This window comes from Thermomonas sp. HDW16 (assembly GCF_011302915.1).
Classification (GTDB): domain Bacteria; phylum Pseudomonadota; class Gammaproteobacteria; order Xanthomonadales; family Xanthomonadaceae; genus Thermomonas.
On the sequence record NZ_CP049872.1, the window covers coordinates 2,550,419 to 2,779,287 of the forward strand.

The window sequence follows — 228,869 nt, forward strand, 5'->3', positions numbered from 1 at the left end:
CGTTTGCAACTTCCGCCACGCGCACAAGGCGTGCTCTGCATATTGTTGCTGACAGCGCTGGCTTCAACCACGATGCTCCGTGCTCATGCATGGAGCGACGGAATGACATTCGCACGCCTAAGCGCGCAACTTGCCCCTCATTCGGCTCGCGCCTGGGCCTTCCTGTGCCAAGGTGAGCTTGAGCAAGGCGGCGGCGCGATACCGGGCAACCCGAACTTGGACAACGCTGCGGACGCATGCGCAAAGGGAACGGATCTCGCCCCATATGCGCTCAACAACCCCGCGTTGCTGATCGTGTTGAAAACGCTTCGCGGCGACGTCTTGCCGCGCGACTGGGATCTCTTCCAGCATCGGCTGGAAACCGATAACTTGAGCATCGATGATCGCCGCACGCCCTTTCTCCTTATCAGCTACAGCCGAAAAGGCGTAGCACTGGATAAGCAGCGGCTCCTCCTGGCGATCGCAACACTGGTAAAGCGTACCCGGCTGGATGCTTTCGATCTTTCGGCACTCGGCTACTTCATCATGGACGACTTGAATGAGCCGGAGATGGCGATCCCATACTTTGAGAAGGCTATTGAAGCCATTCCAACCAATAACCCGTTCCCCAAGCAACTCGAAGCCGAGTTGAGAGCCAAAGGCTATCCTGAGCTGGCGAAACGGATCGAACGAAACGGCATGGTCAAGAGACGCGCCGTGAGCGCACCCGATGCCGGAAAGCAATGACCCGCCCCACCCGGCGCCACACGTAGCGAGGCTTGGTGCACCCAGCTATCCTTGCCCTCTATGAAACGCGCATTGATCACAGGCATAACCGGTCAGGACGGCGCCTACTTGGCCGAATTTCTGCTTGGGAAAGGCTATGAGGTCCATGGCATCAAGCGGCGCTCCTCATCGTTCAACACCGAACGCATCGATCACCTTTACCAGGATCCACACGAGCAAGACCGACGGCTGTTCCTGCACTACGGCGATCTCACCGACGCCACCAACCTGATCCGTATCGTGCAGCAGGTGCAGCCGGAAGAGATCTACAACCTCGGCGCGCAGAGCCATGTGCAGGTCTCGTTCGAGACACCCGAATACACCGCCAACGCCGACGGCATGGGAACGCTTCGCCTGCTGGAAGCTATCCGGATCCTCGGTCTGGAGAACAAGACCCGCTTCTACCAAGCCTCGACATCGGAACTCTACGGTCTAGTGACCGAAACGCCACAGACCGCGCGCACGCCATTTCATCCGCGCTCGCCCTACGGCGTGGCCAAGCTGTACGCCTACTGGATCACGGTGAACTATCGCGAGGCCTACGGCATCTATGCCTGCAACGGCATCCTGTTCAACCACGAGTCGCCGATCCGCGGCGAGACCTTCGTCACCCGCAAGATCACCCGCGCCCTCGCCCGCATCCACCTTGGACTGCAGGATTGCCTGTATTTGGGCAATCTCGATGCCCGCCGGGACTGGGGACACGCTCGCGATTACGTGGAAGCGCAGTGGTTGATGCTGCAACAACCGCGACCGGAGGACTTCGTGATCGCGACCGGCGTGCAGCATTCGGTGCGCGAATTCACGGCACGCGCCGCACGGGAACTCGGCATCGAAATCGAATGGCGCGGCGAAGGAGTGGAGACACATGGCGTCGTTGCCAACGCACCACCGGATTCCGCGGTGAAGCACGGACAGCAGATCGTCGCTATTGACCCCCGCTACTTCCGTCCTGCCGAAGTGGATACGCTGCTGGGCGATGCCCGCAAGGCGCGCGAACAACTCGGCTGGACACCACGCACTGGCTTCGATGCGCTCGTCTCCGAGATGGTTCAAGCCGACCTGGCCCATGCCACCCGTGATGCGCTGGTCGAACGTTCCGGCTACCGGGTGGCGCATCAACAAGAATGACCGGGATGCAGTCCACCTCGAAGATCTATGTCGCAGGCCATCTTGGCATGGTCGGCTCGGCGATCGTGCGCCATCTGCGGGAAGCTGGCTTCTCCAATCTCGTGCTGCGCACGCGCGCACAACTCGACCTCACCGACCAACACGCGGTCGACACCTTCTTCGCCCGCGAATCGCCCGAGTACGTGTTCCTCGCCGCCGCCAAGGTGGGTGGCATCCACGCTAACAGCACCTATCCGGCCGAATTCGTTCGCGACAACCTCGCCATACAGACCAATGTGATCCATTCGGCCTGGAAACACGGCGCGAAGAAACTGCTGTTCCTCGGCTCGTCCTGCATCTACCCGCGGGATTGCCCGCAGCCGATCAAGGAAGAGTACCTGCTCACCGGCCCGCTGGAACCGACCAACGAGTGGTATGCCATTGCCAAGATCGCCGGGATCAAGATGTGCCAGGCCTATCGCCGGCAATATGGGTTCGACGCGATCTGCGCGATGCCCACCAACCTATATGGGCCGGGTGACAACTACCATCCCGAGAATTCGCACGTGGTGCCGGCGCTGATCCGGCGATTCCACGAGGCGAAACAACGCGACGATAGTGAAGTTGCCATATGGGGAACTGGCACGCCACTGCGCGAGTTCCTGCACGTGGACGACATGGCCGGTGCCGCCGCATTCCTGATGCACCGCTACTCCGGGGAAGACATCATCAACGTCGGTAGTGGCGAGGAAATTTCGATCATGAAACTGGCGACATTGATTGCGAACACCATTGGCTTTAATGGCAGGATTGCGACTGATCCATCCCGGCCTGACGGTACGGCGCGAAAGCTACTTGATTCGTCGCGGATATTCACGCTCGGCTGGCGACCATTGATCAAGTTATCGGATGGTCTGAGGACGACTCGGGCGGAGTTCATTCGCGCGCACTCGGGCGGTGGCTAGAACGTCGCATGCCCTCCAATCCTGCAATGCAGAATCCGCGTCCTCCGCACAGGGCAGAAGTGCTGCATGCGTTCAAGTGGTCGATCCTCGGTGAGGCCGCAACACGCCTGATAGTCCCTGTGGTGTTCTTGGTACTCGCGCGGCTGTTGACGCCCGGAGACTTTGGCGTCGTCGCGGCAGCAACCATGGTTATCAGCCTGTGTCAGTGCATTGCGGACGCGGGACTGGGCAAGGCGCTCGTGCAGCGGCGCGAAGCACTGGACGCGAGCGCCAATGCTGCATTCTGGATCTCGCTTGCCACTTCGCTGGCACTGGGCCTGACGCTTGCAAGTACAGCCCCTATGATCGCGGGCTTCTTCGGTGACTCTCGGATCGAGGCAGTAGTCCGAGTACTGGCCATCCAAGTGCCACTGACCGGATTGGCTGCGATTCCAGTCGCGTTGTTGCAGCGTGACTTCGCATTCCAAGAATTGTTCTGGGTGCGATTTCTTACCGCCGGGCTACCAGCGCTTGCTTCCATCCCGATGGCATTGGCGGGTTTCGGGTACTGGGCGCTGGTGGCGGGCGCAGTCACGGGTCAGGCACTGCAATGTGCCATCCTCTGGTGGCGTGGCCATTGGCGACCTAGCCTGCGCATGGACATGGATACCACGCGGCAACTGGTGGGCTTCGGGCGTTGGACGATGTTGAGCGCCATGCTGGCGTGGTGTTATGGCTGGCTGGATTCGCTCGTCGTGGCTCGCTACTTGGGCATCCACGACATGGGCCTGTACCGGATTGGAAACACGTTCGTGGCCATGGTGTTCGGACTTGTTTTCGCGCCGCTGCTGCCCGTGCTCTACAGCCTGTTCGCAAGCACGGGGCAAAAACGCGATCGGATCGCAGCCTCGCTCGCCATCACGGCCAGAGCAGTAGTTCTCGTATCAATCCCCGCTGCTGCACTCATCGCGCTTCTGAGTAAACCTATCGAAACGACCCTGTTCGGAGCGGGCTGGGAAGGTCTTGCGCCGATTCTGGCCATGCTTGCTGCCTCCCAAGGCATCGCATGGGTAGTGGGCGCCAATGGTGAAGCCTATCGGGCGATGGGTCGGCCCGACCTTGAGGCTTGGACGATGGGGCTGTCACTGGTGGTTTATCTAGTCGGTTACCTGGTTTCGATCAGATATGGGCTCCACGCTTTCGTTGCAACACGGGTAGCCCTGGTAATTGTCGGCGTGGCGCTGCAAGCCGGTGTTGCTCGGCTCGCTCTAGGATTGCCGCTGTCAATCTGGATATGCGCGCTGCTGAAACCCGTGTTGGCGACCTTGGCTGCCGCGGGGGCTGCATGGGCCTCCGGCGGACTGGTCAGCAATGCGTCCGCGCCATTGGTGTTGGCGACGGTCTTCATAGCAACTTATGTCCCGTTGATCGTCGCATTCGACCGAGAGCACGTGTCCTCCCTTCGGAAGCGTTTGCATGGAGCTTGAGCACATCGCCTGCGATCTTTGCGGGAACCCGGGCTACCGCGTGAGGTATCGCAAGCCGGACAACTGGTTGCGCGGGAGTCTGTACGCCTTCCCGGTCGTCGAGTGCGACGAATGCCATCTGGTATACGTCAATCCCCGCCCGACGATGGCAGCAATGTCCTCCTTCTATCCGACGGGTTATCACGACGGGCGCGACCACGCGTCATACTGGCCGAGATACCAGGAGCAGCAAGCGTTGCTTCCGGAGCTGACGGGCAAGCGCGTACTGGACATTGGCTGCGCGCGCGGTGACTTCCTCTCATTCCTGCTCGACCGGGGGCATGACTTCGAAGCGCACGGCATCGATGCATTCTCGATGGGCGTCGCGGATCCCCGGATATCTTTCACCAAGGGTTCGTTCAACTCGGCGGCATATCCGGAAGGATGGTTCGATCTGGTAATGGCGTGGGCGGTTTTCGAACACCTGCACGAGCCCAGCAGCTATTTCACCGAGGCTGCACGGGTGCTCGCGCCTGGTGGGAAGCTGATTATTCTCGTGACGAATGCCGAAAGCCTATATGGCCGAGTGGCGTACCTGGAGGACGTGCCACGGCACACATACCACTATTCCGAGAAGACCCTGGCTGCATATGCCGAAAAGAGTTCCCTGCGATTGCTTGATGTTCGCTACGACGATCGAATCTTCGATGGCCGCGGCCGTGGCATGTTCCGGATTCTTCTGGGTCGCCTCGCTGGGTTCAGCTGGGAAAAGATGATGCGCAACGAACTTCAACAGCACCATAGGGCGGCGATGATGGTAGGCGGACTACTCGACACGATGCTCTTCGCCACACACTGGGAAGCAAAGCTCCGCCGCAGCGGCATCATGGTTGCCACATATGAAAAACCTTAGCGTACATCGGATCCTCGCCCGCTTCCGCTGGCCCAGGCTTCGGCCTCTGTTCGATCTTCCGACGCACTTGACCGATAGCGAGAAGATGGAACTCTTCGATTTGGCCCGCTCAGGAGTCGACCGTGCTGGCAAGGGGTTCAATGCTGTAGAAATCGGGTCGTATCTCGGCGCATCTGCCTCTTTCATTGCTGCCGGTCTTGCCGAAGGAGGTCGCGTGCTCTGCATCGACACATGGACCAACAACGCGATGTCAGAGGGCCAACGCGACACGATGTCGAGCTTCCTCGCCAACACCGCCCACAATCGCGAACAGATCATTCCGATTCGCGGGTGGAGCACCTCCCCGGACGTCATCGCTCGAGTCGCATCCACGGCCGACAAGATCGATTTGTTGTTCATAGACGGCGACCATTCCTATGAGGAAGTGCTTCAGGACTGGCGGGCCTATGCTCCAATGATGGCGCCTGGCGGTGTCGTGGCCATGCACGACGTCGGCTGGGCCGAGGGCGTACAACAAGTCATAGCGGAAGAAATCAGACCGTACGTCATCAACGAGCGTCGCTTTCCCAATTTGTGGTGGGGACAACTGGCGCCGTGAGCCTTTCAGTCATCATCCCCACCCGAAACCGCGCCGGCGTGCTTGATGCCTGCCTCAGCTCCATAGCGGAGCAATCGCTGGCGACGAGCGAGTTCGAAGTCATCGTGGTGGACAATGGTTCGACCGACGAAACACCGCATGTAGTGGAGAGGCATCATGCGTCGCTGCAGCTCCGGTGCGTGCATGCACCGGAACCGGGCTTGCACGTCGGCCGGCATGAAGGTCTGCGCGAAGCCCGCGGTGATGTCCTCGCGTTCGCCGACGACGATATCGTCGCCGAGCCCGCATGGCTGGCGACGGTCGTGGAGAGGTTCAGGGACCCTTCGGTGGCCCTCGTCGGGGGTAACAATTTGCCGCTGTTCGAGCACGCCCCACCGGAATGGCTTGCACGCTGGTGGGATATCCCCGCCAACCACGGGCGGGCGCTTGGCCACCTGAGCATCCTGGACTTCGGCCAAGGACGTTTCGATATCGACCCGAATTTCGTGTGGGGATGCAATTTCTCGATACGCAGGCAGACTTTGCTCGATGCCGGCGGCTTCCACCCCGATGCGATGCCCACCGAACGCCTGCGATGGCGTGGCGATGGGGAGACGCATGTGTCGGAATGGATTCGCCGCTCGGGCCTGCGGACCATTTTCGACTCGGGCGCCAGCGTTCACCACCGCGTCCCCGCCTCACGCATGTCGCCGGGCTATTTCGAGCAACGCAGCTTTGCCCAGGGCATTTCCGATTCCTACACCGACATTCGCAGGGCTGGCGGCTCCCGAATCCCCGTTTTTGCTTCGGCACAGTTGAGGGTGAAAACAGGACTCCGGCGACTCCGTCTCCATGCCACACGAACGACGGACGAGGCCGACGCAAAGTTGAAAGGGGTGCAGTTGGGCGCGCTCGCGGCTTGGGAAAGGGGCTACGATTTCCACCAGAAAGAGGTGCGCAAGGATCCTGCACTGTTCTCCTGGGTCATGAAGGAAACCTATCTGTGATGACCGATTCCAACATGCTCGCCATGGCCCACCGCAACATGCGCCCCGGCCGAGCATCGCTGGTAGGTCGTGTCATACGCTATGCACTCCGCTCGTGGTTTCGTCTAAGCACGCTGGGTGCAACCGCCTATCGCGCGCCGGGCGAAACCGAGCTTGCCCAGATCGAATCGGGATTTCGCGCACTAGACATGCCATGCGAAGACTTGCGCCTGGATGTGGCCGAATTCTCGAACTTCGCGATACGCTTCCCCTTTCCATCTAGCTACTACGATGGCCTCCATGGCACGCTTCACGTCGAAAAACAGCTGGAACACTTCGTCGCCTGGAAGCTGCTCGGGCTAGAACACGCAGACCGTGGCGCGTATGTCGATATTGCTGCATGCGCCAGTCCATGGGCCCGCCTCTTGCGCAATGCAGGTGTCGACGCTTACGCGATCGACTTGGAGGTCGATGCCGCCTTCGAGTCCCTACACTACTATCGCCAGGAGAATGCCACACAGAGCACGTTCGTAGCGGGCTCGATCTTCGGTGCGTCTCTGCAATGTGCCTTCGAGATGTTCGTTGGCGAAGACGATCATGGCCTGATAATCGAACTCGCCCGCATTCTCGCTCCCGGTGGTCGCGCAGTAATCTCTCCGCTATACACGCATACGCATCCCTGCTACTACCAGACCCCAGAATTTTATGGGGCGCCTGTTGGCGATGCTGGTGCCACGGCTTATGTCCGGCGGGGCGCTTGGGGGGTGCAAGCATCCCGAAAATATTCACCTCAGACTCTACGTACGCGTGTTTGGGACGTCGCAATGAAGCACGGACTCCAACCGCGCTTGCTCGTGTTGCGAAATAAAATGGACTTCGGCCAGGATATTTATCTGCACTTCGTTCTGGTGCTGGAAAAGCCGGCGGGGGTCTTTTTGTGATTGAACGAATCATCTACGGCGAGCGTGAGCTCGCGCTGATCATCCGTCGCGATTTCCATCGCGAAGGGATCGAGTTCTTCACGCCCGGCACGTACTCGCAGCAGATCGGCTACATGAACCGTCCCACCGGCTACGTGATCCCACCGCACGTCCACAATCCCGTGAAACGCGAGGTGCAGTACACCAAGGAAGTCCTGATGATCCGAAGCGGACGCGTCCGCGTCGATTTCTACTCCGATGCGCAGCAATATCTGCAGAGCACAGTCCTTGAAACTGGTGACGTGATTCTGCTGGCTTTCGGCGGCCACGGCTTCGAAATGCTGGTACCCACCGAGATCATCGAAGTGAAGCAAGGGCCATATTGTGGGGAGCAGGACAAGACCCGTTTCGAGCCGGTGGACAGCGATCGCATCGTGGTCAAGGGTAACGACGCATGAGCATGCCCGGCATTCCCGTCAACGAGCCGTTGCTTGACGGCAACGAAAAACGCTACCTCGCGGAGTGCATCGACACGGGCTGGATTTCATCGGAAGGCCCGTTCGTCTCGGCGTTCGAGGAGAAGTTCGCCCAGCGCGTCGGCCGGCGCCACGGCATCGCTGTGTGCAACGGAACCGCGGCATTGGATGCTGCCATCGAGGCACTTGGAATCGGCCCGGGTGACGAGGTGATCCTGCCTGCATTCACGATCATCTCCTGCGTCGGGCAGATCGTGCGCTCTGGCGCCACGCCCGTGCTCGTCGATAGTGATCCGGTCACCTGGAACATGGACGTTGCCCGCATCGCAGAGCGCATCACGCCGCGGACGCGGGCGATCATGGTCGTGCACACATACGGGTTGCCGGTGGACATGGGGCCGGTGCTGGCACTCGCCGCTCAGCACGACCTGAAGATCATCGAAGATGCCGCCGAAGCGCACGGCCAAACCTACCGTGACCAGCCCTGCGGCAGCTTCGGCGACATCAGCACCTTCAGTTTCTATCCGAACAAGCACGTGACGACAGGCGAAGGCGGCATGGTGCTGGCCGACGACGACGTGCTCGCCGAAACCTGCCGCAGCCTGCGCAACCTCTGCTTCCAGCCCGGCAAGCGCTTCGTGCACGAACGCCTCGGGTGGAACCTGCGAATGACCAATCTGCAGGCGGCGCTCGGCGTCGCCCAGCTCGAGCGCCTCGATGGCTCCATCGAACGCAAGCGTGCGATGGGCGCGCGCTACACCGAAGCCCTCTCCAACCTCCCGGGCGTGCAGTTGCCCGTCGCCGCGACGGAGTACGCGGACAACCATTACTGGGTTTACGGGGTCGTGCTCGAAGACACTCTCGATATCGATGCGCAGGAAGCCATGCGCCGCCTCAGCGCGCACGGCATCGGCACGCGACCGTTCTTCTGCCCGATGCACATGCAACCGGTCCTGCGCGGTGCCGATTTTTTCGCCGGCGAGTCCCACCCGGTATCGGAGCGCCTTTACCGCAAAGGCTTCTACATACCAAGTGGCCTGGCGCTGACGCCCAACCAGATGGAGCGCGTGGCCGAGGCTTTGCACAAGGTGCTGGCATGACCGAGCCCTTTGACGCATACGCGGCGTATTACGACCTGCTGTACCAGGACAAGGACTATGCCGCCGATGCCAGCTACATCCTGGAGCTACTTTCCGAGCAGGACATTCGCAGCGGATCCATCCTCGAACTCGGGTGTGGCACAGGGAGGCACGCCGAATATTTCCATGCCTCCGGGTTTTCCATCGATGGCTACGACCTCAGTGCGAACATGGTAGCCGCCGCGGCGAACCGCCTGCCAGCATCTCCCGACATCCACTTTTCCGTTGGTGATGCGCGGACAATTCGAACCGGCAAGCGGTACGACGCCGTATTGGCCTTGTTCCATGTCGTCAGCTATCAAGCCACAAACAAGGATCTGCACGCCGTCCTCGATACTGCGGCGAGCCACCTGGAACCCGATGGGGTTTTCATTTTCGATTGCTGGTATGGCCCCGGAGTCCTCATGGATCCGCCAAGCGATCGGTTGCGCCAGGTCGAAGACGATTCACTCACGATCACTCGCAAGGCAACCCCCGTAGTCCATCCGCGCAAGAACCTGGTCGATGTGAACTACGAGATCACTGCGACGTCCAAGCTAGATGGATCGCGTAGGACGGTGCTGGAATCGCATCGGATGCGTTATCTTTTCGAGCCCGAAATCCACTTGATGCTGGATGCCTGCGGACTCCGCATGACCGCTGCATACGCCTATCCGACGAAACGCGAGCCAGCGCTGGACACCTGGCAAGCGATCTTCGTAGCCAGCCCGCGATGAAGAAGGTATTGGTCATCCATGGCGAGGGGAACACGTTCAACAACCCGTCGTTGAAAGCCATTATCGACCTGCTTGGCTCACGTGGGTACCAATGCCATATCCGATATGCAAGCAGTCCCGCTCCGATGCCCTCGTACCCGAACATCGTGCAGCTGCCCTATGGCTGGTTCCTGCGGAAGGTCAAGCGCTGGACATACGACCGCTTGTGCTCCCGGTGGCTGGCACGCTTGTTCGTGTCGATCGAAGACATCGCCATATACCCCGAATTCGACCTGATACTGGCAGTTGACCGCCTCGGGCTAATCGAGGCCGCTATACTGAGCAAGCGCCACGGCACGCCTTTCGTTTTCATCTCGTTCGAGATCATGTTTGCGGACGAAACATCGCGTCGCTTCAAGAGAATCGAAAGACTTTCAGCGCGCAACTGCTGTTTTTGGATCGTCCAAGACGAAGTCCGCGCAGCGTGCCTGGTAGAAGAGAACGCCCTGGACATCGAAAATAGTTTCATCCTGCCGCTGGCGTCCGCAGGCCCAGGGGTATTCCCAGCAATGCGACTCCGGGATCAGATGGGTATCCCAAAAAATTACAGCGTCGCGGTACTGATTGGATCACTCACGACCTGGTCGATGGCCAAGGAGACAATCGAATCCGTTCGGGATTGGCCGCCCGACTGGGCACTGCTTGTCCATGAGCGCTACGGAAACACCGAATCAGCGTTGAATAGGCTCGGGGTAAGCGCACACGAACTTTCGGATCGAATCTATTTCAGCGGCCAAGCCCCCGACCGGGTGGATGACCTTGGGTACGTGCTTGAGGGCGTATCGGCGGGCTTGGCGTTCTATCGCCCGACCCACGACTCTATTTATACGGGAAAAAACCTTGAATATCTTGGATTCGCATCCGGAAAGGTAAGCACTTACTTGCGCTATGGTATTCCAGTCATTTGCAATGAGATCGGCCTGTATGCACAACAGGTTCGTGCCCATGACTTTGGCGTAGTAGTCGCTCACCCAAGCCAGATTGCGCAGGCTCTCCCCTTGACTTCCGAACCCACGACAATGTCCCCATCCCGCTATTTCGCGGATTTTTTGGATTTCAACTTGAGAAGCAGCGAGCTTTTGCACCGATTTGAACAATGCATGGCTGCGCCATGCGGCTGCGAGCCCCCCTCCTCCATAGAAGATCGCATCTGTGCTGATTGAAATTGGAATGACATGAATGCCTCATCGTCAAAGCACACCAAGACTATCCATCGTGATTGCGACCCATCAAGCGGCCGTTACGCTACCGCGCTGCTTGGATTCGATCTTCAACCAGACATTTGATCAGTGGGAAATATTGCTGGCGGACGGGGCGTCCACCGATGGCACTATCGAACTGATCAATAAATACCAAGACGGTATTGCATGGTGGCAGTCTTGTCGTGATGGCGGGATATATGACGCATGGAACCAAGCCTTGTCTCACGCAACGGGCGATTACATTTGTTTTCTTGGCGCTGACGATGCGCTGCACTCACCGGACACGCTTGCGAACATTTTTACCGCCATCGGAGATACAAAGTACGATCTCGTCACTAGTCGCGGCAGGCTTTGCGATGCCTCCGGCCCAGCCAAGCATGTGATTGGAACATCGTGGGCAGACTCGAAACTTCCACGTCGGATCCGGGTTTGCCACCCCGGCCTCCTGCACCATCGCTCGCTATTCGAACGCTATGGATCATTCGACCCAGGATTCAGAATCGCGGGAGATATGGACTTCTTGCTTCGACTCCCCGGCGACATCTCCTGCCATGACCTGCAAATGGTCACAGTCGACATTCAAGACGGCGGCATAAGCCGCCGCCTTTTCTGGCAACGAATTGGCGAATACAGACGAATTCATGCCGCCTCTCCTCGTGTGGGGCCAACCAAGGCCTGGATATATTGGGCAGACAAGGCTTTGCGCCGGCCGATAGCGCTCCTGTTGGGTCTGTCACATTAATTCCCATTGGGATTTACAAATCCCATCATCCCTCTCATCGAAACACTATCGCGTGAAACGCGCACCAGGGATCAGCCAACACATGCCGCATTAACCGAAAAGGTATCCACGCGGGATGTAATGAGATCAGATTTTCATGTGGCGCGACGAGTGTCATGCTGAAATGGCATGTGCAGCCACGTAGAGACGGACATATGCATCGATCATCGGCAAGACGGAGAAGTGCTTGACCACGCTATGGCGCGCTGCATTCGCCATGGATTCACGAAGCCGCGTATCATTCGCCAACATTCGTACAGCCGTCGCAAATGCACGTATGTCGTCGCGCGGGCATAACAGGCCGGTGACGCCATCTTCCACGATTTCTGGCAGAGACGCCGAGTTTGTCGCGATCACCGGCAATCCACAAGCCATTGCCTCAGCCGCCACAAGACCAAAGCCTTCGCTGCGGGAAGGAAACAGGAAGGCATCGGCTTGTTGCATTGCCACGATGACGCCGTCATTGGACAGGAGCCCTAGGTCGTGCATGTTCGACGGCATGGCGGACTTATCCGCTTCGGCCAACACGCCACCGGTGTAGCGCAACTCGAACCCCTCACCTAGCTCACGCATGATCGGCGCCAGCAGATCCACGCCCTTTCGCGCCATCCAGCCTCCCACGTAGAGAAGGCGAAACGGCCGACAGGACTCCGACGTAAACTCACCTGGCCGGAAACACGTTGTGTCAATGCCATTGTGGATCACATGCATCGGCACATTGCACAGATCCTGGCGGGCGCTATCGAGCACAAACTGACTCACGGCGGCGACATGGTGTGCACGCTTCAAGACGCGGCGCTCAATCGGAGCTATCCACCAACGATGATAAGCCGCACGCAATCGGCCCTTGTAAGGGAGCAGCATCGGATCGTGGATCGAATGATGCAGCGTGGCCACCACGGGCAGATGCTCAGGGATGAAGCGGGGATGAAGCCATGTGTTGACATGCACCACATTCGCCCACTGCGGCAGCTCAGGCACCGACACCATCCAAGGCAGGTATTCGGCCCGGTGCGGCAACCAAGTGATTTCGGCACGGATGCCACGATCGTTCAGGCCAGCGCAAAGGCGCTCCGTGAAAACATCCGCACCGGTGCCAGCGCGGATCGCGGGAAACCAGACTGCTGGACTATCCTCTTCCGCGTTGCGCATCTATGCTGTCCGCCCACCGAAATCAATGAATCCATGCAGTACCGAGACACGGAGGGCAGCGACCGAATCCACAGGCAAACGCGTGCGTCCCATGCCTGATAAATACAGCACATTCGACCAAACATCATTCACGCTAACTCAATCCACTGCGACACCATGGAAATAGACTTGGTACTGCCATGCCACTGGCCAAGCAACTAGGGAGAAAGCCTGCGCACCGCGCAGAGGCCACGACAATGGCGATCCGCGCCGGATCCAGTGCCAGTCGAGAGTATGCAGATCGCGCCAGCGCGCATCGATGGCGAATCCCGCACCACGAATCATGCAAGCCCATTGTTCGAGCGTACGCACCGTCTCGCGCACGGCAACCTGCCCTGTGCCTTGGTATAACCCGAGACGACGTGTAAGAAAATCGGCATTCGGCACTAGGATCAGCACCTGCGCGCCCGGGCGCACAACCCGACGCATCTCACGTAGTGCGCGCGGTTGATCGAGGAAGTGCTCGAGGGAGCCCATGCATGTCACTAGATCGAAACTCCCATCTTCGAATGACAGCTTCTCCGCAACACCTTCGCGCAAGTCCGCAACAGGTAGTCGCGCGCGTGCAGCGGCTATGGCTCGCGCGGAAATGTCGATGCCTGTTGGAATGGCCCCATGTCCAGCCAATTCACCCAGCCAAGCACCTGTACCACAAGCGACATCGAGCACTGAACGACCATGCAACGGGCCCAAGCGCGACGCAATGCGCCGCATGTGCCAAGGGACGCGACTTCCATCAAGAAGGCCGGTGTAATACTCCGTATCATAGAAGCGGCGCACTTCGTCGTGCCTCAGGCTCTGATGCTCAGCCATTACGGATCTCCTCCATCGAGCAGGCGCCGCAACCTCGTCTCGAACACCTCCCAGCCATAGCACGCAGCGGCCTCGCGAATGGCTCGCCTCGCGCGGACATCACCGCGTGTCTCGAGCCTATGCGTGATCGCTCGGGCGAAGGCCTCATGATCGCCAGCCACGATCAGATCCCCTGTCGCATGTTCTAGAACTGCATCTGGCACCCCGCCTACGGCAAACGCGACGGTTGGCAGCCCGTTAGCCGCGGCTTCGATGGCCACCATTCCAAACCCCTCGACGTCACCCGGCACTTCGCGCACCGGGAATACATGGACATCCGCTGACTGATATGCAGTTGCGAGCACCTCATCATCGCAATGCGGAAGAAACAGGATCGACCCAGTCATTCCGGCAGCTTCCGCCGCTTCCTGCACGCGACGGAGTTCGGAGCCTGGTTCAGTCTTCGCTGCATGAACCGCATCATCGCCGATCACAACCAAGCGCGCGTCCGGGTATACATTCAAAACTAGCGGTAAGGTTTTATGGACGAAATCGACTAGACCCTTGCGCGGAGTCAACCGACCAACCGACAGCATCAGGGGACGGGCACCCAATCCATGCCGCTCACGGAAAGTTTCGACGGCGTCGGGCCGCAGCGGAGGAAAGTCAGTGCCAGGATGCAGGATCTCGACGTGCGCGACGCCGGCGCGGGTGGCCAACATCGCAGTGTTGCGGCTGTTCACCAATGCGAGGTCGGCGCGACGAACAAACGGCAGCCATGCGAGACGATATGGCGTACTGTTTGTGACGATATCGAGCCCATGCAGGTAAACGATGTAGCGTGCACCAAACAGACGCGCGCAGGCCCAAGCGAATGGAGCGGACAATCCGCTTCCCGCGACCACGACCCCCGGTTTGCTGCTGCGAGCCAGCGACAACGCGCGCGGAAGCGCACTGACCAGGAAGCGCGACAATCGTTCCGCTGGCACTTCAGCGACTGAAGTATCAGGCGGCAACTCCGCACCACAACCGAATGGACCACAAACCGCCAGGGGGCCTATATCGGCAAGCGCATGCGCGAGACGCAAATTCAGACGCTCCATTCCACCACGCAATGGCGGCAGATTTCGAGTGACCAGTAGGCTGCTTCGCCGATCAGACATCACGCCGATAAATGAGCGATGTGATCTGCTCCGACACTAAGCCAATCAGGAAGATGATCACCGCAGCACTGAAGAGCAGCATGCTCATGTTGGTGAATTGATGGTGGGTTGCATAGGTATAGCCGTACCAACCCAGGCCCGCCAGAAAAAACGCCAATGCCGTGGGGGCAAATAGTTTCAGGGGCGAGTACAAGCTGGCGATCTTGAAAATGATGAGCAAGAAGCGGACACCATCCTTGACCGGACTGATATGACTGCTCATACCGACACGCTTGGAAACCGAGATGTGGACGTACGCAACCGGATAGGCACTGCGGAAGAACGCCATGGTGCTTGTGGTTGGATAACTGAAGCCGTTGGGCAGCAAATGAAGGAATTCGCGGAACCGGTTCGCGCGTACTGCGCGGAAGCCTGACGTCAGGTCCAGTACCTTGTGCCCTGTCATCCAACTGGCCAAATGGTTGTAGAGCGCATTGGCCAGACTTCTCCCGACATTGGCCTGTCCGCCGCCATCACGGGCACCTACCGCCATGTCAAAGCCGCCATCCAGCTTCGCCAGCAGAGAATGGATGTCAGCCGGATTGTGCTGACCGTCCGCATCCATGAACACCAGTATCTCGCCGATCGCGGCGCGGGTACCACGCTTGATCGCCGCACCATTCCCCATCGAATAAGGGGAGGACAACACTGTTGCTCCGTGCGTCGTAGCCAGCACTGCCGTTTCGTCGGTGGAGCCATCGTCCACCACGATCACTTCGGCATCCGGGAATGCTTCACGTATCGCAGGCAATGTACGCCTTAGCCCTTCCGCCTCGTTGCGGGCAGGCAAGACAATGCTGACAACTGGTCGTGAGTTCCCCATGGCGAGAGAGCGTAGCGTGATTTGCCCTGCAGGTCATGGTCGGTTGCCGGCTTATCCGAGGCCGGGCAATGCCTTGCAGGCGATTTTTGCAGTAAAGTCAGCTTTAGTCGCTGGGGAGAGCGCAGACATATGAGCGCAACTGCATCCGCCAATCTGATGGGAATCACCGGCATCGCCCGGCGCCTGGTGCTGGACGGTGCCATGGACGAGGCCGCCGCGCGCAAGGCGATGGACGCGGCGACCAAGGAACGCATCCCGTTGGCGACCTACATCGCCGACAAGAAGCTGGCGAATCCTGCGGCACTGGCAGCGGCCTATTCAATGGAATTCGGCATTCCGTTGGTCGATTCGCTGGCCCTCGACCCCAACCAATCCGCAATTCGGCTGGTAAAGGAAGACCTAGTCCGCAAGCATCAGGCACTTCCGTTGTTCAAGCGCGGCGGTCGCCTTTTCGTGGGCGTGGCGGATCCGACCAATCATGCGGCGCTGGAGGAAATCAAGTTCCACACCAATTTGGCTGTTGAGCCGATCCTGATTGATGCCGAACGGCTCAAGCGCAGCATCGATGGATGGCTGGAGGCTGCGGAGGACCTGGCCGATGGGATGGGTGACGCCGATGGCCTCGAAGGCCTGGAGGTCAGCGGCGGAGACGAAGACTTCTCCGGCGATTCGGGCGTGGATGCGGGTGGAGACGACACACCCGTCGTCAAGTTCATCAACAAGATGCTGGTGGATGCCATTCGCAAGGGCGCATCGGACATCCACTTCGAACCGTATGAAACAGAGTATCGGGTTCGCTTCCGCATCGACGGCATCCTGAAGACGATCAAGCGGGTACCGGTCAAGCTGCATCAACGCATCTCTGCTCGCCTGAAGGTGATGGCGCAGTTGGACATCGCCGAGAAACGGGTGCCGCAGGACGGTCGCATCAAACTCAACCTGTCCAAGAGCAAGCAGATCGATTTCCGCGTCAGCACTTTACCCACCTTGTTCGGTGAAAAAGTGGTGCTGCGCATTCTGGATGGCAGCGCGGCCAGGCTCGGCATCGAGAAACTGGGCTACGAGCCGGACCAGCAGAAGCTGTTCGTGGACGCGGTCAAGCGCCCCTATGGCATGGTCCTGGTCACCGGCCCCACCGGCTCCGGCAAGACCGTGAGCCTGTACACCGCGCTCAACATCCTCAACGAGGACGAGCGCAACATCAGCACGGTCGAGGATCCCGTTGAAATCCGCGTTCCCGGCATCAACCAGGTACAAATGAACGTGAAGCGCGGCATGACCTTTGCCGCCGCCTTGCGCAGTTTCCTGCGCCAGGATCCGGACGTGCTGATGGTGGGCGAAATCCGCGACCTGGAAACTGCCGAGATCGCGATCAAGGCGGCACAGACCGGCCACATGGTGTTGTCCACCCTGCATACCAACGACGCCCCGCAAACCATCGCTCGCCTGATGAACATGGGTGTGGCCCCGTACAACATCACCAGCTCGGTCAGCCTGGTCATCGCCCAGCGCCTTTTGCGCCGCCTGCACGATTGCAAGCGCGTGGTGCATCTCCCGGAACATGCGCTGCTGGCGGAGGGCTTCACCGCCGACGAAGTCCATGCCGGCATCAACGTGTACGAGGCAGTCGGCTGCGAAGACTGCACGGAAGGTTACAAGGGGCGGGCCGGCGTCTACCAGGTCATGCCGATGACCGACGAGATCCAGCAGATCGTGTTGGCCGGTGGTAATGTCCAACAAATCACCGAGGCCGCCCTCGCCAGTGGCGTCCGCGACCTGCGCCGTTCCGCGTTGGACAAGGTCAAGCAGGGCGTCACCAGCCTGATCGAAATCAACCGCGTCACCAAGGATTGAGGGAAACCGCCATGTCTGCACACCGAGCCGCTATCAGCAAGGCCAGGACCCAGGCGGAATCCCGCCGTTTGAACCCGATGGTGGAATTCGTCTGGCAAGGCCGCGACAAGCGCGGCATCGTCATGAAGGGCGAACAACTGGCGAAAAATGCCAACTTGCTGCGCGCCGAGCTGCGCAAGCAAGGCATCACCCCGACCGTGGTCAAACCCAAGGGCAAACCACTGTTCGGCGGTGGTGCCAGCCGGATCAAGCCCCGTGATATCGCCATTTTCAGCCGCCAACTGGCCACCATGATGAAATCGGGCGTGCCCATCGTGATGGCGCTGGAAATCATCGCGGGTGGCCAGAAGAACCCTGCCATGAAAAAAATGGTCACGGGCCTGAGGACCGAGATCGAAAGTGGCGCCTCGATCTATGAGGCGCTGAGTCTGTATCCGGTGCAATTCGACGAGCTCTACCGCAACTTGGTGCACGCAGGCGAATCGTCAGGCGTCTTGGAAACCGTCCTGGAGACGATTGCCAATTACAAAGAAAACATCGAATCGATCAAGGGCAAGATCAAGAAGGCATTGTTCTATCCCACGGCCATCATCGCCGTGGCGATACTCATCTGCGCCGTCCTCCTGATCTACGTGGTTCCGGTTTTCAAGGAAACCTTCCAGAGCTATGGCGCCGACCTGCCCGCGTTTACCGAATTCGTCTTTGGCATCTCCGACATCGTCGTCAAATGGTGGTGGCTCGTTGGCATTGTCGTCATGATCGCCTTTGGCGTCTTCATGTTTTTCTACAAGCGATCGGATCCACTCAGGCACTGGATCGATCGGATGATGCTGAAGATCCCCGTGATCGGCCAAGTACTGCACAACTCCTCCCTCGCCCGCTTCGCCCGCACGCTGGCAGTGACGTTCAAGGCTGGTGTACCGCTGGTGGAGGCGCTGGGCAACGTGGCCGGCGCCACCGGCAATACGGTGTATGAAAAGGCCGTATTGCGCATGAAGAATGACGTGGCCGTTGGTTATCCACTGAATATGGCGATGAAGCAGGTGAATGTCTTCCCGCACATGGTGATCCAGATGACGGCCATCGGCGAAGAGGCCGGCGCGCTGGATACCATGTTGTTCAAGGTTGCCGAGTTCTATGAGGAAGAGGTCAACAATGCCGTCGATGCACTGTCCAGCCTGATCGAGCCGGCGGTGATGGTGATCATTGGTGGCCTGGTCGGCTCCATCGTCATCGCGATGTACCTGCCGATCTTCAAGATCGCCATGACGGTCATGGGCTGAATGGCCTATCTGGATGCACACCCCGGCCTCGGCTATCCCGCCGCGGCCGGCTTGGGGTTGCTGGTCGGCAGCTTCCTGAACGTGGTGATCCTGCGGCTGCCGCGTCGGCTTGAGTGGCAGTGGAAGCGCGACGCGCGCGAAATACTGGAAGAACCCGAGCTCTACGACCCACCGCCACCGGGGATCGTGGTGGAACGCTCGCATTGTCCGCATTGCGGGCACGAACTGTCCTGGTACGAGAACATCCCCGTCTTCAGCTGGCTGGCGCTGCGCGGCAAGTGCCGCAGTTGCAAGGCACCGATTTCGATCCAGTATCCGCTGGTCGAACTGCTGACGGCAGCACTGTTCCTCGCCTGCGTGTCGCGCTTCGGCTTCGGTTGGCAGGGCTTTGGCGCGATGCTGCTCACCGGCTTCCTGATCGCGATGTCCGGCATCGACCTGCGCACGCGATTGTTGCCGGATCAACTCACGTTGCCCTTGATGTGGCTGGGTTTCGTCGCCTCGATCGAGAACCTGTACGTTGGCCAGAAAGCCGCCCTGCTGGGCGCGATGGCCGGCTACTTGAGCCTGTGGTCGGTGTACTGGCTGTTCAAGCAGCTCACCGGCAAGGAAGGCATGGGCCATGGCGACTTCAAATTGCTGGCGGCGCTCGGCGCGTGGACGGGCCTGGCCGGGGTGCTGCCGACGGTGCTGATCTCGTCGCTGGTCGGTGCGGTGATCGGCTCGATCTGGCTGGCGGTCAAGGGCAAGGACAAGGCGACGCCCATTCCATTCGGCCCTTACCTCGCGATTGCCGGCTGGATCACCTTCTTTTGGGGTCATGACCTGGTCGGCGCATATATGCGTTTCGCCGGCCTGGCTTGATCGCCGCGTCAGCCCGTTCGGAATGAGCCTGCGCTGATGAGCATGTATGTGATCGGCCTTACAGGTGGCATTGCCTCGGGCAAGAGCGCGGTCAGCCAGCGCTTCGAAGCGCTCGGCATCTTCGTGGCCGATGCCGACCAGGCGGCGCACGATGCGGTGGCGGTCGGTAGCGACGGACTGGCGGACGTGGTCGACATGTTCGGCGAGGGAGTCTTGGCCGCCGACGGCAGCCTGGATCGTCCGGCGATGCGTCGGCGCGTATTCGCGGATCCGGATGCGCGCAAACGGCTGGAAGGCATCATCCATCCACGCGTCCGCGAGCTGCTGCACGAAGCCTGCCTGCACGCCACCGGGCCATACACGATCGCCGCGGTGCCGCTACTGGCCGAAAGCGGCGGGCGCAAGGCGTATCCGTGGTTGCGCCGCATCCTGGTGGTGGACGTACCCGAATCCGTACAGCTGCAGCGCGTGCTGCTGCGCGATGGCATCGACGAAGTGCTGGCGCAGCGCATGATCAAAGTACAGGCCACCCGCCAACAACGGCTGGCGATCGCCGACGATGTGTTGGTCAACGATGGCGCGCTGGACATGCTGGACGAACGGGTGGCGGCGCTGGATCGTCTTTACCGCGCTCTCGCCGCAGGCTGATCAGCCCCCCACAGGCCACGGATCGCGGCGATGCCCTGCGCGCCGTGTTCGCGTGCCATGGCGAGATCATCGATGCCCAGCCCGCCGATTGCGTAGATCGGCAGCGAGACCTGTTCGCGCATTGCCGCGAACGCATCCCAACCGATACCGGAGGCCTCCGGATGGGTGGGCGTCGGCCGCAGCGGACCTACCATGGCGAACGTGCAACCGACCTCTTCGGCGCGCCGCAGGTCCTCGATATGATGACAGGACGCGCCGAGCGGAACGCTACGGGACTTGAGCTGCGCGTAGGCCGCGACGGTGCCGGCTTCATGCAATTGCGCCGCGCGCAGGTGCATGCCCGTTTGCAGCTGCTCGGCCAGCGCGATATCGCCATTCACCAGCACCTCGGCAGCGGCCGTGCGGCACAACGCGACCGCCTCGCCCGCCAGCCGCCGCCATCGCGACGGATCGACCTCCGGCGCACGCAGTTGCAAGCGTCGCACGCCACGGGTCAACGCTCGCTGCAAACCCGCCAGCCATGCGTCATCGTCATCGCCTGGCGCAGGCGTCACCAGGTAGCACTCCGACTGCAGCAGCGCCGCCACCACCGGACGGTCGGCCGGCGGCATCGGGTAACTGGTCAATTTGTGCGGCGGCGCCCAGACCAACGCCTGCCCATCCAGGCCCTTGGGTGTACCGCGGAACTCGACATGGCGCACATCCAGCACCAGTCGCTTGTCCGGGTATTGTTGCGGCACGCGGATCAACGCATCGCCGACGCGGGCCTCGACACCGAGCTCTTCACGCAACTCGCGGACGAGCGCGACTTCGGGCGCTTCGCCAGCTTCGACCTTGCCGCCCGGGAATTCCCACAAGCCGGCAAGATCACGCCCTGCGGTGCGGCGCGCCAGCAGGATGCGGCCGCGGGCATCGCGGATCACACCGGCGACGACGTGGAGTTGTTTCATTGCACCAGTATAGAAAAAGGGGCCAGCGGCCCCTTTTTCGATTCGATGGAAGCAGTGGTCAAGTCAGCTGCCCATGGCAATGCTTGAACTTCTTGCCACTGCCGCAGGGGCAGGGATCGTTGCGGCCAACGCGGGTGAAGTCCGCCATCTGCGCCTGCGCCTGTTGCGCCGCGGCTTCCTCGTCCGCGCCCAACCCGCCCATGTCCGGGTGCTGGAACTGCATCTGCCTTGCGGAAGCTTCGGCGCGCACGCGCTCCTCGGCTTCGGCGGCGGCGATCTCGGCCTCGTCGCGGATGCGCACGCGCGCCAGCAGCGAGACCACTTCGCGCTTCACCTTCTCCAGCAACTCGGAGAATAGCTCGAACGCCTCTTTCTTGTATTCCTGCTTCGGCTGCTTCTGCGCATACCCGCGCAGGTGGATGCCCTGGCGCAGGTAATCCATGCGCGCCAGGTGTTCCTTCCAGTTCTGGTCCAGCACGTTGAGCATCACGTGCTTTTCCAGCATGCGCATGGTCTCGCCGCCAACCTGCGCTTCCTTGCCGGTGAACAACTCCGCGACCGCATCCTGCACCTTGGCCTGGATTCCCTCGGCATCCAGTTCGTCATGTTCCTTGTGCATCTGCTGCAACGGCACGTGCACGCCGTATTCGCTTGCCAGCTCGGCCTCCAGGCCCTGCAGGTCCCACTGCTCGTCGACCGAGTTGGCCGGCACGAAGCGTTCAACCATGTCGCCGACCACGTCGCCACGGATGCCGTCGATGTTGCCCTGCACGCTTTCGGCCTCGAGCAACTCGTCGCGCTGGTTATAGATCACCTTGCGCTGGTCGTTGTTGACGTCGTCGAAGTCGAGCAGGTTCTTGCGGATGTCGAAGTTATGCGCCTCGACCTTGCGCTGCGCGTTGGCGATCTGCTTGGTCACCAAGGGCGACTCGATGATGTCGTCTTCCTTCAGGCCCATCCGCGCCATCACCTTCTGCACCCAGTCGGCGGCGAAGATGCGCATCAGGTTGTCTTCCAGCGACAGGTAGAAGCGCGACGAACCCGGATCGCCCTGGCGGCCGGAGCGGCCGCGCAGCTGGTTGTCGATGCGGCGGCTTTCGTGGCGCTCGGTGCCGACGATGTGCAGGCCGCCGGCGGCCTTGACCGCATCGTGGCGCACCTGCCATTCGGCCTTGAGGCGTTCGCGGGTGGCGGCATCCACTTCACCCTGTGCTTCGAGGTCGGCGATTTCCGCTTCCAGCGAACCGCCCAGCACGATGTCGGTACCGCGGCCGGCCATGTTGGTGGCGATGGTGATCGCACCCGGACGGCCAGCCTGGGCGACGATGTGCGCTTCGCGCTCATGCTGCTTGGCGTTGAGCACTTCGTGCGGGATGCCGGCCTCGCGCAGCGCATCGCTGAGCAGCTCGGAGACTTCGATCGAAGTCGTGCCGACCAGCGCAGGCTGGCCCTTCTCGGCGCATGCCTTGATCTCGTTGGCCACCGCGCGGTACTTGCCGGCGCGGTTGAGGAACACCAAGTCGGAATGATCCTTGCGCACCATGGTGCGGTGGGTGGGGATCACCACCACTTCCAGGCCGTAGATGTTCTGGAATTCGTAGGCTTCGGTGTCCGCGGTACCGGTCATGCCGGCCAGCTTCTTGTACATGCGGAACAGGTTCTGGAAGGTGACCGAGGCCAGCGTCTGGTTCTCGCGCTGCACCGCCACGCCTTCCTTCGCTTCAACGGCCTGGTGCAGGCCATCGGACCAGCGACGGCCCGGCAAGGTGCGACCGGTGAATTCGTCGACGATGATCACTTCGCCATCGCGCACGATGTAGTCCACGTCGTTTTGGTAGATCGCGTGCGCGCGCATCGCCGCATTCAAGTGGTGCACCACGTGGATGTTCTGCGGCGCGTACAGGCTTTCGTCCTCGGCCAGGATCCCGGCGCCACGCAGCAGTTCTTCGGCGTGTTCCTGGCCGACTTCGGACAGGTGCACCTGCTTGCCCTTCTCGTCGACCCAGAAATCGCCGTCGCTGTCTTCCTTCTCCTGCCGGCTCAGCGAGGGCACGATCTGGTTGACGCGCACATACAGTTCCGGCGAATCGTCGGATGGGCCGGAGATGATCAGCGGGGTGCGCGCCTCGTCGATCAGGATGCTGTCGACTTCGTCGATGATCGCGTAGTTGAGGCCGCGCTGGAACCGGTCTTCCTTGGACAGCGCCATGTTGTCGCGCAGGTAATCGAAGCCGATCTCGTTATTGGTGGCGTAGGTGATGTCGCTGTTGTAGGCGGCGCCCTTGTCCGCATGCGCCATGCCCGGATACACCACACCCACGCTCAGGCCCAGCCAGTTGTACAGCTTGCCCATCTGCGCGGCGTCGCGGCGCGCCAGGTAGTCGTTGACCGTGACCACATGCACGCCCTTGCCTTCCAGCGCATTGAGGTACACCGCCAGCGTCGCGGTCAGGGTCTTGCCCTCGCCGGTACGCATTTCGGCGATCTTACCGCTGTGCAGGACCATGCCGCCGACCAGCTGCACATCGAAGTGGCGCATGCCGAACACGCGTACCGAAGCTTCACGACACACGGCGAACGCTTCCGGCAGCAACTTGTCCAGTGATTCGCCCTTGGCGTGGCGCGCCTTGAATTCGTCGGTCTTGGCCTTCAGCGCCTCGTCGGAGAGCGCCTGCATCTGCGGCTCCAGCGCGTTGATCTTCTTGACGATGCCGGAGAGTTGCTTGAGCAGGCGTTCATTGCGGCTGCCAAAGACGCTGGTGAGCAGGCTATTGAGCATTGGAGTGTGGATCCTGGCAGGATGCGCGCTTCAGCGCGGCATCGGAATGGGCAAACGGCAAAAACGGGCGTCGAACGCCCGTTTTGGCAGTCGTCTAGTGTAACTGGAGGCGGCTTGCGACGCTTGCAAGCCACCACGCGCGGCGATGTCAGCCGCGCGTCGGCCCGTGACGCGCCAGTGCGTCGTTGTGACCCAGGAACTTGCGCGGGTTGACCACCACGCCGTCCTGCCAGACCTCGAAATGCACGTGCGCGCCGGTGGATCGTCCGGTGGAACCAGCCTTGGCGATCTCCTGGCCGCTGCGGACCAGGTCGCCCACGCTGCGCTCAAGGCGGGAGTTGTGCGCGTAGCGGGTCACGTAGCCGTTGCCGTGGTCGATCTCGACCACGTTGCCGTAACCGGAACGAACGCCCGAATAGCTGATCACGCCATCGGCCACCGCCAGCACCGGATCGCCCACGTCGGCTTCGAAATCGATGCCTTTGTGGAACTGGTGGCCGCCGCCGAACGGATCGGCGCGGCCGCCGAAGCCGGAGGTGATGTAGCTGTTCGCGATCGGATCGCGCGAGGGCATCGCATTGCGATCCAGCGCACGGTTGAACAGTAGCGATTCCAGCACCGTCAGTTGGGTGTCGGCATCACGGTACTGGCCTTCCAGTGCGGCCAGGCGTTGGCGCAATTCGGCCGGTGGCATGTCGCTGGCGCGGCCGGCGCCACCTTGGCCCACCGGCTTGTCGAATTCGAATTCACCGTCCTGCAGCTGGCCGGCCTGGGTCAAGCGCGCGCCCAGTGCGTTCAAACGGTTGGCTTGGGCCTGCAGCTCGGCCAAGCGTGCGGCTAGCGCATTCACTTCGTGCTGGGCCTCACGGCGCACCCTGTCCAGTTCGGCTTGGCGGCTGGCGTCGGCGGCCTGCATCGCTTCGACCTGGGCCAGGCCGACGACGCTGCGGCCACCGGCACCCAACAGCACGCCCACCGCCAACACGGCGCCCATTGCCGCCAACGGGCGACGCAGGGCCTGGAAGCGCAGCTTGTAGGCCAGCGCGATCAGGCGTTGACGCGTATCTTGTCGGGAATTCCCGTGTCGCTGGTTTGTTTCGGTCATTACGTATGCCTAGTTCGCGGCCCTCATCTCCGTCCGACCCCCGCGGCGCGCTGCAAGCGCTGCTCACGGAAGCCTCCGGCGACACCCTGCGCCGTGCCCAATGGCTCGACACGGTGGACCAGTTGTTGCGCCCCCACCTGCCGCCGGGTCTAGCCGCACATGCGCGGTTGGCGAACGTGCGTGGCGACATGCTCGTTTTCGTCGTCGATGCGCCGGTCTGGCATGCCAAGTTGCGGCTGGCCACGCGGGAACTGGTCGACGCCGCCCGCTCCGTCGGGCTCGATGTCACGGGGTTGAGCGTCAAGACGACCCTGCAACCGTTGCGACCGCTAGCGCCAGCCGCACGCACCGCACCACCAATGTCGGCGGCCGGCCAATCGCAATTGGAGGCTGCCCTTGCACTGCTGCGATCCGACGACGCCAAAGGCGCCGAAGCGGGCCACAAGGCCGGGGCACGAAGGACACGGAAAGCGCCCACGGAACCGACCAGCGGGGCATCCTAACTTCACAAGTCCGTGATTTTGTTAAATAAACCGAAACACAAAGCTGAATAGGGTGCACCCAGTCACAGGACGGCCACCCCAGCCGATCGGTTCAGGTTGCTGGGACGGCGGTCCCGTAAAGCACCGGCGGTGCAGCCACCGGGTCGGTGAAACTGACCTCATCCCAGGCCTCGACATCGGCCAACAGGGCCCGCACCAGCTTGTTGTTGAGCGCATGGCCGGACTTGAAACCCTCGAACGCGCCGATCACGGCGTGCCCGGCCAGGTACAGGTCGCCCACCGCGTCGAGAATCTTGTGGCGGACGAATTCGTCGGCGTAGCGCAGGCCGTCCTCGTTCAGGACACGGAATTCGTCCAGCACGATGGCATTGTCCATCGAACCGCCCAAGCCCAGGTTGCGCTCGCGCATGTATTCCAGGTCGTGCATGAAGCCGAAGGTGCGGGCACGGCTGACTTCGCGGACATAGGCATCGGTGGAAAAGTCCACTTCGGCCCGCGACAGCGAGGCCGGGATCGCCGGATGCTTGAACTCGACGGTGAAGCCGATGCGGAAGCCGTCGTACGGTTCGAAACGGGCGATCTTGTCGCCATCGCGCACTTCCACGGGCTTCTTGATGCGGATGAAGCGCTTGGGCGCGTTCTGCTCGGCAATGCCGGCGGACTGCAGCAGGAACACGAATGGACCGGCGGAACCGTCCATGATCGGTACTTCCGGCGCGGTCAATTCGATATAGGCATTGTCGATGCCGAGCCCCGCCAGCGCGGACAGCAGGTGCTCGACGGTCTGCACCTTCGCCGCGCCCTTGGACAGGCCGGTGCACAACACGGTTTCGGTGACCAGGTTGGCGTCGGCCGGGATTTCGACCACGGGATCGAGGTCGGCGCGACGGAACACGATGCCGGTGTCGATCGGGGCCGGGCGCAGGGTCAGGAAGACCTTGTCGCCGCTATGCAGGCCCACGCCCGTAGCGCGGATCAGGTTCTTGAGGGTGCGCTGGCGCAACATCGGCGAAGATTACCACGCAGGTCGCTGAACCTGAACGTAAAAACCGCTGCGTTCCATGGCTGAAACGACGGTGACGAAAGGGGCCGGCCGGCTCGACGCCGACCGACCAGAAGGCACGCCGGGCGGGCAACCCGGGTGCAATGGGACATGACGTTGCCTTGCTTCCTTGCGCGTCATCCCGGCAACAACCGGAATGACGAGCCCGACATCAATCCGCCTGGCGGCGCAGGAAGGCTGGGATATCCAGGTAATCGTCCTTCGGCAGTTCGGCCACCGCAGGCGCGGATTCAGCGCTGCGGCGCAGGCTGCCGGCAATGCCCAGACCCGGGTTCGGCATGAACGGGTCGGCCACTTCGTCGATCATCATGCCGGTGGTGCCGTCGCGCTTGCCCTGGATCAGCTGCACCTGCGGGCGACGCGGGGCATCGAAGCCGGTCTCGAAGCGGGCGCTGGTCTCGTGGCGATCACGCGGCTGCGACTGGCGGCCGCTGGCGCGATTGAGGCCGGTGGCGACTACGGTCACGCGCACTTCGTCCTGCATCTCCGGATCCAGCACGGTACCGATGACCACGGTGGCGTCTTCGGAAGCGAACTGTTCCACGGTGCGGCCCACCTCGTCGAACTCGGCCATGGTGAAGTCCGGGCCGGCGGTGATGTTGACCAGGATGCCGTTGGCGCCGGACAGATTGACGTCGTCCAGCAGCGGGTTCTGGATCGCGCCTTCGGCCGCAGCCTGGGCACGGTCGTCGCCGCGTGCGCTGCCGGTGCCCATCATCGCCAGGCCCATTTCGGACATGACGGTGCGCACGTCGGCGAAATCGACGTTGATCAGGCCCGGACGCACGATCAGGTCGGCGATGCCCTGTACGGCGCCGAGCAGCACATCGTTCGCCGCACGGAACGCCTGGATCATGGTGGCGTTGCGGCCCAGCACGGTGATCAGCTTTTCATTCGGGATGGTGATCAGCGAGTCGCAGTGCTGGCTCAGTTCCTCGATGCCCTTCAGCGCCACCTGCATGCGGCGGCGGCCTTCGAACGGGAACGGCTTGGTGACCACGGCCACGGTCAGGATGCCGAGCTCCTTGGCGATCTGCGCCACCACCGGCGCCGCGCCGGTACCGGTGCCGCCACCCATGCCGGCGGTGATGAACACCATGTCCGCGCCGCTGAGCGCATCGATGATCGTTTCGCGGTCTTCCAGTGCGGCCTGACGGCCGACTTCCGGGTTCGCGCCCGCACCCAGGCCCTTGGTGACGTTGCCGCCTAGTTGCAGCTGGGTCTTCGCGCCGCAGTTCTTGATCGCCTGCGAGTCGGTGTTGGCGGTGATGAATTCCACGCCGTCCACGCTGCTGCTGACCATGTGCGCCACGGCATTGCCGCCGCCACCGCCCACGCCAACGACCTTGATCACCGCATTGGGTGCCATCTTTTCAACCAGTTCGAAATGCGCCATGTCCGTGTCCTCTTGTTATGTGTTGCTTGTTTGAGAGTGTGTTTGCCTGGAGGTGTTGCTTGGTTGGATGTCGTGTTGCCTGCACTCCGCCCTACCCACCGCACGCCGTCGCGCCCTCGCGCCGGCGTTGTCTTCTTCGTCAGAACTCGCCGCGATACCACTTGCTCAACTTGCCGAACAGGCCGCCCACCTTGTTGCTGGGCAGTACCGAGCGCCTCGGGTTCTCGATCTGGCTGCCCATCAGCAGCAAGCCGACGCCGGTGGCGTGCACCGGATTGCCGACCACTTCGCCAAGGCCTGTGACGTGCTGCGGGATGCCGATGCGCACCGGCATCTGCAGCATTTCCTCGGCCAGCTCGACCACGCCTTCCATCTTCGAAGCGCCGCCGGTCAGCACCATGCCGGCGCGCACCAGTTGCTCAAAGCCGGAGCGGCGCAGTTCGGCCTGCACCATCTCGAAGATTTCCTCGTAGCGCGCCTGCACCGCCTGCGCCAGCGCGTGCCGCGGCAGGCGACGCGGCGGACGATCGCCGACGCTGGGCACCTGGATCGATTCTTCCGCGCGCGCCAGTTGCGCCAGCGCGCAGGCGTAACGCACCTTGATCTGCTCGGCTTCCGGCGTGGGCGTGCGCAGCATGTGCGCGATGTCCTCGGTCACCTTGTCGCCTGCGACCGGCAGGCTGGCGGTGTGGCTGATCGCGCCCTGCACGAACACCGCGATGTCGGTGGTACCGGCGCCCATGTCGACCAGCACCACGCCGAGCTCGCGCTCGTCCGGGGTCAGCACCGCGGTGCTGGAGGCCAGCGAAGACAGCACCAGGTCGTCCACCTGCAGGCCGCAGCGCTGCACGCACTTGCTGATGTTGGCCGCCGCCGACTGCGCGCACACCACCAGGTGCGCATGCACCTCCAGCCGCACGCCGCTCATGCCGACGGGATTGCGGATGCCTTCCTGCGAATCGTCCAGCACGTAGTCGCGCGGGATCGCGTGCAGGATCTTCTGGTCGGCCGGGATGGCGACCGCCTTGGCCGCTTCCAGCACGCGGTCGAGGTCGGCATAAGTCACTTCGCCATCGCGGATCGGGGCGATGCCCTGCGAGTTGCGGCACTGCACGTGGTTGCCGCTGATCGATGCATACACGCTGCGCACTTCGCAGCCGGCCATCAGTTCGGCTTCTTCCACCGCACGCTGGATCGACTGCACGGTTGAATCGATATCGACCACCACGCCGCGGCGCAGCCCGCGCGATTCGTGCGAGCCGATCCCGATCACCTCGATCGGTTCGCCCGGCGCGTACTCGCCGACCAGTGCGGTGACCTTGGAGGTGCCGATGTCGAGGCCGACGATCAGCGACTTGTCGCCCTTGCGGTTCATGCGATTCCTTTCATCAACATAGACCCGTTGCGCAACGAAGCGGCCACGGGTTGGGGAGCGATGCAGCGGCCTTCGGTGGCTTCGGCAGGTCGGCCCAGGTCAGCGAAAAACCGTTCGTGTAGCGCAGGTCGGCGCGCGCAAGGCGCTGGCCGGGGTGTTGCGCAGCCAACCGCGGCAGCAACGGCGCGAAGCGATCCAGGCGGATGTCCGGATCGTTGCGGCCAAGCACCACTTCGGTGCCGTTGTTGAGCGTGATCGACCAGCTGCCGCGCGTGTCCAGTGCCACGCCATGCACCCCGCCGACGTTCGCCAGCCGTTCGCGCGCCTGGTTGTAGAGGGCCACCACGTCCATCGCGCGCGATTCCGGGCCGTCAAGCTGCGGCAAGCCGGGCGGCACTTTCACGTCCTTCGCCGGGAAGATGCGGCCCTGCTCGGACAGCAGGTGCTCCGCGCCCCAGCGCGCGAACGGGCGGTGTTCACTGATCCGCACTTCCAAGATGTCCGGCCAGTGCTTGCGCACTTCCGCGCGTTCGACCCATGGCAGCGCGGTGACCGCCGCCTGGATCTTGTTCGGTTGCACAGCGAAGAAGCCGCGCTGTACAAACGGCAACACGGTCGCGCGCAACTGCGCTTCGTCCACCCGCTGAACGTCGCCCTGCACGCGCAAGGTGCGCAGCGGGAATTGCGTGCTGCCCACCCAGCCATTGACCACGGCCACCACCGGCAACACCACCAAGGCCACGGCCAGGATCCACGCCAACAGTCGCAGCATTGCGCTCAACTGCGTGCCTCCCCATTCGGGGCGGGCATGGACTGCTCGAGGATACGCCAGCACAACTCGTCGAATTCCACGCCCAGCTGGCGCGCCGCCTTCGGCACCAGCGAATGGCTGGTCATGCCCGGCGCGGTGTTCACTTCCATCAGCATCAGGCGGCCATCACCATGGCGCATCACGTCCACCCGGCCCCAACCGCTGCAACCTGCGGCGCGAAAACCATCCAGCGCCAGCGCGCGGATCGCGTCTTCATCGGCGCCTTCTAGGCCGGGGCAGATGTACTGGGTATCGTCGGCGATGTACTTGGCGTGGTAGTCGTACCAGTCGCCCGCCGGCACGATCCGCACCGACGGCAGCACCACATCACCCACCACACCCACGGTGAATTCGCCGCCGGTGAGCATCTGTTCGGCCAGCAGCTCGCCAGCATAACCGGCAGCAAAATCCAGTGCCGGCTGCAGGTCGGCCTGCTCCATCACGCGGAACACGCCCACGCTGGAACCCTCGGTCGAGGGCTTGATGAATACCGGCAGGCCCAGTTCGCGAACTGCGGCAGCGAGATCGCTGCCCGCCGCGATGCGCACGAATCGCGCGGTTGGTAAGCCGGCGGACTGCCACACCTGCTTGGTGCGGATCTTGTCCATGGTCAGCGCGCTGCCCAGCACGCCGGGGCCGGTGTACGGCACTTCGAAGCCTTCCAGCAGGCCCTGCAGCACGCCGTTTTCGCCGTCTCCGCCATGCAGGATGTTGAACACGCGGTCGAACTTGCCGTGCACCAGCGCGTCCAACAACGCAGGAATGCCGTCCACCGCATGCGCGTCCATGCCGCGCGACTGCAGGGCTTCGAGCACATTGCTGCCCGAGTTCAGCGAGACTTCGCGCTCGGCGCTGCTGCCACCCATCAGTACAGCAACGCGACCGAAATCGCGCGGGTCGGTAATTCGCAGCGGCGGGAACACGTGCGCGCTCATGCGCCGGCTCCTGAAGGGGATGTTCCGCTGAAACCGTTGCGCGCAATCAGCTGCGCGGCCGCGCCGATATCGCCCGCGCCCATCATCAGCAGCAGGTCGCCGTCTCGCAGCACGCCGGCCAATGCGTCGCCCAGTTCGCCGGCGCTGCCGACCACCACCGGATCGACACGGCCGCGGGTGCGGATCGAGCGCGCCAACGACTTGGCATCGGCACCGGCGATCGGTGCTTCGCCGGCCGGATACACCTCGGTCAGCACCAGCGCATCGACGGTCGACAGCACTGCCGCGAATTCGTCGAACAGGTCGCGCGTACGCGAGTAGCGATGCGGCTGGAACGCAACGACCAGCCGCTTGTCCGCCCAACCGCCACGCGCCGCGTCGAATACCGCGGCGAGCTCCTTCGGATGGTGGCCGTAATCGTCGACCAGCACCACCTCGCCACCGCCTTCCAGCGGCAATGTCGCCAGTTGGTTGAAGCGACGGCCGATGCCGGCGAAATTCTCCAGCGCGCGGGCGATGGCTTCATTGGCCACGCCCAGCTGCCATGCCACCGCGGACGCCGCCAGCGCATTCTGCACGTTGTGCTTGCCAGGCAAGGCCAAGGTGCAGGCGGTGCGCGAACCATCCGGCAGGCACAGCGTGTAGTGCATGCGCCCGCCCTGCTGCTGCACGTCTTCGGCGCGCACGTCGGCATGCTCGGCGAAACCGTAGGTCACCACGTGGCGCGGGGTGTTCTCGGCCAGCGCCGCGACTTCGACATCGTCGATGCACAGCACGGCCAATCCGTAGAACGGCAGCCGGTGCAGGAATTCGGAGAAGGCCCGCTTGACCTGCTCGAAGTCGCCGCCGTAGTTCTCCAAATGATCGGCATCGATATTGGTGACGATGGCGACGGCAGGGTTCAGGCGCAGGAAGCTGCCGTCGCTTTCGTCGGCTTCGGCCACCAGCCAGGCGCCCTTGCCCAGCCGCGCGTTGGCGCCGGCCGCAAGCAACTGGCCGCCGATGACGAAGGTCGGATCCAGGCCACCTTCGGCCAGCACGCTTGCAAGCAAGGAGGTGGTCGTGGTCTTGCCATGGGTACCGGCCACCGCGATGCCGCGCTTGAAACGCATCAGCTCGGCCAGCATCTCCGCACGCGGGACGATCGGGATGCGTTGCGCGCGCGCTTCCAGCAATTCGGGATTGTCCGGCTTGATCGCGCTGCTGACCACGATGCAATCGGCATCCAGCACGTTCGCTGCCGCGTGACCTTTGCACACGGTCGCGCCCAGCGACGCCAAGCGCTTGGTCACCGCATTGTCCGCGTTGTCCGAACCGCTGACCTGGTAACCGAGCGTGCACAGCACCTCCGCTATTCCGCTCATGCCGACGCCGCCGATGCCGACGAAATGCACGCGCGGGAACGCCTTGGCCAAATCGCCGATCTGCTGCAGGCGCAGGCTGTGGACGGACATCAGGCGGCTTCCTTGTTGATTATTGCCAATACCGCGTCGGCGACGCGTTCGGCGGCATCGGGTTTCGCCAGCGCGCGCGCGGCGTCGGCCATGGCGAAACGACGCGCAGGATCACGCGTAAGTTCGGCCAACACAGTGCGCAACTGCGTCGCGAGCGCGTCGTCCTGCTTGAGCAGCAGCGCTGCGCCGCGTTCGACCAGGTATTCGGCGTTGCGGGTCTGGTGATCGTCGACCGCTTGCGGGAACGGCACCAGCACGCTACCGACGCCGACCGCGCAGAGTTCCGCCAGCGTCAGCGCGCCGGCACGGCAGACCACGATGTCCGCCCATGCATAGGCATCGGCCATGTCGGCAATGAAGGGTTCCACGCGTGCGGTGACGCCGGCATCGGCATACGCCTTGCGCGCATCGTCGAGCATTTTTTCACCGGCTTGGTGCAGCACATCGACCGGCAGGCCGAGCGCGGCGATCGCCTGTGGCACCGCATGATTCAACGCGCGCGCGCCCTGGCTGCCGCCGAGCACCAGCAGGCGCAGCGCGCCGCCATGGTGGAAGTCGCGCCGCGCCGGCGGCAGCACCTGCGCGATCTGCACGCGCACCGGATTGCCGACCAGCACTTCATCCGAGAACGTCTGCGGGAAGCCGACCAGCACCTGCTTCGCGAACTTCGCCAGCACCTTGTTGGTCATGCCGGCGGCGCGGTTCTGTTCATGCACCAGCAATGGGATGCCGGCGATGCGTGCGGCAAGACCGCCTGGCCCCGCAGCATAGCCGCCGAAGCTCACCACCACATCCGGCCTGCGCAGGCGCAGTACGCGCGCGGCATCGCGTACCGCACGCAGCACGCGCAGTGGCGCCGACAGCAAGGTGGCGATGCCCTTGCCGCGCAGTCCTTTCACCGCGATGGTGTCGATGGACACACCATGCTGCGGCACCAGACGCGTTTCCATGCCGCCGTCCGCGCCCAGCCAACCCACGTTTGCACCGCGCGCGCGCAGCGCCTGCGCAACCGCAAGGCCGGGGAAGATGTGGCCGCCGGTGCCGCCAGCGAGAATCATCACGTTGGGCGACTTGCTGCTCAACGCGACCTCCGCAATGCGGAGAGGGCGGCGGATTCGGAAGACGTGCCCATGCTGGGCTCGACACGCTGGCGCAGGCGGCTGGTGCCTCGCGTGGTCGCGTCCGCAGGAATCGGCGGCTGCGAAGTCTGTGGCGCCGTGCCCACCGACGGGCCGGTCGCCACGCCGCGCAGTTTCGCGACTTGCCGCGCGGCGCGCTCGTATTCGTAGGAGACGCGCAACAGCAGTCCAAGCGCGGCGCACGTCATCAGCACCGACGAGCCACCAGAGGAGATCAGCGGCAAGGTCAAGCCCTTGGTCGGCAGCAGGCCCATGTTCACGCCGATCGAGACGCAACTTTGCAGCGACATCCACAGCGCGATGCCGAACGCAATGTAACCGGCGAAATGACGCTTCATCTCCACGCACTTCAGGCCCAGCCAGAACGCACGGCCGGCCAGCAACACGTACATGCCGATCACCGCGCACACGCCGGCAAAACCGAGCTCCTCGGCGATCACCGAAAAAATGAAATCGGTATGCGCTTCCGGCAGGTAATTCAGCTTCTGCACCGAAGCGCCCAAGCCCACGCCGAACCATTCGCCGCGGCCGATCGCCATCAGTGCATTGCTCAGCTGGTAACCGGCGCCTAACTGGTCCTGCCACGGGTCCATGAACGAGGTGACGCGACGCATGCGATAGGGTTCGAACACCACCAACAGCACCAACGCCGGCACCAACAGGAAGATCGGCAGCGCGATGCGCTGGATCGGCGCACCACCCAGCAACAGCATGCAGGTGGTGATGCCCAGCAGCAGCACCGAGGAACCGAAGTCCGGTTGCAGCAGCAGCAGCACCACCAGTGCGCCGACCACGCCCACCGGCTTGAGCATTGCCGTCCAGGTGACCGCCACGTCCTCGCTGTAGCGCTTCAGGTAACTCGCCAGCCACACGATGTAGAGCACCTTGACCGCTTCCACCACCTGAAACTTGGAGATGCCCAGGTTGATCCAGCGCTTGGCGCCATTGACCGTGCTGCCCAGCCCCGGCACGTACACCATCAGCAACAAGGCGAAACAGGCCAGCAGCAGCAACTGGCTGTGCTGCTCGACGGTCTTCAGCTCGGTGCGCATGGCGATGGCGGCCAACACCAAACCGCCGGCCAGGAACATCGCGTGCTTATTCAGGAAATACCACGGCCCGACGTCCATGCCGGCACCGGCGACGGCGGCCGAACCGACCATCACTACGCCGAAGCAGGCCAACGCGATCGACACGCCCAGCAGCCACGGGTCGAAGCGACCGCCGATATCATCGACGCGGGTGGCCTGGCGTGGCGTGTCGAAGGTCGTGGCACTCATCAGCGGATCTTCAACGTGGCGAGACCGACCAGCACCAGCACCACGCTGATGATCCAGAAGCGCACGATCACGCGCGGTTCCGGCCAACCCTTCAGTTCGAAGTGGTGGTGGATCGGCGCCATCCGGAACACGCGCTTGCCGGTGAGCTTGAAGCTGGCGACCTGGATCATCACCGACAGGGTCTCGATGACGAAGATGCCGCCCATGATCACCAACACCAGCTCCTGGCGCACGATCACCGCGATGGTGCCCAGTACCGCACCCAACGCCAGCGCACCGATGTCGCCCATGAACACCATGGCGGGATAGGTGTTGAACCACAGAAAGCCCAGGCCCGCGCCGGCGATCGCCGCGCAGAACACGACAAGTTCACCTGCACCCGGCACCCGTGGGATCTGCAGGTATTCGGCGAACACGGCGTTGCCAGAGGCATAGGCGAACACGCCCAGCGCACACGCCACCAGCACGGTCGGCATGATCGCCAGGCCATCCAGGCCATCGGTCAGGTTGACCGCGTTGGAGAAACCGACGATCCAGAAATACGCGATGGCGACGAAACTGACCCCTACCAACGGCAGTGCGATCGACTTGAAGAACGGCACATAGAAGGTGGTTGCCGCCGGCACGTCGGCATAGGCGTACAGGTAGATGCCGGCGGCCAGGCCGAGCAGCGACTGCAGCGCGTACTTGGTGCGCGACTTCATCCCGTTCGGATCGCGCCTGACGATCTTGATCCAGTCGTCCCACCAGCCGATCGCGCCGAAGCCGACCATGATCACCAACACGACCCAGACATACTTGTTGCGGAGATCGGCCCACAGCAGCACGGAGGCCGCGATGGACAACAGGATCAGCGAGCCTCCCATGGTCGGCGTACCGGCCTTGGAGAAATGCGATTGCGGGCCATCCTTGCGGATCGGCTGGCCGCCCTTCAGCGTGCCCAGGTAGCGAATCATCCGCGGCCCCCACCACAGCGAGAACGCGAGCGCAGTGAGTGCACCAAGAATGGCACGGAAGGTCAGGTAGTTGAACAGGCCAAAATGGCCCTGCAACTGCTCCAGCCAACGGGTTAGCTCAAGCAGCATCAGCCTCTCCCTTGTCGGCGGCCGCATCGGATGCGAGCAGCGCCTTGACAATGCGATCCATCGCGCTGCCGCGCGATCCCTTTACCAGTACGCGCACACCGGCGCGCAGTTCAGCGGACAACGCATCCGCGAGTTCCGCATGCGAGGCGTATGCGCGCGCGCCGTCGCCGAAGGCATCCGCCGCGGCCTTGCTCAGCGCGCCCAGCGTGTACAGCCGTGCGATGCCGGCTGCCTTCGCGCGTGCGCCGGCTTGTGCATGCAGCGTCACTTCGTCGACACCCAATTCGCGCATGTCGCCTAGCACCAACCACGCCTCGGATCCGCTGGCGGCCAGGATGTCGATGGCCGCCGCCACCGAGCCCGGATTGGCGTTGTAGCTGTCGTCCACCAGCATCGCGCCGTTGTACAGGCGATGCGCCACTTGCCGGCCACCGACCGGACGCGCGGCTTGCAACCCTTCCACGATGACGGCCAGCGGCACGTCCAGCGCCAACGCGACTGCGGTTGCCGCTAATGCATTACGCACGTTGTGGAGGCCCGGCATCGCCAACATCAACGCGGCGCGGCCCTGTGGGGTGACAAGGGTGAAGCGCGAACCTTCGGCATCGATCTCGATATCGCGCGCACTCACCTCGGCGCTGGCGTCGAGTCCAAAGTGGATCACCCGATGACTGCCGGCGCGCTCCGCGAAGTACGGCGCGAATGCATCATCGGCATTGATCACGGCGGTGCCGCTATCGCGCAGGTCATCGTAGACCGCGGCCTTGGTGTTGGCGATTTCCAGCAGGCTACCCATGCGCTCCAGGTGCGCGGGCGCCACGTTGTTGACCAGGCCCACGTCCGGCGCCGCGATCGCGGTCAGGTAGGCGATGTCGCCGGGTGCGCCAGTGCCCATCTCGTAGATGGCGAAATCGGCATCGTCCGGTGCATCCAGCACCGCCAGCGGCATGCCGATCTCGTTGTTGCGGTTGCCCGGCGTGGCGTAGGTCTTGCCAGCGCGCGACAGCACGGCTTCGATCAGCGTCTTGACGCTGGTCTTGCCGTTGCTGCCAGTGATCGCCACTACCCTGGTGCGCGAACGCCCGCGCTGCACCGCGGCGGCGAAGTCGGCCAACGCGTGCTGGGTATCGGCCACGACGACCTGCGCAATCGATGTCTCGACTACGCGCGACACCAGCGCCGCCACGCAGCCACCGGCAGTCGCCGCAGCCACGTGGTCGTGGCCATCGAAATTCTCGCCTTTCAGCGCGACGAACAAGGCATCACGGCCTTGCGGCAATGCACGAGTATCGGTGGTGACGGCATCAACGGTGCGATCCACGCCATGCAAACGGCCTGAAGTGACCTGCGCGATCCACGACAGCACGCGCGGCGTCATGCGCGCCTCCGCAGAATGTCGCGCGCGGTCGCGGTGTCGTCGAACGGATGCTTGATGCCGTTGATTTCCTGGTAGGGCTCGTGGCCCTTGCCGGCGATCAGCACCACGTCGTCCGCACCGGCCAAGCCGATCGCCTCGACGATGGCGGTGGCCCGGTCGCGCAGCACGATGGCGCGCGCCGCATCGGCGAAGCCGGCCATGATGTCGGCGACGATCCGGTCGCCATCCTCGGTACGCGGATTGTCGTCGGTGACGATGGCGACGTCCGCGCCGCGTTCGGCGATTGCCGCCATCTGCGGGCGCTTGCCGCGATCACGATCACCGCCGCAACCGAAGACGCAGACCAGCTTGCCGGCGGTATGCGCGCGCAGCGAGGACAGTGCCTGTTCCAGCGCGTCCGGGGTGTGTGCGTAATCGACCACGACCAGCGGCAGTCCGCCCTCGCCACCCAAGCGATTCATGCGACCGTCGACCGGCACCAGCTGCGACAGCGTTTCCGCGACCAGGGCCGGCGCCATGCCCATCGCGAACAACGTCGCGGCGACGCCGAGCAAGTTGTCGACATTGAAGCGGCCCAGCAGCGACGAACGCACCGGATGCGCCTGGTTGCCGGCCTGCAGCAGGAAGCGGATGCCGCTGCCGTCGAGCTGCACTTCTTCGGCACGCACGACCGCACCGGCCGCGCCGCGCGAGGAGAACCCGATCACCCGCACCCTGCCGCCGACCGCCTCGAACAGCTCGCGGCCGAACGGATCGTCCAGGTTGACCGTGGCCGCGCGCAGGCCGGGCCAGTCGAACAGTTTCTTCTTGGCCGCGCCGTAGCTGGCCATGTCGCCGTGGTAATCCAGATGATCACGGGTGAGGTTGGTGAACACCGCGACATCGAAATGCACGCCGTCCACGCGCCCCTGGTCCAGCGCGTGCGAGGACACTTCCATCGCTACCGCCTGTGCACCTTCGTCGCGCAGTTCGGCCAGCAGCGCATGCAGGCGCAACACCAGCGGCGTGGTGAAGCCGGTCGGATTGATTTTCGGCCACACGCCGGCACCCAGCGTGCCGATGGTGCCGGCCTTCTGCCCACGCAGCGTCCACGCCTGCGCCAACAGCTGCACGGTCGAGGTCTTGCCGTTGGTGCCGGTCACGCCGACCGTGGCCATCGCCGCGCTGGGCTGGTCATGGAAAGCATCGGCCATCGCGCCCATCCGCGCACGCAGGCCGACCACCGGGATCGCATCCTCCGGCGCCTGCAACTCGCCTGGGGACGGCGGCTCGAACAGGATCGCGGCGGCACCGGCTTCGCGCGCCGCATCGACGAAATTCAGGCCATGCGCGCCGAAGCCGGCGATGGCGACAAACGCATCGCCCGGCCTGATCTCGCGGCTGTCCTGCACCAGGCCGGTGACCGCGAGGTCAGCGGACAGACCTTCCAGTTCCGGCAGCAGTTCGCCGAGCAACATGGCGCGGGTCATGGCACCGCCCTCGCCGCTGGCGCGGACACACTGGCAGAGCTGGCAGCCGGCAACGCGTGGCCGCTGGCCTTGAGTCGCTTGGCTTCGGCTTGCGCCTGTGCGGCCAGCCACGTGTCCAGGTTGTCCGGCGACACGTCCATCAGCCGCAGCGCGCCTTCCATCACGTTGCGGAACACCGGCGCGGAGACCGTGCCGCCAACGTAACCCTTGCTCGGATCCGGGTCGTTGACCATCACTGCCATTGCGAATTTGGGATTCTCGACCGGCACCAGGCCTGCGAAATAGCCGATGTAGCGCCGCGAATAACCGCCGGCACTGGCCTTGCGTGAGGTACCGGTCTTGCCGGCCACGTGGTAGCCCAGGATCGCGGCCTGGGTGGCGGTGCCACCGGGCTCGGTCACGGTCTGCATCATGTGCAGCACTTCACGCGCGATCTTCGGATCCAGCACCTGTCGCGATGGCGCATGCTGGCCCTTGATGAAGCTGGGCGGCGTGAGTTTGCCGCCATTGCCCAGCGCCGCGTACGCGGTGGCGATCTGCAACGGCGTGACCGACAGCGCGTAACCGTAGCTCATGGTCTGCTTTTGGGTGCCGTCCCAGCGATCCGGTGTCGGGAACACACCGGCCGATTCGCCCGGGAAGCCGCTGCCGGTACGCTGGCCGTATCCGAAGCGGCGCACGAAATCGTAGAACTGCTGGTTGCCGAGGCGCTTGGCGATCAGCGCAGCGCCCACGTTCGAACTCTTGCGCAGCACGCCGGTGGTATCCAACACGCCATAGTTGTGGGTGTCGGTGGTGCGGTACCTGCCGTTGGCGATCCAGCCCGGATTGGTATTGAACATCGATGCCGGGGTAATGACGCCCGCTTCCAGTCCAGCCGCAACGGTCAACGGCTTCATCGTCGAACCCGGCTCGAACAGATCGGTGACCGCGCGGTTGCGGTGCGCATCACGTGCACTGGTGCCGACCGCATTCGGATTGAAGGTGGGCAGGTTCACCATCGCCAGCACTTCGCCGGTGGCGACGTCGATCACCACCGCCGAGCCGCTGCTGGCATCGAATTCATTCAACGCATTGCGCAGTTCGCGATGCGCCAGGTACTGGATGCGGCGGTCGATGCTCAAGGTCAGGTCGCGGCCCGGCTGCGCGGCGCGCACCAGGTCCACGTTCTCGACGATGCGGCCGCGGCGGTCGCGGATGACGCGCTTGGCGCCCGGGGTGCCGCGCAACCAATCGTCGAACGCCAACTCCAGGCCTTCCTGGCCGCGGTCGTCGACGTTGGTGAAGCCCAGCACGTGCGCGATCGCCTCGCCCTGCGGGTAGAAGCGGCGGTACTCGCGCTGGCTGGCCACGCCGGGGATTTCCAGCGCGACGATGCGCTTGGCTTCGTCCGGATTGATGCGGCGCTTGAGGTAGACGAATTCCTTGTCCGCGCGTTGGCTGAGGCGATTTTTCAGCTCATCGCGATCCATGCCCAGCGCATCGGCCAGTTGCGGCAGACGCGCCGGCGACTTCAGCAATTCCTGCGGATTGGCCCAGATCGATTCCACCGGCGAGCTCACCGCCAACGGTTCGCCGTTGCGGTCGGTGATCATCCCGCGCGAGGTGGCGATCGGCAGTTCGCGCAAGAAGCGCGCCGCGCCCTGCTTCTGGTAGAACTCGTTGTCGACCACCTGCAGGTCCAGTGCGCGCGCCAGCAACGCGACCGAACACAGCCCAAGTGCGCCACCCACCAGCATCAACCGGCCACGCAGGTTGAACGCCGTTCGCGAACGCGGGCGGTTGCCGGGCGCGCGCGCGGCATCGCGACGCAAGGCGTCACGACGCGCCGTTTCGCGTGGATCGCGCTTCGGCAGGTCGGGAAGCTGGAGGCCGAAGAGTTTCATCGGCGCAACACCACGATGTCTTCGGTACGCGGGAACACCATGCCAAGGCGGGTGCGCGCGACCTGGTCGACGCGGTTGCTCTCCGCCCAGGTCGCCTGTTCCAGCTGCAGGCGGCCGAATTCGATGTTGAGTTCGTCGCGGATCTTGTCCAGCTTGTTGAGCGCGATGAAGGCCAGGCGGTGCTCGTGGCGATCACGCACCACCAGCAGCGCCGTCGCCACGTTGGCGATCACCAGCACGGCGAGGATGACGTAGCGGTTCATGCCGCCACCTGCAATTTTTCCGCCACGCGCAGCACGGCACTGCGCGCGCGCGGATTCGTGGCCAGTTCGGCATCGCCCGCCTTCTGCGCGCCATCGATCAGGCGCAGCGTGGGCGTGAACGCGATTTCGATCGGCATGCGCCGGTTGGCCGGCGGCGCCTTGGCGTGCTTCGCCATGAACTGCTTGACGATGCGGTCTTCCAGCGAATGGAAGCTGATCACCGCCAAGCGTCCACCGGGCTTCAACCGTTCCAGCGCGGCATCCAGCCCGCCTTCGAGATCGACCAGTTCGCGATTGATGAAGATGCGGATCGCCTGGAAGCTGCGGGTTGCCGGATGGATCTTGGAATCGCCGCGCGGCATCACCGAGGCGATCAATTCCGCCAGTTGCGCAGTGCGCAGCAGCGGTGTGTCGCCACGGCGGGCGACGATGGCACGAGCGATGCGGCGGCTCTGGCGCTCATCGCCATACATCCACAACACGTCGGCGATCTCTTTTTCGGAGGCATGCGCCAACCACTGCGCCGCGCTTTCGCCGGACTCCGGATCCATGCGCATGTCCAGCGGGCCGTCCTTGCCGAACGAGAAGCCGCGCTCGGCCACATCCAGCTGCGGCGAGGACACGCCCAAATCGAACAGCACGCCATCCAGGCCGGCATCGGCCAGCGGCCACTGCGCGAGGTCGGCGAAGCTGCCGCGGCGCCATGCCACGCGCGCATCCTCGCCGGCCAACTGGGTGGCCACGGCGATCGCTTCGGGATCCTTGTCCATCACCAGCAAGCGGCCCTCCGGCCCCAGCTTCGCCAATACGCCGCGTGCGTGTCCGCCGCGCCCGAACGTGCCATCCAGATAAGTGCCATCCGCCTTCACCGCCAGGCCCTCCATGACCTCGGCGAACAACACCGGGAGGTGGGCAGGCGTGGCGCCCGCGCCACCCGTGTTCACAACACCAGATCCTGCAAGTCGTCGCCCAGGTCGGCATCGCCCAGCGTTTGCCGGATCTGCGCGTGGTGCGCCTGTTCGCTCCACAACTCGAATTTGTCGCCCATGCCCAGCAGCACGGCCTTCTTCTCGATGCCGACCGCACTGCGCTGGCTGGCCGGAATCGAGATGCGCGCGCTGCCGTCGGGCTCCGCGAACGCCGCCGCACCGACCAGCTTCAGCTGCAGCAGCCGGCTGTTCTTCTTGGTTCGCGGCAGGGCATTGACCTGGTCGCGGACCTTTTCCCAGACCGGCAGCGGGTACAGGTAGAGGCAGCCCGCTTCGAACGGGTTGTAGGTGATCACCAGCTGGTTGCCGCAATCGCGCGCGACAAGATCCCGGTAGGCGGTGGGAATCGCCAAACGGCCCTTGTCGTCGATGGTGATGGCGGTTTCGCCCTGGAACATGCCCCTGCCCTGTGTCGCCCCCGTCTCAAGCGAGGTTCGTGACGGAAAAACCACTAATTTCCCGGTTTTCCCACATGTCGCCACATTAGCAGGGGTTTCAACCTTGTCAACAACTCCGCGCGGGAAATTTCACTAGGCCGGTCAAAGACTTGCAGCAATCTTCAGAGACTTGTTCAAGCTTTATCCACAAGCTTATGTTTCGTCTCATTTTTTGAGAATCCGTGACTTCCGGACTAGCAAGGATCGAACCAAGGCGCAGCCATCGCGGCGCATGTTGCGCCGCAATAATGAATGCGTTCAGCTGCACCGGCACAATGCTGGCATGTGTGTCGTCGCATTCGCTCAAGGCATCCACCCGCGTTGGCGGCTCGTCCTGGCCGGCAACCGCGACGAATTCCACGGCCGACCAACCGCGCCCCTGGAACGTTGGCCGGACAGCGGGGTAATCGCCGGCCGTGACCTGCAATCCGGCGGCACTTGGGTCGGCCTGGGCACCCGGGGCCGGGTCGCAGTGGTGACCAATGTCCGCGACGGTTACGCGCAGCCGCATGCCGGCCCCTCGCGCGGTGCGCTACCCACCGCCTTTCTTGCAGGCTCAATGGATGCCGCCGGCACCACGGACGATCTGCTGGCGAGTGCCGACGCCTACGCCCCGTTCAACCTGATGTTGGCCGATGCTGCAGGCTCCTGGCATCTGGGCAACCATCCACGGCAGCGCGAACCGCTGGCGGCCGGCGTGCACGGCATTTCCAATGGCCGGCTGGACGCACCCTGGCCGAAGACCCGGCACCTGACCACTGCTCTGCAGGCATGGGTGGAAGCCGATAGCGACGACCTCCAGGCCTTGTGGGACGCACTGGCCGACGAACACGGCGCAGCCGATGCGGAACTGCCGGATACCGGCGTGGGCATCGAGCTGGAACGCCGGCTGTCGCCCGCCTTCATCCGTGGCGAAACCTACGGCACCCGTGCCAGCACGATCATCGCGGTGGATCACGATGGCCGCGGTTTCATCCATGAACGTCGCTTCGGCCCGAATGGCGTGTTCGCGGGCGAAACCGTGGTTCGCAACGGCGAATGATGCGGCGACGTACAATGCGCGCGGCGGAGTCGGCCAGACAGTCGCGTCATCGAGCAATCGATGCCGAGGAAAGTCCGGGCTCCACAGGGCACGGTGCCAGGTAACGCCTGGGCGGCGCGAGCCGACGGAAAGTGCAACAGAAAGATACCGCCGATGGCCCTGTCACCCCTTTGCCGCTTCCATCAAGGAGCGGTTGCGCTTGCCGGCGAAGCCGGCCAAGTGCCTCCCGGAGACGGCAGAGGGGTGGCAGGGCACAGGTAAGGGTGAAATGGTGCGGTAAGAGCGCACCGCGAGCCTGGCAACAGGCCGGCACGGCAAACCCCACCGGGAGCAAGACCAAATAGGGAGGCTATGCTGCGGCCCGCAGTGTCTCCGGGTAGGTTGCTTGAGCGTATCGGTGACGATGCGCCTAGAGGAATGACTGTCCAAGACAGAACCCGGCTTATCGGCCGGCTCCGCCACTTTCCTCTCAACCTTCGGGCGACCCTTCCAGCAAAGCGTCCATCGCCACCTGCCGCCCGCCATTGGCATCGCAGACGGCGTACTTGCCGCCCGGGTACATCGCCACACCGGCATGCCGGCCCTGCTTGTCCAGCACATAGAAGCTGATGCCGAAGTTCGGCAGACCACGCGAGTTCAGCAGGCGCTTCTCCACCGTGTTCGACTGGATGCGCTTGAGGCCCTCCATCGCCGCATCCTTCGGATGCAGGCCACGGCGCAGGTTCTCCACGATCAGGTACGAGGTGAGGTTGTACAGGTTCGCCTCGCCACGCCCGGTGCTGCCCGCCGCACCCACGCTGTTGTCCACATAGAGACCAGCGCCGAGGATCGGCGAATCACCGACGCGGCCCGGAATCTTCCACGCCAGCCCGCTGGTGGTGGTGACGCCACAGATGTCGGCCTTCGCATTGATGCCGGAGCAGTTGATCGTGCCGTAGAAATGTTCGGGATCGATCAGGCCGTCGCGCACCATCGACTGCCCGGCGCGGAACCCGGCCTGCGCGCGCGATGCCGGATCCAGGAAATGCTTGGGATCGACCCGGCGCATCCATTCCAGCCACAGCTTGCGCGAGGTCTCGGTATTGAGGTCGTCCTCGATCTCGAATCCCAGCTGCCGCGCGAAGGTCTGCGCGCCGGCACCGACCAGCAGGTGATGGTCGGTTTCGTTCATCACCGCACGCGCCACCTTCGACGGCGTGCGCACGCCTTCCAGCGCGGCCACGCCACCGGCGCGCCGCAACGGGCCATGCATGCAGCAGGAATCCAGTTGCACCACGCCATCCGCGTTCGGCAAGCCGCCATAACCGACGCTGGTGTCTTCGGGATCGAGCTCGACGATGTTGACGCCGGCGATCACCGCATCCAGCACGTCCTTGCCGGCGGCGATCTGTTCGAACGCGGTTTCCACGCACGTGAGCTTGCCGCCATTGCGGTACTGCTGGCCGTTGCCGGAGGCGATCACCACCGGTTTCACCGCGCCTGTATGCACCGCCGGCGTTTGTGCCGCTGCGGCGGGCAACAGGCTGGAGGCCGCCAACCCCGCGCCGACCTGCATGAACCCCCGTCGCGAAAGTTTGCCCGTCATGGTCTGCCCCTCGTTGGTTGCTCGATCAATCGCTGCCGTACAAGGCCTTGCGTGGTGCGCCGGACAGTTCCGCGGCCAGTTTGGCGGCAGTGGACGGCGGCAGGTGTTCGCTCAGCTTCGCATACAGGCGGCGCCCTTCGACCACCTTCGCGTCCGCGTCCTCGCCGGCACCCTGCACCAGCAGCACGAATTCGCCCTTGCGCTGGTTGGGATCGGCGCGCACGCGCTGCGCGAGTTCGGCCAAGCTGCCGTCCAACACGGTTTCGAACAGCTTGGTCAGCTCGCGCGCGATCACCGCGCGACGTTCCGCGCCGAATGCGGCCACGGCATCGTCCAGCGCCTCTTCGATCCGATGCGAGGATTCATAGAAAATCAGCGTGCGCGGCTCACTGGCGAGTTGCACCAGTCGTTCGCGTCGCGCCTTGGATTTCGCCGGCAGGAAGCCTTCGAAAATGAATCTGTCGCTAGGCAGCCCGGCCACGCTCAATGCCGCGATCAGCGCGCTCGCGCCCGGCACCGGGCTGACCACGATGCCGGCTTCGCGCGCCGCGCGCACCAGGCGGAAGCCTGGATCGCTGACCAGCGGGGTGCCCGCATCGGAGACCAGGGCCAGCGACTCGCCGGCAAGCAAGCGGGCGACCAGCGGCGCGGCGGCATCGCCCTCGTTGTGCTCGTGCAACGCCACCAGCGGCTTCTCCACCCCGAAATGCGCCAGCAGCTGGCGGGTGTGGCGGGTGTCCTCCGCGCAGATCGCCGCTACCGTCTTCAACGTGTCCAGCGAACGCGGGCTCAGATCGCCCAAGTTGCCGATCGGCGTGGCCACCACGAACAACTTGCCTGATATGGAACCGCCTGAACGCTGCATCACCTGACTTCACCTTGGGCACGGGTAGAATCCTAGCCGGTTCCCGAACGAGCGCCGATCCGTGGCCCGCAAACATCCGATTGGTCGATCTGTCCAGGCCCTGTCCTGCGCCCTGTTCCTGTTCGTCTTGGGCGGTTGCGCCAGCGTGGAGGTGCAAAAACCGGCGGCAACCACCGCACGCAACCAGGTCATTGTCGAAGCGCAGGCCTTGGCGCAGGCGCATGCAGGCTTGTCCGGGCAGGCGCGCACCGACAATGCCGTGCGGATCGAAGCACTGCTGGCGCAACTGGACGATGCCACGCTGTCCCGCGAAGCCGGCGCATTGCCGGTCGGCGATCCGCTGTACAACTTCGCCGGACGCGCGCTGGCCAACCGTGGTCTGCCGCTGCCGCGCCCATTCGATCGTGGCGACTGGAATTTCGATGCTGCCGGCCGACCGCCGGCGGATCGCGACGGCTATCGCCCGCCGATGAAAGTCGCGGTGCTCCTGCCCTTGAGTGGAAGCCAGGCTGCCGTCGCGGCCGCCGTGCGCGACGGCTTCCTCACTGGCTATTACGGCGAAACCCGGCGCAAGCCCGACGTGCGTTTCTACGATACCGCTGGCGGTGCGAATGCGGCCTACGGGCGTGCGGTCGCCGACGGCAACGACTTCGTGGCCGGACCGCTGGCGCGCGAAGAAGTGGATGCCGTGTTCGCCGACGACACGCCGCAAGTGCCGCTGCTCGCACTCAATCGCGGCAACCGCACGCCACCGGCCGGCAGCGCGAGCTTCTCGCTGTCGCCGGAGGACGAGGGCATCAGCATCGCCCAATACCTGGTCGAACGCGGCGCCAAGCGCGTGTTGATCGTCAATGGCGGCGAAGACGCACAACGCCGCAGCGCCAGCGCCGCCAAGGCACAGCTGGAACGTCGTGGCGTGCAGGTGGCAGGCAGCGTGGGCACCGGGGCGGATCTGGCTCCACTCGCGCAAGGCGTGGATGCGGTGCTGCTGGCGATGAAGGGCCCACAAGCTCGGGCGCTGATGCCGCAACTGGCGATGGCCGGGATCACCGCGACAACGCGCGTGGCCACCTCGCAGATCACCTCCGGCACCGGCAAGGCAAGCGAAGACGCGGCGTTGGACGGCATCGTCTATCCCACCGAAACCTGGGGCACGCGTAACGTTCCGGGCCTACCCTCGCAGGCCAGCGCAGCGGCGCGGCTGGATACGGCCAAGGGGCCGGCGGCGCGCCTGTTCGCGTTCGGCTACGACGCATGGCTGGTCACCGCCTACTTGGAGCGGCTCGCGCTTTCGGCCAATGCGGACATCGCCGGCGCCACCGGTCGGCTCAGCCTGGACGGCTTCGGCAATGTGCTGCGGCAACCAAGCTGGTCGCGCTATTCCGGCGGCGTTCCCGTGCCGCTGGGCGATGGCGCGCGCTGAACAATCGCTGGATCGCCGTGCCCGCGGCGATGCGGTGGAAACCGCAGCGCTTGGATTCCTGCAACGACATGGCCTGCGCCTGCTCGCACGCAACGCGCAGGCACGTGGCGGTGAACTCGACCTGGTGATGCTCGACGGCGATTCGCTGGTATTCGTCGAGGTGCGTTACCGCGCCGGCACTGGATTCGGTGGCGGTGCGGCCTCGGTCGATGCCGGCAAGCGCCGCAAACTGGTGCGCGCCGCACAGACCTTTCTGCTGCGCCACCCGCAACATGCCGAGTCGCCCTGCCGCTTCGACGTGATCGATGCCCGCGGCGATCCGGCCAAGCCGCGCATCGAATGGCTCAAGGATGCGTTCCGCGCCGACGACTGAGTCAGTCGAAATGCCGCCAGCCCATCGGGGCCGACCACGCGACGCCATCGGCGGTATGCGCTTGTACGCCTTGTCTATCCACGACACGGCCTATCCGCGTAACGCGCGCATCGACTGAGGCGGCGACCTGTTGCACTGTCGCGCGCATATTGCTCGGCGCGATCAAGCAAAGTTCGTAATCGTCGCCACCGGTAGCCTGCGGCACACGACGCGCCTCACCATCGAACGCAATACGCAAGGCTTCCGATGCCGGCAACGCATCGACATCGACCTGCACACCAACGCCACTCGCGTTGCAGACATGACCGAGGTCGGCGAGCAGCCCATCGGACACATCGATGCAGGCGGTCGCGATGCCACGCAACGCGTGACCCAGCGCCACACGTGGCGTTGGCCGATTCAACCGTGCGCGCAGAGCAGCATCGACATCGCCACCCGACTTCCATTGTGCCAGCGCAGCCGCCGCATCGCCCAGCGTGCCGCTGGCCCAGACGTCGTCGCCTATCTGCGCACCATCGCGACGCAGTGCGGTACCGGATTCGACGAAACCATGCACCGTCACGCAGACCGATAGCGGCCCGCGTGTGGTATCGCCACCAACCAGTGCAACATCGTGCTGTTGTGCCAATGCCAGGAAGCCATCGAGGAAACCATCGACGAATGTGGTATTTGCGTCGGGCAGCGAGAGCGACAAGGTGCACCACGCCGGTAGCGCGCCCATCGCGGCAAGGTCTGACAGGTTCACCGCCAATGCCTTCCAGCCGATATCGGCGGGTGCGGTTTCGGTCGGGAAATGCACGCCAGCATTGAGCGTGTCCATCGCCACCACCAGTTGCATGCCGGCGGGCGGTTGCAGCAGCGCGGCATCGTCGCCGATGCCGAGGATCACGTCCGCGCGCGTTGCAGCGCGGTCGCGGATACGGGCGATCAGGTCGAATTCGCCCATGCGCCGACAACTCAGCGGCTGCGCGCCTGCGCCTCGGTGCTGCGCAGCGCAGCCGCGGCCTTGTCGAGCACGCCGTTGACGTAGGTGTGGCCGTGTTCGGAACCGAAGCGCTTGGTCGAGTCGATCGCTTCGTTGATCACCACCCGGTACGGCACGTCCGGACGATGGGTGAGTTCGTAAGCGGCGATGCGCAGCGCAGCGCGCTCGATCGCATCCACTTCGTCCACGGTGCGATCGAGGTGGTCAGCGAGCGCGGCATCGACTTCGCCGATGTGACGCAACACACCACGCACCAGGTCTTCGAAATACTCGAGGTCGGCGATTTCGTGCGCCTGCTCATGCGCGAACTGTGCGATCAGGTCGCGCTCGTTGGCGCCACTGATCTGCCAGGCATAGATCGCCTGCAGCGCGCGCCGACGCGAGCGCGAGCGGGCCACGGGATCGATGCCATCGGGACGGCGGCGGCTGTTCATTTCACTTGCTCCTGGAGCTTGCGGCGCAGGTCGGCCATTTCGATGGCGACCAGTGCGGCCTCCTCGCCCTTGTTGCCGTGGCTACCGCCCGCACGCGCGGCGGCATCCTCGAATCGTTCCACCGCCAGCACGCCGTTCATCACCGGCACGCCGGTGTCCAGCGCCACGCGCATCAGGCCGTCAGACGCGCCATCGGCGACCTGTTCGTAGTGGCGGGTATCGCCGCGCACCACGCAGCCCAGCGCGACGATGGCCGCATGCCGGCCAGCCAGCGCGAGTTCACGCGCAGCCACCGGCAATTCCCAGGCACCGGGCACGCGGATCACGTCGATGGCGGCTTCGTCCACGCCGTTGCCGACGAAGGTGTCGCGCGCGGCGGTGACCAGCGCATCGGTGATGCGCGGGTTCCAGCGGCTGGCGATGATCGCGAAGCGCGCGCCCTGATGGGTGCGCAGATCGCCTTCGTAATGCGGCATCGGGATGGTGGTCGTGATGGGCCGTGCAGTTTACCGCGCCTCAGGGGCAAGGCTGCGGCACGTACTCCACGACCTCCAAGCCATAGCCGGCCAAACCGACCTGCCGACGCGGGGTGCCCAACACCCGCAGCTTGCCCAAGCCCAGATCGGCCAGGATCTGTGCGCCCGCGCCGTTGCGCCGCCACTGGCCGACATCCTTGCTGTTGGCACTGGCGATGGGTTGCTTGCGCAGGCGCGCCAGCAGGGCCTCGGCGTTGCGCGGCTCGGACAGCACCACCATCACCCCGCGATCCTCGGCGGCGATCGCGCGCAGCGCATCGGTGGCGGCCACGCCGAAATCGTCGCGACGCCAGTGCAGCAGGTCGCTCAGCGGGTTCTCCACCTGCACCCGCACCAAGGTCGGCGTGTCGCTATCCGGGGTGCCGCGCACCAGCGCGAAATGCAGTTCGTGGGCGATGCGATCGCGGTAGGTCAGCAAGCGGAACGCACCGAATTCCGTATCGATCTCGCGCTCGTCGATGCGCTCGACGGTGTGCTCGGTGGCCAGCCGATGGGCGATCAGGTCGGCGATAGAGCCCATCTTCAGCCCGTGCTCGCGGGCGAATTCCTCCAGCTGCGGGCGGCGGGCCATGCTGCCATCGGCGTTCATGATTTCCACCAGCACGCCGGCCGGCTCCAGCCCGGCCAGCAGCGGCAGGTCGCTGGCGGCTTCGGTATGCCCGGCGCGGGTCAGCACCCCGCCCGCTTGCGCGGTCAGCGGGAAGATGTGGCCGGGCTGGCTAAGATCGGAGGGCTTCGCATCCGGCCGCACCGCGGTGCGGATGGTGTGAGCACGGTCGTAGGCGCTGATGCCGGTGGTCACGCCTTCGGCGGCCTCGATGCTCACCGTGAAGTTGGTCTGGAACTGCGCGGTATTGGCCTGCACCATCGGCGCCAGGCCAAGCTGCGCGCAGCGCTCGCGGGTCAGCGACAGGCAGACCAGGCCGCGCGCATGCGTGATCATGAAATTGATGTCGGCCGGACGCACCAGCTCGGCGGCCATGATCAGGTCGCCTTCGTTCTCGCGGTCTTCGTCGTCCACCACCACGACCATGCGGCCGGCGCGGATTTCTTCCAGCAATTCCGGAATGCTTGCGAAACTCATGCCTTGTCCTTCGTCGCCAGCAGGCGCTCCACGTAACGCGCCAGCAGGTCGACCTCGATATTGACCGCGTCGCCTTCACGCAGTGCGTGGAAGGCGGTGTGTTCGACGGTATGCGGGATCAACGCGACTTCGAAGCCGGTGCCGTCGACTTCGTTCACCGTGAGGCTGACGCCGTCCACGCAGATCGAGCCCTTGTGCGCGATGTAACGCAGCAGCGCCATCGGTGCCTCGAAGCGCCAACGCACCGCGCGCGCATCGTCCCAGCGTTTCGCGGCGATGGCCAGGCCGTCGACATGGCCGCTGACCAAATGCCCGCCCAAGCGATCAGTCGGCAGCATCGCGCGTTCGAGGTTCAGCGGCGCACCGATTTGCAACGAGCCCAACGTGGTCAACGCCAGGGTTTCATTGGAGGCATCGATGGCGAAGCTTGCGGCATCGAACTCGACCACGGTCAGGCAGCAACCGTTGACGGAAATGCTCTCGCCGAGTTGCACGCCATCGAACGGCAGCGTGCCGACCTCGATGGTGAAGCGCGCATCGCCGCCACGCATTTCGCGCGCGGCCAGCCGGCCTACGCCGGCGATCAATCCCGTGAACATCAGCCCACCATCGGGCGCAGCAGCAGGCGGTGGTCGTCGCCGATGCGGCGGCTGTCGAACGCACGCAGTTGCAGGCGTTCGGTCATCGCGTCGATATGCAGGCCATCGAACAACGGGCGTGCGCGCTCACCAAGCAGCACCGGCGCGATGTAGAGCAGCAGTTCGTCGACCAGTCCGGCGGACAGGAACGCGCCGGCCAGCGTCGCCCCGGCTTCTAGCTGCACTTCATTGATGCCGCGCGACGCCAACAGCTTCAGCACGGCATCGAGGTCGAAGCGGCCGCCCTGCACTGGCACCGCGACGTGTTCGGCACTCATCTCGCGTGGCGGCTTCGTGTCAGGCGCGTGCAGGTACAGCGTGGGCGCATCGCCTTCGCGAACGCGGCCACGCGCGACGGTGGCCAGCCCCGGATCAAGCACCACGCGGAGCGGCGGCATGAATTCTTCGTCGGTCTCGAGGCGCACCGTCAGCTGCGGATCGTCCGCAAGCACGGTACCGGCACCGGTCAGGATCGCGCCGCTGCGCGCACGCCACTGGTGCACGTCGCGACGCGAGGCTTCACCGCTGATCCACTTGGAATCGCCGGAGGCCATCGCAGTGCGGCCATCCAGGCTCATCGCCAGCTTGACCCGCAACCACGGCCGGCCACGCTCGACGCGCGACAGGAAGCCGCGGTTCAATTCGCGCGCCTGCGCTTCCATCAATCCGCTTTCGACGACGATGCCGGCTGCGCGCAGTTTCTCGAAACCGGCACCATCCACCTGCGGGAACGGATCGCGCATCGCGCCGACCACGCGGCTCACGCCTGCGGCGATCAATGCATCCGCGCACGGCCCGGTGCTGCCGGTATGCGCGCAAGGCTCCAACGTCACGTAGGCCGTCGCGCCCTTCGCGCGCTCGCCGGCCGCCTGCAACGCGAACACTTCCGCATGCGGGCCGCCCTTGCGCTGGTGCCAGCCTTCGCCGACGACTTCATCGCCATGGGCGATCACGCAACCGACCATCGGGTTCGGCCGCGTCGTGAATGCCGCGCGTTCGGCCAGGCGCAGCGCGCGCGCCATCATCATGTGGTCGGTGCTGCTGAAACTCATTTCTTCTTGTTCTTGTCGATGGAAACGACCTCGCCGCCGAGCAGCGACAGCTGGCCTTCGCCCGGCAGGTCGCGTTCAAGGCGATCGAGTTCCTCGCGGAAATCGGCGACGTCCTCGAAGCTGCGATACACCGAGGCGAAGCGTACGTAGCCGACGTGGTCGAGCTTGCGCAGTTCCGCCATCACGAATTCGCCGACGCGGCGCGAATCCAGTTCGCGCTCCGTGGTCATCCGCAGCTGGTGCACCACGGCACGCACCGCCGCTTCGATGTCCTCCTCCGACACCGGCCGTTTCTGCAGCGCACGGTCGAAGCCGGCCCGCAGCTTGCGCGCGTCGAAGCCCTCGCGGCGGCCATCCGACTTGATGATCGCCGGCAGCTTCAGCTCGATGGTTTCCAGCGTGCTGAAGCGTTCGCCACAGGCCTCGCATTCGCGGCGGCGACGGATCGTCGCGCCGTCTTCGCTGACGCGCGAGTCGATCACGCGGGTGTCGGCATGCTGGCAGAACAGGCAGTGCACGTCCTACTTATCCGCCATACACCGGGAACTGCCGGCACTGCAGGGTCACGTTCTCGCGCACGCCGGCGATCACGTTGTCGTCGTTCGGGTTGTCCAGCACGTCGCAGATCCATTCGGCCAGCGCCACGCAGTCCGGTTCCTTGTAGCCACGGGTGGTGACCGCCGGCGTGCCGATGCGCAGGCCGGAAGTGACGAAGGGCTTGCGCGGATCGTTCGGCACCGAGTTCTTGTTGACGGTGATATGCGCCTTGCCGAGCGCTTCCTCGGCCTGCTTTCCGGACACGTCCTTGCCGATCATGTCGACCAGCATCAGGTGGTTTTCGGTGCCGCCGGAGACGATCTTGTAGCCGCGCGCGATGATCGTCTTCGCCATCGCCTGCGCGTTCTTCACCACCTGCTGCTGATAGGCCTTGAATTCCGGCTCCAGCGCTTCCTTGAAGGCCACCGCCTTGGCCGCGATCACGTGCATCAACGGGCCGCCCTGAATGCCGGGGAAGACGATGCTCTGCAGCTTCTTCTCGATTTCCTCGCCCGCACCTTTCGCAACGATGATCCCGCCACGCGGACCGCGCAGCGTCTTGTGGGTGGTGCTGGTGACCACATGCGCATGCGGCAGCGGATTCGGGTACACGCCGGCGGCGACCAGCCCGGCCACGTGCGCCATGTCCACGAACAAGTACGCGCCCACCTTATCGGCGATCTCGCGCATCCGCGCCCAATCGACCACCTGCGAATATGCAGAGAAACCGGCGACGACCATCTTCGGCTTGTGTTCCAGGGCGAGACGCTCGACCTCGTCGTAATCGATCAGGCCGGCATCGTTCACCCCGTACTGCACGGCGTTGAACAACTTGCCGGACGCATTCACCTTCGCGCCGTGGGTCAGGTGGCCGCCATGCGCCAGCGACATACCGAGAATGGTGTCGCCCGGGTTGAGCAGGGCGAAGTACACCGCCTGGTTGGCCTGGCTGCCGGAATGCGGCTGCACATTGGCGTAATCGGCACCGAACAGTTCTTTGACGCGGTCGATGGCCAGTTGCTCGGCGATGTCCACGTACTCGCAGCCGCCGTAATAGCGCTTGCCCGGATAGCCCTCGGCATATTTGTTGGTGAGCTGACTGCCCTGGGCTTCCATCACCCGCGGGCTGGCGTAGTTCTCGCTGGCGATCAGCTCGACATGATCCTCTTGGCGCTTGTTCTCGCCAGCGATGGCCTGTGCGAGTTCGGGATCGAAAGCGGCGATCGTGTCTGTGCGACTGAACATTCCTGGAACTCCGGCGGGGCGGGAAATCAGGCGATTGTAGCCCGCAGGAAAGTTTCCAGCAGGGCGCTACGGTAGCGGTCTCGGTGCAGCAGCAACCACAGCTTGCGTTGCAGGAACGGCTGCAGGAACGGGGTGCGCAGCGCGCACAGCTGGTCAGCCTGCAGTTCATTGCGCACTGCCACTTCAGGCAGTAGGGCGATGCCGAGGCCTGCCACCACCGCCTGCTTGATGGCCTCGGTCTGGCTCAGCTCCAGCCGGCTGCGCGCGGGCGGCAGCTGGCCCAGTACCTGCTCGGTCAGGGCGCGGGTGGCCGATCCCGGTTCGCGGATTACCCAAGTTTCATCGGCCAGATCGGCAGCAGTCAGCGTGCGACGCCGTGCCAGCGGATGGGTCGGCGGTACGCACAGCAGCATCGCATCGTCGCGCCACGGCAAGGACTCCAGCGCGGGGTGCAGCACGGTGCCTTCGACGCAGGCCACATCGAGCTCGTGCGCCAGCAGCGCCGCCGCGATGTCGTCGGTATTGCCCACTCTTAAACGCACCACCACCTGTGGCGCCTCGCGCACGAACCCGCCCAGCAGCTCGCCGACACGGTAATTGCCCACGGTATTGCTGGTGCCGATCCGCAGCTCACCGCCGATCACCTCGGCCGCGCCTGCCGCCACCTGGGCGAACTCCGCATGACGCTCCAGCAGCTCGCGCGCCAGCGGCAGCAGCTCGCGCCCGCGCGGGTTCAGCCGCAATCGGCCGCGCACGCGATCGAACACCGGCGCGCCCAGCAGCCGCTCCATCTCCGCCAGCGCCATGCTGGCCGCCGGCTGGGTCAGGAACAGGCGCTCGGCGGCGGCGCGCAGGCTGCCGGCATCGACCGTCTCCACGAACACCTGCAGCTGGCGCGGGCTGATATTGATCATCACTGATACTTATAACTCATATCACGATAATCAAATTTTATTTATCGAAGCCGGCGCCCAGACTTCTGCCGTCGCCCACCGCGAACGGAATCTGCACCGCCATGGCTGTCCTACACCGCACCCAGCTCCTCCTGCCCGGCCTGCTGCTGGCCTGCGTGCCGGCGCTGCTGGCGTGGCTGGGCGGACAGGCCTTCCCGCTGCTGGGCGGCGCGGTGCTGGCGATCCTGCTGGGCATCGGCCTGCGCGCGTTGTGGACGCCGGCGGCGCGCTATGCGCCGGGGATCGGGTTTGCCGGGAAGTACGTGCTGCAGGCCTCGATCATCCTGCTCGGCTTCAGCCTGGACCTGGGCGAGGTGGTCAAGGTCGGCCGCGACTCGTTGCAGGTCACCCTGATCACCCTGGCGCTGGCGTTCGCCACTGCGTGGGTGCTGGGCCGTGCGCTGCGCATTCCGGTGAAGCTGGCCGCCTTGGTCGGCGTGGGCACCGCGATCTGTGGCGGCTCGGCGATTGCTGCCGTCACTCCGATCCTGTGCCCAGACGAACACGACACCGCCTTCGCGATGTCCACCATCTTCCTGTTCAACCTGGTCGCGGTGCTGCTGTTCCCGCCGCTTGGCCACCTGCTGGGCATGGATGCCGCGCAGTTCGGGCTGTGGGCCGGTACCGCGATCAACGACACCTCGTCGGTAGTCGCCGCCGGCTACGCCTATGGCCGCGAGGCCGGCGATTACGCGGTCATCGTCAAACTGGCGCGCGCCACCATGATCGTGCCGGTGTGCCTGGCGCTAGCGGCCGTGGTGGCCTGGCATGCGCGTCGCCGTACGACTGAGGGTGCGCCGGCGTTGCGTGCTGGCGGCATCGTGCCATGGTTCATCCTGTGGTTCGTCGCTGCCTCGGCACTGCGTACTGCAGGACTGGTGCCGGTCGCACTGCAGGGCAAGCTGCATATCGCCGCCGTGTTGGCGACAGTGCTGGCATTGGCGGCAATTGGCTTATCGGCGGATTTGCGGCGCATGCGCGCCACCGGCCCGCGCCCGATCCTGCTGGGGCTGGGCGTGTGGATGGCGGTGGCGCTCGGAAGCCTGGCGATGCAGGCGCTATAATTTCGCGATCCGAAATTCTCTCGCGGCCCTGCCCGGTGCAGGCCGTCGCCGTACGCCCGGAGCGCCCATGTCCTCGCAATACATCTACACCATGAACAGGGTATCCAAGGTGGTCCCGCCCAAGCGGCAGATCATCAAGGACATCTCGCTGAGCTTCTTCCCCGGCGCCAAGATCGGCCTGCTGGGTCTGAACGGCGCCGGCAAATCCACCGTGCTGAAGATCATGGCCGGCGTGGATACCGACTTCGAGGGCGAAGCCCGCCCGCAACCCGGCATCAAGGTGGGTTATCTGGAGCAGGAGCCGCGCCTGAATCCCGAGCAGACCGTACGCCAGGCGGTCGAGGAAGGCGTGGGCGAAGTGCTGCAGGCGCAGGCCCGGCTGGACGAGGTCTATGCCGCCTATGCCGAGGACGGCGCCGATTTCGACGCGCTGGCCAAGGAGCAGGAGCGGCTTGAAGCCATCCTCGCCGCCGGCGATGCGCACACGCTGGAAAATCAGTTGGAAGTCGCCGCCGATGCGCTGCGCCTGCCGCCGTGGGATGCGGTGATCGGCAAGCTGTCCGGTGGCGAGAAGCGTCGCGTGGCGTTGTGCCGCCTGCTGCTGCAGAAGCCGGACATGCTGCTGCTCGACGAACCGACCAACCACTTGGACGCCGAATCCGTCGAGTGGCTGGAGCAGTTCCTGGCCCGCTACACCGGCACCGTGGTGGCGGTCACCCACGATCGCTACTTCCTCGACAATGCCGCCGAGTGGATCCTGGAACTCGACCGCGGCCGCGGCATCCCGTGGAAGGGCAACTACACCGAATGGTTGATGCAGAAGGACGAGCGCCTGAAGCAGGAAGACAACCAGGAAAAGGCGCGGCAGAAGGCGATCCAGAAGGAACTGGAATGGGCGCGGCAGAACGCCAAGGGCGGCCGTTCCAAGGGCAAGGCGCGTTTGGCGCGCATCGAGGAACTGCAGGCCGTCGATTACCAGAAGCGCAACGAGACCAATGAAATCTTCATCCCGCCGGGCGAGCGCCTGGGGCAGAAGGTCATCGAGTTCAAGAACGTGTCGAAGAAGTTCGGCGACCGCCTGCTGATCGACGACCTCAGCTTCAACGTGCCGCCGGGTGCCATCGTCGGCATCATCGGCCCCAACGGCGCCGGCAAGTCCACCCTGTTCCGCATGATCACCGGGCAGGAAAAGCCGGACACCGGCAGCATCGACATGGGCCCGACCGTGAACCTGGCTTACGTGGACCAGAGCCGCGATGCGCTGACCGGCAACCACAACGTGTTCCAGGAAATCTCCGGCGGCCTGGACATCCTCAACATCAACGGCATCGAGATCCAGTCGCGCGCCTACATCGGCCGCTTCAACTTCAAGGGGCAGGATCAACAGAAGATGGTGGGCTCGCTGTCCGGTGGTGAGCGCGGCCGCCTGCACATGGCCAAGACCCTGCTGCAGGGCGGCAATGTGCTGCTGCTGGACGAACCGTCCAACGACCTGGACATCGAAACCCTGCGCGCGCTGGAAGACGCGTTGCTGGAATTCCCCGGCAACACCTTCGTCATCTCGCACGACCGCTGGTTCCTGGATCGCATCGCGACGCACATCCTCGCCTTCGAAGGCGACAGCCACGTGGAGTTCTTCCAAGGCAACTACCGCGAGTACGAGGAAGACAAGAAGCGCCGCCTCGGCGACGATGCCGGCCCGCACCGGTTGCGGTTCAAGGCACTCAAGTAAATCCGGGACGCCCACGGCAACGTGGGCGTTTCCGCATCGGCAAGGAGGAGATCGGCATGGGCTTCACCGAAAAACTGCGCGCACGCTGGAACGCATCGAATTCGCTGGTCTGCGTGGGATTGGATCCCGACCCGGCGAAATTCCCGGATGCCTTCGTCGATGACGAGGACGCGTTGTTTGGTTTCTGCCGCGACATCGTCGATGCCACCGCCGAATACGCCTGCGCGTTCAAGCCGCAGATCGCCTACTTCGCCGCGCACAACGATGGCGAGGCGCAGCTGCAGCGGCTGATCGCGCACATCAATAGCGCGCATCCGGACGTGCCGGTGATCCTGGACGCCAAGCGCGGCGACATCGGCAGCACTGCAGAGCAGTACGCGGTGGAAGCCTTCGACCGCTTCGGCGCCGACGCAGTGACGCTCAACCCCTACATGGGTCGCGATTCGGCCGCACCGTTCCTGCAGCGCAATGACCGTGGCTGCGTGTTCCTCTGCCACACCTCCAACCCCGGTGCGCGCGATTTCCAGGAGCTGCTGGTCGATGGCGAACCCTTGTACCAGCGCATCGCCCGTACCATCGCGAGCGAATGGAATGCCGATGGCAACTGCGCGCTGGTGGTGGGTGCCACCTTCCCGGAAGAACTGAAACTGATCCGCGAGATCGTCGGCGACATGCCCCTGCTGATCCCCGGAATCGGCGCACAGGGCGGCGATGTGGAAGCCACCGTGCGCAACGGCAAGACCGCCGACGGCAGCGGGCTGATGATCAATTCCTCGCGCGGGATTTTGTATGCCTCGCAAGGCTCGGATTACGCGGATGCCGCCACACGTGCCGCACGCGAACTGCGCGACACGATCAACCGCTACCGCTGAGCGCGCATCGCCGCGCGCAGCACCGCGAACGGGAACCGCCCCCAGATCATCGCGAACACGGCCGCACGCGCGAACAGGCCGCGGCACGGCGCTTCGAACTTCGTGAAGTAGCGCCAGAAGCCGCGGTGCTTGTGCCACTCCACGAACAGCGGTCGCGACCGCGACGACACGCCGCGCACATGCACCACACGCACATCGTTTGCGCAGGCGACGGTTGCGCCCGCTTCGCGTACGCGCCGGCACAGATCCAGGTCTTCCGCATGCAGGCGGTAGCCTTCGTCGAAACCGCCGACATGCGCGAACAGGACGCGCGGCATCAGCATCAGCGCGCCCGATACCGCATCCACGAACTGCACCGGCACCGCGCCATCGAATTCGATTCCAAGCTGCGCCTGCGAGCGATCGCGCAGCATCGCCATGAAGTCCGGATCATGGCGACGCGCAGCGTCATCGCGGACGCCGCCGTCATCGACCAGGTCCGCGCCAATCAGTGCCATGACGGATGCATCGGCGTACGCGCGCATCCGCGCCAACGAATCGGGTTCGACCAGGCAGTCCGGATTGACGAAGGCCAGCCATGGCGCATGCGAGCCCATCGCGCCCTGGTTGCAGGCCACCGCGAAGCCGGGGTTGTCCGGATTGGCGATGAAACGCAGGCGGGGGTCGGCCAAGGCATGGCGTTGCACGATATCCAGCGTGCCGTCACGCGAATCATTGTCGACCACGCGGATCTCGGCGATGCCTTCGGCCGCGCGCAGTCGCGACAGGCAGTCATCCAGCGTCTCGGCGCTGTCGTAGCTGACCACGATGGCGGCGATGCCGTCGATCATGTCGTTGCCACGAACAGATCCTGCTGCGGCGAGCCATGGTCGAGCCCGGCCAGCCGCGCGCCGAGTTGCGCGCGCAATGCATGCAGCGGATCGTCCATCAGGAATTGCGCCAGGCACGCATGCCAGGCCGGCCAGCGCACGGACAGCCGATCCATGTCGCCATCGAACGGCAAGCCTTCGGCATCGCGCAGGACGAAGGCGGTTTCGCACAAGGCATTGCGCCAACCAAGCCCGGACATGCGCAGGGAAAAATCGATCAGCGCCGCGTACCAGGAACGATAACTGGACGGATCCAGCCCGCCCGCACGCACGCGCGCACTGCCGCGGATCAGCACCGCATGGCCGACCGCCGACGGCAGCTCCGGGTGCCGTGCCGGCAGTTGCGCGCAGGCGCGAGCGAGGCGAGTTGGATCTTCGTCGATGCCGACGATCTCGCCGATGCGCGGCCAGCTGGCGGCTTCGCCGGCATTGCTCCATGGCGTGGCAGTGGCGATGGCGGCATCGCGGGCAAGGCAGGCCGACAGTTGCTGCAGCCAGCCGTGCGTGGGTTGCGCATCACCGGACAGGATTGCGACATCCGCACCGCCGCAGGCGCGCAAGGCTTCATCCAGATGCGCGGCTTCGCCGATAGGCGATGCGCGCCGCGTATGCGCGGCCTGCAGCCGGGTGGTTTTCAGCCAACCCTGGATCAGCGCATGACCACGCGGCCCGGCCTGCGCATCATCCGCCAGCCACACGCGGGTACCGGCGGGCGTGGCGGCCTCCAACGCGGCCAGGCAGGCGTCGAGCGCATCTTCATCGGTGCCGACCGGCACCAGGACGATCGGCAGCGCGGACGCGGCCGGGCTCACTTCGCCTTGGGGTTGTAGATCGGATCCAGCGCACGGAAACGGCGACCGTATTCGTCGGTGAGTTCGCGGGCTTCCTGTGGACTGCGCACCACGGTGGGCGTGATCAGCACCACCAGTTCGTCACGCTCCTTGCTGGTGCCCTGTTGGCCGAACAAGCCGCCGAGCACCGGGATCCGGCTCAACCCGGGGATGCCGGTGGAGGTCTTGCTGGCGCTGTCGGTGATCAGGCCCGCCAGCATGATCGTCTCGCCGCTGGGTACCATCGCGCTGGTCTTGACCTTGTTGGTGTCGATGCGCACATTGCCATTGCTGTCGGCGACGCCAGTCGGCTTGCTCACTTCCTGCACGATGTCGAGGAACACCATGCCATCGCGGGTGATGCGCGGCCGCACCTTCAGGATGATGCCGGTTTCCAGGTATTGCACCTGGCTGTAGGTGCCGTTGGTATTGCCATTGTTGGTGGGATCGAAGTTCACCGAATTGATCGGAATGCGCTGCCCGGCGTTGAGGCTGGCTTCCTTGTTGTTCTGGGTGAACACCGAAGGCGAGGACATCACCCGCACGTCGCTGGCGTTGTCCAGTGCCTGGATGATCGCGGCGGCGTTGTTGCCGAGGAAACTCCAGGTCAGCACATTGCCGAAATCCGTCACGTTTTCCACGCCGCCGCCGTAACTGCCCCAGCTGTTGCGGCCGGTCGGGTACGGGAAGTCGGTTTGCTCCGGAATCGCGTGATCGAAGAACCAGCTGACGCCGTACTGCAGCGCACCTTTCAGTGCCACACTGATCACCTGCGCTTCGATATGCACTTGCGAGGGCATCACGTCGAGGCGGTCGATCACTTCACGAATCGATTTCCACGCCGCCGGGCTTGCGCGCACCAGCAGGGAATTGGTGTCTTCCACCGCGGACACGCCGACTTCGGCACCGTCCACGCGCAGGTTCACGCGGCCATTGCCGCCGCGACTGTTGGGCAGGCTGGCACCGTCGCTGGAACCGGAACCGGAACCGGAACCGGAACCGACCGAGGCACTCGAGGTGCCGCCCTTGTCGTCGACGCCGGAATCGCGGATTTCGGTCGACTCAAGCCCGGGCATCAGCGACGGCTGGTTCTGGCTGCTGCCTTGTGGGTTGCCGCTGCCGAACACTTCGGCCAGGCGATCCGCCAGGTCGCGGGCCTTGATGTACTTCAATTCGTAGGAGAACAAACGGCCGTCGCCGGTGCCGCCTTCGATGCGGTCGATCCACTGCCGGATGTCGTCCAGGTAATTCGGTTGGCTGGCGATCACCATCACTGCGTTCGCGGAATCCAGTGCCATGAAGCGGAACATGCCAGCGACCGGCGTCTTGCTTTGTTCGCCGAACACGCGCTCCAGATCCTGCACCACCGAACTGGCGCGGCCGGACTGCAACGGGAACACGCCCACCGACATGCTCGCCATCCAGTCCACGTCGAAGATCTGGATCGTGCGCAGGTAGTTCTCGAGTTCGGCGCGGGTACCGGCCACGGTGATGATGTTGCGCGCACCATCCACGCTGACGATCGAGCCCTGCTTGGCATACGGCTTGAGGATTTTCTCCATCTCGGCGGCGGAGACGTAGCGCAGCGGCACCACCCGCGATTCGAACCCGCGCGCCAGCGCCGGCGAACCGGTACGCGGCACCACGCCGCTGGTCAGGGCCTGGTCGGCGGGGACGATGTTGTAGCGGCCATCGCTGTAGACCATGCGTGCGTTGTTCTGCGCCAGCACGCCTTCCAGCAGGTTGAGCGCGCCGGCGGCACCGACCGGCTTCTGGGTAGCGATGGTCACCACGCCCTGCACGCCCGGCGCGATGCTGTAACTCTGGCCCAGCATGTCGCCCAGGATCGCCTTGACCACTGCTGGCAAGGACTCGCCTTCGAAATTGAAGCTGGCTTGGCCGCTGCTGGACAGGGACGGCGGGGGCGCGCTGGCGGCGGCCTGGTTGATCGGCGTGCCGGCACCGCGGCGGATGATCGGACGCGGACCATCGTTGCCCATCGTTTCGGGCAGGGCCTGGCTGCGGACGCTGCCGGGCTGTTCGCTCGGCAGGCGTTCGGCGCGTTGCATCTGCGGCGGCGGCATGCTGGCGCAAGCGGCCAGCAGGCTCAGCATGACGGTGGCAAGGAAAGGACGGACGTTCATTCGCGACAACTCCACGTCATGGCTTCGGCGGCGGCACGCTGGATGCGGGCGCGCCATTGCCGGTCTGGCCGGCGCGCAACTGCGCGCGCCGGGCTTCGATGCGTTTGCGGATCGCCTCGATCCGCGCTTCCTGGTTTTGCGGTTCCCCGGGCGCAGCGGCCGGTACCGGTGTTGCATCGGCATCCTGCACGACCGCGGCCGGCTCTATCTGCGGTGCAGAGGCCGAAGCCGGTGCTCCGGCAGCGCCGAAGACGCGCAGATCCAACGTGGTTTGACCGCCCGCACCCTCGAAGATCGCGCGCCTTGGCTGTACTTCGACCAGCCGCCAGCCCGCGGCACCTTCCGGCGATTTGCCCACTCGCACGCGTTGCGCCTCGCCGCCGCCGTTGGGCTGCAGCACGGCCAACTGCACCTGCGGGCTGATCAACACGCCAGTCAAGATGAAATCCAGCGACTGGCTCTGGGCCGTACCGTCGCCTTCCGGGCCGGTGGCCATGAAGCTGCGCGGACGTCGGTCCTGGGTGAACAACGGGCGCGAGGCCGCGTCTGCGTATTGGGTCAACGGGCCGATCCGATCCGGTACGGCCGGCTTGGGTTGAGGTAGCGATGTTTCAGCCGTGGCCGGCTTGGCTTCCTCGACCCGTCCGCCCATGCCCAGCAGTGCGGCCAGCCACAGCAGCAGCGCCCAGCCGGCGAAGGCGGCCAATAGCCAGGTCAAGGGGCCGGCCTGGTCGAAGCGTTGCAACAGGGTGCGCTCAGCCACGGGCGGCCTCGGCATTGTTCGCTGCTGGCGATGGTCGCAGGTAGCCGTACAGATCGAAGCTCACGTCCAGTCCACCTTCCTGCGGCAGGTTGTTGCCGGGGATCGCGAAATAACGCTGTGCGGTGATGCTGACCACGTCGACGAACAAATAGGGGCGCGCCGATTCCAGCGCGTGCAGTACCGCCAGCGTTTCCGCATTGCCGCAGCGCAGGCGCACCTGCACGGTGACGCGGCGATAACGGCCCGGCGGCGGCTCGCCTGTAAGCGGCGCGCGATTGGTGATGGCGCAGCCGCGATTGCCCGGACTGACCTCGCCGACCACTCGCTCGAGCTGCTGGATCAAGGCTGCGGTGGCCAGTTCCGCGGTGGGCTCTGCCAGGAATCCGGTGGCGCTGCCGCGCGCGTCCAGTTCCGCCAACCGCTGCTGGATCTGCGGCGCCTGCGCCAGCAACGCGCGCACGCGGGCGTCGCGGGCCTGCAATTCGGCGATCCGCGCATCGGCCTCGTGCAGCGGGCGGGTGAACCAGGGGTGCAGGAACAGCAAGTAGAGCAGGCCCAGCACTGCCAGCAGCAATGCAAGCGCGAGCCAGCGATCGCGGTCAGCGCGCAACATCGGCACCATCCTCGTTGCTGGCCGCAGCATCGGCAGCGACATCGTTCAGCTGCGCCACCAGGGTGAAGCGATCGCTGCGCGTGCGCGGATCCTGTTGCAATGCGCCGCTCAGCGCCGGCGCGCGCCACTGCCTGGCGCCTTCCAACTTGCCAACCAGCGCGGCGGCCTCGTTCGACAAACCAGTCAATGTCATCTGGCCGCCTTCGATCGACACCTTCTCCATGTAGGTGCCATCGGGCAGCCGGCGCGCAAGTTCATCCGCCACTTCGATCACCGAAGGCCGCTCGTTGCGCTGCGCCTGCAGGTAGGCGCCGCCTTCGACTGCATCCACCAGCCGTTGCCGTTGCACGGCCACCAGGCGCGCCTGCGTGCTGCGCTTGGCCACGTCCGCCTGCAGCTGCGCGGCGGCTTCACGGCGGTTGTCGAGAATTTGCGACAGCCCCAACACCAGCGCCAGCAGCGCCAGCGCGAACAATCCGACGTTCCACAGCCGCCACCGATTCGGACGCCGATAACGCTGCGCCAACGGCAACAGGTTCACGCCAAGCGGACGGCCTTCGGCATCGGCCAGGTCGATGCCGGCCAGCCAGCCGGCCACCGCACCAAGCTGCGTGGTGGCGACATCGACCCGCGCGCGCGGCACCACCACCAATTCCACCTGTAACTGGCCGTCGTCGCGCATGCCAAGCACGCGGCCGTCGTAACAGACATCGCCCATCGCGAACGGTGTCTGCCGTTCGATCTCGAACCCCAGCACCTCGCGCAGGCGCTCGCGTGCGGCCGCAGGCAACAACAGGTTGCGACGCAAGCCGCCGGCAGCGGGCAGCAACAGCCAGCGCGGCAACCGTGCGGCATCGTGGGTCAGTACGCCCGCCAGCGGATCCGCGCCGTCGCCACGCGCCGGCGGTACAGGCAGGCTGGCGACGTCCTGCAGGCCGTCTCCCACCTGCTTGCGCAACTGCAGTCCATCGCCCTGCAACTGCAGCAGCAGGCGATCCGACGACGATGCCAATGCCTGCCGCCAGGCCGCCGGCAACCAAGCCGCCAGGCCCGCGCCCCACCACGCCAGGAACCCGCGCACGCCGCGGCTGGCGGATTCGAAACGGGCGGATGCCGATGGCATGGCGCTCACGGCGCAGCCCCGTCCTGCCAACGCAGCGGCGTGTATGCGGAACCCGGCAAACCGTTACCCCCCAACCGCAGAATGACCGAAACATGTGCGCGGCGACCATCGGCGAGTCGGGCACGGCTGTCGATACTATACGTGCCGCTGCCGGTCGGCGGCACGGCATCTGGATCAGCCGACGGCGGACGGTCCACGCCCATCGCCTGCAGCACCATGCCGTCCGCGCTGCGCGTATCCGGCACTGCCGCGCCAGTGAATACGGTGAGGTAAGGCGCCGCGGAGGCAAACAGCGACGGCCGCATGCCCATGACTTGCTCCAGCTCGGCCACGGTCTCGAACGGCGCATCCTTCGCCCCCCAAGCCAGTCCCGCCGCACCATAGTCCATGTCTTCGGCGCCACCCGCAGGCTGGGTCAGGCTGTCGGGATCGCGCCAGTCCATGATCGCGCCGGCCAGCCGGTTGGCGACATCGCGTTTCTCGCCGAGGGCGACGAAGAAGCCAAGCAAAAGATCGTGGCTGGCCGCGTTCAGGTCGATCTTGCCGGCTTCGTCGCGCACCGAAACCTCGACCTGCGCGCCATCGAACGCGAAACGGTAGTTGCGTCCGTCCGAGGCCCAGCGCTGCGCCGGATCGGCATCCAGCAATCGCGCCGCCGCATATTCCACCCCGGCGCGCGCCGCTTCGCGCGCTTCGGCGCCGCGCGCCAGGCCGTTGCCCTGCAAGGATTCGATCCGCGACGCCGCCGCATAGCCGGCCACCAACCCGCTGAGCAGCAGGATCAACCACATCACCAGCAGCAACGCCGCACCGCGTTCACGCCGGTTCATGGCGTGTCCTCCGGCGCGATGCCGTAACTCGCCGACATCGGCAACGCGATCACCACGTCAGGCCACGCGCCGCGTGCATCGGCGATGCGCACCCGCACCTGCGACGGCAGCGCATCCGGATGCCCCCATTCATGCAGCCACGGCGCAGGCCGACCGTCCTTGCCGGGCCCGCGGTAGGCGAATCCGACGCTGCGCAACCCGTCCGCCAATGGTTCCGGTGGACGCGGATTGCCGGCAATGATCGTTTGCCCGGCCAGCACCATGCGGAAATCGACGTCCAGCACCAGGCCGTCACCGCCACGGGCAACGCCGAGTGCATGCAGGTGCGGGCCGCCACGGCCAAGGTAATCCGGCAGGTCGGCGACGAAACGCATCTGCTGCGCGCCACCGGTGAACCGTCGCGATGCACCACTGGCCTGATCCAGTTCGAACACGATGCCCTGCGCGCCGCCGATCCGCTGGCGCAGGAATTCGGAGACCGCGCGGATGCGCTCGTTGCGCGCCGCCATCGCTTCGCCGCGTTCCACGGTGGCGCCGGCCGCCCGCACGGTGGCGAATGCCAGCGCCAGGCCCGCGGCCAGCAACATCGTTGCCAGCAGTACTTCGATCAGGGTGAACCCGGATGCGGGCCCGCGCATGCGGATCATGGCGTGCCCAACCCATCGATCAGCGGGATCGCCAACCGCAACGACGACAGCTGTACGCGTTGGCGCGGCCCGCCTTCGCCCCATTCGACCTGCAGCTGCAGGTGCAGCAGGCGCGCCGCGTTCGGATCGATCCGCTGCGGCCCGTTGCGCGGCGCAGGGTCGTTCCATGGTTCGACATCCAGCCGCCAGCGATAACGGCCATCCTCCAGTTCGCCATCGCGCGCGCCGGGCAGCGGCAACTCGCCGAACTCGGCCAGCAGCGATTGCGCATGCAGCGCGGCACGCCCGGCATCGCCCGCCTGGCGTACCTGCCGGGTCGCGCCGGACAGCGTGCCGAGCAGCATCGTCAATCCCAACGCCAGGATCGCGAAAGCGACGATGATCTCGATCAGGGTGTAACCGCCCTGCGCGCGCGGCATCGGCGTCTTCATCGCGATGCCTGTACGCGCGACATGCGCACTTCGCCGGTCAGCCAACCCACGTCCACATCCCAACCGCCGCCATTGACCAACATGCGCACGCGGCCTCCGGTGGCCGCACCATCGGGAAAGAAGCGGATTGCGCCCTTTCCGCCTTCAAGCTCGACCGCGGCGAATTGTTCCGCACGCGCGCCAGTGAACACGATCTCGCCGACTTCGGGCAGGTTGCCGCTACGGCCCTTGGCGCCCTGCCAGCGACGCGCCCGCGGATCGATGATCACGTCCTGCGACTGCCCGCTGCTGATCGCCACTGCACGCGCGAAGCGCATCTGCGCGGCGACATCCTTCGCCCCTGCACGCAGCTTCATGCCCTGCATGCCGCCGCCGAACGCCGCCACCGCAAGCAGGCTGGCCGCGGCGATGAGTGCCATCACCAACAGCATTTCCAGCAGTGAGAATCCCGATGGAAATTGGCCGGGTAATGGTCGGCGCATGCGCATCATGTCGTTCCCGCCGCCACGCGCATCGCTTATTCGTATTTGATATCGGCGCTGACGCTGTCGCCGCCGGCCTGCCCGTCCTTGCCCAGGCTGATCAGATCGAACGCCTGTCCCTCGCCCGGCATCGTGTAGACGTACGGATGGTTCCACGGATCCTTCAGCTCACCGTCCTTCGCGTACGGGCCCAGCCAGCCGGCCGCATCGCCCGGCGCCTTGACCAGGTCTGCCAGCGACCCGGGCAACCTGCCGGTGTCCTGTTCGTATTGCTGCACCTTCTCCGCCAACGTCTGCACCTGCGCCTTAGCCAGGTTGACCTTGGCGCGGTCGCCACCGCCCAGGATGCGAGTGGCCGCGAACGCGACGATGCCGCCGATCAGCACCACCACCAGGATGATCTCGATCAGCGAAAAACCTGATTGCGATGCGTGCGTAACGGGTCGGAATTGGCGATTGCGCATGAAAGGGTTCCGCTGGGATGTGGACGTTGGATAGGCCGATTGTCGCCGAGTTCCGCGCGTTTTGCGTTCAGCCGACCACATTCGTCAGGTCGTAGATCGGCGACAGCACCGCCAGGATGACGATGCCGACCACGGTCGCCAGCACCAAGGTCACCGCCGGCACCAGCGCCGCCAGCATCCGGTCCAGCGCGATCGAGGTTTCCTGCTCGAAGGTATCCGCGGTCTTCAGCAGCATCGCGTCCAGCGCGCCGGATTCTTCGCCGACCTGGATCATCTGCAAGGCCAATCGCGGGAAACGCTTGCCCTTGCCGAGCGCGGTGGACAGGCCGATGCCGTTCTTGACCTCGTCGATGGCGGCATCCACGTCGTTCGCCAACACCCGGTTGTCCAGCACGTTGCGGGCGATGCCGAGCGCCGACAGCAGCGGAACCCCGTTGCGCAACAGCGTGCCCAGCGTGCGCGCCAGTCGCGCAGTGTCCAGCTTGGCCACCAGCGGACCGGCCAGCTTGTTGCGCAGCAGCCAGCCATCGAATTTCAGCATGAAGGCGGGGTCGCGGCGCTTGCGGTCCAACCACAGCAGCAACAACACCGGCACAGCCAGCAGCACGATCCACCAGTCGCGCACGAACACGCCCAGACCCAGCACCAGCTGCGAGAACCACGGCAGCTCGGCATCCAGGCTGTCGTACATCGCCGAGAACTGCGGCACCACGTAGCCCAGCAGGAACAGCAGCGACAGCCCGACCATCGCCAACAGGATCGCCGGGTACACCAGCGCGTTGATCACCCGCGCCCGCAGCGCGCGCGAACGCTCCAGGTAGTCGGCCAATCGCTGCAGGGTTTCGTGCAGGCTGCCGCCGGCTTCGCCGGCACGCACCATGTTCACGAACAGGCGGCTGAACGCGCCGTGCTGGCGATCCAGCGCGGTCGATAGCGAGGCCCCGCCACGCACCGCATCGCGGATATCGGTGATGGTGCGCTTGGCGACCTCGTCTTCCGGCAGTTCCAGCAGGATGCTCAAGGCGCGATCCAGCGGCTGACCGGCACCAAGCAAGGTCGCCAACTGCTGGGTGAACTGCACCAGCCGCTGCCCGGCGAACGGCTTGGGTTCGAACAGCGCGCGCCACGCGGAATCGCCACCGGCTTCGGAGGCGAGTTTCGCTTCAACGGGCAGGTGCCCCTGCTCCTGCAGGCGCGCGGCCACATCGGCATCGCTGGCGGCCTCCATCTGCCCGTCCAGCAATTCACCGCGCGCGTTCAACGCCTTGTAGCGATAGAGCGCCATCGATTCAGGCGTCCTCGGTCACGCGCAGCACTTCCTCGATCGTGGTCTCGCCGCGCAAGGCCTTGGCGATGCCGACTTCGTACATTGTCGCCATGCCGGCCTGCCGCGCCAGTTTCTCGATCTCGTCCATGCCGGCGTGGCGCATCACCGCGCGGCGGACTTCGTCGTCCATCACCAGCAGTTCCATGATGGTGGTGCGGCCCAGGTAGCCGGTCGGCGACAGCGCGGACGGCTTCGGCCGATACAGGAAGATCTCGCCCTGCGGCTGATGGCGGCGCAGGCCGAATTTCTCGATCTCCTCCGGCGACGCGAGATATTTTTCCGCATGCGTCGGCTCCAGCCGACGCACCAGTCGCTGCGCAAGGATGCCATTGACCGTGGACGTCAGCAGGTAGTCCTCCACGCCCATGTCCAGCAAACGGGTGATGCCGCCCGCTGCATTGTTGGTATGCAGCGTGCTCAGCACCAGGTGGCCGGTCAGCGCGGACTGGATGGCGATGCGTGCGGTCTCGAGGTCGCGCATTTCGCCGATCATGATGATGTCCGGATCCTGGCGGACGATGCTGCGCAGCGCGTTGGCGAAGTCCAGCCCGATCTGCGGCTTGGCCTGGATCTGGTTGATGCCGTCGATCTGGTACTCGATCGGATCCTCGACGGTGATGATCTTGACGTCAGGCGTGTTGAGCTTGCTCAGCGCGGTGTACAGCGTGGTGGTCTTGCCGGAACCGGTGGGGCCGGTGACCAGCAGGATGCCGTGCGGCTGTTCCAGGATTTTCTGGAAGCGCGGCATGAAGTGGTCGCCGAAACCGAGCTTGCCGAAATCCAGCACCACGGTTTCGCGATCCAGCAGGCGCATCACCACCGATTCGCCGTGCGCGGTCGGCACCGTGCTGACGCGCAGGTCGAGTTCCTTGCCCTGCACCCGCGCCATGATCCGGCCGTCCTGCGGCAGGCGGCGCTCGGCGATGTTCAATTTCGCCATGATCTTGATGCGCGAAATCACCGCGGCGGTGAGGTTCACCGGCGGGCTCTCGCCCTCTTCCAGCACGCCGTCGATGCGGTAACGCACCTTCAGCCGGTTCTCGAACGGCTCGATATGGATGTCGGACGCGCGCAGTTCCACCGCGCGCTGGATGACCAGGTTGACCAAGCGGATCACCGGGGCTTCGGAAGCCAGATCGCGTAGGTGCTCGACATCGTCGAAGCTTTCCTCGCCTTCGGCGCCTTCGACGATGCCCTCCATCGCGCTGCGGCCCTGGCCGTGCCAGCGTTCGATCAACTCGTCGATCTCGCTGCGCAATGCCACCGCCGGCCGCGGCTCGCGCCCGCTGGCCAGGCGTACCGCCTCCAGCACGTACGCATCCTGCGGATCGGCCAGCAGCACGTCGATGCCGTCGGCATCCACCGCCACCGGCACCACGTGGAATTGCTTCATGAATTTCAACCCCAGCGCCACCTCGTCCGGCGGCAGCTCCGGCACGTCCTTGGCGCTACGCAACGGCAAGTCCAACTCGGCGGCACAGGCCTCGGCGTGGTCGCGTTCGGAGACCAGTCCCAGGCGCGCCAACAGGGAGAGCAGGCCACCACCGGTTTCTTCCTGCAGGCGGTGCGCGCGGGCCAAGTCGGCCTCTTTCAATTTTCCGCGCTGCAGGAGCAACGCGGCGATTCGCTCGTCGGCGCTATCGGGGATTGCAATATCGCTGGGGACTGCGCTCACGTGAATCGACTCCGGTATGCGCTGCGAACTCTAGCAGGCCGCGGCCCCGCTCACCCCACCCACGCCCTTGCATTGCGGAACATCCGCAGCCACGGCGAATCCTCCGGCCAGTCGCGCGGCGCCCAGCTGAAGTTGGCGCTGCGCAAGGTGCGTTCCGGGTGCGGCATCAGGATGGTGGCGCGACCATCGCGGCTGCTGACGCCGGCGATGCCGTCGGGCGAGCCGTTCGGGTTGGCCGGGTAACTGCTGGCCACCTGGCCGCCTTCGACATAGCGCAGGGCTACATCGACGGCAGAGCGATCCAGCGTGCTGTCGAACACCGCGCGGCCTTCACCATGCGCCACCGCCACCGGGATGCGCGAACCGGCCATGCCGCGCAGGAACAGCGAGGGCGACTCCGCCACTTCCAGCAGCGCAAGCCGCGCTTCGTACTGCTCGCTGGCATTGCGCTGGAAGGTCGGCCAGTGTTCGGCGCCGGGGATGATGCCGCGCAGCTGCGCCAGCATCTGGCAGCCATTGCAGATGCCCAGCGAGAAGCTGTTCTCGCGGGCGAAGAACGCTTCGAACATGTCGCGCAGCGCATTGCGTTCGAGGATCGACGTCGCCCAACCGCGGCCGGCGCCGAGCACATCGCCATAACTGAAGCCGCCGCAGGCGACGAAACCGCTGAAATCCTTGAGGTCGAAGCGGCCGGCGATCAGGTCGCTCATGTGCACGTCGAACGCGTCGAAACCGGCGCGGTCGAACGCCACCGCGGTTTCGATCTGGCTGTTGACGCCCTGCTCGCGCAGGATCGCGACCTTCGGCCGCGCACCGGTGGCGATGAAGGGTGCGGCGATGTCTTCTGCGGCATCGAACGTCAGTTTCGGCTGCAGGCCCGGCGCATCGAAGCGGCGCGCGGACACGCGTTCGCTGTCGGCACCTTCCGGGTTGTCGCGCAGCTTCTGCATGGCGTGGGTGACCGACCACCAGGCATCGAACAATTCGTCCCAACGCCATTCGGCCAACGGCTCGTCACCGTCACTGACCCGGATCACCGGCGCCGTGGTCGGCTGTGCGATGCGCTGCGCGCATTCGATCAGGCCATGCCGCGCAACCAGGTCGGCGAACGCGGCGCGCTCCTCGACCGGCACCTGCACAATGGCGCCGAGTTCTTCGTTGAACAAGGTGCGCAGCACGTCGTCGAAGCGGCCATCGCCCCAGCCGTCCAGGCGGATGTCCAGGCCCAGGTGCGAGGCAAACGCCATCTCGCACAGCGCGGCGAAGGCACCGCCGTCGGAACGGTCGTGGTAGGCCAGCAACAGGCCGTCCTCGCGCGCGTCGCGAATCAGCTCGAACAACGCGCGCAGGCGCTGCGGATCATCCAGGTCCGGCGCATCGCCGCCGAACGCCGGCAGCGCCGCACCATCGTTCGATTCGGGATAGCACTGGCTCAGGATCGAACCACCCATGCGCTGCTTGCCGGCGCCCAGGCCGATCAGCCACAGCTCGGATTCCACATCGCGACGCAGCAGTGGCGTGAGTTGCTGGCGCACATCGACCAATGGCGCGAACGCGGACACGATCAGCGAGACCGGCGAGACCGATTTCTGCGGCGCGCCATCGGCGCTCCACTGCGCCTGCATCGACAACGAATCCTTGCCGACCGGAATGCTGAGTTCGAGTTCCGGGCACAGTTCCATGCCCACCGCCTTGACCGCATCGAACAGGCGCGCGTCTTCGCCGGCATGGCCGGCAGCGGCCATCCAGTTGGCGGACAGCTTGATCCGGTTGAGCGATTCCACTGGCGCGGCGAGCAGGTTGGTGATCGCCTCGCCCACCGCCATCCGCGCGGAGGCGGCGGCATCCAGCAAGGCCAGCGGCGTGCGTTCGCCGATCGCCATCGCCTCGCCGGTGAAACCTTCGTAACCGGACAAGGTGATCGCGCAATCGGCCACCGGCAGCTGCCACGGGCCGACCATCTGGTCGCGCGCAGTCAGACCGCCGACGGTGCGGTCGCCAATCGTGATCAGGAAGGATTTCGAGGCCACGGTCGGGTGCGCGAGCACGCGCAGGCCGGCATCGCGCAGGTCGATCGTTTCGGTATCGGCTTCCGGCCAGCGCGGCGGCGCGGGGTGCACGGCATCGCGATGCATCTTCGGCGCCTTGCCGAACAGCACGTCCATCGGCAGGTCGATGGCCGGGGCTTCGCCCGCGTAGCCGACAACCAGACGTTCTTCCGCCGTGGCGGTACCGACTACCGCGAAGGTGCATCGCTCACGCGCACACAGCGCGGCGAACTCCTCCACCCGCGCCGGCGGGATGCCGAGCACGTAGCGCTCCTGCGATTCGTTGCACCACAGCTGCATTGGCGACAGCGAAGGATCGTCCTTCGGCACCTTGCCGAGGTCGATCACGCCACCGACATTGGAATCGTGCAGCAGCTCGGGAATGGCATTGGACAGGCCGCCGGCACCGACGTCGTGCACCGACTGGATCGGGTTGGCATCGCCAAGGGCGACGCAGCGGTCGATCACTTCCTGCGCGCGGCGTTCCATTTCCGGGTTGTCGCGCTGCACGGAAGCGAAATCGAGGTCTTCGCTGGTATCGCCCGAAGCCACCGAACTCGCGGCGCCGCCGCCGAGGCCGATCAGCATCGCCGGGCCGCCAAGCACGATCACCGCATCGCCTGGCGAGAGCATGCGCTTGGCCACCATCGGCCGATCCATCGCGCCGATGCCGCCGGCCAGCATGATCGGCTTGTCGTAGGCGCGGGTCAGGCCGTCGCTTTCGTGCAGCTCGAAGCTGCGGAAATAGCCGTTGAGGTTGGGCCGGCCGAATTCGTTGTTGAACGCGGCGGCACCCAGCGGGCCATCGAGCATGATGTCCAGCGCCGGCGCCATGCGCGGGTTGAGCGCGCGTTCGCGCTCCCACGGCTGCGGCAACGTGGGGATGCGCAGGTGGCTGACCGAAAAGCCGCACAGGCCGGCCTTCGGGCGGCCGCCCCGGCCGGTGGCACCTTCGTCGCGGATCTCGCCACCGGCACCGGTGGACGCGCCGGGGAACGGCGCGATCGCGGTCGGGTGGTTATGGGTTTCGACCTTGATGCAGAACGCGCTGTCGGCGACCGCTTCGCTGCGGTACTGCTGGGTGGCCGGATCCGGACGGAAACGCGCGGTCGCGTAGCCTGCCACCACGGCCGCGTTGTCGCTATATGCGGAGAGCGTGTGTTCCGGGGTCACCGCGTGGGTGTTCTTGATCATCTTGAACAGCGACTGCGGCTGTTCGCGGCCATCCAGCGTCCACGACGCATTGAAGATCTTGTGCCGGCAATGTTCCGAATTGGCCTGCGCGAACATCATCAGTTCGATGTCGTGCGGATCGCGGCCGAGTTCGCCGTAACGTTCGCGCAGGTAGTCGATCTCGTCCTGCGCCAGGGCCAGGCCCAGGCGCGCATTCGCCACGTCAATGCCGGTGAGCGGGATCGCTTCCAGGTCGCCGCGCGCGTTCGCGGTGAACAGCGCCTCGCCTTCCTCGCGGGTGGCGAGCAGCGACTGGGTCATCGGGTCGTGCAGCAGCTTGGCGAGCGCCGCCTGGGTCACGGCATCGGCGGGCCAGCCGGTCATGTCGATGCGCAGGCCACGTTCGACGCGGTGCACCGGCAGGCCGGCACCGCGCAGCAGTTCGGTGGCCTTGCTGGCCCAGGGCGACAGCGTGCCCAGGCGTGGCACCACGAAGCGGCTGGTCGCGCCGGCTTCGGCATCCGCGAAACCTTCCTCGGCCTGCAGGATGCGCTTGAGCACCTCGCGGTCCGGCTTGCTGCCGGGTTCGGGGTCGATCCAGTAGCCGTGCCAGGCATCGACGATCCGCGTCGCTGGCGCGACGGCTTTGAGGCGGGTTTGCAGGCGGTCGCGACGAAACGGCGACAGGGCGCGGGCGCCCTCGAGGACGATCATGTCCGGGAGAACCGTGGGAACGGGCCGGTCATTGTAGCCGAGGCCGGCACTCGCCAGCCCCGGTCGGATGCGATCAGGCGCCTGCGGCGGCCTTGCTTTCGGTTTCCATCTGCTGCATCCGCTGCAACAGCGCATCCGGCGGCAGGTAGCCGCCGACCATCTGGCCATCGGTGGTCAGGATCATCGGGGTGCCGGTCAGGCCCATGCGCAGGCCGGCGTTGTACTGCATGTCGACCGGGGTGGTGCAGGTCTTGGCCGTCACCGGGCGGTCGTTCTTGGCATCGGTCAGGGCCTTCTTGCGGTCGTCAGCGCACCACACCGAAACCATCTTGCGGTAGTCGGCGCTGCCCAGGCCGGCGCGCGGGAAGGCCATGTATTCGACCTCGATGCCGCGCTTGTTGTACTCGGCGATCTCGCTGTGGAACTTGCGGCAGTAACCGCATTCGATGTCGGTCAGCACCACCACCTTGTACCTGGGCGCGCCGGTGGGCGAGAACACGATGCGGTCGGCCATCGGCAGGGTCTTCAACACCTTTTCACGTACCTTGGCCAATGCGGATTCCGACACGTCCTTCTTGTTGGCGATGTCGAGCAGGCTGCCCTGCATCAGGTACTTGCCATCGTCACTGACGTAGATCACCTGACCGCCCGCGACCACCTGGCGGAAACCGGGAATCGGCGCCGACTCGATGCTGTCCACCCGGACATCCGGATTCAGCTGCTTGAGCACGTCGCGCACGCGCGCTTCCGGCGTTCCGGTCGCGAACGATGGCTCGGCGATCGGCTTGGCCGCCGCCGCACTGGCTCCACCGACATTGATTTTCTGGCCGTTGGCGGCCTGCGGATTGGCCGGCTGCGCACAGGCGGCCAGGCTGAAACAGCTCAACAAGGTGAAAACGAGGGATTTCATCAGGCGTTCCTGGTTCAGACCGGCATCAGACCACATGCCGGTCATGGGGTTCCGTCGATTGTCGCACGCACCGACCAGCAGCGACCCGCGCCGAACGTACGGTCGGCGCATGCCTTCAGGCACGGGGATGGTGGCGCGCATGCAGCGACTTCAAGTGTTCGCGCGCGACCAAGGTGTAGATCTGCGTGGTCGACAGCGACGCGTGGCCCAGCAGCATTTGCAGGGCGCGCAAGTCGGCGCCGTGATTCAGCAAATGGGTGGCGAAACTGTGACGCAAGCCGTGCGGGCTGATCCGTTTCGGGTCGATGCCGGCCGCCGCCGCACTACGCTTGACCAGCACCCAGAATGCCTGGCGGCTCAGCGGCTGACCCTTGCCATCGACGAACAACGCCACCGCCTTCGACGGATCGCGTAGCGCTTTCAGCATCGCCGGGCGCGCTTCGACCAGCCAGCGTTGCAGCCAGTGCCGGGATTCCTCGCCCAACGGCACCAGTCGCTCCTTGCTGCCTTTGCCCATCACCCGCAACACGCCCTGGCGCAGGTTCAGCGCGGTGGCCGGCAGCCCGACCAGTTCGCTCACGCGTAGCCCGCAGGCGTACATCAGCTCTAGCATCGCGCGGTCGCGCAAGCCCACGGCGGCCTGTACATCGGGTGCGGCCAGCAAGGCCTCGATTTCGGCTTCGGACAAGGCTTTCGGCAGCAGCCGTGGCTGCTTTGGCGGCTGCAACAGCGCGGTGGGGTCATCGGCACGCTCGCCCCGGCGCAGGCAGAAGCCGAAGTACGCGCGCAGCGACGACAGCAGGCGTGCATTGCTGCGCGGGGAGTAACCGGCACGGGTGCGCATCGCCAGATAATCGAACAGCGCCTTGCGGTCGATGCCGGCCAGCGAACCGCGCTGCCGCGCCAGGCCTTGCAGGTCGCGTCGATACGCCTCGAGGGTCGCCGGCGACAACCCGTGTTCGGCCCAGATCGCGTCGATGAAACGCTCGATGGCGGCATCGTCCGCATCCGCCAGCGGCGGCAGCGCATGCGCGAGTCGGCGGCGTTCGGCAGGCGTGGACATGCCTGCAAGCCTAGCGTGTTCACCCCATGCCGGCAGAAGTGGACACCGCCTGTATCCTTGCCCGATGTCCGATATCGAACGCTCCCCCACCCTGATCGGCTGGCGCCTGCTGGCCCTGGCCTACGATTTTTTCCCGGTGCTAGCGCTGTGGTTCCTCACCGCCGGCGTGTTCACGGCACTGCATGGCGATGCCGTGCGCGGCGGTTGGCTGGGACTGGTGGAATTCATGGTGTTTTGGCTGATTGCCGGGCTGTACGCGGTGTTCAGTTGGCGACGGGGCGGCAAGACCGTTGGCATGCGGCCATGGCGCTTGCGGGTAGTGGACGCACGAGGCGACAACGCAAGCTCGCGTGCGCTGTGGTTGCGCTACGTGATTGGCGGCGTATCACTTCTGCTGGGTGGACTCGGCTTTTGGTGGGCATGGTTCGATCGGGATCGCCTCACCTGGCACGACCGCGCCAGCGGCACGCGGATGATCCGCGAAGCGCGCTAACCGGACTTGCGCTTGAACAACCACATCGAGATCGCCAGCATGATCGCCGGCGGCATTGCATAGGCGATGCGGTAGTCGAAATGGAAGATGCCCGCCATCTGGGTGAATGCCCGTTGCAGCACCCAGAATCCCAGTGCAAACACGATCCCCATGAACAGCCGCTTGCCGTAGCCGCCGCTGCGCAGGGTGCCGAACGCGAACGGAATCGCGGCCAGGCACAGCGCCAGCACGTTGAACGGATAGAACCAACGGCCCCAGTAGACTTGTTCGAACTCGCCGGCCTCCAGCCCGTTTCGCTTGCGGTAGTCGATGCTCTTGCCCAACTCGCCGCTACGCATGTTGTGCGGATCGGTCACGTTCGCGGCCAACGCGGCCTCGTCGAGCGATGAGTCCCAGCGCTCCTCGGCGACCTTGCTGCGGCTCACCGACTTGGCGCTGAAAGTGGTGCGCTCCACCCCGCGCAGGATCCAACCACCGTGGCGGTGCTCGGCCAGGGCGACGTTGGCGATCGACTGCAGGCGACCATCATCGGAGAACTGGAACAGGCGCACACCGCGCAATTCCAGCCATTTGTCGCCGTCGCGCTGTTTCTGTTCGCCGCTGCGCGCATTGAGGAACATGTCGCCCTCGCGCGCCCACAGGCCGCTGTATTGCGCCACCACCATGTTGGTGTTGCGCACCGACTTCAGCGCCTGCGCGCGTGCTTCGCCCCAGGGCGCCAGCGCCTCGCCGTTGGCGACCATCAGCAGGGTCAGCAAGACCAGCGGCAGCGCCACCGACACGCTCAGCCGCCGCCGCGACAAACCCAGCGCACGCAGCGCGGTCAGCTCGGAGCTGGCCGCCAACTGGCCAAGCCCCAGCAGAGCGCCGATCACCGCCGCGGTCGGGAACAGGTTGTAGGCACGCCAGGGAATGGTCAGCGCGGTGGCGGCGATCGCATGGTTGATGGTGTAGCCACCCTTGCCCAAATCGCCGATCTCGCCAGCGAACGCCAGCACCACGTCCAGGCCGAGCAGCACGCCCCAGGTGGCAAGCACGGTGGCGATCACCGTGCGGGCGATGTAGCGGTCGAACAGCTTCGGCCACAACGTCATCGACGCCACCACGCCTTTGCAACCCGCCCGTCGCGCGCATACAGCCACGCGCCCAGCGCCAGCATCGGCAACAACAGCCACCACAAGCCGGCAACGACCGGCAATTTGCCCTCGGCCAGCCACTGGGTGCCGAGAATCATCAGGAAGACACCCACCAGGTAGGCCAGGAAGGCCAGCAGCATCGACCCGTAGCGCGCCTGTCGCGGCGAACTGCGCGACAGCGGCACCGCCAGCAGCACGAAGGCCAGGGCGAGCAACGGCGGCGCGATCCGCCAGTGCAACTGCGCATTGGCGGCAGGCGAGGAATCGCCCAGCAACGCCATGGTCGGCTTGAACGCAGGATCATCGGCGGGACGCTCGTCAGCCGGGGCAGGCAACAGCATCTCGTTACGGGCATAACGCATCAGCCGGTAATTCAGGCCTTCGCCCGTGGTCGGCCCATCGACCCGGAACCCGTCCTCCAGCGCCAGTACGCGCGCGCCTTCGTCGCGATACAACACGCCGTTCATGGCCGTGGCCACATCCATGCGCTCGCCTTTCTCGCGGTAGACGAACACCCGGCCCAGGCGCGTGCCGTCGCTGGACATGGTGCCGGCATAGGCCACCCCGCCATTGGTCAACGGCGTAAAGCGTCCCGGCTCCAGCCCGGCCACCAACAGGTTCTTGTTGGCTTCGACCACCATCCCGCGCGCCACCCGATCCGCCCACGGGCCCAGCCATAGCGAGCTGAGCGCGATGATCGCCAGCACCGGCGCCGCCATCAGCAATACCGGGCGCAGCAGGCGGCGCGGGCCCACGCCCACCGCGAACAGCACATACATTTCCGAATCGCGGTACATCCGCCCCAACGCCAACAGGTAGCCCAGCAGCAGCGCCAGCGGCAGGATCAGCGGCAGGTAGCGCACCAGGCGCAGCCCGAGTTGCGACAGCAGCAGTGTAGGCGGCACCTTGCCGCTGGCCATTTCACCCAGCAGGTCGGCGAACAGGCCGCCCAGACTGACCATGCCCAACACCACCAGCGCCGCGAACACGGAACGTGCGATCTCGCTGCTGAGGTAACGGTCCAGCTTCGGCATCAGGCCCTGCTTGCTTTAGAATCGGGGGTTCGGCGTTGCATGCCGCGGGCTCCCGCGGTCGCGCATTGTAAGCAATGACGCAGATTCTGCTGCGCGGCACCCCGCGCAAACGCCTTTCCCTTCCCCCGGAACTGTGGTCGATGAGCCTCGAATTCAGCCTGAACCAAACCGCCCCCGCCTCTGCCAGTGTCGATTGCGTGGTCATCGGCGCCTTCGCCGACTGCAGCCTGACCCCGGCCGCAGCCGCCATCGACACCGCCAGCGGCGGCAAGCTGAAGGCGCTGATCGAACGCGGCGACGTCGAGGGCAAGACCGGCAAGACCGCCTTGCTGCACGACCTGCCCGGCATCACCGCGCCGCGCGTGCTGGTGATCGGCCTGGGCGATGCCGCCAAGTTCGGCGTGCCGCAGTACATCAAGGCGGTGGGCGATGCCGCGCGCGCACTGAAGACCGGCGTGGTCAAGTCCGCGCTGTTCACCCTCAGCGAGGTCGAAGTGAAGGGCCGCGATGCCGCGTGGAACATCCGCACCGCCGCCACCGCCGCCGACCACGCCTGCTACCGCTACACCGCCACGCTGGGCGCCAAGAACAAGAAACGCGACGAGAAGGGCCTGGAGCGCTTCGAGATTTCCGGTAGCGACGGCGCCGCCCTCGCCCACGGCATCGCCATCGCCGCCGGCGTGCAGTTCACCCGCGAACTCGGCAACCTGCCGCCGAACGTGTGCAACCCGGTTTACCTGGCTGAGCAGGCGCAGGAATTCGCCGCGCGCAGCGACAAGGTCGAATGCGAAGTGCTGGACGATGCGGCGATGGAAGCACTCGGCATGGGCTCGCTGCTCGCCGTCGCCCGTGCTTCCACCAACCGCCCGCGCCTGGTCGTGCTCAAGTACAGCAACGGCGGCGACGCCAAGCCCTACGTGCTGGTCGGCAAGGGCATCACCTTCGATACCGGCGGCGTCAACCTGAAGACGCAGGGCGGCATCGAGGAAATGAAGTACGACATGTGCGGCGCCGGCACCGTGCTCGGCACCTTCGTCGCCGCGGTCGGCATGCAGCTGCCGGTCAATTTGGTCGTCATCGCCGCGGCGGTCGAGAACGCCATCGATGGCAATGCCTACCGCCCGTCCGATGTCATCACCTCGATGTCCGGCAAGACGATTGAAGTGGGCAACACCGACGCCGAAGGCCGCCTGATCCTGTGCGATGCGCTCACTTACGCGCAGCGCTTCGAACCGGCCGCGCTGATCGACGTCGCCACCCTCACCGGCGCGATGGTCGTGGCCCTGGGCAAGTACGCCACCGGCGTGATGACCAAGAAGGACGACGACCTGGCCCGCGAGCTGATCGACGCCGGCGAGACCAGCTTCGACCGCGCCTGGCAGATGCCGTTGTGGGACGAATACCAGGGCATGCTCGATTCCGCCTTCGCCGACGTCTACAACATCGGCGGCCGCTGGGCCGGCGCGATCACCGCCGGCTGCTTCCTGTCGCGCTTCACCGAAGGCCAGCGCTGGGCGCATATGGACATCGCCGGCGTTTCCAACGGCGACGGCAAGATGGGCATGGCCACCGGCCGGCCGGTCGGCCTGCTCAGCCAGTGGTTGTTGGACCGCGTCGCCGCGTGAACTGAGTGCCAAGGGCCGATTTCTACCTGATCGCCAAGGAGCGGTTCCGCGAGGAGCCGCTCCTGCTCGTTTGCGAACTGGCGAAACGCGGATTCGCCGCAAACCTGCCGATCCTGGTGCTGGCGCGCGATGCCGCGCAGGCGGAAGCGCTCGATGACCTGATGTGGTCGTTCGATCCAGACGAGTACCTGCCGCACCAGATCGCCGAGCTGGACGAAGGCGATGACGACACCCCGATCCTGATTTCCACCCCGGAGATGGACATCCCTGCGCGCGCGCTGCTGATCAACCTGCGCGATGCCGCGCCGACCGGCAGCTTTGATCGCGTGCTGGAAGTGGTGCCCGCCGATCCGTCCGCGCGCGGCCCGCTGCGCGAGCGCTGGAAGCATTACCAGGCGCTCGGTTTCGACGTGAACAAACACGACATGTGACACCGCGTTCGCCATGAACGCACCAAGACCAAAGACCCCACGATGACCACGCTCGCCTCCGGCTACGAACCCAAGACCTTCGAATCCCGCCTGTACCAGCAGTGGGAAGCGAGCGGCGCATTCGCCCCGCAGGGCGACGGCCCGGCCTACACCATCCTGCTGCCGCCGCCGAACGTCACCGGCACCCTGCACATGGGTCATGCGTTCCAGCACACCCTGCAGGACGCCCTGATCCGCTACCACCGCATGCGCGGCTATCGCACGCTGTGGCAGATGGGCACCGACCATGCCGGCATCGCCACCGAAATGGTGGTGAGCCGCAACCTCGCCATCGCCGGACAAGGCGAAACCCGCGATTCGCTGGGCCGCGACAAATTCATCGAGAAAGTGTGGGAGTGGAAGCAGCAGTCCGGCGACACCATCGAGCGGCAGATGCGCCGCCTGGGTGCCAGCGGCGACTGGTCGCGCAGTGTGTTCACCATGGACCCGATGGCGAGCGAGGCCATCGTCGAAGCCTTCGTGCGCCTGCACGAGCAGGGCCTGATCTATCGCGGCCAACGCCTGGTCAATTGGGACCCGGTGCTGAAGACCGCGATCTCCGATCTTGAGGTGGCGAGCGAGGAAGAGAACGGCCATATGTGGTCGATCCGCTATCCGCTGGCCGATGGCGTGAGCTACGAACACGTGGAAGTCGATGCCGGCGGCGTCGAAACCCTGCGCGAAACCCGCGACTACCTTGTCGTCGCGACGACCCGTCCGGAAACCATGCTCGGCGATACCGCCGCGATGGTGCATCCGGAAGACCCGCGTTACCTCGCGCTGCACGGCAAGTTCATCGAACTGCCGCTGACCGGTCGCCGAATCCCGGTGATCACCGACGACTACGTGGACCGCGACTTCGGCACCGGCGTGGTCAAGGTCACCCCCGCGCACGATTTCAACGACTACGCGGTGGGCCAGCGCCATGCGCTGCCAATGATCAATATCTTCACCGACGAAGCGAAGATCATTTCCTCCCGCGAGGACATCGCCGAAAAGTATCGCAGCCTGGATCGCTTCGACGCGCGCAAGCTGATCGTCGCCGACCTCGAAGCCGCAGGCCTACTGGTCGAGATCAAGCCACATCGCCTGCAAGTGCCGCGCGGTGATCGCAGCGGCCAGGTGATCGAGCCCTTCCTCACCGACCAGTGGTTCGTGAAGATGGACGATCTGGCCAAGCGCGGTCTGGAACTGGTCGAATCCGGCGAAGTGAAATTCGTTCCGCCGAACTGGATCAACACCTATCGCCACTGGCTGGAGAACATCCAGGACTGGACGATTTCCCGCCAGCTTTGGTGGGGTCATCGCATCCCGGCGTGGTTCGACTGTGAAGGCAACATCTATGTCGCCCGTAATCAAGAAGAAGCCGAAGAGCGATTCCTCGATTTCCGGAATGGTCTTGCTGACGATCAGTACGAAGAAATCGCGCACAAGGGAAGCAGCACGATCCCGGCGCGATTAGATGCCTTGGACAAGCATGGACTTCGCCGCGACGAAGATGTGCTGGAAACCTGGTTCTCCTCGGCCATGTTCCCGTTCAGCACGCAGGGTTGGCCGAACGAAGACGCGATGGGCAAGCTCGGTTTCGATATCGCGCTGCCGACTTCAGTGCTGGTCACCGGCTTCGACATCATCTTCTTCTGGGTGGCGCGGATGATCATGATGACCGACCAGTTGGTCGGCCGCGTGCCGTTCCGCGACGTCTACATCACCGGTCTGGTCCGCGACAAGGACGGCCAGAAGATGTCGAAGTCCAAGGGCAACATCCTCGACCCGCTGGACATCATCGACGGCATCGACATCGATGCATTGATCGCCAAACGCACCACCGGGCTGATGAAGCCCACCGATGCGCCGAAGATCGAAAAGGCCACGCGCAAGGAATTCCCGGACGGCATCCCCGCCTTCGGTGCCGACGCGCTGCGCTTCACCATGGCCGCGCTGGCCGGGCCGGGCCGCGACATCAAGTTCGACCTGCAACGCGCCGAGGGCTACAAGAATTTCTGCAACAAGCTGTGGAACGCCACGCGCTTCGCGCTGATGAATGTCGGCGATGCCAGCTTCACCGGTGCGCCGCAGCCGAAAACCGATGCCGAGAAGTGGATCCTCGCCCAGCTGGATCGCACCAGCGCCGAGGCCGCCGAGCATTTCGCCAGCTACCGCTTCGACCTGTTGGCGCAGACCCTGTACGAATTCACCTGGAACCAGGTCTGCGACTGGTTCCTGGAACTCGCCAAGCCCGCGTTGAATGGCGACGATGCCGAAGCCGCCAACAGCACTCGCCACACCCTGGCCTATGTGCTGGAAGCGCTGCTGCGGATGCTGCATCCGCTGATCCCGTTCGTCACCGAAGAGCTGTGGCAGGCCGTTGCGCCGAAGCTCGGCAAGTCCGGCAGCATCATGCTGCAGGCCTATCCGCAGGCCGGCGAGCTCGACACCGCCGCCTACGCGCAGGCCGAAGCCGACATCGAATGGCTGAAGGCGATGGTCTCCGCCGTGCGCCGCATCCGCAGCGAACTGGGCGTCTCCCCGGCCAAGCAAGTGTCCCTGCTGGTGCGCGGCGGTGGCGAAACCGAATGCGCGCGGTTGGGTCGCCTTGATGCGCAGCTGCGCTTCCTGTGCAAGCTGGATCGCATCGAGGTGCTCAACGGCGAACCGCCGGCCGCTGCACCCGCCGTGGTCGGCGACTTGCAGCTGTTCGTGCCGCTGGAAGGCTTGGTCGACCTCGATGCCGAACGCGTGCGCCTGGACAAGGACATCGCCAAGGTTGCGTCCGAAAAGGACAAGAGCGAGGCCAAGCTGGCCAAGTTCGGCGGCAGCGTGCCGGCGGCCGTGGTCGAGCAGGAACGTGCGCGACTGGCCGACTGGACTGCGAAGCTGGAAGCACTCACCACGCAACGCGCGCGACTGGGCTGAGCTTCTATTCCGTCATCCCGGCGAAGGCCGGGGTGACGGCAGGCCTTAGAGCGGCGGCATCCTGCTGATGTCGTCCGTCAGCAATTCCATCGCCATCACGATGGCATCCTCGCGGCCGTTGTTGGCGGCAGGGTAATAGCGCGGACGGCGGCCGATTTCGTTGAACCCGCTGCGGTCGTACAGCTCGATCGCGCGCGGATTCGAAGGCCGCACCTCCAGGAACACGCGCTGCGCGCCATGCCCACGCGCGATGCGCAGCAGCGCCTGCAGCATGCGTTGCCCAAGCCCCTGCCCTTCATGCCCTGGAGCGGTGCACAGATTGAGCACGTGCGCCTCGTCGGCGGCGATGCTGAGCACGCCATAGCCGATGATTTCGCCGGCGCGTTCCTGCACCCACATCGGATAGTCGGCGCGCATGCAGTCACGGAAAATGCCCAGCGTCCACGGGAACGGATAGGCACGGGTCTCGATGCGCATGATCGCGTCGAGGTCGGTTTCGCGCATCGGCCGCAGGCTGGCGTCGCGCAATGCCTCGTCCGCGCGCACCGCGTTCATCACCGTGCGTCCCGTCGCAATGCGCGCAAGCGCGGCCACAGCGCGCGTTTGGCGGCGGCATTGCCACGCAGTGTCATCGTCTGCGCGGCGATATCGGCATGCGCATGCAATTCGTCGGCGTCCATACCCACTGCGCGTGCGAGCCGGGCAAGCATGCCCGCATCGACATCGACCCTCGCCGCCTGCGCATGCATCGGCCGATAGAGGACATGGCCGAGTTCGGCCAGCACCTCACGCTGGAAACCATCCCAGCTCACCTCGCCGGTTCCTGCGGCGGAAGCTTGCGGCGACGGAACCACAGCAAGGGCCCGGACAACGCATACAGCACGGTCGCGGTGAGCAGGGTCTTGGGGGCATCGATGACCAGTGCGATCAGCACCACCAGCACGATCAACAGAGCAAAGAACGGCACCCGATCCGATTTCGGCCCGCTACTGCTGCCCTTGAAACTGCTGTAGCGAATCCGGCTGACCATCAGCAGGCCGCAGAGGATGGTGACCGCCAGTGCGGCATGACGCAGCTCAGGGCCCTTCCAACCGAGGTCGTGCATCGTCCAGACGAAGCTCGCCATCAGGCCTGCCGCGGCTGGACTGGCCAGGCCAATGAACCAGCGCTTGTCCACCTGCCCCACCTGGCTGTTGAAGCGCGCCAACCGCAATGCCGCGCAAGCCGCATACAGGAACGCCGCCAGCCAGCCCAGCTTGCCCATGGTCAGGCCATCCAGCTTCATCGAGACCAGCGCCCAGTGATACATCACCAGCGCCGGCGCCATGCCGAAGCTAACCAGATCCGCCAGTGAGTCGTACTGCACCCCGAATTCGCTCTGGGTATTGGTCAGGCGGGCGACGCGCCCATCCAGCCCATCCAGGATGGCGGCGACGAAGATCGCGATGCAGGCAGCTTCGAACCGCCCCTGCGAGGCGGCGATGATGGCGAAAAACCCGCCGAACAGGCCTCCGGTGGTGAACAAGTTCGGCAGCAGGTAGATACCGCGGCTGCGTGGGCGGGGCGGGGCAATGTCGTGATTCTCGTCCATGCAGTCAGTGTACGGGCTTGCGGTGGAGGCGGTGCAGTGCTGCAATCGAGGCTGGCTTCCCCCGGAGTGCGCCATGAACCGCCCCCTTGCCGTGATTGCCGCCGCGCTCCTGCTGGTGTCCGCCCTCCCATCGGCCGCGCAGCAACGGGTCTACCAGTGGAAGGACGCGAATGGCGTGACCCACTACACCGATCTGCCGCCCAGCCAGGCGCACAAGACCCGTGATATCGACAACAAGTCGGGCAACCCGGCCGAGATCGCCTCGATCAAACCGGTCGAGAGCCAGCAATGCCTCAATGCGCGCTCCAACCTGTTGCGACTGAAGGGCAATGAAGCGATCGGGACGGACACCAACGGTGACGGCAAGCCAGACCGCGAGCTGAGCAGCGAGGAACGCTCCGCCCAGACCGACTTGAACCAGGCGGCAATCAAGGCCTACTGCCCCGTCGCCAAGCCATGAGAGCGCTTGGCATGCTCGCGCTCGCGCTGGCACTGAGTGCTGCTGCCTGGTGGTGGTTCACCAGCGAAATGCCGCGCCGCGAACGCGAGCGCGTGATCGCCGCGGAAGCGGCGATGAAACAGGCCGAACGCGCCAATTCGCTGTATCGCTGGCGCGATGCCGACGGCAACCTGCAGATTACCGAGGCGCCACCCCAGGGTCGCAAGTTCGAGCGGATCAGCCGCACGCCGAGTGACGGCATCCAGGTGGACGGCACCCGCGAATAACCCGGATGTGGCGAAGCTGCGGTCGCCGATGCACTCTCCGGAGCATTTCGAGCAACCAGGCGGGTGCCGGACGATCGCAGTGATGCTGATCGGAGTCGATCCGCGCCGCACATGGCAAAATGTGCGTTCCGTCTGCTCTTGAAGCTCCCGCATGCGCCTGTCGCAGTTCCATCTCCGCACCGAAAAGGAAACCCCCGCCGACGCCGAAGTCATCAGCCACAAGCTGATGCTCAAGGCCGGGATGATCCGCAAGCTGGCCGCCGGCCTGTACACCTGGTCGCCGTTGGGCCTGCGCGTGCTGCGCAAGGTCGAGGGCATCGTCCGCGAGGAAATGAACCGCGCCGGCGCGATCGAGATGGCGATGCCCTCGATCCAGCCGAAGGAACTGTGGGAGGAAACCGGCCGCTGGGCCAAGTTCGGCCCGCAGCTGCTGAAGATCCGCGACCGCAAGGAGCAGGAGTTCTGCTTCACGCCAACCGCCGAGGAAGCCGTCACCGATTTCTTCCGCCAGGAAGTGGCCAGCTACAAGCAGCTGCCGCTGAACTTCTACCAGGTCACCACCAAGTTCCGCGACGAGATCCGCCCGCGCTTCGGGGTGATGCGCGCGCGCGAGTTCATCATGAAGGACGCGTACTCCTTCCATGTCGACGACGACTCGCTCGCCGCCGAATACAAGAACATGTACGACACCTATTCGCGCATTTTCACGCGATTGGGCCTGAAGTTCCGCGCAGTGTTCGCCGATACCGGCGCGATCGGCGGTTCCGCCTCGCATGAGTTTCACGTGCTGGCCGATTCCGGCGAAGATTCGCTGGCCTATTCCGATGGTTCCGAATACGCGGCAAACGTCGAACTGGCGGAGGCGATGTCGCCGGGCGAACGCCCCGACGCGACTGAAGCCTTGCGCGACATCGACACGCCAACGCAGAAAACCTGCGAGGACGTCGCCGCACTCATGGACATCCCGCTGCAGCGCACCGCGAAATCCGTGGCGATCATCGGCACCGATACTGATGGCAACCCGCAGTTCGTGCTGGCGCTGGTGCGCGGCGACCACATGGTCAACGAGATCAAGCTGGCCAAACTGCCTGGCCTGGCCGAGTACCGGCTGGCGACAGAAGCGGAGATCGCGGACTATCTGGGCAGCGAGCCAGGCTTCCTCGGCCCGCTCAATGCGAAAAAGCCGATCCGCGTGGTCGCCGACCGCAGCGTGGCCGCGCTCGCCGATTTCGTGGTCGGCGCCAACAAGTCCGGCTTCCATATCGCCGGGGTGAACTGGGGCCGCGACCTGCCGGAACCGGAGACCGCCGACATCCGCAACGTGGTCGCCGGCGATGCCTCGCCCGACGGCAAGGGCACGCTGGGCTTGGCCCGCGGCATCGAGGTCGGCCATGTGTTCGCGTTGGGCCGCAAGTATTCCGAGGCGATGAAATGCACGGTGCTGGATGCCAATGGCAAGGCCGTGCACCCGGCGATGGGCTGCTATGGCATCGGCGTGAGCCGCATCGTGGCCGCCGCGATCGAACAGAACCACGACGACAACGGCATCCTCTGGCCCGAGGCGATGGCGCCGTGGCAGGTCGCGGTGTGCGTGATCAATCCGAAGAGCGATGCCGCAGTGGCCGAAGCCGCCGAAGCGCTGTATGCCGAATTGAACGCCGCCGGCATCGACGCCGTACTCGACGACCGAGGCTTGCGCACGGGCTCGATGCTGGCCGACATCGAACTGATCGGCATCCCGCATCGCGTGGTGGTGTCCGGGCGTGGACTGGAAGCCGGCACCTTCGAATATCGCGCGCGAAGCGCCGCAGAATCCGAAAATCTCGACCGCGAGGCCCTGCTGAAGAAACTCAAGGGCTGAATGAAAACATTATCCCGGGTTTGTTCCGGGATTATCCCTGCGGTTATGATCGGTTTCCCGCGACATGGACGCCGCATCACCAAGACGAGGATCACCTCCGCATGAGCGTCAATCTCGAAAGCCTGAGCAGCAAGGAACTGGCCGAGCTGATTTCCCGCGCCAACCAGCGCAAGAAAGTGTTGGCCAAGCGCAAGCCCGCCAACCAGGTGAAGGCCGCCGTCGCCAAGTTCCTGACCAGCGTCGGCTGGACGTTCGACGAGCTGTACGGAAAATCCGGCGGCTCCAAGCCGGCAGCGTCCGCGCCCGCATCCGCTGCACCGAAGACCGCGCGCAAATCCACCAAGGGTCGCGTGCTGGGCAAGGTGGCGCCGAAATACCGCAACCCGGCCAACGCGAAGGAAACCTGGGCCGGTCGCGGCAAGCAGCCACGCTGGCTGGCCGCGGAAACCGCCAAGGGCCGCAAGCTGGAAGATTTCCTGATCAAGTAAATCGATCGGGTTTCTCTCGAAAACGCCGGCTTTTTGTCGGCGTTTTCTTGTTTTTGGCTGGCGTCAGAGATTGCGCCGCGCGGAGATCAGCAGGTTGCCGAACAGCAGGCCCGCCAGCAACGCCATCAACGTATTCAGTGCTGCCATCGCCGCATCCTGTCCGGCATCGATGCTTTGCGCCTGCACCAGCGAGATCACCCCGCGCAAAGCCACGCTACCCGGCACCAGCATGATGATGCCGGGCAGACGGATCAGCGCGCCCGGCCGGTTCATCCAACGCGCATAGGCATTGCCAGCCGCGGTCATCGCAAAGGCCGCCAGGAACACGCCGGCGGGTGCTCCGAAGGTCTCACCGCCATAACGCGAGATCAGGTAGCCGGACGCCGCCGCTGCCATCACCAGTGGATAATCGCGCCGTGGCGCGCGGAACAGCACGGCGAAGGCGAACGCAGCGACCAACAGCGCGCACCACATCACCCAGTCCGGCTGCGGCCGCAGGGCGCGCACTGCCGGTTCCAGCCCCAGCCACTCGGCCACGGACAGCGCGATGGCGGTGCCGATGGTGAGCTTGAGGATGGTGGTCAACGCGCCGGCGAAACGCGCAGTACCGGACACCAGGTGCGCACTGGTCAATTCGTTCACTGCATTGGTCAGCGCCATGCCGGGCAGCAGCACGATCAGCGAGGCGATGATCACCGTATTGAGGTTCAGCGGCGCCACCAAGCTGGCCACGGTGACCGCCACGGCGCCCGCCACCAGTCCGGCCAGCGCATCGGAAGCCTCGGACAACCGCGGCCGTCGTTGCGCCACGATATCGAGCAGGCCGATCAGCAGGCCGATCAGCCCCGCCGTGGCGATGTCCAGCCAAGGCAGGCGCAGCAGACCCGCCACCGCCGCAGAAGCCATGCCGAAACCGAGCAACTGCATCGTCTTGCCGCGCCAACTGGCTGGACGCTGCAGTGCGCGCAACGCACGCAGGCCGTCGCCGATCTGCATGCGCCCGGCCATCACGTCCTCGGCGATGCGGTCGACCTCGCACAGTTTGTAGAGATCGGTGTTGCCCAACCCGCTGCGCACCACCCGGGTGGTATCGGATTCGCCAGGTGCACGCGCGGGATCGCTGAACGCCAGGATCATGCCGGTCGGGTTCACCCAAGGCTCGCATTCCAACCCAAGCCGCTTGGCTACCGATTCGATCGCACCCTCCAGCCGCTGCGCGGTGGTGCCGTAGGCATTGAGGTGTTCGGCCAGCTCGACCACGAAGGTGATGCGCTCGGGATAACTGGCGTCGGTGGCGGGATCGCGCGAAGTCATCGCAATAGGATCGCATGCGCCGCACGCCGTTCACACCGGCAGCGCGCGTTTGCGTAAGCTTGCAACCTGCATGATCGTCGCACCCAATCACGATCCGCCCGCCGCCGCCGTTGATCCCGAGGATCCGGCGACGCTTCGCCTGTCGGGGCGCTGGACGCTGCGCTATGCCAACGAGATCGGCGACGCCTTGCGCGCCTCGCCGGATGGCATCACCAACGTCGATGCGCGCGGCATGGAACGCATCGATACCCTCGGTGTGCTGCAACTGCTGCGCCATGCCGACCGCCGCCAGCTGGACTTCGACCGCTTCGCGTTCCGCGACGACCAGAAATCGCTGATCGCCGCGATCGAGGACGTCCACGACGAACGCCCGAAGCGCCAGCGGGACCACGGCTTCCACGCGGTGTTGGGACGCATGGGCTTTGCCGTTGTCGACAACTACCGCGAAGTACGAGCCCTGGTCGCCTTCCTTGGCGAAGTGCTGGTCAAGCTGCTGCGCCTGTTCAAGGAGCCACGCCGCTTCCGGCTGACCGCAACCGTGCACCACATGGAACAGGTCGGTCTCGATGCCGCGCCGCTGGTGGCCCTGTTGTCGTTCATGGTCGGTGCGGTGATCGCCTTCCTCGGCGCCACGGTGCTGCGCGACTTCGGCGCGACCATCTTCGTGGTGGAACTGGTCAGTGCCGCCTTCCTGCGCGAATTCGGCGTGCTGCTGACTGCGATCCTGCTGGCCGGCCGCACCGCCAGTGCGTTCACCGCGCAGATCGGCATGATGGTCAACCGCGAGGAAGTCGATGCGATCCGCGTGCTAGGCCTCGATCCAGTCGACCTGCTGGTGATTCCGCGCGTGCTCGCATTGCTCGCGATGTTGCCGCTGCTGACCTTCATCGCGATGATTGCCGGCCTGCTCGGTGGCATGGCAGTGGGCGCGTTCACCCTCGATATCCCCGCAGCCGCCTATCTCGCGCGCATGCAGGAAATGATGGACACCAACAATTTCCTGGTCGGCATGGTCAAGGCGCCGGTGTTCGCCATGGTGATTGCGCTGATCGGCTGCCTGGAAGGCCTGCAGACCGAGGGCACGGCGCAGTCACTGGGCGAACGCACCACGTCCAGCGTGGTGCAATCGATCTCGATGGTGATCGTGCTCGATGCGCTGGCGGCACTGTGGTTCATGGAAATGGGTATCTGACGATGACTTCGGACGACGCCTGCGATGCCGCCATCCAGCGCGATCCGCACGCGCCGATCATCCGCGTGCGCGGCCTGGTCAACCGCTTCGGCGACCAACTGGTGCACGACGGCATCGACCTGGACGTGCGCCGTGGCGAGATCTTCGGCGTAGTCGGCGGCTCCGGCACTGGCAAATCGGTGCTGATGCGCTCGATCCTTGGCCTGCGCACGCCGAATGCGGGCGAGGTCGAGGTGCTGGGCGTGGATGCGCGTTCGCAGGATCCGGTGACACGCCGCCATATCGAACGCAATTCCGGTGTGCTTTTCCAGGATGGCGCGCTGTTCTCCTCGCTGACGGTAGGCGAGAACGTGCAAGTGCCGTTGAAGGAGTACTACCCGGACCTGCCGGATTCGCTGCGCTACGAACTGGCCCTGTTGAAGGTCAAGTTGGCGGGCCTGCATGCCGATGCGCTGGACAAGTTGCCATCGCAACTCTCCGGCGGCATGCGCAAGCGCGCCGGGCTGGCGCGCGCGCTTGCACTGGATCCGCCGTTGCTGTTCCTGGACGAGCCCACCGCCGGGCTGGATCCGATCGGCGCGGCCGCGTTCGATGAACTGATCCGTACCCTGCAACAGGCGTTGGGGCTGACCGTGTTCCTGATCACACACGATCTCGACACGCTATACGCTATTTGTGACCGGGTCGCCGTGCTGGCGGACCACAAGGTGATCGCGGTGGCACCCGTCACCGAACTGGAAACACTGGATCATCCCTGGGTGCAGGAATACTTCAACGGCCCCAGGGGGCGCGCCGCGCGTGATGTGATGGAAGGAAACGATTGATGGAGCACAACTGATGGAGACGCGTGCCAACTACGTGCTGATCGGCGCTTTCACCCTGCTGACCGCGGTGTGCCTGCTGCTGTTCGCGCTGTGGGCGGCGAAATTCAGCTCGGACCGCAATTGGCGGCAATACGAGGTGATCTTCAACGAACCCGTGACCGGCCTGACCGAAGGTGGCAGCGTCCAGTACAACGGCATCGGCGTGGGCACCGTCGACAAGCTGAGCCTGGACCGGGACGATGCCCGCCGGGTGATCGCGCTGCTCAAGCTCAAGGCCGACACCCCGGTGAAGGTGGACACAAGCGCCAAGCTGTCGCAGCAGGGCATCACCGGCGTGCCCTTCATCCAGCTCACCGGCGGCAGCCCACGCGCAGCCCGACTCGAGCCGAATGACAGCGGCGATATCCCGATCATCCGCACGGAGCCGTCCGCGCTGCAGAACATCGCCGACACCGCCAACCGGCTGGTGGCACGCATGGACCAATTGCTCAGCGAGCAGAACATCAAGCGCATCTCGGACACGCTGGATCATGTCGAACAGGCAACCGGCGCCATCAGCGACAACCGCGCCGACATCGCCGCCCTGATCGCGAATGCGCGACAGGCCACCGAGACCTTGAACTCGACGCTCGCGACGGCGAATGGCTCGATCGAACGCATCGACCGCGACGTGGTCAGCCAGTTGCCCGCACTCATGACCAAGCTGGACACCACCGTAGGCAAGCTGGATTCGGTGGCCAGCAATGCCAATGCCATGATCGCCGAGAACCGTCCTGCGTTGCAGAGCTTCGCCAACGACGGCCTCGCCCAGCTCGGCCCGACCCTGGCCGAACTGCGCGCCCTGATCCGCGACCTGCGTCGCGTCACCGACCGCCTCGACGGCAGCCCCACGCGCTACATCCTGGGACGCGACGCGCCCAAGGAGTTCGAACCCAAATGATCGCCATGCATCGCATCGCCGCGGCCTGCGCCGCCCTGCTGCTGGCCGGCTGTTCCATCGTCGGCGGGCCCAAGGAATCGCCGACCATCTTTGCCCCGGAATCGAAAGCCGCCGCGATCGATACGGCTTGGCCCAGCGTCAACTGGCAACTCAGCACCACCCGCCCCACCGCGGCGCGCATGCTGGACAGCAGCCGCATCGCGGTCAGCCCGGTGCCGGGCGAATTGCAGGTGTACAAGGGTGCGCTGTGGGCGCGCACGCCCACCGAGATGCTGGAAGACGGCGTGTTGCGCACGCTGGAGGATTCCGGAAAGATTCCCGCCGTCGCGCGGCAGGGCAGCGGCATCGCCGCCGATTACCGGCTCGTGATGGACATCCGCCATTTCGAAGCCGATTACGACGGTGCGGCCACGCCTTCTGCCGTGGTCGAAGTCAGTGTCAAACTGCTTCATTCACAAGACCAGTCCGTGGTCGGCAGCCGCACGTTCCGCCATGCACAGCCGGCGTCCGGCACTGATGTCGGTCTCGTCGCAGACGCCTTCGCGCAGGCCCTGGCCGCCACCAGCCACGATATCGCCGGCTGGGTGCTCACCAGCGGCCAGGCGCACGAAAACCGGCATCCCAGCCACTGACGCCGGCCGTCCCCCCACACCGATTTGCCGGGGCCGCACAAACCCCGGAAAATCACCGCATTCCCAGCGGAGCGTACGCATGAGCGAAACGGATCAGATCGAGCGCGACGTCATGGAATACGACGTCGTCACCGTCGGTGCCGGCCCGGCCGGCCTCGCGTTCGCGATCCGTCTCAAGCAGCTCAATCCGGACATCTCCGTCTGCGTGATCGAGAAGGCGTCCGCCATCGGTGCGCAGATCCTGTCCGGCGCGGTGATCGAGACCGGCCCGCTCGACGCGCTGCTGCCGGACTGGCGCAGCAATCCACCGCCCATCTGCGTAGACGCGAAGGAAGACGAGTTCTGGCTGCTCAGCAAGACCGGCGGCCGCAAGCTGCCAGTGCCGCCGGGCATGCACAACCACGGCAACGTGATCGTCAGCCTGGGCGCGATGTGCGCATGGTTGGCACCGCAGGCCGAAGCGCTTGGTGTCGAAATCTATCCCGGCTTTGCCGCCGCCGAGACGTTGCACGATGACGCCGGCAAGGTCATCGGCGTGCGCATCGGCGACATGGGCGTGGCCAAGGACGGATCGCACAAGCCCGGCTACACCCCCGGCATCGACATCCATGCCAAGGTCACCGTGCTGGCCGAAGGCGCACGCGGCAGCCTGACCAAGCAGCTGGTCAAGCGTTTCCAGCTGGATGCCGACAGCGACCCGCAGGGCTACTCGATCGGCATCAAGGAGCTGTGGCAGGTACCGGAAGACCGCGTAACCCCCGGCAAGATCGTGCACAGCTTCGGCTGGCCGGCAGACAACCACACCTACGGCGGCAGCTTCCTGTATCACCTGGACAAGGGCCGCATCGCGCTGGGCTATGTCAGCGGCCTTGATTACAAGGATCCGCAATACAAGCCGTGGGAAGCCTTCCAGCAGTGGAAGAACCACCCGATGATCCAGCCGCTGCTGGAAGGCGGCAGCATTCTTTCGGCCGGTGCGCGCGCCATCGTCACCGGCGGTTACCAGTCGCTGCCGAAAACCGAAATGCCGGGTGCGCTGCTGATCGGCGACACCGCCGGCCTGCTCAACGTGCCGAAAGTGAAAGGTACCCACCAGGCGATCCGCAGTGGCATGCTGGCAGCGGAACACCTGGTCGCCTCGCAGCTGGCACCGGAAGGCTTCGACGCCAAGTTGCGCGCCTCCGATGCGATGGCGGAACTGAAGAAAGTCCGCAACGTAAAGCCCGGCTTCAAGCGCGGACTGTGGTTCGGCATGTTGAACGCCGCTTGGGAAACCGTCACCGGCGGCCTGTCGCCGTGGACGCTGAAGAACAAGGCGGACTGGAACTCACTCGACAAACTCGGCGAACACGAGGAACCCAAGCGCGACTACCTCGAGCGCACGCTGGCCCCACGCGACCGCCTGCAGGGCGTGTATTACGCCGCGACCCAGCACGATGAAGACCAGCCGGTGCACCTGAAAGTCGCCGATACCGATATCTGCGTGACCCGTTGCACTGCCGAATACGACAATCCCTGCACCCGATTCTGCCCCGCCGGCGTGTACGAAATCGTCGAGGACGCCGCCGGCAAGCGCCTGCAGATCAACGCCGCCAACTGCGTGCACTGCAAGACCTGCGACATCAAGGACCCGTACGAACTCATCACCTGGGTGACGCCGGAAGGCGGCAGCGGGCCGAATTACCAGAACTTGTGATGCGCACGCGGAACCACAGCGTTTGAACCAGCTTCGGTCAACGTTGTTCGGCGTGCTGCGATCCATGTTCCGGGCACTGCCACTTTCGGATGCCGAGCGCGACGCCTGGCGCAACTGGTTCCTAGATCGGTTTCCGCGGATTCGCCCCAAACGTCGAGTGGCCGCAAGCGGCCTCCCCCCTCGCCGAGCATACGAGCCGCATGGCCGCGCCATAGGCTATGTCGATGCGGCCACACCCCACTTGCCTTCGCATTTGCCCGCCACCTTGGTGGCTTTCTATCTACCGCAATTCCACCCCATTCCCGAGAACGACGCCGCTTGGGGGGAGGGTTATACCGAGTGGACGGCGGTACGGCGCGCGACACCGCAATTCGACGGCCACGCCCAACCCCGGTTTCCCGACAATTTGCTAGGCCAGTATGACCTGCGCGATGTCGATGTGATGCGCCGCCAGGCGGCGCTTGCAAGGGAATACGGCATCGGTGCGTTCTGCTTCTATTTCTACTGGTTCCACGGCCGAACCCTGCTGGAACAACCACTCCGCCAATGGCTCGGGGACGACAGCATCGACCTGCCTTTCTGCCTGTGCTGGGCCAATGAAAGCTGGTCGCGGACGTGGGATGGGCGCGCCGGCGACATCCTGGTACGACAACAGCACGATGCCGAAGACGACCTTGCTTTCATCGCCCATGTCGCGCCGTATTTGCGTGATCGCCGCGCATTGCGCGTCGATGGAAAGCCGGTGCTGTTGGTTTACCGGCCCGGACTGCTGCCAGACCCTAAAGCCACTGCCACGCGTTGGCGACAGTGGTGTCGTGACAACGGAATTGGCGAGCTCCACCTGGCGTATGTGCAGTCGTTCGAACGACCGGATCCACGCGACATCGGCTTCGATGCTGCAGTGGAATTCCCGCCTAACCTCTGCATGCCAACCGACATCACTGAGCGCCAGCAGCCTTTTGATGCTGCTTACGCCGGCAACCTGCTGGATTGGCGCGACCTTCCCGCGCAGTTCCTTGCGCGCACGTTGCCATCCTATCGGCTGCACCCCGCCGTCAATGCTGGCTGGGACAATACCCCGCGACGCGCTTCACGCGGCCGCGTTTACCTTCATTCGGCGCCACGCCGCTATCGCGACTGGTTGGCAGGCACTATCCGCACACGCTTCGGGGAAAACTCCACCCCGACGGCGGATCGACTCGTATTCATCAACGCATGGAACGAGTGGGCCGAAGGCGCCGTACTGGAGCCCGATGCCCGGATCGGGTACGCGTGGCTGCAAGCAACCGCTGATGCATTGTGCAGGACTGTTGAGCCTATGGTCAGTGAACGTGCAACGCGGCCGTGCGCTGTCATCCATGCTTGGTACCCCGAAATACTCGGTGAACTGTTGTTCGCCCTCAAGTCGACTGGCCTGAACTGGCGCATCGTGGTGACCACGGCAGAAGAGCATCTGGAAGCCGTGCGCACCTGCATCGACGCATCGGAACTAGACGCAGAGATCGAGACGCACGAGAACCGAGGGCGTGACATCCTGCCCTTCCTGCATGTGGCAAACCGCTTGCTGGACGAAGGCGAAACGCTGCTGCTGAAACTGCACACGAAACGTTCGATCCATCGCGACGACGGCGACGCATGGCGTGCGGAATTGATCAGGGCCTTGGTCGACGACGGCAACGCGGCGCACATCGCACAAGCGATGCATGACGATCCACGGCTCGGCCTGATCGCGCCTGCAACCCACGTGTTGCCGTTGGAGAATTACTTGGGTGCAAACGAACGCACGATAGAGCACCTCGCGCGACGCATCGGGCTTCCGGATATTCGCCCGGCAAAGATGAAATTCATCGCAGGCAGCATGTTCTGGGTTCGTAGCGAGGCGTTGCGGCCACTGCTTGATGCACACCTGGACGAAGCCGAATTCGAGACTGAATCCGGCCAAGTGGACGGGACGTTTGCGCATGCCATCGAACGCTTGATCCTGGCTTCGGTAGAAGCAGGCGGCTTCCGCTGGATAGCCTGGCCCTCGGAAGCACGCAACCGCTCGGGATCCGGCTATCACTATGCACGCGCCGACTGAGCGACGCGTGCTTTGCGGCTAACGGTGAAACCCTTCACCCATTGAGTGGCACGCCGGTCTTCTCCACCGCTTCCTCGCGGCTCACCCCATCGGCCAGTTCCACCAGCTTCAGGCCATCGGCGGTCACGTCGAACACGCCCAGCTCGGTGATGATCCGGTTGACCACGCCCACGCCGGTCAACGGCAGCGTGCACTGCGGCAGGATCTTCGACGATCCCGCCTTGGTGACGTGCTCCATCAGCACCACCACGCGCTTCACGCCGGCCACCAGGTCCATCGCGCCGCCCATGCCCTTGACCATCTTGCCGGGCACCATCCAGTTGGCGAGGTCGCCCTTGTCGGTGACTTCCATCGCGCCAAGGATGGCGAGGTCGATGTGGCCGCCGCGGATCATCGCGAACGAATCGTGGCTGCCGAAGTAGCTGGCGCCCGGCACGGCGGTGACGGTCTGCTTGCCTGCGTTGATCAGGTCCGCGTCGAGTTCGGCCTCGGTCGGGAACGGGCCGATGCCGAGCAGGCCGTTCTCGCTCTGCAGCCACACGTCCATGCCATCAGGGATGTAGTTCGCCACCAGGGTCGGCAGGCCGATGCCGAGGTTCACGTAGGCGCCGTCACTCAATTCCTGCGCGGCGCGCTGCGCCATCTGTTCGCGGGTCCAGGCCATGTCAGTTGTTCTCCTGGCGAATGGTGCGTTGCTCGATGCGCTTCTCCGGCGTGGCATTGACCACGATGCGATCCACGTAGATACCGGGCAGGTGCACGTGGTCGGGATCGATCTCGCCGATTTCGACCAGCTCTTCGACTTCCACCACGCAGGCCTTGCCGGCCATCGCCGCCGCCGGGTTGAAGTTGCGTGCGGTCTTGCGGAATACGAGATTGCCGGCCTTGTCCGCCTTCCATGCCTTGACCAGCGAGACGTCCGCCTTCAGCGCGGTTTCCAGCACGTAATGGCGGCCGTCGATCTCGCGGGTTTCCTTGCCGTCGGCGACGATCGTGCCGTAGCCGGTGGCGGTGAAGAACGCCGGGATGCCGGCACCGCCCGCGCGCAGGCGCTCGGCCAGCGTGCCCTGCGGGTTGAATTCCAGCTCCAGTTCACCGCCCAGGTACTGGCGTTCGAACTCCTTGTTCTCGCCCACGTAGGACGAAATCATCTTCTTGATCTGGCGCGTGGTCAGCAGCTGGCCCAGGCCGAAGCCGTCCACGCCGGCGTTGTTGGAGATCACCGTCAGGCCCTTGACCCCGGAATCGCGCAGCGCGGCGATCAGTGCCTCGGGGATGCCGCACAGGCCGAAGCCGCCGACCGCAAGGGTCTGTCCATCCGCCACCAGCCCGGACAGGGCGGCATCGGCGCTCGGGTATTGCTTGCTCTTGGCAGCTGCCACGGGCACGGCTCCAGCGTGGGGAAACCCGCATTTTACCGGCAAGCCGGCGTCCGCCCACCGTACTTTCGGACATTCGGTGGTCGATGCCGATCCCGCGAAGGGCTGCGACGCATACCCTCGAGCAAATACGCCGCGACCCTCAGGTAAAATGATCGATCTGTCTCAAGTTCAGGATTCCAGATCCGATGAAGATCCTCGTCGCCTACAAGCGCGTGGTGGACTTCAATGTCCGCATCCAGGTCAAGCCGGACGGTTCCGGCGTGGTCACCGACGGCGTCAAGCTGTCGGCCAACCCGTTCGACGACATCGCGCTGGAAGAAGCCCTGCGCCTGCGCGACAAGGGCACCGCCACCGAAGTCGTGGTCGCCACGATTGCTCCTGCCGATGCCCAGCCGCATCTGCGCAACGGCTTGGCGATGGGCGCCAACCGCGCCATCCACGTGGTGGCCGATGGCCCGGTGCAGCCGCTGACCGCCGCGCGCACCTTCCTCAAGCTGATCGAGAAGGAACAGCCGGATCTGGTCATCCTGGGCAAGCAGGCGATCGACGACGACGCCAGCCAGACCGGGCAGATGCTGGCCACGTTGTGGGGCCGCCCGCAGGCGACGTTCGCGTCCAAGCTCGACATTGCCGATGGCAAGGCCACGGTGGTGCGCGAGGTCGATGCCGGCCTGGAGACGCTGGAAGTCGATCTGCCGGCGGTGGTCACCACCGATCTGCGCCTGAACGAGCCGCGCTTCATCAAGCTGCCGGACATCATGAAGGCCAAGAGCAAGCCGCTGGAAACCATCGCCTTCGCCGACCTCGGCGTGGATGCTGGTGACACGCTCAAGACCACCCACTACGCGGCGCCCGCCAAGCGCAGCCGCGGCGTGATGGTGAAGGACGCGGCCGAACTGGTCGCTGCACTGAAGCAGAAGGGGTTGCTGTGATGAGCAAGGTTCTGATCGTCGCCGAACACCTGGACGGCAAGCTCAACGCGTCCACCGCCAAGTGCGTATCCGCTGCGCAGGCGCTGTCTCCTGAATCCATCGACATCGTAGTGCTCGCCGCCGATCCGGCCGGCATTGCCGCAGAAGCTGCACAGATCACCGGCGTGGCAAAGGTGCTGACGGTTGCGAATGCCGCCAATGCGCATGCCATCGCGCAGGTACAGGCGCCGCAAATCGCCGCCATCGCGAAGAACTACACCCATGTCTTCGGCCCCAGCACCACCTTCGGCAAGGACCTGATGCCCTGCGTCGCTGCATTGCTCGGCGTGGCGCAGGTGTCCGACGTGATGGCGGTCGAAGGCAGCCATACCTTCAAGCGCCCGATCTACGCCGGCAACGCGATCATCACCGTCGAAGCACCGACCGATCACGCCGTGGTCGCCACCGTGCGCACCGCCTCGTGGCCGGAAGCCGCACGCGGCGGCGGCGCTGCGCTTGAAGCGGCGAATGTCGATGCCGCACTGCCTTCGCACACCCGCTTCGTCGACCTGGCCGCCGGCAAGTCGGACCGTCCCGACCTGCAAAGCGCCAAGCGCGTGGTTTCCGGTGGTCGCGGCGTGGGTTCGCAGGAGAACTTCAAGATCATCTACGACTTCGCCGACAAACTCGGTGCCGCCGTCGGTGCCTCACGCGCTGCAGTCGATGCCGGCTACGTGCCGAACGAACTGCAGGTCGGCCAGACCGGCAAGATCATCGCGCCGGAACTCTATGTGGCCGTCGGCATCAGCGGCGCCATCCAGCACCTGACCGGCATCAAGGACGCCGGCACGATCGTGGCCATCAACAAGGATGGGGATGCGCCGATCTTCGAGATCGCGGATATCGGGCTTGTCGGGGATTTGTTCGTGGTTTTGCCGGAACTGGAAGCCGCTCTCTGATGGCATGGCGGACGGCGATACGCCCATCCACCCAAACGGACCGCGACCCTTCCCCGCTATAATGGCCTCGGGCAGTGCCGTTGCCTGGGCTGTAGCGGCACTGCACAGCGCACCCGACGCAATCACTCTCCGATGCCGGCGCGAAAAATTGCTTCCATGACAGCCTCCGTTCCGCCATCCACCAGCACGCCACTCGATCTCTCGGTCGTTGCGCCCGTTTACGGCTGCAAGGGCTGTCTGGAAGATCTCGTCGATCAGATCCAGGCAGCCACCACAGGCATGGGCGTGTCTTTCGAAGTGATTCTGGTGGACGATGCAAGTCCTGACGGAGCCTGGTCGCGCATCGAGGAACTCGCTGCATCGCGCCCATGGCTCAAGGGCTTCCGGCTGTCGCGGAATTTCGGCCAGCATTCGGCGATTTCAGCCGGCATCGAGCATGCGCAGGGCGTGTGGACCGTGGTGATGGATTGCGACTTGCAGGACCTCCCCGCTGAGATTCCGGCCCTTCATCGTATGGCGGTGGACGAACATTTCGACGTCGTGTTCGCACAGCGGACCGAGCGTCAGGACACCCGCATCAAGCGCCTTTCGTCGTGGGGCTTCTTTGCGGCCCTCGGCTGGCTTACGGGAATGCCGCAGGACCCGTCCACCGCCAATTTCGGCATCTACCATCGCAAGGTCATCGATGCGGTATGCCGGATGCCCGAACGCGACCGTTCGTTCCCGCTGATGGTGAAATGGGCCGGCTTCCGAACCGCCAAACTGCCCGTCCTGCACCAGCAGCGCGCGCAGGGCGAATCCTCCTATACCTTGCGTCGCCTGCTGCGGCTGGCGATGGACATCGCCCTTGGATATTCGGAGAAGCCGCTGCGAATGGTGGCTGGCGCCGGCATCGTCTTCGCCTTGGCCGCCTTCGTCATGGTGGCTATCGGTCTTTGGCGCTGGTGGGACGGCGACATTCAAGTGGCCGGCTACACCTCCATCATCGGTGCGATCTGGCTCATCGGCGGATTGATGATGTTCTCGCTGGGCGTGGTCGGCTTGTATGTCGGCCAGGTGTTTCGCAATGTGCAGCGGCGCCCCTACTACATCGTTGCCGATATGACCCGCGCCATCGAGCGGATCTGTGACTGAATTTTCACTCGAAACCGCGGCAGGCAAGCTGACCGCGCGCCTGACACCCTGGGACGAGCGCGCCCTGGGTTTCGCCACCGCGGAAATCACCTCCTTTAACGCCGATGAAGCGGCTGTCGCGCTGGATCTGCTGCAACAGGCCGAGTTCTGGGCGGCCGATCTTCGCGTGCGCTACCTGTTCGGCCGCATCGATGCCAACCTCCCCTTGTTGCGTCGCGCCCTGCTGCAGGCGGGCCATCGGTTCGTGGAAACATCGCTGTCCATCTCGCGCAGCGGCATGGGCAACCTGCCCGCCGTCCCGCGCGGCATGTTGCCCACGCTGCGTCCGGCAACCGCCGCCGACATCCCGCAACTGCGCCAGATCGCCCACGACGACTTCGTCCACGGCCGCTTCCTGGAGGATCCCGAAATCGATGGCGCCCGCGCCCGGATGCGGACCGCCAACTGGATCGAAGACCTGGTCGGCACCGGCTTGGCCTATGCGGCGGAATCGCGCGGCCGCGTCATCGGTTTCCATGCCGAGCGCATCCGGTCCGGCGGGCACCATGCCGAACTGTTGCTCACGGGCACCGCTGCTCCATACGCGATGCTGGCCATGCCGCTCTGGGCGACCGCACTCGAATCGCTGGCCGCGCGTGACATCCGCCTCTGCACCACGCTTGTGTCCGCGGCCAATACAGGGATCCTCAACCTGTATGCGCGGCTGGGCTTCCAGTTCAATTCCACTCTTGCAGGCTTCCGGAAATTCCTATGAGCAATCCCCCCAGCGAAGATCAGATCATCGCCACGTTTGCCCGCACGCTGGGCATCGACGCCAGCCAAGTGACCGACGAACTGCGCTACAACACCATTCCGCAATGGGATTCGATCGCGCACATGTCGGTGGTCGCCGCATTGGAAGAAGCCTTTGGCATCATGATCGACATGGACGACGTGATCGACATGAGCTCGGTCGGCAAGGCCCGCGAAATTCTGCGCAAGCACGGAGCTGCTGTCTGACATGGGCAACGCCGGCGCGCCCGTCGTCCTGGTCACCGGCGCATCGCGCGGCATCGGCCGCGCGATCACGCGCCAGCAGGCCGCACGAGGCGTCCAACTGGTGCTCGTGGCGCGCGATGCCGACGCCCTGCAGGCACTGGCGGCCGAACTGACCGCAGAAGGCGCACCGCCCCCCATGACCGCCGCTATCGATCTGGGAACGACCGATGCCGTTGCGGACCTGTTCCGGCAGATCTTCAGCCAGTTCGGCCGCCTCGATGGGCTGGTGAACAATGCCGGCATCCTGCACGAAGGATTGTTAGGCATGATCCGCGCTGACGACATTGACCGCGTACTGGCGGTGAACGTCAAGGCGCCGTTGATGACCATGCAGTACGCGGCGCGTTTGATGGCGCGCGCCAAGCGCGGCAGCATCGTCAACCTCGTCTCCATCATGGGCGTGAACGGCGCCGCAGGGCTGAGCGTATATGCGGCGAGCAAGGCGGCCCTGATCGGCGCAACGCGCTCGGCGGCCAAGGAACTCGCTGCCGGCGGCATCCGCGTCAATGCGGTTGCTCCCGGCTTCATCGATACCGACATGACCCGGGCCATGCCCGAGGCTGCCCACGCCAAGCGGGTGGCCTCGATCGGCATGGGGCGCGCCGGTACTCCGGAAGAGGTTGCCGAACTTGTGGCTTTCCTGCTGGAAGACCGCGCGTCCTACATTACCGGGCAAATCATCGGCATCGACGGACAGATGGTGGTCTGAGTGCAGTTCTGGCAACTGCCATACGACGACCGTATCGCTCTGGTGGAAGGTACCCGCCATGTCAGCTACCGCGAACTTTCCCTGCTGGCCGATGCCTTGGCCGAACATCTTCCAGCCGGCCGCGGCATGGGCATCCTGGCGATGCCCAGCGCCGTAGAAGCCGTTGCCCTGTACCTGGGCGCGTTACGCAGCCAACGCCACGTGCCCTTACTGATGCAGCCGGATACCGATCCGGCTTTACTGGCGGCGCTGGTCGCGCAATACCGACCCGAATGGTTAGCGCTCCCCGGCCCGGCTCCTGTCGGCTACACGACGATTCACGATGCCAGGCACCTGCGCCTTCACCTGCGCGATGCCAGCGATGAAACCGCCACGCCACACCCAGAACTCGCTCTTCTGCTTAGCACCTCCGGCAGCACGGGCTCACCCAAGCTGGTGCGCCTGTCGGCGCGCGCCATAGCCAGCAACGCGATGGCGATCGTGCGCTATCTCGGCCTCACCGCCAACGACTGCGCCATCACCACGCTGCCGCTGTCGTACTCGTTCGGCATGTCCATCCTCAACAGCCACCTCGCTTGCGGCGGCCGTGTGGTGCTGAGCGAGGACAGCCTGATGACCCGCAAATTCTGGGACACGGCACGCGGCAACGCGATTACTTCGCTGTCCGGCGTTCCCGCCACTTTCGAGATCCTGCGGCGCATGGGTCTGTCCCGCCTGCAGCTGCCGAGCCTGCGCATGCTGACCCAGGCCGGAGGTCGCCTGCGCGACGAGTTGGCAAGGCATTTCGCCTCCTCGGCGCGCGATCATCATCTCCGGTTCTTCGTCATGTACGGCCAAACTGAAGCCTCGCCCCGCATCAGCTACGTCCCGTCCGAGCGGCTTATCGACAAGATCGGCAGCATTGGCGTCCCCGTTCCCGGCGGCCGCATGGACATCGACCCGGCCACCGGCGAATTGGTCTACGCAGGCCCGAACGTGATGATGGGCTATGCCACCACTCGCGACGCACTGGCCCATCCCGACGAGCAACACGGCGTGCTTCGCACTGGCGACCTGGCGCGCGTGGACGAAGACGGATTCCATTACATCACCGGTCGCGCCAGTCGCTTTCTCAAACTCTCCGGCAACCGCATCAATCTGGACGAAGTGGAAGCCATGTTGTCGGCTGCGCTCGGCAGGCAGATCCTCTGCACCGGCGGCGATGACGACCTAGTGGTGTTCAGCCACGGTGATGCGCCGACCATGCAAGACGAAATCCGCCGACTGGTGCAGGAACGCTACAAGCTGTTCGGGGGCCTGATCCGCTGTCTTCACCTGGAAGGCCTGCCGCTGCTGCCCAACGGCAAGACCGATTATTCCTCCCTGCTGCGATTGGCCGATATCGGAGCCGTCCCGTGAACGCGATCCCGGAAACAATGTTGCCAACCGCAGCCGCGCTGGATGTCGATGTGTTCGGCCTGCAGCGCGAAACCAAGCGCGCCTGGCTGCTGTCCGGCCTGGAGGCACTCACCCGCCATCATCATGCACACTGCGCACCGTATGCCGCCATGCTGGACGCACTGTGGAACGGGGGCCGGGCCGAAACGCTCGAAGCGCTGCCATGGCTACCGGTGCGCCTGTTCAAGCATCTCGACTTGAAGAGCGTGCCCGACGACCGGATTCTGCGGACGCTGGTCTCCAGCGGCACCTCCGGTGCCGCCGTTTCGCGCATCTTCCTCGACGCCGACACCGCGCGCGCCCAGACCCGGGCGCTGGCGCGGATCTTTTCGCACTTCGCCGGCAACCGCCGCATGCGCATGCTGGTGGTGGACGACGACAGCTTCCTGCGCGACCGCAGCCGCTTCAATGCGCGGGCCGCCGGGATCCTTGGCTTTTCCAACTTCGGTCGCGATCATCTCTATCTGCTGGACGAACAGCTGCAGCCGGACTGGAACAAGCTCGAACAGTGGCTGGCGGTCGCTCCTGACGAACCGGTGCTGCTATTCGGCTTCACTTTTATTATCTGGCAGTCGTTCGTGCAGGCCGCACGGCGCGACGGACGGAAGCTGCGCCTCTCCGCCGGCAGCATGCTGGTGCATGGCGGCGGCTGGAAGAAGATGGACGAGCAGCGCGTCGACAACGCCGCCTACAAGGCCGCGCTGGCGGACACGTTCGGCATCGAACGCGTGCATAACTACTACGGCATGGTCGAACAGGTCGGCTCGATCTTCTTCGAATGCGAACACGGACACCTGCATGCCCCGGCCTACGCCGACGTGATCGTCCGCGACCTGCAGGACTTGTCCCCGGTCGCCGAGGGAACGGTCGGCATCTTGCAAGTATTGAGTCTGCTGCCGGGGAGCTATCCGGGGCACAGCCTGCTGACCGAAGACCTCGGGATTCTCCATGGCGAGGACGATTGCGCCTGCGGACGTTCCGGCAAGCATTTCGGCGTGCTGGGGCGCATCAAGAACGTCGAAGTGCGTGGCTGCAGCGATACACGCACGGTGCCTGTCTCATGATCACTCTCCTGTTTTCCACCGGCGGCAATATGCCGCTGGCCGCGCAATTGGCTAGCTTGTGCAGCCTGCCTCCGTTGCCGCCATTCGACGCGCGCGCGCGCGCGTTCGTAACCGATTTCGCGCGCCGCGTGTTCGGCCTGCCGATGCTGCGCACTCACCCGGAACTGGCGACGTTGGCGCATTGGTTCCGCCCGGCCGGGCAGGAGCAGTTGGCCCGCCGCCTTCATGCGCCCGGCGGCGAGCACCTGCTTGCGCGTGGGCTTGTGTTCCATCTCGCGCCGTCCAACGTAGACGTGCTGTTCGCCTACGCGTGGCTGCTGTCCGTGCTGGCCGGCAACCGCAATGCCGCCCGGCTCTCGCAGAAGCCGAGCGCGCAGCGCGACGCCCTGCTCTCGATCCTTCACGACATGCAGCGCGAGGATCTGCACGGCGACGTCCTTGAACGCAACTTGCTGCTAACCTACCCACACGACGATGCGGTGACCACCGAGATTTCCGGCCATTGCCACGCCCGCATCGTCTGGGGCGGCGACGGCACCGTCGCCAAGATCCGCTCCCTGCCGCTGGCGCCACTGGCGCTGGAGCTGGCCTTCCCCGACCGCTTCGGCGTGGCCGCAATGAAAGCGGCAGCTATCCTCGATGCCGGCGATGTCGAACTGGCGGAACTGGCAAGGCGCTTCAACAACGACGTGCTCTGGTTCGGCCAGCAGGCCTGCTCCTCGCCGCGCACGCTGTACTGGATCGGCGAAACACCCATCGTGCAGGCGGCGCGTATCCGTTTCTGGCAGGCCGTGCGCGCCCATTCCGGGCAGATCGCCGACGAACCTGCTGCGTTGATGGCGCGCGTCACCGATGCCTACCTGATGGCTGCGCTATCACCCGGCGTGCAGGCCGATGCTCCGCTGGGCGACTATCCGCTGAACCTGCAGTCGACGCGAGCCGATGTCCGTCTGCGCGAACTGCAAAGCGGCCATGGCTTGGTGGTGGAAACGGCGCTGGCCTCACTGTCGGCGCTGGCCGACCTGCTGGACGACCGCGATCAGACGCTGGTCCAACACGGCTTCGGCCGGGAAGACCTCATCGCGCTGCTGAATCGGCTCGGCAATCGCGCGCTCGATCGCATCGTGCCCGTTGGCCGCGCCCTGGACTTCCATCCCATCTGGGACGGCACCGACCTGCTGGACATCCTGACGCGCAAAGTCACACTACCCGGAGCCTGAACGATGAGCTATGTCTTCATCGCCCTGACTATCCTGCTCACCGTCTATGGCCAGCTGGTCCTGAAATGGCAGGTTGGCCTGCATGGCCATCTGCTGGCAGCACCGCTGCAGCCGTTGCATCTTGTGCAACTGCTACTCAAGCCTTGGGTGATTTCCGCCTTTGTCGCCGCCTTCGGCGCATCGCTGTGCTGGATGGCCGCGATCAGCAAACTGCCGATCAGCCGCGCCTACCCCTACATGGCGATCAATTTTTTCCTCGTCGCGCTGATGGCGTCCGCGCTCTTCCACGAGCAGTTCGACGGCTACAAGATCGGCGGCACCCTGCTCATCATGCTGGGCGTGGTCGTGCTGTCACGATCTGTCGCCTGACCCATTCACGCAGCCCTTGCCCGCGAGGCCTCCCTTGATTCCGTTCAACAAGCCTTTCATGACCGGCCGCGAACTCTGGCTCATCGCCCAGGCGCACGCCAATGGCCACCTGTCCGGCGATGGCCGGTTCACCAAGCAAAGCCATGCCTGGCTGGAACAACGCACTGGCGCGCGAAGGGCACTGCTCACCCACAGTTGCACTGCGGCGCTGGAGATGTCCGCGCTGCTGCTCGACCTGAAGCCGGGCGACGAAGTCATCATGCCGTCGTACACCTTCGTCTCCACCGCCAATGCCTTCGTGTTGCGCGGCGCCGTTCCCGTGTTCGTCGACGTGCGCGAGGATACGCTGAATCTGGACGAGCGCCTGGTGGAAGCGGCGATCACTCCGCGGACACGCGCCATCTGCGTAGTCCATTACGCCGGCGTGGCCTGCGAAATGGACGCCATCCTGGATATTGCCGCCCGCCACGGGCTGGCGATCGTCGAGGACGCCGCGCAGGCAATCATGTCCAGCTACAAGGGTCGCCCACTCGGCACCATCGGCGACCTCGGCGCGCTGAGCTTCCACGAAACCAAGAACATCATCTCCGGCGAAGGTGGCGCGCTGCTCTGCCGCGACGAGCAATTCGCCGAACGCTCGGAGATCCTTCGCGAGAAAGGCACCAACCGCAGCCGCTTCTTCCGTGGGCAGGTGGACAAATACACCTGGGTGGATGTGGGATCGTCATTCCTGCCCGGCGAGATCACCGCCGCCTTCCTGTGCGCGCAGATCGAGGAAGCCGACCAGATCACCGCCCACCGCCTCGCGATCTGGGAGCGCTACCACCAGTGGGCTGAGCGGCACGAGCAGGCAGGCCGCCTGCGCCGCCCGATCATACCCGCCGACTGCAAGCACAACGCCCACATGTACTACATGTTGCTGCCCGACCTCGATTCCCGCACCCGGTTCATCGCGGAGATGAAGGCCAAGGGCGTGCAGACGGTATTCCATTACATCCCGCTGCATTCGGCGCCAGCCGGATTGCAGGCCGGCCGCGCGCACGGGGATCTGCCCAATACCGTTGCGCTCAGCGAGCGCCTAGTACGGTTGCCTTTGTGGATCGGCGTGGAAGAGCATCTCGAATCGATCTTCGCCGCAGCCGATGACGTGCTCTCGTGAGCGACACGTCGTTCTCCATGCCAGATTCGGCCAGCGCATACCTGCGGACCCTGCCGGCCCGGTGGCGGGCCCTGCCGATGTTTCGGCGACTGCAAGGCGCGCTGCTGCTGGTTTCCGGCCTGCTGCTGGCGTTGCTGCTGGTCGTTCCCTATAGCCGCCAGGTCCTGGTGATCGCGCTGGACAGCCCGCAACCCGGTCGATTGCAGGTCTACTTCGATATGGGCGAAGGTTTGTCCGAACCATTTTCGTCGATCCAGCCCTATCCCGCCGGGCACGCGGAACTGCGCTATGACCTGCCGCAGGGGACGCTTCGCGGCCTGCGGCTGGATCCGGATCCCGACGCTGCCCCTCTCGTGTTCGAAAAGATCGGCACGGTGGGGTTTGGGGGAGGTGATGCCCAAGCGCTGGCCGATCCATCCCGTCTGCATGGCGTGCAGATGTCGGTCGACGGAACGGACGAGAACGGCCATGCGCGTTTTCTGATCGCCGATCACGCCACCGATCCGCAACTCGCCGCGCCGCTGGATGTGCCGTTGCCAACCAATACCGGCATCTCACCAAAGGTATGGACGGCGCTGTGGACAGGTTTTTGGCTCAGCCTGCTGGCAGCGGTGAGCCTGCAATTCCGGCATCGCCCAATGCCGACCCTCGCCCTGTCCCTGATCGTTCTGGGGCTATGCGCTGCAATGGCGATGTTTTCACCGACCTCCGGCCGCTCCATGCATCCGGACGAGCCTCTGCACGATGTGGACGCCAGCTACTTCCAGCGGCATTGGACACCGCCGCGAATGGACGCCCCCGACCTGACTGCCAGCTTCACCACCAGTTCCTACGGGGTTACCTACCTGTCGGAATGGAACGTGGTGTACCTGTTCGCCGCCAAGGCCGCACGCGTGTTCGGCGAGCTGGGACTGAACGTGATGCTGTCCTACCGCGCCTTCAACGTGGCGCTGTTCGCCCTCATGCTTGCAGCCCTGGTGGCGATCCGTGCGCCAAGGGGAAGCTACATCCCGCTCCTGGTGACGCCCCAGCTCTGGTACGTCTTTTCCTATTTCAACGGCGATGCCATGCCCTTTGCATTGGGCATGGTCGCGTGCGTGCTGGCGTTGATGCCTGACGGTCCGCTGCAGCGCTTCCTCCAGCGCCGGGGGGCGTTCGATGCCGGCACCTTGGGCCACCTGCTGTTGTTCTGCACTTGCCTTGGGCTGCTCCTGATCTCCAAGAAGAACTACTGGCCCGTTGTCGCGTTCATCGCCCTGTCCATGTCGCTGGTGGCGCTCCGCCTGGGGGCGATCCTGGCATTGGCGTTGGTCGTCCTGCTGCTGATCGGGGTCGCCGCCATCGGGGCGGGCGGAGCCCTGGCGGCGGCCATTGGCACGCCCGCGCTGATCCTGACGGACGCTGTCGCAGCGCTGGCGTTGGGGTATTGCATGTACGTGGCTTGGACTCTCCTGCGGGAGCCCGGCACCCGCCATCGTGTGGGCCGCATTGTCGTCGTTTTGTCGCTCTCGGCTTTAGTGGCCCTCCCCTGGATCAGCATCGATGCGTACAAGCATCGCGGCGAGCCTGGCAAGGCGGCGCTTGTGGAACAACAGCGCGAACGTTTTGCTCACCCGCTATTCAAGCCATCGCTCACGCGCACGCTGTCTGCGGACCAATCGGGCTTCATGTTGCAGCAAAAGGGCGTGACCCTGGACAAGCTGGTGGCGCCGCCGAAGGAATGGCACATCGGAACGTTCCGCAGCTTCTTCGGCGTCTACGGATACATGGAATATTTCGATACGGAGGCGGCCTACCGCATTGTGGGCTGGAGCGTACTCGTCGTACTGCTGCTTGCACTTGGATGGGGTTTGATCACAAGGACATTGACCCTGGCCGAAGTCGTTGCCAGCATCGGCTGCGCAGCCGCTTTGGTGCTGGCTTCGTTCCTGCACAGCTGGACATACGACTTCCAACCGCAAGGACGCTACGTGTTGGGCGTCGTGGTCATGATGACGCCCTTCTTCATGCGCACAGGCGAGTCGCAACGCGGCCGGATGATTTTCACGGCGGCGGCGCTGTTCCTGTTTGTCCTGTCTGCGGCTTCATTTACCCGGATCGCGTTTCCTCACTTGGTCTGAGTACCAAGGACATCAGCGGTCCGCGAAGAGACCATGTACCACCTCGTTGGCGATGCACTCGAAATCGCCTGTACGCAGCATCGGGTGAGCGTCATCGGCAACGGCGCTCTGCGTCATTTGCCGTGCCTCGCAGGCATCAACCAATGCGCGCATGCCGGCACAAATCGCTTCGGGCGTCATCGCCTCCAGCGAATGGATATTGGCGACATGTTCGTCCAGTCGCTTGTTCGCATAGCGGTTTGTCAGTACGGACATGCCGAATGCCGCCATTTCCAGGGGCGGATAGCTCGGATGCGGCGACACCATCAGCGACAAGCCGATGGCAGAACTCGACAGGAGCCTTGAATACGCATCGATATCCAGCTTCCCCAATGCCTTGAGCCGCAGGGGCCCCAGATCCAAATCGGCCCGCAGTTCACCCGGCGCAACTATCTCCCACTGCGCCGCGCGCGCATCGCTCCAGCCCCACATTCGCAGGCCTTCGCAGATCAGCTCGAAAGCATTGCGCGGCGTGCCGGGGCGGGCATACACGACGATCCGGCGTTGCCGCGGCGACATCTGGACACGCGCAGCCCGCAGCGCTTGGCGCAAGCCGTCATGCACCACCGGCTCGAATACCCAACGCCGCCGGTACTGCAATTCATGCTGCTCGAAGAAGTCCGCCAGCAGATTCGTGTTGAACACGCCGATGTCGCGTTCGCGGCGGTACGTGCTCAGCGCCAGCGCGTACTGGCTCGACCATGGATAGAAGCCGGGCTCGAAATCCTGGATGAGGTAAACGATCGGGCGGTCGATGCCGCCGTTCTCGCCCTGCCAGCGCGACAGGCGTTGCGCGGCATAGGCCGTCCACCACGCGGTGGCCATCCAGATATCCTCACCGGCGACCGGCAAGGTTTTCTGGTAGCGGTCGCTGAATGGCACGATCTGCCGCATCGCCGTGGACGTCTGATCCGCCGGCACCAGCACGTGGTCGGAGAAACGCGACAGCGCCTCCTCATCCGGCGCGCTGTCCACCAGCAATATGCGCGAGGCAGGAAAATGCCGACACAACTCGCGGTAGAACAACACTGCCGTGTGGATGCCGCCGAAATAGTGCTGGCGATTGATCGAAGGCAGCACCAGATTCAGGCGCCACCCTTCCCATGGGTCTCGTCGCGGCATGCAGGGCGTAATCTCACCCACGTTCGTGACCGGTTCCGGCGAGCCCGCCGATGCGCCTGCCTCCAGGCGCGCCGCGACCCGTCGCAACAGTCGGGCCGTACGGCTCATTGAGATGCTCCGCGCAAGCGCGGCGAAGACGCCATGTAGTCCAAGTTCGGACTGAAGAACGGGTCGCCATCCTCGCGATAGGGTGAATACGCCTGGGCCGAGCGGACGAAATCGCTCTCCGGAATCGCCCGCGGATCGCGTGTCTTCGACTCGTGGTGGATCATCACCGCCCGCGCGACGTACACGATGGCCAAGCCGCGCGCATGCGCACGAAGACAGAATTCCACGTCGCTGCCGCAGACGATGAACGATTCGTCGAATCCGCCCAGAGCATCGAAGGTATCGCGCGACACCGCCATGCATGCGCCGGTAACGGCCAACACCTGGCGCTGCAGAACCGGCGACACGAACAGATTCTGATGGTGGACCGGCGCTTCGCCCTTGAAAACATGATCGGCCCAGCCGCCCATGCCGATCACCACGCCGGCATGCTGGATCGTGCGATCGCCATAAAGCAGCAAAGGACCGCATACGCCGACATCCGGACGCAAAGCGTTCTCGGCCAGCCGTTGCAACCACTGGCCATCGATCACTTCCGTGTCGTTGTTGAGGAATACGAACACCTCGCCACGCGCTTCGCGCGCAGCCAGATTGTTCAACGCGGACCAGTTGAACGGGACATCCGCGCGGATCACCCGGAAGCCATCGCGTCGCGACATGCCTTGCAGCCATTGCAACGTTTCCGGTTGTTCCGAACCGTTGTCGACCACGATGATCTCGAAGTCCCGATAATCGGTCTTGGCATACAGGGATTCGACGCATGCGCGGAGAAGGTCAAGACCATCGCGCGTCGGGATGACGATGCTAGCCAATGGCCCATTGTCCGCGTAGGGATACCGGACGTCATAGCAGAACAAATGCGCTCCATCGTCGGCATGGGCACCGGGATGACGCAGTTGGACATGCTCCTGCAACGCCAGCCGGCCAGCATCGTGCGCATAGGGCTTGGAGTGCGCGTTGGCCGCCGTGGATCCGGCATGCGCCCGCCAGTGATAGAGCACCTTCGGCACATGGGCCACATGCGCCCCAGCGGCGATGCAGCGCAAAACCAGATCGTAGTCCTGAGAGCCATCGCAGTCGCTGCGTAAGTCGCCCACGCGACGAATCAACGCGGCGTCGAAGCTCACCAGATGACCGAGATACATTTGCGACAGGAACAGATCCAGGTTCCAGTCCGGCTTGAAATACGGATCGCGCAGACGCCCGTCTTCGCCCAATACGTCGTGATCCGTGTAGACCACTTCGGCCAAGGTCCGCTGATGGCAGTCGACCACGGCAGCAAGCGCATCAGGCTCCAGCACATCGTCATGATCCAGAAACGTTATCCAATGTCCACGCGCCAACGCAATGGCGGCATTGGTCGCCGCTGCGATTCCCTGCCTCGACACCGAGCGTGACACGCGCATGCCCGGCATGCGCGCCCTCAGTTCTTCCAGCACCTGCAGTACATGGGGTTGATCCGAAGCGTCGTCATGGATGCATATCTCCCAGTTGCGGTAAGTCTGGGCCTCCACACTGGCAATGGCTTCGCGCAGGAAGCGCTCCGGCGTATTGCAAACCGGCATCACCACGCTGATCAAGCCCGCGTCCACCCGAACCGGGATCTCTGGCTGTGCTCGCAACCAATCCGCATAGGAATCCGGTGATGTCCTGGATTCGGTGTGGAGATTGAAGCCATCCGCGTAGGCCAGAATGCTCCTCAAGAAGTGACGCGGCCCCTTCCTCAGAGCGCGTGCGGACGCATGAAAAATGCTCCCGACAGAAACCCCCTGCCCCATCGCACGGCACACACTCCGATATACGGCGCCAAGAAGCTTACGCAGCCTGGACAACATCAAGCATCCCCTTGTTGATTCAATGTACCTTTGCGGCATTCAGCACAACCACTCAAAACACGCTCCATGCGAGCAGAAAACCGATCACTGCCCCGCCTGTCGTCAATCCCGCCATGGCCATCTTCCACTTCCTGCGCGAACGAGCATGGAGAGTGGTCAGAGTATCTAGTTGGCTTTTCGCTCGAGCCTCGTTCCCGACCAGTTGTTCGTGCAAAGCCTCGATCTCGCTTTTCGCTCGAGCCTCGTTCCCAACCAGTTGTTCGTGCAAAGCCTCGATCTCGCTTTTCGCTCGGGCCTCGTTCCCAACCAATCGCTCGTGCAAAGCCCCGATTTCAACCATCAACTGTTCGTACTTCTCGCCACTCTTCTGCAATGCTAGTTCGTTGATGGCCTCGCGTTCCTGCCACTGAGCTTGACGCAGCAACCATTCGGCATCGCGCTCGCGCCACTCCGCATCGCCGGCATCTTTCGCCCCCTGCAATTGCTGCACGCAGGCGGCGGTATCCCCCCAATTGCGCTTGGCGACCTCCAAATCCGCGCTGCAGGCATCCAGCAGGCGTGCAGTCGACTTCCATTCCTTTTCGGAATTGGCCGTACGCACGGCCAAATTGCGCAGACCATCGGCCAACTCGGAGAGCACCGCGATGGCGGCTTGGTCATGCTCGGCACTGAAAGGCGGATGCGAGCGCAGACGCTCGGCGTCTTCTCCCAACCGCAACCCCACGCAATACTCGCGATAAGGCTGATCGGCATGATCGCCCGCAAACACGCGACTGTTGTACAGGCGATCGGCGGCAGTAACCAGCGATTCCAGCTCCGGGAACTTCACCTTGGTGAAATGCGCGCCCATCAGGCTCGCCCATAGAACCGCGCTGCCCTGCCCGAACCGCAACACCTCCATGCCGGCCGCCTCGAGGATTCCGGCGATCTCCTCGGCATCAACCAGACCGAATTCCTTGTGCTCCTGCAGCCAGAAATAGTCTTCGTCGAACAGCTCGCGCCAACGCCCGTTGGCTTCCAACTCCGCATCGCGCACCCAAGGTTCGTCCGGAGGGAAACCCACGATCACCGCACGGCCGGCGACACGTGCCATCTCGGCAACAGCCTGTGCACGCAGCGTAATCGGGATGTGCTCGAGCACATCCAGTGACACGACGGCGTCGAAAGCTTGATCCTGAAACGGCAGGCCGGTGGCATCCGCAACCACGAAGTCCTTTTCATCGCCCTCTGCGTGCAGATCGGTATAGAGGCACGCGGCACGCGGCAGGAACTGGCCGAGCAGGCGTTGGCGATTGGCTCCGACCTCCAACACGCGCAAAGCCGGCAAATCCAGCGCCTGCAACAAGCGCGAAGCCGCGCCGTACCGCTGGTAGTGGTCGAAGGGAATATCAAGGAGCGGTTGCGTCATGGACTTTCCATTCGTGCGGAATGTAGACCACACCCTCGCTGAAATATGGCGCCGCCACGGTGAACACGTTGACCCCTGAAAGATAATCCAGGCAGACCAACCCCTTGTCGGTGAAAAGACCGACATCGACTCGATAGGAGCCGGTCAACAAGGTCATCGATGGGATGTGGTAACGAACGCGATGCGACCCCCGCGAAGTAGGAATCCGAACACGCTCAAGATAGGTGTTGGGGCCGAAGATATGCAGCCCATCCATACCTTTGATCGCCACCCCCAACAACAGGCCATCCACGTTCTCGTCGGCGACGGTGTAACTGATGTCCACGGTGAGGGGGTCGAACGGCGCGAGCGTGTCCGCGCTCAGCTCGATGGCGCCCAAGTGCGCTGGGATACTGTCGGGCACCGGAGCCTGTCGGCACTCTTCAGCAGACTGCACCACCAGATCCTTGCCAAGCTCATGATCGCGGAATCGGTCGACGACGAAACTTGCTTCGCCATGCAGCTTGACCTTGCCCGCCTCCAGCCACAGCGCAGTCTGGCAGAAGCGCTTGATCTGTTCCAACGAATGTGACACGAACAGGATGGTCGCGCCCTGCGCACGGATCTCCTCGATCTTGGCCAGACACTTCATCTGGAAGCGGATATCACCAACCGACAATGCTTCATCGATGATCAGCACGTCCGGATCGGTATGAATGGCCACCGCAAACGCCAAGCGCACGTACATGCCACTTGAGTAAGTCTTGACCGGGCGATCAAAGAATTCACCAATGTCGGCGAATGCACGAATGTCGTCGAGGCGGTCATCAACCTCCGCCCTCGACAAGCCAAGCAGCGACGCATTCAGGAAAACATTCTCGCGCCCACTGAAGTCCGGATTGAAACCTGCCCCCAACTCCAGCAATGCCGCGAAACGACCGTTTATCCTGACACGGCCACTGGTCGGCGTGACTGTGCCGCACAAGACCTGCAGCAATGTGGACTTACCGGCACCATTGCGGCCGACGATGCCGAGGGTTTCGCCACGTGGCAACTCAAAGCTGACATCATCTAGCGCGCGAAAAGTACGCGTCCTAGCGCGAGCCGGCCATATCACTGACAGCAAACGCTCGCGAGGATTGCGGTAAACGATGTAATCCTTGGTGATGTTCTCGACGGCAATCGCAACATCTTTCGTGGCAAGCCTGTTCATAACACGTCCGAAAAACCAGCGGACAGGCGCCGGAAAAACCAGAGTGCGACGGCCGCGAAAAGGCACGAAACAGCAAAATAGATGACCAAGACCATGGCATCAGGCGGGACGCCCTGCACCGTCACCTTGCGCAACTGCTCCATCGGAATCACGAGAGGGTTGAAGCGGACGAGAGCGGACATCCCCTGGGGCATCGCACTGGCGGGAAAGAAGATTGGACTGATGAAGAGCATCACGCTCGCAAGCAACCCTGCAAGTTGCGAAATGTCGGGCATGTAAACGCCCAATGCCGACGCGCCCCAGGAAACGCCCAATAGCATCGGCGCAAAAGCCGACAACACAGCCAGCGACAATGCGAACCAAGGCGATGGAGCCCCGTCTATCACCCACTGTGCCACGAATAGAATGAGCAGCCCGATCACCGCATTGACTCCTGCGGCCGCCACTCGGACGACCGCCAGCATCTCGACAGGGAATACGACCTTTTTCACGTAGTTCGGCTGCGAACTCACCAGCGATGGCGAAGATACCAACACCTCCGAGAAAAAAGTAAAGACAATCAGGCCGGCAAATAGGACAAGTGCAAAGCTCGCCGTGGTCTCCGCACCACCCCAACGCACCTTGAATATCCCGCTAAATACCAGCGTGTAAATCGATAGCATCAGTAGAGGCTGGAGCACCAACCAAATCGCACCCAGCACAGTGGCACGATATCGGGATGAAAGTTCGCGCCCAAGCAATTGCTTGAATAGATTGAACAGGTTCGCACGGTCGCGCATTACTGTTTCTTTCCATTCCGAGGAGCCAATGCCTGGGTGATGTCCGCCTGCAGGTCATTGAACAACTCCACCCCCACGCTCAACCTCACCAGTTCATCGCCTATGCCCAGCTCGGCCCGCCGCACTGGCGGAATCGACGCATGCGTCATCACGGCCGGGTGATTGACCAGCGACTCCACACCGCCTAGCGATTCTGCAAGGGTGAACAGCTCCAGGCGCTCGCAGAAGCGCTTGGCTGCTTCGAAGCCACCCTTCAGGCGAATCGACAGCATGCCGCCGAAACCATCCATCTGCTTCGCGGCCAATGCGTGGTGCGGATGTGATTGCAAGCCCGGATAAATCACTTCCTCGATCGCCGGATGCGTTTGCAGGAATTCGGCCAATGCCATCGCGTTTTCGCAATGCGCCTTCATTCGCAAGTGCAGGGTCTTCAGTCCGCGCAAGGCAAGGAAACTGTCGAACGGCCCCTGCACCGCACCGACCGAGTTCTGCAGGAAGGCGAGTTGTTCGCCGAGTTCTGCGTTGTCGCCGACCACCAGCATGCCGCCAACGATGTCGGAATGGCCGTTGAGGTACTTCGTCGCCGAATGCATGACGATGTCGGCGCCTTGTTCCAGCGGACGCTGCAGGATCGGCGAGGCGAAGGTGTTGTCGACCGCCACCAATAAGCCATGTTTTTTCGCGATAGTCGCGATCGCGGCGATGTCGACGATCTTCAGCAGCGGATTGGTCGGCGTTTCGATCCAGACCAGCTTCGTCTTCGGCGTGATCGCCGCTTCGAATTTCGCCGGATCGGTCAGGTCGACGAAACTGAAATCCAGTCCGGCGCTGCGCTTGCGCACGCGCTCGAACAGCCGGTAGCTGCCGCCGTAGAGGTCGTCCATCGCGATGATGTGGTCGCCGCTATCGAGCAGTTCCAGCAGGGTCGAAGTCGCCGCCAGTCCAGACGCAAAGGCGAAGCCGCGGCTGCCGCCCTCCAGCGAAGCCACGCAACGCTCGTAGGCGAAGCGCGTGGGGTTGTGCGTGCGCGAGTACTCGAAACCCTGGTGCACGCCGGGGCTGGACTGCGCATAGGTGCTGGTGGCGTAAATCGGCTGCATCACTGCGCCGGTCGTGGGATCCTGCACCTGGCCGCCGTGGATGGCCAGGGTGCCCAATCCGTGGGACTTGCTGTCGCTCATGTTCTGGTTTCCGTGTCCTGGTTACTGCACGCGCCGGCGCAGGAAATTGAGTAGATCAATGCGGGTGATCAGACCGAGGAAACGGTCACCATCCATCACGATGGCGACGTGGCCGCGATCGAACACCGGCAACAACGATTCGATCGGCGCGCGCACGTCCACCTTGTCCAGCTTGCTCACCATCGCGGTTGCGACCGGATCGCGGAAGCGCGCTTCGTCGCCATACACGTGCAGCAGCACATCGGATTCGTCGACGATGCCGACGATGGTGTCGCCCTCCATCACCGGCAACTGGCTCACGTCATAGAGTTTCATGCGCTGCCAGGCGGTGATCAGCAGGTCCTTCGGGCCAACCACCACCGTGTCGCGCGCGGCGAACGGGCGCAGGATCAGGTCGCGCAGGTCGCCGTGTTGCTCACGTTCCAGGAAACCGTTGTCCAGCATCCAGTAGTCGTTGTACATCTTCGACAGGTACTTGTTGCCGGTGTCGCAGACGAAGGTGAGCACGATTTTCGGCGTGGTCTGTTCGCGGCAATACTTCAATGCGGCAGCCAGCAAGGTGCCCGTGGAGGAACCGCCGAGGATGCCCTCCTTCTCCAGCAGCTCGCGCGCGGTCAGGAAACTTTCCTTGTCGCTGATCGCGTAGGCCTTCTTCACGCGGGTGAAGTCGGAGATCGACGGCAGGAAATCCTCGCCGATGCCTTCCACCATCCAGCTCGCCGACTTTTCACTCAGCGTACCGCGGTTGATGTATTCCTCAAGGATCGAACCGACCGGATCGGCAAGGATCAGTTCGGTGGCCGGGGATTCCTTTGCGAGGAAACGCGACAGTCCCGTCATCGTCCCACTGCTGCCGCAGCCGAACACGATGGCGTCCAGCTTGCTGTCCAGCTGCGCCAGCAGTTCCGGGCCGGTGCCGAATTCGTGCGCGGCCGGGTTGTCCGGATTGCCGAACTGGTTGATGAAGTAGGCGCCCGGCGTTTCCCGCGCGATGCGCTCGGCCATGTCCTGGTAGTAGTCGGGATGACCCTTGGCGACGTCGCTGCGGGTCAGCACCACCTGCGCGCCCATCGCCTTGAGATTGAAGATCTTCTCGCGGCTCATCTTGTCGGGCACGACCAGGATCAGCTTGTAGCCTTTCTGCTGCGCCACCAGCGCCAGGCCGATGCCGGTATTGCCGGCGGTGCCTTCGACCAGGGTGTCGCCGGGCTCGATGTCGCCGCGTCTTTCCGCCGCTTCGATCATCGACAGGCCGATGCGATCCTTGATCGAGCCACCGGGGTTCTGGCTTTCCAGCTTCAGGTACAGCGTGCACGGCCCGGTATCGAGGCCGCGCGCGCGGATGATCGGGGTGTCGCCGACCAGTTCGAGGATGGAGTCGTGGATCGCCATGCAGGGCCCGTTCGGCTTAGCTTCGAGCCCGCGATTCTACCAGCCGGGCCGTCGTGGCCCGGGCGATTCATCATCGCGAAGAACGGGCGGTGGCCCCGACGAGGATGGCCGCCACCGCCCGCGGATAGGCTTCAATGCGTGCTGTCGTACATCCGGATCAGGCGATCCTTGGCGGCGAGCTTCTCGCGCTTCATCTGGCCGAGGGTGGTGTCGTCCAGCGGCAGTACGCCAAGTTCGGCATCCAGCACCTGCTTGTCGAGCTCCTGGTGGCGGTAATACAGCTGCCGGAACTCGGGACTGGCTTTCATCATCGCTTCGAGTTCCGCCTGCGGTTGTCCTTCGAACATGGAAACCTCCTTCGGTTTCAACGATGCGGAGCCCGGGCCGGACAGGCCGGGGCGGCGCGGGTGGCGGCAAGTGGGGGCCTGCCGGAATGCGCGATCCGCGCTTTCGCGAACCGCAAAAACAGATACGCCCCGTCTGCGTGCTGCACGGGGCGTACGGGAATCGAATGCTTGGTGGAAGGCGAAACGGCCCCGGCATCCGGACAGGCCGCCGCGATCCTGGCTTGCGGCGGCGCTCTCCGAGCTGTCGAGCAAATCATGCATCGGCCGGTCTCCGGCCAGATGGCGGTGCGAGGATTCGACCCATCTGGGTATCTGACACTACGCCTGCCCCATGGCGCCTGCAAGTGCAGACGACGAACGGTCGAAACGGATTGCAGCGAATCTCGCGATCCTGTTAACCATTTGTTTTTATTGAGTTAATTTGCAACGAGAATCTCTACCCGACGGTTCTTGGCGCGACCAGCCGCAGTGCTGTTGTCGGCCATTGGCAGATCCTCGCCCCGCCCTTGCGCAGTGATCCGACTGCGGTTGAAACCGGCATCGGCCAAGGCGGCCCTAACCGCATCGGCGCGGCGTTGCGACAGCGCGCGGTTTGCCTCCGCCTCGCCCTGGCTGTCGGTATGGCCCAGCACTTGCACGCCGCCGATATTCATCGTCTTCAGGTACAGGCCCAGTGCCTTCACACTGGCGGCAGCCTTCGCGGTGAGCTGCGCCTGGCCGGAACCGAAAGCGTCGCCTGCCAGGGTGAACACGTCACCCTGGCTGTCCTTGCGCATCGGCGGCAGCGTGGCGCCGGCCGTCAATTCCGCCTCCTGGCGGGCCAGCGCCGCTTCCTTTTCACGGGCCGCCGTGACCCGGGCGCCCTGGTCGATCTGGGCGGTATCTAGCACCGCTTCGGCCTGCTCCGCCTGTGCGCGCAGCCGTGCGGCCTCCTCGGCTTGTACTTGCGCCTCGATGCGCAGGCGCTCGGCTTCGGCGCGGGCGCGCTCGGCATCGAGGCGGCTGGCTTCGACCAGCAGGTCGCTACGCTCACGCTCCATGCCATCGATCACCCGCCGCGCAGCCTCGATCCGCGCCGCCTGCTCGGCAACACCGACCCGGCGGTCGGCCAGCCGTTCGGCCACCACACGTTCGCGCTTGCCGGCCGCCTGCGCCACTGCCAGCGCCTGCCGCGCCTGCAGGCGCTCGTACTGGGCGAAGGGGTTCAGGCGGGTATCGGCGTCCAACAATTGCAGGCGCTGCGCAGCAGGGGCGGTGGCCGGTGCGGTATCCAGCGGGTTCTGCACGGCTTCCGTCGCGCCGATCTGCAGGCGGCCGCGCAACTCGGTGATCTGCGACTGCTGCTGGTCGAATTCGGCGCGGGTCACTGCCGCGCGGCTCAGCACCTGTGCCAGGTCGGCATCGGCGGCGGCGGCGACTGCAGCGCTGCGCGCTTCGTCGTCGCGCCCACGTGCCATCGCGGCCTGCGCCTGCGCAAGGCCGGCGCGGGCCTGGGCCAGTTCGGCGGCGGCGTACTGGTCGCCATCGGCCGCATCGGCGCGGGCGACGGCCTGCTGCGCGGCATCCAGCTCGGCCGTTGGCGGCGGCAGGCTGGCGCAACCCGCCATGGCGAACGTCATCACAAGGCCGCATGCAAGCGCGTGCCGCGTTGAAAGGAAGTGTGCGAAGCTTGGGTGCATAGGGAAACCGTGCGTGTTGGCGTACGGTCATTGTGGGAAGCCGGCGGCGCATGCGCAAATCGCCGACAGGAAACGGGGATCGAACGGATGGATATCGGCTACTTCCTCAAGCTGATGGCAGAAAAGAACGCTTCGGACATGTTCCTGAGTTCCGGTGCACCGGTGAACATCAAGGTCGAGGGCGAATTGCTGCCGCTGGGCAGCGCGCCGCTGCCGGCCGGGATGCCGAAGAAGGTGGCCTACTCGCTGATGAACGAGGCGCAGATCGCCGAGTTCGAACGCGAGCTGGAGCTGAACATGGCGATCGCGGTGCCGAACTCCGGCCGCTTCCGCGTCAACGTGTTCCAGCAGCGCGGCGAAGTCGGCATGGTGATCCGTGCGATCCGCAGCGACATCCCCAGCATCGAGGAACTGCAGCTGCCGCAGGTGCTGAAGGAGATCATCATGGCCCCGCGCGGGCTGGTGCTGATCGTCGGCTCCACCGGCGCCGGCAAGTCGACCACGCTGGCCTCGATGATCGACCACCGCAACAGCACGACCTCCGGTCACATCCTCACCATCGAGGATCCGATCGAATACCTGCACCGGCACAAGAAGTCGATCGTCAACCAGCGCGAAGTCGGCCTGGACACCCACAGCTTCCACGCGGCGCTGAAGAACGCGATGCGCGAGGCACCGGACGTGATCCTGATCGGCGAAATCCGTGACGCCACCACCATGGAAGCGGCGATCGCCTTCGCCGAGACCGGCCACATCTGCCTGGCCACCCTGCACTCCAACAACGCCGACCAGACCATCGAGCGCATCCTCAACTTCTTCCCCGAAGGTGCGCACAAGAACGTGCTGATGAACCTGGCACTGAACCTGAAAGCGGTGGTGAGCCAGCGCCTGGTGGTCGGCATCGACGGCAGGCGCATGCCCGCCGCGGAAGTGCTGATCAACACGCCGATGATCCGCGACCTTCTGCGCCGCGGCCAGGTGCACGAGATGAAGATGGCGATGGAAGAATCGCTTGAAGACGGCATGCAGAGCTTCGACCAATGCCTGTTCCGCCTGTACAAGGAAGGCAAGATCGAAATGGAGGAAGCGCTGAAGGCGGCGGATTCGCGCGACGGCCTGGCCCTGAAGTTCCGCCTGTCCGAAGGCGGCAGCGGCGAACACGATCCCTATGCCGACGTGTTCAACGCCGGCGCCGCACACTGAGGTCGACACGCGCCACAACCCCGTAGAGCGCAGCCAGCTCCGTCACGCTTGCGCCAATCAGGCAAGCCCGGCGCTCTGCAAACGTTCGTGGATCAGGCCGCCGGCGCGTCCGGCTGCCGTTCCGGCCGCGCCTTTTCGAACGCAGGCAATGCCAAGCAGGCGGTTTCGATCCGTTGCAGGGTCGGAAACCGCGTCATGTCCACGCCGAAGCGGCGCGCGTTGTAGATCTGCGGAATCAGGCAGCAATCCGCTAGACCCGGCGTATTCCCTTCGCAGAAAGTGCCCGTCGATGGATGATCCGCTAGCATCGCCTCCGCCGCGCGAAATCCCTCCGCGACCCAGTGCTTCACCCACTCGTCGCGTTCCGGCTGCGGCACGTTCCACTCGTGTTCGAAGTACTGCAGCACGCGCAGGTTGTTGAGTGGGTGGATATCGCAAGCGACCAGCTGGGCCAGCGCGCGGGCGCGGGCGCGGGCCCGCGCGGTGGCCGGCAGCAGCGCAGGCTCGGGCCAGACCTCGTCCAGGTATTCGAGGATCGCCAGCGACTGGGTGATCCGGCGGTGCCCGTGCAGGAAGGCCGGCACCAATTGCTGCGGATTGATGCCCCGGTATTCGGGGGAATGTTGCTGACCACCGTCGCGCAGCAGGTGCACCGGCACGATGTCGTAAGCCAGTCCCTTCAGGTTCAGGCCGATGCGCACGCGATAGGCCGCGCTGGAGCGCCAGTACGAATACAGCTGTAGCGGCTCGCTCATTGCATCCCCATTCTTCGTTGCCTGCTTCCGCCCCCGTCGCGGCACATTAGCGCCCAGCACCTGTGCGTGAAACCCTTTCGCCGGCGCCGGGCGACCGCCGGTACGCTCAGGGCGCCGGCTGGCGCTCGATCCGTTGTTCGATGGCACCGAAGATGTTGTTGCCGGCCTTGTCCAGTACCTCGATGCGCACGCTGTCGCCGAAACTCATGAACGGCGTGGACGGCTTTCCATCGCGCAGGGTTTCCACCGTGCGCTGCTCGGCGAAGCAGGACGCGCCCAGCGAGGTGTCCTCGTTCGCCACCGTGCCGGAACCGACGATGGTGCCGGCCGACAACGGCCGCGTCTTCGCCGCATGCGCCACCAGCTGGGCGAAATCGAACTGCATGTCCACGCCCGCTTCCGGTGCGCCGAACCATTTGCCATTGATGTGGGTCAGCAGCGGCAGGTGCAGCTTATTGTCCCGCCAATCCGCACCGAGTTCGTCCGGGGTCACGAACACCGGGCTCAGCGCACTACGCGGCTTGCTCTGCAGGAAGCCGAAGCCCTTGGCCAGCTCCGGCGGAATCAGATTGCGCAGGCTGACATCGTTGACCAGGCCGACCAGCTGAATGTGCGATGCCGCCTGCTTCGGCGTCACCGCCATCGGCACGTCGTCGGTGACGATCACGATCTCGGCCTCGAGGTCGATGCCGTAGTCCTCGCTGACCACCTTCACCGCATCGCGCGGGCCGTAGAAACCGGCGCTGACCGCCTGGTACATCAACGGATCCACGTAGAAGCTCTCCGGCACCTCGGCGCCGCGCGCGCGGCGGACGCGCGCCACGTGCGGCAGGTAGGCGCTGCCATCGACGAACTCATAGGCGCGCGGCAGCGGCGCCGCCAGGGCATGCATGTCGAGGTCGAACACGCCGTCGGCATCACCGGCATTGAGCGCATCGGACAGGGCATTGAGGCGCGGCGCGGCGCTTTCCCAATCTTCCAGCGCGCGCTGCAGGGTGGGCGCGATGCCGGTGGCGCGCACGGCCTTGGTCAGATCGCGCGAGACCACGATCAGGGTGCCGTCGCGCCCGCCTTCCTTGAGTGAACCCAGCTTCATCGTGGCCTCAAATCTGTCGTTGGATTGATAGTTGCAATTGTAACGATGTGCGCCGCGCCGCGCGCGTCAGTCATCGCCCAGGAACGCCTGTTCGCGGAAGGTCAGCACCAGCGTGTCGCGGTGACCACCGGCATCGTCCAGCGGCTGGATCGGCGTGGATTCGTGGATCACCCGCGCATCGTCCATCAGCATCAGCGACCACGGCGCTTCCAGGGTGAAGCGCTGGCCGCGCGGACCATCAGCATCGAACACGCGGGTCTCGCCGCCCTTGATGTTGTGCCGGTCCAGCAGCAGCACCGCCACGAAATCCACGCCATCGCGATGCGCGCCTTCTGGCGTGGGCCGGCCCAAGCCGTCGGTGGTATCGATGCGGAACTGGTGCGCCTCCACGTGCCAGCGCGGCACCGGCCGCTGCCGGCTGCACGCATTGGCGATGCCGAGCACCAGCTTGTCCCACGCGGGATCGGCCAATGTGTCTGTGGTGATCGGTGCGAACCAGCGATCCATGCCGCCATGCAAGGCGTTGTAGTCAAGCGGCTGCCAATGGCGGCGATGCGGCACCAACCGCAACTGTCCGTCTTCGGCGATGAAGCTGGCATGCCGACGCCGGCGATAGCGACCACCGTCCTTGAGATATTCGTCCAGCGGCAGGTCGTCCCAGGCGGGTACCAGCGTATCGAAGCCGCCAATCGACATGCCCGCCAGCGCCGCCACCGACTCAGGCTCGAGGATGGCATAACCCTCGTCGCGCATGGCGACGCCCAAGCCGGACAGCGGCACGCTGGGGGCGGGGAAACGGGCGACCATGGCGACCTCCGGACGGGACGCATATTGTCGCATCGCACCGCCATCGCGGGCATGGCGAATACGCATGCCAAAACGACAAAACCCGCCTTGCGGCGGGTTTTGTCTTCGAACTTTGTCTTGGAACTGGCAGCCCCGGAAGGATTCGAACCTCCGAATGCCTGAGTCAGAGTCAGGTGCCTTACCGCTTGGCGACGGGGCTATGAAACTGATTGTAGCGCCGGCCACGAGGGCCGGCACGACAGGTGCATTAACGCTTGGAGAACTGCGTGGCGCGACGTGCCTTGTGCAGGCCGACCTTCTTGCGCTCGACTTCGCGTGCATCGCGGGTCATGAAACCGGCCTTGCGCAGTTCGGTCTTCAGGGTTTCGTCGTACTCGACCAGCGCACGGGCGATGCCCAGGCGGATCGCACCGGCCTGGCCGGTGGTGCCGCCACCGCTGGTGGTGACGAGAATATCGAAGGTCTCGATGTGCTTGGTCAGCTCCAGCGGCTGGCGCACGATCATGCGCGCGGTTTCACGGCCGAAGAATTCGTCCAGCGGACGCTCGTTGACGGTGATATTGCCGCTGCCCTTGCGCAGGAACACGCGGGCGGTGGAGGACTTGCGACGGCCGGTGCCGTAATTCTGGGTAATCGCCATGATCAGATGTCCAGCGTCTGCGGCTGCTGAGCAGCGTGCGGGTGTTCGGAGCCCTTGTAGACCTTGAGCTTGCGGTACATCGCGCGGCCCAGGGTGTTCTTCGGCAGCATGCCCTTCACGGCGATCTCGATCACGCGCTCCGGGTGGCGCTCAAGCGCCTGTGCCAGGGATTCGGTCTTCAGGTTGCCGACGTAACCGGTGAACCGGTGGTACATCTTGTCCTGCAGCTTCTTGCCGGTCACCGCGATCTTCTCGGCGTTGATCACGACGAGGTAATCGCCGGTATCGACGTGCGGGGTGAAAACGGGCTTGTGCTTGCCGCGCAGGCGGTAGGCCAGTGCTGCGGCCAGACGACCCAGGGTCTTGCCCTCGGCGTCCACGACGTACCAGTCGCGCTGGACGGTCTCGTTCTTGGCGATGAAAGTCTTCATGGGAACTCTTCTACGGGGGTGCATGGTCGGGCTGGTTCGGCATCCCTTGCAGGACGGGAACGTCGCCTCGCGTTGTTCTTCCGGCCACTTTTCGGCGCGAAAGGAGCGGAATGATAGCCCGCCAAGCCGGGCCGTGCAACCAGCCTCCCCACCCGCCTAGAATGGGCGGATGTCGACATCGCGCAGCCTCAGCCCGCTCGACCGCCTGCTGGACTCGGTGCAGAACGCACTGTCCACCGTGGCCGGCAACCCCCGCGCCGAGCGCGCGAATCCGAGCGAATCCACTCCTGACGTGGTGTTGGACGAGGCCGAACGCCGCCACGCCGCTGGCCTGATGCGGATCAACCACGTTGGCGAGGTCTGCGCGCAGGCCCTCTACATCGGCCAGGCCGCTGTGGCCCGCGATCCGGCCACGCGCGCGCAACTGCTGCACGCCGCACAAGAGGAAACCGATCACCTGGCCTGGTGCGCGGACCGCCTGCGCGAGCTGGACAGCCGGCCCAGCCTGCTCAACCCCGTCTGGTACGCCGGCAGTTACGCGATCGGCGCGTTGGCCGGGCTGCGTGGTGATGGCTGGAACCTGGGCTTCGTGGTCGAAACCGAACGCCAAGTCGAGGCGCACCTGGAAGAACACCTGCAGACCCTGCCGGAGGCCGATGGCCGCAGCCGCGCCATCCTGCGCACGATGAAGGAAGACGAAGCGCGGCATGCCGACCATGCCGAAGCCGCCGGCGCCAAGACCCTGCCGCAACCGATCCCGCGCCTGATGGCGGCCGCATCGAAACTGATGAAGTCGGTCGCCTACCGGTTCTAAACGCTCAGCCCGGTGTCGCCACGCCATCGCGCATCCGCACGCGCGGACGCAAGGTCACGCTGCGGTCTGCATCCATGTCCATCAGCTGCAGTTCGCCATCCTGGATCATCGCGGTAACGCGCATCCCGCGTCCGAGCAGGGCGGATGCCTCGTCCAGCTCGGCATCGTCCAGTTCAATCACCGTCAGGTTGCGCAGCCGCGCAAACGCCGCCGTGTTGCGCTTCCACCACGCCTCGGCCGCCTGCCCGCCGTAACCGATGACGATGACCTGCGCCGCGCGTCCGCTGGCCTTACGCAGGCGCGTCTCATCCGGCTGGCCGAGCTCGATCCATTGCTCGATGGCGCCGGTGTAATCGCGCCGCCACAGCGCCGGCTCGTCCTCGTCGCTCAGGCCGCGGCCGAACTCCAGGCGCTCGTCGGCGAACAGCGCGAACGCCAGCAGCCGCACCAGCAGGCGGGTGTCGGTTTCCGACGGATGCTGGGCCAGGGTCAGCGCGTGGCTGGCGTAGTAATGGCGATCGAGGTCGGTGACCTGCAATTCGGCCTTGTAGATGGTGGCATTGGCAGCCATGGCGCGTCCTGCGGCCATGGGCCGGTTCGAGGGTGCGCCATTCTACGGCCCACGCCGCCGTATGCTGCGCGCTTGCACGGAGTGACCCGATGACCACCCACGAATACGATCCCGACGACAATTTCGGCCACGCTTTCCATGCGCAGGCCGGGGTGGATGACGATGCCGAACTCGAACTGGTGGCCTGGCAATTCCTGCTGCTGGTCAATCCGGACGACGAGGACGCTGCCCTGCAGCAGTTCGCCGCATTCCAGCAAGCATTGGACGAAGCCGGCGCCGATGCCGACCCGGTACCGTTGCTGCGCGACGTCATCGACTGGAAAGCCGGCTTCCACGTGGGCGAAGTCGATGCGCAGGGACTGATGGAAGCGCTGGATGAACTGGCCGGACGCTGGCGCCTGCACATCGACTGGGGCGTGGACGACGACGCGCAGGAATTGCCCGATACCGACGCGCTGCTGCACATCGCCCACGCGCAGTTGCGCGAACACCACTACAGCCTGTGGACGATGGAAACCGGCGAGCCGACGCTGGCGGGCTGGATCACCCTGGAACGCGACATGGAAGCCATGCAACTGGTCGCAAGTGCCTTGGGCATGCCGGCGCGACCCGGCGTCGGCTGAGGCCCGGCCACGAAAAGCCGGCTTTCGCCGGCTTTTCGACACCACGGAAGATCGAACTCAGTCGACCAGGTTGCGGCCGTGGTAGAGCTCCTCGATCTCGCGGCGCAGGCGCGCCTCGATCTTCATGCGCTCCTTGAACGACAGGTTCTTGGCCTTCTCCTCGAATAGGTAGTTGTCGAGGTCGAATTCCTTCATGTGCATCTTCGTGTGGAAGATGTTCTCCTGGTAGACGTTGACATCGAGCATCTCGTAGCGCCCGCGCACGTTCTTGGCCAGGTAGTCCTGGATCGAATTGATCTTGTGGTCGATGTAGTGCTTGCGGCCCTTCACGTCGCGGGTGAAGCCGCGCACGCGGTAGTCCATCACCACGATGTCGCTTTCCAGCGACTCGATCAGGTAGTTCAACGCCTTCAGCGGCGAGATCACGCCGCAGGTGGACACGTCGATGTCGGCACGGAAGGTGGCGATGCCGTTGTCCGGGTGGGTTTCCGGATAGGTGTGGACAGTGATGTGCGACTTGTCGAGGTGCGCGACCACCGCGTCGGAGATCACGCCCTTGGCATCGGCCTTGTCGACCACCGGCTGCTCGGAGATCAGGATCGTCACCGAGGCACCCTGCGGGTCGTAGTCCTGGCGGGCGATGTTGAGGATGTTGGCACCGATGATTTCCGCCACGTCCGTCAGGATCTGAGTCAGGCGATCGGCGTTGTATTCCTCGTCGATGTACTCGATGTAACGCCGGCGTTCGTCTTCCGACGCCGCATAGCAGACGTCGTAGATGTTGAAGCTCAGCGACTTGGTGAGGTTGTTGAAGCCTTGCAGCTTCAGGCGCGGCAGCGGTTTGACCACGGCGGGAGATTCCGGAAGACACGAACAGGGTCGCGATTATGCGGCAAACCGCCGGTCGGCGCGTGCACGCCGTTTGCCCCCCACCGCAGATCAGCCTACAGTGCGGGCGAAACCTGTTCGAGACACCATGAGCACCACTTTCGCCAAACCGATCTCGCCGCGCATCGCCAATCCCCTTGGCGCTGATCCCGCGACGATCGAGCGCTTCATCGCGCATTGCCACCGCCGGCGTTACCCGGCGCGTACCGATGTGTTCCGCCCTGGCGACGATGCCAGCACCCTCTACTACATCATTTCCGGCTCGGTCAGCATCATCGCCGGCGAGGAAGACGGCCGCGAGCTGGTGCTGGGCTACATCGGCCCCGGCGAATTCGTCGGCGAGATGGGCCTGTTCGTGGAAAGCGAGCAACGCGGGGTCGCCCTGCGCACCCGCACTGCCTGCGAAATGGCGGAAATCGGCTACGACCGCCTGCAACAATTGCTGGCGGCCCAGGCCAACGATGCCGCGCGTTTGCTGTACTCGATCGGCGCGCAGATCAGCCAACGCCTGCTGCATACCAGCCGCAAGGCCGGCCGCCTGGCCTTCCTGGACGTCAGCGACCGCATCTACCGCACCCTGTTCGACCTGGCCAAGGAGCCGGAGGCGATGAGCCACCCGCAGGGCACCCAGCTGCGCGTGTCGCGGCAGGAGCTGGCACGGCTGGTGGGCTGCTCGCGAGAGATGGCCGGCCGCGTGCTGAAGAAGCTGCAGGCCGACGGCAAGCTGCACGCGCGCGGCAAGACCGTGGTCGTGTACGGCACGCGCTAGCCGGACAAGAGCCATCGCATGACGCCAAAAGGGGATCGACCGCAATGAGCCGCGCTTTCTCGACCGGTCATTACCCCTTGGGCACCGACTTGCGGATCGCCGCTATCGCCGACGGCGACGATGTCGCCCGCCTACTCAGCGACCTGGGCTATCCCTGCGAGATCGACGAGGCCATCGAACGCATCTCGGTGATCGCCGACAACGACCGCCAGGCGCTGGTGGTGGCCCGCCGTGACGGCGCGGTGGTCGGCCTGATTGCGCTGGACTTCATGTACTACCTGCCGCTGGGCACCACCACCTGCCGCGTCACCGCGCTGGTAGTCACCCCCACCGCGCAGGGCCTCGGCATCGGCCGCGCCCTGCTCAAGGAAGCCGAACGCCGCGCCCGCGTCGGCGGTGCCGCCCGCATCGAACTGACCAGTGGTGCACAGCGCACCGAGGCGCACGCGTTCTACCGCGCCTGTGGCTACAAGGACAGTTCGGTGCGTTTCGTCAAACTGCTTGGAGCCTGAGATCGATGCCGAGTGACGCCGTCCTCCCGGACACCCTGACCTGCCCGAAATGCGCTGCGCAGATGTGCATCCAGCGCTACCCGGAGAACGATGCCTACCGCTGCGAGGGTTGCAAGGGGCTATGGCTGCCGCTGATGGCGCATGAACAGCTGGAAGAGCGCGCAGACAAGATCGATCCGGAGGAATACCAAGGCTCGGCCGGCCCGGAGCCGCGCACGCTGATGTGCCCGCAGTGCGAATTCGTGCCACTGATCCGGATGGTGGACGTCAAGCAACCTGACCTGCATTTCGAAAGCTGCAAGGAATGCTACGGCCGCTATTACGATGCCGGGGAATTCCGCGAAGTGAGCGAGGATCCTTCGCTGCTCGAACGCCTGTTCGGGCGCGACTGAATCAAGTCGCCGGATCGCCCGCGCGACCGGGACAGCCCCAGTTGAGGATCGGCGTGCCGGGCGGCAATACCCGGCGAAACATCGCCACCCGCTTGGCTTTCGGGTTCACCACGACGGGATTCCGTGCAGCCTGCAGCAAGGGCAGGTCGGCCGAGGAATCGCTGTAGGCGATGGCCACCGGCTGGGTGTAGCCGGCCTCGCGCAGCATGGTCATCTTCATCGCGTGGTGGCAGTGGCGGATCGCGCCGAGTGCGCCGAATTTCGGCCCGACCAGTGAGCCGACCACCGGCACGTCCTGCTGTGCGACGAATGCCAGGATCGCCCGCGCCAGTTCCGGTGGCGCACCGGTGGCGACCACCACGCAGTCGCCGGCTTCGCGATGCTTGTGCAGCACATCGAGCGCGGTCGGCAGCAGGTGGGACCTGATGGCTGCGGCATTGGCTTCGACATAGCCATCGATCAGAGCATCCAGGTCGCGCCGGCGATGCAAGCCGACGGTGCCGATCCACACGAACACCGAAATACCCGCGCGGCGCGTACGCAGCCACGCCACCATCGGCCCTGCAATCGGCGTGACCAGGATCGCAAGCAGCTGCCGCCACCACGCGCGGTCGAGCAACCACTTGAACAGGTGACTGCCGGAGTCGCCGTCGTACAGGGTGTGGTCGAAGTCGAACACCACCAGCGGCGCGTCGGCGCGCGGCGTAGGAAACTGCGTGCTCATGCGCCGAACAATTCGCGCAGCGCCGCACCTGGATCCGGCTGGCGCATAAAGGCCTCGCCGACCAGGAACGCATGGATATCGTTCTCGCGCATCAGGGCCACGTCGGGCCGCGCCAGGATGCCGCTTTCCGTCACCAGCACGCGATCCGCAGGCACCGCCGATTGCAGGTCAAGCGTGGTCTGCAGCGACACGTCGAAGGTCTTCAGGTTGCGATTGTTGATGCCCAGCAGGCGCGCCGGAATCGGTAGCGCACGCTCCAGTTCGTCCAGGTCGTGCACTTCCACCAACACGTCCATGCCCAGCTCGTCGGCGATGTAGGCGTATTCGGCCAGCTGTACATCGTCCAGCGCAGCGGCGATCAGCAGCACGCAGTCGGCGCCGAGTACGCGCGCCTCGTATAGCTGCCAGGCATCGACGATGAAGTCCTTGCGCAACACCGGCAGCACGCAAGCCTCGCGTGCTGCAAGCAGGTACTCGTCCGCGCCCTGGAAGAAATCGATGTCGGTCAGCACCGACAGGCAGGCTGCACCGCCGGCCTCGTAGCTGCGCGCGATGGCGGCGGGGTCGAAATCGGCGCGGATCACGCCTTTCGACGGGCTGGCCTTTTTTACTTCCGCGATCACTGCAGCTTCGCCGGCGGCAATCTTGCGTTCGATGGCAGCGGCGAAACCGCGCGGCGGCGATGCGGACGCAGCGCGCGTCTTCAATTCGAACAGCGACACACGCTCGCGGCGGGCGGCCACTTCTTCACGCTTGCGGGTCAGGATGGTGTTGAGGATCGTGCTCATCGGCTCAAGGATTTTCCGTAGGCGCGCTCGACCTTGGCGATGCGCAGTTCAAAGTGGTCGTACCAATGTTCGCGCCCGTGGGCACGGGTGGCGGCGTGTTCGGCCTGCTGCTTCCAGGCCGTAATCGCCGCCTCGCTATCCCAGTAGGACACGGTGATGCCGAAGCCGTCCGTGCCGCGCGCCGATTCCACGCCCAGGTAGCCGGGCTGCTGCGCGGCCAGCACCAGCATGCGCTCGGCGGCCTGTGTGTAGCCGGCCTCGTCCTGTGCATTGCGCGCGGACGAAAACACCACCGCGTAGTACGGCGGCACGGGCAGTTGGGCAAAAGGAGAAGGAAGGTCGCGCATTGCGGGGGACTGGCGGTGAAGCACCATTCTAGTCGAGGCCGCTCAGCCTTCCGGCAAGGACCGCCCCGCGCGCCAACCTTCATCACGCAGACGATCCAGCAGGGCCACCACCACGTCGCGCCGTTCCGGCTCATGCACCGGCAACACCAGCAGGTCGCCGGCACGTGCCCAGGCCAGCGCCTGGCGCGAGGCTTCGGCCTCGTCCAGGCAAACGGGCAACGCATCTTCGGCCATGCCCGCCTTCATCAGCGCGTCGCGGATGATGCTTGCCACCTGTCCGGATTCCTTGCCGCGCAGGTAGTCGCCGCCGATGTCTTTCAGCCACACGCGGTCTGGCTTTGCTGCGGCAGCAACAGCCGCCAGCGCGCGGAAATCCGCTTCCAGCCGGTTGCCGGCGTGGCCCAACAGCAAGGCCAGCCGACCGTTGCCGCGCAGACCTTCGGCGACCTGCAGCAGCCCGCGCAGACCGTCCGGGTTGTGTGCGTAATCCAGCAACACCTGCACATCGCCCAACGTCCAGCGTTGCAGGCGACCGGGGTTGTCCGTGTTCGATCCACCGAAGCGCGCCAACACCGCTGCAATCGTGGCGGGCGCGATGCCCAGCGTCTGCGCCGCCAGCGAAGCCGCCGCGATATTGGCGATGTTGTAGCGAGCGCTACCACCGAGCGTCAGCGGCATGTCCGCAATGGCGCCTAGATCATGTTCGATGCCGTTCACTGCGAGTATCAGGCGACCTTCGCGCACGCCGCAGGCGAGCGCACCACGCGCAAGCGCCGCGTCCAACGTCAGTGCGAACCAGCCGATGCGCGAAGCGCCGGTCGCAGCCGCATGCTTCACCAGCAGCGCGTCATCGGCGTTCAAGACCAGCACGCCATCCGCCGCCAGCGCCTTGGCGACGACCAGCTTGACCGCTGCGATATCGTCCAGCGTGTGCACGCCGTACTCGCCAAAATGATCGGCACTGATATTGGTGACCACCGCGACGCGCGCATCGTTCGCCACCAGCCCGCGCCGCAGCAGGCCGCCGCGTGCGGTTTCCAGCACGGCGGCCTGTACTCGCGCATCGCGTAACACGGTACGCGCGCCGACTGGACCGGAGTAGTCGCCGGCTTCCACGCGTTCGCCGTCGATGAATAGGCCGTCGGTACTGCTGTAGCCGGCGCGCAGGCCATGCGCGCGCAGCATCGCCGCCAGCAAGCGCACGGTGGTGGTCTTGCCGTTGGAACCGGTGACAACGGCTTTCGGAATCGCACGTAGGTGCGGCCACGGCACGGCGTCGATGTCCGGCAATGCGTCCAGCGTCCAGATCTGTGCGGCTTCGCCTTCGCCGATGGACAGTGCGTCGTCGTCCGCATGCGCGGGCAGGCCGTGCGCATGTGCCGCTTCGATCAAGGCGCGCAGTTGCGGTTTGGCTTCCGCATCGGCCAATGCGCGCAGCTGCCGCAAGGCTTCGTCGTCGTCGAAATGGGCGACATGCGGGCGTGGCGTTTCGCTATCTTCATCGACTGGCGCATCGCTCGCACGCAAACCGAGCGCGGCGTACAGCGCCCATTCGTTGGCTTCGGTGGCGGTGTACAACTGGTCGAGCGGTGCCTCGAACGCCAGCGATGCGCCGGTCGCATGTTCGCGCACGAAGATCGCGCCGTTCTGCCAATCGAGCGCGGCGCGCACGCGGGCGATATTGCTGCGCCAGCGCAGCAAGGCCTCGGCATCGAACACCAAACCCGGCGCTGTTTCCAGCGCCGCACCGGCGCCACCGAAATACAGGTTCGCGCCAGTCAGCCGGCGCGAATCCTCGAAAGGCTCGTGGCTCAATCGCTTTCCTCGCGCTCGAAGCGAAGGCCACGCTCGTCGCGCACCACGCCTTCCATCGCCGCCACCAGCTGTTCGTCCAGCGTGGTTTCCAGCGTCGGAATCTCGGCGCGCGCGGCGGCGCGTGGCATGTCGCCGTCCGGCTTGAAGCGGATGATCTGCTTCCAGGTGCGGGTCAACGCATCGGCGAACATCACGATCAAGTCGCCCGGCTGGCCCATGCGCAATGCCGCATCCACCGCTTCCTGTTCATCGGGAATCGTGCTGATCGCGCCTTCGGCCACGCCGGCGGCAAGCAAGGCCTTGGCGATGATGCGTGGCACTTCGTCGCCATCGCGGCCACGCAGGCTGTCGTCGCGACGCACCACATAATGATCGAACTTGCCGGCAACGGTATTGGCGATCTCGCGCAGGTCTTCATCGCGACGGTCGCCGGGACCGGCCAGCACCACGATGCGGCGATTGGCGTCCAGCCGCTGCGCGAGGTCCGCCATCATCCCCACCGCATGCGCGTTGTGGGCGTAATCCATGATCACCTTGAACGGATGCTCGCCATACACGTTCATCCGGCCCGGCGCCTGGAAGAAGGTGGTGTCGAAGGTGCGCAAGCCGTGACGGATCGCGTCAAGCTTGATGCCCATCGAGAACGCCATCGCCGCGGCCACCATCGCGTTCTGCACGTTGTGCATGGCGCGGCCCTCCAATGTGGCCGGGATCAGGTGCGTCCACAGCAGCGGGATATGGCTGCCCTTGTCGTACAACGTGATCATGTGGCCGTTGACGCCGGCCTCCAGTGCGCAGGCACGGCCACCGGCGCGCACGTGCTCGCGCACCAGCGGGTGCGAGGGATTCATGGTCACGTAGCAGATGACTTTGGCATCGGTGTAGCCGGACATCTTCAGCACATTGGGGTCGTCGGCATTCAGTACGGCGCACTCGGTCGCGGCTTCGACCACGATGCGTTTCACCTCGGCCAATTGCTCCAGGGTGTCGATGCCGCGCAGGCCCAAGTGATCGGAAGCGACATTGAGCACCGCGCCCACGTCCACTTCGCCCACGCCCATGCCGGCGCGCACCAGGCCACCGCGTGCGGTTTCCAGCACCGCGAAATCGATCTGCGGATCGGCCATCACCATGCGCGCGGAGACCGGCCCGGTCATGTCGCCTTCCACCGTGCGTTGGCCGTCGATGTAGACGCCGTCGGTGGTGGTCAGGCCCGGCGTGTAGCCGGCCATCTTGGCGATGTGCGCCAGCATGCGCGAGGTGGTGGTCTTGCCATTGGTGCCGGTGATCGCGGCGATCGGCACCCGCGTCGGCGTGCCCGGCGGGAACAACATGTCGATGACCGGGCCTGCGGCATCGCGCGGGGTGCCTTCGCTCGGCGCGATATGCATGCGGAAGCCGGGCGCGGCATTCACTTCGCAAATGCCGCCGCCGATGGATTTGTAGCTCTCGGCGATATTCGTACTGAGGAAATCCACGCCGCCGACATCCAGCCCGATCGCGCGCACCGCGCGTTCGGCCATCGCCCGGTTGTCGGGGTGGATGATGTCGGTGACGTCGGTGGCGGTGCCGCCGGTGGAGAGATTGGCGGTGGAGCGCAACGGCACCACTTCGCCGTCCTTCGGCACGGAATCGGCGGTGTAGCCGAGTTTTTCCAGCATCAGTTCGGCCTCGCGGTCGAGCTTGAGCTTGGTCAGCACTTTTTCATGGCCGACACCGCGGCGCGGATCGCTGTTGACGATCTCCACCAACTCGGCAACCGTCTGCTTGCCGTCGCCGACCACATGACCGGGCGTGCGCTTGGTCGCGGCGATCAGTTCGCCATTGACCACCAGCAGGCGGTGGTCGTCGCCGGCCAGATAGGTTTCCACGATGACCGAACGCGAATGCTCGCGCGCAGCCTCGAACGCGGCGCGCACATCGGCTTCCTCACTGATGTTGATGGTGATGCCGCGCCCGTGGTTGCCGTTGTACGGCTTCAGCACCACGGTGCCGCCCAGCTTGCGCGCGGCACGCCAGGCGGCATCGGCGTTCTGCACCAATTCCTGGCGCGGCACCGGCAAACCGAGCGAGCCCAGGATCTTGTTGGTCTCTTCCTTGTCGCTGGCCAGTTCCACCGAGATATGCGGGGTGCGCCCAGTCACCGTGGCCTGGATGCGTTGCTGGTACTTGCCATGGCCCAGTTGCACCAGCGATTGCTCGTTCAGGCGAAGCCACGGAATGCCGCGATCCACCGCCGCCTTCACCAGCGAAGCCGTGGACGGCCCCAGTGCGCGGCGCTGCGCATAGCGGATGAAGCCGTCGCGCTCTTCTTCCCAATTCCACGAATCGTCGGTCGCGGTACGCAGCTCCGTCGGCAGCAGCGAATCCAGCAACTTCAGTGCAAGCTCGCCGGCAGCGATGCCTTCCTCGCGCTGCGCGTATTCGTAGACCACCGAATACACACCGGGGCGGTCGTCGGAAATGCTGCGGGTCTTGCCGAAGGTCACGTCTTCGCCGGCCACGTTCTGCAGCTCGATGGCGACGTGCTCCAGCACATGGCCGAGCCAAGTGCCATCGCCTTCGCGCATGCGGCGGATAAAGCCGCCGGGCTCGCGATACGAACAACCATGTTCGGCCAGTCCCGGCAAGGCGGCGACCAGCGCATCGATAAACCCGTTGCCCAGTTTCGCGGTGGGCCATTGCTCCAGCGCACCCAGATCCAGCTCCAGGCGGATGACCGGGAACTTCGCGTACTGCGAGGGGCCCACGTAGACGTTGCGGTTCAAGATGCGCATCGAGCCCTCCGCTCAATTCGTTGCTGCTTCAATTTGCGACGACGATCATTCCTTGACGGGCGATAGCGAACCGGCCGAGGCCTTGCGTGTTTCCAGGTTGTAACTGGCACCGGCAGTCAGGATGTGGATCTGCACGCCCAGCATGCACACCGGCGCATTGCCATCCACCTGCGCCATCGACGAGAACTGCAGGTCGTCGGCATCGACCACGGTGACCGCGCCGCTGCCTTCCACTTCGATCACGTTGTCCGGGCCGATCAGCGCAGCGGTGTCTTCATCGACACCAAGCCCGATCGCGAACGGGTTGTAGGCCAGTGCCGCCAGCAACCGACCGAGGCGGTCGCGCTGGCGGAAATGCTGATCGATCACCACGCGATTGGTCAGGCCCAGGCCCGGCGCCAGCCGCACGCTGTTGGCATGCGGCGTGGAACTGTCGCTCTCGCCACCGGCGATCATGTGCTCGCTGAGGATGCCGGCGCCGGCACTGGTGCCGCCGACCGGGATGCCCTGCGCGTTGCAGGCGCGGATCGCCTGCGCGATGGGCGTGCCGCCGAGGATGGTGGACAGCCGCAGCTGGTTGCCGCCGGTGATGAAGATGCCGCTGGCCTGCTCGATGGCCGCCACCCGGTTGCGCTCGTGCGCATCGCGGCGGGTATCGAAATCGAGCACGCTGACATTGCGCGCGCCCATCTCGCCGAACAGCTGCTCGTAGCGGTCGCCGGTGTCGTTGAGCCGGCTCGCGGTCGGGATCACCGCGATGTCCGCGCCCGCACCTCCGCACAGTTCGAAGAACCGGCGCAACACGCGCTTGTCGTTTTCCTTGTCCTCGGCCCCACCGATGGGGACGATCCAGCCGCGCTGCGCGCCTTCGGCCACCTTGCTTGGCATGTGCTACGGGTTCCTGAAACCTTGAAAAATCAGCGCTCGAACATACCACGGCGCAGGACTTCGCCCGCCCGCAGATGAGGTACGCCGCCCAGCCAGACATCGCTGGCTGCGCCCTGCGCGTCCAGCGCGACCAGATCGGCATCGCCGCCGACCGCGATCCGGCCCTTGCCGGCCAGCCGCAGCAGGTCGGCCACGTTGCTGGTGAACGCCGGCAGCGCACGTTCCAGCGACAGGCCGCGTGCGACGAGTGCGTTGAGGGTCTCCAGCAACGCGCCGGAATGGCCCACGTCCATGCCGCAGACGCGGCCGTGCTCGTCGAAACAGGGCAGGCAGCCGCCGGCATCGGAACTGATGCTGACCCGTTCCGGCGGCGCGCCGCTGTCCAGGTAGCGGATCAGCGCCTCGGCGGCGGGCCAGGCGTCTTCGCCCTCTTCCACCGGGAAGGCAGTGATATCGACATGGCAGCCGCGCTTCGCCAGGGCCACGGCCTCTTCGAACAGCGCTTTCTTGCGGTTGATATGCGTCGGCTGGAACACGCGCGGCGGCAGTTCGCTGGTGTCCAGCGCCTGCCGCACCAGTTCCAGGCCGCGCGGGCCATCGCCCAGGTGCAGATGGACGATGCCGGCCTTGCCGGTCATCAGGCCGGACACATGCGCTTCCGAAGCGAGCCGCAGCACATCATCCAGCGTCGGCTGGCTGGAGCGGTGGTCGCTGATCGCCACTTCGCCTACGCCGATCAACGCATCGCTGAACACGATGTCGCCGCGCACCGTGCCGGTCAGCGTGGTCGGCGGGATGTGGTAACCGCCGCAATAGGCCCACGCGCCCAGGCCCTGCTCGCGCAGCGCGTACACATGCGAGAGCAGTTCGGCGGTGCTGCGCGACACGTCATCGGTGCCGAGCAAGCCGATCACCGTGGTCACCCCGGCGCTGGTGTAGCGCGACAGCAACGGCGCCGGTACACGGCTGGCGTAACCGGCTTCGCCACCGCCGCCACTGACATGCACATGGCCGTCGATGAAACCGGGGATCAGGCGCGCGCCAGCGAGATCGATGGTTTCCATGCCGAGCATGTCCGGCAACACCGGTTCGGACTCGCCCATCCACAGCACCTTGCCGCCGCCGATCAACAGATGGCGCCGGCCCAGCGCGTCGGGCGCGTACACGTCGGCATTGCGGAGCAGGAGCAGGGATGCGGTCATCGCGGCAGGGTGCGGGTCGGGTGCGGCAGCGTCAAGCGGCGGCCAGTGCCTGGGTGGCGGCCACGTATTCGTCCAGCTTGGCCCGCGCCGCGCCGCTGGCGATCACCTTGCGTGCGCGGGCGATGCCGTCACGGATGTCCTCCGCCACGCCGGCCACGTACAGTGCTGCACCGGCGTTGTAGGCCACGATCTCGCGCGGCAGGCCGTCGTGGTTGTCCAGCGCCTGCAGCAGCATGGCCTTGGACTGTTCGGGATCGGCCACGCGCAGGTTGCGGCTATGCGCCATGGCGATGCCGAAGTCTTCCGGATGCAACTCGTACTCGCGCACCTTGCCGTCGCGCAGCTCGCCGACCAATGTGCCGGCACCCAGCGAGAATTCGTCCATGTTGTCGCGGCCCCAGACCACCAGCGCGCGCTCGGCGCGCAGTTCCTGCAACACGCGCACCTGGATGCCGACCAGATCCGGATGGAACACGCCCATCAGGATCGACGGCGCATTGGCCGGATTGGTCAGCGGGCCAAGGATATTGAACAACGTGCGTACGCCCATTTCGCGACGCACTGGCGCGACCACCTTCATCGCCGGGTGATGGATCGGCGCGTACATGAAGCCGATCCCGCAGCGCTCGATGCAGGCGGCCACCTGTTCCGGCTGAAGTTCGATATTCGCGCCCAGCGCTTCCAGCGCATCCGCACTACCAGACTTCGACGACACGCTGCGGTTGCCGTGCTTGGCGACTTTTGCGCCAGCGGCAGCCACCACGAACATCGAGGCGGTGGAGATATTGAAGGTATGCGCGCCATCGCCGCCTGTGCCGACGATATCGACCAGATGGGTGCGATCAGCGACTTCGACGGGACGCGAAAATTCGCGCAGCACACTGGCGGCGGCGGCGATCTCGTCCACGGTTTCCTTCTTCACCCGCAAGCCGGTGAGGATGGCGGCCGTCATCACCGGCGACACCTCGCCGCGCATGATCTGGCGCATCAGCTCGACCATTTCGTCGAAGAAGATTTCGCGGTGTTCGATGGCGCGTTGCAACGCGTCCTGCGGAGAGAAAGCCATGGTCAGCGTTCCAGGAAGTTTTTCAGCAACGCGTGGCCGTGCTGGGTCAGGATGGATTCGGGATGGAACTGCACGCCTTCCACCGGGAACTCACGATGGCGCAGGCCCATGATTTCCTCCATCGAGCCATCCTCGTTCTCCGTCCACGCGGTGATTTCAAGCACAGCCGGCAGCGTGGCCTTGTCCACCACCAGCGAGTGGTAGCGGGTGGCCTCGTAACCATCCGGCAGGCCGGCGAACACGCCCTTGCCTTGGTGGCGGATACGCGAAGTCTTGCCGTGCATGATGCGGCCCGCACGGATCACGTCGCCGCCGTAGACCTGGCCGATGCTCTGGTGGCCCAGGCAGACGCCGAGGATCGGCGTGCTGGCACCCATGCGTTCGATCAGTTCCAGCGAGACACCGGCTTCGTTCGGTGTACACGGCCCCGGTGAGATGACGATGCGTTGCGGTGCGAGCTTTTCGATCTGTTCCACCGTCAGCGCATCGTTGCGCTCCACCCGTACCTCGGCGCCCAGCGCCTGCAGGTACTGGACGAGGTTGTAGGTGAAGGAGTCGTAGTTGTCGAGCATCAGCAACACGGCAGTGTCCTCAATCGATCAGCGTGTAGATGATGTAGACGTTTTGATCCAACTGAATGGTTCCCTTGCTCAAAACAACCGGCGCCGGGGCATTCGCACTCAACCTTGATCCTGTGACTGTCACGCGATCCAGCGAGTACGAATCACTGGATTCGACATAGCGCACGTTGAATCCCTGGTTAGAGACGTTGTGGACGGTACCTAGCCGTTTGCCAACCGCCTTGGCCATGATCTCTGCGGTCGTTCGCGCATCGTCTACCGCCTGCGCGAGCAGGTCGCGACGAATTTCGTCAGCCTTCGATGACACGAACGTGCCGGTATCCAGCTGCACTTGCTTGGCTTGTGGTAACGCTTCGATCATTTTCTTGAGCGCTTCCAATGTGTGAAAGCTGAGCTTGATCTGGCGCTGGTAGGTATTTCCCAGAAAGACCTGCTCATCATCCTTGTCGTCGTAGCGATACTCGGGCGATACGCTGAGGTTCGAGACAGTGACGTCGCGGTCTTCCATCTTCATTTCTTGCGTGAGAGAGACTACCTTGCTGGCATAACCCTCGATCAATGCCTGTGTCTTCGCCGAGTCGAGGCTTGTGTCCTTCAACGTGATTTCGAGCGGGAATACGTCTGGAACCACCTCGGCTTTCGCCTTGCCATGCACGGCAATGAACGGCGAGCCGCCGATGGACTGCGCCTGCACGTTGAATACACCCAGCAACAACACCGCGGCGAATGCGATTCGCTTCATTGCCCTTCCTCCATGAAAATCCATCACAACCCCCTCGCCGCTTCCGCCACCGCGCGGAACAACGCACGCCCCTTGTTCATCGTCTCGTCCCACTCGGACTGCGGATCGGAGTCGTAGACGATGCCGGCACCGGCTTGTACGTGCAGGCGGCCGTCCTGGATCACCGCGGTGCGGATGGCGATCGCCGTATCGGCATCGCCATGCCAGCCGATGTAGCCAACCGCGCCGGAATAGATGTTGCGCTTGACCGGTTCCAGCTCGCGGATGATCTGCAGCGCGCGGATCTTCGGTGCGCCGCTGACGGTGCCGGCGGGGAATGTCGCACGCAGCACGTCCATGTAACTCAACCCATCCTTCAGGCGGCCGGTGACCTCGCTGACGATGTGCATGACGTGGCTGTAGCGTTCGATCACGAACTGCTCGCCCACTTCCACCGTGCCCGGCTCGGACACGCGGCCGGCATCGTTGCGGCCCAGGTCGATCAGCATCAGGTGTTCGGCGCGTTCCTTCGGGTCGGCCAGCAGTTCGGCTTCCAGCGCGATGTCTTCTTCCACCGTCTTGCCGCGTGGGCGGGTGCCGGCGATGGGACGCACGGTGACGTCATCGCCCTGCAGGCGGACGAGGATTTCAGGCGAGGAACCGACCACCTGCGTCGCACCGGTATCGAGGAAATACATGTAGGGCGAGGGATTCATCGCCCGCAGCGCGCGGTACACATCCACCGGGCGCGCGCGGAACGGCACGCTCATGCGCTGGCTGAGCACCACCTGGAAGGCGTCGCCGGAAGCGATGTACTCCTTGCTGCGATGCACGGCATCGATGAAACCTTCGCGGGTGAAGCCGCTGACGAAATCGGCCTCGTCCAATGCGCTGCCGTGCAAGGTTTCCGGATACGGCGCGCCGCCGTGGCGCAGGCGATGGCTCAGCGCATCCAGCCGGCGATTGGCGCGTGCCCAGGCCTGCGGCTGGCGCGGATCGGCGTGCACGATCAGGTACAGCCGCCCCTTGAGGTTGTCGAAGACCGCCAGTTCCTCGCTGAGCATCAGCAGGATGTCGGGCGTGCCGAGTTCGTCCGGCAGCGGCGTGGCGCGCAGTTTCGGCTCGATGTATTCGATGCACTCGAAGCCGAACCAGCCGACCAGCCCGCCGGTAAAGCCGGGCAGGCCATCGAGCTTGGGCACGCGGTGTTCGCTGCGCAGGCGTTCGACTTCGGCCAGCGGGTCGTCGAGTTCGCGGGTTTCCACGATCTCGCCGTCTTCGCGCACGTGCAGCGTATGTCCATGCACCTCGTACACGCGGCGCGCGGGCAAGCCGATGATCGAATAACGGCCGAAGCGTTCGCCGCCTTCGACCGACTCGAACAGATAGGTATGCGGACCGTCGGCCAGTTTCAGGTAGACGGACAAGGGCGTATCGAGGTCGGAGAGGACCTCGCGCACGACGGGAATCAGGGTATGGCCGTCAGCGGCCAGCCGGTCAAAGGCGTGTTGGTCGAACTTCGCGGGGGTGATCAAGCGGGGCGTCCTTCATGGGCATACGGGCGATCTGGGCGGCGGAATCTCGCCACCATCGCCAGCCATGTTCGAAAGACGGGTTCGCCCGATTCATGGCCCTACTGTAGCCGCGTTCCGGCGCAGCGGGCAATCGGCTGGCAGGTGCATGCGGATGCGGCCCGGCACGCATTCGATGCGGAAACGGGCGGATTTGACCGGCTCGCCGTCCAGGTTCAGCGTGAACGGCTGCGCTGCTTCGATTTCCACCCATGGCACGGCCTTGCGCACCGCCACCTGCTCCAACATGGCGTTCTTGCCATCGGGCATCGCCGCGCCGACCGCCGAAAGCACTTCGCCTTGCAGCGGCAGGACGATGGTGACGTCCAGCAGGCCATCGTCCACCCAGGCATCCGGGCACAGCACCTGGCCGCCGCCGGCCTGGCGGCCATTGCCGATGCCCAGCGCGATGAACCCGCCCTCCCAATCCGCACCCGGACCGCGCATCCGCGCCTGTTGCGGCTGGATCTGGCCAAGCCGCGACAAGCCGGTCAACACATACGCCAGGCCGCCCAGCAGTTTCTTCAGGCCTTCATTGGTCTCGGCCGTGACCTGGGTGCCGAAGCCCCCGCTGGCCAGGTTGACGACCCAATGCGAGCGGCCGTTGGCCTCCACCTTGAGCAAATCGATCGGCACCGCCGGCGTGTGCAGCAGGCGCAGTGCATCGCCAGGCTTGACCGGGATATTGGCGGCGGTGGCGAAGTCGTTGGCCGTGCCCAGCGGAATCACCGCCAACGCGGGCAGCCGCTCGGCCGGCGCATCGCAATGCGCCAGCGCGGACGCGACTTCGTTCAAGGTGCCATCGCCGCCACCGGCGATCACCGCATCGACGCCATCGGCGACCGCTTCGGCCACGTAGCGTTGCGCATCGCCGCCTTCCCAGGTGACGCGCACCTCCAGCCACACGCCCGCTTCGCGCATGCCGGTGACGGCCGCGCGCACGGCATCGTCGCCTGCGGATTTGCCGTTGAGGATCAGGCGCCAGTGCGGGGTTGAATCCATGCCGCTAGGCTAACCGCTGCACATGAACGCGACTACACGCGATCTGTCACGACAGCGTCACGCAATGCCCGGAGCATGGAAGGCCATTGCAGGGACGATTGACGGGCAGGACGCCCAACCATTCCCCGGGCCGATGTCGCGCACCCCCTGCGGCGTCGGCTTTTTTTCAGCGCGCCGCGGCGACCGCTGCCTTCATCTGCGCAACGATGCCGGCATAGTCCGGCTTGCCGAAGATCGCGCTGCCGGCGACGAAGGTATCAGCGCCCGCTTTCGCGATCTCGCCGATATTGTCCGGCTTCACCCCGCCGTCGATTTCCAGGCGGATCGGCCGGCCGCTGGCATCGATCATCGCCCGCACCTGGCGCAGCTTGTCCAGCGTGGACGGGATGAAGGCCTGCCCGCCGAAGCCGGGGTTTACCGACATCAGCAGCACGTAGTCGATGTCGCCCAGCATGTAGTCCAGCACATCCAGCGACGTGGCCGGGTTGAACACCAGGCCCGCCTGGCAACCCAGCGACTTGATCAGCTGCACGCTGCGATGCACGTGCTTGCTGGCTTCGGGATGGAAGCTGATGTGGGTGGCGCCGGCGGCGGCGAAGTCCGGGATGATCCGGTCCACCGGCTCGACCATCAGGTGCACGTCGATCGGCGCGGTCACGCCGTGCTTGCGCAGCGCCTCGCAGACCAGTGGGCCGATGGTGAGGTTGGGCACGTAGTGGTTGTCCATCACGTCGAAATGCACCCAGTCCGCGCCGGCGGCCAGCACGTTTTCCACTTCCTCGCCCAGCTTGGCGAAGTTGGCGGAGAGGATGGATGGGGCAATGACAGTGCTTTGCATGCTCATTTCTTCCGCAATTGTTGGATGCGGTCATAGGCCGCATTGATCTCGCGCGCCTTGTCCTCGGCCTGCTTCTGCAGCTCCGGTGCCGCACCGGCCACGCGATCCGGGTGGTATTGCGAAATCAGCCGGCGATAGGCCTGTTCGATCTCGGCGTCGCTGGCCTCGCTGGTCAGCCCGAACACGCGGTAGGGATTGTCGCGGGTGGTCTTCAGCCAGTCGGCATCGAAGGCATGGCCGATCAACAGGCCCAGCAGGCCACCCGCCGGATGCCGCAGCAGCAGCCAACCGGCGATCAGGCCGAAGAATTTGCCGTACCAGCGTCGTGTCATGCCGTCAGTTTACAGGGCGCGGGGCGGCGTCCGGCCTTAAACTAGGCATCCCTCGATTTTCCCGATGCGCATGGCCACCACCCTGCTCCAGTCCGACCTGCCCGGCCTGAACCTGATCCACCGCGGCAAGGTCCGCGATGTGTTCGATCTGGGTGATGGTCATCTGTTGATGGTCGCCACCGACCGCCTGAGCGCGTTCGACGTGGTGCTGCCGGATCCGATCCCCGGCAAGGGCGAGATGCTCTGCCAGATCAGCAATTTCTGGTTCGACAAGACCGCGCACATCATCGACAACCACCTGACCGGGATCGATGTCGCATCCGTATTGCCCGTGGGCGTGGATCCCGCGCTGTATGCCAAGCGCGCAGTGGTGACCAGGAAGCTGACCCCGGTGCCGGTGGAATGCATCGCGCGTGGCTACATCATCGGCAGCGGCTGGAAGGACTACCGGCGCACGGGCGCAATCAGCGGCATCACCTTGCCCGAAGACCTGCAGCAGGCGCAGCAGCTGCCGCAGCCGATCTTCACGCCATCGACCAAGGCCGCGGTGGGCGACCACGACGAGAACATCGATTTCGCCACCGCGGTGAACCTGGTTGGCCGCGAGCGCGCGGAACAGGTGCGCGATGCCACGCTGGCGCTATACGCCTTCGCCCGCGACTACGCAGCGCAGCGCGGGATCATCCTGGCCGACACCAAGTTCGAATTCGGCACCGATGCCGACGGCAAGCTGTACGTGATGGACGAGATGTTCACCCCGGACTCCAGCCGCTACTGGCCGGCCGACGAATACCAGGTCGGCACCAGCCCGCCGAGCTACGACAAGCAGTTCGTGCGCGACTACCTGGAAACCCTTGACTGGAACAAGACTGCTCCCGGCCCGCGCCTGCCGGCGGAAGTCATCGAGAAGACCCGTGCGAAGTACGCCGAGGCATTGGAGAAGCTGGCCGGAATCTCGGTCGACTGAGCCCCCGCCTACCACGCTGCGCTATGCTCGCCGCACGACTACGGGGGCAATGGCACAGCGCATGAACACGACGGCGGAACGGCCCATCGACCAGTGGTTCGCCCATTACTCGGGCGACCACCAGAACGTCATGAACCAACGCATCCACGTGATCGCGGTGCCGTTGATCCTGTGGAGCGTGATTGGCCTGCTGTGGTGCATCCCGGTGGTCGGCGATTACTTCCGGCCCGGCTTGTGGGCGGCGCTCGCGATGTTCCTGGCGTGGATGTTCTATTACCGCGCCTCGCGCGCGATCGGCTTCGGCATGCTGGCGATCTTCGTGGCGATGGCATGGCTGACCCGCTGGCTGCACGACCTGTACGGCACGCCCGGCCTGTTCAAGCTCGCGCTGGGCGTGTTCATCGTCGCCTGGATCGCCCAGTTCATCGGCCACAGCAAGCTGTACGAAGGCAAGAAGCCGAGCTTCTTCACCGACCTCAAGTACCTGTTGATCGGCCCGGCCTGGGTGCTGGCGAAGCTGTATCGCAAGCTCGGTTGGTCGTGGTGAATCGAGCTGGAGAAGCGAAGGGGGCTGGCATTCGCTTCTGCCGGTGATCAGTCGCGAATCGTCACGGGGCTCTCGAACATCCGCGCTTCCGGCTGGAACAGCCGTGGCGCATACGCGAAATCCCGCCGCGCCGGCCCAAGGTCGAAGGCCAGATCCTGGCGCATGCGTTCCACTGCGGCGGCGGTGATACCCAGTGCGATGCCGCGCGCCTGCGCCGTCTTCAACGCCAGCTGGAACAGCGGCATCGGCAATTCGTGCAGCGCCGGCGGTGGCTGCAGGCTGGCCAGCACGCGTTGCACCATCTCGCGATACGGCAGCGCTTCGCCACCAGGCAGGTCGTAGCTGCGGCCATGAGTGGCGGTAGCGGTGCAGGCCGCGAATGCCGCGGCGGCCAGATCCTGCACATGCACCGGCTGGCGCAGGCCATCGCTGTGTCGCGGCAAGATGAAACGGCCCCAGCGCTGCGCCAGCTGGACGATCCGGGTCAGCGTGGCATCGCGACCGGCACCGTAGACCAATGTCGGTCGCAACATCGTCGCATTCGCTCCACGTTGTTCCGACTGCGAGAACAGTGCCGCTTCCGCGCCCAACAGACGACGCGCGACATCGCGCTCATCGCCATCATCGGAACCGTGTTTGGTCGCGGCACTGGTGGAACCGAACGCGACCACGCGTGATGCACGGATCGACGCATTCGCATGCCAGCGCGCGAACATATCCAGTGGGCCGCAGCTGAAGATCGCTTCCACCGACTCCGGCAGGTCGCGCACGCCGGAAAAATCGCCCTGCAGCCAGTGCCGCCCGGGCGAATCCGAACGCACCTGCCGGGACACCGCAAACACGCGCCAACCGGCATCGTTCAGGCGTTCCAGCAAGGGCGTGCCGATCTGCCCGCTGGCGCCGAACACCAGCGCCCGCTTCATGCGCGGGCGTTCTTCGGCAGCACCAGCCGCAACCAGCCCAATCCCAGCAGCGCGGCCACAACCGAGGCCATCAACACGCCGATCACGCTTTCGGTGTAGTGCAGCGGCGATGCGGTGAACGCCAGCGAGCCGATGAACAGGCTCATGGTGAAACCGATGCCGCACAACAGGCCAAGGCCGATCATCGCGCGAAGGTCCATGCCATCGGGGAACCGCGCCAGGCCCGTGGCCCGCATCAGCAAGGCCGCGCCGACGATGCCGATCGGCTTGCCCAGCACCAGACCCAGCGCGATACCGGCGGGCAGCGGTTGCAGCAAGTCGTCCAGCTTGAGGCCGCCCAAGGCGAGACCGGCATTGGCGAAGGCGAACACCGGCAGGATCAGGTAGGCCACCCACGGATGCAGTGCGTGCTCGAGAGTTTCAAGCGGCGAATGCTCGGTGGCGTCGTCGATGGTGTTGTTCTTGTCGTAGTGCGGGATCAGCAAGCCGGTGACCACGCCCGCCAAGGTGGCGTGCACGCCCGACTTCAGCACGCAGATCCACAGCACCACGCCCAGCAGCAAATACGGCGTAAGCGCGGTGACGCCGCGGCGGTTGAGCAGGATCATGCCGGCGATCGCCACGCCAGCCCAGCCCAGCGCCACCCACGACATGCCATGCGAATAGAACACGGCGATGATGATGATCGCGATCAGGTCGTCGACGACTGCAATGGTCGACAGCAGCAGCTTCATCCCCAGCGGCACGCGCGAACCCAGCAAGGCCAGGATGCCCAGCGCGAAGGCGATGTCGGTGGCGGTGGGGATCGCCCAGCCGCGCATGGAATCGGCATCGCCGCGATTGAGCCACCAGAACAGCAGCGCCGGCACCAGCACGCCGGCCGCGGCGCACACCATCGGCAGGATCAACTGTTCCTTGCTGGACAGCTGGCCGGACAGCGCCTCTCGCTTGATCTCCAGCGCCACCAGCAGGAAGAACACCGCCATCAGGCCGTCGTTGATCCACAGCAGCAGCGGCTTGGCGATCTCCAGCGCGCCGATTTTCACCGCCACTGGCAGGTCGCGGAAACCCTCGTAGGCGCCCTCGAACATGGAGTTCGCGCAGAACAGCGCCAGGATCGAGGCCAGGATCAACAGGATGCCGCCCGATGCCTCCAGGCGCAGGAAGTTGGCGAGTGCGCGACGCGCGCGGCCGAGGAGTGGGGCTTTGGATGTCATCACCCCCAGTATAAATGCCGCTGCATGCAGCCTGCGTCAGCCGATCAGGAACAACCTTCGACGTAATCGACTTCCGGCAGCAGGCCAACGCGCCATTCGGTGACGATGCCCTGCGCATCGGTTTCGAACACCAGCTTCGTGGCCGCAACACCGCTGGCCGCGATCGACAGGTACTTGCCGTCGGTGTACTTGTGTGGCGATGCCTTCAACGCATGGTTGTACAGGGCCTGCAGCTGCGCCTCGCGCATGCCGACTTTGCCGCCGCCCGGCGCCACGTACTTCGTGCTTTCAGTGCCGAAACGGGCGAACTTGCCGTCGCTGATCATGAAAGCGAACTCGGCCGGCGCCTTCACCCAGGCCGGCGTCATGAAATAGCAGCTTGCGTTGTAGTCCTTGCCGACCTCCTTCAATTCGCCACCCCAGGCCTTGCCCATGTCGGCGGCGAGGGTGCCGAACTTGATGTCGCCATACCCGGCGAAGGTAGCCATGCCAAGATCGCCATCGGGCGTCGCCGCAGGCGCGGTGGGCGCTGGCACTTCTGCCGCGACCGGCGGCGGAGATACGGGCGGCGTTGCACCCGCGACATCAGCCGGCACTTCGTTTTCCGTTGTCGTCGACGCATGTTCGGCCGTGCAGGCGCCGAGCGCGACGATGAGGGTGATGGACAGCAGCTTGCGCATCGGGGGGACTCCGTTGGTTCGCGTTGCCCTGCAGTCTCGCCATCGCGGGTGAAGGTTTCGCGAATGCGTGCAATCCGATGCGGCGGCGCCTGCGCGTCATGCCAGCGACATCCACGCCGGCTAGCCTGCCCGCAACTCGAAGAAGGCATCGTCATGCTGCTCAACAAGACCGCACTCGCGCGAAGCCCTGCAAGCCGGCTCCAGCGCCGGATTGAGCCTGCCGGAACGCCGCATCCTGATCATGACCGACGGCAAGCGCAGCTTGAACGAGGTGATGGCCCTGCTCGGCGAAGTGCTGCCAGAGGATCTGCTGCATCGACTCGATGTCGCCGCATGCCGCACGCCGGAGCGCATGCCGGCCCCACAGTTGAAAGTGGTCGGCGGCTGAGCCGCCGGCCACCTTACCCGGCGAAATTCTTGCGCAACCCTTCCCAGCACGCCTGGTAATCGCGCTGGCGATGCGCCGCATCCATCGCCACGCGCGTGGGCCGGATCACATTGCGGGTTTCGAACATGAAGGCCATCGTGTTGACGATGTAGTCCGGCTTCGACGTATCCGCATTGCTGGCCTTGTCGAAGGTCGCCGCATCCGGGCCATGCCCGGTCATGCAGTTGTGCAACGAGCAGCCACCAGGCGCAAAACCCTCGGCCTTGGCGTCGTATTCGCCATGCACCAGGCCCATGAACTCGCTGGCGATATTGCGGTGGAACCACGGCGGGCGGAACGTGTCCTGCGCCACCAGCACGCGCGGCGGGAAGATCGCGAAATCCATGTTGCCGACGCCGGGCGTATCCGTCGGCGAGGTCAGCACCAGGAAGATCGACGGATCCGGATGGTCGTAGCTGATCGAGCCGATCGTGTTGAACAGGCGCAGGTCGTACTTGTACGGCACGTGGTTGCCGTGCCAGCCGACCACGTCCAGCGGCGAATGGCCGATATCGGCGCGCCACAGATGGCCCTGGAACTTGGCGAGCAGCTCGAATTCGCCTTCGATGTCCTCGAAGGCGGCATTCGGGGTGAGGAAATCGCGCGGATTGGCCAGGCCATTGCTGCCGATCGGGCCCAGGTCCGGAATGCGCATGAACGCGCCGAAGTTCTCGCAGACGTAGCCGCGCGCTTCGCCATCGGGCAGTGCGACGCGGAAACGGATGCCGCGCGGGATCACCGCGATCTCCTGTGGTTCGACATCGAGCACGCCAAGTTCGGTTTCGATATGCAAACGGCCCTGCTGCGGGACGATCAACAACTCGCCGTCGGCATCGTAGAAATAGCGGCCCTGCATGTCGCGGTTGGCCGCATACATATGGATGCCGATGCCGGATTGCGAGGCCGGCGAACCGTTACCCGCCATGGTGACCAGGCCATCGACGAAATCCGTCGGCGCCTGCGGCATCGGCAGCGGACTCCAGCGCAACTGGTCGGGCGTGATCGGGCCGGTATCGAACTCGTTGGTCAGCGTGGCGTGTTCCACCAGCGAGAACGATCCGTGCATCGCCGCCGGACGGATCCGGTACAACCAGCTACGACGGTTGCTATGGCGCGGCGCGGTGAACGCGGTACCGCTGAGTTGCTCCGCATACAGGCCATGCGCCACGCGTTGCGGCGAATTGCGGCCCTCAGGCAAGGTGCCGGGCAGCGCTTCGCTGGCGAACTCGTTGCCGAAACCACTCTGGTAACCGTTCGATTGCATCGGAAGTCCGTTAGGTGGGCTTTGCCCACCGATTATGCGGTGACGGTTGGCGCTTGGTTCAGAGCACGCCGCGCTTCATCTGGTCGCGTTCGATCGACTCGAACAGCGCCTGGAAATTGCCTTCGCCGAAGCCTTCATTGCCCTTGCGCTGGATGATTTCGAAGAAGATCGGGCCGAACGCGTTCTGGGTGAAGATCTGCAGCAGCTTGCGCTGGTGCGTCTCCGGATCGGCATCGATCAGGATCTTGTTCCTGGCCAGGCGCGGCACGTCCTCGCCGTGGTTCGGCACGCGCATGTCGATCACGTCGAAGTAGGTGTCCGGCGTGTCGAGGAAGGCCACGCCCTGCTCGCGCATCGCTTCCACCGTCGAATAGATGTCGTCGGTGAACAGCGCGATGTGCTGGATGCCCTCGCCGTGGTAGGCGTCGAGGTATTCGTTGATCTGCGACTTCGGATCGCTGGATTCGTTGAGCGGGATGCGCACGATGCCGTCCGGCGCAGTCATCGCCTTGCTCACCAGGCCGGTCTTGGCGCCCTTGATGTCGAAGTAGCGGATCTCGCGGAAGTTGAACAGCTTCTCGTAGTAGTCCGACCACTTCTGCATGTTGCCGAAGTAGAGGTTGTGGGTCAGGTGGTCGATGAAGGTCAGGCCGAAGCCGGTGGGCTCCTGCTGCGCGCCTTCGATGGCGACATAGTCGGCATACAGGTCGCCGGCATTGGCATCGACCAGGTAGAGCATGCAGTCGCCGATGCCCTTCACCACCGGCGCATCGATCGCGCGGCTGTCCGCCTTGTGCGCGATCGCCTCGCCGCCGTTGCCGATCACGGTCTCCAGCACCTCGCCCACCGGCTTGTGGAAGCGGATCGCGAAGCCGCTGGCGGACGGGCCGTGCGCGCCAGCGAAATCCGCCGCGAAGGAATCCGGCTCCTCGTTGAGCAGGAAGTTCACCCCGCCTTGGCGATATAAGGTGATTGCGCGGGATTTGTGGCGCTTGGTGGCACTGAAGCCCATGCTGCGCAGGTAGGCATGCATGGCCTCGCCTTGGCCGGCGGGCGCGGCGAATTCGACGAACTCGAAGCCGTCGATCCCCATCGGGTTCTCGAACGTGGTGACTTGCATGCCAAGATTGGGCTGGGCGTTCATGACGGTTCCTCGCGTGGATTGCCCATTATAGTTTCAATTGCAACCATCTCAAGCGGTAGCGACCAAATGACCCGACCCCGCAAACCCCGCCAAGCCGGACACGCTCATGCAGAGCTGGACCTGGAGCATTTCCTGCCCTACCGGCTCAGCGTGCTGTCCAACCGGATCAGCAGCGCGATCGCCCGCGAGTATTCGCAGCGATTCGCCCTGAGCGTGACCGAATGGCGGGTGATGGCGGTACTGGGCCGCTACCCCGGCCTGTCCGCCAGCAAGGTGGCGCAACGCACCGCGATGGACAAGGTGGCGGTCAGCCGCGCGGTGGCGCGCCTGCTGGAGGCCGGGCGGATCGAACGCGAATTCGACGACGACGACCGACGCCGCTCGGTGCTGCGCCTGTCCGAGGCCGGCTACACGGTCTACGACGAGATCGCACCGCTGGCGCTGGACTTCGAACGCCACGTGCTGGAAGGCATGCCGGCCGACGAACGCGACCTGCTGTTCCGCCTGCTGGATCGGCTGGACGAACTGGAACTGCGCGCCGAGGCCGACACCGCGCACGACTGAGCCGTGCGCGGCATTTGATCAGTAGCGATCGTTCAACGCGAAGATCGGCTTGCGATCCTTCCACTTGCCTTCGGTGAAATCCGGGAACGCCAGGGTGCGGTAGTCCTCGGCGATGGACTGTTCCGATAGCGGGGTGATCGCGCTCCAGGCCACCGCGTCGTAGATGTCGATCGGCATCGGATCGCCGGCCTTCAAGGCCTCGATGAAGGCATGCACCACGAACCAGTCCATGCCACCGTGGCCGGCACCCGCGGCCTTGTCCGCGTACTTGCGCCACAACGGGTGGTCGTATTCGTCGTAGTACTTCTGCGCGTCTTCCCATTTGTGCGGCGCGCTCTTTCCCTCGATGTGGATCGACTTGTTGACGTCCATCCAGATGCCGTCGGTGCCTTGCACGCGGAACCCGAGCGAGTACGGGCGGGCGAGCGAGGTGTCGTGCTGCAGCAGGATGGTTTCGCCGTTCTCGCAACGCAGGGTGGTGGTGACCACGTCGCCAAGCTTGAACTTGACCTTCGCGTTCGGATGATCCGGCCCGCCCTTCGGGTGGTTGACGATGTAATCGTGCAGGCCACGCGCCTTGGTCGAGAACGAGTTGATATGGGTGAAGCGGTTGCCGCGGTGGATGTTGGCGTACATCGCGCAAGGGCCAATGCCGTGGCTGGGATACAACTCGCCATTGCGATCAACCGAATGCTGGGTGCGCCACTGCGCTTCCGAGAATGCCTTGGGGCCGAACTCCACACCGCTGCCGTAGGGTTCGCTGGGATTACCCGAGTTGAATTTCACCGCGCGCAGGTCGTGCTGGTAGCCGCCTTGCAGGTGGATCAACTCGCCGAACACGCCGGCGCGCACCATCTGCAGCACCGCCATCACGTCGCGCCGGTAGCAGACGTTCTCCATCAACATGTACGGCGTGCCGGTGCGCTGCTGGGTACGCAGCACGTCCCAATGGTCCTGCAGGGTGATGCCGGCCACCACTTCGCAGGCCACCGCAACCCTTGCCTCCATCGCCGCAATGGCCATCGGCGCATGCCATTCCCACGGGGTGACGATGAACACCGCATCGATGCCCTTTTGCGCCAGCAATGCCTTCCACGCATTGGCATCGCCATTGCCGCCATACACCTTCGGCTTTCGGCGGCCGGCCTTGTCGATGACTGCCAACGCCTGGTCCAGCATCACTTGCTGGGTGTCGCAGATCGCCACCAGTTCCACGTCATCGCGGCTGAGCAGCGGACCCAGCTGCGATTGTCCGCGCATGCCGGTGCCGATCATCGCCACGCGCAGTCGCTCGCGCGGTCGTGCGAATGCGGGTGTGAAGCCTGTGGTCGCCGTGGCGATACCGGCGGCAGCGGTGGAGATCAGGAAGTCGCGTCTTTTCACGGATACCTCTCTTCAACAGGACGTGGATCGATTCTGGGTCTGGATGACCGGGCGGTGTTCCGTCGGACTGCACTTGTTTCTGGCATCTGCTGGTTCTCTCGAGCTACTTCAAGTCGGGATTGAGTGCTTCAGCGAGCGGCCCCAGCCACGGCGCGTAGTGCCGCCATTGTTCCAGCGCGTCGCGATAGAGCGGCTGCCGGACCTGCTCCGAACTGGCGGTGCGCACCGGGCGGGCGTTCTCGAAGAAACGCAGGCATTGCGGTTCGAACGGCAGGGCGCAGTAGTCCAGCAGCTTGCGCACTTCCGTCTCGAAATCATCGACCAGCGCTTCGTAGCGCACGCGATGCACGCGGCCGGGTAGGACTGCGTCGAAATGCGCCATCAGCTCGACGTAGTCGCGGTAGTAGCGGCCGATGTCGGCTAGGTCGTAGCTGTAGGTGGCACCACCCGCGAACCACTGCTTGAACACGGAGAAGCCCCATGCCATCGGATCGCGGCGCACGTCGATGATCCTGGCATTCGGCAATGCGAGCCGGATCAGCGCCACATGGGCAAAGTTGTGCGGCATCTTGTCGGTGAAAAGCGGCGCGTCGGTGCTGCGATAGTCGCGCGTGCGCCCTAGGTAGTACTCGCCGATCCGACGGCATTCATCGGCGTCCAGCGCGATGACCGCATCGTGGTAAGGCTTCCCCTTTGTCAAACGCTGGGCGATGGCGTTCATCGTCGGCAACTCTGCCGTGCCTTCGACCTGCGAGTGGCTGGCCAGGATCTGTTCGACCAGGGTGGAGCCGGAACGCGGCAGGCCGACGATGAAGATCGGGTCGCGCGCGGCGCTGCCCCAACCCGACCGCGCAGCGAAGAACTCCGGCGTGTACAGCTGTTTCGCCCGTTGCACGTTGGCGGTTTCGGCGGCGGCATCGTAGGGCAGTTGCCGCCGGCGCACCGCGTTTCCCTGCGCGTAATGCCGGAACGATGCAGCGTGGTCGCCGCGATCTTCATAAGCCTTGCCAAGGCTGAATTCAATTGGCGCGCGATGCTTGTCGGCCAGTGCCGGTCGCTCGACTTGCGCCTGCATGGCAGCGATATCGGCATCGTCGAAACGGTAGGTCTTGAGGTTCGCCAGTTCCCACCAGGCTTCGCCCAGGCCAGGCAGCTTTTCCAGCGCAGTGCGCAGCGCCTGCACGGCCTCGGCCTGCCGCCCCGCGTATTTCAGCGCGTTGCCAAGACTGACCCAGACCCGCGAGCGCTCGCCGTGCCGCTGCGCCAGTGCGCTGAGCAAATCGGCAGCGCCATCGTGATCGCCCAAGCCGTGCAGCAGTTCCGCTTTCAGGTAGCAAGCGGCGGAATTGTCCGGATCTTCGCGCAGCAATGTTTCGGTTTCAGCAAGCGCCTCGCGCGGCATCTTCAGTTGCTGCAATGCGAGTGCCAGTTCGAATCGCGCCGTCAGGAAGTCGGGAAGCTGGCGCAGGCAGTTCTGCAGCATCCTGGCGGCGTCCTCGTGCGCACCCGCTTCGGATGCAAGGCGGGCGACCAGGCGCATCGCCTGCGGATCGTTTGCGTTGTTCCGCAGGTGTTCGCGCAGCAGTGCTTCGGCCTGCGGGAACTGTTGCTCGGCGATGGCCTCGGCGGCACGCAGGAGTCGTGGTTCGCGTGCGCAATACTGCAGTTGCGACGTCGCCAACGTTGCTGCGCGTGGATTGCCGTGCTGTGCGTGCAACGCCGCCAATACGCGCCACGCCTGCGCCAGCTCCGGTTTCAGCCCGGTGGCGGTTTGCAATGCGTCCACGGCTTCGTCGTAACGTCCCGCCTTGCCGAGCGCCACGCCGGCTTCGTAGTGCGCTTCCGCAAACCTCGGCTGCGCGTCGAGCAGCGGCTCCAGCACGGCAAGAGCATCCAGTTCATCGCCAAGCCGATTGTGCGAGGCGCCGAACAGCAACCGTGCGAAAGGATGCTTGGGGTGCACGGCAAGGATGTCGCGCAGCTGTGCCTGCGCCTGTGCGGGATCGACCTGCAGCAGGCGTGCCGCTTGCGCAAGACGGGTTTCGATCGGAGTTTCTTGCGGCATGGACATATGAGGGCGATAGGAAACCCCTGTCGGCGAGTTGTTCGCCGACAGGGGTGGTCATCCTATCTATCTACGCTGCTCAGAACTCGTACCGCACCGAGAACTGGACGTAGCGCGGCGACTGGTAGCTGGGCTGCTTGCCGTAGTTCGGGCTGGGGCCCAGCACGCCGCCGCCACCGTACAACGCGAGCGCCGCCTTGTCAGCTGCAGTGTTGTTCGGATCCCCGGCAGTAATCACCGTACCGTTGGGGCGAGTGACCGTCTGCGCATGACCGGCAGCCGCCGCGTCGGCTGGGAGCATTGTGATGTCGTGGGCCTGGTTGGTGGCCAACACGCCGTGGTGGTTGAACAGGTTGAACACGTTCATGCGGAACGTCAGCTTCTTGTCCGCCCAGTTGGGGATGTATGCGGCAGAGAGATCGAAGTTCCAGTACCACGGCGTACGTCCCTCCGATCCTGCAGGGTGCAAGCTGGGTGCGAACGCGGTGTAGTCGTACTTGTAGCCGCTCGCGGTGGTGAACGTGGTGGTGTACGGCTTGTCGTGGCAGAAGTGTGTCCTGCTGCCGGTCGCATAGCTCTTCAGCGCGGCGAGGTCGGCTGGATTCGCGGCGTTGTATGCCGCATCGGTGTAGGTATAGCCATTGCGCAAGTCATCCCGCGTGTAAGGCGAGGCGCCAAGGCAGTTCAGCGGCTGCCCGGACTGCAGGATGAGGCTGCCACCCAGCTGGAACTGGTCCCACAGCGTGTAGTTGCCATAGACCTTGAGGCTGTGGGTGCGGTCGTTGGGCAGGTCGCCATTACCGCCCACGTCCACGATCGGATGGTTGAAATTGATGCCCTGCCCGACCGTCGAGCCACCGCCGCTGTATTTGTTCTGGAAACCGACGGAGTTGCCCAGGGATGTACCGAACGTGGAATTGGCGAAGCCCTCGGCATTGCCGTAACCATGCGACAACACGTAGTCCGCACGCAGGTACCAGGTGGACGTGTTTTTCTCCAGGCTCAGTTGCAAGGCGTTGTACTTGCGCTTGTACTGCTGCAGGCCGGTGCCCAGGCCCAGCGTGTTGTTGGGCAGGGTGGCCTCGACCAGCGGGCTGCCGGGGGTAGCGTCCAGCTTGACGGCGATCACCGCATCCTCGCCGGGGTTGACGAAGATGCATCGCGCCTGGCCCCTGCTACTTGCGTCGGCTGCCGTGTACTCGGGATGGCCGTTCGCATGCATCCACTCCACCAGCGGGCCATAACCGGACTGGGAGTAGCAGTAGTTGTCCACGCCGTTGACCAGGTTGCGATAGGTCCCCTTCACCCCGAAGGTCCAGTCGTTGCCGACTGCCCACTGCGCGCCCAGGATCAACTCGTCCTGGCCCATGGGCTTGAGGTTCTGCGACACAACGGTTCGCGTGTCCTGTGGCGGGTTCGTCGAGAAGTTCCACGCCGTGACGCCGTTGACGAGCCCTTCGGTCCAGACAGCACCACCGGCATCGACCGTGTCGAAACGCAGCGGCGCCGAGAGGCCCGTTGGCGCACCCGTCTCGGGATCCCTGCCGGTATAGGTATGAATCGTGGCCGTGTAGTAGTTGTAACGGGTGTTGGTGATGGCCAGCATGCCCGGAGCGGGAATGTAGTAGCGGCCCAAAGTGCCGTAGAGCTTGAAGCTGGAATCGCCGTTCACGTCCCAAGAGAAACCCAATCGCGGCGACCACTGAGCGTCCCCGCGGATGAACTCCTGGCCAAGCTGGTTGCGGTTGTCGAAGGCCTCCTTGCGCAGGCCACCGTACAGCAACAGGTTGTCGGTGACGTGCCAGTTGTCGTCCAGGTAGATGGCGGTGTTCTTCGAGCGGAAAGTGCCCTCGCCTTCGTCATCGGCGAGCTTCAGGACCAGGTTGCTGCCGTAGCTGCTCAGCCCGCCGAAGGTCGCATAGGAGTACAGATAGTCGAGCGCCTCGCCGTTTGCATCCGGCGTGAAGTAGTCGTACCAGGCCTCCCCCTGGAAGTGTGGCTGGGTGCCGTTGGACTGGATCCTCTCCGAGTCCCAGCCGAACTTGATTTCGTGGTCGCCAATCGTCCAGCCGCCATCGACGCGGAAGGACGTGCGGATATCCTTCTCCACCTTACCCACCGGCTTGTACCAGAAGGAATACGACGGGTCGGCCACTGCGCAGCCTATTTCGTCGTACTTCTCCACCCCACCCAGGCCCGTGTCGACGACATAAGGGCACTTGGCATAGGACGGCTCTTTCCGGTAGTTGCCGTTGGTGTACTCCAGCCGACCGGCCTGCGCCGACAAGGTGAAGTTGTCGCCGAACCACCCTGTATAGCGCAGCGTAGCCATCTTGCCGCCGCCGGTGAAATCGTTGCGATCGACAAACGTCAGGTTCTTGTTGGTGTACGGATTGACCGGCTTGTTGTTCGCATCCAGATCGCGGCGGTAGATATCCGAGTTGATGTTGACCGGGGCGTTGATGCCGGTGAATTCCAGCAGGTGGTTGTCGGTGATGTTCCAGTCCAGCTTCACCACTTCCTGCGGGGTCTTGTCCCGGTAGGTGTTGCCTGACGTATTGCCATACGATTTGACGATGTCGTCCTTGCCCTGGTACAGGGCGAAGAAGAACAGCCGGTCCTTGATAAGGGGGCCGCTGGCGTACACGTTGTACTTCAGGTAGTCCGCGGAATCGTCCGCGTTGCTGGTCTGCACGCGGCCATTGTTGAAGTCCAGCTCGCGAAACGACTTGTTAACGATCTGCTTTTCGCGAAGCAGGTCCGGCGTGTAATACACCGCGGCACCGTAATGCCATTCGTTGCTACCGCGCCTGATGACCTGGCTCAGCACGCCGCCCAGCGAGCGACCGTATTCGGCGCCATAACCGCCGGTCTTGATTTGCGCTTCTTCGACCGCCTCATACGGGACATCGAAGTACGACATCATGCTGCGCGGGTTGGTGATGTCGAAACCGTTGATGTAATAGCCGTTTTCCGCCACCGATGAGCCGCCGATCGACACCAGCTTGCCGTAGGCTTCGTCACCGGCGACCACTCCAGGCGCCAGCAGCGCCACCGAACTGATCTCGCGCTCCACCGGCAGTTTCTGCAGTTGCTGCGCAGTGAACACTGTCGACGATTCCACCGACGACACGTCGATGGGATTGATGCTGCTACCGGTGACGGTCACGGCATCCAGCGTTTTTGCATCACCACCACCCTTCGCCACCAGGCTGACCTCCGTGCCGGTGCCGACCTGCACGCGCGTGTTGCGCGACACGCCATCCGTGCTGATCTTGTATTCGCCCGGCGGCAACTGGCTGAAGGCATAGCGACCTTGACTATCCGCAGTGATGGTGCGCGACGCACCGCTGCCGACGTTTTGGATCGTGATCGTGGCCCCGGCTTTTGCAGTGCCGAAGATCGAACCGACTGCGCTCTGCGCGAAGACCGCCCCTGTTGCCAGCGACAGCCCCAATGCGATGCACAACGTCTGGCGGCGCAGTTGGCCGGAACGCGTGCTCTTGTTCTGTTTCGACATTTCTTCCACTCCCCGTGAAGTCAATAGACCAAGTTGGTACTCGGCGGATAGCGCACGACGCTTCCGCAGGATTGATCGCGTTATCCGACTCGTCGCGATGGTTCTTTCATTGCTGTTTCCACTGAATGCAATTGATGGGTCGTCCGGAGGAATCCCAACTTCTCGCCGGTCGTCGGAAGCCCGTTCGAATGCCGGTTCACGGTTGATTCGCCCATTCCGCGATGTCGCCTTCCCGCCCGATCAAGGCCGCATTGGCCCAATTGCCGCATCCCTGCGCGGACTGCGCACCCAGCGTGCGCAGGCTGAGGCGGCGCACGCCGCGGACATCGAGTTCGGGCTTGACCACGCCCGGGGCCTGCACCAGGCCGCTGTCGTAGAGCAGGCGGTCATCACCCCAGACCTGGAACTGCAGGCCACCGTGGCTGCGGCAGCTGTCGTCAACGCCGAGGTCGGCGCGCAACAACTTCCAACCGCCACCGAGATTCATGTCGATGCGGCTATCCGCGCCGACGCCCAGGCCGCGACGGAACAGCAGGCCGTTCATGCGCATCTCGGTGGCGCCACCGAAGGCGCGATCGCGCGCGACCTTGCCAGCCAACGACTCGGGCATCGGCAATTCGGACAGGTAGCGCTGCTGTTGCGGGCGCTCGTCGGCCTGGTGTTCGAGGATGTGGAAAGTGGACAGCGCGATCGGCCCCACGTCGCGCGGCTGCAGCGCATCGACCGCACGCGCACCGCCCTGCGCCGCAGTGACCATCGGATCGGCGCTGCTGGCGCCATCGCCTTCGGGGTTCTGCACGCTGAGCACGCGGAAGCGCAGCAGGCGGCCGGCGTGCGGAGCGAACGTGATGGTCTGCGTGCCCTGTTCCAGCTTCAGGCGGCCGGTTGCGACGGGCTTGCCCCATTCGCCATTGCTGTCGGCCAGGTAGACCTCGTAATCGCGGATCTGGCCGTGTTTCCAGTTCTTGTCGTTGCGCGGTGCGATCTCGATGCCGTCGATCAACTTGCGATCACCGAAACCGACCGTCCATTCGTGCGCACCGGTGCGCACCGCCTGGTTGCGCACGCTGCGGAACCAGGTGGAAGCGTCATCGTCGAACGCGTTCTCCAGCGGATGCCCGGGCTCTTCGGCCGGGCGATTCACCACCAGCAGGCTGTCGGCCGGCAAGCTGCGGCCGAGTTCCGGCGCGGCCGGGAATACATCGTCGACGGCGACCTTCGCGGCGGGAATATCGAGGCGGAAGGCGAGTGCGTTTCGGATATCCATCGGCGCGGTGCGCACATGCACGCTGCCCTTGCGTTCGCCGGCATCGAAATACCAGCCTTCATTCGCCGCGTCGAAGGCAGCCTTGTCGGCCAGCTTCGGCAGCGCGCGCCCATCGAGTTCGACTGCCTCCGGCGACGTGCGGCTCAACACGCGCAGCGCATAACGACGCTGCGGCAACTGACCGGCATAGCCGCCCTTCACCGCATCGATGCGTACCGCAACGCTGCCACTACCCTGCTCGGGTGCGCTCACGTGGATCGTTTGTTCGCTGGATTCGCCCTGCTCGTACTTGCGCGTGTTGCCGTCGTCTTCGTACAGGGTGTACTGCGATTCGCCCTGCGGATACAGGTCGAAGGTGACTTCATCGAGCGGCTTTTCGCCATCGAACAGCATCGACGGATACATCGGCAGGATCGCGCCAGCGCGCACGAACAGCGGCAGCGTGGCGAGTTGAACCTGCAGGTCGAGATCGCGGCCTTGCACCTCTGCGGTGAGTTGACGCCCATCCCAGTAATCGAACCAGCGGCCTTGTGGCAGGTGGATGTCGCGACGCCAGCCGCGGCTGGCGGCCTGGCTGCGATACACCGGCGCGACCAGCAGGTCGCGGCCGAGCAGGAACTGGTACTTGTGCGCCTCGGTCTGCGCCTGCGGATCCTGCGGGTAATCCCACATCAGGCCGCGCACGATCGGCGTGCCGGTCTGCGCGGCATCGCGCGCCAAGCCGTACATGTACGGGGTGAGGCGCATCTTCAACTTCAGGTAATCGCGGTTGATGCTGCGATACGGTTCGTCGAATGCCCATGGGTGTTTGCGCGAATTCGCCGACCAGCCGGACATGCCCATCAGCACCGGGGTGAACGCCTTCCATTGCAGGTCGCGGGTGTAGGTCTCGGCGCTGCCGCCGAAGATGCCGTCGACGTCGCCGGTCGCATACGCATAACCGGACAAGCCGGAACCGATCAACGTCGGGATATGCCAGCGGATGTAATCCCAGCTGCCGCTCTGGTCGCCGGTCCACTCCACCGCGTAACGCTGCATGCCGGCCCAGCCCATCACCGTCCACAGGAACGGGCGCGAGTCCGAGTTGTGCAGGATGCCGTTGTAGGCCGACTGATTGGCGTCCATCGCGAACTGGTAGCCCTTGCCGGTCCACGCCACGTCCAGCTTCTGCACGCGGGTGCCCGCAGTACCGACTTCCCAGGCGATCTTGTCGACGCCGTTCTCGGTCCACAGCCCGGTGCGGAAGCCGTATTTCGCCAATCCCTGCACCACCTTCGGCAGGTCGGTGTAACCACAGCCGTAACCATCGTTCGGCAGGATCCAGCCGCCGGGCATGTCGAATTCGCGGTACTTCTTCGCCACGGACTCGATCACGTCCGGGGTTGTGCCGGTGGGGCCGTCGCTCCAGCCGGCGGGCACGGTACCGGGTTTCTTCTTGTTGTCGCCGTCGTTGTAGCAATCGGCGTCGCCGTAGGAATACGCCCAACGCGGCAACAACCCGGCGCGACCGGTCAGCGCGGTGTAGCGATCGAGCAGCGCAGTCAGGCCGTTGCCGACGAAGTAGTAGGCATCGAAACGGTCTTCGTTGTGCAACAGGGTGGCGGCATCCGCCTGGCGTAGGTCGTAATCGCCATCGCTCCAGGTGTTGCGCAACATGCCCCAGCCGCGCGAGCTGAGCAGCATCGGCGCCGGGCTGGGGCGGTCGCCTTCTTCCCAACCGCCGGAATAGGAGATCGGCACTTCGCGGCCCTTGAATGCGAAACGCCCGTTCTGCTGGCCGCCGCCGTAGAACTGTTCGCTCGCCTCGCTGGACAGCACCTGCACGCTTTGCGCCTTTGCCAGGTCGAGCGGCTGCAGCTCGCGCCACAGTGGAATCGCCTTGCCCGCTTCGATGCGCTCCAGCGCCAGGCGCAGCGGCTGACGCTGGATGTGCAGCACCAGCGCGTCGGTGTGGATGCGCAGCTCGTTCGCGTCTTCTTCGACATCGAACGCGACCTTCGCCGCCGCTTGTGGCAGCACGATCGGTGCGGCCTTGTCACTGGCCGGCACCAGCTTGCCGTTGCGCCCGGCCCGCACCCGCAGGGTGTCCGCACGCAGCAGGTCGATGCGCAGGCGAGTGCCGTTGTCGGTCTGGATGTCCCAGCCGGGCACGCCTTCCGCCGAAGGCGCTGGGGTGATCGCACGCAGGTTGCCCACGCTCTCGGCCATCGCCGGCGTGGCCGCCAACAGGCAGCCGCAAGCCAGTGCGAGTAGCGAAGCGCGAAGCCCCCGGACGCGTGATGTCACCTTGCCCCCAACCCGTCATCTGACAGGGATCGAAACCATTGCAGTCGACTCTAGGGCAGCGATTTGAAAAAAGTCAATTAATTGAAAAGAAAAATGAAGGTTTTTCGCAATAAAAGAAAGTTGCTGCAGAGCACCACTTTCTAAACAACGCATTCAGGTTGTTGTGAAGCTCTTGCCCTGCGTCGGTTTCCGTCGAAACGCAATCCGAGATTGGGCGATAACGCATAAATATTCTCGAGTGATGGATAGTTCGTTAACTTTCCATAATCTTTCTATATTTGACATTTCGAAAGAAAAGTCCGATCTTGCTTCTGCCTCACAGGAATCGCGAATGCATACCCCATTGCTACCCGACGTGTCCGCCTGGCAGCGCCTTGGCGGACAGCACACCGCCGAAGAAATCGCCCAGCAGCCGGCACTGTGGGCTGAGCTCGCGGATTCGCTGGAACGGACGCAAACGCAGCTCGATGCCTTCCTCGGCGAATGGCTGCAGCGGCCCGGCGCGCGGGTGATCTTCACCGGCGCCGGCAGCTCCGGTTTCATCGCCGACCTTGTCGCGGATCAGATCGCCGCACGCTGCGCCGCTGACGTACGTGCGCTGCACACCACCAGCCTGCTGACGCATCCGCAGCTGTATCTGCAGCGGGATCGGCCGACCTTGTTGGTCTCCTTCGGCCGCAGCGGCTCCAGCCCGGAAAGCGTGGCGGCAGTGCAGCTGGTGCGCGATTCGGTGGACGAAACGCGGTTCCTCGACATCACCTGCAACGCCGAAGGCGAACTGGCACGACTGGGTCGCGACCGCGCCGATACCCACACCCTGCTGATGCCGCCGGCCAGTTGCGACCGCGCCTTCGCGATGACCAGCAGCCTCACCTGCATGACGCTGGCCGCATTGGCGGTATTCGATGACGCACCCTGGGTGCAGCGGCTGCAACAGTTGCGCAGTCTTGCCGCCCTGGGCGAACAGGCTCTGTCGCAATGGGATACCGGCGTGCATGCATTGGCGCAACAGCCGTACGCACGCGTGATCTATCTAGGCAGCGGCCCGCTGGAAGCCGCTGCGCACGAAGCCGCGCTGAAATTGCTGGAACTCACCGCTGGCCGCGTGCCCGCCTTCGCCGAAACCCCACTGGGTTTCCGCCATGGCCCGAAATCATTGCTGGATGCCGAGACGCTGGTGGTGATGTTGCGTAGTGCGCAGCCGCTGTCGCGCCGCTACGAGCAGGATCTTCTGGATGAACTGCGCCGCGACGGCGTGGCCGGGCGCGTGGTGTCGGTTGGCCCGCAGGCGGACGATGACTTTCCCTTGGCCGCACCCGCATTGCCCGATGCCTGGCTTGCGCCGTTGTGGCTGACTTTCGCCCAGCGTTATGCACTGTATCGTTCGGCGGCACTCGGCCTGACGCCGGACAATCCATTCCCGGACGGCACCGTCAATCGCGTCGTGCAAGGCGTCACCATCCATCAACATGGCTGAGCACAACGCCACCAGCGGAATTTGCTACGGCATCGATATCGGTGGCAGCAAGATCGAGCTGGTAGCTTGTGATGCGTCGCTGCAGATCGTCCATCGGCAACGCATCGACACGCCGCAACACGATTACGGCGCTTTCCTCGACGCGGTGCAGGCCTTGGTCGCGAATGCCGATGCCACGACTGGTGCGTTCTGCGAAAGCATTGGCATCGGCCTGCCCGGCGTGCGCGATCGCGCCACTGGGCGGCAGCTCAGCGCCAATGTGCCGGCATTGACCGGCAAGCACGTCGGCAGCGATTTGCAGGCGCGACTGCAACGCCCGCTGCAACTGGGCAACGACCTGCAATGCTTCGCCTTGTCGGAAGCGCATGGCGGCGCGGCCGAGGGCTATCCCAGCATGTACGGCGCAATCCTGGGCACCGGCGCCGGCGGCGGCTATTGCGTCGAAGGTCGCCTGGTCGCGGGCGGCAACGGCATCGCCGGCGAATGGGGGCATTGGACGATTCCGGCCACCCTGCTGGCGAAGTACGACTTGCCGCTGCTCGACTGCGGCTGCGGCCTGCGTGGATGCGTGGAGCGTTACGTCTCCGGCAGCGGCATGGCCGCGCTGCATCGGCATCTCGGCGGTGCGTCCGCTGCAGCCGCCACCACCATTGCAGCGGCGCAGGCCGGCGATGCCACCGCGCAACGCGCACTCGACATCCACCTCGACCTGCTCGGCCATGCCTTCGCCAGCCTGGTGATGGTGGTGGATCCGCACGTGATCGTGATCGGCGGCGGCCTGTCGAAATACGAAGCGCTGTACAGCGCATTGCCCGCGGCCATCGAAACCCATCTGTTCCGCGGCGTGCGCGTGCCGCCGATCCTGCCGCCGAAATTCGGCGACGCCGGTGGTGCACGCGGCGCCGCCTTGCTCGCGCGCCAAGCCCACTGACTGTTTCCCGGAGACCATCGCCTTGTCCGCCGTGCAATCGATCATCGCTGCCCATCGCCAAGGCGAGAACACCGGCCTGTACAGCGTGTGCTGCAGCAACGAACAGGTGCTGCGCGCCGCGATGGACGTTGCCTTGTACTACGACACGCCGTTGTTGATCGAAGCGACTTCCAACCAGGTCGACCAGTTCGGCGGTTACACCGGCATGACTCCACCGCAGTACCGCGACTACGTGCTCGCGCTTGCCGATGCGCAAGGCTTCCCGCGCGAACGGCTGATCCTGGGCGGCGATCACCTGGGTCCGAATGCCTGGCAGAAACTGCCGGCCGCCGAGGCGATGGCGAATGCGCGCGTGCTGATCGCCGAATACGTGGCCGCGGGTTTCCACAAGATCCACCTGGACTGCAGCATGTCCTGCGCCGATGATCCGTTGCCGCTGCCGGACGAAATCGTCGCCGCGCGTTCGGCTGAACTGGCGCGGATCGCCGAACGTACCGCCGCCGAGGCCGGACTGCCGCCGCCCGTCTACGTGATCGGCACCGAAGTGCCGGTGCCGGGTGGCGAAACTTCGGTCGATGGCTTGCAGGTGACGCGCCCGGACGCCGCGGCGAAGACGCTGGAGATCCATCGTGAAGCCTTCACCGCGCCCGACCTCGCACCCGCATGGGAGCGCGTGATCGCGATGGTGGTGCAGCCCGGCGTCGATTTCGACCACGGCAACGTCCACCACTACGACGCGAAGGCGGCAACGGCGTTGTCGGATTTCGTCGAAACCCAGCCGCGCATCGTGTTCGAAGCGCATTCGACCGACTACCAGACCGAAGCTTCGCTGCATGCGCTCGTGCGCGACCACTTCGCCATCCTCAAGGTTGGACCTGCCGCAACCTTCGCCTATCGCGAAGCGTTGTTCGCGCTGGCCGCGATCGAACGCGAACTGCTGCCGCAGGAACAACGCTCGCAACTGGTGGAAACGCTGGAACGCTGCATGCTGGCGCAGCCGAAATACTGGCAGCATCACTACAGCGGCGATGCCAACACCCTGCGCATCCTGCGCGCCTATGGTTTGAGCGACCGCTGCCGCTATTACTGGGGCGAGCCGGAATTGCAGGCGGCGACAGGAACGCTGGTGCGCAACCTGCAGGAACAACCGATTCCCGCGATCCTGCTCAGTCAGTTCATGCCCGAACAACATGCCGAAGTGCTTGAAGGCCGGCTGCAAGCCGAACCCCTGCCCTTGATTCGCCACAAGGTCGCTGCGCGCCTCGGCGAATATGCCCGCGCCTGTGCTCGCAACCAAGCGGGTGCGCGCACGAGCAAAGAAACACACCGCAGCGCCGCCGCTGTCGCGCGCTAATCGCCACTCCCTCTTCGAGTCGAACCGACCATGCGAAATACCCGCCAACGCAGACAACAGATCATGGAGCAGCTGCTGCAGCATGGCAGCGTGCAGGTCGGCGACCTGGTCGATCGCTATGGCGTATCGGCGGTAACCGTCCGCGCGGATTTGACCCATCTGGAAGCGCAGGGACTGGCCACCCGCAACCACGGCGGCGCCAGCCTGCAGCGGATGCCGCCGCAGGAACACGACATCCACGAAAAGGATGTGCTCAACCTGCCGCTGAAGGAAACCATCGGCGCGCAGGCGGCGCAGCTGGTGAAACCCGGCGACAACATCATCCTGGACTCCGGCTCCACCACCATGGCATTGGCGCGTCACCTGCGCGTGCAGCGCGACGTCACGGTGATGACCAATGGCCTTAACATCGCCTGGGAACTGGCGGCGGCGCCCGGCGTGAAGCTGCTGATGACCGGCGGCACCTTGCACCATGCTTCGCTGTCGCTGCATGGCAGCCAGGCCGAAGCCAGCCTCGGCAGCTACAGCTTCGACACGCTTTTCCTCGGCGTGGATGGCCTCGACCTGCAGTTCGGCCTGACCACCCACCATGAACCCGAAGCCAGCCTCAACCATCGCATGGTCGAACGCGCGCGGCGGATCGTGGTGCTCACCGATTCGTCCAAGTTCGGAAAAGTCAGCCTGCACCGCATCGCGCGACTGGAATCCGTCCACACCATCATCACCGACGACGGCATCAATGCCGAATACCGCGAAGGCCTGCAGAAACTCGGCATCGAAGTGATCATCGCCGGATCGCCGGCATGAGCGCGCCACGCAGCCTGCGCGGACGCATCCTCACGCCAGCCGGCGTGGCGCAAGGCGAGATCGTGTTCGACGACCACGTGCTCGAGATCCGCACCACCGACGATGCAGTGGACGATGAAGCCCCGTGGATCCTGCCCGGCTTCATCGACCTGCATGTGCACGGTGCTTCCGGCGTCGACATCATGGATGGCGGCGATGCCGCACGGACGGTAGCGCGCACGCATGCACGGCACGGCACCACGGCGATGCTCGGCACCACCATGACCGCGGGCGAGGATGAGATCGTCCACGCGCTGCAAGGACTGGCGGCAGCAATCGAATCGCGCGCACCCGGCAGCGCGCGCATGCTCGGCGTGCACCTGGAAGGCCCCTATTTCAGCATCGAGCGATTGGGCGCGCAGCCACCGCTGGTGGTCGAAGCCACGCTGGCGCAAGTCGAACGCCTGCTCGCCATCGCGCCGATCAAGGTGCTGACGCTCGCGCCGGAAATCGGCGAACACACCACGCTGATTCCCGCGCTCACGGCGTTGGGCATCCGCGTGCAACTCGGCCATAGCGCCGGCAGCTACGACGATGGCGTGGCCGCACTGCAAGCCGGTGCCGCCGGCTTCACCCATTTGTTCAACGGCATGACCGGTATGAACCATCGCGAGCCCGGCATCGCCGCTGCGGCACTCGCACATGGCGAATACGCCGAACTGATCCCCGACCTGCAGCATGTGCATCCGGGCGCAATCCGCGCCGCGATCCGCGCGATCCCGCGGCTGTACTGCATCACCGATGCCACCGCCGCCACCGACATGCCGGACGGCGAATACGCACTGGGTTCGCAGCGCGTCCACAAATGCCTGGGCTGCGTACGGCTGGCCGATGGCTCTTCGCTGGCGGGCAGCGCGCTGACCATGGACCAGGCACTGCGCAACCTGGTCTCGATCGGCCTGGACCTGGCCGATGCCTCCAATCGACTTTCGCGCTATCCGGCGGATTACCTCGGTCTTGCCGACCGCGGCCGATTGCAGGCGAACGCGTGGGCCGACATCGTCGTGCTCGATCACGAATTGCAAGTGCAGCAGGTGTTCGTCGAAGGCGAACAGATCGCGCTGCACTGATCACCACAACGCGCCACCCACAACCACAGGAACGTCACGATGAGCCAGGCTTCCGCCGCGATCCTCCCGCATGCCGAACGTGGCGATCCGCGCTGGCAGATCCGCTATCTGCTGTTCATCGCCGGCATGGGGGGGCTGCTGTACGGCATCGACCTGGGCATCATCGCCGGCGCGTTGCCGTATCTCGAGGCCACTGCGAGCGCGAGCTGGCACCTGAGCACGCAGCAACTCAGCTTCGTGGTCGCCGCCGTGTTGTTGGGCAGCGTGCTCTCCGCATTGTTCGCCGGCGCGCTGTCCGACCTGATCGGCCGGCGCAACGTGATGTTCCTCAGCGGCGCGCTGTTCACCGCCAGCATCCCGATCATGGCGTTGGCCTCCGGCTATTGGCCGCTATTGCTGGGCCGGTTGCTGCAAGGCGTGAGCGGTGGCCTGATCGGCGTCGCGGTGCCGCTTTACCTGGCGGAAGTGCTCAGTCCGGAACGCCGCGGCCGCGGCATGGCGATGTTCCAGTTGCTGCTCACCATCGGTTTGGTCGTGGCCGCGATCATCGGCCTGTACCAGGCGCATGTGGTGGATGCCGCCACCGAATCCGTGCGGCAACTCGCCGAGGCCGACCAGCAGCGCATCCTGTACGAGGTCAAGGACCAGGCCTGGCGCACCATCTTCTGGAGCTGCCTGCTGCCGGGCCTGGTCTTCACCGCCGGCACCCTGCTGTTGAGCGAGTCGCCGCGCTGGCTGGCCAAGCGTGGCCGCATCGCGCAGGCCAAGACCGCGCTGCAACGCACCCTGCCTGCGGCGCAGGTAGAGCCGACCTTGCAGGAAATGCAGGCGCAATCGGATGCCGACAATTCGGGCACGCACCCGCGCGACAGCTTGCTCAGCCGTCGCTACGTGAAGCCGTTCCTGCTCGCCTGCATCATCCTGGCCTGCACGCAGGCGACCGGCATGAATTCGATCCTGGCCTACGTGGTCAACATCCTCAACCATGCCGGCCTGCCCGGTTCCGTCGCCAACTGGGGCGATGTCACGGTGAAGGTGGTCAACGCGCTGATGACCGTGGTCGCGCTGATCCTGGTGGATCGCAAGGGCCGCAAGTTCCTGTTGATGCTGGGTAGCGGCGGCATCGTGCTGGCGCTGCTGGCGATGGCCACCTTGTTCGTGCAAGCCGAGCGCAATCAAACCGATGTGCGCCCTGCGCTGGTGCAGCAGGTCGAAGGCGACGGCCTCACCCTCAAGCTCGATGCCGCGCAATGGCAGCGCCTCGGCGTGACCGACCCCGCCCAGCCGCAGCAGCTCACCGTGGCTTATCGCTACGGCGGTTTCAGCAATGTGCGCTCGTTGCGCAGCGATGCCGCCGGCACGCCTGAACTGAACATCCGCCGCGAAGACACGGTGCAGCCGGACAGCGTGATCGGCCGCTTCTTCCGCAGCCTGCACCTCAACCCGTTCGCGGATCCGGCCAGCGCCGCGCAGGCGCCGCTGGTGCTGGAACGCGCCGACCTCGGTGCCGTGCCCTCGCCCGCACATGGTTGGGCGGTGACGGTGTGCATCCTGTTCTTCGTCGCGTTCTTCGCGGTGGGGCCCGGCGTGTGCGTGTGGCTGGCGCTGTCGGAACTGATGCCGACGCGCATCCGCTCCAACGGCATGAGCATCGCCCTGCTGATCAACCAGTTCGTCTCCACTTCGATCGCCGCGGTGTTCCTGCCGATGGTCGGCCGCCACGGCTATGCCAGCATGTTCTTCTTCTGGGCCGGCTGCACCGTGGTGTATTTCCTGGTCGCCACCTTCCTGCTGCCGGAGACCAAGGGCAAGACGCTGGAGCAGATCGAAGCGCACTTCCGCTGACTGCGGCCTGATCCGCGTCAAAAAAAAACGGCGACATCGGTCGCCGTTTTTTTGTGCCGATACGCGACGCTTACTTCACGCCGTGCATCCACCTCTGGATCAGCGGCGCGATCAGGAACAGCACCACACCCGAACCCACCAGCGCGTAGAAGCCGAAGGTATAACCGGCATGCGCGGATTCAACGGTCATGCCACCTTCGCCGCTGACCTTGCCGGCGAAGATGCCGGCCAGGTTGTTGCCGATGGCGATCGACAGGAACCAGCAACCCATCGCGAAACCGGTCAACTTGGCCGGGGCCAGCTTGGTCGTCATCGACAATCCGATCGGCGACAGGCACAGCTCGCCGACCGACTGGATCACGTAGACCATGAACAGCGTCCAGAACGGGATCTTGCCGGCACCGTCGACCATGCTGGACAACGCGACCATCAACAGCAGGAAGGCCAGGCCGTTGAAGACCAGGCCCAGGCCGAACTTGCGCGGGATGATCGGGTTGTTCTTGCCCATCTTCACCCACAGCCAGGCCAGCACCGGCGCCAACGCGATGATCGCCACTGAGTTCACCGACTGGAACCAGGACACCGGGAAGTCATTGGTACCGGCCAGCGCCTGGAACAGGCCCTGCATGCCGATGTCGCGATTGACGATCTTCTCGGCGAGGAAGTTGAACGAACTGCCGGCCTGTTCGAAGAACATCCAGAACAGCACGTTGAACACGAAGATGGTCAGCATCGCCAACACCTTGTCGCGCGGCACGGCACCTTCGCGCATGCCTTCGCGCAGCAGCATCACCGCCGGCACCACGAACAGCGCCATCAGGATGTACTGCAGCAGCGTGGCATCGATGGTCAGCAGCGTGTAGAACACCGGCACGCCGATCAGCACGCCGCCCAGCAGCACCAGCGACACGTTGCGCATGCCTTCCTGGTGCGCGGCCGGCAGGCCCACGCCCTTCAGCTGGCGGCGGCCGAACCAGAACCACACCAGGCTCAGCAACATGCCGATGCCGGCGGCGATGAACACCACCTTGTAGGCCGGCGTGTCCTCGATGCCGAAGATCTTCTTGGCCAGGTATTGGGTGATCAGCGGGGCCAACAGTGCGCCCATGTTGATGCCCATGTAGAAGATGGTGAAGCCCGAATCGCGGCGATCGTCGTTCGGCGCGTAGATCTTGCCGACCAGGGTGGAGATGATCGGCTTGAACAGGCCGTTGCCGACGATGATCGTGGCCAGGCCCAGCTTGAACATCGTTTCCGAGGGCATCGCCAGCAGGAACAGGCCCGACGCCATGATGATGGCGCCCAACAAGATCGAACGCTGGTGGCCGATCAGCTTGTCGGCGATGAAGCCGCCGAAGATCGCGCCGGCATAGACCAGCGCCAGGTAAGCGCCGTAGAGCTCGCTGGCCGGTTTCTCGCCGGAAGCGTCGCCGCCGTGGAACTGCGCGACGATGTAGAGCACCATCGCCCAGCGGATGCCGTAGAACGCGAAGCGTTCCCAGAATTCCGCCATGAACAGCATCCACAACGGGCGCGGATGGCCCATCAGTTGCGGATAGTCCGGCGGGTTCGCCGGGTTGGAAAGATCTGCGGCACCGCTCATGCGGTTTCCCCCGTCTGTGATTCGTTGAAAGGAAGTCGGAACACGCACCGCGCCTGACGCGGAACCGGGGGAGGATCACCGACCGGGCGTCGCCACGTCAAACCTTGCGCATTCAGGACAACTGCTGCAATGCAGCAGCCTTGGGCTCAGGCGCCGGCGGGCTTGCCGTAGTCGCGGCCAGGGCCAATCGCCGTACGCACCTCGAACAGTTCCGGGAAGAACGTCAGTTCCAGCGCCTTGCGCAGGAACGCCACGCCACTGGATCCGCCAGTGCCGGGCTTGAAGCCGATGATCCTCTGCACCGTGCGCATGTGCCGGAACCGCCACAACTGGAACTGGGTTTCCAGATCGACCAGGTCTTCGCACAGCGCGTATTCGCGCCAGTAGCGAGTGGTGTCCTCGTAGATGCGCTCGAACACCGGCACCAGCGCCTCGTCCAGCACATGCGACTGCGACCAGTCGCGCTGCAAGTGCGCGTCCGGCACGACATGGCCCCAGCGGGCGAGGTAGCGCAGGAATTCGTCATACAGGCTGGGCGCGCGCAGCACTGCTTCCAGCGCGGCATGGCCGGCGGCATCGTGGGCGAACACCTTCAGCATCGCCGCGTTCTTGTTGCCCATCAGGAATTCGACGGTGCGGTATTGCAACGACTGGAAGCCTGACGAAGGGCCCAGGATGTCGCGGAATTCCATGTATTCCGATGGCGTCAGTGTTTCCAGCACCGACCATTGCGAAGTCAACTGGTCGAGCACCCGCTTGCAACGCGCCACCGCCTTGCCGAACTGCCAGACCCGGTCGTTATGCAAGTGGCCGACAGCGGCCGTCAGCTCATGGATCAGCAGTTTCAGCCACAGCTCGCTGGTCTGGTGCTGGATGATGAACAGCATCTCGTCGTGGTGCGGCGGGCTCGACAACGGTTGCTGCGCGGACAACAACTGATCCAGCCGCAGGTAGCCGCCATAGGTCAGCCGCCCATTCAGGTCGGTGTGGATGCCGGATTCGAGGTCGCGCTGGTTGTTTTCGATGCCCATGCGTGGATTTTCGCATGCCGGATGCCCCGCGCGGGCGGACGCTGCAATGCGCCATGCATTTGTCACGAATTTGGGTAAAGATGCGGGTTCGGGCCTGTGTTGGGGCCTTCAATATCTCTGGGGGCTGTGAATGACTCGTCTTGCTCGCCGGCGCTGTGCGCTGGCTATTTCCGTTTCGCTTGCGTTGGCCGCTGGCGCGGCGCAGGCGCAATCCATCGTCATCAGCCAAGTTTACGGTGGCGGTGGCAACAGTGGCGCCACGTTGAAAAGCGATTTCATCGAATTGCACAACAACGGCAGCGCGCCCGTGGATCTGACTGGTTGGCACGTGGCATATGCGTCTGCCACGGGTACCAGTTGGTCGAACAAGACCTCACTAAGCGGCACCATCCAACCGGGCGGTTACTACCTCATCAAGGAAGCTGACGGCACTGGCGGCGACAACGCCGGAACCGCCCTGGCAGCCCCTGACACCACCGGCACCATCGCCATGGGTGGTGGTGCGGGGAAGGTGGCCCTGGTCAAGAATTCGACGACGCTGGATGCCGTTGCATGTCCATCGAATGCGAGCATTGTGGACATTGCTGGCTATGGCGCGGCCAGTACATGTGCCGGCACGACTACGGCCTTGACCAACAATCAGTCCGCTCGGCGCCTGGACAATGGCTGCACCGATACTGGTGCGAATGCATACACGGGAAACGGTGCTGATTTCGAGCGGATATCACCCCCGAGCCCGCGAAATAGCGGCAGCACCCCAATAACCTGCAGCGGCGGCGTTCCAGCCATCAGCATCGACGACGTCACCCAGGCCGAAGGCAACAGCGGCACTTCGACGTTCACCTTCACTGTCAGCCTGAGCGCCCCGGCGCCGGCAGGCGGGGTGACCTTCGACATCGCCACCAGCGACGGCACCGCGACCACCGCCGACAACGATTACGTCGCCAGTAGCCTGACCTCCCAGACCATCCCGGCGGGATCGACCAGCTACACCTTCACCGTCACCGTGAACGGCGATACCGTGGCGGAAGTCAACCAAAGCTTCAATGTCACCCTCAGCAACATCGTTGGCGCCACCGTGGGCGATGCCAGCGGCCTGGGCACCATCCAGAACGACGACGGCGTGATCATCACCCCGATCAACCAGATCCAGGGCAGTGGCACCGCGTCCCCATTCGCAGGCCAAGAGCTGACCACCGAGGGCGTGGTAACCCTGGTTCGCAGCAACAGTTTCTATATCCAGTCCCTCGCGGCTCCCAGTGGTTCCCTCCCTGCCCGCGACGACGGCAACCCGGCCACTTCGGACGGCATCTTGGTGTTCAATCCCCTGCCGTCGGGCATGGGCGTAGGCGACGTGGTGCAAGTCACTGGCCCGGTGATCGAATACCTGCCGGTTCCCAATACCTTCCCGGTCACCCAGTTCGGAGCCGCGTCCAACATCGTGGATGTCGGTGATGCCCCGCTGCCCGCGGCGAAGGAACTGACCGCCGCGGATTTCAGTGCGGCGCTGCTGACGCCGGATGTGCTGGAAAATCTCGAAGGCATGTACGTCCACATCGCCTCCGGCAGGATCATCTCGCCGACCCGCTTCACCGGCTCCAGCACCGCGAACGAATTCGAAATCGTGGTGGATGGCGTGCAACGCCCGATGCGCGAGGCAGGCGTCAGCATCTTCGACAACTACGCTTTCCCGCGGGCGTTCTCCCCGGTGTACTTCGACGCCAACCAGGAACGCATCAAGCTGTACCCGGCGACCGGCTTCCCACAGCAGGTCGATGCGCGCGGCACCGTGAGCAATGTCTATGGCACCCTGACCTACTACGGTGCCAGCACCGCGGAGAATTCCTGGCAGATCTACTACGATCCGGCGCAGATCGGCATCACGTCCGGCCTGCCGGCACCAGTGATGGCACAGGGCGCGGACGACGTCACCATCGCCGGCTACAACCTGGAATGGTTCGGCAGCGGAAGCGTGTCCGAATACGGCACATTGAGTGACCGCATCGCCAAGGCGGGCGCGGTGATCTGCGACTGGCTGAAGACCCCCGACATCCTGGGTACGGTCGAGGTGGATGGCAATCCGGGTGGCGCGATCGAAGCCTTGCAGCCATTGGCCGACTACATCAATGCCAACTGCGCAAGTGCGCCGAACTACGTGGCGTACATGCTGGGCACCGGTGACCAGAGCCTCGGCTTCCTGGTCAAGACCGCCAGCGTGGGCAGCGCCCCGCGCGTGCAATTGCAGGACGTGGACCCTGCCGCCGGCATCCAGTACGTGCAGCAGCACGGTGCAGGCACCTTGCAGATGCTGGCGGATCCAACCGATGCGGCCAAGCTACGCCCCTACCCGTTCACCGACCATGTCGCGAATCCGACGCATGAAAGCACCAAACTGTTGAACGACCGCCCACCGTTGCGCCTGAAGGCCGTCGTCAACTTCGCGGACGGCCGTCAGTACCCGATCACGGTGATCGTGGTGCACCAGAAGGCCTTGGGCGACAATACCAATGTGGCTTCGAGCCCTCTCGGCTACAAGGACTACGGCGCACAGTCACGGGCCAAACGTGCCGAACAGGCCTACGAGCTGGCACAGCTCGTCAAGGACGCCCAGGTCGGCAACCTGACTGGTACCAGCGCGGGAGAGAAGGTCGTTCTCGTGGGCGACTTCAATTCGTTCGGTTTCAATGACGGTTACGTGGACGCGATGGGCATTACCACCGGCCATCCCGCGCCGGATGCGGAAGTGCTGCTGCCGTACACCAGCCCGCTCACCCCGGCCAATGGACTGGTGGTGGACGAGGACGACACGTACAACTTCATCGCCGACCCGGAAGAACGGTACTCGTACAATTTCGACAGCATCAACCAGGCGCTCGACCATGTGTTGTTCAACCAGTCGCTGCTGGCGGACACCTCGATCGACGACATCAGCGTGGATCACGCGCGCGTCAATTCGGATTTCCGCACGAACCAGCAGAAAGTGTTCAATGCTCCATACAACATGACCACCAACTTGCCGGTGCGCACATCCGACCATGACCCGGTGCGCCTGTCGATCAAGCTGTCCGCACCCTCAGCGGATTTGTCGGCTAGCCTGTCCGGACCATCCACGGCCCTGCATACCGGCACGGTTCAAAATTTCACCTTCTCAATCTCGAATTCGGGCCCGAATCCCGCTTCGCAACCTTCCGTTGTGCTGCGCGGCAATGCGCCCGCCAGCAACGTGAGGGTCACCCCTCCTTCGGGCTGGACGTGCAACACCTTCGCGATCGGTAGTGATTTCGAACTGAACTGCGCATCCAGCCAGACGCTCGCAGCAGGCGCAAGCGCGAATTTCACTTCCACCATCCGCATCCCGGTTCGTGGCCGCGCCAACCCCGACCTGACGCTCAGTTTGAGTGCGGGCGCATCGACCGGCGACCCCGCATCGGGCAATAACAACGCCAGCTACCAGGGAACCATCGTCAGCGGCCGCTGAGTTCATCCGCTAAACGGCATTGTCCAGAAAGCCCGGCCCGCAGCCGGGCTTTCTTTTGCGCGTTTGCCGCACCGCGCAACGCCCCATTCACCCGCAAACCGTATCATTCGAAACATTCGCAGACCGGGAACACGCATGACCTTGGCGGCCAGTTTCGAAATCGAATACCTGCAATACCTCAAGCCGGACGGCACCCTTGCCGCGCCGTTGCCACCGGCGGTGCCAGACGCGGCAGCGCTGTTGCCCTTGTTCAAACAGATGCTGTTCGTGCGCACCTTCGACACCAAGGCCATCGCCCTGCAGCGCACCGGCAAGCTGGGCACGTATGCGGCCTGCCTGGGGCATGAGGCCACCCATGTCGGCATCGGCGCCTCGATGCAGCCGGAAGACGTGTTCGCTCCCAGCTACCGCGAATACGGCGCGCAGTTCATGCGCGGCGTGCGCCCGCGCGAGGTGCTGATGTACTGGGGCGGCGACGAACGCGGCAACGATTTCGAAGGCCCGCGCAACGACTACCCGTGGTGCGTGCCGATCTCCACCCAGTGCCTGATGGCCTCCGGTGCCGCACTGGCATTCAAGCTGCGGGGCGAGAAGCGGGTGGCGGTCGCGACCTGCGGCGATGGCGGCTCCTCCAAGACCGATTTCTACGCCGCGGTGAATTCCGCCGGTGCCTATTCGCTGCCCGTGGTGCTGTGCGTGATCAACAACGGCTGGGCGATCAGCGTGCCGCGCAAGGCGCAAACTGGCGCGCAGACACTGGCGCAGAAGGGCCTGGCCGGCGGCCTACACTGCCTTCAGGTGGACGGCAACGACCTGGTCGCCGTGCTCGAAGCCCTGCGTCGCGCCCACGAACGCGCACGCAACGGCGAAGGCGGCAGCGTGATCGAATTCATGACCTATCGCCTGCACGACCACACTACCGCCGATGACGCGCGTCGTTATCGTGGCGAGGAAGAAGTGAAAGCCGCATGGCTGAAGGAACCCTTCCTGCGCCTGCGCAAGTTCCTCACCGACAACAAACTGTGGGACGAGGAACAGGAAAAAGCCTGGATCGAGGAATGCGGCAAGATGGTCGATGTCGAGATCAACGCCTACCTGGAAACCCCGGTGCAGCCGGTGGAGGCGATGTTCGATTACCTGTACGGCGACATGCCGGCGGACGTGATGGCGCAACGCGAACAGGCCATCGCCGCGGAGAAGCGCGCATGAGCGACCAACCCATTGCATTGATCGAAGCGATCACCCAGGCACTGGCCTACGAATTGCGCAACGACCCAAGCGTGGTCGTACTGGGCGAGGACGTCGGCGTCAACGGCGGCGTGTTCCGCGCCACCGCCGGTTTGTCGGCGACCTTCGGTACAGAACGCATCCTCGACACTCCGCTGGATGAAACCACCATCGCCGGCCTCACCGTTGGCATGGCCAGCCAAGGCATGAAGCCCGTGGCCGAAGCGCAGTTCGACGGCTTCATGTACCCGATGGTGGATTTCATCGTCTGTCACGCCGCGCGCATGCGATACCGCACCCGCGGCCGCTTGACCTGCCCGATGGTGCTGCGTGTGCCCTGGGGCGGTGGCATCCGCGCACCGGAACATCATTCCGAGGCCAACGAATCGATCTTCACCAACGTGCCCGGCCTGCGCGTGGTGATGCCGTCCTCGCCGCAGCGTGCCTACGGCCTGTTGCTGGCCGCGATCCGCGACCCGGATCCGGTGATCTACATGGAACCCAAGCGCATCTATCGGCAGTACAAGGAGCTCGTACCGGACGATGGCGAAGCGCTGCCGCTGGATGTCTGCTACGTGCTGCGTGATGGCAGCGACGTGACGCTGGTCACGTGGGGCGCGCAGGTCAAGGAAACGCTGGAAGCCGCGGAGAAACTCGCCGCCGATGGCATCAGCGCGGAAGTGATCGACGTCGCCACGCTCAAGCCGCTGGATTTCGCCACCATCGCCGAGTCGATTGCGAAAACCGGCCGCTGCGTGATCGTGCACGAAGCGGCGAAGACCGCCGGCTTCGGCGCCGAGATCGCCGCGCGTTGCGCCGAGGAATGCATGTTCGACCTGGTCGCCCCGGTCGAGCGCGTCACCGGCTACGACACCCACATCCCGCTGTTCCGGCTGGAAATGAAATACCTGCCGAGCACCGACAAGGTCATCGCCGCCGCCAAGCGCGCGATGGCGCATTCCTAAAGGAGCCCGCATGTCGAAGAAATTCCTGTTGCCCGACCTCGGCGAAGGCCTGCCGGACGCGACCATCGTCGAGTGGTACGTCAAGGAAGGCGACGTGATCCGCCTGGACGACAACCTGGTCTCGATGGAAACCGCCAAGGCCGTTGTCGACGTGCCTTCGCCCGTGAGCGGCAAGGTGCTGAAACTCGCTGGCGCCGCAGGCGACATCATCGTCACCGGCACCATGCTGGCGGAATTCGAGGTCGATGCCTCGCTACCGCAGCGCGCGGAAGGCCAGGACACCGGCCATCACCACGGGCCGACGCACGAGGAATCGAAACCTGCCGCCGCACCTGCCGCCAAGGCGGATGGCGATGCCGGCACCGTGGTCGGCGCGATGCAGGTCGGCGATGCGGTGGTCACGCAGGCCGCGGTTGCAGTCGGCGGCGTCAAGGCGATGCCGGCGGTGCGCGCGATGGCGCGCAAGCTCGGCGTCGATATCGCCCGTGTCGCGCCGAGTGGCGCCGACGGCACGGTATCGATGGACGATGTGAAGCGCGCCGCCGCCGATGGCTCGGCCAAACCTGGTGCCGCGCCCGCACGCACCGGCGCACAGGTCGCCGCCGCGTCAGTCGCGGCGCCTGCACCGGCATCGCGCAGCACGCTGTCGCAATCCGGCAAGCCGATGCGCACCCAGCCGCCGGGCGTGGCCGCAACCGGCCAGCCGGAACAATTGAAAGGCGTGCGCCGCAACATGGCGCGCGTGATGGCAGACGCACATGCACAAGTCGTGCCGACCACCTTGGTCGATGATGCCGACCTGCACGCATGGAGCGGTCGCCAGGACATCACCGCGCGTCTTGTCCGCGCGATTGTCGTTGCATGCAAGACCGTGCCGGCATTGAACGCCTGGTTCGACGGCGCCAACCTCACCCGCACCCTGCATCCGCACGTGGACATCGGCATTGCAGTGGACACCGACGACGGCTTGTTCGTGCCCGCGCTGCGCAATGCCGACATGCTGGATGCCGGCGGCGTGCGCGCCGCGATCAAGCGCCTGCGCGCGCAGGTCGAGGATCGCTCGATCCCGTCCGGCGAACTCAGCGGCTACACGATTTCGCTGTCGAATTTCGGCATGTTCGCCGGCCGCTATGCAACGCCCGTCGTGGTGCCACCGTGCGTGGCCATCGTTGGCGCCGGCAAGCTGTCGCACGACGTGGTCGCGGTGATGGGCGGCATCGAGGTGCACCGGCGCATGCCGATCTCGCTGACCTTCGACCACCGCGCCTGCACCGGCGGCGAAGCAGCGCGTTTCCTGGCAGCGCTGCTGGACGATCTCGCCCAACCGAGCTGAGCATGCTGCGCGCATTGGTACCGATGCTCCGGGTGCCGGATGTACTGGCATCCGTGGCGTGGTACCGCGACGTGCTCGGCTTCGAGGCCGACTTCGATGGCAGCGATTCCTCGGCGTCGCTGCAGCGCGACGGCATCGAACTGATGCTGTCGGCCTTCAATGCGCATGAAGGCGATGCCGCGCCCGCCTTCACCGGCTCGCTCTACCTGCATTGCGACGATGTCGATGCGTGGTGGGCGCGATTGCAGGACATTGCGCGCATCTGCTACCCGATCGAAGATTTCGGCTATGGCATGCGCGAATTCGCCATCTACGACTGCAACGGCTTCCTGCTGCAGTTCGGGCAGCCGATTCCCGCCAAGGATCCGCCATGAGCCATCGCAGCCGCCTGTCCGGCTTCATCATCGACTGCAACACCGACGACCTGGATGCCGCCGCCGATTTCTGGTCGCAGGCGCTGGGCTGCAGCATCGCCAACCACGATGCCGGCGACGCGACCGCCGAGTACCAGATGCTGGGCGATACGCCCGGCGACCTGCATATCGAGGTGCAAAAGGTCGCGCACCCTTCGCGCGTGCACCTGGATATCGAAACCGACGACGTGGATGCCGAAGCGGATCGGCTAGAAAAGCTGGGCGCGAAAAAAATCGCCTTCGTCAAACGCTGGTGGGTGTTGGAAGCGCCGACCGGACAGCGTTTCTGCGTGGTCAAGATGAAGTATCCCGAGCGCGGCGCAGCGCCGCGCGAGTGGAACTGAACGGCAGGGCCGGTCAACCGATCAGCGCTTCGCCCACTGAGACCCGATTGCGGCCATTGCGCTTGGCTTCGTACAGCGCGCGGTCGGCCCGTGCCAATGCGATCAGCCGCGATTCCAGGCACCGGCGCCCTTCCACCAATCCGATCGAAAGCGTGACCTGGCAGGGCAGCCGCATTGCGGCTACTCGCTTGCGGATCCGTTCGGCCATCCGCATGGCGTCCGCAATACGCGTCTGCGGGAACAGCACGATGAACTCCTCCCCGCCATAGCGGCCGGCATGGTCGCCCCCACGCAGGCAATCGCGGACGATGGCCGCCACCGCGCGCAGGACTTCGTCGCCAATGGTGTGGCCGTAGGTGTCGTTGATGCGTTTGAAATGGTCCACGTCGGCCAGCGCCAGGCAGTACGCGCCATCCTCGATGCGCGCCATGAATTCCGGCGAGTCACGCAATGCCTGCATGCCGGCCCGGTTGAGCAAGCCGGTCAATGGATCGTGCAGCACGCGCTCCATGAGGTCGTGGTTCTGCCGCTGCAGCTGGCTGCGGTCGTCCAGCAACTGGCGCGTCATGTCCTCGCTCTGCACATGCCGTTCGCGCTCCTCCTGTAGGAAGGCGCGAACGTCGAGCAGGAACGTCACTTGCCGAGCGAGGGCCTGCAAGCCGGTCACTTGCGCCTCGTTGAGTCGGCGCGGCTCATAGTCCACCACGCACACCGCACCGATCGCGTGGCCATCGCGGGTGACGATCGGTGCCCCGGCATAGGCACGTGCGTACGGCTCGCCTTTTACCAGCGGGTTGTCGTGGAAGCGGTCGTCGAGGCGGGCGTCATGCACCTGCATGACCGACGACGGATCGCGGATGGTGTGGTCGCAGAACGAGATCTCGCGCGGGATCCATTCCAGCAGGGTGCCCACGCGCGCCTTGAACCACTGGCGGTCGCGATCCACCAGCGACACCAACGCGATGGGTGTCCCGCACAGCATCTGTGCGAGCCTGGCGATATCGTCGTACGCGTCTTCCGCACGGGTATCGACGATGAACAAGCGGTCAAGTGCATCCTGCCGGCCGCGTTCGATTTCCAGAACGTTTGGCATTGGGAACCGCGAATCCAGCCCGTGGTTGGCGCGACTATGCCAGAAACCCGGGCAGGTCGGTCTTCACATTCCGGATCAGGGTCGAACAGACGCCCCGAATGCCTGGAACAGGCGCCTGCGCAGGAAGAACGCAACGGTCAGTACCAGCAAGAACACGCCGTAGCCGACCGATGTGGCCAGGATCTGCGGCCACAGGTGGCCGTAACTGCGATCCGCGTAGCCGAAGCTCCAGTGCAGGCTGAGCAGGCAGCCGACGAACGCCAGCGTCAGTGCGGCGATGTCGAACCCGCGGCGGCACGTGTTGCGCGGCTGACGCGGGTACAGCCAGTACAGCACCGCCAGGATCAGGAACCAGGGTGTGAACAAGATCAACGCCAATGCCGGCAGGCCCGCCACGTCGTTCATGCGTGGCGGCCTTCGCCTTCCAGCTGCGCGGCGACGAAGGCCGCCAGCGCGGCGTTCACTTCCTCGTCGCTGACACCTTCGCCCAGCGCGAAATCACTCGCACCGTCGCCGATCTCGCCTTGCTTGATCGCCGCGATGCGCTGCCCCGCATCGCGCGGCGAGGCGAAACCGGTGCTCTGCAACAAGACGCGCTCGCCCTGCATCAGCTTGAAATAGAACTTGCCGTCGGTATCGCGGTATTGCTTGAAGGTCGGTACCGTCGTGCTCGCTTCCTTCTTCGCGGCCGGCTTCGCACCGACCGCGACTTGCGACAGGTCGCGCAGGCCCACCGCTTCGCGCAAACGCTGCAGGGTCGGCGTGGCGTGTTGCGCCCGCAGGCGCGCCGCGCCATCGCGCAGGATCGCCTCGATCTCGGCCGGCTTGGCCATCAGCGCTTCGTACTTTTCGCGCATCGGCGCGACTTCGGCATCGATGCGCTCGAACAATTGCTGCTTGGCATCGCCCCAACCGATGCCGTCGGCGAAGGCCTGCGCGAACGCGGCGGTTTCGTCCTTGCTGGAGAACGCCTGGTACAGCTGGAACAGCGCGGAGCCGTCGGTGTCCTTCGGTTCACTCGGCGCGCGCGAATCGGTGAGGATGCCGGCGATCAGCTTCTTCAACTCGTCGCGCGGGGCGAACAGCGGGATGGTGTTGTCATAGCTCTTGCTCATCTTGCGGCCGTCCAGGCCCGGCAAGGTGGCGACCTGCTCCTCGATGACCGCCTCGGGCAAGGTGAAGTGCTCGCCGTACAGATGGTTGAAGCGCTGGCCGAAATCGCGCGCCATCTCGATGTGCTGCACCTGGTCGCGGCCCACCGGGACCTTCTGCGCATTGAAGATCAGGATGTCCGCGGCCATCAGCACCGGGTACATGAACAGGCCGGCGCTGATGCCGGCATCGTCGTCCTCGCCTTCGGCACGGTTGCGGTCCACCGCCGCCTTGTAGGCATGCGCGCGGTTGAGCAGGCCCTTGCCGGCCACGCAGGTCAGCAGCCAGGTGAGCTCGGGGATCTCGGGGATATCGCTTTGGCGATAGAACCAGTTCTTCTCGATATCCAGCCCACAGGCCAACCATGTGGCGGCGATTTCCAGCGTGCTGCGCTGCACCCGTGCCGGTTCCTGCACCTTGATCAGCGCGTGGTAGTCGGCGAGGAAGTAATAACTCTCCACGTTCGGTGCGCGACTGGCGACGATCGCTGGGCGGATTGCGCCGGCGTAATTGCCGAGGTGCGGGGTGCCGGAGGTGGTGATGCCGGTGAGGACGCGGGTCTTGCTCATGCGGGACGGCTTTGGGGCGATGCGAAGTCGGCCGTCATTCTAACTGGCGGCAGCGACAACCCCGTTCCGCAGCCCCGTGCGTTCGCATGCAGGCACCCAGCGCGCGCCGCGCGCCTCACCCAACCGGGAGACCCGCCATGTTCCGCCGCCTCATGCTCATGCTTGCCCTCACTTCCGCCACAGCCTGCATGCCGCTGTCGGCCCGCGACATCGTCGAAATGGACGTCATCGACCGCGACAGCGGCCAATGGCTTCCCGAATACGGCCATCGCGGCCAGACCTGGATCCCCGGCGTACCCGGCCATCGTTATTCGGTGAAGCTCACCAATACCACCGGCCAGCGCGTGCTGGTGGTGCTCTCGGTCGATGGGGTCAACGCCGTGACCGGACAGAACGCGTCGCCCTCGCAAGCCGGTTACGTGCTGGAGCCGTGGGAAACCGCGGAGATCGCCGGTTGGCGCAAGTCGCTGGACGATATCGCCCAATTCCTGTTCACCGACCTGCCGGACAGCTATGCCGCGCGCACCGGGCGGCCGGACAACGTGGGCGTGATCGGCATTGCCGTGTTCCGCGAACGCCAGGTGCGACCGGTATATGCGCCGCCGCCCTCGCCGCCGATCGCAGCGCAATCCAGTGCTGCTCGTGAACGCGCCGGCAATAGCGCCAAGGCTGCCGCACCTGCGGCGGCCGACAGTGCGATGGCGGAATCCGCGCCACAGCGATTGGGCACCGGCCATGGCCAGCGCGAATGGGCTCCGGTCGGCCAGACCGAATTCGTGCGTGCCAGCCGCAACCCGCAACAAGTCAGCCAGTTGCGTTACGACGATGCCGACACGCTGGTGGCGATCGGGGTACTGCCGCAGCCGTACACACCGTACGCGCGCAACACGCCGAATGCCTTCCCGAACGGGTTCGTGGCGGATCCGCCGCGCTGGTGATCACGCGTCAGCGGAAACGCGAATGGCCGGCATTTGCCGGCCATTCGATCCGTCCGGAATGCAGGCGATTACTTGCTGCCCGCGCCCTCGATCACTTCGCCGGCCTTCTGCACATCCTTGCCGACACCCTTCACCGTATTGCAGGCGGTCAGCACCGCCATGCAAGCCAAGGCCACCATAACCAGCTTGCTCAAACGCACCATCGCATTCTCCAGGGGACGACCGTGAAGTCGTCAGCTTAGCGACGAGCGCGGCAAGCACGCAACGCCGGCTTGCGCTCGGTTCAGCCAATAGATGCGGGCCGGGAGCGATCCCGGCCCGCTGGCTTCCGTGCCCTGCTCCCTCCCTGTCCGTGGAGGGCGCCAAGCCTCAGTGCATCAGCACTTGGCGTCCTTGCAGTCCTGCGCCTTGTCTTCGACTTTCTCGCCGACCTTCTGCACGTCCTTGCCGGCACCGGCAATCGTGTTGCAAGCAGTCAAGGCAGTGGTGGAAAACGCGACGAGCAACAACAGGGCGAATGCACGCTTCATTGGGAGTCTCCTGAGGGATGGATCCAGCGGCCGGGCACGGCGCCCGATCCACGCGATCCATCAAACCCACCGCGCCGTGAAGCCGGCGTGGATGACGCCGCATCAGGCCAAACCGCGGATGAACCGCGCGGCATTGCCTGTTAGGCAATGCTTCAGTCGCGCATCAGGGTGGACTAGGGTGCTCGCTTGGGCGAGCACGACTTCGATGCGCTAATCGCGCATCAACGTCGACTTGCCGAACAGGCTTTCCACCAGGTCCACCGCCAGCCTGGCGGTGGCGTTGCGCTTGTCCAGCGCGGGATTCACTTCGACCAGGTCCAGCGAGCCCATGCGGCCGGTATCGGCCACCATTTCCATGATCAGCTGGGCTTCGCGGTAGTTCACCCCGCCCGGCACGCGGGTGCCGGTGCCGGGGGCGATGCTGGGATCCAGCATGTCCACATCGAAGCTGACGTGCAGGTGGGTGTCCGCGTCCACGCCGGCCAGCGCCGCTTCCATGGCGCGGCGCATGCCCACTTCGTCGATGTAGCGCATGTCGTAGATGTCGAGGCCGTATTCCTTCACCAGCCGCTTCTCGCCGGCATCGACCGAGCGGATACCGATCTGCCGGACTTCGTCGGGGGTAATCGCGGGCACGTGGCCACCCAGCGTGGTCAGGGGTTCCGGGCCCAGCCCACACAGGCAGGCCACCGGCATGCCGTGGATGTTGCCGGACGGGGTGATCTCGCGCGTGTTGAAATCCGCATGCGCGTCCAGCCACAGCACCCGCAACTTCTTGCCGGTGGCGCGGCAATGCGCGGCCACCGCGGCGATCGCGCCGATGCCCAGGCAGTGGTCGCCGCCGAGCATGATCGGCATGCGTCCGGCCTGCAGCTCGCGGGTGCTGGCATCGAACACGGCGCGGTTCCAGGCCACGACTTCGTCCAGATGCCGATAACCATCGACCGGCGGACTGGTCGGGTTGCGCGGGCCATGCACGTCGCCCAGGTCGCGCACGTCGATGCCGCGTGCGGCGATCGCCTCGACCAGGCCCGCCACGCGCAGCGCTTCCGGCCCCATCGATGCCCCGCGACGCGACGCGCCGATATCGGTAGGGACGCCGAACACGGAAACGGGTGGGTAGCTGCGGCTCATGGCGATCCTCGGTCGGCGCGAAGCGGCGGACACACGCCATCGCGGTCGGAAGTGGTGCCGCTTGTCCGAATCGAACGGACGACCTACCGCTTACAAGGCGGTTGCTCTACCTGCTGAGCTAAAGCGGCGCAGGCGGCCATTCTACCGGCTGCGCCGCAACGGTCATAACCGGGCGTTCTGGGCGCATGGCGAACCGGAGGTTCCCGAAGCACCAGCTGCAACCCGACACTGCGCGACGTGTTGCGCATTCAGGTTCATTGCACGACCACCGCACCGCCGCCCCACCCACAGGGAAATGCCATGAACGCACGACACCCGATGAGGCTTGCCACGCTTGTGCTGTTGGCCGCGCTGTGCAGCGCCAGCCTCGCCCACGCCGCCGACAAGACCCTGCTCAACGTGTCCTACGACCCGACGCGCGAGCTGTATGACGACGTCAATCGCACCTTCGCCGCGCAATGGAAACAACAGACCGGCGAAACCCTGACCATCCGCGCCTCGCATGGCGGTTCCGGCAAGCAGGCGCGCTCGGTGATCGACGGCCTGGAAGCCGACGTGGTGACGTTGGCGCTATCCGCCGACATCGACGCCATCGCCGACAAGGGCAAGCTGCTGCCAGCCAACTGGCAATCGCGGCTGCCTCACAACAGCGCGCCCTACACCTCGACGATCGTCTTCCTCGTCCGCAAGGGCAACCCGAAAGGCATCAAGGATTGGGGCGACCTGGCGAAACCCGGCGTCGGCGTGATCACCCCGAACCCGAAGACCTCCGGCGGCGCGCGCTGGAATTACCTGGCCGCGTGGGCCTGGGCCTCGAAGGAATACCGCGACGGCGGCAAGGTCGTCGACTTCCTCAGCCGCCTGTTCAAGAACGTGCCGGTGCTGGATACCGGCGCGCGCGGCGCGACGACGACCTTCGTCGAACGCGGCATCGGCGACGTGCTGCTGGCGTGGGAGAACGAAGCGCTGCTGACCTTGAACGATGCCGACACCCGCGCGAAGTTCGAGATCGTGGTGCCTTCGATCAGCATCAAGGCCGAACCGCCGGTGGCGTGGGTGGACAAGAACGTGGCCCGCCACGGCACCCGCAAGCAGGCCGAGGCCTACCTGCGCTTCCTGTATTCGCCGCAGGGGCAAACCCTGGCCGCACGGCATTTCTACCGCCCTGCGGAACCCGACAAAGTCACCGACAAGGCCGCATTGGCGCGCTTCCCGGCGGTCAACCAGGTCACCATCGATGGCGCGTTCGGCGGCTGGAAGAAGGCGCAGGCCGAACACTTCGCCGACGGCGGTTTCTTCGACCGCATCTACAAGCCGGGCAACTGAGCCACGCCGATGCGGAGCGCACGCGCACATCGCCGGCCGTTGCCCGGCTTCGGCATCAGCCTCGGCCTGGGCATGGCCTGGTTGGGCGTGGTGGTGCTATTGCCGTTGGCCGCGCTCAGCGTGCGCGCAGCCGGCCTGGGTGCCGAAGGCTGGTTGCGCGCGATCGGCGATCCGCGCGTGCAGGCGGCGCTGAAGCTGAGCTTCGGCGCCGCGCTGGTGGCGGCCTTGTTGGCATCGGTGGCCGGCGCCTTGGTGGCCTGGGTGGTGGTGCGCTATCGCTTCCCCGGCCGCCGCCTGCTGGATGCGCTGGTCGACCTCCCCTTCGCGCTACCGACGGCAGTGGCCGGCATCGCGTTGACCGCGATCTACGCGCCGAACGGTTTGGTAGGCAAGCTGTTCGCCGAATACGGCATCAAGATCGCCTACGCGACGCCAGGCATCGTCATCGCCCTGGTCTTCATCGGCCTGCCGTTCGCGGTGCGCACCCTGCAGCCGGTGCTGGAAACGCTGGGCCGCGAGCAGGAGGAAGCCGCGGCCTCGCTGGGCGCATCGCGGCTGACCACCTTGCGGCGGGTGATCGTGCCGGAATTGCTGCCGGCGGCGCTGACCGGTTTCTCGCTGGCGTTCGCGCGCGGACTGGGCGAATACGGCTCGGTGATCTTCATCGCCGGCAACCTGCCGTTCAAGACCGAGATCGCACCGCTGCTGATCACCATCCGGCTCGAGGAATACGACTACGACGGCGCAGTGGCGATCGCCGCACTGCTGCTCATCGCATCCTTCCTCTGCCTGCTGGCGATCAATGCGATCCCGGCCCTGTTCTCGCACGGGAAGCGTGCCGATGTTTGACGCGAATGTCGCTGAGTCGCGCGACGTGCTGCACGAACCGGCGTGGGTGCGACGCACGCTGATCGCGCTCGCCGTGCTGGCGATGCTGGCGTTGGTGGTACTGCCATTGGCGATGGTGCTGGCTGCCGCATTCGCGAAAGGCCCCGGCGTGTGGCTTGCCGCGCTGCGCGAACCGGATGCCCTGTCCGCACTGAAACTCACCCTGTTCACCGCGGCGATCGTGGTTCCCGTCAACGCGGTGTTCGGCCTGTTCGCGGCCTGGGCGTTGGCGCGTTTCGAGTTCCGCGGCAAGCAGGTACTGCTGTCGCTGATCGACCTGCCGTTCGCGGTGTCGCCGGTGGTCGCCGGCCTGTGCCTGGTGCTGCTGTTCGGCTCGCAAGGCTGGTTCGCCGAACTGCTGCAGCGGTTCGACATCAAGATCCTGTTCGCGCGGCCGGGCATCGTGCTGGCCACGCTGTTCATCACCTTCCCGTTCGTGGTGCGCGAACTGTTGCCGTTGATGCAGCAGCAGGGCGCGGACGAAGAACTGGCGGCGCGCTCGCTTGGCGCCGGCGCGTGGACGATGTTCCGCCGGGTCACCCTGCCCAACATCAAATGGGGCCTGCTGTACGGCGTGTTGTTGTGCAGCGCGCGCGCGATGGGCGAGTTCGGCGCGGTGTCGGTGGTGTCCGGCCATATCCGCGGGCTGACCAATACGCTGCCGCTGCATATCGAGATCCTCTACAACGAATTCGACAGCACCGCGGCGTTTGCGGTGGCATCGCTGCTCGCCGGCCTCGCACTGGTCACGCTGATCCTGAAATTCTGGCTCGAAGCCCGCCATGGCGACGCCCTGGCGCAATCCCACAAACGGCACTGATCGATGGAACTGCAACTTCGCAATCTCGGCAAGCGTTACCCCGGTGTCGCCGCGCTGGACGATGTCGATCTCGATATCGCTTCCGGCGAATTGGTCGCCCTGCTCGGGCCGTCCGGCTCCGGGAAAACCACCTTGCTGCGGGTGATCGCCGGGCTGCTGCATGCCGACCACGGCACGGTGCAGTTCGGCGACATCGATGCGACGCAACTCAGCCTGCGCGAACGCAATGTCGGCTTCGTGTTCCAGCATTACGCGCTGTTCCGGCACATGAGCGTGGCCGAGAACATCGCCTTCGGCCTGCGCAGCCGGCCGCGACGCACGCGCCCGGACAAGGCAACGATTGCCAGGCGCGTGCAGGAACTGCTGCAGCTGATCCAGCTGCCGGAACTCGGCGGACGCTATCCGGAACAACTCTCCGGCGGGCAGAAACAACGCGTCGCTCTGGCGCGTGCGCTGGCCATCGAGCCTTCCGTGCTGTTGCTTGACGAACCGTTCGGCGCGCTGGACGCGAAGGTGCGCGTGGAACTGCGCCGCTGGCTGCGCAAGCTGCACGAGACGACCGGGCAGACCACGTTGTTCGTCACCCACGACCAGGAGGAAGCGCTGGAACTGGCCGATCGAGTGGTGGTGATGCGCGAAGGCCGGGTCGAGCAGATCGGCACGCCGTCGCAGATCTATCGCGAGCCGGCATCGCCCTATGTGTTCGAGTTCATCGGCCGCGCCAATGTGCTGGCCGGCGAGGTGCGCGAAGGCCGATTCCATGCACGCAACCTGCAGCTCGATGCCGACGATGTGGCCGAAGGCAATGCGCGCCTGTACGTGCGCCCGCACGATCTCGTCCTCGCCGACGGCGACGCTGGCATTCCCGCACAAGTGAAAACGCTGCACCGCCTCGCAGACCGCATCACCCTCGAACTCGCACTGGTCGGACAGGAGCGCGCGCTCGAACTCGACCTGGTCGATCGCGCGGATATTCGCGTGCCCGCCATCGGCGACGAGGTGCGCGTGCAGGCCTTGCGCTATCGGGTGTTCCCCGTCTGAAACTCAGCGCAAGCTCGCGCAGTCGATCGATTTCGATGGCGCGATGGCGGCCAGCGCCCTGCGGTTCGCGTTCGTCGGCAGGCGTGCTTCCAGCCACGCCTGTGCCGCGTTGTCGCCGATGGCTTCGGCTTGCGCGGGAATGCCCTTGGCCTTGAGCTCGGCTTCGCGTCGCCGCGCGGATTCCTCGCTGCCATAGCGCCCCAGCGCGATGCTGTTGGCGGCGTCGCCCTGGTTCATCACGTACCAGTCGCTGATGCCGGCGGCCTTGATCTTCTCGCCCATCGCATTGGCTTCCGCGCGCGAGGCGAAGGCCGGGATATGCACCTTCCAGCCGCGCGAGGCACGCGCTGCCGTGTCCCGCGACACGGCCGAAACCCCATCCGAAGACAGCGCAGCGCGCGCCGCATCACGCGTCGCGGCATCGGCGAACGGGCCAAAGCGCAGGCATTGCTCGACAGCAATCGGGGGGGCGATGGCTTCTTCGGTCGTTTCGCTGGCCAAAGTGCTCGGCACTGGCGTTGGCGTCGTTGCAGTCGCCGTGATGGATGGCGCTGTCACGGCGTTTTCGGCGGCCAATCGCAGGCTCGGCACACCCGCCGGCATCGGCGCGGCGGCAGGCGTGGTTGCGGCATTGCCGCCACTGAGCCACCACGCGGCGATGCCGAGGTTGAGGACCAGCAGGAACACGATGGCGGCGCGCAGGATCATGCGGTCAGTTTATGCGAAGGCATGCGCCTGCCAACGGGCCAAGCCGCGCAGCACCGCATCCGGCGCGAACCGATGCGCCGGCAGGCGCTCGCGCAGCGCATCCGCACCGCCGCCGTGCAGCCATAAGGTGGGCGCAGCACCGAGTAGTTGTCGCGATTGCTCGATGCTGCGTTCGACAAGCGCGAGCGCCGCGCCTTCGCAACCCGAGGCCAATGCGTGGTCGGTGTCGGTGGCGAACTCCGTGTAGACACCACCTGTTTCCGGCAACACTGCGGCACGCGCATGCAGCGCTTCGCGCATCAGCATCGGCGACGGCGCGATGCGGCCGCCGCGATGCAGGCCATCGCCATCGAGCAGATCGATGGTCAGCGCGGTACCGATGCCGACCAGCAGCACGTCACCGGCCTCCAGCGCCGACAGCAAGGCAAGGAAGCGATCGACGCCGAGGTGTTGCGGATTTTCATAGGCGATGCGCAGGCCGGCGAAGCGTGGCTGCGTGCGTACCAGATGCATTCTTCCGAATCGCTCGCACAACGCATCGAGCAGGGCCACGCGGCGGTCATCCGAAGCCACGCTGGCGATACAGGCGGCATCACCGTGCGGCAAGCCATCCAGCCATGCGCCGCCATCGCCGTGCGCCAGCGCGCGCGTTTCGTCCGGAGCGCCATCGCCACGCAACCCGGCGAACTTCAGCCGCGTGTTGCCGAGATCGAACAACCACATGCTCATGACAGACGGCTCATGCGCGCACGCTCACGTCACCGGCATGCACGGAGCATTCGCGACCGTCGCCATCGCGCACGCGCAATGCGCCGTCGGCGGCGATGCCGAGCGCGGTCGCCGGCCATGCGCCATCGCCTTCGTGTACCTGCAGCGTGCGACCGGACAAGGCATCCAGCGCCGCATAGCGCGGCAGGAATGGCGCCAGCCCTTCGGCATCGAACGCTTGCAGCGCCGGCAGCAGGTGCGACAACAGCATCGCGACGACGGCATTGCGCGATGGCGCTTGCGGCGACGTTATCGATACCAGGTCGATCCACGGCTGGTCGATCTGCTTCGCGGCATCCGCCGGCATTCGCACGTTGAGACCAAGCCCGATCACCGCACGCGCGGCACCGGCCGCTTCGCCGCCACCTTCGACCAGCAGGCCGCCAAGCTTGCGCAGGACCTTGCCCTCGGCGACGACCAAATCGTTCGGCCATTTCAGGCCAACGCCGGAGTAACCCAATTCACGCAGCGCTTCACTGGCGGCGATGCCGGCGACGAGGCTGAGCCCTCCCAACCGCGCCAGCCCGCCTTCAAACCGTCGTGCCAGCGACAAGTACACATGCGCAGCCAGCGGCGATGTCCATGCGCGCCCGCGCCGCCCGCGACCGCCGGTCTGGCGCTCGGCCAACAGCACCGCGCAACCATGCGAAGGCGTGTCGCGCCGCAGCAGTTCGCTATTGGTCGAGTCCAGCGACCAGGCGACATCCAATGCGGTCAGTTGTGTGCGCGCCGGTTTCGATATCGCGGCGCGGATCGCATCGGCCTCCAGCAGGTCGAGCGGCTGTTCGAGTTGATAGCCACGCCCCGGCGATGCGGCGATGGCGATGCCGGCCGTGCGCAGCACATCGATGCGCTTCCACACCGCCGCACGGGTCAGGCCGGCTTCGCGCGCGAGCACATCGCCGCTGACCGGGCCTGCGGCCAGGCGTTGCAGCAGGGCGCGCTCGACCGACGCTTCGCTCATCGACCCTGCCCGCGATACAGCTTGTGCAACAGGCGCGCGCGTTCGAAGCGCGATTCGTTGCCGTTCCACAAGCGCTGCAGGTTGCTGCGATGGGTGAAGGCGAGATACAGCGCGATGCCGATCGCGAACCACATGCGTGGCGCTTCCGCATCACTCCACCATGCCAGCAACGGCAGGCAGGCACCGGCAGCCACCGTGGCCAGACCGACGTAGCCGGTGCTGGTCAGCACCAGCAGCCAGGCCAGCAGCAGCACCGGGATCGACCATGGCCACAGCACCAGCAGGCCGCCGACCGCGGTCGCCGCGCCCTTGCCGCCGCGGAAGCCGTGCCATAGCGGCCAGACATGACCGAGCACCGCCGCCGTCGCCGCCAGGTAGCCATGCGCGGTGACGCTCAACGCTTGGCCGACGGGCGCGTAACGCAGTGCGATCCATGTCGCCAACACGCCCTTGCCGATATCGAACAGGGCCACGCCCAGCGCGAATTTCCAGCCCAGCGTGCGGAACGCGTTGGTGCCACCCGCGTTGCCGCTGCCGTGCTGGCGGATGTCGACGCCGCGTAGGCGCCCCAGCACCAGGCTGCCCGAGACGGAGCCGAGCAGATACGCGAACAGCAGCAGCGATGCGGTCAGGAGATGCGGCGACATGGCCGCATCATAACGGCGCGGGTTGCAGTCCCACGACCAACGTGCCGGGCCCTGCATGTGCGCCGACCGCCGGGCCGACTTCGATCAGATGCGCTTCGGCGATGGGCAAGCGTTCGCGCAAGGCGGCCAACAAGCGTTCGCCATCGGCCAACGCATCGCTATGGCCCACGATCAGCCGCCAGCCCTGCGCCCGTGGCGTGCGCTTGGCGATGTAGCGGGCGAAGGCTTCCGGCGCCTGCTTGCGCGCGAACAACCCGCCGGCGATGGACAGCTTGCCGTCGGGCTTGATCGCGGCGATCGGCAGCAGGCCGCTGTAACGCACCATCGGTTCCGCCCAGCGCGGGATGCGGCCACCGCGCACCGCATGCGAGATGTCGCGCGCCAGCGCCCAGGTGCGAGTCAACGGTTTCAGGCGCACGAGCTCGGCTTCGATGGCATCGGCGTCCGCGCCGGCATCGGCCATCTCGCCCGCGCGCCATGCCAGCAAGGCCTCGCCGGCACAGGCATGACCGGTATCGAACACCCGCACCGGCTTGCTGAATCCGCGCGCGGCGGTTTCGCCGGCCTGAAGGGTGCCGGATAGCGGCCGCGACAGGCCCACGTACACCGCACCGGGCTGGTAGGCCAGCACATGCTCGAACAGGCGGCGGAAATCGCCGGTTGGCGGCTGGCTGGTTTGCGGCAATTTCTCGCTGATTGCCATGCGCCGGTAGAACTCGCCAGCGGTCAGGCCAAGGCGATCCAGGTAATCGCGCCCGTCGAGGCTGACGCGTACCGGCACGATGTGGATGCCGTATCGCTCCGCGATTTCGGCAGGCAGGTCGCCCGCGCTGTCGGCGACCACAGCGACCTTGCCCGGCGATTCCGCGCTGCGCTGCTGCAGCACCATGTCGTCGGCCTTCATCGCCTCGACATTGCCGAACGTCGCGCAGGCATCGAACAGGGTTTGCGGCGTGCCGACATGGCCGTGCACGCGCACCCGGGTGGCCCCGCCAGCAACCACCAGCGAGTCGATGTCGAGCGCCGCCAGCGCGGCCTGCATCGCCGCACGATCGATACCCTCGCCCAGCACCAGGCATTCGGTGCAATAGCGTCGCGCGGGATCCACGTCTTCGTGCACATGCGCCGGCATTTCGCCGGCATCGTTCGCCGCCGGCATCGCCCCGCGCATGCGCAATGCACGCGGGCCGCCTTCGACGTATTCGGCGATGCCTTCCAGCCAATCGACGAAGCCGCGGGCGCCGGCATCGACCACGCCGGCTTTCTGCAGCACGGCCATCTGCTTCGGGGTGTCGGCCAGTGCGCTGCGGGCGCGTTGCAGCGCCGTCGCGAAACCGCCTTGCGGATCTGCCGAGTGCTGGCGGGCGGCCTCCTCCAATGCATCGGCGAAGGCCGCGATCACGCTGAGGATGGTGCCTTCCACCGGATGCGCCAGCGCCGAGCGCGCGCTGTCGGCACCGCGACGCACCGCGTCGGCCAGGGTTTGCGCATCGAGCGCGGGCGCGTTGCGGGCGTGTTCGGCCAGCCCGTACAGGAACTGCGCCATGATCGCGCCGGAATTGCCGCGCGCACCGTCGATGGCATCGTTGCCGATCCGCACCAGCAACTCGCCGATATGCCGGCTGCGACGGCTCAACGCACCCTGCAGCACATGGCCCAGGGTCGAGGACAGGTTGCTGCCGGTATCGCCATCCGGCACCGGGAACACGTTGATGCGGTTGAGCTCGTCGCGCGCGGCAATCACCCGGCGGGTACCGGCGATCAAGGCGCGTCGCAAGGCAGCAGCGGTGACGGCGGGTACTGGTTTGGCGGATTCGGGCATGCCCGGAGTCTGCGGCCGGCTGCATCGCAACGCCTGCTGCGACGCAGCATTGCAACCTTTCGCACCCCCGCCGCATCCACGTTATAGTAGGAGGTGGAAGGGTGCCTCCCGTGCGCCTCCATCTATCCCGGTGAACCCCATGCGCCTGAGTCCGATCCTGTTGAGCGTTGCCCTGCTTTGCGCCTCCAGCCAGGCACTGGCGGCGGAAGCACGCCAGATGGGCCCGGACGGCAGCGGCAGCTGCCCGGAAAGCACGGTGGCCAATAACGACACCGCGGACGAAGCCGACAATGATGCAGCCGCCACGCCAGCGCGTCGCAGCACCCAGAAAGCCGCCAAGCCCACGCCTGCGGTGCGTGGTGGTGGCAGCGGCGGTGGACAGCGTAGCAGCGCGCCGCGTTGGCACAGCTTCCTGCCGGGCATGTTCCGCTAAGCAGGCGCGGCTCTAGAAAGTGCGTTGGCCTTGGCCGCGCCGCAAGGCGGCCGCCCCCGACATCGATCCATCCAGCTGGCGACAAGCCGCCGCCGGTTTGCCGTGGCTGCGCGGCATCGACAACGAACGCAATGCTCGGTTGCAAGCGCTGACGGCAGAGTTCCTGCAGCGCATCGACATCACCCCGCTGCACGGCCTGGCCTTGAACGAAGTGCAACGCCTGCGGCTGGCGATGCTCTGCTGCCTGCCCTTGCTCGAATTCGGCCGCGAAGGCCTGCACGGCTGGTCGCAATTGCTGGTGTATCCGGCCGCCTTCCGCGCGCGACGCAGCCACCAGGACGCGCACGGCGTGCTGCACGAATGGGACGACGAACTGATCGGCGAAGCCTGGGAACGCGGCCCGGTGATCCTGTCCTGGGCCGACGTGCGCGCGGATATCGCAGAGCCGGGTGATGGCTATTGCGTGGTCGCGCACGAAATCGCGCACAAGCTCGACGCACTCGATGGTGCGATGGATGGCACCCCGCCGTTGCCGCGCGAGTGGCAGAAACAATGGGCAGCAGATTTCCAGCGCGCGTATGACGGGTTCTGCGCGGAGGTCGGTGCCGGCCGCGATACCCCGATCGACCCCTATGCCGCCGAATCGCCGGAGGAGTTCTTCGCGGTCTGCAGCGAATATCACTTCAGCGACGTGGTGACGCTGCGCAACGCGATGCCGGAAGTGGCGGCGCATCTGCAGCGGTTTTACGGAGCGCCTTTGCCCGGCTTGATGTAGCACGCACCCACCACAGCCATGCGGCCTGCGCTTCGGGGCAAGGCCTCGCCGCTCCATCCAGTCATCCAGGACTGATGCCGCGGGCGCGGGCCATCCATGGCCCGCTCGGATCCATATCCCGAAGCGCAGGCCGCATGGTCGCAGCATCAATGTCGTCGAGGGTTAGAGCCCCGGCGGCAACACGATCTCGAACTTCGCGCCACCCAGTTCCTGCGAACGCGACACATGCAGTTCGCCGCGATAGCTCTTGACGATGTCCTGCACGATGGCCAAGCCGATGCCGTGGCCCTGCACGCGCTCATCGCCGCGCACGCCGCGCTGCAGGACGTGGGCGATGCGATCCTCGGCGATGCCCGGGCCATCGTCCTCGACCCGGATCGACAGGCCCGGACGACGGTTCGGCGCGCTTTCGCCTTCGGCCACGGTCAGCAATACCCGCGACTTCGCCCACTTGAAGGCGTTTTCCAGCAGGTTACCGAGCAATTCCTGCAAATCGCCGATTTCGCCATGGAAGCGCGCCTGCGGCGCGATCTCGAATTCGCAGAGCACGCCCTTGGCCGCGTAGACCTTTTCCAGTCCGGTGACGATCTGCTCGGCATGCGGCTCGATCTCGATCGGCGCGGCGAACAGCTGGTGGCCCGAACGCGCCGCGCGCGCCAACTGGTAGCCCACCATGTCGTTCATGCGCCGCAACTGGGTATCGACTTCCTCGCGCAGCTCCTGCTCGCCGGTATCGCTGTCCAGCCGCGAACGCAATACCGCCAGCGGCGTCTTCAGGCTGTGCGCCAGGTCGGCCAGGGTGTTGCGCTGGCGATCGAGGTTCTCGCGCTCGGTTTCGATGAAGGCATTGATGCTCTCGGTCAGCGGCTCCAATTCGCGTGGGTGCGCCTCGCTCATCCGCGATGCCGTGCCGGACTGCACACGCTTCAATTCGGAAATCACGTCGCGCAGCGGGCGCAGGCTCCAGCGCAACACCAGCATCTGCAACAGCAGCAACACCAGGCCGGCGCCGCCCAGGTTGATCCACAAGGCCGAACGGAACGCCGCCACCTGGCGTCCCAGTGCGGTGGTGTCTTCCAGGATGTAGACGGTATAGGGAAATTCGCGGCGCGCATCGTTGCTGCCGCTGTAGATCAAGCCATAGCCGTAGCGGAAGACCTGGCCCGGCTCGCCATTGATCTGGGTCAGCGGCAACGGGCCTTCGAACACCTGCTCGCCGGCCTGCAACATCGGCCCGTCCGGCAGGCGCGGCCCCTGCGCGGAATCCGAATCCCATTCGCCCGCCGGCAACACGATCTGCGCATACAGGCCACTGCCCGGGCGCATGAAGCGCGAATCCGGCGGAACGTAAGGCGGCACCACGCTGCCGTCGCGGGCGAAGTCGCTGTTGGCGTACGCCAAGGCATAGCTGTGCAGGCGCTCGCGCATGCCACTGCGCGCGGTGCTCTGAAAGGCGAAGTCCAGCGCGTAACCGGCCAGCGCCAGGAACGCGATCAGGCCCACGCTGGCCGCCCACAGCTGGCGCGACTGCAACGAACGCGGCTGCGCGATACGCAAACGACGGCGCCTTGCGGCGCCGTCGTCGGGTGGTACGGCGGGAGTGGCCGATGCCATTTACGTCGACTGGATCAGTCGCCGCTGCGCGAACATGCCGTCAATCCCCGCTCCGCGGGATGGCAAAGCGGTAGCCGCGACCACGCACGGTCTCGATCGGCTTCATCGCGCCGTCCGGATCCAGCTTCTTGCGCAGGCGGCCGATGAAGACCTCCAGCACGTTGGAGTCGCGGTCGAAATCCTGCTGGTAGATGTGCTCGGTCAGGTCTGCCTTCGAAACCAGTTCGCCGGCATGCATCATCAAGTACTCAAGCACCTTGTATTCGTAGCTGGTCAGGTCGACGTTGCCGCCGCTCACGCTCACCGTCTGCGCGGCCAGATCCAGCATCACCGGACCGCATTCCAGGGTCGGCTTGCTCCAGCCTGCGGCGCGCCGCACCAGCGCGTTGATGCGCGCCAGCAACTCCTCCACATGGAACGGCTTGACCAGGTAATCGTCGGCACCCTGCTTGAGGCCGTCGACCTTGTCCTGCCAGCTGGAACGCGCGGTCAGGATCAGCACCGGGAATTTCTTGCCTTCGTCGCGCAGGGCCTTGATCAGCTCCATGCCCGACATCTTCGGCAGGCCGAGGTCGATGATGCCGACATCGAACGGCACCTCGCGGCCCATATACAGGCCTTCCTCGCCATCCTGGGCGGCATCGACGGCATAGCCTTCGCGCTTCAGGCGCGCAGCCAGGGTTTCGCGCAGCGGGGCTTCGTCTTCGACGAGCAGGATTCGCATGGAGACTCCTTGGAATGGGATGGTGCGGGCGTGCTATCGCGCCTTACGGTGCGCGATCAATCGTCATCGTCGCGTGTAGGCTTCTGGCGGTTGGAAGCGCCCCGGTTGTTGTTGCGGTTCGTGCCCGCATCGTCATTGCGGCTGCGCTGCGGATCCTGCATGAAGACGCGCACGCGGCCTTGATCGTCGACCACCTTGACTCGGTGCATCTCGCGTCCGTCGAACGGAACACGTTCGGCCGACAGCACCTCGCCACGGGTGTCGCGTTCGACCCGGCGCACCGCATCGGACAGGCTACTGCGCGAATCCTGGCGGTTGTCGCGGCTGTCGTCGCGCTGCTGGCTGCCGCGATCCTGCGACTGCGGCTCCCCCGCATGCGCGCTCAAGACCGGCAGCACCGCCAGGACGGCGATGGTCAGCAGCTTCAGCGTGGGCGGGCGACGGCGGGACATGGCAACAGCACCTCGGATTCGATGGGGCAATTCTGTACGCGGCGGGTGAATCGCCCCTGAAGTTTCCTGAACAGGATAGCGTGGCGTTCAGATTGGTGGTGAAGACGTGACGAGGCTCAATAGATCTCTCCGATGCAACAGCGCAACGACCCACCAGCCGCTTCGATGGCATCCAGAGCCACGGTTTCGACCCGGAATCCTGCATCTGCCAACCTCCGGCAATGCAGCGGCGACAAGGCTTCGCCGGCATCCGCACTCATCCAGACAGTCTCATGGGACAACGCGATGCAGTTACCGACGAAGGCCGCATGCTCGGCCTCGCTGCAGGTCACCGCATGCGGTGCATACAGTCCGGCGATGGCCGCCGGCACCACTGGATCGGCAAATCCGCGCGGGCAGACCACCGCCGCGCGACCAGCCAGCACCGCCAGCACCACGTTGGTGTGGTACTCGCCGGGCGCGAGATCGAACAACAGGGTCGCACGCAGGCCGAAGGCTTCATGCATCAAGCGAGCGCCCTCTTCGTCGCAACGTTCGGACAGGCCGCAGAAGCCCAGGCCGCGGGCGCGGTCGATCACCAGTGCGCCGGTGAGTTCGCAAGGATGCGGCTGGGTGGACAGGTCGATCTCGGCATAGTCCAGCACGCCGCCGAAGAAGCCACGGATGTCGTCGCGCGCAGCTTCGCGTTGGCGCACTTGGTGGCGCATGCGTCCGACGATATAGCGACCGGCGGCAGTGCCGAACACATTGTTGGGGAATACCGCATCCGGCGTGGCCGGATCGCCGGCGAAGCAAATCGTGGGCAACGCGGTGGAGATGGCGCGCTGCAAGTCGCGATGCTGCATCGACGCACGTTGCGCATCGAACGCGCCAGCATCGGCCATGTAGATGTTGTCCTGCGCGGATTGTTCGGCCAGGCGGAAGCCATCCGGCGCGACCAGGAAGGCGGCACATGCCGTGGGTGGGCCGAAATCCGGCGCGAGTTCGCGCGCAAACGCGAGGAAGGCTTCGATATCGCGCGTGATCATGCCGCCCGTTCCCGACGCTCGGTCAGCGCCAGCGCCTGTTCCACCAAAGCCCAATCGGCACCGGGCTTGTGCGCGCCTTCGCTCAACACCTGGCGGAATGCGCGGCCGCCGGGTTGGCCGGTGAACAGGCCCAGGATGTGGCGGACGATGTGCTTGAGGAACACGCCACGCGCCAATTGCGCTTCGACGTAAGGCCGGTAAGCACGCAGCAGTTCGCCACGCGTGCGCAGTTCACCACCGAACCACGCCACATCGAGCTCGTGCAGCAGATACGGCGTGTGATACGCCGCGCGGCCCAGCATCGCGCCTTCGACATGATCCAGATGCTTCGTCGCTTCCGCCGCATCGGCAATGCCGCCGTTGACGATCACCTGCAGCGCGGGCCGCTCCTGCTTCAAGCGATAGGCCCAGTCGTAGCGCAGCGGCGGCACTTCGCGGTTTTCCTTCGGCGAAAGCCCCTGCAACCAGGCATTGCGCGCATGCACCACGAAGGTGCGGCAGCCGGCATCGGCAATGGTGTCGATGAAGGCGATGAAGCGCGACCACTCGTGGTCATCATCGACACCGAGCCGGCATTTCACCGTGATCGGGACCTCGGGCACGGCTTCGATCATCGCCGCCACGCTGTCGGCCACAAGTTGCGGCTCGCGCATCAGGCAGGCACCAAAGCGTCCGGCCTGCACGCGATCGGACGGGCAGCCGCAGTTGAGATTGATCTCGTCGAAACCGTGTTCGGCGCCAATCCACGCCGCCTGCGCCAGCAAGGCCGGCTCGCTACCACCCAGCTGCAAGGCCACCGGATGTTCGGACGGATCCATCGCCAACAGCCGCGCGCGGTCGCCATGGATCACCGCATTGGCATGCACCATCTCGCTGTACAGCCGCGCATGCGGTGCCAGCACGCGGTGGAAGGCGCGGCAGTGGGAATCGGTCCAGTCCATCATCGGCGCCACGGACAGGCGCAGCAGGTCGGGGGCGATCAGGGGCGATGCAGCAGGCATCCCGTCATTTTAGCGGCGGGCGAAGGCGTAAAATCGCTGGATGAACAACACGACTGCCACCGATTACCGCAAACCGCTGCCCGGCACCACGCTGGACTGGTACGACGCCCGTGCTGCCATCGACGCGCTGAAGCCCGGCGCCTGGGCCGGCCTGCCCTACACCGCCCGCGTGCATGCCGAGAACATCGTGCGCAGGGCCGATCCTGCGATGCGTGATGCGTTCCTGACGCAATTGATCGAACGCCGCCGCGACCTGGACTTCCCGTGGTTCCCGGCGCGCGTGGTCTGTCACGACATCCTCGGCCAGACCGCGCTGGTCGATCTTGCCGGACTGCGCGATGCCATCGCCGAACAGGGCGGCGATCCGGCGCAGGTGAATCCGGTGGTGCCGGTACAGTTGATCGTCGATCACTCGCTGGCGGTGGAATGTGGCGGCGCCGATCCGGAGGCGTTCGCGAAGAACCGCGCCATCGAAGACCGCCGCAACGAAGACCGTTTCCACTTCATCGAATGGACCAAGCAGTCGTTCAAGAACGTGGACGTGATTCCGCCGGGCAACGGGATCATGCATCAGATCAACCTGGAGAAGATGTCGCCGGTGATCTATGTGCAGGACGGTGTCGCGTTTCCGGATACCTGCGTCGGCACCGATTCGCACACGCCGCACGTCGATGCGCTGGGCGTGATTGCTGTCGGCGTGGGTGGTCTTGAAGCCGAGAACGTGATGCTGGGCCGCGCCTCGTGGATGCGCACGCCGGACATGGTGGGCGTGGCACTCAGCGGCAAGCCGCAGCCGGGCATCACCGCCACCGACGTGGTGCTGGCGCTGACCGAATTCCTGCGCAAGGAAAAAGTGGTCGGCGCGTATCTGGAATTCCGTGGCGAAGGCGCTGCGGCACTGACCATTGGCGACCGCGCCACCATCAGCAACATGGCGCCGGAATATGGCGCAACCGCCGCGATGTTCTCCATCGACGACAACACGCTGGACTACCTGCGCCTGACCGGGCGCACCGATGAGCAAGTGGCGTTGGTGGAAACCTATGCCAAGGCCGCCGGCCTGTGGGCCGATGATCTGGCCGATGCGCAGTACGAACGCACGCTGCAGTTCGATCTGTCCGGCGTGGTGCGCAACATGGCCGGCCCGTCCAACCCGCACCGCCGCCTGCCGGTCAGCGACCTGGCCGAACGCGGCATCGCCGATGGCGAAAAACTCACCACCGGCAAGGTCGAAGAATCGCTGGGCCTGATGCCGGATGGCGCGGTGATCATCGCCGCGATCACCTCCTGCACGAATACATCGAACCCGCGCAACGTGATCGCCGCCGCGCTGCTGGCGCGCAACGCGAATGCGAAGGGACTGACCCGCAAGCCATGGGTGAAAACCTCACTGGCGCCGGGCTCCAAGGCGGTGCAGTTGTACCTGGAAGAGGCGAAGCTGTTGCCGGAGCTGGAACAACTCGGCTTCGGCATCGTCGGTTTCGCCTGCACGACCTGCAACGGCATGAGCGGCGCACTTTCCCCTGAGATCCAGCAGGAAATCATCGACCGCGACCTGTATGCCACCGCCGTGCTCAGTGGCAATCGCAATTTCGATGGCCGCACCCATCCGTATGCGAAGCAGGCGTTCCTGGCCTCGCCGCCGCTGGTGATCGCCTATGCCATCGCCGGCACGGTGCGCTTCGACATCGAAAAGGACGTGCTCGGTATCGATGCCGACGGCAACGAAGTGCGGCTGAAAGACATCTGGCCGAGTGATGCGGAGATCGACGCAGTGGTGAAGGCCAGCGTCAAGCCGGAGCAGTTCCGCAAGGTGTATGAGCCGATGTTCAATGTGCGCGTTGAGCACGGCGGGCCGGTGAGCCCGCTGTACGACTGGCGCCACATGAGTACCTACATCCGCCGCCCGCCGTACTGGGAAGGCGCGCTGGCCGGCGCACGCGAGCTGCGCGGCATGCGCCCACTGGCGGTTCTGGGCGACAACATCACCACCGATCATCTCTCGCCAAGCAACGCGATCCTCGCTTCGAGTGCCGCCGGCGAATACCTGGCGCAGATGGGCCTGCCGGAAGAGGACTTCAATTCGTACGCGACGCATCGCGGCGACCACCTCACCGCGCAGCGCGCCACCTTCGCCAATCCGAAACTGCTCAACGAGATGGTGCGCGATGCCGACGGCAACGTGAAGCAAGGCTCGCTGGCGCGGGTGGAGCCGGAAGGCAAGCACATGCGCATGTGGGAAGCGATTGAAGCCTACATGCAGCGCAAGCAGCCGTTGATCATCATCGCCGGCGCCGATTATGGCCAGGGCTCCTCGCGCGATTGGGCGGCGAAGGGCGTGCGTCTGGCGGGCGTGGAGGCCATCGTCGCCGAAGGTTTCGAGCGGATCCACCGCACCAACCTGATCGGCATGGGCGTGCTGCCACTGCAACTGCAGATGGGCGTGAATCGCAACACCTTGCAGATCGACGGCAGCGAAACCTTCGACGTGGCTGGCAAGCTCAGTCCGGGCGCGATGCTGACGCTGGTGATCAATCGCAAGGACGGCGGCATCGTTGAAGTGCCTGTGCTGTGCCGGCTGGATTCCGACGAGGAAGTCAGCATCTACGAAGCCGGCGGCGTGCTGCAGCGGTTCGCGCAGGACTTCCTCGCACAGAACAAGGCGGCCTGACATGAGCCACAAACCGCAACTGCGCATCCCCGCCATCTACATGCGTGGCGGCACGTCGAAAGGCGTGTTCTTCCAGCTGGATGACCTGCCAGAAGCTGCGCGCGCACCTGGCAAGGCGCGCGATGCGCTGCTGGTGCGGGTGATCGGCTCGCCGGATCCGTATGGCAAGCACACCGACGGCATGGGCGGCGCGACGTCGAGCACCAGCAAGGTGGTGATCATCGCCAAGGCGTCGATGCCGGATCACGACGTGGACTATCTCTACGGCCAGGTACCGATCGATGGCAATTTCATCGACTGGAGCGGCAACTGCGGGAACCTGTCGTCGGCAGTGGGGCCGTTCGCGATCGCCAACGGGCTGGTCGATCCGTCGCGCGTGCCGGACAACGGCATGTGCAGCGTGCGGATCTGGCAGGCGAATATCCACAAGACCATCGTCGCGCATGTGCCGATGACCAATGGCGAAGTGCAGGAAACCGGCGATTTCGAACTTGATGGGGTGACCTTCCCCGCGGCGGAGATCGCGCTGGAATTCCTCGACCCAGCGGACGAAGGCGAAGACGGTGGCGCGATGTTTCCCACCGGCAATCTTGTCGATGAAATCGACGTGCCCGGCATTGGCAGGTTCAAGGCGACGCTGATCAATGCGGGCGTACCGACGATCTTCATCGACGCCGCTTCGCTAGGCTACGACGGCACCGAACTGCAACCGGCGATCAACGAGGACAAGGCCGCGCTGGCGAAGCTGGAAGCGATCCGCGCCGCGGGTGCGGTGCGCATGGGCCTGATCGATGATGTGTCGAAAGCCGCCGCGCGGCCGCTAACGCCGAAGATCGCCTTCGTCGCGCCGCCGAAGGATTACGTGTCGTCCAGCGGCAAGCCCGTGCACGCAGGCGATATCGACCTGCTGGCGCGCGCGATCTCGATGGGCAAGCTGCATCACGCGATGATGGGCACGGCATCGGTGGCGATCGCGACGGCGGCGGCAGTGCCGGGCACCGTGGTCAATGCCGCGGCCGGTGGTGGCACCCGTGATGCAGTCCGCTTCGGCCATCCCTCCGGCACGCTGCGCGTTGGCGCGGACGTGAAGCAGGTCGACGGCCAATGGGTGGCGACCAAGGCGGTGATGTCGCGCTCCGCGCGCGTATTGATGGAAGGCACGGTGCGGGTGCCGCAGGACTGACTCAGTCCTTTTGAGGTTCCCAGATCATGTGCACGTCAGCGCGCGCATAGTGCGAACCGGCACGCGGCGCGGGATGGTGGCGGAAGCCGACGCTTTCGTACAAGGCCAATGCGGGCGCCAGCTTGCTGCTGGATTCCAGGAACAGCTCGCGCGCATCGAGGCTTCGATATAGCCGCAAGGCTTCGTCCATCAGCAGGCGACCGATGCCAAGCCCCCGCGCTTCCGGCGACACCGCCATCTTGGTGAGTTCGTAGATGCCGTCGCCAAGATGCATCAGCGCAACCGTGCCGAGCGCGCGATCCGCTTCATCCACGGCGAACAGGATGTAGCCACCACCGGCCAGGATGTAACGTTCCGGGTGCTGCAGCACTTCGCGGTCGTAGGCTTCGACTTCGAACCACTGCTCCAGCCACTCGATGTTCAAGGCAGCGAAGTCGGCGCGCCAGCGCGGTTCGAAACCGACGATGCGGATGGCATTGGTGTTCATGCGTCGGTGAGGTGCGCACACGCCGCCGTCGCGGCATCGCGGTCGTTATCGTCGAACGGGGTGATATGGAAGAACGACACGGTGCCGGCATCGAGGCAGCGTCCGTTGACGCTGAAACCGTCCGGATGGCTGCGCGGCACATAAAAACTCTTGATGCCGCAGTGACGGCAGAACAGGTGCTTCGCCGTGCCGGTATTGAAGGCGTATTCGACCAAGTCATCCGTGCCGGACAACAGGTGGAAGCGCGAAGCCGGCACGATCAGGTGCAGGTAGCCGGTCATCGTGCAGATCGTGCAGTTGCACTCCAGCACTTCGGGCGCAGCCGGGGCCTCGACTTCGAAACGCACGCGGCGGCAATGACAGCCGCCGCGATGGGTGACATGTGGTGGATGCGCGGATTGGCTCATCCGCGCATTCTAGTCACGGATCAGTGCTTGCCCTTGCCGTTCCCGTGGCCGCCATCCGATTTGCCACCCTTGGAACCCTTGTCGCCTTTGAACCCCTTGCCGCCCTTCGCACCCTTGTCACCATTGCCATGGTCCGCATGCGCAGAGGCGGATGGCTTGCCTTTCGCCTTGCCGTGGTTCGGGTACGCGCGCTTGAGCTCGGCATCCAGCACGATCGGCCGCGACCAGCGATCGTAAGTCGGCACGAAACCGTTCTTCAGGCGATGGAATTCCGCCGAACCCGGCTTGATGCCCATCTGCTTGGCCACCACACCCCAACCCTGGCCGTGGTTCTCCTGCCAGTAATCGGTCACGTAACCGCAGGGGCGGCCGATGATCTGGGCGATGGTGCAGGCGTAATACACGTCGCCCGGCGCCCAGCGACGATTGACCAGCAGGTCGGTGACCAGATCGCGTGGCGCACCGCGGTAACGCACCATCTCGTCGATGAAGGGGTCGCGGTACTGCGAACCATAGCGGTTCATGTCCGCCAGTTGCGTGTCTACCCAGACGTCGCCGCTGCGCGGGTTCCAGTTGAGGCTAAAGGTCTGGGCGTTCGCGCTGCCGATGCCGGCGGCGATCAGACCGGCAAGGACGATGGGTTGCAGCAATCGGCTGGTACGCATGCGCTACTCCTGGTGCAGGTTGGTACCCGCGTGGTCGATGGCGTCAGTGTCCACGACAGCGGTTAACTGACTCGTGAAGGACACACCCACCGGTTACGAACGGTCAGCGCATGGTGTCGAAGGTGACGGGGACCATCACGTCATCGGCTGCTGCAGGCAATGCTCGGCCATGCGCATCGCGCGCCTGCAGCGTGCCATCGGCCAGCCGGGCATAGACGCGCTCGCCGCCATTGCGCGAACGCAGCCGCAGCAGGTCGCCTTCGGCCAGCCACTCGCCTTCATCGTCGAATTGGCGGTCGCCGCCAGCGCCGCGATAGTGCTCGATCAGGCGGTAAGGTTGCTTGCCGCCCTCCTGCTCCAGCCGCAACCAGGCTTCGATGCCGTTGCAATCCGTGCACGGCCGCTGTCCGCGGAATTCTATCGCGCTATTGGAGGCGGACCCTACCGCACCGGGGCTGCCGCCGGGCGGCGCGGCGATCTCGCAGCCGGCCAGCGAAACCAGCATCAACGCGATAAAGCGGGAAATCCGTGGCATGCGCATGTCGCGATTGTGGCGCAATCGCGACAGCCATACACGAACGAACGGCGCCGCATGGGCGCCGTTCGTCGTCTTTCGGGTTACAGCCAACGCGGCTTAGTCACGGTCGTCGCGATCACGCCAGCGGCGGCCATCATAGTAACGGTCGTTGCGGTCATAACGACCGTCGCGGTCATAGCGGGAATCGTAGTACGAGGTCTTGCACTTGCCGTGCTTGTTGCACTTCACGTTGCGCTGGCCCGTGACCGGGTAACCACGATTGCGGTTGTAGCCATAGGCATTGCCGTACGGGGGGCCGTTGCGGTAGCCGTTGTTATAGGTATTGCGCGGGATGTAGCGGTAATAGACCGGATTGCCGTAACGGTCGCGCTGCATGACCAAGCGGTCGTTGTAGCCGTAATCGCCGTAACGGTAGTACGGCTGGTTGCCGCGCAGGACCACGTCGGCCACGTTCACCAGCACGCGCACCAAGTCGTCGGACTGTGCCTGCGCCGGGGCCGGCGCGGCGACGGCCGCAACGCCAAGGCTGGCGGCCAGGACGGCGGGGGCAAGATAGCGGGACAGGCTCATCATGTTGGTCTCCTCGACATCCGCACCAACGCGGATTCGGTTACGACCTTGCGCCCCCGCAGGTGAACGCTTTTCTAATTTCGAGGTAACGCGCCAAACGCGCACATGGCGCGTTCAGCTGCGTGCAAGCGCCGTCAATTCCTGCATGGCCATCGGCAACTGTCCAAGACCCGCGATGCTGCGCATGCGTTCCCCGCCGTGGAGCAACTGCGCCTCGGCCTCGTGCGCCCACGTCGTGTGGTAGGGCACGTGCACGCCCCAACCGCCCAGCTCCAGTACCGGCGCGATGTCCGAACGCAGCGAATTGCCCACCATCACGAATTGCCCGGGTTCGACGCCGAATTCCGCGAACAGCCGCGCATAGGTACGCGGATCTTTTTCGCTGACGATTTCGATGCGGCGGAACAGGTCGGACAAACCGCTATCGCGCACCTTCGCTTCCTGGTGGAACAAATCGCCCTTGGTGATCAGCACCACGGGCATGTCGGCGGCGATGCGCTCCACCGCTTCGCGCACGCCCGGCAGGAGTTCGACCGGATGCCGCAGCAAACCCTTGCCGAGCTCCACGATGCGGTGCACATCGGCGGCGCTGATGCGGGCCTCGGTGATCGCCACCGCTGCTTCGATCATCGACAGCACCATGCCCTTCACGCCATAGCCGAACAGCGCCAGGTTGCCCTTCTCCACCGCGTACAGGCGATCGCCCGCATCCGTCAGGTCCACGTAGGCGCCGACGATGCGCTCGAACTCCGCCTGCGCCTCGTCGAAATAATCCTGGCTCTTCCACAGGGTGTCGTCGGCATCGAAGCCGACCAGTGCGATGCCGCCGCGCGTGCTGTCCATGCACGAAGTGTAAGCGTCGGGCACCACGGCGGAAATACGAAGGGCTGCCAAGGCCGCCCTTCGTGCCACAACATCGTTGTTATTGGTTTTTTCGGTCAGCTGCCGGCCTTCGTCTTGGCCTTGCCGCTCGCCGCGAGCCAAGTCTTGTATTCGTCCTGGGTCAACTCGCCATTGGCATCGGCATCGGCCTTCACGAATACCTTGGACAGGCTTTGCATCGTTGCTGCCTCGGTGGCACTCAGGCTGCCATTGCCATTGGCATCCAGTTCCGACCAACTCTTCTTTGCCGGCGTCGCGGGGGTTGCCGGTGTTGCGGGCACGGCTGCTTGTGCAGCGGTGCCGGCAGTCGTGTCCGCCTTCACCGGAACTGCAGGAGTCGCCGAAACGGCAGGCGTTGCGGCTTGCGCACCGGCCTGGACGTTGCCTTGCGACTGCCCAGCCATGACTGGGGCTTCGACGCGCGCCTTCGCGCCGGCATTCACGCCAACGCCCAGGCTTTGCGCGAATGCGACAGGGGCCGCCAGGCACGCGGCCACGGCGATGGTCAACGACAGGAGTTTCGATTTCGACATTGGTACCTCGTCTTCGTTCTGCGGGGGATCAAAACGGGTGTTGCTGCGTCGCGTGCTGCTCACAACCCCAGCACAAGCCGCAGCACGCACCTTACGCATCCCGTCTGAATCCACTCCGCCGCGCAGCCTGAACGACAACGATTGTTTAACCACGCCTGGCAAAATCCGCGCTACCCACGCGGTGCATCCATGCCGCCGGTCACTGCGCCGCGCGCAATGGCGGATCCAGCGGCTTCAAGCCCATCGCGCTGCGATAGCGCTCATGCAGGACATGCACTTTTTCCACATAGGCCAGCGTTTCCGCATACGGCGGCACCCCGCGGAACTTCGCCACGGCGCCGATACCGGCGTTGTACGCGGCGGCGGCCAGGTTGAAATCGCCCTTGTAACGACGCAACAACGCGCGCAGGAATTTCGCACCGCCGTCGATCGATTGCTTCGATGCGAACGGGTCGGCGACGCCGTACTCGCGCTGCACCTCCGGCATCAACTGCATCACGCCCTGCGCGCCCTTCGGCGAAACCGCCTTCGCATCGAATCCGCTTTCCGCATGCGCGATGGCACGCAGGAAAGCATCGTCCACCTTGTGCGCCTTTGCCGCCGCACGAAACTCCTGCGCATGCGCATCCAGCCGTGGCTTGCCGAGCTTGCCCAGCCCCACGTGCGCGGGTGAGGCCTTGGGCGTCTCCACGGTGAACTTGAGGTACTGCACCGCGCCCGGCATCCGCCGCGTGGTGTAGACCATGCGCCCGTCCGGCGCTTTCCATTCGTACAACGTGCCGCTGAACACACCGAGTTCGCCCCACAGGTTGGGCAGCATCGCCGCGTTGTCGTCGATGGTCTTCGCCTCGCATTTGCTGCCGGGTTCCGGCGCGGTGGACAGGCTGACCGTGGCGTCCTTCACGCAGCGATAGACGGTGCGTGCCTGTGCATCGCCGATGGCGGCACAGGCAGTCAGCAGCAACAGGGTCGTGGCGACGATTCGCGGACGCATCGCGCGAATTCTAGAGTGCGCTGCTGAATGGCGAGACGATCATGCTCACACCGGCAATGCCGTGGTCTTCTTCACCGTGCGCAAGGCCAGCGTGGATTGCACGCGCACCACGCCGGGCAGCTGGGTGAGGATCTCGGTGTGGATGCGTTCGAAATCGGCGGCGTCGGCATAGGCCACGCGCACCATGTAATCCGCGGTGCCGGCGAGCAGGCAGCATTCGGTGACTTCCGGATGCCGATTGATCGCGGCCTCGAACGCATCCAGCGCGGCGCGGCCTTGCTGGTCCAGCGTGACCAGTACGAACGCGGTACCCGGCAAACCGGCCAGCTTCTCGTCCAGCAGCATCACGTATCGCGAAATCAGCCCGGATTCCTCAAGCAACTTGACCCGGCGCAGGCAGGCCGAGGGCGACAGGTTGATGCGCTGCGCCAGTTCCAGGTTGGTCAGCCGGCCATCGGCCTGCAGCAGGCGCAGGATGGCGCGGTCGCGGTCGTCGAGGGGGACTTCGTTGGCACGCATGACATTCGATTGATTGGCCGATATTTCGCCAACAATGCGACATCTGCGCATTCATCGCAACGAATTCGGCGACTAAGTGCGCGATCCGGCGCGCATACTGCCGCCCTCAACCCGGGAGGAGAGCATCATGCGCGTCGGCGTACCCAAGGAAATCAAGAACAACGAATACCGCGTGGGCCTGATCCCGTCGTCGGTGCTGGAACTCGTCCACCACGGCCACGAAGTGATCGTGCAGAAGGGCGCGGGCATCGGCGCTGGCCTGAGCGATGCGGACTACATCGCCGCCGGCGCCAAGATCATCGATACCGCCGATGAAATCTTCGCCAGCGCCGACATGATCGTGAAGGTGAAGGAGCCGCTGGCCGAGGAGCGCAAGAAGCTGCGCCCGGGCCAGATCCTGTTCACCTATTTGCACCTTGCTCCCGACGCACCGCAGACCAAGGACCTGATCGATTCCGGCGCGGTGTGCATCGCCTATGAAACCGTCACCGCCGCCAATGGCTCGCTGCCGTTGCTGACTCCGATGTCGGAAGTCGCAGGTCGCTTGGCCCCGCAGGTCGGCGCGCACTCGCTGGAGAAGACCCAGGGCGGCCGCGGCGTGCTGCTGGGTGGCGTGCCCGGCGTGCCTGCCGCCGAAGTAGTGATCCTCGGTGGCGGCGTATCCGGTACGCATGCGGCGACCATTGCGGTGGGCATGGGCGCGAAGGTCACCGTGGTCGATCGTTCGGCCGATGCGCTCAAGCGCCTGGCCAGCCAGTTCGGTACCTCGATCTCCACCGTGTTCTCCACCCGCGCCACCATCGAGGAACTGGTGCGCCGCGCCGACCTGCTGATCGGCACCGTGCTGATCCCGGGTGCCGCCGCACCGAAGCTGGTGACTCGCGACATGGTCAAGACCATGAAGCAGGGTTCGGTGATCGTGGACGTGGCGATCGACCAGGGCGGCTGCGTGGAAACCTCGCATGCAACCACGCATGCCGACCCGACTTACGTTGTCGATGGCGTGGTGCACTACTGCGTGGCGAACATGCCGGGCGCAGTGGCGCGCACCTCCACCTTCGCGCTGAACAACGTGACCCTGCCGTTCACCCTGGCACTGGCCGACAAGGGCTGGAAGCAGGCGCTGATCCAGGATGCTCACCTGCGCGAAGGCCTGAACGTGTGCGAAGGCAAAGTCACCTGCGAACCGGTGGCCGAAGCGCACGGCCTGCCTTACGTCAGTGCGGAAAGCGTGCTGGGCATGTAAGCCCCACGCAACGCTTGGACGACAAAGGGGACGGTCAACCGTCCCCTTTTTCATTGCTGCAGCGAAAGATACAACCCGTGCAGCTACTCGTGCTTCGTCGGCTTGCCCGCATCCACCTTGTGCAGCCACTTCAGCAAGCCATCGAAATACGCCTGCTGGTCGTCGTACATCGCCATGTGGCTGCCGTTGGGCAGGTACAGGTACTCGCCGTTCGGGAACTGCCCGCTCATCATCTGCATGTACTTCGGATCCATGGTGTCGTGCTGCGCGCCGATCACCAGCGTGGGCACCGCGATCTTCCTGAGATCGTTGGTGCGATCCCAGTCCACCAGGATGCCGCTGGCGCCCATCTCGCTGGGGCCCTGCATCGGCACATAGACTTTCTTGTTGAGGTGGCGGACCAGCGAACGCACGACCGGCTCCGGCCATTCCGCCGCCGGCCGGCGCAAGGCGTGCGCCTCGTAGAACGGCAACAGCAATTCCTCGTAACGCGGTTCGTCGTATTTCTTCGCCGCTTCGAGCGCCAGGATTTCCTTCAGCGCCGCCGGATCCATTTGCGGCATCAGCACGTCGTGGGCGTAGCGGTTGTAGGCCGGGATGCTGGACATCATGTTGGAGACGACCAGGCACTTGAGGTGCTGCGGGTATTTCAGCGCGTATTCGATGGCGAGGATGCCGCCCCAGGAATGGCCGAGCACGCAGAAGTCGTCGCGATCCAACCCCAGCGCCTGCCGCACCTGCTCCACTTCGTTGACGTAGTGGTCGATGCTCAGGAACGGAGTCATGTCCTCCGGCTGGTCGCTGTAGTACGAACCCAGCTGGTCGTAGTAGTAGTACTCCACGCCAGCCGCCGGCAGGAAACTGTCGAAGGCCTCGAAGTACTCGTGGGTGGCGCCCGGCCCACCGTGCAGCAACAGCAGCTTGAGCGTGGGGTTGTTGCCGACGCGTTTCGTCCACACCCGAAAATCGCCGTGCGGCGTGTGGATCGGGATCATCCGCACGCCACCGGACCAGGCATCGGGCTGCTTGGTGTTGTCGTGATAGGACTGCAGCGTGGGCGGCTCTGCCGCGAATGCAGAAATGGCCAATGCCGTCAGCAGCAGGGTGGCGAATATCGCGCGCATGGGTAGCAACTCCGATCCTGGCGTCGCGTCGCAGCTTATACCCGCATCGCAGCGCAGCACCGGTGCCTGGCGCTCAAGCCTTTTTCACGAACTCGGACTTCAGGCCCATCTGGCCGATGCCGTCGACCTTGCAATCGATGTCGTGGTCGCCATCGACCAGGCGGATGTTGCGCACCTTGGTGCCCACCTTCACCACCAGCGAGGAACCCTTGAGCTTGAGGTCCTTGATCACCGTAACGGTATCGCCGTCCTGCAGCAGGTTGCCCACCGCATCGCGCACCACTTTCGCCTCGTCGACGGCCTCTGCCTGCTGCAGCGCCCATTCATGCCCGCATTCCGGGCAGACCAGTAGCGCGCCGTCTTCGTAGGTGTAGGCGGAGCTGCATTGCGGGCAAGGGGGAAACGTGGTCATTGCGATGCCGTGTCGATGCGCGAAACGGCGATTTTACGCGCTGGTTGCGTGCGACATGCGTCGCAGGGTCATGCCAGGTGCAACGCGCCGCCCTTGTGCGCGGCGACGTGCTCCGTGCGGTCGCTCTTGATCGAGTACTGCGGATCATCCGGGCTGGCGTGGTGGGTGTAACCCTTGTAGTCGAAGTCGCTGGTATGGATGGCGATGATCGTGCCCGAGACCCAGCCAGCCTCCGAGTTCCAGCGCACGTGGTCGCCGATCTTGAAACGCTCAGTCATCGCCCTCTCCCTTGTCGCCGTGCAACAGCACCTCGCGCAACACCACGGCCTGGTTCTGCGCCTGGTCGCGCGCGCCATAGACCAGCGTCACCACGCGCGTCTTCGCCAACGCGCGAAGTTGCGCCAGTGCAGGCCCATGCTGGCGCAATTCGACCCGATAACGCGCCTCGAACTCCGACCATCGCGCAGGTTCGTGGTGGAACCACTGGCGCAGTTCGGTACTGGGCGCGAGATCCTTCATCCAGTCGTCCAGCGCGGCCTTCTGCTTGCTCACGCCGCGCGGCCACAGGCGATCCACCAGGATGCGCACGCCATCGGAAGACTCGGCCGCTACGTAGGCGCGTTTCAGCAGAACGTGGGAGGCAGGAATCGCGGGAGTCGACATCGCGCAAGAACAGGAACATGCGGGCGTAGGCGCAAACGTTACGCCAACCGGCTGGCTTCCACCACGCTGACGCCATTCGGCGGATCCAGCGCGGCATCGACCAGCGCATCGGCGATACGTTGCGCACGGCTGGGACGCCATTGCATCGGCAGCAATGGGCGCAGCAAGCGCGAGACCGCCAACATGCGCGCTTCGCCCGGGCGCGAGGTGCCGCGCTCACCGTCGATCACGCCGGGACGCACCAGCACCAGCGACGGATAGCCCAACGCGATCAACGCATCCTCCAGTTCGCCCTTGACCCGGTTGTAGAAGATCTTCGATCGCGCGTTCGCGCCCATCGCCGAGTTCAGCGCATAGGTCTGCGCGCCATGCCGGCGCGCGAGTTGCGCCACCTGCAGGGGATAGCCGTAATCCACGCGCTTGAAGGCAGCTTGCGAGCCGGCATCGGCGATGGTGGTGCCCAGCGTGCAGATCACCGCGTCCACCGCCCACCAATCGGCGCTGCCCGGGAGCGCATCGAAATCGACCACCGGGTTGAACAGGCGCGGATGTTCGATGCCAAGCGACCTGCGCGTGGGCGCGACCACGCGGGTGACCTGCGGCGCGTCCAGCAAGCGCGGGAGCACCAATTTCCCGACCAGTCCGGTGGCACCGACATGCAGGATGTTCACGAAAGCTCCTCGGGCAGGCTACGAACGGCCACCAGGCCAAGCCGCATCAAAGTCCGTCCTGGAACTTGATCGAGGCGTGGCTACCATCGCAGAACGGCTTGTTCGACGAGGCCCCGCAACGGCACAGGGCCTGCCGGTTGCGGATCTCGTAGGAACGGCCGCTGGCGCTTTGCACGCGCACGCCGCCCTGCAAGGTCAGCGGGCCACTGCAGCCTTCGGCCGGATCCTCGATCAGGCCCAGCGCCACCGGCACCGCCGGCTCGATCGGCTGCTTCGTCTGCGCATCCCAGACCAGCAGGCGTCCGCCCGGGCAGTGATGGGCCATCTCCACCGCGAGCTCCGCGTGTTCCTTGCCGGGGATCTGCACCTCGTTCCAGATGCGCTGGCCGTTGTCGCAGAAACGGGCGAACGCGCAGTAGTCCTCGTTGTCGGTCAATGCCACCTGCGGGCCGTCGATTTCCTCCGAGCCCTGCAGCAGCGGCGCGAACGAGGCGGTCTCGGCCAGGTCCACGGCCGCCGTCTTGTGGCTGCCATCGCAATAAGGTTTGTGCCTGGAATGGCCGCAGCGGCACAGCATGCTGCCGTCCTTCACCGCGAACGCCTGCCCTTGGCGATAACTGCCGGAGTTGCCGGATGCGTTCTGGACGATGGTCTGCGTGTGCAGCGGCGGCGCGCCATGCACCACGTAGGGGCCGTCTGCGGTCACGTCGATCCAGATGTCGGGATCGGACTGGGTGGTGCCGATTTGCACGTTGTCGCGGGTTCCGCTCATGCAAGCCTCCGATGCGTCGAACAAACAAGCCGATGAAGCCGTTCCCGCACGCTAGCGCGCACCGCCCCGGCGGGCAACCGGACGTTTCGTCTGCGGCGCGAGCCGCCCTGTCGTCGGTTTATTGGAGATGGGCGAAAACACCCGTGGGGGCGCCGCCGAACAACGCCAGCGTGCCTGCACCGACCACCGCCAGCAGGAAGAAACCACCGGCCATCGCCACATGCGCCAACAGCTGGTTGGTGTCGCTCTTGTGCGCGGCATAGCCGGTCACCAGGCACCACAGGCCAAGCAGCACGCCCACGATGCGCACCGGATATCCCAGCACCACCGCGATGCCGCCGACCAGTTCGCAAAACCCGACCAGGTAAGCCAGGAACTTGGCATCCGGCAGGCCAAGCCCGGCCAGTACCGGCACCAGCTTGGCCTCGCCACCGCGCAGCTTCATCACGCCCCAGATGATGAAAGGCACGCCCAGGAACAGGCGCGCGACCAGCAAGGCTTCCTCGTGCATCGACATTCTCCCCGTGCGGAATCGCTCATTCGTGATGCCTGCGATCCGGCGGATGAAGGCGTCGCAGCCAGCAGGCCATGGCAATTTACACCCGCGCCGGACACCGATGAACCGGGCCGGGCAACCTGAATATTCGCCGTTCGCAACGGCTTCGCCTGTCGGGCGGAAAGGATTTTTATCCCTTTTCGAGCCCGCGTTCATCAAAATTAAGGTAGGGTGCGAGCACTGTTCAAAGCGGGATCACGGTACATCGTGGCTCCGATGCGGTAGATCAGCAGGTTCCAGGGCCGGAAACGGCCTGTCCAGACGATCCGCTCCATCGCTTCGCGTTACCCCTTGCTCGATACAGTCCCGGCACCGCGTTTTGCGGGCCAGGTTCATTCAACTGTTCCAAGGAGTAACACCATGTCTGATCGTCAAACCGGTACCGTCAAGTGGTTCAACGACGCCAAGGGCTTCGGCTTCATCACCCCGGAAAGCGGCGCTGACCTGTTCGTCCACTTCCGTTCCATCCAGGGCAGCGGCTTCAAGTCCCTGCAGGAAGGCCAGAAGGTTTCGTTCAAGGTTGCGCAGGGCCAGAAGGGCCTGCAGGCCGAAGAAGTGCAGGCCGAGTAAGTTCTACTCGCTGCTTGCGCCGCGAACGCGGCAACAAAAAACCCCGTGCGGAAACGCGCGGGGTTTTTGTTTGGGTGATCGATTAGCGACAGGCTCCCTGCCGGCCCATCACCACGGCAACGCTTGGTCGAGGTGGAAGTAACCGCCATTCGGGCCATCGGCATCGATCAGCGCCAGGCGGACGCTGGTGCGCGCGCCATCGGCAACGTCCAGGTCGCCTTCGCCGGCGTTCATGTCGGTCTTCACGTAGCCGGGATGGATCGTGTTGACCTTGATCGCGCTGTCGCGCAACTCGTAGGCCAGGTGCACGGTCCATGCATTCACCGCGGTCTTGGACACGTCGTACGCGGGCACCTTGAAGTGGTAGATCGGCGACGCCGGATCGGCATGCAGCGCCATCGAGCCCAGCGCACTGGACACGTTGACGATGCGCCCGGCCTGCGACTTATGCAGCAGCGGCAGGAACGCCTTGGTCACCGCGACCACGCCGAACAAGTTGGTATCGAAGGTGGTGCGCCAGGTGTCCATGCCTTGTCCGGACACGCCCTTGGAGATGTCGTCGATCATGATGCCGGCGTTGTTGACCAGGATGTCCAGCCGGCCGAAGCGCTCGCCGATGGCCTTGGCCGCCGCATCGATGCTGGCCGCATCGTTGACGTCCAGCGCGATCGACTCCACCGGCAGGCCTTGCGCCTGCAACGGCGTCGCGGCCGCCTCTGCCTTGCCGGCATCGCGCCCGGCCAAGACCACGCGCACGCCGGCCTCGGCCAATTGGCGCACCGTTTCGGTGCCGATGCCACGGGTTGCGCCGGTCACCAGCGCGATCTTTTCGTTGTTGTTCATGACGTGCTCCTTGCGAGCGGGATTGAATCTTGTCGCCATGACATGGGGATACCCGCGCCGCGCTCAATCCGCACGTCGCTCCACGCATGGAACGGTGCAATCCATGCGGATGGGACACTGACTGGGAACGATCAGGGCATTTCCGCCCGGCTTGCGCGCCAGCTGGATGGCTGGCGAAAAACCCTCAGAACGGCACGCCGTCGAGCCGGCCCATCTTGCCGTCGATGAAATCCTGTTGCGCCTGCCGCGCGTGTTGCGGCGTGTCCATCACGAAGGGGCCGGCGAACACCAGTTCGCCTTCGACCGGATCGCCGCCCACCAGCGCGATGCTGGCCGCCTGCCCTTCCGCCGCCTGCAGCGTGATCCCGGTGCCGGGGCCGAAGGTGGCCAACGTACCCGGGCCAAGCGCTTCATCCTCGGGGCCTTGCATCTCGCCTTCCAGCACGTAGAAGCCAAGCTGCTTGGCATCGATGTCCAACGCGATGCCCGCGCCGGGTTGCAGGCGCACATGCGCGAACACCGTGTGCGTGGCATTGCGCATGGGGCCGGTGGTGCCGTTGACCGTGCCTGCGATGACGCGGACGGTGGCGCCCGGCAGGTCGAGTTCGGGGATATCGGCGGCGCGGAACGAGGCGTAATCCGGATCCGCGAATTTCATCGCAGGCGGCAAACTCGTCCACAGCTGCAGGCCGTGGCGACCTCCGTCCGGTTGCTCCGCATGCAGCATGCCGCGCCCGGCGCGGATCCACTGCGCATCGCCCGGGCCGAGGCGATCGCGGAAGCCGACGCTGTCGCGGTGCTCCACGCTGCCATCCAGCAGATAGCTGATCACCTCGATGCCGGCATGCGGATGCGGCTTGTCGCCGATGCCACGCCGGCTATGGTGGCGGTAATGATCCAGGAACACGAACGGCCCCAGCGACTCTTGCCCATCCATCGGCAAGGCGCGGAACAACCGCATGTCGCCATCGTCGATGACGCGATCCGATGCCACGATTGTTTCGATCCTGCGCTGGCTCACGGCATGCTCCTGCGGGATGGCACTGCGGCCCAGAAGTATTACGCCGGAATCAGACGCCCAGCAATTCGACGTCGAACTTCAGCGTGGCATTCGGCGGAATCACGCCACCCGCGCCGCGTGCGCCGTAGCCCAGGTTGGCCGGGATGATCAGCGTGCGCTGGCCGCCTACCTTCATGCCCTGCACGCCTTCGTCCCAGCCCTTGATGACCATGCCGCCACCGAGCGGGAAGATGAAGGGTTCGCCGCGATCCTTGCTGGAATCGAACTTGCCGCCCTGCTCGCCGTTCTCGTACAGCCAGCCGGTGTAATGCACGACGACATTGCGGCCGGGCTGGGCTTCGGCGCCGGTGCCGATGACGGTGTCTTCGTACTGCAGGCCGGAGGCGGTGGTGGTGAAGGGCATGGGAGGGTCCTTGTGGCTTGGTTATCGTGACTGCAGTTTAGCGGCTGCGCCGTTCGGGCCACGAAAACGACGAAAAGCGAAAAAGAAAAACGAAAGGCGGGACATGCCCGCCTTTCAAGGAAGTGAACCTGACCCCGTTCTGGTTCTGCAACACGCTTCGAGCGCGATTCGGGATCGCTGGAGCCGAAGCCCGACAAGGGAACAACGGAAAGGGCGAGACATGTCCGCCTTTCAAGAAGTGAACCTGACCTCGTTTCGGTCCCTTCTTTCAGAAACGCGAAAGGCGACACAAGGCCGCCTTTGGATTCGAAACAAAAATTGTCCCTGACACCTTTTTCCGGACGGCGCCCATGAACGTGCCGCTGTCGACTTTCAACGTGCGAAAAGGGTCAGAGAACATTTCCTGCGCCAACAAAAATTGTCCCTGACACCTTTTTCCTGCGCGAACACTCACATCGTGTCGCGTTTCAAACGGAAATGTTCTCTGACCCCTTTTCGGGAAGTGAACCTGACCCCGTTTTGGTTGTTGCCGTTTTGCCCCGTTCTTTAACCAACGCCAAGATCCTTAATAAGCTCATCAAGCCCAAGGAACCGATCCTTTAGCTGGACAAAGAGGGTCTTTGCCATCTCGCCCTCAACGGAAACACTCACTGCATCAGGTTGATTCTGGCTTCGCTCAAATATCGTCTTAAGCGTCAGAAGGTCTCGCCTCCATCGAGGATACGCATAGAAAACGTACTCCTCCTCATCCGGATACCTAACTACCGAGAAGCAACGATTACGAAACTTGAAGTAATACTCTTCATCCCCAGACGGAAGAATTTCATCGATCTCATCCATCCGATCGATTACTGCCTTCAAGACAATTTGAGCCTTATCTTCCATTGGTCACCTCACCCGCAATATCAATCAGACCATTTATTCGACTGTTCTCAAGCACGCCTTCGACCTGATGAACCAGCTTTGCTTTTATTCCTTCGTTCAAGACGCCGTTGCGCTCGGCTATTTCTTCGACTGCCAATTGCACATCCTTCAACTCCGGTGCAATTACCAGCAAAGGAAGCAACTGCCCGTTCAGCTTTGAAAACAATGTGCGCAGCCTTGTCGAGCTCTTTGTGAATTTTTCTTGATCGATTAGCGACAGCGTTTCTCGAACTTTTGAAAACCGCTCTGTTAAGTGATGAGCAATCAAGGCTCTCACTATGGATGGGAACTTCTTTTTATATTTGAAAATGCCATAGAGAGTGATCGACGCTATGACTATGGTGAGCAAGTCAGCCATTGTCTGCGCCGTTGACGGCACCCATCTATTCAACCACCAGTAGATTTGCTCCAACATTTGAGAGTCGTCCAATGGAGCAATCAGATCTCTTTTACCCGCACTTGCTATACCCACAATTCAAACACGTCGCACACCCGTCCATCAGCACGAGCGCCTTGGTCGAACACTTGTGGCACATCGTCGCCGTGGGCGGGAAGGTGGCGCCATCGCCGGTCACTTCGATGTCTTCGGGATGCCCGGCGGCGCTGCTCATCGCACCGCCCATTTCCCCGGCGCTGCCTACATCACTGTTTTTTTTTGAGCGCTGCTCGTAGGCGCGGCGCTTCTCCGCGATCAGCGCGCGCTGGTGCTCGCTCATCTCCGGGTCGTGCATCATGCCGATCGACTTCAGGTGGTCCTCGATGATCATGCCGAGTTCGGCCACCAGGCTGGGCATGTACACGCCGCCGGCCTTGAAGTAGCCGCCCTTCGGATCGAACACGGCTTTCATTTCCTCGACCAGGAAGGTCACGTCGCCGCCCTTGCGGAACACGGCGGACATGATGCGGGTCAGGGCGACGATCCACTGGAAGTGGTCCATCGACTTGGAGTTGATGAAGACCTCGAACGGGCGGCGGTGTTCGTGGTCGGTGCCGGCGTTGAGCACGATGTCGTTGATGGTCACGTACATGGCGTGTTCCACCAGCGGGCTCTTGATCTTGTAGGTGGAGCCGATCAGCACTTCCGGGCGCTCGATGCGCTCGTGCATCTGGATCACGTCGGCCACGGGCAGTTCGGCCTCGGCCTGGGCGCGGCTGATGGAATCCGCCTTGACCGCTGCTTCCTTCGCCTTGTCCTCGGGGGTGACGACGGCGTAGCCCTTGATTTTCTTTTCGATCCTGACGGCCATGTGCGTTCCGGTTGCTGTGCTGTGTTGTTGTTCTGGAATTCGTTGCTGTATCCACCCGCCCGGCGCATGCACCGGGCGGGCGTGGTGCTTACTTCTTCTTCGCGGCTTTCTTCACTGCCTTCTTAACGGCTTTCTTCGGCGCGGCCTTCTTCACCGCTTTCTTCGCGGCTTTCTTCGGCGCGGCTTTCTTCGGCGCAGCCTTCTTGGCAACGGCCTTCTTCACTGCCTTCTTGGCCTTGGCGACGTCTTTCTTCACCACCTTCTTCGCCTTGGCCAGGTCGGCCTTGGCGGTCTTCTTGGCGGCACCCACGGCCTTCTTGGCCTTGGCCACGTCCTTCTTCACCGCCTTCTTGGCGGCTGCCTTCTTGCCGGCCACCTTCTTCTTCAGGCTGGCGACTTCCTTCTTGGCATCGGCGCTGGCGGTGGCCAGTTTCTTCTTCGCCTTGGCCACGGTCTTGCCGACCGCTTTCTTCGCACTGGCAACCTTGGACTTCACCGACTTCTCGGCGGACTTGGCGGCCTTCTTCGCCTTCTTGACGGTGGCGCTGGCGGTGCTGGCCACGGCATCGCCGATTTCCGCGGCTTTTTCCTTCACGCTTTCTGCGGCGTCGGACAGCGTCGCCGTCACTCCATTTCCGTTGCTCATATGCCCCTCCTCGGATGGGCGTGGGTGGGTGGGTACAACAGCGCGATCCTATACCCGCAAGCGGCGTGCGTGCAGCATGGCGAACGTCGATTCACGTTCAGTCCGCGGCGCGCGCGCCGGCGCGATCAGAACTTGCCGTAATACCCTTCCTTCAAGGCATCGAACAGGTTGGCCGCGGTGTGCAGTTCGCCGTCGTATTCGATCTGTTCGTTGCCCTTGACCTCCACCACCTGGCCATCTTCCAGTTCGAAGCGGTAGGTGGTGTTCTCGAGATCCGCTTCCTTGACCAGCACGCCCTGGAAGGCGGCCGGGTTGAAGCGGAAGGTGGTGCAGCCCTTCAAGCCCTTTTCATGGGCGTAGCGATAGATGTCCTTGAAGTCCTCGTACGGGTAATCCGTGGGGACGTTCGCGGTCTTGGAGATCGAGGAATCCACCCACTTCTGCGCGGCGGCCTGCACGTCCACGTGTTCCTTCGGCGTGATGTCGTCGGCGCTGATGAAGTAGTCCGGCAGCTTGGCGGCGGCGTCCTCGGCGAAGGGCATCGCCTTCGGATTCACCAGTTCACGGTAGGCCAGCAGCTCGAACGACCAGACGTCGACCTTTTCCTTCGACTTCTTGCCTTCGCGGATCACGTTGCGGCTGTAGTGGTGGGCGAAGCTGGGCTCGATGCCGTTGCTGGCGTTGTTGGCCAGGCTCAGGCTGATCGTGCCGGTGGGCGCGATCGAGCTGTGGTGGGTGAAGCGGGCGCCGACTTCGGCCAGTTCCTCCACCAGTTCCGGCGCCACTTCGGCCACGCGCTGCATGTAGCGCGAATACCTGGCGTGCAGGGTCTTGCCTTCGATGTCCTGGCCGATCTTCCAGCCGTCGCGCACCATTTCCGGGCGCTGGCGCAGCATCGCCGCGGTGACGGTGAAGCGCTCGTCCATGATCGGCGCGGCGCCCTTTTCCTTCGCCAGGGCCAGGCCCATTTCCCAACCGGCCACCGCCATGTCGCGGGCGATGCGGTCGGTGAACTCGCAGGATTCCGCGCTGCCGTACTTCATCTGCAGCATGGTCATGGTGCTGCCAAGGCCCAGGAAGCCCATGCCGTGGCGGCGCTTGCGCATGATCTCGTCGCGCTGCTGCTGCAGCGGCAGGCCGTTCACTTCGACCACGTTGTCCAGCATGCGGGTGAACACGCGGACGACTTCCTTGTATTCCTCCCAGTCGAACGTGGCCTTGTCGGTGAAGGGATGCTTGACGAACTTGGTCAGGTTGACCGAACCCAGCAGGCAGGCGCCGTACGGCGGCAGCGGTTGCTCGCCGCAGGGATTGGTGGCGCGGATGTTCTCGCACCACCAGTTGTTGTTCATCTCGTTGACCTTGTCGATCAGGATGAAACCCGGTTCGGCGTAGTCGTACGTCGAGACCATGATCATGTCCCACAGGTGCCGCGCGCGGATGTGGCCGTAGATGCGGCAGGCGACCAGGCCATCGTCGCGGGTCACGTAGTTCTTGTGGGTGGGCCATTCGCGCCAGACCACCTGTTCCGGGTTGCCGACGTCGACGTCGTCGGCTTCCTTGACGTTCACCGGGAACACCAGCGGCCAGTCGGCGTCGGTCTTGACCGCATCCATGAAGCCGTCGGTGATCAGCAGGCTGAGGTTGAACTGGCGCAGGCGGCCGTCTTCGCGCTTGGCGCGGATGAAGTCCTTCACGTCCGGGTGCGACACGTCGAAGGTGCCCATCTGCGCGCCGCGGCGGCCACCGGCCGAGCTCACGGTGAAACACATCTTGTCGTAGATATCCATGAAGGACATCGGGCCGCTGGTGTAGGCACCGGCGCCGGCGACGAACGCGCCGCGCGGGCGCAGCGTGGAAAATTCATAGCCGATGCCGCAGCCGGCTTTCAGGGTCAGGCCGGCCTCGTGGACCTTGTCGAGGATGCCGTCCATCGAATCCTCGATGGTGCCGGACACGGTGCAGTTGATCGTGCTGGTGGCGGGCTTGTGTTCCAGCGCGCCGGCATTGGAGGTGATGCGGCCGGCGGGAATGGCCCCGCGGCGCAGCGCCCAGGTGAAGCGTTCCACCCAGTACTGCTGCAGTTCGGTGGTGGGTTCGGCTTCGGCCAGGGCCTTGGCGACGCGCTGGTAGGTGCCGTCGATATCGGCATCCAGCGCCTCGCCCTGCTTGGTCTTCAGGCGGTACTTCTTGTCCCAGATATCGGTCGATGCCGGCTGCATCGGAATGTCCTGCTTTGCGTCCGTGGCCACCGCTTCCAACCTCACCGTGCTCATGCCTGATCCTGCTCCTGTCCGTGTGGTATCGCGGCAATGCAATGCCGCATCCGTGTTGTCTGGTTTCGCCATCGCGGAGGCGACGACGGGGCCCCGCGCCGGTGGCGCGCTGCCGATTTGTCCTGTTTATGCCGCTTCTTCCATCCTGCGCCGCTCCCCAACGGACGCCGATCTTCCTGAACCGTGAGACACAAGGCTTGGGCCTGTTTCACGACTTCAACCACAAGATGTAGTGGAAGCGCGGGAAATGACCTTAGCGAGGCCCCGGGGCGGAGTCAACGGAAAAATTACCTGAAGGTCACGTTCGTCCTGTGTTCCACAGGGCAGAGCGCGACGCCATCGCGGTTCCACGGGATTTGCGGATTTCGTGGTGGCCAAGCTGAATGCGCCGGCCGGCGCTGGTACCGGCCGAATTCGTTTTGCGGCGCAGCAAGCCCGCCCCGGCAACGCCCGTTTGCCGGCCTTCAGCCGGGATTGCAGGATCCACGTCAAACTGAATGCATTCCTGGCCGTCCCCACCCATGCCGATGAAGACCGCTACCAAGACCTTGCTCGCCCTGACCGCTGCCGCCGCGTTCGGCGGTTTTGCCGCCACCTCGCTGAATTTGCTGGTCGAACAGCCGGCTTCCGCGGCACCGGCTGGTGGTACCGCCGCCACCGTGCCCGCCGCCGGCGCATTGCCGAACGTGGTCAACGGCACGCCGATGCCATCGCTGGCACCGATGCTCAAGCGCGTGTTGCCGGCCGTGGTCAGCGTCAACACCAAGCAGCGGGTGCGGGTCAACACGCCGTTCGGCGACGACCCGGTGTTCCGCCGCATGTTCGGCATCCCGCAGGAGCGCATCGCGCAGTCGCTGGGTTCGGGCGTGATCGTGGATGCGGCACGCGGGTTGGTGCTGACCAACAACCACGTGGTGGAGGATGCGGACGAAGTCTCCGTTACCTTGGCCGACGGCCGCACGCTGAAGGCCGAATTCGTCGGCAACGATGCGGATACCGACATCGCGCTGATGCGCATTCCCGCGCAGAACCTGACCGCGATCCCGATCGCAAACAGCGACCAGCTGCAGATCGGCGATTTCGTGGTGGCGGTGGGCAATCCGTTCGGCGTGGGGCAGACCGTCACCAGCGGCATCGTCTCCGCGGTGGGCCGCAACAACCTGCCCGGCGCCGGCTTCCAGAATTTCATCCAGACCGATGCGTCGATCAACCCCGGCAATTCCGGCGGCGCGCTGCTCAACCTCAATGGCGAGCTGATCGGCATCAACACCGCCAGCTTCAATCCGCGCGGTTCGATGGCCGGCAATATCGGCCTGGGCTTCGCCATTCCGTCCAACCTGGCCAACAACATCAAGGACCAGTTGCTGGCCGGCGGCGTGGTCAAGCGCGGCACCCTGGGCATCGACACCCAGGACGTGGATGCGCGCATCGCCCAGGGCCTGGGCCTGGCCGAACCGCGTGGCGCGGTGGTGACCCGCGTCTATCCGGGTTCTGCCGCCGCGGCCGCAGGCCTGAAGGTCGGCGACGTGATCCTGGCCGCCAATGGCGGGCAGATCGCCGATGCCGAAGCACTGCGTAACTTCCAGGGGCTGCAGGCGGCGAATGCGCGGGTGACGCTGGACGTGCGTCGCGATGGCAAGCCGCTGCAACTCAGCACCGGCCTGCGCGAGGCACCGAAAGCCCTGCCCGGCAGCCAGCTGGACGAACGCATGGCGGGCGCCAGCTTCGCCGAACTGCCGGAAACGCTACGCCGCCAGGGCCTGTCCGGCGTGCTGGTCGAAGACGTGGCGCGCGGCAGCCGCGCGGCGCAGAACCAGTTGCAGAAAGGCGACGTGATCCTGGCCGCGAGCAGCGGCGAGTTCACCGACCTGGGTGGCTTCCGCGCCTCCTTCGCCAGCGAGCCGCAGCAGTTGGTGCTGCGCGTGCTGCGCGGCCGCAACAGTGGCCAATTGCAGATGCGTTGAGCATTGCATTCAGGCGACACCTTCGCGCCGTGACAGGCGCATCACGCGGACATTGCGAAACTGCAGGTTCCGCCCACGTTCGAGGATCCGCGATGAGCACCAATACCGATGCGTTGAAGACCAACCTGGGCGAAGCCGGCAGCCACCTCAAGCAGGCGGCGGTGGCGGCGGGCGATGCGCTGAAAGGCGCGGCGAGCGCCGCCGGTGGCGAAATG

The 228,869-nt window shown here is 64.7% G+C and carries 218 protein-coding genes, 2 tRNA genes, 1 other RNA gene and 5 pseudogenes (2 of these 226 running past the window's edge); 86 read left to right on the forward strand and 140 right to left on the reverse strand.

Annotated elements, in window-relative coordinates; translation table 11 throughout:
- The 13 genes from G7079_RS12100 to G7079_RS12160 form a co-directional block, all read left to right on the forward strand.
- Window positions 1-726, forward strand: the 3' portion of a protein-coding gene (locus tag G7079_RS12100) for a hypothetical protein (RefSeq protein ID WP_166057546.1). It extends 1,146 nt beyond the left edge of the window; 726 of the gene's 1,872 nt are visible here — the last part of the coding sequence; its start codon lies beyond the left edge, outside the window; it ends in the stop codon at window positions 724-726.
- A gap of 60 nt (window positions 727-786) precedes the next feature.
- Complete coding sequence (gene gmd / locus G7079_RS12105; RefSeq protein WP_166057547.1) at window positions 787-1,896, forward strand: GDP-mannose 4,6-dehydratase; 1,110 nt, start codon at window positions 787-789, stop codon at window positions 1,894-1,896.
- A gap of 5 nt (window positions 1,897-1,901) precedes the next feature.
- Window positions 1,902-2,840 (forward strand): GDP-L-fucose synthase, encoded by a 939-nt coding sequence (locus G7079_RS12110; protein ID WP_166057548.1) that lies wholly within the window; start codon window positions 1,902-1,904, stop codon window positions 2,838-2,840.
- A gap of 26 nt (window positions 2,841-2,866) precedes the next feature.
- A complete protein-coding gene (locus tag G7079_RS12115; protein ID WP_166057549.1) occupies window positions 2,867-4,306 on the forward strand; it encodes a lipopolysaccharide biosynthesis protein in 1,440 nt (479 codons plus the stop codon).
- On the forward strand, window positions 4,296-5,198 hold the full coding sequence (locus G7079_RS12120) for a class I SAM-dependent methyltransferase (RefSeq protein ID WP_166057550.1): 903 nt from the start codon (window positions 4,296-4,298) through the stop codon (window positions 5,196-5,198). Before G7079_RS12115 ends, G7079_RS12120 begins: the two co-directional genes overlap by 11 nt.
- Window positions 5,199-5,283: 85 nt before the next feature.
- Entirely contained in the window at window positions 5,284-5,796 is a 513-nt protein-coding gene (locus G7079_RS12125) for a class I SAM-dependent methyltransferase (protein ID WP_166057551.1), read from the forward strand.
- The gene (locus G7079_RS12130) at window positions 5,793-6,782 is read left to right on the forward strand and encodes a glycosyltransferase family 2 protein (RefSeq protein ID WP_166057552.1); all 990 of its coding nucleotides are present in this window, start codon (window positions 5,793-5,795) and stop codon (window positions 6,780-6,782) included. The genes G7079_RS12125 and G7079_RS12130 overlap by 4 nt, the downstream gene beginning before the upstream one ends.
- A complete protein-coding gene (locus G7079_RS12135; RefSeq protein ID WP_166057553.1) occupies window positions 6,782-7,702 on the forward strand; it encodes a class I SAM-dependent methyltransferase in 921 nt (306 codons plus the stop codon). Before G7079_RS12130 ends, G7079_RS12135 begins: the two co-directional genes overlap by 1 nt.
- A complete protein-coding gene (locus tag G7079_RS12140; RefSeq protein WP_166057555.1) occupies window positions 7,699-8,139 on the forward strand; it encodes a hypothetical protein in 441 nt (146 codons plus the stop codon). Before G7079_RS12135 ends, G7079_RS12140 begins: the two co-directional genes overlap by 4 nt.
- Complete coding sequence (locus tag G7079_RS12145; protein ID WP_166057556.1) at window positions 8,136-9,257, forward strand: DegT/DnrJ/EryC1/StrS family aminotransferase; 1,122 nt, start codon at window positions 8,136-8,138, stop codon at window positions 9,255-9,257. Before G7079_RS12140 ends, G7079_RS12145 begins: the two co-directional genes overlap by 4 nt.
- Window positions 9,254-10,012 carry a class I SAM-dependent methyltransferase gene (locus G7079_RS12150; protein WP_166057557.1) on the forward strand — a complete coding sequence of 253 codons (759 nt, stop codon included), beginning with the start codon at window positions 9,254-9,256 and terminating at the stop codon, window positions 10,010-10,012. The genes G7079_RS12145 and G7079_RS12150 overlap by 4 nt, the downstream gene beginning before the upstream one ends.
- Window positions 10,009-11,214: a glycosyltransferase family 4 protein gene (locus tag G7079_RS12155; RefSeq protein ID WP_166057558.1), complete on the forward strand. Its 1,206-nt coding sequence runs from the start codon at window positions 10,009-10,011 to the stop codon at window positions 11,212-11,214. The genes G7079_RS12150 and G7079_RS12155 overlap by 4 nt, the downstream gene beginning before the upstream one ends.
- 16 nt (window positions 11,215-11,230) lie before the next feature.
- Window positions 11,231-11,995, forward strand: a complete 765-nt coding sequence (locus G7079_RS12160; RefSeq protein ID WP_166057559.1) for a glycosyltransferase family 2 protein — start codon at window positions 11,231-11,233, stop codon at window positions 11,993-11,995.
- 153 nt (window positions 11,996-12,148) lie between these two features.
- On the opposite strand, the gene G7079_RS12165 is transcribed toward G7079_RS12160, so the two are convergent.
- The 4 genes from G7079_RS12165 to G7079_RS12180 form a co-directional block, all read right to left on the reverse strand.
- The gene (locus G7079_RS12165) at window positions 12,149-13,186 is read right to left on the reverse strand and encodes a glycosyltransferase family 4 protein (RefSeq protein WP_166057560.1); all 1,038 of its coding nucleotides are present in this window, start codon (window positions 13,184-13,186) and stop codon (window positions 12,149-12,151) included.
- Between the two features lie 138 nt (window positions 13,187-13,324).
- Window positions 13,325-14,038 (reverse strand): class I SAM-dependent methyltransferase, encoded by a 714-nt coding sequence (locus tag G7079_RS12170; protein WP_166057561.1) that lies wholly within the window; start codon window positions 14,036-14,038, stop codon window positions 13,325-13,327.
- A complete protein-coding gene (locus G7079_RS12175; protein ID WP_166057562.1) occupies window positions 14,038-15,120 on the reverse strand; it encodes a glycosyltransferase family 4 protein in 1,083 nt (360 codons plus the stop codon). The genes G7079_RS12170 and G7079_RS12175 overlap by 1 nt, the downstream gene beginning before the upstream one ends.
- A gap of 52 nt (window positions 15,121-15,172) precedes the next feature.
- Window positions 15,173-16,042 (reverse strand): glycosyltransferase family 2 protein, encoded by an 870-nt coding sequence (locus G7079_RS12180; protein WP_166057563.1) that lies wholly within the window; start codon window positions 16,040-16,042, stop codon window positions 15,173-15,175.
- A 129-nt stretch (window positions 16,043-16,171) separates the two neighbouring features.
- Here G7079_RS12180 and pilB point away from each other — a divergent pair, with 129 nt between their 5' ends.
- The 4 genes from pilB to coaE are packed head-to-tail and all read left to right on the forward strand — an operon-like array spanning window position 16,172 to window position 20,691.
- A complete protein-coding gene (gene pilB / locus G7079_RS12185; RefSeq protein WP_166057564.1) occupies window positions 16,172-17,896 on the forward strand; it encodes a type IV-A pilus assembly ATPase PilB in 1,725 nt (574 codons plus the stop codon).
- An 11-nt stretch (window positions 17,897-17,907) separates the two neighbouring features.
- A complete protein-coding gene (locus G7079_RS12190; protein ID WP_166057565.1) occupies window positions 17,908-19,179 on the forward strand; it encodes a type II secretion system F family protein in 1,272 nt (423 codons plus the stop codon).
- Complete coding sequence (locus G7079_RS12195) at window positions 19,180-20,043, forward strand: A24 family peptidase (protein ID WP_166057566.1); 864 nt, start codon at window positions 19,180-19,182, stop codon at window positions 20,041-20,043. It begins immediately after the preceding gene.
- A 36-nt stretch (window positions 20,044-20,079) separates the two neighbouring features.
- Window positions 20,080-20,691 carry a dephospho-CoA kinase gene (gene coaE, locus G7079_RS12200; RefSeq protein WP_166057567.1) on the forward strand — a complete coding sequence of 204 codons (612 nt, stop codon included), beginning with the start codon at window positions 20,080-20,082 and terminating at the stop codon, window positions 20,689-20,691.
- On the opposite strand, the gene G7079_RS12205 is transcribed toward coaE, so the two are convergent.
- The 3 genes from G7079_RS12205 to G7079_RS12215 all read right to left on the reverse strand — a co-directional run bounded on the left by G7079_RS12205 (window position 20,667) and on the right by G7079_RS12215 (window position 25,414).
- On the reverse strand, window positions 20,667-21,641 hold the full coding sequence (locus G7079_RS12205) for a Nudix family hydrolase (RefSeq protein WP_166057568.1): 975 nt from the start codon (window positions 21,639-21,641) through the stop codon (window positions 20,667-20,669). The two genes, coaE and G7079_RS12205, sit on opposite strands and share 25 nt — an antisense overlap.
- A gap of 58 nt (window positions 21,642-21,699) precedes the next feature.
- On the reverse strand, window positions 21,700-24,420 hold the full coding sequence (gene secA / locus G7079_RS12210) for a preprotein translocase subunit SecA (protein WP_166057569.1): 2,721 nt from the start codon (window positions 24,418-24,420) through the stop codon (window positions 21,700-21,702).
- 148 nt (window positions 24,421-24,568) lie between these two features.
- Complete coding sequence (locus G7079_RS12215) at window positions 24,569-25,414, reverse strand: M23 family metallopeptidase (RefSeq protein ID WP_240906291.1); 846 nt, start codon at window positions 25,412-25,414, stop codon at window positions 24,569-24,571.
- 116 nt (window positions 25,415-25,530) lie between these two features.
- Between G7079_RS12215 and G7079_RS13505 the strand changes: the two genes are divergently transcribed.
- Window positions 25,531-26,028, forward strand: a complete 498-nt coding sequence (locus tag G7079_RS13505) for a DciA family protein (protein WP_166057571.1) — start codon at window positions 25,531-25,533, stop codon at window positions 26,026-26,028.
- Window positions 26,029-26,119: 91 nt separating this feature from the next.
- Here the strand turns inward: G7079_RS13505 and lpxC are convergent, their stop codons facing one another.
- From lpxC to mraZ, 15 genes and pseudogenes are all read right to left on the reverse strand, one after another.
- Window positions 26,120-27,034, reverse strand: coding sequence for a UDP-3-O-acyl-N-acetylglucosamine deacetylase (lpxC, locus tag G7079_RS12225; RefSeq protein WP_166057572.1), 915 nt, complete (start codon window positions 27,032-27,034; stop codon window positions 26,120-26,122).
- Window positions 27,035-27,242: 208 nt separating this feature from the next.
- The gene (gene ftsZ / locus G7079_RS12230) at window positions 27,243-28,487 is read right to left on the reverse strand and encodes a cell division protein FtsZ (protein WP_166057573.1); all 1,245 of its coding nucleotides are present in this window, start codon (window positions 28,485-28,487) and stop codon (window positions 27,243-27,245) included.
- A gap of 139 nt (window positions 28,488-28,626) precedes the next feature.
- Window positions 28,627-29,862 (reverse strand): cell division protein FtsA, encoded by a 1,236-nt coding sequence (ftsA, locus tag G7079_RS12235; RefSeq protein WP_166057574.1) that lies wholly within the window; start codon window positions 29,860-29,862, stop codon window positions 28,627-28,629.
- Between the two features lie 13 nt (window positions 29,863-29,875).
- The gene (locus G7079_RS12240) at window positions 29,876-30,634 is read right to left on the reverse strand and encodes a cell division protein FtsQ/DivIB (RefSeq protein WP_240906185.1); all 759 of its coding nucleotides are present in this window, start codon (window positions 30,632-30,634) and stop codon (window positions 29,876-29,878) included.
- Between the two features lie 5 nt (window positions 30,635-30,639).
- Window positions 30,640-31,608 (reverse strand): D-alanine--D-alanine ligase, encoded by a 969-nt coding sequence (locus G7079_RS12245; protein WP_166057576.1) that lies wholly within the window; start codon window positions 31,606-31,608, stop codon window positions 30,640-30,642.
- Complete coding sequence (gene murC / locus G7079_RS12250; RefSeq protein WP_166057577.1) at window positions 31,605-33,062, reverse strand: UDP-N-acetylmuramate--L-alanine ligase; 1,458 nt, start codon at window positions 33,060-33,062, stop codon at window positions 31,605-31,607. The genes G7079_RS12245 and murC overlap by 4 nt, the downstream gene beginning before the upstream one ends.
- A gap of 26 nt (window positions 33,063-33,088) precedes the next feature.
- Window positions 33,089-34,177: pseudogene (gene murG, locus G7079_RS12255) on the reverse strand (undecaprenyldiphospho-muramoylpentapeptide beta-N-acetylglucosaminyltransferase); the annotation flags it as partial.
- A complete protein-coding gene (gene ftsW / locus G7079_RS12260; RefSeq protein ID WP_166057578.1) occupies window positions 34,141-35,481 on the reverse strand; it encodes a putative lipid II flippase FtsW in 1,341 nt (446 codons plus the stop codon). The gene ftsW and the pseudogene murG, both read right to left, overlap by 37 nt.
- On the reverse strand, window positions 35,481-36,566 hold the full coding sequence (gene mraY / locus G7079_RS12265) for a phospho-N-acetylmuramoyl-pentapeptide-transferase (protein WP_166057579.1): 1,086 nt from the start codon (window positions 36,564-36,566) through the stop codon (window positions 35,481-35,483). Before mraY ends, ftsW begins: the two co-directional genes overlap by 1 nt.
- Complete coding sequence (gene murF, locus G7079_RS12270) at window positions 36,556-37,944, reverse strand: UDP-N-acetylmuramoyl-tripeptide--D-alanyl-D-alanine ligase (protein WP_166057580.1); 1,389 nt, start codon at window positions 37,942-37,944, stop codon at window positions 36,556-36,558. The genes mraY and murF overlap by 11 nt, the downstream gene beginning before the upstream one ends.
- Entirely contained in the window at window positions 37,941-39,413 is a 1,473-nt protein-coding gene (locus tag G7079_RS12275) for a UDP-N-acetylmuramoyl-L-alanyl-D-glutamate--2,6-diaminopimelate ligase (RefSeq protein WP_166057581.1), read from the reverse strand. The genes murF and G7079_RS12275 overlap by 4 nt, the downstream gene beginning before the upstream one ends.
- A 92-nt stretch (window positions 39,414-39,505) precedes the next feature.
- Window positions 39,506-41,152, reverse strand: a pseudogene (locus tag G7079_RS12280) (penicillin-binding protein 2); the annotation flags it as partial.
- A 143-nt stretch (window positions 41,153-41,295) separates the two neighbouring features.
- Window positions 41,296-41,562: a cell division protein FtsL gene (ftsL, locus tag G7079_RS12285; protein ID WP_166057583.1), complete on the reverse strand. Its 267-nt coding sequence runs from the start codon at window positions 41,560-41,562 to the stop codon at window positions 41,296-41,298.
- Window positions 41,563-41,573: 11 nt separating this feature from the next.
- A pseudogene (gene rsmH, locus G7079_RS12290) lies at window positions 41,574-42,506 on the reverse strand (16S rRNA (cytosine(1402)-N(4))-methyltransferase RsmH); the annotation flags it as partial.
- A complete protein-coding gene (gene mraZ / locus G7079_RS12295; RefSeq protein WP_166057584.1) occupies window positions 42,503-42,949 on the reverse strand; it encodes a division/cell wall cluster transcriptional repressor MraZ in 447 nt (148 codons plus the stop codon). The gene mraZ and the pseudogene rsmH, both read right to left, overlap by 4 nt.
- A gap of 322 nt (window positions 42,950-43,271) precedes the next feature.
- Between mraZ and G7079_RS12300 the strand changes: the two genes are divergently transcribed.
- Complete coding sequence (locus G7079_RS12300; RefSeq protein ID WP_166057585.1) at window positions 43,272-44,030, forward strand: NRDE family protein; 759 nt, start codon at window positions 43,272-43,274, stop codon at window positions 44,028-44,030.
- Window positions 44,031-44,055: 25 nt separating this feature from the next.
- Window positions 44,056-44,491: RNase P RNA component class A (gene rnpB, locus G7079_RS12305), an RNA gene on the forward strand.
- Between the two features lie 8 nt (window positions 44,492-44,499).
- Here the strand turns inward: rnpB and G7079_RS12310 are convergent.
- Together G7079_RS12310 and rsmI are read right to left on the reverse strand one after the other, a co-directional pair.
- Window positions 44,500-45,615 (reverse strand): N(4)-(beta-N-acetylglucosaminyl)-L-asparaginase, encoded by a 1,116-nt coding sequence (locus G7079_RS12310; RefSeq protein ID WP_166057586.1) that lies wholly within the window; start codon window positions 45,613-45,615, stop codon window positions 44,500-44,502.
- Between the two features lie 25 nt (window positions 45,616-45,640).
- On the reverse strand, window positions 45,641-46,480 hold the full coding sequence (rsmI, locus tag G7079_RS12315) for a 16S rRNA (cytidine(1402)-2'-O)-methyltransferase (RefSeq protein ID WP_166057587.1): 840 nt from the start codon (window positions 46,478-46,480) through the stop codon (window positions 45,641-45,643).
- Window positions 46,481-46,541: 61 nt separating this feature from the next.
- On the opposite strand from rsmI, the gene G7079_RS12320 reads away from it, so the two are divergent.
- Together G7079_RS12320 and G7079_RS12325 are read left to right on the forward strand one after the other, a co-directional pair.
- Complete coding sequence (locus G7079_RS12320; RefSeq protein WP_166057588.1) at window positions 46,542-47,903, forward strand: penicillin-binding protein activator; 1,362 nt, start codon at window positions 46,542-46,544, stop codon at window positions 47,901-47,903.
- A complete protein-coding gene (locus G7079_RS12325; protein WP_166057589.1) occupies window positions 47,890-48,276 on the forward strand; it encodes a YraN family protein in 387 nt (128 codons plus the stop codon). The genes G7079_RS12320 and G7079_RS12325 overlap by 14 nt, the downstream gene beginning before the upstream one ends.
- A gap of 1 nt (window position 48,277) precedes the next feature.
- Here the strand turns inward: G7079_RS12325 and thiL are convergent, their stop codons facing one another.
- From thiL to G7079_RS12370, 9 genes are read right to left on the reverse strand one after another with little or no spacing between them, the layout of a single operon-like run.
- The gene (gene thiL, locus G7079_RS12330) at window positions 48,278-49,222 is read right to left on the reverse strand and encodes a thiamine-phosphate kinase (protein WP_166057590.1); all 945 of its coding nucleotides are present in this window, start codon (window positions 49,220-49,222) and stop codon (window positions 48,278-48,280) included.
- An 11-nt stretch (window positions 49,223-49,233) separates the two neighbouring features.
- A complete protein-coding gene (nusB, locus tag G7079_RS12335) occupies window positions 49,234-49,695 on the reverse strand; it encodes a transcription antitermination factor NusB (protein WP_166057591.1) in 462 nt (153 codons plus the stop codon).
- Window positions 49,692-50,171: a 6,7-dimethyl-8-ribityllumazine synthase gene (gene ribH, locus G7079_RS12340; RefSeq protein WP_166057593.1), complete on the reverse strand. Its 480-nt coding sequence runs from the start codon at window positions 50,169-50,171 to the stop codon at window positions 49,692-49,694. The genes nusB and ribH overlap by 4 nt, the downstream gene beginning before the upstream one ends.
- 40 nt (window positions 50,172-50,211) lie before the next feature.
- Entirely contained in the window at window positions 50,212-51,315 is a 1,104-nt protein-coding gene (ribB, locus tag G7079_RS12345; RefSeq protein WP_166057594.1) for a 3,4-dihydroxy-2-butanone-4-phosphate synthase, read from the reverse strand.
- Window positions 51,312-51,914: a riboflavin synthase gene (locus G7079_RS12350; protein ID WP_166057595.1), complete on the reverse strand. Its 603-nt coding sequence runs from the start codon at window positions 51,912-51,914 to the stop codon at window positions 51,312-51,314. The genes ribB and G7079_RS12350 overlap by 4 nt, the downstream gene beginning before the upstream one ends.
- Entirely contained in the window at window positions 51,914-53,005 is a 1,092-nt protein-coding gene (gene ribD, locus G7079_RS12355; protein ID WP_166057596.1) for a bifunctional diaminohydroxyphosphoribosylaminopyrimidine deaminase/5-amino-6-(5-phosphoribosylamino)uracil reductase RibD, read from the reverse strand. The genes G7079_RS12350 and ribD overlap by 1 nt, the downstream gene beginning before the upstream one ends.
- On the reverse strand, window positions 53,002-53,523 hold the full coding sequence (gene nrdR / locus G7079_RS12360; RefSeq protein ID WP_166057597.1) for a transcriptional regulator NrdR: 522 nt from the start codon (window positions 53,521-53,523) through the stop codon (window positions 53,002-53,004). The genes ribD and nrdR overlap by 4 nt, the downstream gene beginning before the upstream one ends.
- 7 nt (window positions 53,524-53,530) lie before the next feature.
- Window positions 53,531-54,787, reverse strand: coding sequence for a serine hydroxymethyltransferase (gene glyA / locus G7079_RS12365; RefSeq protein ID WP_166057598.1), 1,257 nt, complete (start codon window positions 54,785-54,787; stop codon window positions 53,531-53,533).
- Window positions 54,788-54,813: 26 nt separating this feature from the next.
- A complete protein-coding gene (locus tag G7079_RS12370; RefSeq protein WP_166057599.1) occupies window positions 54,814-55,701 on the reverse strand; it encodes a LysR family transcriptional regulator in 888 nt (295 codons plus the stop codon).
- 101 nt (window positions 55,702-55,802) lie between these two features.
- On the opposite strand from G7079_RS12370, the gene G7079_RS12375 reads away from it, so the two are divergent.
- The 3 genes from G7079_RS12375 (at window position 55,803) to pyrF (ending at window position 59,408) form a co-directional block, all read left to right on the forward strand.
- Window positions 55,803-56,804 (forward strand): putative sulfate exporter family transporter, encoded by a 1,002-nt coding sequence (locus G7079_RS12375; RefSeq protein ID WP_166057600.1) that lies wholly within the window; start codon window positions 55,803-55,805, stop codon window positions 56,802-56,804.
- A 67-nt stretch (window positions 56,805-56,871) separates the two neighbouring features.
- The gene (gene ettA / locus G7079_RS12380; protein WP_166057601.1) at window positions 56,872-58,536 is read left to right on the forward strand and encodes an energy-dependent translational throttle protein EttA; all 1,665 of its coding nucleotides are present in this window, start codon (window positions 56,872-56,874) and stop codon (window positions 58,534-58,536) included.
- A gap of 56 nt (window positions 58,537-58,592) precedes the next feature.
- The gene (pyrF, locus tag G7079_RS12385; RefSeq protein ID WP_166057602.1) at window positions 58,593-59,408 is read left to right on the forward strand and encodes an orotidine-5'-phosphate decarboxylase; all 816 of its coding nucleotides are present in this window, start codon (window positions 58,593-58,595) and stop codon (window positions 59,406-59,408) included.
- Here the strand turns inward: pyrF and G7079_RS12390 are convergent.
- The 16 genes from G7079_RS12390 to xerD all read right to left on the reverse strand — a co-directional run bounded on the left by G7079_RS12390 (window position 59,399) and on the right by xerD (window position 77,514).
- Window positions 59,399-60,238: a glycosyltransferase family 2 protein gene (locus G7079_RS12390; protein WP_166057603.1), complete on the reverse strand. Its 840-nt coding sequence runs from the start codon at window positions 60,236-60,238 to the stop codon at window positions 59,399-59,401. The two genes, pyrF and G7079_RS12390, sit on opposite strands and share 10 nt — an antisense overlap.
- Window positions 60,235-61,089, reverse strand: a complete 855-nt coding sequence (locus tag G7079_RS12395; RefSeq protein ID WP_240906186.1) for a glycosyltransferase — start codon at window positions 61,087-61,089, stop codon at window positions 60,235-60,237. The genes G7079_RS12390 and G7079_RS12395 overlap by 4 nt, the downstream gene beginning before the upstream one ends.
- Window positions 61,086-63,251: a type II secretion system secretin GspD gene (gene gspD, locus G7079_RS12400; protein ID WP_166057604.1), complete on the reverse strand. Its 2,166-nt coding sequence runs from the start codon at window positions 63,249-63,251 to the stop codon at window positions 61,086-61,088. The genes G7079_RS12395 and gspD overlap by 4 nt, the downstream gene beginning before the upstream one ends.
- Before the next feature lie 16 nt (window positions 63,252-63,267).
- On the reverse strand, window positions 63,268-64,014 hold the full coding sequence (locus tag G7079_RS12405) for a hypothetical protein (protein ID WP_166057605.1): 747 nt from the start codon (window positions 64,012-64,014) through the stop codon (window positions 63,268-63,270).
- The gene (gspM, locus tag G7079_RS12410; RefSeq protein WP_240906187.1) at window positions 64,007-64,627 is read right to left on the reverse strand and encodes a type II secretion system protein GspM; all 621 of its coding nucleotides are present in this window, start codon (window positions 64,625-64,627) and stop codon (window positions 64,007-64,009) included. The genes G7079_RS12405 and gspM overlap by 8 nt, the downstream gene beginning before the upstream one ends.
- The gene (locus G7079_RS12415) at window positions 64,614-65,750 is read right to left on the reverse strand and encodes a PilN domain-containing protein (RefSeq protein ID WP_166057947.1); all 1,137 of its coding nucleotides are present in this window, start codon (window positions 65,748-65,750) and stop codon (window positions 64,614-64,616) included. The genes gspM and G7079_RS12415 overlap by 14 nt, the downstream gene beginning before the upstream one ends.
- 5 nt (window positions 65,751-65,755) lie before the next feature.
- On the reverse strand, window positions 65,756-66,580 hold the full coding sequence (locus G7079_RS12420) for a type II secretion system protein GspK (RefSeq protein WP_166057606.1): 825 nt from the start codon (window positions 66,578-66,580) through the stop codon (window positions 65,756-65,758).
- Window positions 66,577-67,218, reverse strand: a complete 642-nt coding sequence (locus G7079_RS12425) for a prepilin-type N-terminal cleavage/methylation domain-containing protein (RefSeq protein WP_166057607.1) — start codon at window positions 67,216-67,218, stop codon at window positions 66,577-66,579. The genes G7079_RS12420 and G7079_RS12425 overlap by 4 nt, the downstream gene beginning before the upstream one ends.
- Window positions 67,219-67,223: 5 nt before the next feature.
- Window positions 67,224-67,658: a type II secretion system protein gene (locus G7079_RS12430; RefSeq protein WP_240906188.1), complete on the reverse strand. Its 435-nt coding sequence runs from the start codon at window positions 67,656-67,658 to the stop codon at window positions 67,224-67,226.
- On the reverse strand, window positions 67,655-68,146 hold the full coding sequence (locus G7079_RS12435; protein WP_240906189.1) for a GspH/FimT family pseudopilin: 492 nt from the start codon (window positions 68,144-68,146) through the stop codon (window positions 67,655-67,657). The genes G7079_RS12430 and G7079_RS12435 overlap by 4 nt, the downstream gene beginning before the upstream one ends.
- A 29-nt stretch (window positions 68,147-68,175) precedes the next feature.
- On the reverse strand, window positions 68,176-68,604 hold the full coding sequence (gene gspG / locus G7079_RS12440) for a type II secretion system major pseudopilin GspG (protein ID WP_166057609.1): 429 nt from the start codon (window positions 68,602-68,604) through the stop codon (window positions 68,176-68,178).
- A gap of 67 nt (window positions 68,605-68,671) precedes the next feature.
- Complete coding sequence (locus G7079_RS12445; protein WP_166057610.1) at window positions 68,672-69,889, reverse strand: type II secretion system F family protein; 1,218 nt, start codon at window positions 69,887-69,889, stop codon at window positions 68,672-68,674.
- A 4-nt stretch (window positions 69,890-69,893) separates the two neighbouring features.
- Window positions 69,894-71,606 carry a type II secretion system ATPase GspE gene (gene gspE / locus G7079_RS12450; RefSeq protein WP_166057611.1) on the reverse strand — a complete coding sequence of 571 codons (1,713 nt, stop codon included), beginning with the start codon at window positions 71,604-71,606 and terminating at the stop codon, window positions 69,894-69,896.
- Window positions 71,607-71,656: 50 nt separating this feature from the next.
- Window positions 71,657-75,541 (reverse strand): phosphoribosylformylglycinamidine synthase, encoded by a 3,885-nt coding sequence (gene purL / locus G7079_RS12455; RefSeq protein WP_166057612.1) that lies wholly within the window; start codon window positions 75,539-75,541, stop codon window positions 71,657-71,659.
- A gap of 73 nt (window positions 75,542-75,614) precedes the next feature.
- Entirely contained in the window at window positions 75,615-76,451 is an 837-nt protein-coding gene (locus G7079_RS12460) for a DsbC family protein (protein WP_166057613.1), read from the reverse strand.
- Between the two features lie 115 nt (window positions 76,452-76,566).
- A complete protein-coding gene (gene xerD / locus G7079_RS12465; protein ID WP_166057614.1) occupies window positions 76,567-77,514 on the reverse strand; it encodes a site-specific tyrosine recombinase XerD in 948 nt (315 codons plus the stop codon).
- Between the two features lie 64 nt (window positions 77,515-77,578).
- On the opposite strand from xerD, the gene G7079_RS12470 reads away from it, so the two are divergent.
- The gene (locus tag G7079_RS12470) at window positions 77,579-78,007 is read left to right on the forward strand and encodes an RDD family protein (RefSeq protein WP_240906190.1); all 429 of its coding nucleotides are present in this window, start codon (window positions 77,579-77,581) and stop codon (window positions 78,005-78,007) included.
- On the opposite strand, the gene lptG is transcribed toward G7079_RS12470, so the two are convergent.
- Window positions 78,004-79,149, reverse strand: a complete 1,146-nt coding sequence (lptG, locus tag G7079_RS12475) for an LPS export ABC transporter permease LptG (protein WP_240906191.1) — start codon at window positions 79,147-79,149, stop codon at window positions 78,004-78,006. The two genes, G7079_RS12470 and lptG, sit on opposite strands and share 4 nt — an antisense overlap.
- Window positions 79,098-80,177 carry an LPS export ABC transporter permease LptF gene (gene lptF / locus G7079_RS12480; RefSeq protein ID WP_166057617.1) on the reverse strand — a complete coding sequence of 360 codons (1,080 nt, stop codon included), beginning with the start codon at window positions 80,175-80,177 and terminating at the stop codon, window positions 79,098-79,100. The genes lptG and lptF overlap by 52 nt, the downstream gene beginning before the upstream one ends.
- 140 nt (window positions 80,178-80,317) lie before the next feature.
- Between lptF and G7079_RS12485 the strand changes: the two genes are divergently transcribed.
- From G7079_RS12485 to G7079_RS12495, 3 genes are read left to right on the forward strand one after another with little or no spacing between them, the layout of a single operon-like run.
- Window positions 80,318-81,802 (forward strand): leucyl aminopeptidase, encoded by a 1,485-nt coding sequence (locus G7079_RS12485; RefSeq protein ID WP_166057949.1) that lies wholly within the window; start codon window positions 80,318-80,320, stop codon window positions 81,800-81,802.
- A 5-nt stretch (window positions 81,803-81,807) separates the two neighbouring features.
- The gene (locus G7079_RS12490) at window positions 81,808-82,233 is read left to right on the forward strand and encodes a DNA polymerase III subunit chi (RefSeq protein WP_166057618.1); all 426 of its coding nucleotides are present in this window, start codon (window positions 81,808-81,810) and stop codon (window positions 82,231-82,233) included.
- A gap of 42 nt (window positions 82,234-82,275) precedes the next feature.
- Window positions 82,276-85,188: a valine--tRNA ligase gene (locus G7079_RS12495; RefSeq protein ID WP_166057619.1), complete on the forward strand. Its 2,913-nt coding sequence runs from the start codon at window positions 82,276-82,278 to the stop codon at window positions 85,186-85,188.
- Between the two features lie 45 nt (window positions 85,189-85,233).
- Here G7079_RS12495 and rimI read toward each other — a convergent pair whose 3' ends face one another.
- From rimI to pssA, 3 genes are read right to left on the reverse strand one after another with little or no spacing between them, the layout of a single operon-like run.
- Complete coding sequence (gene rimI, locus G7079_RS12500; RefSeq protein WP_166057620.1) at window positions 85,234-85,743, reverse strand: ribosomal protein S18-alanine N-acetyltransferase; 510 nt, start codon at window positions 85,741-85,743, stop codon at window positions 85,234-85,236.
- Window positions 85,743-86,000: a hypothetical protein gene (locus G7079_RS12505; protein WP_166057621.1), complete on the reverse strand. Its 258-nt coding sequence runs from the start codon at window positions 85,998-86,000 to the stop codon at window positions 85,743-85,745. The genes rimI and G7079_RS12505 overlap by 1 nt, the downstream gene beginning before the upstream one ends.
- Window positions 85,997-86,779 carry a CDP-diacylglycerol--serine O-phosphatidyltransferase gene (pssA, locus tag G7079_RS12510; RefSeq protein ID WP_166057622.1) on the reverse strand — a complete coding sequence of 261 codons (783 nt, stop codon included), beginning with the start codon at window positions 86,777-86,779 and terminating at the stop codon, window positions 85,997-85,999. The genes G7079_RS12505 and pssA overlap by 4 nt, the downstream gene beginning before the upstream one ends.
- A 73-nt stretch (window positions 86,780-86,852) precedes the next feature.
- On the opposite strand from pssA, the gene G7079_RS12515 reads away from it, so the two are divergent.
- The 4 genes from G7079_RS12515 to G7079_RS12530 all read left to right on the forward strand — a co-directional run bounded on the left by G7079_RS12515 (window position 86,853) and on the right by G7079_RS12530 (window position 89,854).
- Entirely contained in the window at window positions 86,853-87,239 is a 387-nt protein-coding gene (locus tag G7079_RS12515) for a DUF4124 domain-containing protein (RefSeq protein WP_166057623.1), read from the forward strand.
- An 11-nt stretch (window positions 87,240-87,250) separates the two neighbouring features.
- Window positions 87,251-87,505 carry a DUF4124 domain-containing protein gene (locus G7079_RS12520; protein ID WP_166057624.1) on the forward strand — a complete coding sequence of 85 codons (255 nt, stop codon included), beginning with the start codon at window positions 87,251-87,253 and terminating at the stop codon, window positions 87,503-87,505.
- A gap of 151 nt (window positions 87,506-87,656) precedes the next feature.
- Window positions 87,657-89,366, forward strand: coding sequence for a proline--tRNA ligase (locus G7079_RS12525; RefSeq protein ID WP_166057625.1), 1,710 nt, complete (start codon window positions 87,657-87,659; stop codon window positions 89,364-89,366).
- Window positions 89,367-89,467: 101 nt separating this feature from the next.
- A complete protein-coding gene (locus tag G7079_RS12530; protein ID WP_166057626.1) occupies window positions 89,468-89,854 on the forward strand; it encodes an H-NS histone family protein in 387 nt (128 codons plus the stop codon).
- Between the two features lie 63 nt (window positions 89,855-89,917).
- Here G7079_RS12530 and G7079_RS12535 read toward each other — a convergent pair whose 3' ends face one another.
- Window positions 89,918-91,168 carry a threonine/serine exporter family protein gene (locus G7079_RS12535; protein ID WP_166057627.1) on the reverse strand — a complete coding sequence of 417 codons (1,251 nt, stop codon included), beginning with the start codon at window positions 91,166-91,168 and terminating at the stop codon, window positions 89,918-89,920.
- 70 nt (window positions 91,169-91,238) lie between these two features.
- Here G7079_RS12535 and G7079_RS12540 point away from each other — a divergent pair, with 70 nt between their 5' ends.
- From G7079_RS12540 to G7079_RS12565, 6 genes are all read left to right on the forward strand, one after another.
- Entirely contained in the window at window positions 91,239-92,360 is a 1,122-nt protein-coding gene (locus G7079_RS12540) for an ABC transporter permease (protein WP_166057628.1), read from the forward strand.
- A 2-nt stretch (window positions 92,361-92,362) separates the two neighbouring features.
- Entirely contained in the window at window positions 92,363-93,184 is an 822-nt protein-coding gene (locus G7079_RS12545) for an ABC transporter ATP-binding protein (RefSeq protein ID WP_166057629.1), read from the forward strand.
- A gap of 13 nt (window positions 93,185-93,197) precedes the next feature.
- On the forward strand, window positions 93,198-94,124 hold the full coding sequence (locus G7079_RS12550; protein WP_166057630.1) for an MlaD family protein: 927 nt from the start codon (window positions 93,198-93,200) through the stop codon (window positions 94,122-94,124).
- Complete coding sequence (locus G7079_RS12555; RefSeq protein WP_166057631.1) at window positions 94,121-94,756, forward strand: ABC-type transport auxiliary lipoprotein family protein; 636 nt, start codon at window positions 94,121-94,123, stop codon at window positions 94,754-94,756. The genes G7079_RS12550 and G7079_RS12555 overlap by 4 nt, the downstream gene beginning before the upstream one ends.
- Before the next feature lie 79 nt (window positions 94,757-94,835).
- Window positions 94,836-96,452, forward strand: a complete 1,617-nt coding sequence (locus G7079_RS12560; protein WP_166057632.1) for an electron transfer flavoprotein-ubiquinone oxidoreductase — start codon at window positions 94,836-94,838, stop codon at window positions 96,450-96,452.
- Between the two features lie 52 nt (window positions 96,453-96,504).
- A complete protein-coding gene (locus tag G7079_RS12565; RefSeq protein WP_240906293.1) occupies window positions 96,505-98,532 on the forward strand; it encodes a glycoside hydrolase family 99-like domain-containing protein in 2,028 nt (675 codons plus the stop codon).
- A gap of 34 nt (window positions 98,533-98,566) precedes the next feature.
- Here G7079_RS12565 and G7079_RS12570 read toward each other — a convergent pair whose 3' ends face one another.
- Together G7079_RS12570 and G7079_RS12575 are read right to left on the reverse strand one after the other, a co-directional pair.
- Window positions 98,567-99,196 (reverse strand): CoA transferase subunit B, encoded by a 630-nt coding sequence (locus G7079_RS12570; protein ID WP_166057633.1) that lies wholly within the window; start codon window positions 99,194-99,196, stop codon window positions 98,567-98,569.
- Between the two features lies 1 nt (window position 99,197).
- Entirely contained in the window at window positions 99,198-99,914 is a 717-nt protein-coding gene (locus tag G7079_RS12575; protein WP_240906192.1) for a CoA transferase subunit A, read from the reverse strand.
- Between the two features lie 185 nt (window positions 99,915-100,099).
- On the opposite strand from G7079_RS12575, the gene G7079_RS12580 reads away from it, so the two are divergent.
- The 12 genes from G7079_RS12580 to G7079_RS12635 all read left to right on the forward strand — a co-directional run bounded on the left by G7079_RS12580 (window position 100,100) and on the right by G7079_RS12635 (window position 112,034).
- Window positions 100,100-100,846, forward strand: a complete 747-nt coding sequence (locus G7079_RS12580; protein ID WP_166057635.1) for an electron transfer flavoprotein subunit beta/FixA family protein — start codon at window positions 100,100-100,102, stop codon at window positions 100,844-100,846.
- Window positions 100,846-101,784 carry an electron transfer flavoprotein subunit alpha/FixB family protein gene (locus G7079_RS12585; RefSeq protein ID WP_166057636.1) on the forward strand — a complete coding sequence of 313 codons (939 nt, stop codon included), beginning with the start codon at window positions 100,846-100,848 and terminating at the stop codon, window positions 101,782-101,784. The genes G7079_RS12580 and G7079_RS12585 overlap by 1 nt, the downstream gene beginning before the upstream one ends.
- 156 nt (window positions 101,785-101,940) lie before the next feature.
- Window positions 101,941-102,918 carry a glycosyltransferase family 2 protein gene (locus G7079_RS12590; protein ID WP_166057637.1) on the forward strand — a complete coding sequence of 326 codons (978 nt, stop codon included), beginning with the start codon at window positions 101,941-101,943 and terminating at the stop codon, window positions 102,916-102,918.
- Entirely contained in the window at window positions 102,911-103,672 is a 762-nt protein-coding gene (locus G7079_RS12595) for a hypothetical protein (RefSeq protein WP_166057638.1), read from the forward strand. The genes G7079_RS12590 and G7079_RS12595 overlap by 8 nt, the downstream gene beginning before the upstream one ends.
- A complete protein-coding gene (locus G7079_RS12600; protein ID WP_166057639.1) occupies window positions 103,669-103,917 on the forward strand; it encodes an acyl carrier protein in 249 nt (82 codons plus the stop codon). The genes G7079_RS12595 and G7079_RS12600 overlap by 4 nt, the downstream gene beginning before the upstream one ends.
- Before the next feature lies 1 nt (window position 103,918).
- On the forward strand, window positions 103,919-104,665 hold the full coding sequence (locus tag G7079_RS12605) for an SDR family NAD(P)-dependent oxidoreductase (RefSeq protein ID WP_166057641.1): 747 nt from the start codon (window positions 103,919-103,921) through the stop codon (window positions 104,663-104,665).
- On the forward strand, window positions 104,666-106,063 hold the full coding sequence (locus G7079_RS12610) for an AMP-binding protein (RefSeq protein WP_166057642.1): 1,398 nt from the start codon (window positions 104,666-104,668) through the stop codon (window positions 106,061-106,063).
- Window positions 106,060-107,166: an acyl-protein synthetase gene (locus G7079_RS12615; RefSeq protein WP_240906193.1), complete on the forward strand. Its 1,107-nt coding sequence runs from the start codon at window positions 106,060-106,062 to the stop codon at window positions 107,164-107,166. The genes G7079_RS12610 and G7079_RS12615 overlap by 4 nt, the downstream gene beginning before the upstream one ends.
- Entirely contained in the window at window positions 107,163-108,386 is a 1,224-nt protein-coding gene (locus G7079_RS12620) for an acyl-CoA reductase (protein ID WP_166057643.1), read from the forward strand. Before G7079_RS12615 ends, G7079_RS12620 begins: the two co-directional genes overlap by 4 nt.
- 3 nt (window positions 108,387-108,389) lie before the next feature.
- Window positions 108,390-108,755, forward strand: coding sequence for an EamA family transporter (locus G7079_RS12625; protein ID WP_166057644.1), 366 nt, complete (start codon window positions 108,390-108,392; stop codon window positions 108,753-108,755).
- Window positions 108,756-108,789: 34 nt separating this feature from the next.
- Window positions 108,790-109,914, forward strand: a complete 1,125-nt coding sequence (gene rffA, locus G7079_RS12630; RefSeq protein WP_166057645.1) for a dTDP-4-amino-4,6-dideoxygalactose transaminase — start codon at window positions 108,790-108,792, stop codon at window positions 109,912-109,914.
- Entirely contained in the window at window positions 109,911-112,034 is a 2,124-nt protein-coding gene (locus tag G7079_RS12635; protein ID WP_166057646.1) for a hypothetical protein, read from the forward strand. The genes rffA and G7079_RS12635 overlap by 4 nt, the downstream gene beginning before the upstream one ends.
- A 12-nt stretch (window positions 112,035-112,046) precedes the next feature.
- Here the strand turns inward: G7079_RS12635 and G7079_RS12640 are convergent, their stop codons facing one another.
- The 9 genes and pseudogenes from G7079_RS12640 to G7079_RS12680 form a co-directional block, all read right to left on the reverse strand.
- A complete protein-coding gene (locus G7079_RS12640; RefSeq protein WP_343160887.1) occupies window positions 112,047-113,156 on the reverse strand; it encodes a hypothetical protein in 1,110 nt (369 codons plus the stop codon).
- 143 nt (window positions 113,157-113,299) lie between these two features.
- The gene (locus G7079_RS12645; protein WP_240906195.1) at window positions 113,300-115,138 is read right to left on the reverse strand and encodes a glycosyltransferase family 2 protein; all 1,839 of its coding nucleotides are present in this window, start codon (window positions 115,136-115,138) and stop codon (window positions 113,300-113,302) included.
- A 394-nt stretch (window positions 115,139-115,532) separates the two neighbouring features.
- Window positions 115,533-116,546, reverse strand: a pseudogene (locus G7079_RS12650) (methyltransferase domain-containing protein); the annotation flags it as partial.
- Window positions 116,527-117,738 carry an ABC transporter ATP-binding protein gene (locus tag G7079_RS12655; protein WP_166057649.1) on the reverse strand — a complete coding sequence of 404 codons (1,212 nt, stop codon included), beginning with the start codon at window positions 117,736-117,738 and terminating at the stop codon, window positions 116,527-116,529. The pseudogene G7079_RS12650 and the gene G7079_RS12655, both read right to left, overlap by 20 nt.
- Entirely contained in the window at window positions 117,735-118,517 is a 783-nt protein-coding gene (locus G7079_RS12660) for an ABC transporter permease (protein WP_166057650.1), read from the reverse strand. The genes G7079_RS12655 and G7079_RS12660 overlap by 4 nt, the downstream gene beginning before the upstream one ends.
- Window positions 118,517-119,698, reverse strand: coding sequence for a cystathionine gamma-synthase (locus tag G7079_RS12665; RefSeq protein ID WP_166057651.1), 1,182 nt, complete (start codon window positions 119,696-119,698; stop codon window positions 118,517-118,519). The genes G7079_RS12660 and G7079_RS12665 overlap by 1 nt, the downstream gene beginning before the upstream one ends.
- A gap of 21 nt (window positions 119,699-119,719) precedes the next feature.
- Window positions 119,720-121,090, reverse strand: a complete 1,371-nt coding sequence (locus G7079_RS12670; RefSeq protein ID WP_166057652.1) for a pyridoxal-phosphate dependent enzyme — start codon at window positions 121,088-121,090, stop codon at window positions 119,720-119,722.
- A 131-nt stretch (window positions 121,091-121,221) separates the two neighbouring features.
- Window positions 121,222-121,437 carry a YdcH family protein gene (locus G7079_RS12675; RefSeq protein WP_166057653.1) on the reverse strand — a complete coding sequence of 72 codons (216 nt, stop codon included), beginning with the start codon at window positions 121,435-121,437 and terminating at the stop codon, window positions 121,222-121,224.
- A gap of 416 nt (window positions 121,438-121,853) precedes the next feature.
- Window positions 121,854-123,056 (reverse strand): OmpA family protein, encoded by a 1,203-nt coding sequence (locus G7079_RS12680; protein ID WP_166057654.1) that lies wholly within the window; start codon window positions 123,054-123,056, stop codon window positions 121,854-121,856.
- 147 nt (window positions 123,057-123,203) lie between these two features.
- Here G7079_RS12680 and G7079_RS12685 point away from each other — a divergent pair, with 147 nt between their 5' ends.
- Window positions 123,204-124,319, forward strand: a complete 1,116-nt coding sequence (locus G7079_RS12685; protein WP_166057655.1) for a PilT/PilU family type 4a pilus ATPase — start codon at window positions 123,204-123,206, stop codon at window positions 124,317-124,319.
- 92 nt (window positions 124,320-124,411) lie between these two features.
- On the opposite strand, the gene maiA is transcribed toward G7079_RS12685, so the two are convergent.
- The 6 genes from maiA to rplM all read right to left on the reverse strand — a co-directional run bounded on the left by maiA (window position 124,412) and on the right by rplM (window position 128,048).
- On the reverse strand, window positions 124,412-125,074 hold the full coding sequence (maiA, locus tag G7079_RS12690; protein WP_166057656.1) for a maleylacetoacetate isomerase: 663 nt from the start codon (window positions 125,072-125,074) through the stop codon (window positions 124,412-124,414).
- Between the two features lie 106 nt (window positions 125,075-125,180).
- Window positions 125,181-126,170: a fumarylacetoacetate hydrolase family protein gene (locus tag G7079_RS12695; RefSeq protein ID WP_166057657.1), complete on the reverse strand. Its 990-nt coding sequence runs from the start codon at window positions 126,168-126,170 to the stop codon at window positions 125,181-125,183.
- A 66-nt stretch (window positions 126,171-126,236) separates the two neighbouring features.
- Window positions 126,237-126,977 (reverse strand): 2OG-Fe dioxygenase family protein, encoded by a 741-nt coding sequence (locus tag G7079_RS12700; RefSeq protein ID WP_206203210.1) that lies wholly within the window; start codon window positions 126,975-126,977, stop codon window positions 126,237-126,239.
- Window positions 126,978-127,101: 124 nt separating this feature from the next.
- Window positions 127,102-127,176: transfer RNA gene (locus G7079_RS12705), tRNA-Gln, on the reverse strand.
- Window positions 127,177-127,224: 48 nt separating this feature from the next.
- A complete protein-coding gene (rpsI, locus tag G7079_RS12710; RefSeq protein ID WP_166057658.1) occupies window positions 127,225-127,617 on the reverse strand; it encodes a 30S ribosomal protein S9 in 393 nt (130 codons plus the stop codon).
- Window positions 127,618-127,619: 2 nt separating this feature from the next.
- Entirely contained in the window at window positions 127,620-128,048 is a 429-nt protein-coding gene (gene rplM / locus G7079_RS12715) for a 50S ribosomal protein L13 (RefSeq protein ID WP_166057659.1), read from the reverse strand.
- A 169-nt stretch (window positions 128,049-128,217) separates the two neighbouring features.
- On the opposite strand from rplM, the gene coq7 reads away from it, so the two are divergent.
- Window positions 128,218-128,862 (forward strand): 2-polyprenyl-3-methyl-6-methoxy-1,4-benzoquinone monooxygenase, encoded by a 645-nt coding sequence (gene coq7 / locus G7079_RS12720; RefSeq protein WP_166057660.1) that lies wholly within the window; start codon window positions 128,218-128,220, stop codon window positions 128,860-128,862.
- Between the two features lie 4 nt (window positions 128,863-128,866).
- Here coq7 and G7079_RS12725 read toward each other — a convergent pair whose 3' ends face one another.
- Window positions 128,867-129,433: a YaeQ family protein gene (locus G7079_RS12725; protein WP_166057661.1), complete on the reverse strand. Its 567-nt coding sequence runs from the start codon at window positions 129,431-129,433 to the stop codon at window positions 128,867-128,869.
- Window positions 129,434-129,522: 89 nt separating this feature from the next.
- Between G7079_RS12725 and G7079_RS12730 the strand changes: the two genes are divergently transcribed.
- Entirely contained in the window at window positions 129,523-130,056 is a 534-nt protein-coding gene (locus G7079_RS12730) for a hypothetical protein (protein WP_240906196.1), read from the forward strand.
- A 57-nt stretch (window positions 130,057-130,113) separates the two neighbouring features.
- Here the strand turns inward: G7079_RS12730 and speD are convergent, their stop codons facing one another.
- Entirely contained in the window at window positions 130,114-130,905 is a 792-nt protein-coding gene (gene speD, locus G7079_RS12735) for an adenosylmethionine decarboxylase (RefSeq protein ID WP_166057662.1), read from the reverse strand.
- A gap of 127 nt (window positions 130,906-131,032) precedes the next feature.
- Here speD and crp point away from each other — a divergent pair, with 127 nt between their 5' ends.
- Genes crp through G7079_RS12750 form a run of 3 tightly spaced genes read left to right on the forward strand, consistent with a single transcriptional unit; the run spans window position 131,033 to window position 132,617 of the window.
- Complete coding sequence (gene crp / locus G7079_RS12740; protein WP_166057663.1) at window positions 131,033-131,713, forward strand: cAMP-activated global transcriptional regulator CRP; 681 nt, start codon at window positions 131,033-131,035, stop codon at window positions 131,711-131,713.
- A gap of 44 nt (window positions 131,714-131,757) precedes the next feature.
- A complete protein-coding gene (locus G7079_RS12745) occupies window positions 131,758-132,225 on the forward strand; it encodes a GNAT family N-acetyltransferase (protein WP_166057664.1) in 468 nt (155 codons plus the stop codon).
- 5 nt (window positions 132,226-132,230) lie between these two features.
- Complete coding sequence (locus G7079_RS12750) at window positions 132,231-132,617, forward strand: zf-TFIIB domain-containing protein (protein ID WP_166057665.1); 387 nt, start codon at window positions 132,231-132,233, stop codon at window positions 132,615-132,617.
- Between the two features lies 1 nt (window position 132,618).
- On the opposite strand, the gene G7079_RS12755 is transcribed toward G7079_RS12750, so the two are convergent.
- The 14 genes from G7079_RS12755 to G7079_RS12820 all read right to left on the reverse strand — a co-directional run bounded on the left by G7079_RS12755 (window position 132,619) and on the right by G7079_RS12820 (window position 147,269).
- Window positions 132,619-133,341: a haloacid dehalogenase-like hydrolase gene (locus G7079_RS12755; RefSeq protein ID WP_166057666.1), complete on the reverse strand. Its 723-nt coding sequence runs from the start codon at window positions 133,339-133,341 to the stop codon at window positions 132,619-132,621.
- A complete protein-coding gene (gene trpC, locus G7079_RS12760) occupies window positions 133,338-134,129 on the reverse strand; it encodes an indole-3-glycerol phosphate synthase TrpC (protein WP_166057667.1) in 792 nt (263 codons plus the stop codon). Before trpC ends, G7079_RS12755 begins: the two co-directional genes overlap by 4 nt.
- A complete protein-coding gene (locus G7079_RS12765) occupies window positions 134,126-134,476 on the reverse strand; it encodes an antibiotic biosynthesis monooxygenase (RefSeq protein ID WP_166057668.1) in 351 nt (116 codons plus the stop codon). The genes trpC and G7079_RS12765 overlap by 4 nt, the downstream gene beginning before the upstream one ends.
- A 42-nt stretch (window positions 134,477-134,518) precedes the next feature.
- Window positions 134,519-136,291 (reverse strand): Mur ligase family protein, encoded by a 1,773-nt coding sequence (locus tag G7079_RS12770; protein WP_166057669.1) that lies wholly within the window; start codon window positions 136,289-136,291, stop codon window positions 134,519-134,521.
- Window positions 136,288-139,068 carry a cyanophycin synthetase gene (gene cphA / locus G7079_RS12775; RefSeq protein ID WP_166057670.1) on the reverse strand — a complete coding sequence of 927 codons (2,781 nt, stop codon included), beginning with the start codon at window positions 139,066-139,068 and terminating at the stop codon, window positions 136,288-136,290. The genes G7079_RS12770 and cphA overlap by 4 nt, the downstream gene beginning before the upstream one ends.
- Window positions 139,069-139,113: 45 nt before the next feature.
- Complete coding sequence (locus G7079_RS12780; protein ID WP_166057671.1) at window positions 139,114-139,956, reverse strand: cyanophycinase; 843 nt, start codon at window positions 139,954-139,956, stop codon at window positions 139,114-139,116.
- A 29-nt stretch (window positions 139,957-139,985) separates the two neighbouring features.
- On the reverse strand, window positions 139,986-141,158 hold the full coding sequence (iadA, locus tag G7079_RS12785) for a beta-aspartyl-peptidase (RefSeq protein ID WP_166057672.1): 1,173 nt from the start codon (window positions 141,156-141,158) through the stop codon (window positions 139,986-139,988).
- A 31-nt stretch (window positions 141,159-141,189) separates the two neighbouring features.
- Window positions 141,190-142,224 (reverse strand): anthranilate phosphoribosyltransferase, encoded by a 1,035-nt coding sequence (gene trpD / locus G7079_RS12790; protein ID WP_166057673.1) that lies wholly within the window; start codon window positions 142,222-142,224, stop codon window positions 141,190-141,192.
- Between the two features lie 2 nt (window positions 142,225-142,226).
- On the reverse strand, window positions 142,227-142,805 hold the full coding sequence (locus G7079_RS12795) for an aminodeoxychorismate/anthranilate synthase component II (protein ID WP_166057674.1): 579 nt from the start codon (window positions 142,803-142,805) through the stop codon (window positions 142,227-142,229).
- A gap of 10 nt (window positions 142,806-142,815) precedes the next feature.
- Complete coding sequence (locus tag G7079_RS12800; RefSeq protein ID WP_166057675.1) at window positions 142,816-143,547, reverse strand: SIMPL domain-containing protein; 732 nt, start codon at window positions 143,545-143,547, stop codon at window positions 142,816-142,818.
- Between the two features lie 23 nt (window positions 143,548-143,570).
- Complete coding sequence (gene trpE, locus G7079_RS12805) at window positions 143,571-145,019, reverse strand: anthranilate synthase component I (RefSeq protein ID WP_240906294.1); 1,449 nt, start codon at window positions 145,017-145,019, stop codon at window positions 143,571-143,573.
- A 132-nt stretch (window positions 145,020-145,151) separates the two neighbouring features.
- A complete protein-coding gene (gene yegS, locus G7079_RS12810) occupies window positions 145,152-146,099 on the reverse strand; it encodes a lipid kinase YegS (RefSeq protein ID WP_166057677.1) in 948 nt (315 codons plus the stop codon).
- Window positions 146,100-146,265: 166 nt separating this feature from the next.
- Entirely contained in the window at window positions 146,266-146,937 is a 672-nt protein-coding gene (gene rpe / locus G7079_RS12815) for a ribulose-phosphate 3-epimerase (protein ID WP_166057955.1), read from the reverse strand.
- 2 nt (window positions 146,938-146,939) lie between these two features.
- Entirely contained in the window at window positions 146,940-147,269 is a 330-nt protein-coding gene (locus G7079_RS12820; protein WP_166057678.1) for a DnaJ domain-containing protein, read from the reverse strand.
- A gap of 70 nt (window positions 147,270-147,339) precedes the next feature.
- Between G7079_RS12820 and G7079_RS12825 the strand changes: the two genes are divergently transcribed.
- Both G7079_RS12825 and G7079_RS12830 read left to right on the forward strand, forming a co-directional pair.
- A complete protein-coding gene (locus tag G7079_RS12825; RefSeq protein WP_166057679.1) occupies window positions 147,340-148,236 on the forward strand; it encodes a phosphoribosylaminoimidazolesuccinocarboxamide synthase in 897 nt (298 codons plus the stop codon).
- 49 nt (window positions 148,237-148,285) lie between these two features.
- Window positions 148,286-148,783 carry an Mpo1-like protein gene (locus G7079_RS12830; protein WP_206203211.1) on the forward strand — a complete coding sequence of 166 codons (498 nt, stop codon included), beginning with the start codon at window positions 148,286-148,288 and terminating at the stop codon, window positions 148,781-148,783.
- Between the two features lie 47 nt (window positions 148,784-148,830).
- Here the strand turns inward: G7079_RS12830 and G7079_RS12835 are convergent, their stop codons facing one another.
- The 3 genes from G7079_RS12835 to G7079_RS12845 are packed head-to-tail and all read right to left on the reverse strand — an operon-like array spanning window position 148,831 to window position 151,603.
- Entirely contained in the window at window positions 148,831-149,706 is an 876-nt protein-coding gene (locus tag G7079_RS12835) for an NAD-dependent epimerase/dehydratase family protein (protein ID WP_166057681.1), read from the reverse strand.
- Window positions 149,703-150,923, reverse strand: a complete 1,221-nt coding sequence (nhaA, locus tag G7079_RS12840; protein WP_166057682.1) for a Na+/H+ antiporter NhaA — start codon at window positions 150,921-150,923, stop codon at window positions 149,703-149,705. The genes G7079_RS12835 and nhaA overlap by 4 nt, the downstream gene beginning before the upstream one ends.
- Window positions 150,924-150,967: 44 nt before the next feature.
- On the reverse strand, window positions 150,968-151,603 hold the full coding sequence (locus G7079_RS12845; protein ID WP_166057683.1) for a lectin: 636 nt from the start codon (window positions 151,601-151,603) through the stop codon (window positions 150,968-150,970).
- Between the two features lie 241 nt (window positions 151,604-151,844).
- On the opposite strand from G7079_RS12845, the gene G7079_RS12850 reads away from it, so the two are divergent.
- Window positions 151,845-151,991 carry a hypothetical protein gene (locus tag G7079_RS12850; RefSeq protein WP_166057684.1) on the forward strand — a complete coding sequence of 49 codons (147 nt, stop codon included), beginning with the start codon at window positions 151,845-151,847 and terminating at the stop codon, window positions 151,989-151,991.
- Window positions 151,992-152,004: 13 nt separating this feature from the next.
- Here G7079_RS12850 and hmgA read toward each other — a convergent pair whose 3' ends face one another.
- Both hmgA and hppD read right to left on the reverse strand, forming a co-directional pair.
- On the reverse strand, window positions 152,005-153,294 hold the full coding sequence (hmgA, locus tag G7079_RS12855; protein WP_166057685.1) for a homogentisate 1,2-dioxygenase: 1,290 nt from the start codon (window positions 153,292-153,294) through the stop codon (window positions 152,005-152,007).
- 58 nt (window positions 153,295-153,352) lie between these two features.
- A complete protein-coding gene (gene hppD / locus G7079_RS12860) occupies window positions 153,353-154,438 on the reverse strand; it encodes a 4-hydroxyphenylpyruvate dioxygenase (RefSeq protein WP_166057686.1) in 1,086 nt (361 codons plus the stop codon).
- Between the two features lie 66 nt (window positions 154,439-154,504).
- On the opposite strand from hppD, the gene G7079_RS12865 reads away from it, so the two are divergent.
- A complete protein-coding gene (locus G7079_RS12865; protein WP_166057687.1) occupies window positions 154,505-155,002 on the forward strand; it encodes a MarR family winged helix-turn-helix transcriptional regulator in 498 nt (165 codons plus the stop codon).
- Between the two features lie 18 nt (window positions 155,003-155,020).
- Here the strand turns inward: G7079_RS12865 and G7079_RS12870 are convergent, their stop codons facing one another.
- The 4 genes from G7079_RS12870 to G7079_RS12885 all read right to left on the reverse strand — a co-directional run bounded on the left by G7079_RS12870 (window position 155,021) and on the right by G7079_RS12885 (window position 165,445).
- Window positions 155,021-156,385, reverse strand: coding sequence for a Gfo/Idh/MocA family oxidoreductase (locus tag G7079_RS12870; protein ID WP_166057688.1), 1,365 nt, complete (start codon window positions 156,383-156,385; stop codon window positions 155,021-155,023).
- 103 nt (window positions 156,386-156,488) lie between these two features.
- Window positions 156,489-158,450 carry a tetratricopeptide repeat-containing sulfotransferase family protein gene (locus G7079_RS12875; protein ID WP_240906197.1) on the reverse strand — a complete coding sequence of 654 codons (1,962 nt, stop codon included), beginning with the start codon at window positions 158,448-158,450 and terminating at the stop codon, window positions 156,489-156,491.
- Window positions 158,451-158,529: 79 nt separating this feature from the next.
- Window positions 158,530-161,970 (reverse strand): TonB-dependent receptor, encoded by a 3,441-nt coding sequence (locus tag G7079_RS12880; protein ID WP_166057690.1) that lies wholly within the window; start codon window positions 161,968-161,970, stop codon window positions 158,530-158,532.
- Between the two features lie 196 nt (window positions 161,971-162,166).
- Entirely contained in the window at window positions 162,167-165,445 is a 3,279-nt protein-coding gene (locus tag G7079_RS12885) for a TIM-barrel domain-containing protein (protein WP_166057956.1), read from the reverse strand.
- Window positions 165,446-165,854: 409 nt separating this feature from the next.
- On the opposite strand from G7079_RS12885, the gene G7079_RS12890 reads away from it, so the two are divergent.
- The 6 genes from G7079_RS12890 to G7079_RS12915 are packed head-to-tail and all read left to right on the forward strand — an operon-like array spanning window position 165,855 to window position 173,046.
- Entirely contained in the window at window positions 165,855-167,000 is a 1,146-nt protein-coding gene (locus G7079_RS12890) for an SIS domain-containing protein (protein ID WP_166057691.1), read from the forward strand.
- Window positions 166,993-167,931, forward strand: coding sequence for an ROK family protein (locus tag G7079_RS12895; RefSeq protein WP_166057692.1), 939 nt, complete (start codon window positions 166,993-166,995; stop codon window positions 167,929-167,931). The genes G7079_RS12890 and G7079_RS12895 overlap by 8 nt, the downstream gene beginning before the upstream one ends.
- Before the next feature lie 22 nt (window positions 167,932-167,953).
- Window positions 167,954-169,285, forward strand: a complete 1,332-nt coding sequence (locus G7079_RS12900) for a D-tagatose-bisphosphate aldolase, class II, non-catalytic subunit (RefSeq protein WP_166057693.1) — start codon at window positions 167,954-167,956, stop codon at window positions 169,283-169,285.
- A 30-nt stretch (window positions 169,286-169,315) separates the two neighbouring features.
- The gene (locus G7079_RS12905; protein ID WP_166057694.1) at window positions 169,316-170,092 is read left to right on the forward strand and encodes a DeoR family transcriptional regulator; all 777 of its coding nucleotides are present in this window, start codon (window positions 169,316-169,318) and stop codon (window positions 170,090-170,092) included.
- Window positions 170,089-171,201, forward strand: coding sequence for an N-acetylglucosamine-6-phosphate deacetylase (locus G7079_RS12910; RefSeq protein WP_166057695.1), 1,113 nt, complete (start codon window positions 170,089-170,091; stop codon window positions 171,199-171,201). Before G7079_RS12905 ends, G7079_RS12910 begins: the two co-directional genes overlap by 4 nt.
- A gap of 39 nt (window positions 171,202-171,240) precedes the next feature.
- Entirely contained in the window at window positions 171,241-173,046 is a 1,806-nt protein-coding gene (locus G7079_RS12915) for an MFS transporter (RefSeq protein ID WP_166057696.1), read from the forward strand.
- A gap of 70 nt (window positions 173,047-173,116) precedes the next feature.
- Here G7079_RS12915 and G7079_RS12920 read toward each other — a convergent pair whose 3' ends face one another.
- Entirely contained in the window at window positions 173,117-174,649 is a 1,533-nt protein-coding gene (locus G7079_RS12920; protein WP_166057697.1) for an oligopeptide:H+ symporter, read from the reverse strand.
- 146 nt (window positions 174,650-174,795) lie between these two features.
- Window positions 174,796-175,680: a tryptophan 2,3-dioxygenase family protein gene (locus G7079_RS12925; RefSeq protein WP_166057698.1), complete on the reverse strand. Its 885-nt coding sequence runs from the start codon at window positions 175,678-175,680 to the stop codon at window positions 174,796-174,798.
- A gap of 130 nt (window positions 175,681-175,810) precedes the next feature.
- Here G7079_RS12925 and G7079_RS12930 point away from each other — a divergent pair, with 130 nt between their 5' ends.
- The 6 genes from G7079_RS12930 (at window position 175,811) to G7079_RS12955 (ending at window position 183,440) form a co-directional block, all read left to right on the forward strand.
- A complete protein-coding gene (locus G7079_RS12930; protein ID WP_166057699.1) occupies window positions 175,811-179,158 on the forward strand; it encodes a lamin tail domain-containing protein in 3,348 nt (1,115 codons plus the stop codon).
- Window positions 179,159-179,293: 135 nt separating this feature from the next.
- The gene (gene pdhA / locus G7079_RS12935; RefSeq protein ID WP_166057700.1) at window positions 179,294-180,367 is read left to right on the forward strand and encodes a pyruvate dehydrogenase (acetyl-transferring) E1 component subunit alpha; all 1,074 of its coding nucleotides are present in this window, start codon (window positions 179,294-179,296) and stop codon (window positions 180,365-180,367) included.
- Window positions 180,364-181,350 carry an alpha-ketoacid dehydrogenase subunit beta gene (locus tag G7079_RS12940; protein ID WP_166057701.1) on the forward strand — a complete coding sequence of 329 codons (987 nt, stop codon included), beginning with the start codon at window positions 180,364-180,366 and terminating at the stop codon, window positions 181,348-181,350. The genes pdhA and G7079_RS12940 overlap by 4 nt, the downstream gene beginning before the upstream one ends.
- 10 nt (window positions 181,351-181,360) lie before the next feature.
- A complete protein-coding gene (locus G7079_RS12945) occupies window positions 181,361-182,683 on the forward strand; it encodes a dihydrolipoamide acetyltransferase family protein (RefSeq protein ID WP_166057703.1) in 1,323 nt (440 codons plus the stop codon).
- 2 nt (window positions 182,684-182,685) lie between these two features.
- Complete coding sequence (locus tag G7079_RS12950) at window positions 182,686-183,057, forward strand: glyoxalase superfamily protein (protein ID WP_166057704.1); 372 nt, start codon at window positions 182,686-182,688, stop codon at window positions 183,055-183,057.
- Complete coding sequence (locus tag G7079_RS12955; RefSeq protein WP_166057705.1) at window positions 183,054-183,440, forward strand: VOC family protein; 387 nt, start codon at window positions 183,054-183,056, stop codon at window positions 183,438-183,440. Before G7079_RS12950 ends, G7079_RS12955 begins: the two co-directional genes overlap by 4 nt.
- Window positions 183,441-183,453: 13 nt before the next feature.
- Here G7079_RS12955 and G7079_RS12960 read toward each other — a convergent pair whose 3' ends face one another.
- The 3 genes from G7079_RS12960 to G7079_RS12970 form a co-directional block, all read right to left on the reverse strand.
- Window positions 183,454-184,533: a sensor domain-containing diguanylate cyclase gene (locus tag G7079_RS12960; RefSeq protein WP_166057706.1), complete on the reverse strand. Its 1,080-nt coding sequence runs from the start codon at window positions 184,531-184,533 to the stop codon at window positions 183,454-183,456.
- Window positions 184,534-184,608: 75 nt separating this feature from the next.
- Complete coding sequence (locus G7079_RS12965; RefSeq protein ID WP_240906198.1) at window positions 184,609-184,938, reverse strand: hypothetical protein; 330 nt, start codon at window positions 184,936-184,938, stop codon at window positions 184,609-184,611.
- A complete protein-coding gene (locus tag G7079_RS12970; protein ID WP_166057707.1) occupies window positions 184,935-186,254 on the reverse strand; it encodes a tryptophan--tRNA ligase in 1,320 nt (439 codons plus the stop codon). The genes G7079_RS12965 and G7079_RS12970 overlap by 4 nt, the downstream gene beginning before the upstream one ends.
- A gap of 137 nt (window positions 186,255-186,391) precedes the next feature.
- Between G7079_RS12970 and G7079_RS12975 the strand changes: the two genes are divergently transcribed.
- A complete protein-coding gene (locus tag G7079_RS12975; protein WP_166057708.1) occupies window positions 186,392-187,192 on the forward strand; it encodes a hypothetical protein in 801 nt (266 codons plus the stop codon).
- A gap of 68 nt (window positions 187,193-187,260) precedes the next feature.
- Here the strand turns inward: G7079_RS12975 and G7079_RS12980 are convergent, their stop codons facing one another.
- The 4 genes from G7079_RS12980 to G7079_RS12995 all read right to left on the reverse strand — a co-directional run bounded on the left by G7079_RS12980 (window position 187,261) and on the right by G7079_RS12995 (window position 188,984).
- Window positions 187,261-187,395: an entericidin A/B family lipoprotein gene (locus G7079_RS12980; protein ID WP_166057709.1), complete on the reverse strand. Its 135-nt coding sequence runs from the start codon at window positions 187,393-187,395 to the stop codon at window positions 187,261-187,263.
- 174 nt (window positions 187,396-187,569) lie between these two features.
- A complete protein-coding gene (locus G7079_RS12985; protein WP_166057710.1) occupies window positions 187,570-187,722 on the reverse strand; it encodes an entericidin A/B family lipoprotein in 153 nt (50 codons plus the stop codon).
- A 210-nt stretch (window positions 187,723-187,932) separates the two neighbouring features.
- Window positions 187,933-188,856 carry an arginase gene (gene rocF, locus G7079_RS12990; protein ID WP_166057711.1) on the reverse strand — a complete coding sequence of 308 codons (924 nt, stop codon included), beginning with the start codon at window positions 188,854-188,856 and terminating at the stop codon, window positions 187,933-187,935.
- Between the two features lie 52 nt (window positions 188,857-188,908).
- Window positions 188,909-188,984, reverse strand: a tRNA-Thr gene (locus G7079_RS12995).
- Window positions 188,985-189,156: 172 nt separating this feature from the next.
- Between G7079_RS12995 and G7079_RS13000 the strand changes: the two genes are divergently transcribed.
- Genes G7079_RS13000 through G7079_RS13015 form a run of 4 tightly spaced genes read left to right on the forward strand, consistent with a single transcriptional unit; the run spans window position 189,157 to window position 192,931 of the window.
- Window positions 189,157-190,182 carry a sulfate ABC transporter substrate-binding protein gene (locus tag G7079_RS13000; RefSeq protein ID WP_206203212.1) on the forward strand — a complete coding sequence of 342 codons (1,026 nt, stop codon included), beginning with the start codon at window positions 189,157-189,159 and terminating at the stop codon, window positions 190,180-190,182.
- Window positions 190,183-190,191: 9 nt separating this feature from the next.
- Window positions 190,192-191,031, forward strand: coding sequence for a sulfate ABC transporter permease subunit CysT (gene cysT / locus G7079_RS13005; protein WP_166057712.1), 840 nt, complete (start codon window positions 190,192-190,194; stop codon window positions 191,029-191,031).
- A complete protein-coding gene (gene cysW, locus G7079_RS13010) occupies window positions 191,024-191,890 on the forward strand; it encodes a sulfate ABC transporter permease subunit CysW (protein ID WP_240906199.1) in 867 nt (288 codons plus the stop codon). Before cysT ends, cysW begins: the two co-directional genes overlap by 8 nt.
- 3 nt (window positions 191,891-191,893) lie before the next feature.
- Window positions 191,894-192,931, forward strand: a complete 1,038-nt coding sequence (locus tag G7079_RS13015; protein WP_166057714.1) for a sulfate/molybdate ABC transporter ATP-binding protein — start codon at window positions 191,894-191,896, stop codon at window positions 192,929-192,931.
- A gap of 3 nt (window positions 192,932-192,934) precedes the next feature.
- Here G7079_RS13015 and G7079_RS13020 read toward each other — a convergent pair whose 3' ends face one another.
- From G7079_RS13020 to G7079_RS13040, 5 genes are read right to left on the reverse strand one after another with little or no spacing between them, the layout of a single operon-like run.
- Window positions 192,935-193,639: an SPOR domain-containing protein gene (locus G7079_RS13020; protein ID WP_166057715.1), complete on the reverse strand. Its 705-nt coding sequence runs from the start codon at window positions 193,637-193,639 to the stop codon at window positions 192,935-192,937.
- A gap of 9 nt (window positions 193,640-193,648) precedes the next feature.
- The gene (locus G7079_RS13025; RefSeq protein WP_166057716.1) at window positions 193,649-194,368 is read right to left on the reverse strand and encodes a type III pantothenate kinase; all 720 of its coding nucleotides are present in this window, start codon (window positions 194,366-194,368) and stop codon (window positions 193,649-193,651) included.
- Between the two features lie 10 nt (window positions 194,369-194,378).
- Window positions 194,379-195,371 carry a bifunctional biotin--[acetyl-CoA-carboxylase] ligase/biotin operon repressor BirA gene (gene birA / locus G7079_RS13030; RefSeq protein ID WP_166057717.1) on the reverse strand — a complete coding sequence of 331 codons (993 nt, stop codon included), beginning with the start codon at window positions 195,369-195,371 and terminating at the stop codon, window positions 194,379-194,381.
- Window positions 195,368-196,018, reverse strand: a complete 651-nt coding sequence (plsY, locus tag G7079_RS13035) for a glycerol-3-phosphate 1-O-acyltransferase PlsY (protein WP_166057718.1) — start codon at window positions 196,016-196,018, stop codon at window positions 195,368-195,370. Before plsY ends, birA begins: the two co-directional genes overlap by 4 nt.
- Before the next feature lie 7 nt (window positions 196,019-196,025).
- A complete protein-coding gene (locus tag G7079_RS13040; protein WP_166057719.1) occupies window positions 196,026-197,840 on the reverse strand; it encodes a DegV family protein in 1,815 nt (604 codons plus the stop codon).
- Window positions 197,841-197,979: 139 nt separating this feature from the next.
- On the opposite strand from G7079_RS13040, the gene G7079_RS13045 reads away from it, so the two are divergent.
- Together G7079_RS13045 and G7079_RS13050 are read left to right on the forward strand one after the other, a co-directional pair.
- The gene (locus tag G7079_RS13045; protein ID WP_166057720.1) at window positions 197,980-198,273 is read left to right on the forward strand and encodes a hypothetical protein; all 294 of its coding nucleotides are present in this window, start codon (window positions 197,980-197,982) and stop codon (window positions 198,271-198,273) included.
- A pseudogene (locus G7079_RS13050) lies at window positions 198,240-199,048 on the forward strand (M90 family metallopeptidase). Before G7079_RS13045 ends, G7079_RS13050 begins: the two are co-directional and overlap by 34 nt.
- A gap of 162 nt (window positions 199,049-199,210) precedes the next feature.
- Here the strand turns inward: G7079_RS13050 and G7079_RS13055 are convergent.
- From G7079_RS13055 to dusA, 5 genes are all read right to left on the reverse strand, one after another.
- Complete coding sequence (locus G7079_RS13055; RefSeq protein ID WP_166057722.1) at window positions 199,211-200,662, reverse strand: ATP-binding protein; 1,452 nt, start codon at window positions 200,660-200,662, stop codon at window positions 199,211-199,213.
- Window positions 200,663-200,702: 40 nt separating this feature from the next.
- Window positions 200,703-201,386 (reverse strand): response regulator transcription factor, encoded by a 684-nt coding sequence (locus G7079_RS13060; RefSeq protein WP_166057723.1) that lies wholly within the window; start codon window positions 201,384-201,386, stop codon window positions 200,703-200,705.
- A 56-nt stretch (window positions 201,387-201,442) separates the two neighbouring features.
- A complete protein-coding gene (locus G7079_RS13065; protein ID WP_240906200.1) occupies window positions 201,443-201,838 on the reverse strand; it encodes a hypothetical protein in 396 nt (131 codons plus the stop codon).
- Window positions 201,839-201,954: 116 nt separating this feature from the next.
- Complete coding sequence (locus tag G7079_RS13070; RefSeq protein ID WP_166057725.1) at window positions 201,955-202,866, reverse strand: arginine deiminase-related protein; 912 nt, start codon at window positions 202,864-202,866, stop codon at window positions 201,955-201,957.
- Window positions 202,863-203,867: a tRNA dihydrouridine(20/20a) synthase DusA gene (gene dusA, locus G7079_RS13075; protein ID WP_166057726.1), complete on the reverse strand. Its 1,005-nt coding sequence runs from the start codon at window positions 203,865-203,867 to the stop codon at window positions 202,863-202,865. Before dusA ends, G7079_RS13070 begins: the two co-directional genes overlap by 4 nt.
- Before the next feature lie 40 nt (window positions 203,868-203,907).
- On the opposite strand from dusA, the gene acnD reads away from it, so the two are divergent.
- Entirely contained in the window at window positions 203,908-206,538 is a 2,631-nt protein-coding gene (gene acnD / locus G7079_RS13080; protein ID WP_166057727.1) for a Fe/S-dependent 2-methylisocitrate dehydratase AcnD, read from the forward strand.
- A gap of 1 nt (window position 206,539) precedes the next feature.
- On the forward strand, window positions 206,540-207,721 hold the full coding sequence (prpF, locus tag G7079_RS13085) for a 2-methylaconitate cis-trans isomerase PrpF (protein ID WP_166057728.1): 1,182 nt from the start codon (window positions 206,540-206,542) through the stop codon (window positions 207,719-207,721).
- A 1-nt stretch (window position 207,722) separates the two neighbouring features.
- Here the strand turns inward: prpF and G7079_RS13090 are convergent, their stop codons facing one another.
- From G7079_RS13090 to G7079_RS13130, 9 genes are all read right to left on the reverse strand, one after another.
- Complete coding sequence (locus G7079_RS13090) at window positions 207,723-208,208, reverse strand: GNAT family N-acetyltransferase (RefSeq protein WP_166057729.1); 486 nt, start codon at window positions 208,206-208,208, stop codon at window positions 207,723-207,725.
- Window positions 208,205-208,615 (reverse strand): GFA family protein, encoded by a 411-nt coding sequence (locus G7079_RS13095; RefSeq protein WP_166057730.1) that lies wholly within the window; start codon window positions 208,613-208,615, stop codon window positions 208,205-208,207. The genes G7079_RS13090 and G7079_RS13095 overlap by 4 nt, the downstream gene beginning before the upstream one ends.
- A 20-nt stretch (window positions 208,616-208,635) precedes the next feature.
- Window positions 208,636-209,280, reverse strand: a complete 645-nt coding sequence (locus G7079_RS13100; RefSeq protein WP_166057731.1) for a hypothetical protein — start codon at window positions 209,278-209,280, stop codon at window positions 208,636-208,638.
- Window positions 209,281-209,383: 103 nt separating this feature from the next.
- Window positions 209,384-209,821 (reverse strand): copper resistance protein NlpE N-terminal domain-containing protein, encoded by a 438-nt coding sequence (locus G7079_RS13105; protein ID WP_166057732.1) that lies wholly within the window; start codon window positions 209,819-209,821, stop codon window positions 209,384-209,386.
- Between the two features lie 93 nt (window positions 209,822-209,914).
- Complete coding sequence (locus tag G7079_RS13110; RefSeq protein WP_166054345.1) at window positions 209,915-210,391, reverse strand: hypothetical protein; 477 nt, start codon at window positions 210,389-210,391, stop codon at window positions 209,915-209,917.
- 111 nt (window positions 210,392-210,502) lie between these two features.
- Complete coding sequence (locus tag G7079_RS13115) at window positions 210,503-211,231, reverse strand: HAD family hydrolase (RefSeq protein ID WP_166057733.1); 729 nt, start codon at window positions 211,229-211,231, stop codon at window positions 210,503-210,505.
- A 95-nt stretch (window positions 211,232-211,326) separates the two neighbouring features.
- On the reverse strand, window positions 211,327-211,866 hold the full coding sequence (locus G7079_RS13120; RefSeq protein ID WP_166057734.1) for a hypothetical protein: 540 nt from the start codon (window positions 211,864-211,866) through the stop codon (window positions 211,327-211,329).
- Between the two features lie 136 nt (window positions 211,867-212,002).
- Entirely contained in the window at window positions 212,003-212,797 is a 795-nt protein-coding gene (locus G7079_RS13125) for a lytic transglycosylase domain-containing protein (protein ID WP_166057735.1), read from the reverse strand.
- 45 nt (window positions 212,798-212,842) lie between these two features.
- Complete coding sequence (locus tag G7079_RS13130) at window positions 212,843-213,316, reverse strand: Lrp/AsnC family transcriptional regulator (RefSeq protein WP_166057736.1); 474 nt, start codon at window positions 213,314-213,316, stop codon at window positions 212,843-212,845.
- 127 nt (window positions 213,317-213,443) lie between these two features.
- Here G7079_RS13130 and ald point away from each other — a divergent pair, with 127 nt between their 5' ends.
- Window positions 213,444-214,562 (forward strand): alanine dehydrogenase, encoded by a 1,119-nt coding sequence (ald, locus tag G7079_RS13135; protein WP_166057737.1) that lies wholly within the window; start codon window positions 213,444-213,446, stop codon window positions 214,560-214,562.
- An 83-nt stretch (window positions 214,563-214,645) separates the two neighbouring features.
- On the opposite strand, the gene G7079_RS13140 is transcribed toward ald, so the two are convergent.
- The 7 genes from G7079_RS13140 to G7079_RS13170 all read right to left on the reverse strand — a co-directional run bounded on the left by G7079_RS13140 (window position 214,646) and on the right by G7079_RS13170 (window position 218,715).
- Window positions 214,646-215,686 (reverse strand): proline iminopeptidase-family hydrolase, encoded by a 1,041-nt coding sequence (locus G7079_RS13140; protein WP_166057738.1) that lies wholly within the window; start codon window positions 215,684-215,686, stop codon window positions 214,646-214,648.
- 73 nt (window positions 215,687-215,759) lie between these two features.
- Window positions 215,760-216,098, reverse strand: coding sequence for a zinc ribbon domain-containing protein YjdM (locus G7079_RS13145; RefSeq protein ID WP_166057740.1), 339 nt, complete (start codon window positions 216,096-216,098; stop codon window positions 215,760-215,762).
- A 68-nt stretch (window positions 216,099-216,166) separates the two neighbouring features.
- Window positions 216,167-216,376 (reverse strand): DUF2945 domain-containing protein, encoded by a 210-nt coding sequence (locus G7079_RS13150; protein ID WP_166057741.1) that lies wholly within the window; start codon window positions 216,374-216,376, stop codon window positions 216,167-216,169.
- Window positions 216,369-216,761, reverse strand: a complete 393-nt coding sequence (locus G7079_RS13155; RefSeq protein WP_166057742.1) for a DUF488 domain-containing protein — start codon at window positions 216,759-216,761, stop codon at window positions 216,369-216,371. Before G7079_RS13155 ends, G7079_RS13150 begins: the two co-directional genes overlap by 8 nt.
- A gap of 38 nt (window positions 216,762-216,799) precedes the next feature.
- Window positions 216,800-217,432, reverse strand: a complete 633-nt coding sequence (locus G7079_RS13160) for an NAD-dependent dehydratase (RefSeq protein ID WP_166057743.1) — start codon at window positions 217,430-217,432, stop codon at window positions 216,800-216,802.
- A 46-nt stretch (window positions 217,433-217,478) separates the two neighbouring features.
- A complete protein-coding gene (locus G7079_RS13445) occupies window positions 217,479-218,204 on the reverse strand; it encodes a CDGSH iron-sulfur domain-containing protein (protein ID WP_166057744.1) in 726 nt (241 codons plus the stop codon).
- A gap of 118 nt (window positions 218,205-218,322) precedes the next feature.
- Complete coding sequence (locus G7079_RS13170) at window positions 218,323-218,715, reverse strand: DoxX family protein (RefSeq protein WP_206203213.1); 393 nt, start codon at window positions 218,713-218,715, stop codon at window positions 218,323-218,325.
- Window positions 218,716-219,120: 405 nt separating this feature from the next.
- On the opposite strand from G7079_RS13170, the gene G7079_RS13175 reads away from it, so the two are divergent.
- Window positions 219,121-219,330: a cold-shock protein gene (locus G7079_RS13175; protein WP_166057746.1), complete on the forward strand. Its 210-nt coding sequence runs from the start codon at window positions 219,121-219,123 to the stop codon at window positions 219,328-219,330.
- Window positions 219,331-219,438: 108 nt separating this feature from the next.
- Here the strand turns inward: G7079_RS13175 and G7079_RS13180 are convergent, their stop codons facing one another.
- The 8 genes from G7079_RS13180 to G7079_RS13215 form a co-directional block, all read right to left on the reverse strand.
- On the reverse strand, window positions 219,439-220,173 hold the full coding sequence (locus tag G7079_RS13180) for an SDR family oxidoreductase (RefSeq protein ID WP_166057747.1): 735 nt from the start codon (window positions 220,171-220,173) through the stop codon (window positions 219,439-219,441).
- Window positions 220,174-220,357: 184 nt separating this feature from the next.
- Window positions 220,358-221,194, reverse strand: a complete 837-nt coding sequence (locus G7079_RS13185) for a pirin family protein (protein WP_166057748.1) — start codon at window positions 221,192-221,194, stop codon at window positions 220,358-220,360.
- 49 nt (window positions 221,195-221,243) lie between these two features.
- Window positions 221,244-221,597 (reverse strand): FKBP-type peptidyl-prolyl cis-trans isomerase, encoded by a 354-nt coding sequence (locus G7079_RS13190; protein WP_166057749.1) that lies wholly within the window; start codon window positions 221,595-221,597, stop codon window positions 221,244-221,246.
- A gap of 546 nt (window positions 221,598-222,143) precedes the next feature.
- Window positions 222,144-222,437, reverse strand: coding sequence for a hypothetical protein (locus G7079_RS13195; RefSeq protein WP_166057750.1), 294 nt, complete (start codon window positions 222,435-222,437; stop codon window positions 222,144-222,146).
- A gap of 34 nt (window positions 222,438-222,471) precedes the next feature.
- Window positions 222,472-222,879, reverse strand: a complete 408-nt coding sequence (locus G7079_RS13200; RefSeq protein ID WP_166057751.1) for a hypothetical protein — start codon at window positions 222,877-222,879, stop codon at window positions 222,472-222,474.
- 91 nt (window positions 222,880-222,970) lie between these two features.
- Complete coding sequence (locus G7079_RS13205) at window positions 222,971-223,768, reverse strand: NrdJb (RefSeq protein WP_166057959.1); 798 nt, start codon at window positions 223,766-223,768, stop codon at window positions 222,971-222,973.
- Window positions 223,769-223,856: 88 nt separating this feature from the next.
- Window positions 223,857-224,414, reverse strand: a complete 558-nt coding sequence (locus G7079_RS13210) for a hypothetical protein (protein ID WP_166057752.1) — start codon at window positions 224,412-224,414, stop codon at window positions 223,857-223,859.
- 125 nt (window positions 224,415-224,539) lie between these two features.
- Complete coding sequence (locus tag G7079_RS13215; RefSeq protein WP_166057753.1) at window positions 224,540-226,690, reverse strand: adenosylcobalamin-dependent ribonucleoside-diphosphate reductase; 2,151 nt, start codon at window positions 226,688-226,690, stop codon at window positions 224,540-224,542.
- Between the two features lie 527 nt (window positions 226,691-227,217).
- Between G7079_RS13215 and G7079_RS13220 the strand changes: the two genes are divergently transcribed.
- Both G7079_RS13220 and G7079_RS13225 read left to right on the forward strand, forming a co-directional pair.
- Window positions 227,218-228,654 carry a Do family serine endopeptidase gene (locus tag G7079_RS13220; protein ID WP_166057754.1) on the forward strand — a complete coding sequence of 479 codons (1,437 nt, stop codon included), beginning with the start codon at window positions 227,218-227,220 and terminating at the stop codon, window positions 228,652-228,654.
- Between the two features lie 92 nt (window positions 228,655-228,746).
- Window positions 228,747-228,869: the start of a hypothetical protein gene (locus tag G7079_RS13225; RefSeq protein WP_166057755.1), read on the forward strand. Its footprint extends 234 nt past the window's final position; the window shows 123 of its 357 coding nt (coding positions 1-123); it begins with the start codon at window positions 228,747-228,749; its stop codon lies beyond the right edge, outside the window.

Coding starts and splice junctions, on each gene's coding strand:
- G7079_RS12375 (WP_166057600.1), top strand. CDS start 55,803: ATGGCTGTCCTACACCGCACCCAGCTCCTCCTGCCCGGCCTGCTGCTG.
- G7079_RS12545 (WP_166057629.1), top strand. CDS start 92,363: ATGACTTCGGACGACGCCTGCGATGCCGCCATCCAGCGCGATCCGCAC.
- G7079_RS12445 (WP_166057610.1), bottom strand. CDS start 69,889: ATGGCGCTCTATCGCTACAAGGCGTTGAACGCGCGCGGTGAATTGCTG.
- G7079_RS12580 (WP_166057635.1), top strand. CDS start 100,100: ATGAAGATCCTCGTCGCCTACAAGCGCGTGGTGGACTTCAATGTCCGC.
- G7079_RS13060 (WP_166057723.1), bottom strand. CDS start 201,386: ATGCGAATCCTGCTCGTCGAAGACGAAGCCCCGCTGCGCGAAACCCTG.
- G7079_RS12955 (WP_166057705.1), top strand. CDS start 183,054: ATGAGCCATCGCAGCCGCCTGTCCGGCTTCATCATCGACTGCAACACC.
- G7079_RS13210 (WP_166057752.1), bottom strand. CDS start 224,414: ATGAGCAACGGAAATGGAGTGACGGCGACGCTGTCCGACGCCGCAGAA.
- G7079_RS12555 (WP_166057631.1), top strand. CDS start 94,121: ATGATCGCCATGCATCGCATCGCCGCGGCCTGCGCCGCCCTGCTGCTG.
- G7079_RS12520 (WP_166057624.1), top strand. CDS start 87,251: ATGCTCGCGCTCGCGCTGGCACTGAGTGCTGCTGCCTGGTGGTGGTTC.
- G7079_RS13000 (WP_206203212.1), top strand. CDS start 189,157: ATGAACGCACGACACCCGATGAGGCTTGCCACGCTTGTGCTGTTGGCC.
- G7079_RS12370 (WP_166057599.1), bottom strand. CDS start 55,701: ATGATCAATATCAGCCCGCGCCAGCTGCAGGTGTTCGTGGAGACGGTC.
- G7079_RS12950 (WP_166057704.1), top strand. CDS start 182,686: ATGCTGCGCGCATTGGTACCGATGCTCCGGGTGCCGGATGTACTGGCA.
- G7079_RS12685 (WP_166057655.1), top strand. CDS start 123,204: ATGGATATCGGCTACTTCCTCAAGCTGATGGCAGAAAAGAACGCTTCG.
- G7079_RS12570 (WP_166057633.1), bottom strand. CDS start 99,196: ATGGCCTGGACCCGCGAACAGATGGCGCAGCGCGCCGCGCAGGAATTG.
- G7079_RS12470 (WP_240906190.1), top strand. CDS start 77,579: ATGTCCGATATCGAACGCTCCCCCACCCTGATCGGCTGGCGCCTGCTG.
- G7079_RS12645 (WP_240906195.1), bottom strand. CDS start 115,138: ATGTTGTCCAGGCTGCGTAAGCTTCTTGGCGCCGTATATCGGAGTGTG.
- G7079_RS13195 (WP_166057750.1), bottom strand. CDS start 222,437: ATGGATGAGATCGATGAAATTCTTCCGTCTGGGGATGAAGAGTATTAC.
- G7079_RS12665 (WP_166057651.1), bottom strand. CDS start 119,698: ATGAGCGACAGCAAGTCCCACGGATTGGGCACCCTGGCCATCCACGGC.
- G7079_RS13175 (WP_166057746.1), top strand. CDS start 219,121: ATGTCTGATCGTCAAACCGGTACCGTCAAGTGGTTCAACGACGCCAAG.
- G7079_RS12915 (WP_166057696.1), top strand. CDS start 171,241: ATGAGCCAGGCTTCCGCCGCGATCCTCCCGCATGCCGAACGTGGCGAT.
- gspM (WP_240906187.1), bottom strand. CDS start 64,627: ATGTTGCGCGCTGACCGCGATCGCTGGCTCGCGCTTGCATTGCTGCTG.
- G7079_RS12110 (WP_166057548.1), top strand. CDS start 1,902: ATGCAGTCCACCTCGAAGATCTATGTCGCAGGCCATCTTGGCATGGTC.
- G7079_RS12725 (WP_166057661.1), bottom strand. CDS start 129,433: ATGGCTGCCAATGCCACCATCTACAAGGCCGAATTGCAGGTCACCGAC.
- G7079_RS12310 (WP_166057586.1), bottom strand. CDS start 45,615: ATGACGGGCAAACTTTCGCGACGGGGGTTCATGCAGGTCGGCGCGGGG.
- prpF (WP_166057728.1), top strand. CDS start 206,540: ATGAGCCACAAACCGCAACTGCGCATCCCCGCCATCTACATGCGTGGC.
- mraZ (WP_166057584.1), bottom strand. CDS start 42,949: ATGTTCCAGGGCGAAACCGCCATCACCATCGACGACAAGGGCCGTTTG.
- G7079_RS13130 (WP_166057736.1), bottom strand. CDS start 213,316: ATGCGTGCCAACGAAGTCCCCCTCGACGACCGCGACCGCGCCATCCTG.
- ettA (WP_166057601.1), top strand. CDS start 56,872: ATGTCCTCGCAATACATCTACACCATGAACAGGGTATCCAAGGTGGTC.
- lpxC (WP_166057572.1), bottom strand. CDS start 27,034: ATGTTGCGCCAGCGCACCCTCAAGAACCTGATCCGCGCTACGGGCGTG.
- G7079_RS13055 (WP_166057722.1), bottom strand. CDS start 200,662: ATGGCATCGGCCACTCCCGCCGTACCACCCGACGACGGCGCCGCAAGG.
- G7079_RS12195 (WP_166057566.1), top strand. CDS start 19,180: ATGGCCTATCTGGATGCACACCCCGGCCTCGGCTATCCCGCCGCGGCC.
- G7079_RS13505 (WP_166057571.1), top strand. CDS start 25,531: ATGCCTAGTTCGCGGCCCTCATCTCCGTCCGACCCCCGCGGCGCGCTG.
- G7079_RS12945 (WP_166057703.1), top strand. CDS start 181,361: ATGTCGAAGAAATTCCTGTTGCCCGACCTCGGCGAAGGCCTGCCGGAC.
- ald (WP_166057737.1), top strand. CDS start 213,444: ATGCGCGTCGGCGTACCCAAGGAAATCAAGAACAACGAATACCGCGTG.
- lptF (WP_166057617.1), bottom strand. CDS start 80,177: ATGCCGAAGCTGGACCGTTACCTCAGCAGCGAGATCGCACGTTCCGTG.
- G7079_RS12825 (WP_166057679.1), top strand. CDS start 147,340: ATGGCCACCACCCTGCTCCAGTCCGACCTGCCCGGCCTGAACCTGATC.
- G7079_RS12550 (WP_166057630.1), top strand. CDS start 93,198: ATGGAGACGCGTGCCAACTACGTGCTGATCGGCGCTTTCACCCTGCTG.
- G7079_RS12755 (WP_166057666.1), bottom strand. CDS start 133,341: ATGAGCACGCAGTTTCCTACGCCGCGCGCCGACGCGCCGCTGGTGGTG.
- G7079_RS12350 (WP_166057595.1), bottom strand. CDS start 51,914: ATGTTCACGGGATTGATCGCCGGCGTAGGCCGGCTGGCCGCGCGCGAA.
- G7079_RS12850 (WP_166057684.1), top strand. CDS start 151,845: ATGACCGACGGCAAGCGCAGCTTGAACGAGGTGATGGCCCTGCTCGGC.
- G7079_RS12180 (WP_166057563.1), bottom strand. CDS start 16,042: ATGGGGAACTCACGACCAGTTGTCAGCATTGTCTTGCCTGCCCGCAAC.
- G7079_RS12875 (WP_240906197.1), bottom strand. CDS start 158,450: ATGCCGCAAGAAACTCCGATCGAAACCCGTCTTGCGCAAGCGGCACGC.
- G7079_RS12240 (WP_240906185.1), bottom strand. CDS start 30,634: ATGCTGCGACTGTTGGCGTGGATCCTGGCCGTGGCCTTGGTGGTGTTG.
- G7079_RS12865 (WP_166057687.1), top strand. CDS start 154,505: ATGACCCGACCCCGCAAACCCCGCCAAGCCGGACACGCTCATGCAGAG.
- G7079_RS13115 (WP_166057733.1), bottom strand. CDS start 211,231: ATGGACAGCACGCGCGGCGGCATCGCACTGGTCGGCTTCGATGCCGAC.
- G7079_RS12730 (WP_240906196.1), top strand. CDS start 129,523: ATGACCACCCACGAATACGATCCCGACGACAATTTCGGCCACGCTTTC.
- G7079_RS12485 (WP_166057949.1), top strand. CDS start 80,318: ATGAGCCTCGAATTCAGCCTGAACCAAACCGCCCCCGCCTCTGCCAGT.
- G7079_RS12120 (WP_166057550.1), top strand. CDS start 4,296: ATGGAGCTTGAGCACATCGCCTGCGATCTTTGCGGGAACCCGGGCTAC.
- G7079_RS12600 (WP_166057639.1), top strand. CDS start 103,669: ATGAGCAATCCCCCCAGCGAAGATCAGATCATCGCCACGTTTGCCCGC.
- G7079_RS13155 (WP_166057742.1), bottom strand. CDS start 216,761: ATGTCGACTCCCGCGATTCCTGCCTCCCACGTTCTGCTGAAACGCGCC.
- iadA (WP_166057672.1), bottom strand. CDS start 141,158: ATGACCGCATCCCTGCTCCTGCTCCGCAATGCCGACGTGTACGCGCCC.
- G7079_RS13200 (WP_166057751.1), bottom strand. CDS start 222,879: ATGGCTGACTTGCTCACCATAGTCATAGCGTCGATCACTCTCTATGGC.
- trpC (WP_166057667.1), bottom strand. CDS start 134,129: ATGAGCACGATCCTCAACACCATCCTGACCCGCAAGCGTGAAGAAGTG.
- G7079_RS12765 (WP_166057668.1), bottom strand. CDS start 134,476: ATGCGCGACCTTCCTTCTCCTTTTGCCCAACTGCCCGTGCCGCCGTAC.
- ribH (WP_166057593.1), bottom strand. CDS start 50,171: ATGCCGCATTACGAAGGCGATCTGCGCACCCATCAGGGCGCGCGCTTC.
- ftsA (WP_166057574.1), bottom strand. CDS start 29,862: ATGAACCGCAAGGGCGACAAGTCGCTGATCGTCGGCCTCGACATCGGC.
- pyrF (WP_166057602.1), top strand. CDS start 58,593: ATGGGCTTCACCGAAAAACTGCGCGCACGCTGGAACGCATCGAATTCG.
- G7079_RS12215 (WP_240906291.1), bottom strand. CDS start 25,414: ATGGGCGCCGTGTTGGCGGTGGGCGTGCTGTTGGGTGCCGGTGGCCGC.
- hmgA (WP_166057685.1), bottom strand. CDS start 153,294: ATGCAATCGAACGGTTACCAGAGTGGTTTCGGCAACGAGTTCGCCAGC.
- G7079_RS12845 (WP_166057683.1), bottom strand. CDS start 151,603: ATGCGCAAGCTGCTGTCCATCACCCTCATCGTCGCGCTCGGCGCCTGC.
- G7079_RS12155 (WP_166057558.1), top strand. CDS start 10,009: ATGAAGAAGGTATTGGTCATCCATGGCGAGGGGAACACGTTCAACAAC.
- G7079_RS12275 (WP_166057581.1), bottom strand. CDS start 39,413: ATGACCCGCGCCATGTTGCTCGGCGAACTGCTGCCGGAACTGGAAGGT.
- G7079_RS12495 (WP_166057619.1), top strand. CDS start 82,276: ATGACCACGCTCGCCTCCGGCTACGAACCCAAGACCTTCGAATCCCGC.
- G7079_RS12205 (WP_166057568.1), bottom strand. CDS start 21,641: ATGAAACAACTCCACGTCGTCGCCGGTGTGATCCGCGATGCCCGCGGC.
- ribB (WP_166057594.1), bottom strand. CDS start 51,315: ATGAGTTTCGCAAGCATTCCGGAATTGCTGGAAGAAATCCGCGCCGGC.
- G7079_RS12415 (WP_166057947.1), bottom strand. CDS start 65,750: ATGCCATCGGCATCCGCCCGTTTCGAATCCGCCAGCCGCGGCGTGCGC.
- G7079_RS13220 (WP_166057754.1), top strand. CDS start 227,218: ATGAAGACCGCTACCAAGACCTTGCTCGCCCTGACCGCTGCCGCCGCG.
- G7079_RS12190 (WP_166057565.1), top strand. CDS start 17,908: ATGTCTGCACACCGAGCCGCTATCAGCAAGGCCAGGACCCAGGCGGAA.
- G7079_RS12590 (WP_166057637.1), top strand. CDS start 101,941: ATGACAGCCTCCGTTCCGCCATCCACCAGCACGCCACTCGATCTCTCG.
- mraY (WP_166057579.1), bottom strand. CDS start 36,566: ATGCTGCTTGAGCTAACCCGTTGGCTGGAGCAGTTGCAGGGCCATTTT.
- G7079_RS13180 (WP_166057747.1), bottom strand. CDS start 220,173: ATGAACAACAACGAAAAGATCGCGCTGGTGACCGGCGCAACCCGTGGC.
- G7079_RS12245 (WP_166057576.1), bottom strand. CDS start 31,608: ATGAGCGCGCACGTGTTCCCGCCGCTGCGAATTACCGACCCGCGCGAT.
- G7079_RS12830 (WP_206203211.1), top strand. CDS start 148,286: ATGGCACAGCGCATGAACACGACGGCGGAACGGCCCATCGACCAGTGG.
- G7079_RS12620 (WP_166057643.1), top strand. CDS start 107,163: ATGATCACTCTCCTGTTTTCCACCGGCGGCAATATGCCGCTGGCCGCG.
- G7079_RS12165 (WP_166057560.1), bottom strand. CDS start 13,186: ATGCGCAACGCGGAAGAGGATAGTCCAGCAGTCTGGTTTCCCGCGATC.
- coaE (WP_166057567.1), top strand. CDS start 20,080: ATGAGCATGTATGTGATCGGCCTTACAGGTGGCATTGCCTCGGGCAAG.
- G7079_RS12885 (WP_166057956.1), bottom strand. CDS start 165,445: ATGGCCGAGAGCGTGGGCAACCTGCGTGCGATCACCCCAGCGCCTTCG.
- nhaA (WP_166057682.1), bottom strand. CDS start 150,923: ATGACATCCAAAGCCCCACTCCTCGGCCGCGCGCGTCGCGCACTCGCC.
- G7079_RS13110 (WP_166054345.1), bottom strand. CDS start 210,391: ATGATGAGCCTGTCCCGCTATCTTGCCCCCGCCGTCCTGGCCGCCAGC.
- G7079_RS12980 (WP_166057709.1), bottom strand. CDS start 187,395: ATGGTGCGTTTGAGCAAGCTGGTTATGGTGGCCTTGGCTTGCATGGCG.
- G7079_RS12625 (WP_166057644.1), top strand. CDS start 108,390: ATGAGCTATGTCTTCATCGCCCTGACTATCCTGCTCACCGTCTATGGC.
- G7079_RS13045 (WP_166057720.1), top strand. CDS start 197,980: ATGCGCCTGAGTCCGATCCTGTTGAGCGTTGCCCTGCTTTGCGCCTCC.
- G7079_RS12515 (WP_166057623.1), top strand. CDS start 86,853: ATGAACCGCCCCCTTGCCGTGATTGCCGCCGCGCTCCTGCTGGTGTCC.
- G7079_RS12585 (WP_166057636.1), top strand. CDS start 100,846: ATGAGCAAGGTTCTGATCGTCGCCGAACACCTGGACGGCAAGCTCAAC.
- G7079_RS12125 (WP_166057551.1), top strand. CDS start 5,284: ATGGAACTCTTCGATTTGGCCCGCTCAGGAGTCGACCGTGCTGGCAAG.
- murC (WP_166057577.1), bottom strand. CDS start 33,062: ATGTCCGTCCACAGCCTGCGCCTGCAGCAGATCGGCGATTTGGCCAAG.
- hppD (WP_166057686.1), bottom strand. CDS start 154,438: ATGAACGCCCAGCCCAATCTTGGCATGCAAGTCACCACGTTCGAGAAC.
- G7079_RS12655 (WP_166057649.1), bottom strand. CDS start 117,738: ATGAACAGGCTTGCCACGAAAGATGTTGCGATTGCCGTCGAGAACATC.
- G7079_RS12970 (WP_166057707.1), bottom strand. CDS start 186,254: ATGAGCAAGACCCGCGTCCTCACCGGCATCACCACCTCCGGCACCCCG.
- thiL (WP_166057590.1), bottom strand. CDS start 49,222: ATGGGCGAATTCGACCTGATCGCCCGTATCCGCGACCGCGCTGCAACG.
- G7079_RS13140 (WP_166057738.1), bottom strand. CDS start 215,686: ATGCGCGCGATATTCGCCACCCTGCTGCTGACGGCATTGGCCATTTCT.
- gspD (WP_166057604.1), bottom strand. CDS start 63,251: ATGAACGTCCGTCCTTTCCTTGCCACCGTCATGCTGAGCCTGCTGGCC.
- pilB (WP_166057564.1), top strand. CDS start 16,172: ATGAGCGCAACTGCATCCGCCAATCTGATGGGAATCACCGGCATCGCC.
- G7079_RS12325 (WP_166057589.1), top strand. CDS start 47,890: ATGGCGCGCGCTGAACAATCGCTGGATCGCCGTGCCCGCGGCGATGCG.
- G7079_RS13025 (WP_166057716.1), bottom strand. CDS start 194,368: ATGAGCATGTGGTTGTTCGATCTCGGCAACACGCGGCTGAAGTTCGCC.
- G7079_RS12170 (WP_166057561.1), bottom strand. CDS start 14,038: ATGGCTGAGCATCAGAGCCTGAGGCACGACGAAGTGCGCCGCTTCTAT.
- G7079_RS12150 (WP_166057557.1), top strand. CDS start 9,254: ATGACCGAGCCCTTTGACGCATACGCGGCGTATTACGACCTGCTGTAC.
- crp (WP_166057663.1), top strand. CDS start 131,033: ATGAGCACCACTTTCGCCAAACCGATCTCGCCGCGCATCGCCAATCCC.
- rsmI (WP_166057587.1), bottom strand. CDS start 46,480: ATGCAGCGTTCAGGCGGTTCCATATCAGGCAAGTTGTTCGTGGTGGCC.
- G7079_RS12680 (WP_166057654.1), bottom strand. CDS start 123,056: ATGACGTTCGCCATGGCGGGTTGCGCCAGCCTGCCGCCGCCAACGGCC.
- G7079_RS12160 (WP_166057559.1), top strand. CDS start 11,231: ATGCCTCATCGTCAAAGCACACCAAGACTATCCATCGTGATTGCGACC.
- G7079_RS13190 (WP_166057749.1), bottom strand. CDS start 221,597: ATGCCCTTCACCACCACCGCCTCCGGCCTGCAGTACGAAGACACCGTC.
- G7079_RS12905 (WP_166057694.1), top strand. CDS start 169,316: ATGCGAAATACCCGCCAACGCAGACAACAGATCATGGAGCAGCTGCTG.
- rplM (WP_166057659.1), bottom strand. CDS start 128,048: ATGAAGACTTTCATCGCCAAGAACGAGACCGTCCAGCGCGACTGGTAC.
- G7079_RS12975 (WP_166057708.1), top strand. CDS start 186,392: ATGTTCCGCCGCCTCATGCTCATGCTTGCCCTCACTTCCGCCACAGCC.
- G7079_RS12960 (WP_166057706.1), bottom strand. CDS start 184,533: ATGCCAAACGTTCTGGAAATCGAACGCGGCCGGCAGGATGCACTTGAC.
- G7079_RS12925 (WP_166057698.1), bottom strand. CDS start 175,680: ATGGGCATCGAAAACAACCAGCGCGACCTCGAATCCGGCATCCACACC.
- G7079_RS13040 (WP_166057719.1), bottom strand. CDS start 197,840: ATGCCCGAATCCGCCAAACCAGTACCCGCCGTCACCGCTGCTGCCTTG.
- G7079_RS12820 (WP_166057678.1), bottom strand. CDS start 147,269: ATGACACGACGCTGGTACGGCAAATTCTTCGGCCTGATCGCCGGTTGG.
- cphA (WP_166057670.1), bottom strand. CDS start 139,068: ATGCGCATCTTGAACCGCAACGTCTACGTGGGCCCCTCGCAGTACGCG.
- G7079_RS13145 (WP_166057740.1), bottom strand. CDS start 216,098: ATGACCACGTTTCCCCCTTGCCCGCAATGCAGCTCCGCCTACACCTAC.
- ftsL (WP_166057583.1), bottom strand. CDS start 41,562: ATGAACCGCTACGTCATCCTCGCCGTGCTGGTGATCGCCAACGTGGCG.
- G7079_RS13445 (WP_166057744.1), bottom strand. CDS start 218,204: ATGAGCGGAACCCGCGACAACGTGCAAATCGGCACCACCCAGTCCGAT.
- G7079_RS12965 (WP_240906198.1), bottom strand. CDS start 184,938: ATGAACGACGTGGCGGGCCTGCCGGCATTGGCGTTGATCTTGTTCACA.
- cysT (WP_166057712.1), top strand. CDS start 190,192: ATGCGGAGCGCACGCGCACATCGCCGGCCGTTGCCCGGCTTCGGCATC.
- G7079_RS13215 (WP_166057753.1), bottom strand. CDS start 226,690: ATGAGCACGGTGAGGTTGGAAGCGGTGGCCACGGACGCAAAGCAGGAC.
- G7079_RS12675 (WP_166057653.1), bottom strand. CDS start 121,437: ATGTTCGAAGGACAACCGCAGGCGGAACTCGAAGCGATGATGAAAGCC.
- G7079_RS12930 (WP_166057699.1), top strand. CDS start 175,811: ATGACTCGTCTTGCTCGCCGGCGCTGTGCGCTGGCTATTTCCGTTTCG.
- murF (WP_166057580.1), bottom strand. CDS start 37,944: ATGACGCCGCGCGTGCTGTCGTGGATCGCGCAGGTCACTTCAGGCCGT.
- pssA (WP_166057622.1), bottom strand. CDS start 86,779: ATGGACGAGAATCACGACATTGCCCCGCCCCGCCCACGCAGCCGCGGT.
- nusB (WP_166057591.1), bottom strand. CDS start 49,695: ATGAACAGCCGCCGCCGTCCCGATGGCATCGATCCCGTGGCCCGCTCG.
- G7079_RS13100 (WP_166057731.1), bottom strand. CDS start 209,280: ATGCGTACCAGCCGATTGCTGCAACCCATCGTCCTTGCCGGTCTGATC.
- G7079_RS12940 (WP_166057701.1), top strand. CDS start 180,364: ATGAGCGACCAACCCATTGCATTGATCGAAGCGATCACCCAGGCACTG.
- G7079_RS12895 (WP_166057692.1), top strand. CDS start 166,993: ATGGCTGAGCACAACGCCACCAGCGGAATTTGCTACGGCATCGATATC.
- gspG (WP_166057609.1), bottom strand. CDS start 68,604: ATGCGCAATCGCCAATTCCGACCCGTTACGCACGCATCGCAATCAGGT.
- G7079_RS13105 (WP_166057732.1), bottom strand. CDS start 209,821: ATGCGCATGCCACGGATTTCCCGCTTTATCGCGTTGATGCTGGTTTCG.
- G7079_RS12920 (WP_166057697.1), bottom strand. CDS start 174,649: ATGAGCGGTGCCGCAGATCTTTCCAACCCGGCGAACCCGCCGGACTAT.
- yegS (WP_166057677.1), bottom strand. CDS start 146,099: ATGGATTCAACCCCGCACTGGCGCCTGATCCTCAACGGCAAATCCGCA.
- G7079_RS12145 (WP_166057556.1), top strand. CDS start 8,136: ATGAGCATGCCCGGCATTCCCGTCAACGAGCCGTTGCTTGACGGCAAC.
- G7079_RS13125 (WP_166057735.1), bottom strand. CDS start 212,797: ATGCGTCCGCGAATCGTCGCCACGACCCTGTTGCTGCTGACTGCCTGT.
- ftsZ (WP_166057573.1), bottom strand. CDS start 28,487: ATGGCGCATTTCGAACTGGTTGAAAAGATGGCACCCAATGCGGTGATC.
- G7079_RS12300 (WP_166057585.1), top strand. CDS start 43,272: ATGTGTGTCGTCGCATTCGCTCAAGGCATCCACCCGCGTTGGCGGCTC.
- rpsI (WP_166057658.1), bottom strand. CDS start 127,617: ATGGCGATTACCCAGAATTACGGCACCGGCCGTCGCAAGTCCTCCACC.
- rocF (WP_166057711.1), bottom strand. CDS start 188,856: ATGAGCCGCAGCTACCCACCCGTTTCCGTGTTCGGCGTCCCTACCGAT.
- G7079_RS12530 (WP_166057626.1), top strand. CDS start 89,468: ATGAGCGTCAATCTCGAAAGCCTGAGCAGCAAGGAACTGGCCGAGCTG.
- G7079_RS12780 (WP_166057671.1), bottom strand. CDS start 139,956: ATGCCAAGCAAGGTGGCCGAAGGCGCGCAGCGCGGCTGGATCGTCCCC.
- G7079_RS12115 (WP_166057549.1), top strand. CDS start 2,867: ATGCAGAATCCGCGTCCTCCGCACAGGGCAGAAGTGCTGCATGCGTTC.
- acnD (WP_166057727.1), top strand. CDS start 203,908: ATGAACAACACGACTGCCACCGATTACCGCAAACCGCTGCCCGGCACC.
- xerD (WP_166057614.1), bottom strand. CDS start 77,514: ATGTCCACGCCTGCCGAACGCCGCCGACTCGCGCATGCGCTGCCGCCG.
- rpe (WP_166057955.1), bottom strand. CDS start 146,937: ATGCAAAGCACTGTCATTGCCCCATCCATCCTCTCCGCCAACTTCGCC.
- ribD (WP_166057596.1), bottom strand. CDS start 53,005: ATGAGTTTCAGCAGCACCGACCACATGATGATGGCGCGCGCGCTGCGC.
- G7079_RS12660 (WP_166057650.1), bottom strand. CDS start 118,517: ATGCGCGACCGTGCGAACCTGTTCAATCTATTCAAGCAATTGCTTGGG.
- G7079_RS12535 (WP_166057627.1), bottom strand. CDS start 91,168: ATGACTTCGCGCGATCCCGCCACCGACGCCAGTTATCCCGAGCGCATC.
- G7079_RS12135 (WP_166057553.1), top strand. CDS start 6,782: ATGACCGATTCCAACATGCTCGCCATGGCCCACCGCAACATGCGCCCC.
- G7079_RS12985 (WP_166057710.1), bottom strand. CDS start 187,722: ATGAAGCGTGCATTCGCCCTGTTGTTGCTCGTCGCGTTTTCCACCACT.
- G7079_RS12420 (WP_166057606.1), bottom strand. CDS start 66,580: ATGAACCGGCGTGAACGCGGTGCGGCGTTGCTGCTGGTGATGTGGTTG.
- G7079_RS12435 (WP_240906189.1), bottom strand. CDS start 68,146: ATGCGCATGCGCCGACCATTACCCGGCCAATTTCCATCGGGATTCTCA.
- G7079_RS12670 (WP_166057652.1), bottom strand. CDS start 121,090: ATGGCGATCCACGACTCCATCCTCGAACTGGTCGGCGACACCCCGATC.
- gmd (WP_166057547.1), top strand. CDS start 787: ATGAAACGCGCATTGATCACAGGCATAACCGGTCAGGACGGCGCCTAC.
- G7079_RS12910 (WP_166057695.1), top strand. CDS start 170,089: ATGAGCGCGCCACGCAGCCTGCGCGGACGCATCCTCACGCCAGCCGGC.
- rimI (WP_166057620.1), bottom strand. CDS start 85,743: ATGAACGCGGTGCGCGCGGACGAGGCATTGCGCGACGCCAGCCTGCGG.
- G7079_RS12430 (WP_240906188.1), bottom strand. CDS start 67,658: ATGAAGACGCCGATGCCGCGCGCGCAGGGCGGTTACACCCTGATCGAG.
- G7079_RS12425 (WP_166057607.1), bottom strand. CDS start 67,218: ATGCGCGGGCCCGCATCCGGGTTCACCCTGATCGAAGTACTGCTGGCA.
- G7079_RS12390 (WP_166057603.1), bottom strand. CDS start 60,238: ATGATCGACGGCATCGCCGCCATCGTGGTCAGCTACGACAGCGCCGAG.
- G7079_RS12605 (WP_166057641.1), top strand. CDS start 103,919: ATGGGCAACGCCGGCGCGCCCGTCGTCCTGGTCACCGGCGCATCGCGC.
- G7079_RS12560 (WP_166057632.1), top strand. CDS start 94,836: ATGAGCGAAACGGATCAGATCGAGCGCGACGTCATGGAATACGACGTC.
- birA (WP_166057717.1), bottom strand. CDS start 195,371: ATGAGCGAAGCGTCGGTCGAGCGCGCCCTGCTGCAACGCCTGGCCGCA.
- G7079_RS13020 (WP_166057715.1), bottom strand. CDS start 193,639: ATGATCCTGCGCGCCGCCATCGTGTTCCTGCTGGTCCTCAACCTCGGC.
- G7079_RS12460 (WP_166057613.1), bottom strand. CDS start 76,451: ATGAAATCCCTCGTTTTCACCTTGTTGAGCTGTTTCAGCCTGGCCGCC.
- G7079_RS13205 (WP_166057959.1), bottom strand. CDS start 223,768: ATGGCCGTCAGGATCGAAAAGAAAATCAAGGGCTACGCCGTCGTCACC.
- G7079_RS12175 (WP_166057562.1), bottom strand. CDS start 15,120: ATGGAGCGTCTGAATTTGCGTCTCGCGCATGCGCTTGCCGATATAGGC.
- G7079_RS12800 (WP_166057675.1), bottom strand. CDS start 143,547: ATGAAGCGAATCGCATTCGCCGCGGTGTTGTTGCTGGGTGTATTCAAC.
- G7079_RS12700 (WP_206203210.1), bottom strand. CDS start 126,977: ATGGTCGCCCGTTTCCCCGCCCCCAGCGTGCCGCTGTCCGGCTTGGGC.
- maiA (WP_166057656.1), bottom strand. CDS start 125,074: ATGAGCGAGCCGCTACAGCTGTATTCGTACTGGCGCTCCAGCGCGGCC.
- plsY (WP_166057718.1), bottom strand. CDS start 196,018: ATGTCGCCGCATCTCCTGACCGCATCGCTGCTGCTGTTCGCGTATCTG.
- coq7 (WP_166057660.1), top strand. CDS start 128,218: ATGTCGACATCGCGCAGCCTCAGCCCGCTCGACCGCCTGCTGGACTCG.
- trpD (WP_166057673.1), bottom strand. CDS start 142,224: ATGGCTTTCTCTCCGCAGGACGCGTTGCAACGCGCCATCGAACACCGC.
- G7079_RS12880 (WP_166057690.1), bottom strand. CDS start 161,970: ATGTCGAAACAGAACAAGAGCACGCGTTCCGGCCAACTGCGCCGCCAG.
- G7079_RS12525 (WP_166057625.1), top strand. CDS start 87,657: ATGCGCCTGTCGCAGTTCCATCTCCGCACCGAAAAGGAAACCCCCGCC.
- G7079_RS12750 (WP_166057665.1), top strand. CDS start 132,231: ATGCCGAGTGACGCCGTCCTCCCGGACACCCTGACCTGCCCGAAATGC.
- G7079_RS12835 (WP_166057681.1), bottom strand. CDS start 149,706: ATGAAGCGGGCGCTGGTGTTCGGCGCCAGCGGGCAGATCGGCACGCCC.
- secA (WP_166057569.1), bottom strand. CDS start 24,420: ATGCTCAATAGCCTGCTCACCAGCGTCTTTGGCAGCCGCAATGAACGC.
- G7079_RS13015 (WP_166057714.1), top strand. CDS start 191,894: ATGGAACTGCAACTTCGCAATCTCGGCAAGCGTTACCCCGGTGTCGCC.
- cysW (WP_240906199.1), top strand. CDS start 191,024: ATGTTTGACGCGAATGTCGCTGAGTCGCGCGACGTGCTGCACGAACCG.
- G7079_RS13095 (WP_166057730.1), bottom strand. CDS start 208,615: ATGAGCCAATCCGCGCATCCACCACATGTCACCCATCGCGGCGGCTGT.
- G7079_RS13090 (WP_166057729.1), bottom strand. CDS start 208,208: ATGAACACCAATGCCATCCGCATCGTCGGTTTCGAACCGCGCTGGCGC.
- G7079_RS12745 (WP_166057664.1), top strand. CDS start 131,758: ATGAGCCGCGCTTTCTCGACCGGTCATTACCCCTTGGGCACCGACTTG.
- pdhA (WP_166057700.1), top strand. CDS start 179,294: ATGACCTTGGCGGCCAGTTTCGAAATCGAATACCTGCAATACCTCAAG.
- G7079_RS13070 (WP_166057725.1), bottom strand. CDS start 202,866: ATGATCACGCGCGATATCGAAGCCTTCCTCGCGTTTGCGCGCGAACTC.
- G7079_RS12890 (WP_166057691.1), top strand. CDS start 165,855: ATGCATACCCCATTGCTACCCGACGTGTCCGCCTGGCAGCGCCTTGGC.
- glyA (WP_166057598.1), bottom strand. CDS start 54,787: ATGTTCAGTCGCACAGACACGATCGCCGCTTTCGATCCCGAACTCGCA.
- G7079_RS12695 (WP_166057657.1), bottom strand. CDS start 126,170: ATGAAGCTGGGTTCACTCAAGGAAGGCGGGCGCGACGGCACCCTGATC.
- G7079_RS13150 (WP_166057741.1), bottom strand. CDS start 216,376: ATGACTGAGCGTTTCAAGATCGGCGACCACGTGCGCTGGAACTCGGAG.
- G7079_RS13170 (WP_206203213.1), bottom strand. CDS start 218,715: ATGCACGAGGAAGCCTTGCTGGTCGCGCGCCTGTTCCTGGGCGTGCCT.
- G7079_RS12540 (WP_166057628.1), top strand. CDS start 91,239: ATGATCGTCGCACCCAATCACGATCCGCCCGCCGCCGCCGTTGATCCC.
- ftsW (WP_166057578.1), bottom strand. CDS start 35,481: ATGAGTGCCACGACCTTCGACACGCCACGCCAGGCCACCCGCGTCGAT.
- purL (WP_166057612.1), bottom strand. CDS start 75,541: ATGATCGTCCTCGAGGGCGCCCGCGCCCTGTCGCCGTTTCGTCGCGAC.
- dusA (WP_166057726.1), bottom strand. CDS start 203,867: ATGCCTGCTGCATCGCCCCTGATCGCCCCCGACCTGCTGCGCCTGTCC.
- G7079_RS13065 (WP_240906200.1), bottom strand. CDS start 201,838: ATGTCCCGCCGTCGCCCGCCCACGCTGAAGCTGCTGACCATCGCCGTC.